Origin of the sequence: Spiribacter onubensis (assembly GCF_040838425.1) — a bacterium.
Taxonomy (GTDB): domain Bacteria; phylum Pseudomonadota; class Gammaproteobacteria; order Nitrococcales; family Nitrococcaceae; genus Spiribacter; species Spiribacter onubensis.
Window position 1 is genome coordinate 55,432 of sequence record NZ_JBAKFI010000002.1, and the last position, 222,563, is coordinate 277,994.

The 222,563-nt window shown below is 65.4% G+C and carries 228 protein-coding genes, 4 tRNA genes, 1 pseudogene and 2 riboswitches (2 of these 235 only partly in view); of the genes and pseudogenes, 115 read left to right on the forward strand and 118 right to left on the reverse strand.

What is annotated here, in order from left to right; genetic code table 11:
* From V6X63_RS03645 to V6X63_RS03670, 6 genes are all read right to left on the reverse strand, one after another.
* Window positions 1-1,192, reverse strand: partial view of an SNF2-related protein gene (locus tag V6X63_RS03645; protein WP_367978161.1) — the beginning only. Its footprint begins 2,120 nt before the window's first position; only the first 1,192 of its 3,312 coding nucleotides appear in the window; its start codon is at window positions 1,190-1,192; its stop codon lies beyond the left edge, outside the window.
* Window positions 1,193-1,270: 78 nt separating this feature from the next.
* Window positions 1,271-1,510, reverse strand: coding sequence for a MoaD/ThiS family protein (locus tag V6X63_RS03650; RefSeq protein ID WP_367967208.1), 240 nt, complete (start codon window positions 1,508-1,510; stop codon window positions 1,271-1,273).
* Between the two features lie 242 nt (window positions 1,511-1,752).
* Window positions 1,753-1,826 (reverse strand) — tRNA-Gln (locus V6X63_RS03655).
* A gap of 10 nt (window positions 1,827-1,836) precedes the next feature.
* Window positions 1,837-2,229 (reverse strand): 30S ribosomal protein S9, encoded by a 393-nt coding sequence (rpsI, locus tag V6X63_RS03660; RefSeq protein WP_367978162.1) that lies wholly within the window; start codon window positions 2,227-2,229, stop codon window positions 1,837-1,839.
* Between the two features lie 18 nt (window positions 2,230-2,247).
* Window positions 2,248-2,676, reverse strand: a complete 429-nt coding sequence (gene rplM, locus V6X63_RS03665; RefSeq protein WP_367978163.1) for a 50S ribosomal protein L13 — start codon at window positions 2,674-2,676, stop codon at window positions 2,248-2,250.
* 95 nt (window positions 2,677-2,771) lie between these two features.
* Window positions 2,772-3,188 (reverse strand): OsmC family protein, encoded by a 417-nt coding sequence (locus V6X63_RS03670; protein WP_367978164.1) that lies wholly within the window; start codon window positions 3,186-3,188, stop codon window positions 2,772-2,774.
* A 117-nt stretch (window positions 3,189-3,305) separates the two neighbouring features.
* Between V6X63_RS03670 and crp the strand changes: the two genes are divergently transcribed.
* A complete protein-coding gene (gene crp / locus V6X63_RS03675; protein ID WP_367978165.1) occupies window positions 3,306-3,944 on the forward strand; it encodes a cAMP-activated global transcriptional regulator CRP in 639 nt (212 codons plus the stop codon).
* Here crp and trpC read toward each other — a convergent pair whose 3' ends face one another.
* Genes trpC through moaB form a run of 8 tightly spaced genes read right to left on the reverse strand, consistent with a single transcriptional unit; the run spans window position 3,945 to window position 10,398 of the window.
* Window positions 3,945-4,751: an indole-3-glycerol phosphate synthase TrpC gene (trpC, locus tag V6X63_RS03680; protein WP_367978166.1), complete on the reverse strand. Its 807-nt coding sequence runs from the start codon at window positions 4,749-4,751 to the stop codon at window positions 3,945-3,947.
* Window positions 4,748-5,776, reverse strand: a complete 1,029-nt coding sequence (gene trpD / locus V6X63_RS03685) for an anthranilate phosphoribosyltransferase (RefSeq protein ID WP_367978167.1) — start codon at window positions 5,774-5,776, stop codon at window positions 4,748-4,750. Before trpD ends, trpC begins: the two co-directional genes overlap by 4 nt.
* Before the next feature lie 17 nt (window positions 5,777-5,793).
* Window positions 5,794-6,387 carry an anthranilate synthase component II gene (locus tag V6X63_RS03690; RefSeq protein ID WP_367978168.1) on the reverse strand — a complete coding sequence of 198 codons (594 nt, stop codon included), beginning with the start codon at window positions 6,385-6,387 and terminating at the stop codon, window positions 5,794-5,796.
* Window positions 6,388-6,400: 13 nt separating this feature from the next.
* Window positions 6,401-7,891, reverse strand: a complete 1,491-nt coding sequence (gene trpE / locus V6X63_RS03695; RefSeq protein WP_367978169.1) for an anthranilate synthase component I — start codon at window positions 7,889-7,891, stop codon at window positions 6,401-6,403.
* Entirely contained in the window at window positions 7,888-8,589 is a 702-nt protein-coding gene (locus tag V6X63_RS03700) for a phosphoglycolate phosphatase (RefSeq protein ID WP_367978170.1), read from the reverse strand. The genes trpE and V6X63_RS03700 overlap by 4 nt, the downstream gene beginning before the upstream one ends.
* Window positions 8,586-9,263: a ribulose-phosphate 3-epimerase gene (gene rpe / locus V6X63_RS03705; protein ID WP_408022300.1), complete on the reverse strand. Its 678-nt coding sequence runs from the start codon at window positions 9,261-9,263 to the stop codon at window positions 8,586-8,588. Before rpe ends, V6X63_RS03700 begins: the two co-directional genes overlap by 4 nt.
* Before the next feature lie 23 nt (window positions 9,264-9,286).
* Window positions 9,287-9,886 carry a TetR/AcrR family transcriptional regulator gene (locus tag V6X63_RS03710; protein ID WP_367978172.1) on the reverse strand — a complete coding sequence of 200 codons (600 nt, stop codon included), beginning with the start codon at window positions 9,884-9,886 and terminating at the stop codon, window positions 9,287-9,289.
* Window positions 9,886-10,398, reverse strand: coding sequence for a molybdenum cofactor biosynthesis protein B (gene moaB, locus V6X63_RS03715; RefSeq protein ID WP_367967234.1), 513 nt, complete (start codon window positions 10,396-10,398; stop codon window positions 9,886-9,888). The genes V6X63_RS03710 and moaB overlap by 1 nt, the downstream gene beginning before the upstream one ends.
* Before the next feature lie 114 nt (window positions 10,399-10,512).
* Between moaB and V6X63_RS03720 the strand changes: the two genes are divergently transcribed.
* Genes V6X63_RS03720 through V6X63_RS03735 form a run of 4 tightly spaced genes read left to right on the forward strand, consistent with a single transcriptional unit; the run spans window position 10,513 to window position 15,165 of the window.
* Window positions 10,513-11,853 carry an NAD(P)/FAD-dependent oxidoreductase gene (locus V6X63_RS03720; RefSeq protein ID WP_408022301.1) on the forward strand — a complete coding sequence of 447 codons (1,341 nt, stop codon included), beginning with the start codon at window positions 10,513-10,515 and terminating at the stop codon, window positions 11,851-11,853.
* Complete coding sequence (locus V6X63_RS03725) at window positions 11,853-12,632, forward strand: DUF1365 domain-containing protein (protein ID WP_367978174.1); 780 nt, start codon at window positions 11,853-11,855, stop codon at window positions 12,630-12,632. The genes V6X63_RS03720 and V6X63_RS03725 overlap by 1 nt, the downstream gene beginning before the upstream one ends.
* Window positions 12,629-13,843 carry a class I SAM-dependent methyltransferase gene (locus V6X63_RS03730; RefSeq protein WP_367967237.1) on the forward strand — a complete coding sequence of 405 codons (1,215 nt, stop codon included), beginning with the start codon at window positions 12,629-12,631 and terminating at the stop codon, window positions 13,841-13,843. The genes V6X63_RS03725 and V6X63_RS03730 overlap by 4 nt, the downstream gene beginning before the upstream one ends.
* Window positions 13,844-13,884: 41 nt before the next feature.
* On the forward strand, window positions 13,885-15,165 hold the full coding sequence (locus V6X63_RS03735; protein WP_407826386.1) for an MFS transporter: 1,281 nt from the start codon (window positions 13,885-13,887) through the stop codon (window positions 15,163-15,165).
* On the opposite strand, the gene V6X63_RS03740 is transcribed toward V6X63_RS03735, so the two are convergent.
* Together V6X63_RS03740 and V6X63_RS03745 are read right to left on the reverse strand one after the other, a co-directional pair.
* Entirely contained in the window at window positions 15,162-15,596 is a 435-nt protein-coding gene (locus tag V6X63_RS03740) for a nuclear transport factor 2 family protein (RefSeq protein WP_367967239.1), read from the reverse strand. The genes V6X63_RS03735 and V6X63_RS03740 overlap by 4 nt on opposite strands.
* On the reverse strand, window positions 15,593-16,369 hold the full coding sequence (locus V6X63_RS03745; protein ID WP_367967240.1) for an SDR family NAD(P)-dependent oxidoreductase: 777 nt from the start codon (window positions 16,367-16,369) through the stop codon (window positions 15,593-15,595). Before V6X63_RS03745 ends, V6X63_RS03740 begins: the two co-directional genes overlap by 4 nt.
* A 100-nt stretch (window positions 16,370-16,469) precedes the next feature.
* Here V6X63_RS03745 and V6X63_RS03750 point away from each other — a divergent pair, with 100 nt between their 5' ends.
* A complete protein-coding gene (locus tag V6X63_RS03750; protein WP_367967241.1) occupies window positions 16,470-17,957 on the forward strand; it encodes a cryptochrome/photolyase family protein in 1,488 nt (495 codons plus the stop codon).
* 57 nt (window positions 17,958-18,014) lie between these two features.
* Window positions 18,015-18,902, forward strand: coding sequence for a phosphoribosylaminoimidazolesuccinocarboxamide synthase (locus V6X63_RS03755; protein ID WP_367978175.1), 888 nt, complete (start codon window positions 18,015-18,017; stop codon window positions 18,900-18,902).
* Here the strand turns inward: V6X63_RS03755 and pyk are convergent.
* From pyk to tkt, 4 genes are all read right to left on the reverse strand, one after another.
* The gene (gene pyk, locus V6X63_RS03760; RefSeq protein ID WP_367967243.1) at window positions 18,899-20,338 is read right to left on the reverse strand and encodes a pyruvate kinase; all 1,440 of its coding nucleotides are present in this window, start codon (window positions 20,336-20,338) and stop codon (window positions 18,899-18,901) included. The two genes, V6X63_RS03755 and pyk, sit on opposite strands and share 4 nt — an antisense overlap.
* Window positions 20,339-20,350: 12 nt before the next feature.
* A complete protein-coding gene (locus V6X63_RS03765; RefSeq protein ID WP_367967244.1) occupies window positions 20,351-21,520 on the reverse strand; it encodes a phosphoglycerate kinase in 1,170 nt (389 codons plus the stop codon).
* Window positions 21,520-22,530, reverse strand: coding sequence for a type I glyceraldehyde-3-phosphate dehydrogenase (gene gap, locus V6X63_RS03770; RefSeq protein ID WP_367967245.1), 1,011 nt, complete (start codon window positions 22,528-22,530; stop codon window positions 21,520-21,522). Before gap ends, V6X63_RS03765 begins: the two co-directional genes overlap by 1 nt.
* Before the next feature lie 63 nt (window positions 22,531-22,593).
* Complete coding sequence (tkt, locus tag V6X63_RS03775) at window positions 22,594-24,594, reverse strand: transketolase (RefSeq protein ID WP_367967246.1); 2,001 nt, start codon at window positions 24,592-24,594, stop codon at window positions 22,594-22,596.
* A 130-nt stretch (window positions 24,595-24,724) separates the two neighbouring features.
* Here tkt and metK point away from each other — a divergent pair, with 130 nt between their 5' ends.
* The 23 genes from metK (at window position 24,725) to V6X63_RS03890 (ending at window position 44,864) form a co-directional block, all read left to right on the forward strand.
* Entirely contained in the window at window positions 24,725-25,885 is a 1,161-nt protein-coding gene (metK, locus tag V6X63_RS03780) for a methionine adenosyltransferase (RefSeq protein ID WP_367967247.1), read from the forward strand.
* 19 nt (window positions 25,886-25,904) lie between these two features.
* Window positions 25,905-25,985, forward strand: a riboswitch (S-adenosyl-L-homocysteine riboswitch).
* 16 nt (window positions 25,986-26,001) lie between these two features.
* The gene (ahcY, locus tag V6X63_RS03785) at window positions 26,002-27,414 is read left to right on the forward strand and encodes an adenosylhomocysteinase (RefSeq protein WP_367978176.1); all 1,413 of its coding nucleotides are present in this window, start codon (window positions 26,002-26,004) and stop codon (window positions 27,412-27,414) included.
* The gene (locus V6X63_RS03790) at window positions 27,380-28,138 is read left to right on the forward strand and encodes a 16S rRNA (uracil(1498)-N(3))-methyltransferase (protein ID WP_367978177.1); all 759 of its coding nucleotides are present in this window, start codon (window positions 27,380-27,382) and stop codon (window positions 28,136-28,138) included. The genes ahcY and V6X63_RS03790 overlap by 35 nt, the downstream gene beginning before the upstream one ends.
* A 20-nt stretch (window positions 28,139-28,158) precedes the next feature.
* On the forward strand, window positions 28,159-29,337 hold the full coding sequence (locus V6X63_RS03795) for an MFS transporter (RefSeq protein ID WP_367978409.1): 1,179 nt from the start codon (window positions 28,159-28,161) through the stop codon (window positions 29,335-29,337).
* A gap of 104 nt (window positions 29,338-29,441) precedes the next feature.
* Window positions 29,442-29,597: a DUF5993 family protein gene (locus tag V6X63_RS03800; RefSeq protein WP_367967251.1), complete on the forward strand. Its 156-nt coding sequence runs from the start codon at window positions 29,442-29,444 to the stop codon at window positions 29,595-29,597.
* Between the two features lie 9 nt (window positions 29,598-29,606).
* On the forward strand, window positions 29,607-30,179 hold the full coding sequence (locus tag V6X63_RS03805) for a disulfide bond formation protein B (RefSeq protein ID WP_367967252.1): 573 nt from the start codon (window positions 29,607-29,609) through the stop codon (window positions 30,177-30,179).
* 43 nt (window positions 30,180-30,222) lie between these two features.
* Window positions 30,223-31,614 (forward strand): cytochrome ubiquinol oxidase subunit I, encoded by a 1,392-nt coding sequence (locus V6X63_RS03810; protein ID WP_367978178.1) that lies wholly within the window; start codon window positions 30,223-30,225, stop codon window positions 31,612-31,614.
* 38 nt (window positions 31,615-31,652) lie between these two features.
* The gene (gene cydB, locus V6X63_RS03815; protein WP_367967254.1) at window positions 31,653-32,660 is read left to right on the forward strand and encodes a cytochrome d ubiquinol oxidase subunit II; all 1,008 of its coding nucleotides are present in this window, start codon (window positions 31,653-31,655) and stop codon (window positions 32,658-32,660) included.
* Window positions 32,657-33,940, forward strand: coding sequence for a H(+)/Cl(-) exchange transporter ClcA (clcA, locus tag V6X63_RS03820; protein WP_367967255.1), 1,284 nt, complete (start codon window positions 32,657-32,659; stop codon window positions 33,938-33,940). Before cydB (V6X63_RS03815) ends, clcA begins: the two co-directional genes overlap by 4 nt.
* Before the next feature lie 41 nt (window positions 33,941-33,981).
* Window positions 33,982-34,938, forward strand: coding sequence for a glutathione synthase (gshB, locus tag V6X63_RS03825; protein WP_367978179.1), 957 nt, complete (start codon window positions 33,982-33,984; stop codon window positions 34,936-34,938).
* A gap of 6 nt (window positions 34,939-34,944) precedes the next feature.
* Window positions 34,945-35,529 (forward strand): energy transducer TonB, encoded by a 585-nt coding sequence (locus V6X63_RS03830; RefSeq protein WP_367967259.1) that lies wholly within the window; start codon window positions 34,945-34,947, stop codon window positions 35,527-35,529.
* Window positions 35,526-35,939: a Holliday junction resolvase RuvX gene (gene ruvX, locus V6X63_RS03835; protein WP_367967260.1), complete on the forward strand. Its 414-nt coding sequence runs from the start codon at window positions 35,526-35,528 to the stop codon at window positions 35,937-35,939. Before V6X63_RS03830 ends, ruvX begins: the two co-directional genes overlap by 4 nt.
* On the forward strand, window positions 35,936-36,448 hold the full coding sequence (gene pyrR, locus V6X63_RS03840; protein ID WP_367978180.1) for a bifunctional pyr operon transcriptional regulator/uracil phosphoribosyltransferase PyrR: 513 nt from the start codon (window positions 35,936-35,938) through the stop codon (window positions 36,446-36,448). The genes ruvX and pyrR overlap by 4 nt, the downstream gene beginning before the upstream one ends.
* Window positions 36,445-37,413, forward strand: a complete 969-nt coding sequence (locus tag V6X63_RS03845; RefSeq protein WP_367967262.1) for an aspartate carbamoyltransferase catalytic subunit — start codon at window positions 36,445-36,447, stop codon at window positions 37,411-37,413. Before pyrR ends, V6X63_RS03845 begins: the two co-directional genes overlap by 4 nt.
* Entirely contained in the window at window positions 37,410-38,693 is a 1,284-nt protein-coding gene (locus V6X63_RS03850; RefSeq protein ID WP_367967263.1) for a dihydroorotase, read from the forward strand. The genes V6X63_RS03845 and V6X63_RS03850 overlap by 4 nt, the downstream gene beginning before the upstream one ends.
* Complete coding sequence (locus V6X63_RS03855; protein WP_367967264.1) at window positions 38,690-39,391, forward strand: hypothetical protein; 702 nt, start codon at window positions 38,690-38,692, stop codon at window positions 39,389-39,391. Before V6X63_RS03850 ends, V6X63_RS03855 begins: the two co-directional genes overlap by 4 nt.
* A 220-nt stretch (window positions 39,392-39,611) precedes the next feature.
* The gene (locus V6X63_RS03860; protein WP_367967856.1) at window positions 39,612-40,322 is read left to right on the forward strand and encodes a YggS family pyridoxal phosphate-dependent enzyme; all 711 of its coding nucleotides are present in this window, start codon (window positions 39,612-39,614) and stop codon (window positions 40,320-40,322) included.
* The gene (proC, locus tag V6X63_RS03865; RefSeq protein WP_367967265.1) at window positions 40,319-41,146 is read left to right on the forward strand and encodes a pyrroline-5-carboxylate reductase; all 828 of its coding nucleotides are present in this window, start codon (window positions 40,319-40,321) and stop codon (window positions 41,144-41,146) included. Before V6X63_RS03860 ends, proC begins: the two co-directional genes overlap by 4 nt.
* 2 nt (window positions 41,147-41,148) lie before the next feature.
* On the forward strand, window positions 41,149-41,727 hold the full coding sequence (locus V6X63_RS03870) for a YggT family protein (RefSeq protein ID WP_367967267.1): 579 nt from the start codon (window positions 41,149-41,151) through the stop codon (window positions 41,725-41,727).
* A 2-nt stretch (window positions 41,728-41,729) separates the two neighbouring features.
* Window positions 41,730-42,884 carry a homoserine O-succinyltransferase MetX gene (gene metX, locus V6X63_RS03875; protein ID WP_367967268.1) on the forward strand — a complete coding sequence of 385 codons (1,155 nt, stop codon included), beginning with the start codon at window positions 41,730-41,732 and terminating at the stop codon, window positions 42,882-42,884.
* Window positions 42,881-43,483: a methionine biosynthesis protein MetW gene (gene metW, locus V6X63_RS03880; RefSeq protein WP_367967269.1), complete on the forward strand. Its 603-nt coding sequence runs from the start codon at window positions 42,881-42,883 to the stop codon at window positions 43,481-43,483. Before metX ends, metW begins: the two co-directional genes overlap by 4 nt.
* A gap of 11 nt (window positions 43,484-43,494) precedes the next feature.
* Window positions 43,495-43,935, forward strand: a complete 441-nt coding sequence (locus V6X63_RS03885; protein WP_367967270.1) for a DUF4426 domain-containing protein — start codon at window positions 43,495-43,497, stop codon at window positions 43,933-43,935.
* Window positions 43,936-43,940: 5 nt separating this feature from the next.
* Entirely contained in the window at window positions 43,941-44,864 is a 924-nt protein-coding gene (locus V6X63_RS03890; protein ID WP_367978181.1) for a histone deacetylase family protein, read from the forward strand.
* 221 nt (window positions 44,865-45,085) lie between these two features.
* Here V6X63_RS03890 and zapE read toward each other — a convergent pair whose 3' ends face one another.
* The gene (gene zapE, locus V6X63_RS03895) at window positions 45,086-46,186 is read right to left on the reverse strand and encodes a cell division protein ZapE (protein WP_367967272.1); all 1,101 of its coding nucleotides are present in this window, start codon (window positions 46,184-46,186) and stop codon (window positions 45,086-45,088) included.
* 132 nt (window positions 46,187-46,318) lie between these two features.
* On the opposite strand from zapE, the gene ilvD reads away from it, so the two are divergent.
* Window positions 46,319-48,010: a dihydroxy-acid dehydratase gene (ilvD, locus tag V6X63_RS03900; protein WP_367978182.1), complete on the forward strand. Its 1,692-nt coding sequence runs from the start codon at window positions 46,319-46,321 to the stop codon at window positions 48,008-48,010.
* Here the strand turns inward: ilvD and V6X63_RS03905 are convergent.
* Genes V6X63_RS03905 through V6X63_RS03915 form a run of 3 tightly spaced genes read right to left on the reverse strand, consistent with a single transcriptional unit; the run spans window position 48,007 to window position 49,719 of the window.
* Window positions 48,007-48,603, reverse strand: a complete 597-nt coding sequence (locus V6X63_RS03905) for an SCO family protein (protein WP_367967274.1) — start codon at window positions 48,601-48,603, stop codon at window positions 48,007-48,009. The two genes, ilvD and V6X63_RS03905, sit on opposite strands and share 4 nt — an antisense overlap.
* Window positions 48,590-49,408 carry a cytochrome c oxidase assembly protein gene (locus V6X63_RS03910; RefSeq protein ID WP_367967275.1) on the reverse strand — a complete coding sequence of 273 codons (819 nt, stop codon included), beginning with the start codon at window positions 49,406-49,408 and terminating at the stop codon, window positions 48,590-48,592. The genes V6X63_RS03905 and V6X63_RS03910 overlap by 14 nt, the downstream gene beginning before the upstream one ends.
* A complete protein-coding gene (locus V6X63_RS03915) occupies window positions 49,405-49,719 on the reverse strand; it encodes an ORF6N domain-containing protein (protein WP_367967276.1) in 315 nt (104 codons plus the stop codon). The genes V6X63_RS03910 and V6X63_RS03915 overlap by 4 nt, the downstream gene beginning before the upstream one ends.
* A gap of 88 nt (window positions 49,720-49,807) precedes the next feature.
* Between V6X63_RS03915 and sohB the strand changes: the two genes are divergently transcribed.
* Window positions 49,808-50,815, forward strand: a complete 1,008-nt coding sequence (gene sohB, locus V6X63_RS03920; RefSeq protein ID WP_367967278.1) for a protease SohB — start codon at window positions 49,808-49,810, stop codon at window positions 50,813-50,815.
* Here sohB and V6X63_RS03925 read toward each other — a convergent pair.
* On the reverse strand, window positions 50,787-51,035 hold the full coding sequence (locus V6X63_RS03925; RefSeq protein ID WP_367967280.1) for a sulfurtransferase TusA family protein: 249 nt from the start codon (window positions 51,033-51,035) through the stop codon (window positions 50,787-50,789). The two genes, sohB and V6X63_RS03925, sit on opposite strands and share 29 nt — an antisense overlap.
* A gap of 68 nt (window positions 51,036-51,103) precedes the next feature.
* On the opposite strand from V6X63_RS03925, the gene V6X63_RS03930 reads away from it, so the two are divergent.
* On the forward strand, window positions 51,104-51,307 hold the full coding sequence (locus tag V6X63_RS03930) for a hypothetical protein (RefSeq protein WP_367967281.1): 204 nt from the start codon (window positions 51,104-51,106) through the stop codon (window positions 51,305-51,307).
* 18 nt (window positions 51,308-51,325) lie between these two features.
* Window positions 51,326-52,333, forward strand: coding sequence for a lipoyl synthase (gene lipA, locus V6X63_RS03935; RefSeq protein ID WP_367967282.1), 1,008 nt, complete (start codon window positions 51,326-51,328; stop codon window positions 52,331-52,333).
* A gap of 7 nt (window positions 52,334-52,340) precedes the next feature.
* Here the strand turns inward: lipA and V6X63_RS03940 are convergent, their stop codons facing one another.
* Window positions 52,341-54,068, reverse strand: a complete 1,728-nt coding sequence (locus V6X63_RS03940) for a cation:proton antiporter (protein WP_367967283.1) — start codon at window positions 54,066-54,068, stop codon at window positions 52,341-52,343.
* Window positions 54,069-54,125: 57 nt separating this feature from the next.
* On the opposite strand from V6X63_RS03940, the gene V6X63_RS03945 reads away from it, so the two are divergent.
* On the forward strand, window positions 54,126-54,971 hold the full coding sequence (locus V6X63_RS03945) for a universal stress protein (RefSeq protein ID WP_367967284.1): 846 nt from the start codon (window positions 54,126-54,128) through the stop codon (window positions 54,969-54,971).
* Here V6X63_RS03945 and cyoE read toward each other — a convergent pair whose 3' ends face one another.
* The 4 genes from cyoE to V6X63_RS03965 are packed head-to-tail and all read right to left on the reverse strand — an operon-like array spanning window position 54,972 to window position 58,283.
* The gene (gene cyoE, locus V6X63_RS03950) at window positions 54,972-55,925 is read right to left on the reverse strand and encodes a heme o synthase (RefSeq protein ID WP_367967285.1); all 954 of its coding nucleotides are present in this window, start codon (window positions 55,923-55,925) and stop codon (window positions 54,972-54,974) included.
* The gene (locus V6X63_RS03955) at window positions 55,922-56,932 is read right to left on the reverse strand and encodes a COX15/CtaA family protein (RefSeq protein WP_367967286.1); all 1,011 of its coding nucleotides are present in this window, start codon (window positions 56,930-56,932) and stop codon (window positions 55,922-55,924) included. The genes cyoE and V6X63_RS03955 overlap by 4 nt, the downstream gene beginning before the upstream one ends.
* Complete coding sequence (locus tag V6X63_RS03960) at window positions 56,929-57,519, reverse strand: hypothetical protein (protein WP_367967287.1); 591 nt, start codon at window positions 57,517-57,519, stop codon at window positions 56,929-56,931. The genes V6X63_RS03955 and V6X63_RS03960 overlap by 4 nt, the downstream gene beginning before the upstream one ends.
* The gene (locus V6X63_RS03965; RefSeq protein WP_367967289.1) at window positions 57,519-58,283 is read right to left on the reverse strand and encodes an SURF1 family protein; all 765 of its coding nucleotides are present in this window, start codon (window positions 58,281-58,283) and stop codon (window positions 57,519-57,521) included. Before V6X63_RS03965 ends, V6X63_RS03960 begins: the two co-directional genes overlap by 1 nt.
* A gap of 57 nt (window positions 58,284-58,340) precedes the next feature.
* Here V6X63_RS03965 and V6X63_RS03970 point away from each other — a divergent pair, with 57 nt between their 5' ends.
* Window positions 58,341-58,553 (forward strand): twin transmembrane helix small protein, encoded by a 213-nt coding sequence (locus V6X63_RS03970; protein WP_367967290.1) that lies wholly within the window; start codon window positions 58,341-58,343, stop codon window positions 58,551-58,553.
* Between the two features lie 31 nt (window positions 58,554-58,584).
* Here the strand turns inward: V6X63_RS03970 and V6X63_RS03975 are convergent, their stop codons facing one another.
* From V6X63_RS03975 to V6X63_RS03995, 5 genes are all read right to left on the reverse strand, one after another.
* Entirely contained in the window at window positions 58,585-59,445 is an 861-nt protein-coding gene (locus V6X63_RS03975; RefSeq protein WP_367967292.1) for a cytochrome c oxidase subunit 3, read from the reverse strand.
* A 148-nt stretch (window positions 59,446-59,593) separates the two neighbouring features.
* On the reverse strand, window positions 59,594-61,168 hold the full coding sequence (gene ctaD, locus V6X63_RS03980; protein ID WP_367967293.1) for a cytochrome c oxidase subunit I: 1,575 nt from the start codon (window positions 61,166-61,168) through the stop codon (window positions 59,594-59,596).
* 29 nt (window positions 61,169-61,197) lie between these two features.
* Complete coding sequence (gene coxB, locus V6X63_RS03985) at window positions 61,198-62,064, reverse strand: cytochrome c oxidase subunit II (protein ID WP_367978183.1); 867 nt, start codon at window positions 62,062-62,064, stop codon at window positions 61,198-61,200.
* A gap of 5 nt (window positions 62,065-62,069) precedes the next feature.
* Complete coding sequence (locus V6X63_RS03990) at window positions 62,070-62,651, reverse strand: DUF2244 domain-containing protein (RefSeq protein ID WP_367967295.1); 582 nt, start codon at window positions 62,649-62,651, stop codon at window positions 62,070-62,072.
* Window positions 62,652-62,744: 93 nt separating this feature from the next.
* On the reverse strand, window positions 62,745-63,638 hold the full coding sequence (locus V6X63_RS03995) for a methyltransferase domain-containing protein (RefSeq protein ID WP_367978184.1): 894 nt from the start codon (window positions 63,636-63,638) through the stop codon (window positions 62,745-62,747).
* 85 nt (window positions 63,639-63,723) lie between these two features.
* Here V6X63_RS03995 and V6X63_RS04000 point away from each other — a divergent pair, with 85 nt between their 5' ends.
* Entirely contained in the window at window positions 63,724-64,446 is a 723-nt protein-coding gene (locus V6X63_RS04000; protein WP_367978185.1) for a double zinc ribbon domain-containing protein, read from the forward strand.
* On the opposite strand, the gene ubiA is transcribed toward V6X63_RS04000, so the two are convergent.
* The 7 genes from ubiA to gmk all read right to left on the reverse strand — a co-directional run bounded on the left by ubiA (window position 64,443) and on the right by gmk (window position 71,676).
* Window positions 64,443-65,303 carry a 4-hydroxybenzoate octaprenyltransferase gene (gene ubiA / locus V6X63_RS04005; protein WP_367967857.1) on the reverse strand — a complete coding sequence of 287 codons (861 nt, stop codon included), beginning with the start codon at window positions 65,301-65,303 and terminating at the stop codon, window positions 64,443-64,445. The genes V6X63_RS04000 and ubiA overlap by 4 nt on opposite strands.
* 1 nt (window position 65,304) lies before the next feature.
* A complete protein-coding gene (locus tag V6X63_RS04010; RefSeq protein ID WP_367967298.1) occupies window positions 65,305-65,865 on the reverse strand; it encodes a chorismate--pyruvate lyase family protein in 561 nt (186 codons plus the stop codon).
* 13 nt (window positions 65,866-65,878) lie between these two features.
* Window positions 65,879-67,930 carry an ATP-dependent DNA helicase RecG gene (gene recG / locus V6X63_RS04015; RefSeq protein WP_367978186.1) on the reverse strand — a complete coding sequence of 684 codons (2,052 nt, stop codon included), beginning with the start codon at window positions 67,928-67,930 and terminating at the stop codon, window positions 65,879-65,881.
* Between the two features lie 30 nt (window positions 67,931-67,960).
* Window positions 67,961-68,353 (reverse strand): RidA family protein, encoded by a 393-nt coding sequence (locus V6X63_RS04020; RefSeq protein WP_367967300.1) that lies wholly within the window; start codon window positions 68,351-68,353, stop codon window positions 67,961-67,963.
* A 30-nt stretch (window positions 68,354-68,383) separates the two neighbouring features.
* Entirely contained in the window at window positions 68,384-70,552 is a 2,169-nt protein-coding gene (gene spoT, locus V6X63_RS04025) for a bifunctional GTP diphosphokinase/guanosine-3',5'-bis pyrophosphate 3'-pyrophosphohydrolase (RefSeq protein WP_367967301.1), read from the reverse strand.
* A gap of 10 nt (window positions 70,553-70,562) precedes the next feature.
* On the reverse strand, window positions 70,563-70,907 hold the full coding sequence (gene rpoZ, locus V6X63_RS04030; RefSeq protein WP_367967303.1) for a DNA-directed RNA polymerase subunit omega: 345 nt from the start codon (window positions 70,905-70,907) through the stop codon (window positions 70,563-70,565).
* 127 nt (window positions 70,908-71,034) lie between these two features.
* Window positions 71,035-71,676 (reverse strand): guanylate kinase, encoded by a 642-nt coding sequence (gene gmk, locus V6X63_RS04035; protein ID WP_367967304.1) that lies wholly within the window; start codon window positions 71,674-71,676, stop codon window positions 71,035-71,037.
* Between the two features lie 62 nt (window positions 71,677-71,738).
* Here gmk and rph point away from each other — a divergent pair, with 62 nt between their 5' ends.
* From rph to V6X63_RS04055, 4 genes are read left to right on the forward strand one after another with little or no spacing between them, the layout of a single operon-like run.
* A complete protein-coding gene (rph, locus tag V6X63_RS04040; protein ID WP_367967305.1) occupies window positions 71,739-72,455 on the forward strand; it encodes a ribonuclease PH in 717 nt (238 codons plus the stop codon).
* A gap of 1 nt (window position 72,456) precedes the next feature.
* Window positions 72,457-73,071: an RdgB/HAM1 family non-canonical purine NTP pyrophosphatase gene (gene rdgB / locus V6X63_RS04045; RefSeq protein WP_367967306.1), complete on the forward strand. Its 615-nt coding sequence runs from the start codon at window positions 72,457-72,459 to the stop codon at window positions 73,069-73,071.
* Window positions 73,056-74,243: a radical SAM family heme chaperone HemW gene (gene hemW / locus V6X63_RS04050; protein ID WP_367967307.1), complete on the forward strand. Its 1,188-nt coding sequence runs from the start codon at window positions 73,056-73,058 to the stop codon at window positions 74,241-74,243. The genes rdgB and hemW overlap by 16 nt, the downstream gene beginning before the upstream one ends.
* Window positions 74,240-74,422, forward strand: a complete 183-nt coding sequence (locus V6X63_RS04055) for a CPXCG motif-containing cysteine-rich protein (RefSeq protein ID WP_367967308.1) — start codon at window positions 74,240-74,242, stop codon at window positions 74,420-74,422. The genes hemW and V6X63_RS04055 overlap by 4 nt, the downstream gene beginning before the upstream one ends.
* A gap of 22 nt (window positions 74,423-74,444) precedes the next feature.
* Here the strand turns inward: V6X63_RS04055 and V6X63_RS04060 are convergent, their stop codons facing one another.
* Complete coding sequence (locus V6X63_RS04060; RefSeq protein ID WP_367967309.1) at window positions 74,445-74,825, reverse strand: SirB2 family protein; 381 nt, start codon at window positions 74,823-74,825, stop codon at window positions 74,445-74,447.
* Window positions 74,826-75,002: 177 nt separating this feature from the next.
* Here V6X63_RS04060 and V6X63_RS04065 point away from each other — a divergent pair, with 177 nt between their 5' ends.
* The gene (locus V6X63_RS04065) at window positions 75,003-75,266 is read left to right on the forward strand and encodes a type B 50S ribosomal protein L31 (protein ID WP_367967310.1); all 264 of its coding nucleotides are present in this window, start codon (window positions 75,003-75,005) and stop codon (window positions 75,264-75,266) included.
* Window positions 75,267-75,345: 79 nt separating this feature from the next.
* Window positions 75,346-76,644 carry a citrate synthase gene (locus V6X63_RS04070; RefSeq protein ID WP_367967311.1) on the forward strand — a complete coding sequence of 433 codons (1,299 nt, stop codon included), beginning with the start codon at window positions 75,346-75,348 and terminating at the stop codon, window positions 76,642-76,644.
* A gap of 9 nt (window positions 76,645-76,653) precedes the next feature.
* Here V6X63_RS04070 and V6X63_RS04075 read toward each other — a convergent pair whose 3' ends face one another.
* Window positions 76,654-77,271, reverse strand: coding sequence for a hypothetical protein (locus V6X63_RS04075; RefSeq protein ID WP_367967312.1), 618 nt, complete (start codon window positions 77,269-77,271; stop codon window positions 76,654-76,656).
* 17 nt (window positions 77,272-77,288) lie between these two features.
* A complete protein-coding gene (locus V6X63_RS04080; RefSeq protein WP_367978187.1) occupies window positions 77,289-79,694 on the reverse strand; it encodes a penicillin-binding protein 1A in 2,406 nt (801 codons plus the stop codon).
* A gap of 92 nt (window positions 79,695-79,786) precedes the next feature.
* Here V6X63_RS04080 and pilM point away from each other — a divergent pair, with 92 nt between their 5' ends.
* From pilM to V6X63_RS04150, 14 genes and pseudogenes are all read left to right on the forward strand, one after another.
* A complete protein-coding gene (pilM, locus tag V6X63_RS04085) occupies window positions 79,787-80,719 on the forward strand; it encodes a type IV pilus biogenesis protein PilM (RefSeq protein WP_367967314.1) in 933 nt (310 codons plus the stop codon).
* Entirely contained in the window at window positions 80,703-81,287 is a 585-nt protein-coding gene (locus V6X63_RS04090; RefSeq protein ID WP_367967315.1) for a PilN domain-containing protein, read from the forward strand. The genes pilM and V6X63_RS04090 overlap by 17 nt, the downstream gene beginning before the upstream one ends.
* Window positions 81,284-82,180, forward strand: coding sequence for a type 4a pilus biogenesis protein PilO (gene pilO / locus V6X63_RS04095; RefSeq protein ID WP_367967316.1), 897 nt, complete (start codon window positions 81,284-81,286; stop codon window positions 82,178-82,180). Before V6X63_RS04090 ends, pilO begins: the two co-directional genes overlap by 4 nt.
* Before the next feature lie 2 nt (window positions 82,181-82,182).
* Window positions 82,183-83,331 carry a type IV pilus secretin PilQ gene (gene pilQ, locus V6X63_RS04100; RefSeq protein ID WP_367978188.1) on the forward strand — a complete coding sequence of 383 codons (1,149 nt, stop codon included), beginning with the start codon at window positions 82,183-82,185 and terminating at the stop codon, window positions 83,329-83,331.
* The gene (aroK, locus tag V6X63_RS04105; RefSeq protein ID WP_367978189.1) at window positions 83,328-83,861 is read left to right on the forward strand and encodes a shikimate kinase AroK; all 534 of its coding nucleotides are present in this window, start codon (window positions 83,328-83,330) and stop codon (window positions 83,859-83,861) included. Before pilQ ends, aroK begins: the two co-directional genes overlap by 4 nt.
* Window positions 83,851-84,945: a 3-dehydroquinate synthase gene (aroB, locus tag V6X63_RS04110; protein WP_367967319.1), complete on the forward strand. Its 1,095-nt coding sequence runs from the start codon at window positions 83,851-83,853 to the stop codon at window positions 84,943-84,945. Before aroK ends, aroB begins: the two co-directional genes overlap by 11 nt.
* Window positions 84,938-86,110, forward strand: coding sequence for a deoxyguanosinetriphosphate triphosphohydrolase (locus tag V6X63_RS04115; RefSeq protein WP_367978190.1), 1,173 nt, complete (start codon window positions 84,938-84,940; stop codon window positions 86,108-86,110). Before aroB ends, V6X63_RS04115 begins: the two co-directional genes overlap by 8 nt.
* Before the next feature lie 181 nt (window positions 86,111-86,291).
* Window positions 86,292-90,755, forward strand: coding sequence for a glutamate synthase large subunit (gene gltB / locus V6X63_RS04120; protein ID WP_367978191.1), 4,464 nt, complete (start codon window positions 86,292-86,294; stop codon window positions 90,753-90,755).
* A gap of 7 nt (window positions 90,756-90,762) precedes the next feature.
* Window positions 90,763-92,169 carry an FAD-dependent oxidoreductase gene (locus V6X63_RS04125; RefSeq protein ID WP_367967323.1) on the forward strand — a complete coding sequence of 469 codons (1,407 nt, stop codon included), beginning with the start codon at window positions 90,763-90,765 and terminating at the stop codon, window positions 92,167-92,169.
* A gap of 14 nt (window positions 92,170-92,183) precedes the next feature.
* Window positions 92,184-93,248 (forward strand): uroporphyrinogen decarboxylase, encoded by a 1,065-nt coding sequence (gene hemE / locus V6X63_RS04130; RefSeq protein ID WP_367967324.1) that lies wholly within the window; start codon window positions 92,184-92,186, stop codon window positions 93,246-93,248.
* Window positions 93,241-93,678 (forward strand): bis(5'-nucleosyl)-tetraphosphatase, encoded by a 438-nt coding sequence (locus V6X63_RS04135; RefSeq protein WP_367967326.1) that lies wholly within the window; start codon window positions 93,241-93,243, stop codon window positions 93,676-93,678. Before hemE ends, V6X63_RS04135 begins: the two co-directional genes overlap by 8 nt.
* 72 nt (window positions 93,679-93,750) lie before the next feature.
* Entirely contained in the window at window positions 93,751-94,767 is a 1,017-nt protein-coding gene (hemB, locus tag V6X63_RS04140) for a porphobilinogen synthase (RefSeq protein ID WP_367978192.1), read from the forward strand.
* A gap of 24 nt (window positions 94,768-94,791) precedes the next feature.
* Window positions 94,792-95,610: a shikimate dehydrogenase gene (gene aroE / locus V6X63_RS04145; RefSeq protein WP_367967329.1), complete on the forward strand. Its 819-nt coding sequence runs from the start codon at window positions 94,792-94,794 to the stop codon at window positions 95,608-95,610.
* A gap of 5 nt (window positions 95,611-95,615) precedes the next feature.
* A pseudogene (locus V6X63_RS04150) lies at window positions 95,616-96,803 on the forward strand (cation:proton antiporter); the annotation flags it as partial.
* A gap of 33 nt (window positions 96,804-96,836) precedes the next feature.
* Here the strand turns inward: V6X63_RS04150 and V6X63_RS04155 are convergent.
* Both V6X63_RS04155 and gorA read right to left on the reverse strand, forming a co-directional pair.
* On the reverse strand, window positions 96,837-97,367 hold the full coding sequence (locus V6X63_RS04155; RefSeq protein WP_367967331.1) for a gamma carbonic anhydrase family protein: 531 nt from the start codon (window positions 97,365-97,367) through the stop codon (window positions 96,837-96,839).
* A gap of 19 nt (window positions 97,368-97,386) precedes the next feature.
* Window positions 97,387-98,751 carry a glutathione-disulfide reductase gene (gorA, locus tag V6X63_RS04160; RefSeq protein ID WP_367978193.1) on the reverse strand — a complete coding sequence of 455 codons (1,365 nt, stop codon included), beginning with the start codon at window positions 98,749-98,751 and terminating at the stop codon, window positions 97,387-97,389.
* A 278-nt stretch (window positions 98,752-99,029) separates the two neighbouring features.
* Here gorA and prlC point away from each other — a divergent pair, with 278 nt between their 5' ends.
* The 6 genes from prlC to V6X63_RS04190 all read left to right on the forward strand — a co-directional run bounded on the left by prlC (window position 99,030) and on the right by V6X63_RS04190 (window position 106,412).
* The gene (gene prlC / locus V6X63_RS04165) at window positions 99,030-101,069 is read left to right on the forward strand and encodes an oligopeptidase A (RefSeq protein ID WP_367978194.1); all 2,040 of its coding nucleotides are present in this window, start codon (window positions 99,030-99,032) and stop codon (window positions 101,067-101,069) included.
* A gap of 6 nt (window positions 101,070-101,075) precedes the next feature.
* The gene (locus tag V6X63_RS04170; protein WP_367978195.1) at window positions 101,076-102,266 is read left to right on the forward strand and encodes an FAD-dependent oxidoreductase; all 1,191 of its coding nucleotides are present in this window, start codon (window positions 101,076-101,078) and stop codon (window positions 102,264-102,266) included.
* Window positions 102,267-102,338: 72 nt separating this feature from the next.
* Window positions 102,339-103,109, forward strand: a complete 771-nt coding sequence (xth, locus tag V6X63_RS04175) for an exodeoxyribonuclease III (protein WP_367978196.1) — start codon at window positions 102,339-102,341, stop codon at window positions 103,107-103,109.
* 27 nt (window positions 103,110-103,136) lie between these two features.
* Complete coding sequence (gene ubiD, locus V6X63_RS04180; protein WP_367978197.1) at window positions 103,137-104,615, forward strand: 4-hydroxy-3-polyprenylbenzoate decarboxylase; 1,479 nt, start codon at window positions 103,137-103,139, stop codon at window positions 104,613-104,615.
* Window positions 104,612-105,625, forward strand: coding sequence for a CDP-6-deoxy-delta-3,4-glucoseen reductase (locus V6X63_RS04185; protein ID WP_367978198.1), 1,014 nt, complete (start codon window positions 104,612-104,614; stop codon window positions 105,623-105,625). The genes ubiD and V6X63_RS04185 overlap by 4 nt, the downstream gene beginning before the upstream one ends.
* Window positions 105,626-105,662: 37 nt before the next feature.
* Window positions 105,663-106,412, forward strand: coding sequence for an MlaA family lipoprotein (locus V6X63_RS04190; RefSeq protein ID WP_367978199.1), 750 nt, complete (start codon window positions 105,663-105,665; stop codon window positions 106,410-106,412).
* Here the strand turns inward: V6X63_RS04190 and V6X63_RS04195 are convergent.
* On the reverse strand, window positions 106,409-106,999 hold the full coding sequence (locus V6X63_RS04195; protein ID WP_408022302.1) for an HNH endonuclease: 591 nt from the start codon (window positions 106,997-106,999) through the stop codon (window positions 106,409-106,411). The genes V6X63_RS04190 and V6X63_RS04195 overlap by 4 nt on opposite strands.
* Window positions 107,000-107,254: 255 nt before the next feature.
* On the opposite strand from V6X63_RS04195, the gene V6X63_RS04200 reads away from it, so the two are divergent.
* Genes V6X63_RS04200 through V6X63_RS04215 form a run of 4 tightly spaced genes read left to right on the forward strand, consistent with a single transcriptional unit; the run spans window position 107,255 to window position 110,629 of the window.
* A complete protein-coding gene (locus V6X63_RS04200) occupies window positions 107,255-108,385 on the forward strand; it encodes a Re/Si-specific NAD(P)(+) transhydrogenase subunit alpha (RefSeq protein WP_367967342.1) in 1,131 nt (376 codons plus the stop codon).
* Window positions 108,385-108,693 carry an NAD(P) transhydrogenase subunit alpha gene (locus V6X63_RS04205; protein ID WP_367967343.1) on the forward strand — a complete coding sequence of 103 codons (309 nt, stop codon included), beginning with the start codon at window positions 108,385-108,387 and terminating at the stop codon, window positions 108,691-108,693. The genes V6X63_RS04200 and V6X63_RS04205 overlap by 1 nt, the downstream gene beginning before the upstream one ends.
* Window positions 108,690-110,183 (forward strand): NAD(P)(+) transhydrogenase (Re/Si-specific) subunit beta, encoded by a 1,494-nt coding sequence (locus V6X63_RS04210; RefSeq protein WP_367978201.1) that lies wholly within the window; start codon window positions 108,690-108,692, stop codon window positions 110,181-110,183. Before V6X63_RS04205 ends, V6X63_RS04210 begins: the two co-directional genes overlap by 4 nt.
* A gap of 17 nt (window positions 110,184-110,200) precedes the next feature.
* On the forward strand, window positions 110,201-110,629 hold the full coding sequence (locus V6X63_RS04215; protein ID WP_367967345.1) for a hypothetical protein: 429 nt from the start codon (window positions 110,201-110,203) through the stop codon (window positions 110,627-110,629).
* On the opposite strand, the gene V6X63_RS04220 is transcribed toward V6X63_RS04215, so the two are convergent.
* Window positions 110,626-111,183, reverse strand: coding sequence for a TIGR02444 family protein (locus V6X63_RS04220; protein WP_367978202.1), 558 nt, complete (start codon window positions 111,181-111,183; stop codon window positions 110,626-110,628). The genes V6X63_RS04215 and V6X63_RS04220 overlap by 4 nt on opposite strands.
* A 68-nt stretch (window positions 111,184-111,251) precedes the next feature.
* Between V6X63_RS04220 and V6X63_RS04225 the strand changes: the two genes are divergently transcribed.
* From V6X63_RS04225 to V6X63_RS04235, 3 genes are all read left to right on the forward strand, one after another.
* On the forward strand, window positions 111,252-113,441 hold the full coding sequence (locus tag V6X63_RS04225) for a primosomal protein N' (protein ID WP_367978203.1): 2,190 nt from the start codon (window positions 111,252-111,254) through the stop codon (window positions 113,439-113,441).
* A gap of 66 nt (window positions 113,442-113,507) precedes the next feature.
* Window positions 113,508-115,268, forward strand: a complete 1,761-nt coding sequence (gene argS, locus V6X63_RS04230; RefSeq protein WP_367978204.1) for an arginine--tRNA ligase — start codon at window positions 113,508-113,510, stop codon at window positions 115,266-115,268.
* Window positions 115,269-115,270: 2 nt separating this feature from the next.
* Window positions 115,271-115,933 (forward strand): SPOR domain-containing protein, encoded by a 663-nt coding sequence (locus tag V6X63_RS04235; RefSeq protein WP_367978205.1) that lies wholly within the window; start codon window positions 115,271-115,273, stop codon window positions 115,931-115,933.
* A 10-nt stretch (window positions 115,934-115,943) separates the two neighbouring features.
* Here V6X63_RS04235 and V6X63_RS04240 read toward each other — a convergent pair whose 3' ends face one another.
* The 3 genes from V6X63_RS04240 to V6X63_RS04250 form a co-directional block, all read right to left on the reverse strand.
* On the reverse strand, window positions 115,944-116,828 hold the full coding sequence (locus V6X63_RS04240; protein WP_367978206.1) for an NAD(P)-dependent oxidoreductase: 885 nt from the start codon (window positions 116,826-116,828) through the stop codon (window positions 115,944-115,946).
* A gap of 125 nt (window positions 116,829-116,953) precedes the next feature.
* On the reverse strand, window positions 116,954-118,189 hold the full coding sequence (locus V6X63_RS04245) for an ammonium transporter (protein WP_367978207.1): 1,236 nt from the start codon (window positions 118,187-118,189) through the stop codon (window positions 116,954-116,956).
* Window positions 118,190-118,213: 24 nt separating this feature from the next.
* Window positions 118,214-118,552, reverse strand: a complete 339-nt coding sequence (locus V6X63_RS04250; protein WP_367967353.1) for a P-II family nitrogen regulator — start codon at window positions 118,550-118,552, stop codon at window positions 118,214-118,216.
* Between the two features lie 261 nt (window positions 118,553-118,813).
* On the opposite strand from V6X63_RS04250, the gene ubiK reads away from it, so the two are divergent.
* Window positions 118,814-119,092, forward strand: a complete 279-nt coding sequence (ubiK, locus tag V6X63_RS04255) for a ubiquinone biosynthesis accessory factor UbiK (RefSeq protein ID WP_367967354.1) — start codon at window positions 118,814-118,816, stop codon at window positions 119,090-119,092.
* Between the two features lie 58 nt (window positions 119,093-119,150).
* Window positions 119,151-120,683 (forward strand): YifB family Mg chelatase-like AAA ATPase, encoded by a 1,533-nt coding sequence (locus V6X63_RS04260; protein ID WP_367967356.1) that lies wholly within the window; start codon window positions 119,151-119,153, stop codon window positions 120,681-120,683.
* On the opposite strand, the gene urtE is transcribed toward V6X63_RS04260, so the two are convergent.
* The 13 genes from urtE to V6X63_RS04325 all read right to left on the reverse strand — a co-directional run bounded on the left by urtE (window position 120,634) and on the right by V6X63_RS04325 (window position 131,809).
* Window positions 120,634-121,323 (reverse strand): urea ABC transporter ATP-binding subunit UrtE, encoded by a 690-nt coding sequence (gene urtE, locus V6X63_RS04265; RefSeq protein WP_367967358.1) that lies wholly within the window; start codon window positions 121,321-121,323, stop codon window positions 120,634-120,636. The genes V6X63_RS04260 and urtE overlap by 50 nt on opposite strands.
* Window positions 121,324-121,326: 3 nt before the next feature.
* Window positions 121,327-122,163 (reverse strand): urea ABC transporter ATP-binding protein UrtD, encoded by an 837-nt coding sequence (gene urtD / locus V6X63_RS04270; RefSeq protein WP_367967359.1) that lies wholly within the window; start codon window positions 122,161-122,163, stop codon window positions 121,327-121,329.
* Window positions 122,160-123,290 carry an urea ABC transporter permease subunit UrtC gene (gene urtC, locus V6X63_RS04275; protein WP_367978208.1) on the reverse strand — a complete coding sequence of 377 codons (1,131 nt, stop codon included), beginning with the start codon at window positions 123,288-123,290 and terminating at the stop codon, window positions 122,160-122,162. The genes urtD and urtC overlap by 4 nt, the downstream gene beginning before the upstream one ends.
* A gap of 3 nt (window positions 123,291-123,293) precedes the next feature.
* Window positions 123,294-124,916: an urea ABC transporter permease subunit UrtB gene (urtB, locus tag V6X63_RS04280; RefSeq protein WP_367978209.1), complete on the reverse strand. Its 1,623-nt coding sequence runs from the start codon at window positions 124,914-124,916 to the stop codon at window positions 123,294-123,296.
* A 71-nt stretch (window positions 124,917-124,987) separates the two neighbouring features.
* Window positions 124,988-126,301, reverse strand: a complete 1,314-nt coding sequence (urtA, locus tag V6X63_RS04285) for an urea ABC transporter substrate-binding protein (RefSeq protein ID WP_408022303.1) — start codon at window positions 126,299-126,301, stop codon at window positions 124,988-124,990.
* 193 nt (window positions 126,302-126,494) lie between these two features.
* A complete protein-coding gene (gene ureG, locus V6X63_RS04290; RefSeq protein ID WP_367978211.1) occupies window positions 126,495-127,121 on the reverse strand; it encodes an urease accessory protein UreG in 627 nt (208 codons plus the stop codon).
* Window positions 127,122-127,146: 25 nt separating this feature from the next.
* Complete coding sequence (locus tag V6X63_RS04295) at window positions 127,147-127,827, reverse strand: urease accessory protein UreF (RefSeq protein WP_367978212.1); 681 nt, start codon at window positions 127,825-127,827, stop codon at window positions 127,147-127,149.
* Window positions 127,820-128,284, reverse strand: coding sequence for an urease accessory protein UreE (gene ureE, locus V6X63_RS04300; RefSeq protein ID WP_367978213.1), 465 nt, complete (start codon window positions 128,282-128,284; stop codon window positions 127,820-127,822). Before ureE ends, V6X63_RS04295 begins: the two co-directional genes overlap by 8 nt.
* A 9-nt stretch (window positions 128,285-128,293) precedes the next feature.
* Window positions 128,294-129,997, reverse strand: a complete 1,704-nt coding sequence (gene ureC / locus V6X63_RS04305; RefSeq protein WP_367978214.1) for an urease subunit alpha — start codon at window positions 129,995-129,997, stop codon at window positions 128,294-128,296.
* Window positions 129,994-130,302 (reverse strand): urease subunit beta, encoded by a 309-nt coding sequence (locus tag V6X63_RS04310; protein WP_367978215.1) that lies wholly within the window; start codon window positions 130,300-130,302, stop codon window positions 129,994-129,996. Before V6X63_RS04310 ends, ureC begins: the two co-directional genes overlap by 4 nt.
* The gene (locus V6X63_RS04315; protein WP_367978216.1) at window positions 130,299-130,634 is read right to left on the reverse strand and encodes an urease subunit gamma; all 336 of its coding nucleotides are present in this window, start codon (window positions 130,632-130,634) and stop codon (window positions 130,299-130,301) included. Before V6X63_RS04315 ends, V6X63_RS04310 begins: the two co-directional genes overlap by 4 nt.
* A 9-nt stretch (window positions 130,635-130,643) precedes the next feature.
* Entirely contained in the window at window positions 130,644-131,483 is an 840-nt protein-coding gene (locus V6X63_RS04320) for an urease accessory protein UreD (RefSeq protein ID WP_367978217.1), read from the reverse strand.
* A 14-nt stretch (window positions 131,484-131,497) separates the two neighbouring features.
* Window positions 131,498-131,809: a hypothetical protein gene (locus V6X63_RS04325; RefSeq protein WP_367978218.1), complete on the reverse strand. Its 312-nt coding sequence runs from the start codon at window positions 131,807-131,809 to the stop codon at window positions 131,498-131,500.
* Between the two features lie 211 nt (window positions 131,810-132,020).
* On the opposite strand from V6X63_RS04325, the gene V6X63_RS04330 reads away from it, so the two are divergent.
* Both V6X63_RS04330 and V6X63_RS04335 read left to right on the forward strand, forming a co-directional pair.
* Window positions 132,021-133,286 carry a D-amino acid dehydrogenase gene (locus V6X63_RS04330; protein ID WP_367978219.1) on the forward strand — a complete coding sequence of 422 codons (1,266 nt, stop codon included), beginning with the start codon at window positions 132,021-132,023 and terminating at the stop codon, window positions 133,284-133,286.
* Window positions 133,287-133,316: 30 nt separating this feature from the next.
* Window positions 133,317-135,320 (forward strand): cation:proton antiporter domain-containing protein, encoded by a 2,004-nt coding sequence (locus tag V6X63_RS04335; protein ID WP_367967375.1) that lies wholly within the window; start codon window positions 133,317-133,319, stop codon window positions 135,318-135,320.
* Between the two features lie 25 nt (window positions 135,321-135,345).
* On the opposite strand, the gene V6X63_RS04340 is transcribed toward V6X63_RS04335, so the two are convergent.
* Complete coding sequence (locus V6X63_RS04340) at window positions 135,346-135,855, reverse strand: c-type cytochrome (RefSeq protein ID WP_367967376.1); 510 nt, start codon at window positions 135,853-135,855, stop codon at window positions 135,346-135,348.
* A gap of 109 nt (window positions 135,856-135,964) precedes the next feature.
* Between V6X63_RS04340 and V6X63_RS04345 the strand changes: the two genes are divergently transcribed.
* From V6X63_RS04345 to V6X63_RS04355, 3 genes are all read left to right on the forward strand, one after another.
* Window positions 135,965-136,041, forward strand: a tRNA-Arg gene (locus tag V6X63_RS04345).
* Window positions 136,042-136,227: 186 nt separating this feature from the next.
* Window positions 136,228-136,494, forward strand: a complete 267-nt coding sequence (locus tag V6X63_RS04350) for a hypothetical protein (RefSeq protein WP_367967378.1) — start codon at window positions 136,228-136,230, stop codon at window positions 136,492-136,494.
* A gap of 74 nt (window positions 136,495-136,568) precedes the next feature.
* Entirely contained in the window at window positions 136,569-137,594 is a 1,026-nt protein-coding gene (locus V6X63_RS04355; RefSeq protein WP_367978220.1) for a histone deacetylase family protein, read from the forward strand.
* A 121-nt stretch (window positions 137,595-137,715) separates the two neighbouring features.
* Here V6X63_RS04355 and V6X63_RS04360 read toward each other — a convergent pair whose 3' ends face one another.
* The 6 genes from V6X63_RS04360 to V6X63_RS04385 form a co-directional block, all read right to left on the reverse strand.
* Window positions 137,716-138,927, reverse strand: a complete 1,212-nt coding sequence (locus V6X63_RS04360; protein ID WP_367978221.1) for a YeeE/YedE family protein — start codon at window positions 138,925-138,927, stop codon at window positions 137,716-137,718.
* A gap of 13 nt (window positions 138,928-138,940) precedes the next feature.
* The gene (locus tag V6X63_RS04365) at window positions 138,941-139,894 is read right to left on the reverse strand and encodes a sulfurtransferase (RefSeq protein ID WP_367978222.1); all 954 of its coding nucleotides are present in this window, start codon (window positions 139,892-139,894) and stop codon (window positions 138,941-138,943) included.
* Between the two features lie 276 nt (window positions 139,895-140,170).
* On the reverse strand, window positions 140,171-141,064 hold the full coding sequence (locus V6X63_RS04370; RefSeq protein ID WP_367978223.1) for a recombination-associated protein RdgC: 894 nt from the start codon (window positions 141,062-141,064) through the stop codon (window positions 140,171-140,173).
* Between the two features lie 41 nt (window positions 141,065-141,105).
* Window positions 141,106-142,245 (reverse strand): 5-(carboxyamino)imidazole ribonucleotide synthase, encoded by a 1,140-nt coding sequence (locus tag V6X63_RS04375; RefSeq protein ID WP_367967385.1) that lies wholly within the window; start codon window positions 142,243-142,245, stop codon window positions 141,106-141,108.
* Entirely contained in the window at window positions 142,242-142,733 is a 492-nt protein-coding gene (purE, locus tag V6X63_RS04380) for a 5-(carboxyamino)imidazole ribonucleotide mutase (RefSeq protein WP_367978224.1), read from the reverse strand. The genes V6X63_RS04375 and purE overlap by 4 nt, the downstream gene beginning before the upstream one ends.
* Window positions 142,726-144,525 (reverse strand): PHA/PHB synthase family protein, encoded by a 1,800-nt coding sequence (locus V6X63_RS04385; RefSeq protein WP_367978225.1) that lies wholly within the window; start codon window positions 144,523-144,525, stop codon window positions 142,726-142,728. Before V6X63_RS04385 ends, purE begins: the two co-directional genes overlap by 8 nt.
* 28 nt (window positions 144,526-144,553) lie before the next feature.
* On the opposite strand from V6X63_RS04385, the gene V6X63_RS04390 reads away from it, so the two are divergent.
* Window positions 144,554-145,357 (forward strand): class I SAM-dependent methyltransferase, encoded by an 804-nt coding sequence (locus V6X63_RS04390; protein ID WP_367978226.1) that lies wholly within the window; start codon window positions 144,554-144,556, stop codon window positions 145,355-145,357.
* Here V6X63_RS04390 and V6X63_RS04395 read toward each other — a convergent pair.
* Both V6X63_RS04395 and V6X63_RS04400 read right to left on the reverse strand, forming a co-directional pair.
* On the reverse strand, window positions 145,327-146,235 hold the full coding sequence (locus tag V6X63_RS04395; RefSeq protein ID WP_367967392.1) for a hypothetical protein: 909 nt from the start codon (window positions 146,233-146,235) through the stop codon (window positions 145,327-145,329). The genes V6X63_RS04390 and V6X63_RS04395 overlap by 31 nt on opposite strands.
* A 112-nt stretch (window positions 146,236-146,347) precedes the next feature.
* Window positions 146,348-146,626: an RNA recognition motif domain-containing protein gene (locus V6X63_RS04400; RefSeq protein WP_367967393.1), complete on the reverse strand. Its 279-nt coding sequence runs from the start codon at window positions 146,624-146,626 to the stop codon at window positions 146,348-146,350.
* Between the two features lie 216 nt (window positions 146,627-146,842).
* Here V6X63_RS04400 and V6X63_RS04405 point away from each other — a divergent pair, with 216 nt between their 5' ends.
* Window positions 146,843-147,259, forward strand: coding sequence for a DoxX family protein (locus V6X63_RS04405; protein WP_367967395.1), 417 nt, complete (start codon window positions 146,843-146,845; stop codon window positions 147,257-147,259).
* Between the two features lie 10 nt (window positions 147,260-147,269).
* Window positions 147,270-147,623: a hypothetical protein gene (locus tag V6X63_RS04410; RefSeq protein ID WP_367978227.1), complete on the forward strand. Its 354-nt coding sequence runs from the start codon at window positions 147,270-147,272 to the stop codon at window positions 147,621-147,623.
* Here V6X63_RS04410 and coaD read toward each other — a convergent pair.
* The 4 genes from coaD to V6X63_RS04430 form a co-directional block, all read right to left on the reverse strand.
* The gene (gene coaD / locus V6X63_RS04415) at window positions 147,620-148,126 is read right to left on the reverse strand and encodes a pantetheine-phosphate adenylyltransferase (protein WP_367967397.1); all 507 of its coding nucleotides are present in this window, start codon (window positions 148,124-148,126) and stop codon (window positions 147,620-147,622) included. The genes V6X63_RS04410 and coaD overlap by 4 nt on opposite strands.
* A 75-nt stretch (window positions 148,127-148,201) precedes the next feature.
* The gene (gene rsmD, locus V6X63_RS04420) at window positions 148,202-148,759 is read right to left on the reverse strand and encodes a 16S rRNA (guanine(966)-N(2))-methyltransferase RsmD (protein ID WP_367978228.1); all 558 of its coding nucleotides are present in this window, start codon (window positions 148,757-148,759) and stop codon (window positions 148,202-148,204) included.
* 6 nt (window positions 148,760-148,765) lie between these two features.
* Complete coding sequence (locus V6X63_RS04425) at window positions 148,766-150,085, reverse strand: M16 family metallopeptidase (protein WP_367978229.1); 1,320 nt, start codon at window positions 150,083-150,085, stop codon at window positions 148,766-148,768.
* Window positions 150,082-151,425 carry a M16 family metallopeptidase gene (locus tag V6X63_RS04430; protein WP_367978230.1) on the reverse strand — a complete coding sequence of 448 codons (1,344 nt, stop codon included), beginning with the start codon at window positions 151,423-151,425 and terminating at the stop codon, window positions 150,082-150,084. Before V6X63_RS04430 ends, V6X63_RS04425 begins: the two co-directional genes overlap by 4 nt.
* Window positions 151,426-151,511: 86 nt before the next feature.
* Here V6X63_RS04430 and ftsY point away from each other — a divergent pair, with 86 nt between their 5' ends.
* The 4 genes from ftsY to rpoH are packed head-to-tail and all read left to right on the forward strand — an operon-like array spanning window position 151,512 to window position 155,052.
* Window positions 151,512-152,519, forward strand: coding sequence for a signal recognition particle-docking protein FtsY (gene ftsY / locus V6X63_RS04435; protein WP_367978231.1), 1,008 nt, complete (start codon window positions 151,512-151,514; stop codon window positions 152,517-152,519).
* A complete protein-coding gene (ftsE, locus tag V6X63_RS04440; protein ID WP_367978232.1) occupies window positions 152,516-153,166 on the forward strand; it encodes a cell division ATP-binding protein FtsE in 651 nt (216 codons plus the stop codon). The genes ftsY and ftsE overlap by 4 nt, the downstream gene beginning before the upstream one ends.
* Entirely contained in the window at window positions 153,163-154,092 is a 930-nt protein-coding gene (gene ftsX, locus V6X63_RS04445; protein WP_367978233.1) for a permease-like cell division protein FtsX, read from the forward strand. Before ftsE ends, ftsX begins: the two co-directional genes overlap by 4 nt.
* Window positions 154,093-154,143: 51 nt before the next feature.
* A complete protein-coding gene (gene rpoH / locus V6X63_RS04450; protein WP_408022295.1) occupies window positions 154,144-155,052 on the forward strand; it encodes an RNA polymerase sigma factor RpoH in 909 nt (302 codons plus the stop codon).
* Between the two features lie 9 nt (window positions 155,053-155,061).
* Here rpoH and radC read toward each other — a convergent pair whose 3' ends face one another.
* Entirely contained in the window at window positions 155,062-155,736 is a 675-nt protein-coding gene (gene radC / locus V6X63_RS04455; RefSeq protein ID WP_367978234.1) for a RadC family protein, read from the reverse strand.
* 80 nt (window positions 155,737-155,816) lie between these two features.
* Between radC and coaBC the strand changes: the two genes are divergently transcribed.
* The 5 genes from coaBC (at window position 155,817) to argB (ending at window position 161,034) form a co-directional block, all read left to right on the forward strand.
* Window positions 155,817-157,004, forward strand: a complete 1,188-nt coding sequence (gene coaBC, locus V6X63_RS04460) for a bifunctional phosphopantothenoylcysteine decarboxylase/phosphopantothenate--cysteine ligase CoaBC (RefSeq protein WP_367978235.1) — start codon at window positions 155,817-155,819, stop codon at window positions 157,002-157,004.
* On the forward strand, window positions 156,991-157,446 hold the full coding sequence (gene dut / locus V6X63_RS04465) for a dUTP diphosphatase (RefSeq protein ID WP_367978236.1): 456 nt from the start codon (window positions 156,991-156,993) through the stop codon (window positions 157,444-157,446). The genes coaBC and dut overlap by 14 nt, the downstream gene beginning before the upstream one ends.
* A 16-nt stretch (window positions 157,447-157,462) precedes the next feature.
* Entirely contained in the window at window positions 157,463-158,839 is a 1,377-nt protein-coding gene (locus V6X63_RS04470) for a phosphomannomutase/phosphoglucomutase (RefSeq protein ID WP_367978237.1), read from the forward strand.
* A 91-nt stretch (window positions 158,840-158,930) separates the two neighbouring features.
* The gene (locus tag V6X63_RS04475) at window positions 158,931-160,010 is read left to right on the forward strand and encodes a cytochrome-c peroxidase (protein ID WP_367967414.1); all 1,080 of its coding nucleotides are present in this window, start codon (window positions 158,931-158,933) and stop codon (window positions 160,008-160,010) included.
* 100 nt (window positions 160,011-160,110) lie between these two features.
* On the forward strand, window positions 160,111-161,034 hold the full coding sequence (gene argB / locus V6X63_RS04480) for an acetylglutamate kinase (RefSeq protein ID WP_367978238.1): 924 nt from the start codon (window positions 160,111-160,113) through the stop codon (window positions 161,032-161,034).
* A 44-nt stretch (window positions 161,035-161,078) separates the two neighbouring features.
* Here argB and pyrE read toward each other — a convergent pair whose 3' ends face one another.
* Window positions 161,079-161,720 (reverse strand): orotate phosphoribosyltransferase, encoded by a 642-nt coding sequence (gene pyrE / locus V6X63_RS04485; RefSeq protein ID WP_367978239.1) that lies wholly within the window; start codon window positions 161,718-161,720, stop codon window positions 161,079-161,081.
* A gap of 5 nt (window positions 161,721-161,725) precedes the next feature.
* On the reverse strand, window positions 161,726-164,368 hold the full coding sequence (gene ppc / locus V6X63_RS04490) for a phosphoenolpyruvate carboxylase (protein ID WP_367967418.1): 2,643 nt from the start codon (window positions 164,366-164,368) through the stop codon (window positions 161,726-161,728).
* A 159-nt stretch (window positions 164,369-164,527) separates the two neighbouring features.
* Between ppc and nfi the strand changes: the two genes are divergently transcribed.
* Genes nfi through V6X63_RS04510 form a run of 4 tightly spaced genes read left to right on the forward strand, consistent with a single transcriptional unit; the run spans window position 164,528 to window position 167,826 of the window.
* Window positions 164,528-165,142: a deoxyribonuclease V gene (nfi, locus tag V6X63_RS04495; RefSeq protein ID WP_367978240.1), complete on the forward strand. Its 615-nt coding sequence runs from the start codon at window positions 164,528-164,530 to the stop codon at window positions 165,140-165,142.
* Window positions 165,143-165,180: 38 nt separating this feature from the next.
* The gene (locus V6X63_RS04500) at window positions 165,181-166,560 is read left to right on the forward strand and encodes an AmpG family muropeptide MFS transporter (protein ID WP_367978241.1); all 1,380 of its coding nucleotides are present in this window, start codon (window positions 165,181-165,183) and stop codon (window positions 166,558-166,560) included.
* 25 nt (window positions 166,561-166,585) lie between these two features.
* Window positions 166,586-167,551: a thioredoxin-disulfide reductase gene (gene trxB / locus V6X63_RS04505; protein ID WP_367978242.1), complete on the forward strand. Its 966-nt coding sequence runs from the start codon at window positions 166,586-166,588 to the stop codon at window positions 167,549-167,551.
* 8 nt (window positions 167,552-167,559) lie between these two features.
* Window positions 167,560-167,826, forward strand: coding sequence for a glutathione S-transferase N-terminal domain-containing protein (locus V6X63_RS04510; protein WP_367978243.1), 267 nt, complete (start codon window positions 167,560-167,562; stop codon window positions 167,824-167,826).
* Between the two features lie 16 nt (window positions 167,827-167,842).
* Here the strand turns inward: V6X63_RS04510 and V6X63_RS04515 are convergent, their stop codons facing one another.
* Complete coding sequence (locus V6X63_RS04515) at window positions 167,843-168,622, reverse strand: exodeoxyribonuclease III (RefSeq protein ID WP_367978244.1); 780 nt, start codon at window positions 168,620-168,622, stop codon at window positions 167,843-167,845.
* 37 nt (window positions 168,623-168,659) lie between these two features.
* On the opposite strand from V6X63_RS04515, the gene V6X63_RS04520 reads away from it, so the two are divergent.
* Window positions 168,660-169,202 carry a hypothetical protein gene (locus V6X63_RS04520; RefSeq protein WP_367978245.1) on the forward strand — a complete coding sequence of 181 codons (543 nt, stop codon included), beginning with the start codon at window positions 168,660-168,662 and terminating at the stop codon, window positions 169,200-169,202.
* Here V6X63_RS04520 and V6X63_RS04525 read toward each other — a convergent pair.
* From V6X63_RS04525 to thiS, 7 genes are all read right to left on the reverse strand, one after another.
* Window positions 169,175-169,936 carry an ABC transporter ATP-binding protein gene (locus V6X63_RS04525; protein ID WP_367978246.1) on the reverse strand — a complete coding sequence of 254 codons (762 nt, stop codon included), beginning with the start codon at window positions 169,934-169,936 and terminating at the stop codon, window positions 169,175-169,177. The genes V6X63_RS04520 and V6X63_RS04525 overlap by 28 nt on opposite strands.
* A complete protein-coding gene (locus tag V6X63_RS04530; RefSeq protein WP_367978247.1) occupies window positions 169,933-170,916 on the reverse strand; it encodes a FecCD family ABC transporter permease in 984 nt (327 codons plus the stop codon). The genes V6X63_RS04525 and V6X63_RS04530 overlap by 4 nt, the downstream gene beginning before the upstream one ends.
* A complete protein-coding gene (locus V6X63_RS04535) occupies window positions 170,913-171,659 on the reverse strand; it encodes an ABC transporter substrate-binding protein (protein WP_367978248.1) in 747 nt (248 codons plus the stop codon). The genes V6X63_RS04530 and V6X63_RS04535 overlap by 4 nt, the downstream gene beginning before the upstream one ends.
* A gap of 131 nt (window positions 171,660-171,790) precedes the next feature.
* A complete protein-coding gene (locus V6X63_RS04540) occupies window positions 171,791-173,707 on the reverse strand; it encodes a TonB-dependent receptor plug domain-containing protein (protein WP_367978249.1) in 1,917 nt (638 codons plus the stop codon).
* 145 nt (window positions 173,708-173,852) lie between these two features.
* Window positions 173,853-174,044: riboswitch (cobalamin riboswitch) on the reverse strand.
* Between the two features lie 19 nt (window positions 174,045-174,063).
* Window positions 174,064-174,759: a tRNA (guanosine(46)-N7)-methyltransferase TrmB gene (trmB, locus tag V6X63_RS04545; protein ID WP_367978250.1), complete on the reverse strand. Its 696-nt coding sequence runs from the start codon at window positions 174,757-174,759 to the stop codon at window positions 174,064-174,066.
* Window positions 174,756-175,553, reverse strand: coding sequence for a thiazole synthase (locus V6X63_RS04550; RefSeq protein WP_367978251.1), 798 nt, complete (start codon window positions 175,551-175,553; stop codon window positions 174,756-174,758). The genes trmB and V6X63_RS04550 overlap by 4 nt, the downstream gene beginning before the upstream one ends.
* 16 nt (window positions 175,554-175,569) lie before the next feature.
* Window positions 175,570-175,770, reverse strand: a complete 201-nt coding sequence (thiS, locus tag V6X63_RS04555; RefSeq protein WP_367978411.1) for a sulfur carrier protein ThiS — start codon at window positions 175,768-175,770, stop codon at window positions 175,570-175,572.
* Window positions 175,771-175,876: 106 nt separating this feature from the next.
* Between thiS and V6X63_RS04560 the strand changes: the two genes are divergently transcribed.
* A tRNA-Gly gene (locus tag V6X63_RS04560) sits at window positions 175,877-175,950 on the forward strand.
* On the opposite strand, the gene V6X63_RS04565 is transcribed toward V6X63_RS04560, so the two are convergent.
* The 10 genes from V6X63_RS04565 to V6X63_RS04610 all read right to left on the reverse strand — a co-directional run bounded on the left by V6X63_RS04565 (window position 175,939) and on the right by V6X63_RS04610 (window position 185,094).
* The gene (locus V6X63_RS04565; RefSeq protein WP_367978252.1) at window positions 175,939-176,220 is read right to left on the reverse strand and encodes a 2Fe-2S iron-sulfur cluster-binding protein; all 282 of its coding nucleotides are present in this window, start codon (window positions 176,218-176,220) and stop codon (window positions 175,939-175,941) included. The genes V6X63_RS04560 and V6X63_RS04565 overlap by 12 nt on opposite strands.
* Entirely contained in the window at window positions 176,217-177,359 is a 1,143-nt protein-coding gene (locus tag V6X63_RS04570) for an NAD(P)/FAD-dependent oxidoreductase (RefSeq protein WP_367978253.1), read from the reverse strand. The genes V6X63_RS04565 and V6X63_RS04570 overlap by 4 nt, the downstream gene beginning before the upstream one ends.
* Window positions 177,346-178,647, reverse strand: coding sequence for an FAD-dependent oxidoreductase (locus tag V6X63_RS04575; protein ID WP_367978254.1), 1,302 nt, complete (start codon window positions 178,645-178,647; stop codon window positions 177,346-177,348). The genes V6X63_RS04570 and V6X63_RS04575 overlap by 14 nt, the downstream gene beginning before the upstream one ends.
* Window positions 178,648-178,656: 9 nt before the next feature.
* The gene (locus V6X63_RS04580) at window positions 178,657-179,373 is read right to left on the reverse strand and encodes an ABC transporter ATP-binding protein (protein WP_367978255.1); all 717 of its coding nucleotides are present in this window, start codon (window positions 179,371-179,373) and stop codon (window positions 178,657-178,659) included.
* Entirely contained in the window at window positions 179,370-180,146 is a 777-nt protein-coding gene (locus V6X63_RS04585) for an ABC transporter ATP-binding protein (protein ID WP_367978256.1), read from the reverse strand. The genes V6X63_RS04580 and V6X63_RS04585 overlap by 4 nt, the downstream gene beginning before the upstream one ends.
* An 18-nt stretch (window positions 180,147-180,164) precedes the next feature.
* On the reverse strand, window positions 180,165-181,106 hold the full coding sequence (locus V6X63_RS04590; RefSeq protein ID WP_367978257.1) for a branched-chain amino acid ABC transporter permease: 942 nt from the start codon (window positions 181,104-181,106) through the stop codon (window positions 180,165-180,167).
* A 2-nt stretch (window positions 181,107-181,108) separates the two neighbouring features.
* Window positions 181,109-182,023, reverse strand: a complete 915-nt coding sequence (locus tag V6X63_RS04595) for a branched-chain amino acid ABC transporter permease (protein ID WP_367978258.1) — start codon at window positions 182,021-182,023, stop codon at window positions 181,109-181,111.
* A 78-nt stretch (window positions 182,024-182,101) separates the two neighbouring features.
* Window positions 182,102-183,217 carry a branched-chain amino acid ABC transporter substrate-binding protein gene (locus V6X63_RS04600; RefSeq protein WP_367967444.1) on the reverse strand — a complete coding sequence of 372 codons (1,116 nt, stop codon included), beginning with the start codon at window positions 183,215-183,217 and terminating at the stop codon, window positions 182,102-182,104.
* A gap of 75 nt (window positions 183,218-183,292) precedes the next feature.
* Window positions 183,293-184,399, reverse strand: a complete 1,107-nt coding sequence (locus V6X63_RS04605) for a cis-3-hydroxy-L-proline dehydratase (protein WP_367978259.1) — start codon at window positions 184,397-184,399, stop codon at window positions 183,293-183,295.
* Window positions 184,400-184,413: 14 nt separating this feature from the next.
* Window positions 184,414-185,094, reverse strand: a complete 681-nt coding sequence (locus V6X63_RS04610) for a GntR family transcriptional regulator (RefSeq protein WP_367967446.1) — start codon at window positions 185,092-185,094, stop codon at window positions 184,414-184,416.
* 90 nt (window positions 185,095-185,184) lie between these two features.
* On the opposite strand from V6X63_RS04610, the gene V6X63_RS04615 reads away from it, so the two are divergent.
* Genes V6X63_RS04615 through V6X63_RS04635 form a run of 5 tightly spaced genes read left to right on the forward strand, consistent with a single transcriptional unit; the run spans window position 185,185 to window position 190,666 of the window.
* On the forward strand, window positions 185,185-186,081 hold the full coding sequence (locus V6X63_RS04615; RefSeq protein ID WP_367967447.1) for a dihydrodipicolinate synthase family protein: 897 nt from the start codon (window positions 185,185-185,187) through the stop codon (window positions 186,079-186,081).
* 3 nt (window positions 186,082-186,084) lie between these two features.
* On the forward strand, window positions 186,085-187,086 hold the full coding sequence (locus V6X63_RS04620) for a 4-hydroxyproline epimerase (RefSeq protein WP_367967448.1): 1,002 nt from the start codon (window positions 186,085-186,087) through the stop codon (window positions 187,084-187,086).
* Between the two features lie 2 nt (window positions 187,087-187,088).
* A complete protein-coding gene (locus V6X63_RS04625) occupies window positions 187,089-188,015 on the forward strand; it encodes a delta(1)-pyrroline-2-carboxylate reductase family protein (RefSeq protein ID WP_367978260.1) in 927 nt (308 codons plus the stop codon).
* A 27-nt stretch (window positions 188,016-188,042) separates the two neighbouring features.
* Entirely contained in the window at window positions 188,043-189,626 is a 1,584-nt protein-coding gene (locus tag V6X63_RS04630; protein WP_367978261.1) for an aldehyde dehydrogenase (NADP(+)), read from the forward strand.
* Window positions 189,623-190,666: a proline racemase family protein gene (locus V6X63_RS04635; RefSeq protein WP_367978262.1), complete on the forward strand. Its 1,044-nt coding sequence runs from the start codon at window positions 189,623-189,625 to the stop codon at window positions 190,664-190,666. The genes V6X63_RS04630 and V6X63_RS04635 overlap by 4 nt, the downstream gene beginning before the upstream one ends.
* On the opposite strand, the gene V6X63_RS04640 is transcribed toward V6X63_RS04635, so the two are convergent.
* The 5 genes from V6X63_RS04640 to V6X63_RS04660 all read right to left on the reverse strand — a co-directional run bounded on the left by V6X63_RS04640 (window position 190,642) and on the right by V6X63_RS04660 (window position 193,962).
* Window positions 190,642-190,824 carry a hypothetical protein gene (locus V6X63_RS04640; RefSeq protein WP_367967453.1) on the reverse strand — a complete coding sequence of 61 codons (183 nt, stop codon included), beginning with the start codon at window positions 190,822-190,824 and terminating at the stop codon, window positions 190,642-190,644. The two genes, V6X63_RS04635 and V6X63_RS04640, sit on opposite strands and share 25 nt — an antisense overlap.
* Window positions 190,825-190,914: 90 nt before the next feature.
* A complete protein-coding gene (gene modC / locus V6X63_RS04645) occupies window positions 190,915-191,994 on the reverse strand; it encodes a molybdenum ABC transporter ATP-binding protein (protein ID WP_367978263.1) in 1,080 nt (359 codons plus the stop codon).
* On the reverse strand, window positions 191,991-192,662 hold the full coding sequence (gene modB, locus V6X63_RS04650; RefSeq protein WP_367967455.1) for a molybdate ABC transporter permease subunit: 672 nt from the start codon (window positions 192,660-192,662) through the stop codon (window positions 191,991-191,993). The genes modC and modB overlap by 4 nt, the downstream gene beginning before the upstream one ends.
* Window positions 192,659-193,417, reverse strand: coding sequence for a molybdate ABC transporter substrate-binding protein (gene modA / locus V6X63_RS04655; RefSeq protein WP_367978264.1), 759 nt, complete (start codon window positions 193,415-193,417; stop codon window positions 192,659-192,661). The genes modB and modA overlap by 4 nt, the downstream gene beginning before the upstream one ends.
* 68 nt (window positions 193,418-193,485) lie before the next feature.
* Complete coding sequence (locus V6X63_RS04660; protein WP_367967457.1) at window positions 193,486-193,962, reverse strand: host attachment protein; 477 nt, start codon at window positions 193,960-193,962, stop codon at window positions 193,486-193,488.
* 63 nt (window positions 193,963-194,025) lie between these two features.
* Here V6X63_RS04660 and V6X63_RS04665 point away from each other — a divergent pair, with 63 nt between their 5' ends.
* From V6X63_RS04665 to V6X63_RS04675, 3 genes are read left to right on the forward strand one after another with little or no spacing between them, the layout of a single operon-like run.
* On the forward strand, window positions 194,026-195,501 hold the full coding sequence (locus V6X63_RS04665; RefSeq protein ID WP_367978265.1) for an AsmA family protein: 1,476 nt from the start codon (window positions 194,026-194,028) through the stop codon (window positions 195,499-195,501).
* Window positions 195,501-196,559, forward strand: a complete 1,059-nt coding sequence (gene mutY, locus V6X63_RS04670; protein WP_367978266.1) for an A/G-specific adenine glycosylase — start codon at window positions 195,501-195,503, stop codon at window positions 196,557-196,559. Before V6X63_RS04665 ends, mutY begins: the two co-directional genes overlap by 1 nt.
* Complete coding sequence (locus V6X63_RS04675) at window positions 196,556-196,825, forward strand: oxidative damage protection protein (RefSeq protein ID WP_367967461.1); 270 nt, start codon at window positions 196,556-196,558, stop codon at window positions 196,823-196,825. Before mutY ends, V6X63_RS04675 begins: the two co-directional genes overlap by 4 nt.
* 33 nt (window positions 196,826-196,858) lie before the next feature.
* Here the strand turns inward: V6X63_RS04675 and V6X63_RS04680 are convergent, their stop codons facing one another.
* Entirely contained in the window at window positions 196,859-197,911 is a 1,053-nt protein-coding gene (locus V6X63_RS04680) for a tRNA-queuosine alpha-mannosyltransferase domain-containing protein (RefSeq protein ID WP_367978412.1), read from the reverse strand.
* Between the two features lie 65 nt (window positions 197,912-197,976).
* On the opposite strand from V6X63_RS04680, the gene V6X63_RS04685 reads away from it, so the two are divergent.
* Both V6X63_RS04685 and V6X63_RS04690 read left to right on the forward strand, forming a co-directional pair.
* Window positions 197,977-198,052, forward strand: a tRNA-Phe gene (locus tag V6X63_RS04685).
* 16 nt (window positions 198,053-198,068) lie between these two features.
* Window positions 198,069-198,701, forward strand: coding sequence for a LysE family translocator (locus tag V6X63_RS04690; RefSeq protein ID WP_367967463.1), 633 nt, complete (start codon window positions 198,069-198,071; stop codon window positions 198,699-198,701).
* A gap of 26 nt (window positions 198,702-198,727) precedes the next feature.
* Here V6X63_RS04690 and V6X63_RS04695 read toward each other — a convergent pair whose 3' ends face one another.
* The gene (locus V6X63_RS04695; protein ID WP_367978267.1) at window positions 198,728-199,201 is read right to left on the reverse strand and encodes an Lrp/AsnC family transcriptional regulator; all 474 of its coding nucleotides are present in this window, start codon (window positions 199,199-199,201) and stop codon (window positions 198,728-198,730) included.
* An 88-nt stretch (window positions 199,202-199,289) separates the two neighbouring features.
* On the opposite strand from V6X63_RS04695, the gene putA reads away from it, so the two are divergent.
* Complete coding sequence (gene putA, locus V6X63_RS04700; RefSeq protein WP_367978268.1) at window positions 199,290-202,787, forward strand: bifunctional proline dehydrogenase/L-glutamate gamma-semialdehyde dehydrogenase PutA; 3,498 nt, start codon at window positions 199,290-199,292, stop codon at window positions 202,785-202,787.
* Between the two features lie 80 nt (window positions 202,788-202,867).
* Complete coding sequence (locus V6X63_RS04705; RefSeq protein WP_367978269.1) at window positions 202,868-204,427, forward strand: BCCT family transporter; 1,560 nt, start codon at window positions 202,868-202,870, stop codon at window positions 204,425-204,427.
* A gap of 32 nt (window positions 204,428-204,459) precedes the next feature.
* Here V6X63_RS04705 and V6X63_RS04710 read toward each other — a convergent pair whose 3' ends face one another.
* The 7 genes from V6X63_RS04710 to V6X63_RS04740 all read right to left on the reverse strand — a co-directional run bounded on the left by V6X63_RS04710 (window position 204,460) and on the right by V6X63_RS04740 (window position 210,615).
* Window positions 204,460-205,149: an SOS response-associated peptidase gene (locus V6X63_RS04710; RefSeq protein WP_367978270.1), complete on the reverse strand. Its 690-nt coding sequence runs from the start codon at window positions 205,147-205,149 to the stop codon at window positions 204,460-204,462.
* Window positions 205,150-205,173: 24 nt separating this feature from the next.
* Entirely contained in the window at window positions 205,174-206,190 is a 1,017-nt protein-coding gene (locus V6X63_RS04715; protein WP_367967471.1) for a zinc-dependent alcohol dehydrogenase family protein, read from the reverse strand.
* A gap of 99 nt (window positions 206,191-206,289) precedes the next feature.
* Window positions 206,290-206,646 carry a winged helix DNA-binding protein gene (locus tag V6X63_RS04720; RefSeq protein WP_367967472.1) on the reverse strand — a complete coding sequence of 119 codons (357 nt, stop codon included), beginning with the start codon at window positions 206,644-206,646 and terminating at the stop codon, window positions 206,290-206,292.
* A gap of 124 nt (window positions 206,647-206,770) precedes the next feature.
* Window positions 206,771-207,454: a GntR family transcriptional regulator gene (locus V6X63_RS04725; protein ID WP_367967473.1), complete on the reverse strand. Its 684-nt coding sequence runs from the start codon at window positions 207,452-207,454 to the stop codon at window positions 206,771-206,773.
* 34 nt (window positions 207,455-207,488) lie between these two features.
* A complete protein-coding gene (locus V6X63_RS04730) occupies window positions 207,489-208,343 on the reverse strand; it encodes an alpha/beta hydrolase (protein ID WP_367967474.1) in 855 nt (284 codons plus the stop codon).
* Between the two features lie 2 nt (window positions 208,344-208,345).
* A complete protein-coding gene (locus tag V6X63_RS04735) occupies window positions 208,346-209,212 on the reverse strand; it encodes a LysR family transcriptional regulator (RefSeq protein ID WP_367967476.1) in 867 nt (288 codons plus the stop codon).
* 86 nt (window positions 209,213-209,298) lie between these two features.
* Window positions 209,299-210,615, reverse strand: a complete 1,317-nt coding sequence (locus V6X63_RS04740; RefSeq protein WP_367967478.1) for an acetamidase/formamidase family protein — start codon at window positions 210,613-210,615, stop codon at window positions 209,299-209,301.
* A gap of 272 nt (window positions 210,616-210,887) precedes the next feature.
* On the opposite strand from V6X63_RS04740, the gene V6X63_RS04745 reads away from it, so the two are divergent.
* Together V6X63_RS04745 and V6X63_RS04750 are read left to right on the forward strand one after the other, a co-directional pair.
* Window positions 210,888-211,550 (forward strand): CsgG/HfaB family protein, encoded by a 663-nt coding sequence (locus V6X63_RS04745; protein ID WP_367967479.1) that lies wholly within the window; start codon window positions 210,888-210,890, stop codon window positions 211,548-211,550.
* Between the two features lie 89 nt (window positions 211,551-211,639).
* Window positions 211,640-211,990 (forward strand): carboxymuconolactone decarboxylase family protein, encoded by a 351-nt coding sequence (locus V6X63_RS04750; RefSeq protein ID WP_367967480.1) that lies wholly within the window; start codon window positions 211,640-211,642, stop codon window positions 211,988-211,990.
* Between the two features lie 36 nt (window positions 211,991-212,026).
* Here the strand turns inward: V6X63_RS04750 and narL are convergent, their stop codons facing one another.
* Window positions 212,027-212,671, reverse strand: a complete 645-nt coding sequence (gene narL, locus V6X63_RS04755; RefSeq protein WP_367978271.1) for a two-component system response regulator NarL — start codon at window positions 212,669-212,671, stop codon at window positions 212,027-212,029.
* Window positions 212,671-214,452, reverse strand: coding sequence for a type IV pili methyl-accepting chemotaxis transducer N-terminal domain-containing protein (locus tag V6X63_RS04760; protein ID WP_367967483.1), 1,782 nt, complete (start codon window positions 214,450-214,452; stop codon window positions 212,671-212,673). Before V6X63_RS04760 ends, narL begins: the two co-directional genes overlap by 1 nt.
* A 196-nt stretch (window positions 214,453-214,648) precedes the next feature.
* Here V6X63_RS04760 and hemH point away from each other — a divergent pair, with 196 nt between their 5' ends.
* Window positions 214,649-215,755, forward strand: coding sequence for a ferrochelatase (hemH, locus tag V6X63_RS04765; RefSeq protein ID WP_407826369.1), 1,107 nt, complete (start codon window positions 214,649-214,651; stop codon window positions 215,753-215,755).
* A gap of 73 nt (window positions 215,756-215,828) precedes the next feature.
* Here hemH and V6X63_RS04770 read toward each other — a convergent pair whose 3' ends face one another.
* From V6X63_RS04770 to V6X63_RS04780, 3 genes are read right to left on the reverse strand one after another with little or no spacing between them, the layout of a single operon-like run.
* Complete coding sequence (locus V6X63_RS04770) at window positions 215,829-216,788, reverse strand: sulfurtransferase (protein ID WP_367967485.1); 960 nt, start codon at window positions 216,786-216,788, stop codon at window positions 215,829-215,831.
* A gap of 20 nt (window positions 216,789-216,808) precedes the next feature.
* Window positions 216,809-217,243: a DsrE family protein gene (locus tag V6X63_RS04775; protein ID WP_367967486.1), complete on the reverse strand. Its 435-nt coding sequence runs from the start codon at window positions 217,241-217,243 to the stop codon at window positions 216,809-216,811.
* Between the two features lie 27 nt (window positions 217,244-217,270).
* A complete protein-coding gene (locus V6X63_RS04780; RefSeq protein WP_367978272.1) occupies window positions 217,271-217,471 on the reverse strand; it encodes a YgaP family membrane protein in 201 nt (66 codons plus the stop codon).
* A gap of 110 nt (window positions 217,472-217,581) precedes the next feature.
* Between V6X63_RS04780 and V6X63_RS04785 the strand changes: the two genes are divergently transcribed.
* The 5 genes from V6X63_RS04785 to cydC form a co-directional block, all read left to right on the forward strand.
* Window positions 217,582-218,274: a Crp/Fnr family transcriptional regulator gene (locus V6X63_RS04785; protein ID WP_367967488.1), complete on the forward strand. Its 693-nt coding sequence runs from the start codon at window positions 217,582-217,584 to the stop codon at window positions 218,272-218,274.
* Between the two features lie 90 nt (window positions 218,275-218,364).
* Window positions 218,365-219,786: a cytochrome ubiquinol oxidase subunit I gene (locus V6X63_RS04790; protein ID WP_367978273.1), complete on the forward strand. Its 1,422-nt coding sequence runs from the start codon at window positions 218,365-218,367 to the stop codon at window positions 219,784-219,786.
* Window positions 219,783-220,781 (forward strand): cytochrome d ubiquinol oxidase subunit II, encoded by a 999-nt coding sequence (cydB, locus tag V6X63_RS04795; protein WP_367967490.1) that lies wholly within the window; start codon window positions 219,783-219,785, stop codon window positions 220,779-220,781. The genes V6X63_RS04790 and cydB (V6X63_RS04795) overlap by 4 nt, the downstream gene beginning before the upstream one ends.
* Before the next feature lie 4 nt (window positions 220,782-220,785).
* On the forward strand, window positions 220,786-222,507 hold the full coding sequence (cydD, locus tag V6X63_RS04800; RefSeq protein ID WP_367978274.1) for a thiol reductant ABC exporter subunit CydD: 1,722 nt from the start codon (window positions 220,786-220,788) through the stop codon (window positions 222,505-222,507).
* A protein-coding gene (gene cydC / locus V6X63_RS04805) for a thiol reductant ABC exporter subunit CydC (protein ID WP_367978275.1) crosses the window boundary here: on the forward strand, window positions 222,500-222,563 show its beginning. Its footprint extends 1,655 nt past the window's final position; only the first 64 of its 1,719 coding nucleotides appear in the window; the start codon lies at window positions 222,500-222,502; the stop codon falls past the right edge of the window. Before cydD ends, cydC begins: the two co-directional genes overlap by 8 nt.

Sequence of the window (222,563 nt, forward strand, 5' to 3'; positions counted from 1 at the left end):
ACTCGGCCCGCGCATTGCGCTGATAGTCTCGCAGCTCGCCGGCCTCGAACACCGAGAGTGCCACACCGCTGGTCTCGGCACTGACGTAATGCCCGGCGTACTCGAAGCCGAACTCGGCAACGGCCTCGCCACCCTCGCTTCGCCCGGGACGGTTGGGGTCGCCGAGACGGGTAAGGCGCAGGATCGGTACCGGCATGACATCGTCGATCCGGCGTCGTCGCGGCGCCTTCGGCACGGGAATCGGTAAATCCCGGTCGGCCAGCGCTTCCGCGACTGCCGGCAGTTCGGCCGGGGCCACCATCGGCCCGGCCTGGAGCCGGGCCGCGAGCGCGTGGGAGACACCGGTATCGATCACGCCAAAGCCACCCTCCACTGGATCCACCCACATCGGGGGGTGCCCCGTGAGCGCGACGCGATCGCCATCCACCCTGACCGCGAGACGCTGGCTGCCGTCGGCCTGGACCTGCCATGCGAACTCGCCACGCATCGGTCCGGCCTCATGAATGCGCGGCGCATCGCTGGTCCGCCAATGGGCACGGCCAGTCTCGGCGAGGGCCCTGAGCATGAAGCGCAGGTCATCCCGCTCGACCGCCTGACCGGTCTCCGGCAGCAGACGCAACAGCCGTCGGTCCGCGGCGCCCAGCAGCCCTGCCGGCGACCGCCGCACGCCGGGGAAGGGCATCAACCGCCCGTAGCCGCCACGACGACGGCGCCGGGCTCGACGCACGGCGACACTCAACTGCCCCTGCGCATCGACATCGAGCAGGTAAACCAGGACCTCCTCATGCCGGCGGGTTGAACCGGTATCGTCGGTACCGAGGGCGATCGCCTCGGCCTCACCCAACCACTGACAGATGGCGGGGTTGGCCCTGACCATGCCCGCCGGCGCCTTGCGCCCCAGATAATGGAGGAGTGCGGCCACCGCATGCTCGCATCCACCACCCGCGTCACAGCTGCAGAAGGCGGTAACGGGTTTCGGTGATGGCAGCGGATGGATACGGATGTCCACCGAGTGGACATGGCGCCGGTCCGCCTGGACGCGGGCGAAGAAACCCTGACCACCCGGGCTGCAGTCGAGTACGGCCTGATCACGGATCAGCCGCTCACCCGCTTCCAGGGCCTCGCGCGGGAAATCTGCCCAGATGGCCGCTTCGCCACGCGTCGCGATCCATTCCTGCAGGGGGTCGGTCAATGCAGTCACTCCGGCGGTCGCCCATGGACAACCTGACAGCATACCCTCTTCGAAAGTCGTTAGGGTGAAAAGCGACCGCTATCCGCCGCTGACAGGGGGCAGCAGCACGAGTGTCTCGCCTGCGTGGATCTGATCCGTCCGCGAGCGCATCTCATCGCCCACCGCGCAGGCGACCCGTGGCAGGTGGGAGGTCAGCGCCGGATAAGCGGTCGTCAGTGCCTCAAGGACCTCGCCGATGGCGAGCGGCGGCTCGAGGTCAAGCGTTAACACACGGTCGCCCGCGGCCTCGCGGAGGACACCAAAGAGTTCAATTTCCATCGTCGGACCTTCCAGCTTCAGACGCTCACGCTCATTTATCCACAAAAAACCCCGCCAGGGGCGGGGTCCTTTCTGAATGGCTGGGGGACCAGGATTACTCGGCCTGCGGCCTCGCCCTTCGGGCCGACACGCGCTGCGCGCGGTCGTTCTGCTCCCTCACGGTCGCAGTCGAACCTTCCAGGTTCGAACCCTGCTGACCAATTATTCATAAAAAAGGCCCCTCGCGGGGACCTTTTTATGAATGGCTGGGGGACCAGGATTCGAACCTGGGTTGACGGAGTCAGAGTCCGCAGTCCTACCGCTAGACGATCCCCCAAAAACCGTTTTTAGCGCTTGGAGAACTGGGTGGCGCGGCGGGCCTTATGCAGGCCGATCTTCTTGCGCTCCACCATGCGCGCGTCGCGGGTGACATACCCGGCCTTGCGCAGGCTCGTCTTCAGTTCTTCGTCGTAGTTGATCAACGCCCGGGTGATGCCATGCCGGATGGCACCCGCCTGTCCGCTGGAGCCGCCGCCGAAGACGCTGACCTTGATGTCCACCTTATTCGTGGTTTCGGTCAGCTCGAGCGGCTGACGCACCACCATCCGGGCGGTCTCACGGCCAAAATAATCGTCCAACGGCTTGCCGTTGACGATGATGTTGCCGCTTCCCGGGCGCATGTTGACGCGTGCCGCGGAGGTCTTGCGTCGGCCGGTTCCGTAATACTGTTCAACTGCCATCGGTCAGTCCGCTCCGATTCAGATTTCCAGCGCCTGAGGCTGCTGGGCATGGTGCTGATGTTCGCTACCGCTGTACACCTTCAGCTTCTTGATCATCTGGCGGCCCAGCCGGTTCTTCGGCAGCATGCCCTTGACGGCATGCTCGATCGCCCGCTCCGGATGCTCCTGAATCAGCGTCTCGAAGTTCGTCGACTTCATGTTGCCGACGTAGCCGGTGAAGCGGTGGTAGGTCTTCTGCTGCGCCTTGCGGCCGGTCACGGCCACCTGCTCGGCATTGACCACGACGATGTAGTCGCCGGTGTCGACGTGCGGCGTGAAAGCCGCCTTATGCTTGCCGCGAAGGCGGAAAGCGATTTCCGAGGCGAGCCGCCCCAGGGTCTTGCCGGCGGCATCGACGACGTACCAGTCGCGCTGCACATTTTCCGCCTTGGCGCTGAAAGTCTTCATGGGTGTCCTGTCTCCGAAGCCAACGCTCCCGAATTAAGATCGGGAATGCTACACAAACGTGCCACGTCAGACAAGCGACCCTTGGACATGACCGTTCAATCCTCCACCACCTCGTGACTGTGCGTCACCTCGCAGGCCCTGGCGAGCATGAGGGAAGCCGAGCAGTATTTCTCGGCGGAGAGCTGCACGGCGCGTGCCACCGCGGCGGCCTTCAGCCCCTCGCCCCGGACCCGGAAATGCAGGTGAATCGCGGTAAAGACCTTGGGTGGGGTTTCCGCGCGCTCGGCCTCGACATCGACTTCGCAGCCGGCAACCGGATGCCGGCCACGCTGGAGGATGTGCACGACGTCCACCGCCGAGCAGCTACCCAGGCCTTCCAGAAGCAGCTCCATGGGCCGTGGTCCACGATCGCGTCCGCCGATATCGGGCGGTCCATCGACCGTCAGTCGGTGCCCACTACCCGATTCGGCCTCGAAGGCCATGCCATCAAGCCAGCGTATATGCGCCTTCACCGCATTCCCCCTATTTCCAGACCCCTCCACATGGGTCATGCATTGGCTCACCGCGTCAGTATACCGTCGGACGTCGGCACGACCGAAAACCCATCTTTCAGGCGACAGGGAGGTTACATGTCACCCGAGAGCGTTCGATTCTTTCAGCGCCCGGCCATTGTCGAACTGCTGCGCCACTGCCGGCGCAGCCGCTACCGTGCCCGCTCAACGATCGTCCATCAGGGCACGTCCGGCGATCGTCTCTACCTCATTCTCCGCGGCTCGGTGAGCGTGATGGAGGAGGACGAGAATGGTCGGGAGTTGATTCTCGCCTACCTCAATCCCGGTGACTTCATCGGCGAGGTGGGCCTGTTCGGCGATGCACCGATGCGCAGCGCCTGGATTCGGACGCGAAACACCTGTGAGCTCGCCGAGATCAGCTACGAGCGGTTCGCGCGACTCCAGACGGCGCATCCGCACATCCTGCATCCGGTGGTCGAGCAGATGACGAGACGACTGCGGGACACCAGCCGGCGTTTCCGCGACCTCGCGTTCGAGGACGTGCGCGGGCGTGTCGAGGCCACCCTGCGCGAGCTGGCTCAACAGCCTGATGCCATGACCCACCCCGAGGGCATGCAGCTCAGGATCACCCGCATCGAACTGGGCCGACTGGTGGGCTGCTCACGGGAAATGGTCGGCCGCGTATTGCGCGACATGGAGGCCGACCGGCTGATCTCGGCCCGTGGCCGGACCATCGTCGTCCACGAGGCGCGCTGATCAGCCGAACAGCTCGGCGAGCCTGTCACCGGGGGACTCGGCCCGCATGAACGCCTCACCCACCAGAAAGGCGTGAACACCGCAGGCACGCATGGTGGCCACCTCTTCCGCGGTGTGGATGCCGCTCTCGGTGACAAGCCTCACCGATGCGGGTACGCGGTCCGCGAGCCGCATCGTGGTCTCGATATCGGTCTCGAAGGTCCGCAGATCGCGATTATTGATTCCCACCAGCGCGGCCTCGAGGGCCAGGGCGCGTTCGAGCTCGACCTCGTCATGCACCTCGACAAGCACATCCATGCCGAGTGACTCGCCGAGGGCGTGCAGTTCGCGCAGCCTGGTGTCGCCGAGTGCCGCCACGATCAGCAGGATGCAGTCGGCGCCCAGCGCCCGGGCCTCGTAGACCTGATAGGGATCGAAGATGAAGTCCTTACGAACCACCGGGCAGTCGCAGGCGGCTTGGGCCTGCTGAAGATGCTCGTCCGCGCCGAGAAAGAAATCCGCCTCGGTCAGCACCGACAGGCAGCTGGCGCCGCCCCGCTCGTAGCTGCGGGCGATGGCCGTCGGATCAAAGGGGTCGCGCAGCACCCCCTTGCTGGGCGAGGCCCTCTTGATTTCGGCGATGACGCCGGCCTCCCCACGGGCGATCCGCGTCTCCAGCGCCGCCCGAAAGCCGCGCGGCGCCGGAGCTTCCTCGACGCGGGTGGCGAGGGCCTGCAGCGTCACCTGTTCGCTGCGCTCGGCCACCACCTCGGCCTTTCGGGCCAGAATGCGACGAAGGATATCCGGCGTATCGTGACTACCGCTCATGCCGGGTCTCCCAGACGACGACTCGTGGCGACGAATCGATCAAAGCGTTCACGGACCGCGCCGCTGGCCAGCAGTTCGCCAGCCCGCTTGACGGCATCACCGAGGTGATCCTCAAGCCCGGCGACATGGATTGCCGCACCCGCATTCAGGGCCAGCAGGTCGGCCGCCGGCCCGGGCAGTCCATCGAAGATGGCCTTGATCATCTCGAGGCTGCGCTCGGCGGATTCCACCCGCAGGGGCTCCAGCGAGGCCGACGGAAGGCCGAAGTCCTCCGGTCGAATGCGGTATTCCCGCACCTCGCCGTCACGCAGTTCCGCGACCCGGGTCGGCGCGGCGATGCTGATCTCGTCGAGGCCATCCTCCGAGTGGACCACCATGACCCGCTCGCTGCCCAGCGTCCGGAGCACATCGGCGACGGGCCGGACCCAGCGCTCGTCATAGACGCCAAGCAGCTGATTCGGTGCACCCGCCGGGTTGGTCAGCGGCCCCAGCAGATTAAAGACCGTGCGCACGCCCATTTCCTTGCGCGGGCCGATGGCGTGGCGCATGGCGAGATGATGCTGCGGCGCGAATATGAAGCCGACGCCAACGGCATCAATGCAGCTGGCCACGGCCTCGGCGTCAAGATCCAGGCTGGCGCCGGCGGCCTGCAGCAGGTCGGCGCTGCCTGAGGCGCTGGAGACCGAGCGGTTGCCGTGCTTGGCCACGCGTCCCCCGGCGGCGGCCACCACAAACGCCGTCGCCGTGGAGATGTTGAACGTCCCCCGGGCATCTCCGCCGGTGCCGCAGGTATCCACCAGATGGTCACGATCCACCGTCACATGGACCGCGAGTTCGCGCATGACCCGGGCGGCCGCGGCGATCTCGGTGACGGTCTCGCCCTTCATGGCGAGCCCGATCAGGAAACCACCGATCTGCGCGGGGGTTGCCTCGCCGGTCATGATCCGCCTCATGACCGCGGTCATCTCGGCCTCGCCGAGATCGCCCCCGTCCATGACCCGGCGTATGGCTGCCTGGATTTCCATTCTGATCTCCTCCCCTGTCAGGCCGCGGCCGCCGGCCGGGCCAGGAAATTGCGCAACAGATCATGCCCCGTGCGGGTGAGGATCGACTCCGGATGGAACTGCACCCCCTCGACATCAAGGTGACGGTGACGAATCCCCATGATCTCCTCCATGCCGCCACCCTCGAGTTCAGTCCAGGCGGTGATCTCCAGGCATTCCGGCAGCGTGCCGGCATCCAGCACCAGCGAGTGATAGCGCGTCGCCTCGAGCGGCTCGGGCAGTCCCTGGAACACACCCCGGTCGAGGTGATGCACCCATGAGGTCTTGCCATGCATCACGGTCCCGGCATGAATGACGTCGGCGCCGAACGCCTGGCCAATCGCCTGGTGACCCAGGCAGACACCGAGGATCGGCAGACGACCGGCAAGGCGTCGGACCACCTCCAGCGACACGCCCGCCTCGTTCGGGGTGCAGGGCCCCGGGGAGAGCACGATGCGCTCCGGCCGCAGGCGCTCGATCTCATCGACAGTGATCGCGTCGTTGCGATAAACCGCCACGTCGGCGCCCAGCTCGCCCAGATACTGCACCAGGTTGTAGGTGAACGAGTCGTAGTTATCGATCATCAGCAGCATGGCGTCCCCCTGCTCAGCTCTGGTCCAGGCCGGCTTCGGCCATGGCCACCGCGCGGAACAGCGCGCGCCCCTTGTTCACGGTCTCCTCCCACTCCGCCACCGGATCGGAATCGTGCACCACACCGCCACCGGCCTGGACATGCACCCGGCCGTCCTTGATGACCGCCGTGCGGATGGCAATCGCCGTGTCCATGTTGCCCGACCAGGACAGGTAGCCCACGGCACCGCCGTAGACACCCCGTTTGACGGGTTCGACCTCGTCGATGATCTCCATGGCGCGGATCTTTGGCGCACCACTCAGGGTGCCGGCGGGATGGGTCGCGCGCAGAAGGTCCATGGGCCCGAGTCCTTCGCGCAGCCGTCCGGTCACGTTGGAGACGATATGCATCACATGACTGTAGCGCTCGATGGTCATGCGATCGGTGACCCGCACAGAACCGAGCTCGCTGACCCGGCCGATATCATTCCGCCCCAGGTCGATGAGCATCAGGTGCTCGGCCAGCTCCTTGGGATCGCTCAGCAGATCGGACTCGAGCTCGCGATCCTCCCCGGCGGTCGCCCCGCGCCGCCGTGTTCCCGCGATGGGGCGGACCGTCGCTTCACCCTCCTCGAGACGGGCGAGGATCTCCGGCGATGAGCCCACCACCTGGAAGTCACCGAAATCGAGGAAAAACAGATAGGGGGACGGATTGGTACAGCGCAGTGCGCGGTAGAGGTCGAGCGGCCGCCCATGATAATCCGCGCTCATGCGCCGCGACGGCACGACCTGCATGCAGTCACCATCCACAATATACTGCCGGATGCGCTCGACCACGGCCTCGTAGTCATCGCGGCCAATGGACGAGTCGAAATCCTCCTCGGCGACGAGTCGCGGCAGTGTGGGCCGCGCATAGGCCAGCGCCTCGCCGCGCAGCTGCTCGGCGAGCGCCGACAGGCGCGCCTCGCCCCGCGCCAGTCCACCCGCCTCGGACGGGTCGATGTTGATCACCAGATACAACCGACCGGCCAGATTGTCGAAGACCAGAACCTCTTCGGATTCCATCAACAGGATGTCCGGAACGCCCAGGGTGTCCGGGTTGGGGCAATCGGCCAGGCGCGGCTCGATGTAGCGGATCGTGTCATAACCGAAATAGCCCACGAGGCCGCCCAGAAAGCGCGGCAGACCGGGCCGGTCCGTCGGTGGCGCGGCGCTCACCGCCTTATGACGCGCATCCACCCACGCCAGCGGATCATCAACCACCTCTTCGGCTTGCAGTCTGCCGTCCACCCACGTTTCGATCCGGTGGCCGTGGACGCGGTACTGTCGCCGGCAGGGCAGACCAATGATGGAATATCGGCCCCACTTCTCACCGCCCTGGACGGATTCGAAGAGATAGCTCCCGGACGAGGCCGCCAGCTTCAGATAGGTGGAAAGCGGCGTATCCAGGTCGGCGAGCAGTTCGCGGACGAGGGGGATGCGGTTGAAGCCCTCGCGGGCATACTGTTCGATGGTGTCTTGGTTCATGGAGCCATCCGGTTGGGCCGTGACAGCGCTGCCAGTCGCTCGGCCAGCGCCGGAACGGTCAGGGTCAGCGCTGCCGGATGCGCGGCAAAGATAGCATCGTCGCCGGGGTAACCGTAAGGCACCCGCACCAGCAGGGCACCGGCGGCATGGGCCGCATCGCGATCCGCTGCGGAGTCCCCCACATACAGACAACGCCGGACATCCACCCGCAGGGCCTCCGCCGCGTGGACCAGCGGTGCCGGATCGGGTTTCTTGACGGCGAGGGTGTCACCACTGACCAGGGTGGCGAAGCGCCCGGCGATGCCCAGCGCCTCCAGAAGCGGCTGGGTGAAGGCGCCGGGCTTGTTCGTCACGACAGCAAGCGGCAGATCCAGCGCCGCCAGCCGGGCGAGCCCGTCCGCTACGCCGGCATACAGGATGCTGCGCTCGCACAGGCAGTCACGGTAGTGGACGAAGAAACGCGCCAGTGCCACCTCGGTCTGCGGCGGTTCGGCGGTGATCCCGCGCCGGCCGGCCAGTGCCCGGGCGACCAGCCGCCGGGCCCCATTGCCAATCCAGTCGCGGACCCGGTCTTCATCGATTGCCGGGCGGTCGAGATCGGCGAGAGTCCGATTGACCGCGGTGGCCAGATCGGGCGCGCTGTCCACCAGCGTGCCGTCAAGATCGAACAGGACGGCGTCGGGGAAGAACAGGGTCACGACTCGGCCCGTGCCGCCCGCTCACGCATCTCGGCGATCACCGCGGCATAGTCAGGCTTACCGAAGATCGCTGACCCGGCCACGACCGTATCGGCGCCGGCCGCCACCACCGCATCGATATTGTCCGGTCCAACGCCGCCATCGACCTCCAGCCGGACCGGATGCGACTGGGCATCGATGAGGGCGCGGGCCTCACGCAGCTTGTCGAGGGTGCCGGGCAGGAACTGCTGACCGCCGAACCCGGGGTTGACCGACATGAGCAGGATGAGGTCGACCTTGTCCGTGACATAGCGCAGGCAGTCCAGCGGCGTCGCCGGGTTGAACACGAGCCCCGCCTGGCAACCCTGATCGCGGATCAGTTGCAGGCTGCGGTCGACGTGGTCGCTCGCCTCGGGGTGAAAGCTGATCAGGCTGGCCCCGGCGGCGGCGAAGTCCGGAATGATCCGGTCCACCGGCCGCACCATGAGGTGCACGTCAATGGGCGCGCTCACACCATGACGCCGAAGCGCCTGACAGACCACCGGCCCGAAGCTCAGATTGGGCACATAGTGGTTGTCCATGACATCGAAGTGGACCCAGTCGGCCCCGGCGGCCAGCACCCGGTCGACTTCCTCGCCCAGCCGGGCGAAATCGGCGGCGAGGATGGAGGGGGCGATGATGAGATCTTGCATGATTGAAATTCTAGCAGACCACCGAATCAGACGCCGCGCGGCGTCAGCCCCGCGAGTATGGCTCGACGCACCGCCGCGAAATCGTCGCGGCCATGGAGGCGGACCAGCTGCAGCGCCCCCTGCGCCGCCGCCATGATCGCCCTTGCCTGGTCGCTGGCATCGCCGGGGAAGTCCAGGGTGCCCTCAAGGCGACCGGTCTCCAGCAAACCGGTGAGCCACTCGGCGAGATCGTCCCGCAGGCCTTCCGCCTCGGCACAGGCCTGGGCCGGCAGGCTGGCGTATTCCACCCCGGCCACCCCCAGCGGGCAGACCCGTTCGCCTTCGATGTTGCGGGCCTCCAGATCGAGGAACCGGCCGACCTGCTCCAGTGGCCCGTAACGGCTGCTGTCCATCTGCTCCCGCCACCAGGCGAATTCGACGCGGTAGCCCGCGAAGACCGCAGTGACCAGATCGGGCTTGGACGGAAAGTGGTAGTGCACGGCACCGCTCTGGATCTCCAGGGCATCGGCGATCTGCCCGAAGCTGAAACCATGATAGCCGCGCTGCTGCAGCCACTTCGCCGCCAGACGCAGAATGCGGCGACGGGCCTCCCCGCGCGGACGCCGCCGCCCCTGGGCCACGGGCATCAGACGCCGATCGCCAGTTCGGCCAGGTTACAGGGACGATGTCGGACATCCAGCTGGTCGGCCAGGATGCCGTTCCAGCCGTCGCGACAGGCCCCGGTCGACCCGGGCAGTGCGGCGATCAGGGTGCCATTGGCCATTCCCGCAACGACCCGGGACTGCAGCATGGATGTCCCGATGGTCTCGCGGGAAATCTGCCGGAACAGCTCGCCGAATCCCGGTATCTCACGGTCGAACAGCACCCGGACCGCCTCGGGGGTGACATCCCGCGCCGTGAACCCCGTCCCGCCGGTGGTGATGATGACCTGCACCGATGCATCGGCGATCCAGGCCGAGACCATGCGGCGGATCTCGTAGCGGTCATCGATGACGATGTCCCGCGCCGCGACACGGTGCCCGGCGGTGCTGGCAAGATCTGCCAGGGTGTCGCCCGAGCGGTCATCGGCAGGCCCACGCGTATCCGAAATGGTGAGGATGGCCAGGTCCAGGGGAACAAAATCGCGCTCTGCGCTCACGGGGCACTCCGGTAAAGGGAATGGGTCGGGCTTGTTGGATATCAAGATAACGCGCCGCTGCCGGGCCACCAAGCCTGTACAATGGACGACTCAGTCGAACGCATGGGTCATCGCATGGAATCCCGCAAGATCGCCGTCGTCGGCGCCGGTGTGGCTGGCATCGGCGCGGCCTGGCTGCTCTCGCAGCGCCATGAGGTCACGCTCTTTGAGGCCAATGACCGCCTTGGCGGCCACAGCAACACCGTTGCCTGCGGGATGCCCGAGGGTGAGATCCCTGTGGACACCGGCTTCATCGTCTACAACGAACCCAACTATCCCCAGCTCTCGGCGCTCTTCCGCCATCTCGACGTGCCCACGCGCGAGTCGGACATGTCCTTCGCGTTTGCCGCCACGGACATCGACCTGGAGTATGCGGGCAGCGGCCTGGGGACGCTGTTCGCCCAGCGCCGCAACCTGTTTCGCCCCCGGTTCTGGGGCATGGTGCGGGATATCCTGCGCTTCAACCGCGAGGCCAACGAGCGGCTGGCCAGCGGCCGCAGTCACCATCAGAGCCTGGGCGAACTCCTCGATGAGCTGGGGATGGGCGACGCGTTCCGGCGCTACTACCTGCTGCCCATGAGTGCGGCGATATGGTCCTGCCCACAGGACATCATGCTGCGATTCCCGGCGCGGTCCTTCCTGCGCTTTTTCTACAACCACGGGCTCATCCAGCTCCAGGACCGTCCGCAGTGGCGCACGGTCGCCGGCGGCAGCCGCGAATACATCCAGCGCATGAGACCGGCCATCCAGCATGTCCACACCGGCACCCCGGTGCGCTCGGTCAGGCGTCTGGCATCCGGCGTCGGCCTTGCCGGCGATGCCGGCGAGCTCGGCGAGTTCGACGCGGTGGTCATGGCCGCCCACGGCGATCAGACCCTGGCCATGCTCGACCAGCCGAGCGAGGCCGAGGCGCGACTGCTGGGGGCGTTCGGCTACCAGGCCAATGACGCCTGGCTGCATACCGATCCCGCGCTGATGCCGAAACGTCGGGCGGTCTGGTCGTCGTGGAACCATCTCACCGCACGAAGCGTCGATGGGAGACAGCCCGTTTCGGTGACCTATTGGATGAACCGACTGCAATCACTCGCCACCGACACCGATGTGATGGTCACGCTGAACCCCCTGCGGCAGCCGGCGCCGGAGACCGTCATCCGGCGCCAGCGCTATGACCATCCGGTCTTCGACCAGGCAGCGGTGGCCGCCCAGGCAGCGCTCCCCGGGATCCAGGGCGTCGACCGCATCTGGTACTGCGGGAGCTATCATGGTTATGGCTTCCATGAGGACGCCTTCAGCAGCGCGGTCCGGGTCGCCGAACGGCTCGGCGCACCGCCGCCCTGGGCCGGCGACGCCAGGGCGGCCGACTCGCATGTCCCGCTGAACACGCCCGCCCCGCTGGGGGCCGGCGCCACCCCCTGATGCAGGATGACGCCCTCATCATCTACACCGGGCGCCTCGTCCATGAGCGGCGCATCCCACCACGCTATCGGTTTGCCTATCGCGTCTTCAGCCTGCTGCTGGACATTGACCGCCTCGACGAGGCCGACCGGCGATATCGGCTCTTTTCGCACAACCGCTTCAACCTGATCGGCTTCCATGACCGCGATCATGGCCCCAAGGATGGCGCGCCGCTGCGCCCCTGGATTGATGAGCAGCTGGCGGCGGCCGGGATTGATCTGGACGGCGGCCGTGTGCAGATCCTCTGCTACCCACGGGTGCTCGGCTATGTCTTCAACCCACTGACGCTGTGGTTCTGCCGGCACGCCGACGGCAGCCTGCGGGCGGTGCTCTGCGAGGTACGCAACACCTTTGGCGACTGGCACGGCTATCTGCTGCATGACAACGGCGCGGCGCTGCCGGAGCGCCTGCGCGACCAGGCCGGCAAGGTCTTCCACGTCTCGCCCTTCCTGCCGAGGGAGGGCCACTACCGGTTCCGTCTGCAGGCGCCGGCGGCGCATTACGGCGCTACGGTGAACTGGCATAATGCGGAGGATCCAGACCAGCCGGCCTTGATCGCCGTGCAGTCCGGTCAACGATGCCGGGGTGGTGATCGGGGCTTGCTCCGCGTGGCGCTCACGGTACCCTTGTTGACGCTGAAGGTGATCGCCGCCATTCACTGGCAGGCGCTTAAGATCTGGCTCCGGGGTGGTCGATTCCACCGCCGCCCGGCGCCGCCGGATTCGGAGATCAGCCAATGACAAGCACCCAGCAGGCGGTCGTCGACCTGCCCTCTCCACTGCCGCTGGCCGGGCGGATCCTCCTCGGCTGGTTCAGCCGCCTCAGGCGCGGCCGCATGGAAGGCCAGATGCCCGGTGGCGAGCCCTTCCTGATCCAGGGCGCCGAGGCCGGACCCACCGGCGTCATGCGGCTCCATCGGCCCGGCCGCATGGTCGCGCGCATCGCCACCCGCGGTTCAGTGGGCTTCGCCGAGAGTTACATGGCCGGCGAGTGGTCCAGCCCGGACACCGCTCATCTGCTGGAACTGATGCTGCGCAACGAGGACGCCTTCGAGCGCCGCATGGAGCCCTCATGGCTGCATCGGCTGCGACTCGCGCTGCATCATCGCGGTCGCCGCAACACCCAGCGCGGCAGCCGCCGCAACATCGCCGCGCATTATGACCTCGGCAACGAGTTCTACCGGCATTGGCTGGACGACACCATGACCTACTCGGCGGCGATCTTCGAGCATCCCGACCAGCCCCTCGCCGAGGCCCAGCAGAACAAGTACGACCAGCTGCTCGACACCCTCGGCGCCCGACCCGGCGAGCATATCCTGGAGATCGGCTGCGGCTGGGGTGGCTTTGCCATGGCGGCTGCGCAGCGCGGCATGCGGGTCACCGGGCTGACTCTGTCTACCGAGCAGCTGGCCTGGGCCCGTCGACGCATCGCCGAGGCCGGATTCGCCGGGCAGGTGGAGCTTCGACTGGAGGACTACCGCGACACCCGCGGCCGGTTCGACCATGCCGTGTCAATCGAGATGCTCGAGGCCGTCGGCGAGGCATACTGGCCGGCGTATTTCCGAATGCTGCACGACCGGGTGCGCCCCGGCGGGCATATCGGCCTGCATGGCATCACCATTGCCGAAGAGCGATTCGAGGAATACCGCCGGCGGCCCGATTTCATTCAGCGCTACATCTTCCCGGGTGGGATGCTGCCGACCCCGCGCAGGCTTGCCGAGGAGAGCGAGCATGCCGGCCTTGCGGTGATGGAATCCACCGGGCTCGGCCAGCATTACGCCGCCACGCTTCTACAGTGGGACGCCCGCTTCGTCCGGGCCCTGCCAGAGATTCACCGGCTGGGGTTTGACGAACACTTCATCAACATGTGGCGCTACTACCTCGCCTACTGCTACGCCGGCTTCCGCACCGGCAGCATCGACGTCAAACGCGTCCTGCTGCGCCGGCCGTGAGCCTCGGGCGCGGCGGGATCCTCCTCTACGGCCTGCCCGCCATGCCGCTGGCCGTCATGGGGGTGCCCATGTACATCTTTCTGCCCGGGTTCTATGGGGAGACCCTGGGCCTCGCGGCGGTCGGCACCGCGCTCCTGGTGGCCCGGCTGTGGGATGTCATCACCGACCCCCTGATCGGCAGCCTGGGCGACCGGCTGCACACGCGATGGGGACGCCGACGGCCGCTGATCGCCGCCGGCATGCCCCTGCTGCTGATCAGTGCCTGGGCGCTGTTCAGGCCACCGGAAGCGGTGGGAGTCGGCTATCTCCTGGGTTGGGGGCTGGCCGCCTACCTGGGCTGGACGCTGATGTCGCTGCCCTATACGGCCTGGGGGGCGGAGCTCTCCGAGGATTACGACCGACGCGCGAGCCTGACCGCCAGCCGCGAAGGGTTCATGCTGGCCGGCACACTGCTCGCCATCGCCTGGCCCACGGTGGTCGGTGCCGGTCGAGCCGATGCCGCCACGCTCGCGGGGCTCGCCTGGCTGCTGGTCCTGGTGCTGCCACCGGTGGTGATTCTCACCCTCTGGCGGGTGCCGGAATACCATCTGCCCTCGCACCCGGTCGGCTGGCGTGAGGGCTGGCGGCTGCTGCGGCGCAACCGGCCATTCCTGCGCCTGGTGGCGGCCTACGTCATGAATGGGCTGGCCAACGGCCTGCCGGCCTCACTGTTCACGCTGTTCGTCGCCCATGTACTGCGTGCCGAGGCCTGGACGGGTCCGCTGCTGCTGGTCTACTTCGTGGTGGGCATCCTCGCCCTGCCCGGCTGGCTGTGGCTGTCCCGACGCATCGGCAAGCACCGGGCCTGGGCCCTGTCGATGCTCTGGACGTCGCTGGTGTTTGCCTGGGTGCCATTCCTGGGCCCGGGGGACACCTGGGCGTTCCTGCTGATCTGCGTGCTCTCGGGTGTGGGTGTGGCCGTCGACATGGCCCTGCCGGCCGCCATCCAGGCGGACCTGGTCGATCTCGACACGGCGGGTGGCGGTGGCCGGCGCACCGGTCTCTATTTCGGGATCTGGAACATGGCCACCAAGCTGGCCCTCGCGCTGGCCGTCGGCATCGCCTTCCCGCTGCTCCAGTGGTCCGGCTTTGACGCCACGCAGGTCGATGACCGCGATGGCACACTGGCGCTGGCGCTTTTCTACGGCGCGGTGCCCATCGCCTTCAAACTCGCCGCCACCGGCCTGATGTGGCGTTTTCCCCATGACCGCCGGGCCCAGCTCGCGACGAGGGCCCGGGTCCACGATGTGGAGGGAGCGCCGGGCGGAATGACGCCCCCCTAGCCCCCCGAGTCCACGGCAAGGCGTGATCGCAACCAGCGCATCAGCCCCCCGATCACCGGGAACTGCTCGTAGAGCTCACCAGCGGCATCCCAGTAGTCGACATGCTCCCGCACACGGCCGTCCTCGGCAAAAACCACCCGGGAGACGCCCTCCAGGGGACGGCGGGGCGCCTTGTCACGCCTGAGCCTGAAATGCAGCCGCCAGCGCAGGTACCCCAGCCGTTCATCACCCACCGATTCGAGCACCTCGAAGCGGGCCTCGGCGCAATTGGCATACATGTGCTCGAACACCGCCCGGATACCACCAATGCCGTTCACCTCGTTGAAAGGATCCCGAAAGCGCGCGTTCTCGACGAAAACGGCATCAAGGCGGTCGAGATCCTCCGGCTGCATGGCCGAAAAGAATTCCCCGTAGCGCTGCAGGGCCGTCATGCCTGCACCATGCGGCGGGTCAGCGCGAAGTAAAGCCGATAGGGGAGCAGCCGCAGCAGCTTCAGCGTCCAGGCGAAACGTTTCGGGAAGATGATTTCGAAGCCGGCATCATCGATCTCGCGATGGATGTAGTCGGCCGCCTGTTCCGGGGTGATCAGCTGGGGCATGTGAAAGCGGTTCTTCTCGGTCAGCCGCGTCTTCACGAACCCGGGGTTGATCACCCGCAGGCTCACGCCGGTCCCGATCAGGGCGGGACGCAGGGATTCGGCCATGTTGAGGACGGCCGCCTTGCTGGCGCCGTAGGGCGCGGCCTGCGGCAGGCCGCGATAGGCCGAGAGACTGGCCGTGACCAGGATCTGGCCACGGCCGCGCGCCCGCATGGGGCCCAGCGCCGCGCCCACGCCATTGACCGCCCCCAGATAGTTGACCTCGGCCAGGCGCCGGAACAGCGCGGGATCGAACGCGTCCAGGGTCATCGGATCGTAATCCCCGGCGTTGAGGATGACCGTGTCGATCTCGCCGATCTCGGCCTCCACCGCATTGAAGACCTGCTGGCAGGCCTCGGGATCGGTCACGTCGAGGGGGTAGGGATGGAGCCGGTCGGCCAGATCGGTGTATTCCTCACCGATCGCCCGCAACGCCTCCTCGCGGCGCGCGGATACCGCCACCCGCCAGCCGTCCCGGGCCAGCTTGATGGCCAGTGCGCGGCCAATACCGGCACTTGCGCCCGTGATCAGTGCCACCCGTCCGCCGTCTGTCATCTCTGCCGCCATGGGCCATCCTGTGCCGTTGAGTTACCTGTGCGTACAATCTTACGGTCTGACCACGGTAATCCGCCAACGACTCCGCGATCCGCCACGAGGAGCGCCCGACATGGCCCCGGCCCTTTACTGGATACGGCGCGACCTGCGCCTCGCCGACAATCCCGCCCTCAGCGCCGCCGCTCAGGACGGCCGACCGGTGATTCCGGTCTACATCCATGCGCCCGACGAGGCCGGCGCCTGGGCGCCGGGGGAAGCCAGCAACTGGTGGCTGCATCACAGTCTGGAGGCGCTCGCCAGCGAGCTGGCCGCCCGCGGCGTACCGCTGGTGATCCGGCATGGGGACAGCCTCGCGGCGCTGGAGTCGGTCATCGAGGCGACCGGTGCCGAGGCGGTGCACTGGAACCGCCTCTACGAACCGGCACTCATCCGCCGTGACAAAGGCATCAAGCAGCAACTCAGGTCCCGTGGGCTTGAGGTCCATAGCCATAATGCCGCCCTGCTGCATGAGCCCTGGACGGTACAGACCGGCACCGGCGGCGATTACAAGGCATTCACGCCGTTCTGGCGCGCCTGCCGCAGACACCCGGAGCCAATGGCGCCCTTACCGATCCCCGGGCATCTGACGGCTCCCGCCGGCATTGAAGGGCTCAACGGCGCCCTTGAGCCGTCGGACAAGGGCAACGCGCCGCTGACGGCCCTGCAGCTATTGCCGCGGATCGACTGGGCGGGCGGCCTGCGGGAGCGCTGGCAGCCCGGCGAGCGCGGCGCCGCCCGGCGGCTTGAGGATTTCCTCGAGGCGGCATTGGCCGCCTATGACGAGGGCCGCGACCTGCCGGCGGTCGCCGGGACCTCGCGCCTGTCACCGCACCTGCATTTCGGCGAGATCGGGCCGCGACAGATCTGGCAGGCAGTGCAGTCCACCCTCGCCCGGCACGGCGCCGAGGACGGGCTGCTGCATGGTGCGGAGGCCTTCCTCGCCGAGATCGGCTGGCGGGAATTCGCGCACCATGTGCTCTATCACCATCCCGACTTCCCCGATGCACCCCTCAACCCCCGATTCGCCGATTTCCCCTGGCAGGCGGACCCCGGCGGACGGCTGCTTGGCGCCTGGCAGCGCGGCGAGACCGGTATCCCGCTCGTCGACGCCGGCATGCGTGAGCTCTATGCCACCGGCTGGATGCATAACCGCGTACGCATGGTGGTGGGCTCTTTCCTGGTCAAGAACCTGCGGCTGCCCTGGCAGGATGGTGAGGCCTGGTTCTGGGACACGCTGGTGGATGCCGACCTGGCGAGCAACAGCCTCGGCTGGCAGTGGGTGGCCGGCAGCGGTGCCGATGCCGCGCCCTATTTCCGGGTCTTCAACCCGGTCCGTCAGGGCGAGCGCTTCGATGCCAGCGGCGATTACGTCGCCCGGTGGATCCCGGCGCTGGCCCGGCTCCCGGCCAGACACCGCCATGCGCCCTGGCAGGCGCCGGACGGGGTGCTCGCCGACGCCGGGCTGACCCTGGGTGTGGATTACCCGCACCCCATGGTCGATCTCAAGGCGAGCCGCCAGGCGGCACTGGCCGCCTTCGAGCAGATCAAGAAGCCGAGTTGAGTCTCCTTCTGGCCTGATATCATCCGCCTTCGATAACCCGGCCACCAGGAGCCCGTCGTGTCCCCCGAGCGCCTTTACCAGAGCGAGATCACCAGTCTGCCGCTACTCCAGCGCGGCAAGGTCCGTGATGTCTATGCCGTGGATGACGAGATCCTGCTGGTGGTGACCACCGACCGGCTTTCCGCCTTCGATGTCATCCTGCCCGATCCCATTCCCGGCAAGGGCGCCGTGCTGACCCGGCTGTCCAACTTCTGGTTCGATCGGCTGGCCGGTGCCATCCCCAACCAGTGCCTCGATCTGCCCCTGGAGGCGGTGCTGAATGATCCGGAAGAACGCGAGCAGGTGGCCGGCCGGGCAGTGGTGGTCCGTCGCCTGGCGCCGCTGCCCTTTGAGGCCATCGCCCGGGGCTATCTGATTGGTTCGGGCTGGAAGGACTACCAGGCGAGCGGCCATCTCTGCGGCATCCCGCTGCCCGCTGGCCTGCGCCAGGCGGACCGCCTGCCCGAGCCCCTGTTCACGCCCTCCACCAAGGCCGAAGTCGGCGGCCATGACGAGAACGTCGCCTTCGACGCCGTGGTCCGTGAACTGGGCCGCGATATGGCGGAACAGCTGCGCGACATCACCCTGACGCTCTACACCGAGGCCGCCCGCTATGCGCGGGATCGCGGCATCATCATCGCCGATACCAAGTTCGAATTCGGCCTTGATGCCGCCGGCGATCTGGTGTGGATCGACGAGGCCCTGACGCCCGACTCGAGCCGCTTCTGGCCGGCCGATGCCTACCGGCCGGGCAGCTCACCGCCGAGCTTCGACAAGCAGTTCGTCCGGGACTACCTCGAGACCCTGGACTGGGACAAGACACCGCCCGCCCCCCGCCTGCCCGATGAGATCATCGAGCAGACGGCGGACAAGTACCGTGAGGCGGAACAGCGCCTGCGGCGCTAGAGGATCTCGTTGACCCGAACCACCTTGAGGGCGTTGGTGCCACCCCGGACACCGGCAAGGTCGCCCTTGGTGATGACCACCAGATCATCGCCACTGACGGCGTTCCGGCTCTGAAGCTCGGCGACGGCCTCGCGGTTCACCGCGTCATGTTCCCGCTGCATGGGGTCAAAGCTGATCGGGTTCACACCACGGTAAAGGGTCACCTTGCGCCGCGTGCGCGGCTGCTCGGAGAGCGCATAGATGGGAATGTCGGTCCCAATGCGCGACATCCACATGGCGGTGGCGCCCGACTCGGTCATGGCGGCGATCGCCTTGGCCCCGAGGCTGTTGGCGGTGGTGATGGCGGTCTTGGCGATGGCCTCGTCGATGCGATCGAAGTGCACTCCGGGCGCCAGACCGGCCATCGGCCGCGTTTCGTCGGCGTAGGTCTCTGCCCCCACGCAGACGCGCGCCATGGCGGCCACCGTCTCCGCCGGAAACTGGCCCATGGCCGTCTCCTCCGAGAGCATGACCGCGTCCGTGCCATCCAGTACGGCGTTGGCCACATCCAGCACCTCGGCGCGCGTGGGCATCGGGTTGTCGACCATCGACTGCATCATCTGTGTGGCGGTGATGACCACGCAGTCGCGTTCGCGGGCCATGCGCATGATGCGCTTCTGCACGCCGGGCAACTCGGCATCGCCGATCTCCACGGCCAGGTCGCCACGGGCGATCATCACCGCGTCGGCGGCTTCCATGATCTCCGCCAGCGCATCCACCGCCTCATGGCGCTCGATCTTGGCGACGATGCCGCCATGACCACCCGCGTCACGCAGTAGCGAGCGGGCCTCGTCGATATCCGCGCCATCGCGTGGGAAAGACACCGCCACATAGTCGGCCTCGAGTTCCGCGGCAAGCTTGATATCGACTCGATCCTTGTCGGTGAGCGCCCGCACCGAGAGCCCGCCGCCCAGGCGGTTGATGCCCTTGCGATCCGACAGCGTACCGCCCACCAAAACCGTGGTGTGGATGCGCGTCCCCTGGATCCGCTCCACCCGGAGCCGGATCAGGCCATCGGCGAGCAGCAGGATGTCGCCCGGGGCCACATCGTCGGGCAGCCCGGCATAGGCAACGCCGACGCCCTCGGCACTGCCGGCGTCGCCGCCCAGCTCGGGGTCGAGGAAGAAGCCCGCGCCCTCTTCCAGCTCCGCCGGCCCATCGGCGAAACGCTCAACACGGATCTTCGGCCCCTGCAGGTCACAGAGCATGCCCACCACCCGGCCGGCATCCTGGGCCGCCTGATGCAGCGCCTCGGCACGCCCGCGGTGCTCGTCATGATCGCCATGGGAGAGGTTCATGCGCACCACGTCGACGCCCGCGTCGACGATGGCACGCAGCGATTCGGGACTGGTCGTGGCGGGACCGAGCGTTGCCACTATCTTTGTCTGACGGCTCATTACCGATCCTCCTTAACGATCCAGCACCGCCACGGCCGGCAGCTCGCGCCCTTCGAGAAACTCGAGGAAGGCACCGCCACCCGTGGAGATATAAGAGATACGATCGCTCACGCCATACTTGGCCACGGCCGCGAGGGTGTCGCCCCCGCCGGCAATGGAAAAGGCAGGGGACTCGGCAATCGCCTCGGCCAGCGCCCGCGTGCCGCCACCGAAGGCATCGATCTCAAACACGCCCACCGGGCCGTTCCAGACAATGGTGCCGGCCTGGCGCAGCCGCTCGGCATAGGCCGCCGCGGTCTTCGGGCCAACATCGAGGATCATCTCGCCGTCACCGACCGAGTCGACGTCGCGCACCCGCGCCTCGGCGGTTTCGCTGAGCTCGTCGGCGACCACCACATCCTCCGGGATCGGGATCTCGCCACCGGCGGCTCGGGCCTTGTCCATGAGTGCGCGGGCCGTATCCACCAGGTCGGCCTCGATGAGCGACTGACCCACCGGATGACCGGCGGCCGCGATGAAGGTGTTGGCGATGCCGCCACCCACGATCAACTGATCCACGCGGTCGGTGAGCTGCTCGAGCACGGTCAGTTTGGTGGAGACCTTGGAGCCCCCGATGATCGCCACCAGCGGCCGGGCGGGTGCCTCCAGCGCCTTGCCGAGGGCCGCCAGTTCGGCGGCCAGCAATGGCCCGGCCACCGCATCCGGTGCGAAGCGTGCGACCCCATGCGTGGAGGCCTGGGCCCGATGCGCCGTACCGAAGGCATCCATCACGAACAGGTCGCAGAGCCCGGCCATCCGACGCGAGAGGTCCTCGTCGTCATCCGTCTCACCGGCGTTGAAGCGCACGTTCTCGCAGAGCACAAGCTCGCCGGCGGCCGGTGCCGGATCGGTCTCCAGCCAGTCACGCACCACCGGCACGTCCTGGCCCAGCAGTTCGCCCAGCCGACGGGCGACCGGCGCCATCGAGGCCTTCGGGTCGAAGGATCCCGCCTTCGGACGACCGAGATGGCTCATGACCATGACCCGCGCGCCGGCATCGAGGAGGCGCTGGAGGGTGGGCAGCGCGGCCCTCAGCCGGGCCTCGTCCGCAACCTCGCCATCCTTGAGCGGTACGTTGAGATCCTCGCGGACCAGCACCCGTTGATTCGCAGGGGTGACATCATCCAGTGTCCTGACCGCCATTACTTGGCCTGCATCATGGCCAGGGCCGTATCCAGCATGCGGTTGGAGAAGCCCCACTCGTTGTCGTACCAGGCGCAGGCCTTCACCAGCCGGCCGCTGACCTTGGTCAGGGTCGCGTCAAAGGTGGAGGAATGCGGATCATGGTTGAAGTCCACCGAGACATAGGGACCGTCACTGTAGGCGAGCACCCCCTTGAGCGGGCCCTCCGCGGCCGCCTTGACGACCTCGTTGACCTCTTCCACCGAGGTGTCCCGCGAAGCGATGAAGGACAGATCGACACTGGAGACGTTGATGGTGGGAATCCGCATGGCGTAGCCATCCAGGCGTCCATCCAGCTCCGGGAGCACCAGGCCGACCATCGCGGCCGCACCGGTCTTGGTGGGGATCTGCGACATCGTCGCGCTGCGGGCGCGGCGCAGATCCTTATGGTAGACGTCGGTGAGCACCTGGTCGTTGGTATAGGCGTGGATCGTGGTCATCAGACCCTGCTCAAGGCCGATGGCATCGTTGAGCGGCTTGACCAGCGGCGCCAGGCAGTTCGTGGTGCAGGAGGCATTCGAGACGATGGTGTGATCCGCCCGCAGCACATCGTGGTTGACGCCGTAGACCACCGACGCGTCGACATCCTTGCCGGCCGGCGCGGAAATGAGCACCTTCTTCGCGCCGCCCTGGAGGTGGGCCGAGGCTTTCTCCTTGCTGGCGAACAGCCCGGTGCACTCCATCACCACATCGACGCCCAGCTCACCCCAGGGGAGGCTGGCCGGATCCCGCTCGGCGAGCACCTTGATCTCGTCGCCGTTGACCACGAGGTTACCGTCGCGCACCTCGACCGTCCCGGGGAAGCGGCCGTGCGCGGTATCAACGCGGGTCAGATGGGCGTTGGTGTCGGCATCACCGAGGTCGTTGATTGCCACGACCCGGATTTCATCACTGCGGCCCGCCTCGTAAATCGCACGCAGCACATTACGGCCAATGCGGCCATAGCCGTTGATTCCAACCTTGATCGCCATGTTGTCGACTCCTGATTATTACTCTGATCTTCGCTGATCGTGTCGTGATGAACGCCGGCGGCTTCAGTTCGCCAGCTGTTGCTCCAGGGCCGCCACCACTGCCTCGGTGGTCAGCCCCATATGCTCGTAGACCGTGTCGCCAGGTGCCGATGCACCGAAATGCCGCAGCCCCACCAGGCCCGACTCGCTGCCCACCAGGGCCCGCCAGCTGTCGGACGCGGCCGCCTCCACGGCGACCCGTGCCTGAACGGATGCCGGAAGGACGGCCTCGCGGTAGTCCGCCGGCTGCGCCAGGAAGCGCTCCAGGCAGGGAACAGAGACGACGCGGACGGCGTGACCGCGCGCCTCAAGCGCCTCCGCCGCCGCCACCGCCATGCCCACCTCCGAGCCACTGGCCATGACGATCGCCTCCGGAACGGCGCCGGGCTCACGCAGGACGTAGCCGCCCCGGCGGATCGCGTCAATCTCGTCATCCTGACGCGGCTGATGGGGCAGCTTCTGCCGCGACAGCGCCAGTGCGCTGGGGCCGTCGGTGCGCTCCAGCGAGGCCTGCCAGGCCACCGCCGTCTCGGTGAGATCACATGGTCGCCAGACGTCCAGGTTGGGGATCAGCCGCAGGCTCGGCAACTGCTCGATGGGCTGATGCGTCGGCCCGTCCTCGCCCAGACCGATGGAATCATGGGTGTAGACGAGAATGCTGCGAACACCCATGAGCGCCGCCATGCGCACGGCGTTGCGGGCATAGTCCGAGAACACGAGGAATGTCCCGCCGTAGGGGATGATACCGCCGTGCAGGGCCAGCCCGTTCATGATGGCGGTCATGCCGAATTCACGCACTCCATAGAAGAGGTAGTTGCCGTCGGCATCCTCGGCAGAGACGGCGGTACAGTCCGCCCACCAGGTATTATTCGACCCGGTGAGATCCGCTGATCCGCCCACCAGCTCCGGCAGATGGGGACCAAAACCGTTCAGCACGGCCTGTGAGTGCTTGCGGCTGGCATCGTCCCTGCCCTCCGCCTGAGCCTTTTCGATGAATGCCCGGGCATGCTCGGCGAAGTGCTCGGGGAGTTCGCCGGCCATGCGCCGCTCGAAATCGGCGGCCAACTCCGGATGCGCCTCGCGGTAGGCCGCCAGCGTCTCGCGCCACTCGACCTCCGCCGCGGACCCGCGGGCACGGGCATCCCAGCCCTCGTAGATGTCATCGGGGATCTCGAATGGGCCATGCGCCCAGCCCAGGAACTCCCGGCTCGCCTGGATCTCGTCATCGCCGAGCGGCGCGCCATGCACGCCATGCGTACCGCAGACATTGGGCGCACCGAATCCGATGGTGGTCTTCGCGCAGATCAGCGAGGGCCGGTCGGTCACGGCCCGGGCCTGTTCGATGGCGGCGCGGATGGCCTCGGCATCGTGGCCATCGACCTCCTCCACCACATGCCACCCATAGGCTCGGAACCGGGCCGGCGTATTGTCGGTGAACCACCCCCGCACCTTGCCGTCGATGGAAATGCCGTTGTCGTCGTAGATGCCGATGAGCTTCCCAAGGCCAAGGGTGCCCGCCAGCGAGCAGGCCTCATGGGAGATGCCTTCCATCAGGCAGCCGTCGCCGAGGAAGCAGTAGGTATGATGGTCCACCAGGGTATGCCCGGGGCGGTTGAACTGACCGGCGAGGATACGCTCGGCGAGCGCCATGCCCACTGCATTGGCCAGCCCCTGTCCCAGCGGCCCCGTGGTGGTCTCGACGCCCGGCGTGTCACCCACCTCCGGATGACCCGGCGTGCCCGACTCGAGCTGACGGAAGTTGCGCAGCGCATCCATCGGCACGTCATAGCCACTCAGATGCAGCAGCGAATAGATGAGCATCGAGCCGTGGCCGTTGGAGAGGACGAATCGATCACGATCAGGCCAGTGTGGATTGGCCGGATTGTGCCGGAGGAAATCGTTCCACAGGACCTCGGCGATATCCGCCATACCCATCGGCGCGCCGGGATGCCCGGACTGGGCCTGCTGGACGGCATCCATGGAGAGGGCGCGGATCGCGTTGGCGAGTTGGCGGCGGCTGGACATGGGGCGGTTTCTCCGGGGCAGATCCAAGCGGTTATGTGGGCGGCAATTCTCCAGAACTTCCCGCATGCAGGCAACCGACTGTACAATCGTGCGAGTTTTTGTGCCGGCGACAGGGAGCGCACTGCCAGCAATGGGGAACCAGTATCTGTTCACCTCCGAATCGGTCTCCGAGGGGCATCCGGACAAGGTCGCGGACCAGATCTCCGACGCGGTCCTCGATGCCATTCTCGCGGATGACCAGGCGGCCAGGGTGGCCTGCGAGACCCTGGTCAAGACAGGCATGGTCATCGTCGCCGGCGAGATCACGACCTCGGCCTGGATCGATCTGGAGGATCTGGTCCGCCGGACCATTCTGGACATCGGCTATGACAGCGCCGAGGTGGGCTTTGATGGCGCCACCTGCGCGGTGCTCAATGCCATCGGCAAGCAGAGCCCGGACATCAACCAGGGCGTCGACCGGGCCGATCCGGAGGAGCAGGGCGCCGGCGACCAGGGCATGATGTTCGGTTATGCCTGCCGCGAGACGGACGTCCTGATGCCGGCCCCCATCACCTACGCGCATCGACTGGTCAAGCGCCACAGCGATATCCGCCACCGTGGCGTCCTGCCGTGGCTGCGGCCGGATGCCAAGTCCCAGGTCAGCTTCGTCTACGAGGACGGCGAGCCGGTGGCGGTGGATACGATCGTCCTGTCCAGCCAGCATGACGACACGGTCTCCCAGAGCGACATCAAGGAAGCGCTCATGGAGGAGGTGATCCGGCCGGTGATCCCCGGGCACTGGATCAGTGACCGGACGCGGTTCTTCATCAACCCCACGGGCAAGTTCGTGATCGGCGGACCGGTGGGTGACTGCGGCCTGACCGGCCGCAAGATCATCGTCGACACCTATGGCGGCATGTCGCGCCACGGCGGCGGGGCCTTCTCGGGCAAGGACCCATCCAAGGTGGACCGCTCCGCGGCCTATGCCTGCCGCTACGTGGCCAAGAACATCGTCGCCGCCGGTCTGGCCGAAAAGTGCGAGATCCAGCTCGCGTACGCCATCGGCGTGGCCGAGCCGATGTCGGTATTCGTCGACACATTCGGCACGGGCCGCGTCTCCGAGGCCCGGCTCGTGGAACTGGTGCGCGAGCACTTCGATCTACGCCCGTATGGCATCCTGAAGATGCTGGACCTGGTCCGCCCCATCTATCGGCCGACGGCCAGCTATGGTCACTTCGGCCGCGAGGAAGACGGCTTCCCGTGGGAGCGGACCGATCGGGCGGAGGCCCTGCGCAGCGCCGCGGGCCTGTAACCGCCGCAGTAATCGTTCGCGTGTCGAGGAGCGCTGCACTTCGCCTGGAGGCGGGGGAGGCTCGGCACGGGGACTCAACGGACAACGGCGCTCGACGGAACACATGGAGTTGAACCATGAACGCTGTCGTTGACACCAGGCTCTCCGGATCGATCATCGCCGATGCCAGCCTCGCCCCCTGGGGCCGTCGCGAGATCGAGATCGCCGAGACCGAAATGCCCGGCCTGATCGCACTGCGCGAGAAGTATGCCGGCGAGAAACCACTCAAGGGCGCCCGCATCGCCGGGTCGCTGCACATGACCATCCAGACCGCGGTGCTCATCGAGACCCTCGAGGCCCTGGGTGCCGAGTGCCGGTGGGCAAGCTGCAACATCTACTCCACCCAGGACCACGCGGCGGCGGCCATCGCCGAAGCGGGCACCCCGGTGTTCGCCTACAAGGGCGAGTCGCTGGAGGAGTACTGGGAATTCACCCATCGCATCCTCGAGTGGCCGAACAGCGAGCCGAACATGATCCTCGATGATGGCGGTGATGCCACGATGGCGGTGACGCTGGGGGCGAAGGCCGAGCAGGATCCGTCGGTTCTGGACAACCCGGGCAGCGATGAGGAGCGGGCGCTGTTCGCGGCGATCCGCCGGCGCCTGAAGGAGAACCCGGGCTTCTACGCCCGCACGCAGGCCGCCATCAAGGGCGTGACCGAGGAGACCACCACCGGCGTCAAGCGCCTCTACGAGATGCAGCAGAGCGGCGAACTGCCCTTCCCGGCGATCAACGTCAACGACTCGGTGACCAAGTCGAAGTTCGACAACCTCTATGGCTGTCGCGAGTCGCTGGTGGACGGTCTGAAGCGCGCCACCGATGTCATGATCGCTGGCAAGATCGCCGTGGTTGTCGGCTATGGCGACGTGGGCAAGGGTTGTGCACAGAGCCTCAAGGCCCTGGGTGCCAGCGTCTGGGTCACCGAGGTCGATCCCATCTGCGCCCTGCAGGCCGCCATGGAAGGCTATCGGGTGGTCACCATGGAAGAGGCGGCGGACAAGGCCGACATCTTCTGCAGCGCCACCGGCAATTACAACGTGATCAACCACGATCACATGGCCGTCATGAAGAATGAGGCCATCGTCTGCAACATCGGGCATTTCGACAACGAAATAGACGTCGCCGGCCTGCGTCAGTATCAGTGGGAGAACATCAAGCCGCAGGTGGATCACATCACCTTTCCCGACGGCAAGAAGATCACCCTGCTGGCCGAGGGCCGCCTGGTGAATCTGGGCTGTGCCACCGGTCATCCCAGCTTCGTGATGTCGGCGAGCTTCACCAACCAGGTGCTCGCCCAGATGGCGCTGTTCAACAACGATGGCAGCTACGGCAACGAGGTCTACGTCCTGCCCAAGCATCTTGACGAGGAGGTGGCCCGGCTGCATCTCGAGAAGATCGGCGCCCATCTGACCACGCTGCGCGAGGAGCAGGCGAAGTACATCGGTGTCTCGGTCGATGGCCCCTACAAGCCCGAGCACTATCGCTACTGAACCCGCCACTCGCCTGCATGTGACAGGCATCCCACCGGTCGGGGAGGTCATGGACCTGCCCGATGCGGTGGTCCGACATATCCAGGCCCGTCGTCTGCGCCGCAGCGACGGGCTTGTGCTTTTCGACGGCACCGGCGGGGAGTACACGGCTCGCCTCGACACCCTTGAAAAGCGCCGCGCGCGGGCTCGCATCGAGGCGTTTTCGCCGCGCGAGGCCGAGCCCCCGGTGGCGGTGACCATCCTGCAGGGCATCAGCAAGGGTGAACGCATGGACTACTCGGTGCAGAAGGCCACCGAGCTGGGCGTCGCCCGGATCATCCCGGTGATCAGTGAGCGCTGCGTGGTGCGACTCGACACCGACCGCTGGGCGAAGAAACAGCGTCACTGGCAGGCCGTGGCCGTCGCCGCCAGCGAGCAGTGCGGCCGCAACCGCATCCCGTCGGTGGAAATGCCCTGTGGGGTGGATGATGCCCTGACGGCGGTGGCGGGTCTCCCCGGCGTGATCTTTGATACCGAAGGCGACCGGGCGGCCCATCAGCTTGACCCCGCGTCAGCGCTCGCCACCCTCATTGGCCCCGAAGGCGGTCTGGCGCCCGCCGAGATCCAGCGCGTAGCCGACCTTGACTGGCAGCGGATCCGCCTCGGCCCGCGCATCCTGCGCAGCGACACCGCCCCGGTGGCGGCACTGGCCGTCATTCAGACCGTGATCGGAGACATGGGTTAAACCGACCTCAAGGAACCATGATGTCCCGGCTTGCCCGTCAGCCACTCACCGTCATCGTCATGGCTCAGCTGTTCGGGACCTCACTGTGGTTCAGCATCAACGGTGTCTGGTTCTCCCTCGCCGGCGAACTGGGACTGGATGAAGGAGATCTGGGCCGGCTTACGCTGAGCGTCCAGGCGGGATTCATTCTGGGCACCCTGGCGCTGGCGACCACGGGGCTTGCCGACCGGTTTTCCGCGAGTCGGATCTTTGCGACCGCCAGCCTGCTCGGTGCGCTGATGAACGCGGGATTCATTCTCGCCGCCACCAGTCCGACACTGGCTGTTCTGCTGCGCTTTCTCACCGGACTCTGCCTGGCCGGCATCTATCCGCTGGGCATGAAGATGGTCATCGCATGGACGCCCTCGCACGCCGGCGCCGCACTCGCCTGGCTGGTCGGCATGCTGACGCTGGGCACCGCCACGCCGCATCTCATGCGCGGGCTTACGCTGGGGCTGCCTTGGGAAGGGGCACTGCTGGGGGCATCGGCGCTCGCCCTCGTTGGCGGGGCGTTGGTCTTGCGCCTGGGTGACGGGCCGCACCTGCCGCCCACCGCCGGTCCCATCGCGCTGCGCGGCGGCCTCGAGGCCCTGGGAATGCCGGCTTTCCGGGCGGCGGCCAGCGGTTATTTCGGACATATGTGGGAGCTCTACGCGGTCTGGATGCTGGTGCCGTTGCTCGTGGCCCGCGAGCTCGGCCGGATGGGAGCGACCGCCAACCTTATCCCCTTCGTGGCCTGGCTGATCATCGGCATCGGGCTGGTGGGCTGCGTGATCGGCGGGCATCTCAGTCGCCGCCTTGGCAGTGCCTGGGTGGCGTCGCGGGCACTCAGCGTCTCCGGTGGCCTGTGCCTTGGCTATCCGCTGCTCGCCGCGCTCGGTACGCCACCACTGATGCTGATCGCCCTGCTGTTCATCTGGGGGCTGACGGTGATCGCCGACTCGCCGCAATTCTCGGCAATGGCCTCGGCCGGCGCACCCTCGCATCGGGTCGGCGCCTCGCTCGCGATCATGAACGCGATCGGGTTCGGCCTGAGCATCCCCGCCATCTGGCTCACGAGCCATCTCTGGATGATTCAGGGGCCGTGGGTTTTGATCTGGCTCCTACCCGGGCCGATATTAGGGCTGCTGGCACTTCGTCATTTTTCGACGAAGAAATGAAAGAATTCGTCAGCTTATTCTTTAATCATTCACTGGATTTAAAACCCTTAAATCGGTACAACATCGGTCGGTTCGATTTGGAACTTTTGCGGGAGAACGGACTCATGATGGTGCTACCCTTCCTGCTCGTCGCGATTGCGCTCGGGCTGGTCTATTTCGAAAAACCCGGTGCGGGTTACGTTGTCTGGGGCGGGGGTGTGCTCTGGACACTCTGGCTGCTGAACGTGCACGCCACCGACAAGCTCAATCTCAACTTCTAGGGGGCGGAGATGACGGATTCACTCGCGAAAACGCTCAATGCCCTCGGTCTGCTGGCCATTACGATCGTGCTGACCTTCGCGTTCGCCGACCAGCTTGCCAAGGATGACCTGCCCTGCCCGCTCTGCCTTCTGCAGCGCGCCGGCTTCGCGCTCGCCGGCTTCGGTCTGGCAATGAATATCCTCCAGGGACAGCGCGCGCGGCATTTCGCCCTTGTCATCCTGGGTGCAGTGACCGGCTTCATGGTGTCGGTGCGGCAGATCTTTCTGCACATCGCGCCCAGCTCGCCCTACGGATCAGGCTATGGCGATACGTTCATGGGGCTGCACTTCTACACCTGGGCCGCGCTGCTGTTCGGTCTCATCATCATCGGCTCGGCGCTCATGATGATTTTTGACAACGGCTACAAGACGGACGGTACCGACAAGGCGAGGAACACGGTGCGGCCGACCGGCCTGGCACTGTTCGCCTTCGGCGCTTTCAGCCTGCTGGTCATCGCCAATGCCGGCTCCACCCTGCTCGAGTGCGAGCTCGGACTCTGCGCCGACAACCCGACCGCCTACGAGATGCTCGAAAACTCATAGCCCGGTCGCACTGGATCCGGGAAGAATGCTGGAGGCTTGAGCCATGCTGGAACTTGATCCCGTCATTCTCTCCCGGATTCAGTTTGCCTTCACCATCACGTTTCACGTCATATTCCCGTCATTCACGATCGGGCTGGCGGCGTGGTTGACTACGCTCGAAGGCCTATCGATGGCAACAGGCCGACCGGTCTACCGGCGGCTTTTCGATTTCTGGCTGAAGATATTCGTCGTCGCCTTTGTCATGGGCGTCGTCTCCGGCATTGTCATGGCATTCCAGTTCGGCACCAACTGGAGTGAACTGGCCGCCCGCACCGGCCCCATCCAGGGCCCCCTGCTCGCCTACGAATCCTTTACGGCCTTCCTTCTGGAGGCGACTTTCTTCGGCGTCATGCTGTTCGGCCGCCACCGCGTGCCGCCGTGGTTCTATTTCGTTTCCTGCCTCATGGTGGCGTTCGGCACATCGCTGTCGACGTTCTGGATCCTCGCCAACAACAGCTGGATGCAGGTGCCGGTCGGCTATGCGCTGGAGGGCCAGCAGTTCGTCCCCACCAGCTGGAGCGCCATCCTCACCAACGAGGTCCTCTGGGTCCGCTTCCCGCATATGCTGCTGGCGGCCTACCTGACCACGGCCTTCTGCGTGGCGGCGGTGGGGGCCTGGTACGCGCTGCGACGCCTCTATGCGGAAGAGAGCCGGGTGATGCTGCGCATGGGCCTGGGGCTGGCGGCGCTGCTGATCCCCTTCCAGCTGGTGATCGGCCACCTCAATGGCGAATATGTGGAAAAACACCAGCCCAGCAAGTTCACGGCCATCGAGGGGCGCTGGGAGACGGAACAGCCCGCCCGGCTGCTGCTGCTCGCCTGGCCGGATGAGGCAGCGGAGCGGAACAGCTTCGAGATCGGTGTACCCAAGCTCGGCAGCTTCTTCGACAACCTCAATTTCACCTCCCGCGAGCCGGGCATCCGTACGGTGCCGGCGGCCGAACGCCCGCCATTCCTGATCCCGTTCTACGGATTCCGGGCCATGGTGGGGATGGGGCTGGTGATGCTGTTCATCTCCTGGACCGGATCCGTGCTGGTGAGACGGCGGCGCATGGACGCCGGCAAGCTGCCACCCAAATGGTTTCTCTGGGCGACGGCGCTGAGCTTCCCCAGCGGATTCATCGCCGTGGTCGCCGGCTGGTTCACCGCCGAGGTGGGGCGCCAGCCATGGGTGGTGTTCGGGGCGCTGCGCACGGCGGATGCCGTGACACCGTCGCTGGGAACGGCCACGGCACTGACCTCGCTACTCATCTACATCGGCCTGTACTCGATCATCTTCCCGGCGGGCACCTACTATATTCATCGGACCATCAAGCGTGGACCGGGGAACGAGATCGAGGCCGACGAATCCACCGAGGTCAAGGTCCATCGCCGGGCGCTTCCGCTCGGGCAATGACGTCCATGCGATCTGCCTGATAAGAGAGGAACCCGGGTTTGGAAACGATCTGGCAATTTGACCTGGTGCATTTCTGGGCGGCGGCGCTGGCCTTTTCGATCCTGATGTATGTGCTGCTGGATGGTTTCGACCTCGGCGTCGGGATGCTGTTCGGCATCAGTGGTGACGCCGGCCTGCGTGACCGGATGCTGCGGACCATCGCACCGGTCTGGGACGGTAACGAGACCTGGCTGGTGGTGATCGGCACGGTGCTCTTCGGTGCTTTCCCGGCGGTCTATGCCATATTCCTGTCGGCCTTCTACCTGCCGGTCGCCTTTCTCCTCGGGGCGCTGATCCTGCGCGGTGTATCCATGGAATTCCGCGGGCGAAGCACCCGCCGGCGCTGGTTCTGGAATCTGGGCTTCAGTGGCGGATCCTTCGCCGCGGCATTCGTGCAGGGCGCCGCCGTCGGCGCGCTGGTCAAGGGCATCGACGTCGACAGCGGACAGTATGTCGGCGGCCCGTGGGACTGGCTGTCGCCCTTCGCGGTGTTCTGCGGGCTGGGCCTCGTTGCCGGCTATGCCCTGCTGGGCGCGAGCTGGCTGGTGATGAAAACCCGCGGCGACCTGCGGGAGTGGAGCTACCACTGGCTGTTGCGTCTGCTGGCGATCAGTATCGGATTCATCGCGGTCAGCTTCGTCTGGACCCTGCTGGCTGGGCTGAATATCACCGATCGCTGGTTCGAGGCACCGGTGCTGCTGGCCGTCCCGGTAGTGTTGCTCCTGACCGGGGTGGTGGGCCTGATCTGGAGCTGGCGTCAACGGCTGGATCGGCTCGCCTACCCCATGGCGGCGCTGATCTTCTTCGCGGCGTTCACTGCGTTCCTGCTCAGTTTCTGGCCCTGGGTCCTGCCGGGGGATCTACGCTTCGACCAGGCCGCGGCGCCGCCGAAGTCCCTCGAGTTCCTGTTCTATGGTGCCGGCATGGTCGTGCTGCCGATCGTCGTGCTCTATACCGTCGGGGTATACTGGATTTTTAGAGGCAAATCCCGGCCCTTGGATGAATGAACCCCCGATCCTGGCGATTCTATGTGGCCGCCGCTCTGGTGGGCGCGCTGGCGGGGCTGATCGGTGCGGCGTTTCACGCCCTCCTCGATCTCGCGGTCAGCGAGCGACCGGCCCTCGAACAATGGCTTGACAGCCTTCCAGTCCCGTCGTGGTTCTCGCTCATGCTGCTCTGTGCGCTCACCCTGATGGGCTCACTCTGGCTGGTTCTGCGCTTTGCCCCCGAGACCGCCGGCAGCGGCATTCAGGAAGTCGAGGCAATACTCGGAACACATCGCCGCCTGCGCTGGCATCGGGTCCTGCCGGTCAAGTTCACGGGCGGGCTTCTTGCCGTCGGCTCCGGCCTCGCCCTGGGCCGAGAAGGCCCGACCATTCACGCCGGCGCCGCCTTCGGACAGATGGTCAGCGACTGGCTGGGACGTGACCGGGCCGAGGCCCGTGCCCTGATCGCCGCCGGGGCCGGGGCCGGTCTGGCCGCCGCTTTCAACGCCCCACTGGCGGCCATCATCTTCGTCACCGAGGAGCTCCGCGAGGAGTTCGACTACCGTTTCACGACGCTCCAGGCCGTCACCCTGGCCAGCTGCCTCGCGGTCATCGTCAGCGGTGCCCTGATGGGCCAGGGCCCGCAGTTGCCGATTCCCGTCGCCGACGACGGCCCCGTGCCCGTCGGGGCCCTGCCGCTGTTCCTGATCCTCGGCGTGGTGGTGGGCCTGATCGGCGTGCTGTTCAATCGCCTGCTCCTCGCCGGCGTGCGTTCCGTGCGCGCCCTGCCCACGAGGCGGCATTACCTGCTGGTGGGGGCGGTCGGCCTGATGCTCGGACTGCTGCTGTCCTACCTGCCCTCGGCGGTCGGCGAGGGAGACCGACTGGTGGCGACACTGCTCCGGGATCAGACGGCCCTGCTGATTCTGCTCGGATTACTGGCACTACGGCTGATCACGACGGTCACCAGCTACAGTCTCGGACTGCCCGGTGGCATCTTCGCGCCCATGCTCGCGTTGGGGACGCTGATCGGTGCCGCCTTTGCCGGCCTGATCGGCATTGTCGCCCCGGCGCTCGACCTGGCGCCGACCTTCTTCGCAGTGGCCGCCATGGGCGCGCTTTTCGCCGCCACCGTCCGCGCGCCGCTCACCGGGATCGTGCTGGTCATCGAGCTCACGGGCGATGTCGCCCTGGCGCTACCCATCATCGTGGCCTGCCTCACCGCCACATTCACGGCGCAGGCCATGGGCGGCCGGCCGATCTACAGCGAACTCCGCGCGCTGAACTCGAACGCGGGCTGATAGACTACCGGCCGTCGACGCGCTGCAACGAGGAGCTTTCCATGGCCTATCGCCTCGGGGTCGTCATGGACCCCATCGAGGGCATCACCCCGTACAAGGACACCACGCTGGCCATGCTGCTGGAGGCCCAGCGACGGGGCTGGGAAATCCGCTATCTGACGCTGGCGGATCTCTCGCTGCGGGACGGGACGGCCTATGGCGATGGCGCGCTGCTTGAGGTCCGCGACGACCACCATGACTGGTTCAGCCTCGGCGAACGCGATGAGGAGCCGCTTGAGAACCTCGATGCGATCCTCATGCGCAAGGACCCGCCGGTGGACAGCGCCTATGTCTATGCCACCCACATCCTGGAAGTGGCCGAGCGCGCCGGCGTGCTGGTGGTCAACCGGCCACGGGGCCTGCGCGATGTGCAGGAGAAGCTGTCCATCGCCCACTTTCCGCAGTGCTGCACCCCCACCGTGGTGGAGATGAAGGCCGGGCCGCTGAAGGCCTTCATCAATGCCCAGGAGCGCGCGGTGCTCAAGCCGCTGCATGGCATGGGCGGCGAGGCGATCTTCGTCGTGCATGCCGGCGACCCCAATACCAGCGTCATCATTGAACAGCTCTCCGAGCGCGGTACCCGGTACGTCATGGCGCAGCGTTATCTGCCGGAGATCAGCGACGGCGACCGGCGCATCCTGGTGATCGATGGGCAGCCGATGGATTTCGCCCTGGCGCGGCTGCCTGCCGCGGGCGAGAGCCGCGGCAATCTCGCCGCCGGTGGCCGTGGCGTCGCCCGCCCGCTGACCGATCGTGAGCGCTGGATCGTTGAAGAGGTCCGCCCGCTGCTGGCCGAGCACGGCATCCTGTTCGCCGGCCTGGACGTGATCGGCGGCTATCTCACGGAGGTCAACGTCACCAGCCCCACCTGTGTGCGGGAAATCGATGCGCAGCAGGGGACGAACATCGCCGGCGAGCTCTTCACGGTCATCGAACACCGCCTGATGGGACGCCCCTGATCCGGCATGGACGACGCCACCCTCGCCCGCGACCGCCTGCTCATGGCGGTGCTGCTGTCGATGGTGGTGCATATCCTGGTGCTGTTCGGCCCCTTCGGTCCGGACATCGCATCGCCCCCCCGGATCACCACCGAGATGCCGCTCACTCTCGAACTGCAGCGCTCGGTCCCGCAGCGTACTCAGCCGATCGGGCTGGTCATCGGGGCAGCTCCCGATGGCTGGCGGGTGATCGACGAGCAGCCACGCGGGCACCAGCGGCATATTGACGGGACCACCCGTGATGAGCCGGCTGCCCGGTACCTGCGCGACTGGATCCTGCGGGCCGAGGCCGTGGGCAACCGGGTCTATCCCAGGGCGCTGATCGAGGCGGACGTCACGGGACGGGTCATCATGGCGGTGACGCTCAATGCCAGTGGCGAGATCGTCGCCACGCGGATGCTCGGTAAGGGGACCCGACCAGCGCTGGAGCAGGCGGCGCGGCGCCTGGTCGAGGCGGCCGCTCCGTTCCCGGCGGTGCCGCCGGAGGTGCTGCAGGGGCGTGATGAACTCGTCATCACCCGCACCTGGTCGTTCGGGGAAGCAGTGCCATGAGCCGCCCCGCCACTTACCTGGGCTTCGATGCCGGGGAGAAGCGGCTGGGCGTCGCCGTCGGGCAGTCGATTACCGGCCTGGCGCGGGCGCTTGAGGTGCTGCCCTGCCGTGCGGGGCACCCGGACTGGTCGGCCTTACAGGCGCTGGTTGACGACTGGCAGCCTGCGGCCCTGATCGTCGGCATCCCGCGACATGCCGACGGCAGCGCCTCCGGGAGCACCCGCCTTGCCGAGCGCTTCGCCGGCGAGCTGGCGCGGCGGACCGGCATCAGCGTCCATCGCATCGACGAGCATCTCTCAAGTCATGCGGCGGAGACCGCGTTGCGGGAGCGCGGCGCCAGGGCGGGCGTGATCGATGCCGAGGCGGCGCGTATCATTCTGGAGACGTGGATGAGCGAGCAGGCCCCGTGACAACACAACTACCTGATATCGAACCGTTGCTGGCCAAGCTGACCGAACAGGTCGCCACCCTTCTGTCGGCCGAAGGCCGCGAGCGTTGCGCGCTGGTGGGCATCCACCAGGGCGGCGCGTGGCTGGCGGGCCATCTGCAGGAACGACTGGCGTTGCCAGGCGAGCCCGGTGCGATAGACATTGCCTTCTACCGCGATGACCTGGCCCGCGGCGGGCTCCAGGCCGAGGTCCGGCCGAACCGCATGCCCATCGACATTGAGGATCGGGTCATCGTGCTGGTGGACGACATCCTCTACACGGGCCGAACCATTCGGGCGGCGCTGAACGAGATCTTCGACTACGGGCGCCCTGCCGCGGTGCGCCTCGCCGTCCTCCTGGATCGACCGGGACGCGAATTGCCCGTCCAGGCGGACATCGCCGCCCATTACATCGATCTGCCGGCACGGCAGCGCATCAAGCTGCGCGGCCCGGACCCCCTTCACCTGGTCATTGAGGAGGCCCGTTCATGAGCGTCCAGCTTGACGACCAGGGGCGACTGCGGCACTTCCTCACCACCGAAGGACTCGATCCCCGGCTGCTGGTGCGCATCCTGGATACCGCCGAATCCTTCTCCGGGGTGATCGGCAAATCGGTGAAGACCGTCCCCCTGCTGCGCGGTCGCACGGTGATCAACCTGTTCTTCGAGTCGAGCACCCGCACGCGGACCACCTTCGAGCTGGCGGCCAAGCGACTGTCGGCCGACGTACTGAACGTGGCCGTGGATACGACGACAACCAAGGGCGAGAGCCTGCTCGACATGCTCCGCAACCTGCAGGCGATGCAGGCCGACATGTTCGTCATCCGTCACAACCAGAGCGGCGCCGCCGAGTACTTCGCCCGCCATGTCGACCCGGGTGTGGCGGTGCTTAACGCCGGCGACGGCTGGCACGCCCATCCAACCCAGGCCATGCTCGATGCCTTCACCATCCGCCGGCACAAGGGCCCGTTCGAACAACTGCGCATCGCCATCGTCGGCGATATCCGTCACTCCCGCGTGGCCCGCTCGCAGATCCATGCCTTCAACGGCCTCGGTGCTGGCGAGGTGCGCGTCATCGCACCCAACACCCTGCTGCCCTCGGATGTCGACAGCCTCGGTGTGCAGGTCCACAACGACCTCAGCGCCGGGCTGCGTGACGTGGATGTCGTCATCGCCCTGCGCCTGCAGCGCGAACGCATGCAGGGTGCCCTGCTGCCCGGCGAGTCAGAGTACTTCCGGCATTACGGGCTGACCGAATCCCGCCTGGCCAGTGCGCATCCCGAGGCGATCGTCATGCATCCCGGCCCCATCAACCGCGGCGTGGAGATCGACTCCGCCCTGGCCGATGGTCCGCGCTCGGTCATCCTGGATCAGGTGACCAACGGCATCGCCGTGCGCATGGCCGTCATGACCATGGTTCTGGGTGTTCAGCCGGATACGGCACGGGAGGTGTCATGAGCCGCATCCTGATCTCCAACGGCCGCCTGATCGATCCGGCCAGTGGTCTTGATGAAATCGGGGATGTGGCCATCGCCGACGGACGCATCGTCCGGCTCGGGGGACAGATCGAGGACTTCACGCCGGACCGGCGCATCGACGCCAGCGGCCAGTGGGTCATCCCCGGACTGATCGACCTCAGCGCCCGTCTCCGCGAACCGGGCGCCACCCGAAAGGCGGACATCACCAGCGAAAGCCGCGCCGCCGCCGCCGCAGGCATCACCAGTCTGGTCATGCCACCGGATACCACGCCGGTCATGGATACGCCTTCGGTCGTGGAACTGGTCAGTCATCGCGCCGACATCACCGGCGCCGCCCGGGTGGTCCCGCTGGGGGCACTCACCCGGGAACTGGCCGGCGGGCAGCTGTCCGGCATGGCCGGCCTGGCCGCGGCCGGCTGCCCGGCCCTGTCCGACGGTGGCCGGCCGATAACCGACTCGCTGGTCCTGAGAAGGGCCCTGGAGTATGCCAGCACCTTCTCACTCCCCTGTCTGCTGACCCCCGTTGATCCCTGCCTGGCGCAGGGCTGCCTCAATGAGGGACCGACGGCTACCCGGCTGGGGTTACCGGGCATTCCCGCCGCCGCCGAAACCGCCGGTCTCGGCCGCCAGCTCGCCGTGGCCGGTGCCAGTCGGGCGCGCGTGCACTTCGGGCGCCTGTCCAGTGCCGACGGGGCCCGTCTGCTCACCACCGCCCTGGGCGAGAACCGCAGACTGACCGCGGATGTAGCGATCCATCAGCTCTTCCTGACCGATCAGGATGCGATGGAGTACGACACCCGGTTCCATCTTGATCCGCCACTGCGGGACATCATCGATCGCGAGGCCCTCCGGCAGGCCGTCGCCGATCGGGTCATCCGCATCATCTGCTCCGACCACCAGCCCCACGACCAGGATGCCAAGGACGGCCCCTTCGCCAGCACGGCCCCCGGTGCCAGTGGCCTTGATACCCTGCTGGCGCTGGTACTGCGCCTCGTCGAGGAAGAGGTGCTGCCGCTGCACCGGGCACTGGCCACGGTGACCCTGGAGCCGGCGCGACTGCTGGGGCTGGAAGGCGGCCGTATCGACGAGGGCGCCGCCGCCGACCTCGTCGTGGTGGATCCGGTCGCGCCCTGGTTCTGTACCGAGGAAAGCCTGCGAAGCCGTGGCCGCAACTCCCCGTTCCTTGGCTGGGAATTCAGCGCCCGGGCCACTCACACCCTCGTGGCCGGACGCCTGGTCCATCAGCCCGACCCCCCATGAAACCCGGCCGTCTGATCGACGCAACACCGGTCATGGACGACTGGTGGCTGCTGCGGCTCGGCTGGGATGAGGCGGCGCCGGCACCGGGTCAGTGGCTTTGGCTGGAGCTTGCCGGGCGACGCTGCTGTCTGCCGATCCGCGATGCCGACGAGAAAGAAGGCTGGATCGCCGGCGTCGTGCCGCAGGGCTGTCTGCCGGCACGGATCGGCCCCGGCACACCCGCTGCGATCTCCGGGCTCCAGGGCGAGCCCGTTATCCCTGGGGAGCATGAACGCTTGCTGGTGCTTGGAGAAGATCTCGGCATCGGCCCGGCCATGGCTCTGGCCGAGCGCGCGACCACCCGGGTCCGGCTATTGCTGCTCGGCGGCCATTACGGCGTCCCCGCCCGTCTGGTGCCGTCTCGGTTTTTCATCCCCGCCCTCGCCGACAGCGCCATCGCCGGCGTCTCCAGCCTTGAACAAGCCGGTGTGCCCGCCCGCGTCGCCCTTGACGAAGACCGGCCCGGCGTTTTTGAAGGCGGCATCATGGATCTCCTCGGCCGCTACCTCAGCGACACCCCGCCGCTCGAGCGCGAGTCACTGCGACTGATCGCCTTCGGCTCCTGGGGTGAGCTCCATCAATGCCGCCAGGGGCTCGCCGCCAGCGTCGGCGCGGTCGAGCTGGTGGAACTACCGGGCGTTCAGGAGCGCGGTGGATAACACACCGATCGGCGCCTCGAGATCGTCCGGGGAAAGGGGCGGAGCCGGCAAACCCGGGATCGGGTGGCGGATCATGGCTTGGCGATCCCGTCTCCTTGTCTCGGGCGACCTCGGGGCGCCCGGGACAAGGAGACGGGAGCGGCAGGGCACGGCCAAGGATCAACCGCTGCACAGCAACCGAATTCGACGCCATCACATCTCCCGCCGTATCATTCCGGCGATGACCACCGAGCAGACAGCCAGGATCGCCCAGCGCCTTGCCGAGGTCCGCCAGCGGATCCGCGATGCGGAGTTGGCCCATGGCCGTGAGGCGGGCAGCGTGCAGCTGCTGGCGGTGAGCAAGCGTCAGCCGGTTGAGGCGATCCGGGCGGCGCTCGCCGAGGGGCAGCACGCCTTCGGCGAGAATTACCTGCAAGAGGGTGCGGAAAAACGCGCGGCGCTCGCGGGCGAGGCCATCGAGTGGCATTTCATCGGCGCCCTGCAATCGAACAAGACCCGCGCGGTAGCGGAGGGCTTTGACTGGGTGCATACCATTGATCGGCTGAAGATCGCGCGGCGCCTGTCCGAGCAGCGACCGTCAGAGGCCGCACCGCTGCAATGCTGCCTGCAGGTGAACGTCAGCGGCGAGGCGAGCAAGGCGGGCGTCGAGCCCGGGCAGGCACCGGCGCTTGCCATGCAGATCGCCGATCTGCCCAATCTGCAGCTGCGGGGCCTGATGACACTGCCGGAGGCGGTGACCGACTTCGAATCCCAGCGGGATGCCTTTCGGAAGTTGCGCACACTGCAGGCACAACTCGTTGCCGACGGACTGGCGCTCGATACGCTGTCCATGGGCATGTCCAACGATCTGGAGGCCGCAGTGGCCGAGGGCGCGACGATGGTTCGCCTGGGCACCGCGGTTTTCGGACCCCGACCGGAGAAAAAGCCGTGAGCGAGAAGATCATCGCCTTTGTCGGTGGCGGCAACATGGCCCGCAGCCTGATTGGAGGGCTCATTGCCGATGGCCATCCCCATGCCGGCCTGCGCATTGCCGAGCCCGATGCCGGGCGCCGCGAAGCGCTGATCGAGGACTTCGGGATTCAGGCCTTCGAGGAGAACGCCACGGCCATTCGCGGCGCCGATGCAGTGATCCTGGCGGTCAAGCCGCCATTGATCGCGGAAGTCGCCCGCGACCTCGCGGGACAGATCCGTGAGCAGGGCAGCCTCGTGATCTCCGTCGCGGCGGGGGTGCGCTCTGCCGATATCGCCTCATGGCTGGGCGGTGACGCGCCGGTGGTCCGGGCCATGCCCAACACGCCGGCGCTGGTCCAGACCGGCGCCACGGCGCTGTATGCCAATCAGGCCGTCACCGCCGCGCAGCATGACCTCGCTGAGACCACCCTGCGCGCCGTGGGCATGGTGGTCTGGCTGCCCGATGAGGAACAGATGGATGCCGTCACCGCGGTCTCCGGCAGTGGCCCGGCCTATTTCTTCCTGACCATGCAGGCCATGCAGTCGGCCGGCGAGTCCATGGGCCTGAGCAGCGAGACGGCCCGGCTGCTGACCCTCGAGACTGCCCTGGGGGCGGCCCGAATGGCACTGGAGAGCAGCGAGGATCCCGCCTCGCTACGCCGGCGGGTGACCTCTCCGGGCGGCACCACGGCCGCGGCCACGCAGGTACTCGAGGATGGCGACCTGGCCGGGCTTTACCGCCGCGCCCTGCAGGCCGCGGCGCGTCGGGCCCATGAGATCGGCGACGAACTGGGAGATCAGTAAGCATGGGGCCGGGTTATCTCAGCAGTCCACTGGCCTTCCTGGTCGACACCCTGTTCAGCCTCTACATCATGGCGGTCATGCTGCGCTTCCTGCTGCAGTGGTCGCGGGCGGACTTCTACAATCCGCTCTCGCAGTTCCTCGTGCGGGTCACCCAGCCGATGTTGCAGCCCCTGCGCCGGATCATCCCGGGCTGGGGGGGCATCGACTTCCCGGCGATCGTGTTGATGGTCGTCCTGCAGGCCATTGCCCTGGCACTGTTGATGATGATCGCCGGGGTCACGCCACGGATCGACTATCTGCTGCTGCGCACGCCGGCTGAGCTCATCAGCCTGCTACTCAACGTCTACCTGATCGCCATCGTGGTCCGTGCCATCCTCTCCTGGATCAATCCGCGCGACTACAATCCCGCCACGACGCTCCTGCTGGGGCTGACGGAACCGGTGATCCGGCCGTTCCGGGCGATCATCCCGCCGATCGGTGGAGTGGACCTCTCCCCGCTGGCCGCCATCATCGCCATCCAGATCCTGAAGATGCTGATCATGCCGCCACTTGACCGCATCGCGCCGGCACTGATGATGTAATCATGAGCGGACCATTCCCCGAGGATTCGGTGGGGCTGGTGACGCCCCGGACCGTGCATTTCGACGAACCCCTCTCCCTCGATTCGGGGCGGATGCTGCCGGGCTATACCCTCGCCTACGAGACCTACGGCGAACTCAACGCCGATGCCAGCAACGCGGTCCTGGTCTGCCATGCGCTCTCGGGCAGTCACCATGCCGCCGGCTACAACGCGCCGGACGAGAGAAAACCCGGCTGGTGGGAAGCCTGCATCGGCCCTGGGAAGCCCCTGGACACCAACCGCTTCTTCATCGTCTGCAGCAACAACCTTGGCGGCTGTCACGGCTCAACCGGCCCCACCACAAGCAACCCGGAAACCGGCGAAGCCTACGGCGCCGACTTCCCCCTGGTCACCGTCCGCGACTGGGTCCGCAGCCAGGCACGTCTGGCGGATCACCTCGGCATTCCACGCTGGGCCGCCGTGGCCGGCGGCAGCCTGGGCGGGATGCAGGCGCTGCAGTGGGCCATCGACCTGCCCGAACGCCTGGCCCATGCGATCGTGATCGCCGCGGCCCCGCGGCTCTCGGCACAGAACATCGCGTTCAACGAAGTCGCCCGCCAGGCGATCCGCTCTGATCCGGATTTCCGGGAGGGTCGCTATGCCGCGACCGGTGATCGACCGCGGACCGGCCTGATGCTGGCGAGAATGCTCGGCCACATCACCTACCTGTCGGAGGCCGCCATGGGCGAGAAATTCGGCAGGGACCGGCGTGGCGAGCCCAACGACTACGGTTTCAACTACGATGTGGAATTCGAGGTCGAGAGCTACCTGCGCCATCAGGGGCAGTCATTCGTGGATCGCTTCGATGCCAACACCTATCTGCTCATGACCCGGGCCCTGGATTACTTCGATCCGGCATCGGCCTGCGGGGGTGATCTGGCCGAGGCGCTGCGCGGCGTCACCGCACCCTGTTTCATCGCCTCGTTCACGAGTGACTGGCGCTTCCCGCCGGCCGCCAGCCGGGAGATCGTGCGCGCGCTCCTCGATACCAACAAACGGGTGAGTTACGCCGAGATACGGGCCAACCACGGCCACGATGCCTTCCTCATGCCCGTGCCGCGGTATCGGGAGGTATTCACCACCTACATGCAGCGGGTTGCCGCGGAGGTGGGCGTATGAGCCCGCTGCGCGCCGACCTCGAGATCGTCGCCGACTGGGTCGGCACCGGTGACCGGGTGCTTGATCTCGGCTGCGGTGACGGCCGGTTGCTGCGTTACCTGTTCGACAGCCGCCAGGCAACGGGTTACGGACTGGAAATCGACCCCACGGGCATCACCCGGAGCATTGCCAACGGCATCAATGTCATTGAAAGCGACCTGGACGAGGGGCTTTCCGACTTCGAGGATGATGCCTTTGACCAGGTCATCCTCACCCAGACACTGCAGGCGGTCCAGCGCCCCGACCAGCTGCTGCGGGAAATGCTCCGGGTCGGCCACACCGGGATCGTGACCTTTCCGAATTTCGCCTACTACCGCCTGCGCTACCACCTGGCCGTTCGCGGTCGCATGCCGATGAGCGAGGCGCTGTCCTACGCCTGGTACGAGACACCCAACATCCATTTCTGCACCATTCATGATTTCGAGGCGCTTTGCGAGGAGCTGGGTATTCACATCCTGGAGCGCCGCGTGTTATCTCATGACTTCAAGCGCCCGCTGCTGGCGAGCCTGATCCCCAATCTCTTCGGAGAAGTGGCGCTTTACCGCATCTGTCGAGCCTGAAGGAGAGCATCATGCCGCACTGCCCACGCCGGATTGCTGGATGGATCGCCGGACTCCTGATGTTGCTGCCACTGGTCGCCGGCGCCCAGCAGGCTGACCGCTTCGGTGAATACGAGATCCACTACAGCGCAATGCCCACCGGCATGCTCAACTCCACCGTGGCCGACGAGTACGGAATCATGCGCAGCCGCACCCGCGGCATGGTCATGCTCACGATTCTGCGCGAGGGCCAGCCCGTGGAGGCCCGGGTGGACATCGTTGCCCGCGACAACAACGATGACCTGTCCGAGATCGGCGCACGTCGCGTGCGCGACGATGGCTGGATCTCCTACATCGGCACATTCCCGGTCGAGGATGGCGAAGCGCTGACCTTCGAGATCGAGGTCAACCCGCATCAGGGTGGTGGACCATTCAAGGTGGCCTTCCGACAGACCTTCTTCACCGGGGAGTAGCCATCGTGTCGACATGGCTGATCACCCACCCGGACTGCCTCGCTCACGACACGGGCAGTGACCACCCGGAGCGCATTGAGCGTCTGGAGGCTGTCCTGGCGGCCCTGGAGGCGCCGGAGTTCGACGCCCTGGCGCGTCATGAGGCCGAGTCCGCCCCGCGTGAGGCCCTGGAGAGGGCACACGACAGCGACTATATCGATGACGTCTTTAATGCCATCCCGACATCGGGTCGGACCCATTTCAATGCCGACACCGTGGTCTCGCCCGGGTCGGGCAAGGCGGCGCTCCGGGCCATCGGAGCGGCATTACAGGGTGTGGACGCGATCCAGAGCGGTCAGGCCCGACGCGTGTTCTGCGCCACCAGGCCGCCCGGACATCATGCCGAACCCGATGAATCCATGGGCTTCTGCCTGTTCAGCAATGCGGCCATCGCCGCACTCCATGCCCAGGCGGTCCACGGCGTACAGCGCGTCGCAGTCGTCGATTTCGATGTCCACCACGGCAACGGGACCCAGCGCATCTTCAGCGGGCGGGATGGGTTGTTCTATCTCTCGCTTCATCAGCATCCGCTGTTTCCCGGCACCGGCACCCGCCGGGAGAACATCCCCGGCAACATCCTCAATCTTCCCCTGCCGGAGGGTACCGGCTCCGCCGCCTACAGGCAGCAGTTCCACGGCGAGGCCATCTCGGCGCTGATCGACTTCGACCCCGAACTGCTGATCATCTCGGCGGGATTCGACGCGGCGGCCGAAGATCCGCTGGCGGGACTGGAGTTGACCGCCGATGATTTCAGCTGGATCACCGATGAACTGGTGGCCGTTGCCAATTACTGCTGCGGCGGCCATGTCTGCTCGATTCTCGAGGGAGGCTATGATCTCGGTGCCTTGTCGCGCGGGGTGGCACGGCATGTGGCCGGACTGATGCGATGAGGCTTGACAGAGCCGGTTATGCACATGGCACCCGCCAAAGCGCCTGCGATATAGCGCGTAAATGCCTGATTGCAGAGGATAATTAGTAAGTTACTGATTCTATTGGAAATTACACCCTGCTCAAGGATTCACCGATCTGATCGTAACCGCAGTGTCATGGCCTCCGTGCCGCTGATCCCCCAGTCCCTCCACAGACTTATCCACAGGTTGTGGGGACAAGTTCAGGGGCGATGGGGCGTCGCGAGGTACTCGTGGGACTGCATTTCCTGCAGACGCGAGACCGTGCGACGGAACTCAAAACGCAGACGCATGCCCCGGTACAACCAGTCGATGTCGGCCATGGCGGAGATGAGCAGCTTGACGCCGCGATCGTAGAACTCGTCCACCAGGGCGATTAACCGTCGGGCGGCGTCCTCACGTTCGCGATCGAGGATGGGGACGCCGGAAATCAGCACGGTATGGAACTGCCTCGCGATCTCGATGTAGTCCTCCTGGCTTCGCGGCCCCTCGCACAGGGCATCGAAACCGCACCAGAGCACGCCGTCGCCGACGCCCCGGGCCGGGATCTCGCGGTGATTGATCCTGAGGACCGGTTCGGCATGCTCCCGCTCCGGACAAAGCTGTTCGAAGGCGGCCGCCAGGGCGGCCTCGGCGCGGGCATCCGGGGGCACATGGTAGATGGGTGCCCGACTGAGCAGTCGCAGCCGGTAATCCGTTCCACCATCCACGTTCATCACCCGCGTATGGCGCTGGAGCAGATCAATGGCCGGCAGGAAGCGCTCCCGCTGCAGACCGCCGTCATACAGCCCTTCCGGCGGCACATTGGAAGTGGCCACCAGCGTCACGCCTTCTTCGATCAGCCCATGCAGCAGCCCGGAGAGGATCATCGCATCGGCGATATCGCTGACGAAAAACTCATCGAAGCAGATCACCCGGGTATTCTCGGCCCATTCAGACGCGAGGCGCCGGAGCGGATCGGACTGATCCCGGAGCACGCGCAGCCGCTCATGGGCGGACTGCATGAAACGGTGGAAATGCGCGCGGCGCTTTCCCGCCGTGGCCGGCAGACACTCGAAGAAGGTGTCCATCAGGTAGGTCTTGCCACGGCCTACGCCTCCCCACAGATAGAGCCCCGTCGGTCCGGCGTCCGCCTCACCGCGACGCCTCGCCCACCAGCCCCGCAGCCCGCCAGGCGGCGCCGGCGCCTCAAGCAGGGCATGGTATAGGCCATCCAGCGCGTCCACCGCCATCCGTTGTTCGGCATCGTCGAGGAAGTCACCGCTATCCAGGTCGGCCTGATAGCGCTCACGTGGCGTCGTCACCGCAACTACTCGCCATATCGCCCGGTTCGGGGGCAGAGTATGCCATGTTGCAGTCCGGTGACGATTGCCAGCGGGGCGGGAGTTTCGTATTTTGCCCGTCTGACCCATTCAACTGACATCCGAGGATTGAACATGGCCGACAACCGCCGCAGCCGCGTCGTGACACAGGGACTTGCCCGAACCCCCAACCGCGCGATGATGCGGGCGGCCGGCTTTCGTGACGAGGATTTCGACAAACCGATTGTCGGTGTCGGTAATGCGCACAGCACCATCACGCCCTGCAACATGGGCATCGGTGCCCAGGCGGAGCGGGCCAGCGAGGCACTTCGCGAGGCCGGTGCCATGCCGGTGAGCTTTGGCACGATCACCATCTCCGACGGTATCTCCATGGGCACCGAAGGGATGAAATACTCGCTGGTCTCCCGCGAGGTCATCGCCGATTCCATCGAAACCGTCTGCAACGGCCAGAGCCTCGATGGCGTGCTCGCCACCGGTGGATGCGACAAGAACATGCCCGGTGCCATGATCGGTATCGCCCGGCTCAATATTCCATCGATCTTCGTCTATGGCGGTACGATCAAACCCGGGCATTACAAGGGCCAGGACCTGACCATCGTCAGTGCCTTCGAGGCCGTCGGCAAGGCCGCCGCGGGCAACCTCTCCGATGAGGACCTCAAAGGCGTGGAGAAGAATGCCTGCCCCGGTGCCGGCTCCTGTGGCGGAATGTATACCGCCAACACCATGTCCAGCGCGTTTGAGGCCATGGGCATGAGCATCATGGGATCGAGCACCGTATCGGCGGTTGACGAAGAGGCCCATACCGTTGCCGCGCGCGCCGCCGAGGTCCTCGTGGACGCGATCCGGCATCAGCGCCTGCCCCGCGACATCATGACCCGCAAGGCGTTCGAGAACGCCGCGAGTGTGCTCATGGCGGTCGGCGGTTCAACCAACGCCGTGCTGCACTTCATGGCCATCGCCAGTGCCTGCGAGGTTGATTTCTCCATTGATGACATCGAGCGGATCCGCCAGCGCGTGCCCGTACTCTGCGATCTCAAGCCATCGGGTCGATACGTGACCAGCGAGTTCCATGAGGTGGGTGGAACGCCGCAGGTCATGAAGATGCTGCTGGCGAAAGGACTGCTGCACGGCGAGTGCATGACCATCACCGGGCAGACCATCGAGGAACTGCTGGCCGACGTGCCGGCGACCCCGCCCGCGGATCAGGACATCATCCGCGACTTCGACAATCCGGTTTATGCCGAGGGGCATCTGGCCATCCTGCGCGGCAACCTGGCCGAGGAAGGCGCCGTCGCCAAGGTCAGCGGCATCAAGAAGCGCCGCATCGAAGGCCCCGCCCGGGTATTCGACTCCGAGGAGATCGCCATGGAGGCGATCCTCAACGACAGCATCCAGGCCGGTGATGTCATCATCATCCGCTATGAGGGCCCCAAGGGCGGACCGGGTATGCGCGAAATGCTGGCGCCCACCTCGGCGATCATCGGCCGCGGCCTGGGGGATGCGGTGGGCCTGATCACCGACGGCCGGTTTTCCGGCGGCACCTACGGCATGGTGGTCGGTCATGTCGCGCCGGAGGCCACGGTCGGCGGCAATATCGCACTGGTCGAGGAAGGCGACACGGTGGTGATCGATGCCGACCACAACCTGCTCGAGGTCAAGCTCAGCGACGAGACGCTGGCTGAGCGCCGGAAGAACTGGCAGCCCCGCCCGCCGAACTACCGGCGTGGTGTCCTTGGCAAGTTCGCCAGACTGGTGAGCTCGGCCTCGTATGGTGCCGTGACCGACAAGGACCTGTTCAAGGACTAGCCCTCGGCGATCCGCCGCAGGTCCGCGGCCATGGCCGCCACGCTGTCGCTCGGGCGGAACAACGCCCGGGCATTGCCATCGGCGTCGAACACGTACATCGCGCTGGAGTGCGAGACGTTGTAGTCGCCGAACTCATTGGGCTCGTCATAGCCGAAGGTGGCGCGATAACGCTTGGTGAGCTCGCGCAGCGTCTCGACATCCGCCGTGGCTCCGCTGACCCGGTCGCTGAAGAAATCCGTGTAGCGCGCCAGCTTCTGCGGGTCATCACGGCCGGGATCCACCGAGACGAAGAGCACCTGCAGATCGCTGTCGAGCCCCTTCCCCGCCGCTTCCGTCGCCGCCGCAATCCGGGCCATGGCCGTCGGGCAGACATCGGGACAGTGGGTGAAACCGAAGAACATCACCGTCGGCGCACCCGCGAGATCGGCCTCGGTCAGCGTCTCACCGTCCTCGCCGGTCAGCTGGAAGGCCAGATCCGGCAGCAGCCCCTCGATCCCCTTGGTCTGGTAGTCACGCCCACCACAGGCCACCAGCAGAAGACCCAGGGCCAGTACGAGCAGCCGCGGCAGGAGCCGCCGGTCAAGCCTTTTCATCATCCCTCTCCAGACGGAATGCCAGCACAATGATCGCGGCGGCGACACTCATCATAGCCGCCGGAATCCAGGTAATCAGCCCACCAATCTGCTGATCAAGCATCGGGTCGATGGGGAACGCTCGCCCGCAGACATCGTAGATCTCGAACAGATTCTGACCACTGAAGGTGATGTAGGCGCCAAGCGCGATCTGCGGCGGCATGATCAACGCCAGCACCAGGATACGGCGCCCGGGGCTGAGCCGGGGCGTGATCCCGCGATCGCCACGCTCGAAGATGAGCCACCAGAACAGCAGACCATCCACGACCATGGTCCAGTTCATGAACCAGTACAGGTCGATGCTGAGCATGGCGTCGAAGTGGATTTCCGGAGTCAGCCAGAAATAGATCAGCCCCACGAAAAGGAAGCCCGCAATGAAGGGCTGCTGCAGGATCCGGTAGACCACCCGCAGCGCCCGGAAAAACGGCCGCAGCCCGCCATCGGGCAGCCGACGCACGGCGGCCGGCAGACCAGCCGCAAGCACGGCGGTCGGCATCGACAACGCGATCAGGAAAGGCCCCAGATGATGGAGTATGAGGTGCTGCAGGCGGTGTGCGGCGAACAGGAACTGCGAGTAGTAGTCGTAATGTGTCTGCGTCACGGCATAGATCAGCCCGACCCCCGCAAAATAGGACAGCGCCGGCCAGAAGCCGGGACGGGCACCGCGCATCATCCCTGCCGCATAGATCACCACGGCCAGGGCGCAGGCGATGAAGACCGGCGCCGAGGGCTCCCACGGCCGCAACCATTCCACCAGCGTTGTCATCGAGCCGGAAGCCTGGCGACACCCTGCATGCGGGCATAGGCCTCGGCGGTGATCAGCACCGCCACGCGACTGGCCGGATAGAGCGCACCGGCTTCCTTCATGTCACCCATGAGGCGCGCCGATTTCGCATCCCCCGGCGCATCAATATCAACCACAAAGAATTCCCGATCCTCCTGCAGCGCATGCCGGACACGCTTGAAGGCGCGGAAGGCCGTTCCCTTCGCGGCTCCGTTCATGCGATCGATCTGGCGCAGGCCGAGCACCGGTTCACCCCGGTATTCGAAGGGCGCTTCACTGAATTGGTCGGTCATCCGGGACACCTCCGGAGGCTTACCTCGGGCATTGGCTCGCGTAAACTCTGCGGTTTGCAATGACCAGCATTCGATCAAGGAGAATGCAATGGAGTTCATCCAGGATTATGCCCTGTTCCTCGCCCGCGTGCTCACCCTGCTGGTCGCCTTCGCGATCATCCTGGGCATGCTCGGCGGCATGGCCGGCAGGCGCCGGGGCCGCCAGCGCGAGCAGCTTGAGGTGGAGCCGCTCAACCGGCGCTACGAGGCGATGAGCCGGCGCATAGAGCAGGGCATCCAGACCGCCCGCCCCCGCCTGTTGCAGCGCCTGCGCGAGCGGCGTCGTGAGAAAAGGCGCCGCCAGGGCGGTGAAGGTCGCCTGCCGAGGCTTTTCGTGCTCGATTTCGATGGCGACATTCGTGCCACCGCCGTGGATGCCCTGCGCGAGGAGGTCAGCGCCATCATCGCCACCGCCAGGCGGGACGACGAGGTACTGCTGCGCCTGGAAAGCCCCGGCGGCATGGTGCCGGGCTACGGCCTGGCGGCCAGTCAGCTCGCGCGTCTGCGTGAAGCGAATATCCGGCTGACCATCGCCGTGGACCGGGTCGCCGCCAGCGGCGGCTACCTGATGGCCTGCGTGGGCGACCGCATCGTCGCCGCGCCGTTTGCCGTCATCGGCTCCATCGGAGTGGTCGGCCAGCTGCCGAACTTCCATGGGTTGCTAAAGCGCCACGATATCGAGTTCGAGCTGCATACCGCGGGTGAGCACAAGCGCGACCTGACGGTCTTCGGCGAGAACACGGATGAAGGCCGTGCCAAATTCCGCGAGTCACTCCAGGAGGTGCATGATCTGTTCAAGCACCATATCAGCCGCTACCGGCCGAGGCTCGCCCTCGACAGCGTGGCGACCGGCGAGCACTGGCTGGGGGAACGCGCGCTGGAGCTCGGGCTGGTGGATGATCTCGGCACCAGCGATGACCTTCTGCTTGAGCGCCGTGAACGCATGGAACTGATCGGCCTCACCTGGCACCCGACGCCCTCTTTCCGCCGCCGGCTCTCGGTGGTGGTGGAATCGCTGGCCGCCCGCTTCAGCGGCCTTTCTCGAGCCAGAATGTAAACACGCCCTCAGCCTCTTCCTGCTGAAGCAGGGTGTTGTCGGTGGTGTCACAAAAGCCGCGGAAGTCGATCACCGAGTGCGGATCGGTGGCCCTGACCCGAAGGCGTTCGCCCGGCGCCATCTCGCGCAGCGCCTGTTTCGTCCGGAGGATGGGAAGCGGACAGTTGAGCCCGCGCAGGTCCAGATCGCGATGGTCATCAACCTGTGAAACGGAGGCCATGGAGACGGTCCTGTTACGGCGCGTATACTGGAGCCCATTATACGCGAACAGCATCGGGAGACGCCGTCATGAGTGATGAGCGCCAGGCGGAGGATAACCTCCGCGACGAGCAGGCCCCGGCATCCCGGCCAGGGCATGACCCCCGGCCGGTGAGTGACGCCCGCCTGCGGGAAGAGGTAAGCCGTGAGGAGGTCGAGAACTATCGCAAGCAGGCCGATGAGGCGCATGCGAACTGGTTTTCGGTGATGAACAACCCTTATGGCAAGGACTGAGCCAGCAAGGAGCCCGAGATGTCCGAATTGAAGGGGATCCCTGTCGTTGTCAGTGGCCAGAAGGTCAGCAAGCCCAATGGCGTGCGGGCCATCAAGAACGGCATCAAGACCCAGCGCGACACCGCCCCCGCCGGCCGCGGCGACAAGCCCGACTGGCTGCGGGTCAAGATCCCGACCGGTGAGACCTACCAGAAGGTCCGCCAGACCGTGCGTGAACACAGGCTGGCCACGGTCTGCGAGGAGTCCATGTGCCCGAACATGGGGGAGTGCTGGAGCGCCGGTACGGCCACCATCATGCTCATGGGCGATGTCTGCACCCGGGCCTGTCGGTTCTGTGCGGTCGACACCGGTAATCCGCGCGGTTGGCTCGATGAGAATGAACCGGCCGGCGCCGCCGAGACGGTGGAGCTCATGGGCCTGAAATACGTGGTGCTCACCTCGGTGGACCGGGACGACCTGGATGACGGCGGCGCGGCTCACTATGCGGCCTGCATCCGCGAGATCAAGCGGCGCAACCCGCAGACGGCGGTCGAGGCGCTGACGCCGGACTTCAACGGGCGCCACGAGGCGATCAACACCGTGGTGGATACCGGCCTCGAGGTGTTCGCCCAGAACGTCGAGACGGTGAAACGGCTGACGCACCCCGTACGCGATCCCCGCGCCGGCTACCAGCAGACGCTGGATGTGCTTGCGTACGCCAAGGAGCGGCGGCCGGACGTCCTCACCAAGACCAGTCTCATGCTGGGCCTTGGCGAGACGGATGAGGAAATCATCGAGACCATGGATGACCTGCGCGCCATCGGTGTCGACATCGTTACTTTCGGCCAGTACCTGCGGCCGACGGTCAACCACCTGCCCGTGGACCGCTATGTCACGCCCGAGCAGTTCAACCGCTACCGCGAGATCGGTCTCGGCAAGGGCTTTCTGGAGGTCGTATCCGGCCCGCTGGTGCGCTCCAGCTACCGCGCCGATCGGGTCCTCGAGAAGAACAACGTGGGTCTCGATCGAGCTGCTGGGGAGGGCTGAGCCCGATCTAGTAACGGCCCTCGATGCGCTCCTCCGGAGTAATATGAGGAATCGGGGTGCGTTGCGTCTCCTGCGCACCACAGATCAGATCCACGGCCCGGTCCGCTGCGTCCTGGAAGGGCTCGAGCACGGTATCAGCGCCGCGCCGCTGTAGCTCTTCCGTCTCCAGGTCACTGTGGGACGCAACGGCGATTTTCCCGCGAAATGGCTCCGCGCGGATGACCTGCATCAGGGTATGTCGACTGTCCTCACGACTCAGCCCGGTGGGGTGGCGGGGTACCGTACTGACGACCCACCGGGCGTTTTCGAGGGGTAATGAGCCAATGAACTCGGGGTCGGTCGCATCCCCGTATTCGGCATGCAGCCCGAGCTGTTTCGCCCGCCGGATTGCACTGGGGTTGAAGTCCACGCCCAGAACGGCAAACCCCCGCCGCTGCAGCCGAAGCCCCAGGGCCGTACCGAAGCGGCCCATCCCGAAAATGAGGATATCAGTGCCACCAATATGCTCGTCGGCCTGTCCGCCAGGCTCACGCGGCGTCTCGGCGCGCTCGAACATCCATAGATGCCGCCCGAGGTGTTCATAGAGCCAGTGAGAATAGGTGATCATGTAGACGGACACAGCGATGGTCACCAACCCGACCAGCGTCACCAGGCCCAGCGCCTGCTCGCCGACATGCCCCAGGGCCAGCCCCATGCTGATGAAGATCAGGGAGAATTCGGAAATCTGGGCGACTGTGAGTCCAGCCAGAAAGCCGGTTCGCCGCCGATAACCCATCGCGCCCATGATGGCGAGCACGATCAGTGGATTGCCGATCAGGACGAAGGCGGAGAAGACCAGGGCCTCGCCAAGACTGTCTCCCAGCAGACCCAGATCGAGCGTGGACCCGAGCGAGATGAAGAAGAAGAGCAACAGAAAATCCCGCAGCGGCGCCAGCCGAGCGGAAATCGTCTCGCGGTAGGGCGTCGAGGCCAGTGATATACCGGCCAGCAGGCCGCCCAGCTCCTTACCCAGACCGATGACATCCGCCACCGTCGCGAACACCGTGGCCTGGGCAATGGCGAAGATCACCAGCAGCTCCGGCGCATGGGCGAGGCGGCCGCTGAGCGGATTGGCCACGTAACGCACGAAAAGCACCACCAGGCCGACCAGGGCGATGCCGGCCAGCAGCACCATGGCGATCTCTCCGGCGCCGCCGCCATCCGCTCGACCACCAATGCCCACCGTCGAGAGGACGATCATGGCAAGCACCACCACCAGGTCCTGGACGATCAGGAAGCCCAGGGCGATCTGGCCATGTAGCGAATCGATCTCGCGCTTGTCCGATAGCAGCTTGACGATGATGATCGTACTGGAGAAGGTAAGTGCGACAGCCACGTAAAGGGACGTGACTGCATCCATGCCCATTGCCAGGCCGATCAGGAAGCCGATGCCGGCGGTGAAAGCCACTTGGCCGAGGCCGGTGACGAGGGCCACCGCACCCAGGGAACGGACGAGCTTGATGTCCAGCTTGATGCCCACGAGAAATAGCAGGACGGCGATACCGAGCTCGGAGAGCAGCTCGATCTGGGCCTCGGCATGGACAACATCCAGCATGGAGGGGCCCGCCATGATGCCCACCGCGATGAAACTCACGATCAGCGGCTGGCGCAGAAGGAGACCGGCAAAGCCGACAATCGCCGCGAGCATGAGCAGCGTCGCGACCTCCGCAAAGGCGGAATGCAGCATCAAATCCATGATCCCGATCCTCCCGTCTGATTCGACGCCCCCCACCCGGTCCCGAGGGCGATCCTCATGAGCCAAATCCTGCTTGCCACCGACCTGAGCACTCGCGCCGAGCGTGCCCAGCGGATGGCGCTGCTCATCGCCCGGGAGACCGGATCGGCGCTGAAACTTGTCTATGCGATCGATAGCGATCAGCCCGCTGCGATGGTCGAAGCCCAGCGCATCCAGGCCGAGTCAATGTTACAGCGCCTCATGGCGACGATCGAGAAGGCCGATCAGGTGGCCTGTTCGGCCGAGGTGACGACCGGCAGCGGCGTCGACGCGGCGATACAGGCCGCCGTGGATCGAGAGACGATGCTCATCGTGCTCGGCAGCCATCGCAAGCGTCAGATCCGCGACCTGTTCCTCGGCGGCACCTCGGAGCGGATACTGGCCCGCACCGATGTGCCCATCCTGGTCGTGCGGGCGGCGCCGGTCGCCCGTTATCGCAGGCTGCTGTTCGCCACCGATCTCTCGGACGCATCCATGTCGGCCGCCAGAAAGCTCGCCGCCCATCCGGTCACCGCGGAGGCGTCCACGACCATCGTGCATCTGGTCGGCACCGAGGAGCAGTCACCGGTCGCGCAGAATCAGATGAGTGACACGGGCCGTGACGCGCTGATGTCCAATGAGCAGGCCATGGCTTCACAGCGGCTTGAGCGATTCGTCGAGCGCGCAGGGCTGGATGCGGTCTCGCGGCGGGTTGAGATTGACAGCCGGCCGACAGCCACGGCACTCATTGCACTGGCTTCGCGGGAGGGTGCGGACCTGATCGCGCTCAACCCGAGGCGGGCCACGGGCATTGAAAGCTTCCTGCGCTACAGCGTCACGACCCGCCTGCTGAATTCATCGCCGGTGGACTTACTGCTTTTCTGATCAGCCGATGAACGGTGCCAGCACCACCGGCAGATAGGCATCCACAAGCAGGACGGCGAACAGCGCCATGAGATAGACGATGCTGTAGCCAAACGAACGCATCGGCAGCGAACGGTCATCGGGACGGGCCAGCAGCGCATAGCCGAACCACAGATAGCGTGCCCCCAGCGCCAGCGCTCCGACCAGATAGATCGGCCCGCTCATGCCCGTGGCGAACGGCAGCATCGTCACGCCCACCAGCAGTACCGTATAGAACAGGATCTGCCAGCGGGTGTAGCGGTCACCATGGGTCACCGGGAGCATGGGGATATCGACGCTGGCGTATTCCTCGCGCCGGTGGATGGCCAGCGCCCAGAAATGCGGCGGCGTCCAGGTGAAGATGATCAGGAACAGCAGCAGCGCATGGGGATCGATACTGCCCGTGACGGCCACCCATCCGAGCACGGGCGGCGCGGCTCCCGCCGCTCCGCCGATGACGATGTTCTGCGGTGTCGCACGCTTGAGAAAGAGCGTATAGACGAACGCATAACCCATCAGCGACCCGGCGGTCAGCCACGCCGTCAGCGGATTGACGGCGAAGTAGAGCAGCGCGAGTCCGCTGATGCCGAGGGTGCCGGCGAATATGCTCGCATGGGCAGTGCGCAGGTGACCGGTCGGCAACGGCCGACCCTGGGTCCGCTTCATGCGTGCGTCGACACGGCGATCGACGAGATGATTGATCGCCGCCGCCGACCCGGCCGCCAGCGCGATGCCGATATTACCGACGATGAGCGCGTTCCAGGGCAGACTGCCAGGGCTCGCCAGCAGATTGCCCACCACCGCGGTGAACACCATCAGCGCCACCACGCCCGGCTTGGTCAGCTCGTAGTAATCACGCCAGTGGTGCAGCAGATGCTGCAGGGGTGGCGCGTCGTCGGCGGCCCGGGTTGTGCTCGCTTCCAGCGTGCGACTCATGATTCTGCCAGCGGTCGGTTCACGTGAATGACGGTTACCAGTACGAGGAGCAGTACAGCAGCTCCCGCATTGTGCGCGACGGCCAGTGTCAGGGGCAAGCTGTAGACCACGTTACCAATGCCAATCGCCAGCTGAAGGGCCAGTGCCAGCCCGACGGCGATCCCCAGGGCATGGCCGATTCCGCCGGCGCGCCAGAGCCGCCAGGCCAGGAATCCAAGCACCAGTGTCACGACGATCGCCCCGACGCGATGCACCAGGTGGATCGCCATACGGGCGGGATGATCAAGCACGCCGAACTCATAATTGACCCCGAGGCCTCGCCAGAGCACGAAGCCTTCCGAGAAGTCGGCACGCTCCGGCCAGTATTCCCCCAGACTGCAGGCCGGAAACTCGTTACAGGCCAGCGCCGCATAGTTCGTGCTGGTCCAGCCACCCAGTGTGATCTGCCCCACCGTCGCCAGTACGGCGGCCGCAATCACACCACCAAGGCCCGCCGTCCCGGCCAGCCGGCCGGTTCCTCCCAGATAGTTGCAGCGCAGGGTGACCCACCAGAGCAGTGAGAGCGTTGTCAGGCCACCCAGCAGATGGGCCGTCACCACCGCCGGCTTGAGCTGCCAGGTGACCGTCCAGGCCCCGAGGATGGCCTGGAATGTCACGATGCCCACCAGCAACAGTGGCACCTTCCAGGGCTGCCCCGGCCGATGACGCTGGCGCCAGCCGAAGATGCCCAGGGCGAGGATCATGAGCCCGAGGATGCCGGCGAGATAACGATGGACCATCTCACGCCAGCCCTTGCCGATATGCACCGGGGTGTCCGGAAAGGCCTCGTTCGCCGCCGCGATCGCCTCCGGCGTATTGGGCACATCCCATTGCCCGTAACACCCCGGCCAGTCGGGACATCCCAGGCCTGCATCCGTCAGCCGGACCCAGGCGCCCAGCACGACCACACAGAGCGTGACGGCCGTGGTCAGGAGACTCAGTCGGAAAAACCAGGGATGGGCTTTCATTGGGCTGTGGCCTCCTCAAGGGCACGTCGCTCCGCCTCTTCCTTGGCCAGGCGCAGGAGTTTCTCGAGATCGTCCAGGAGTCCCGAGGCATCAAGGGGCACCGGATAACGCATCACCTGGTAACCGCGATAATCAACAATCTGCGCGGCGATCGGTTCACCTTCGTGCAAGGCGAGGCGCTCCACCGTGGCAACCGGCGCGGCCAGGTTGAGTATGCCGGCCGCCGGCTCCACGACGGGTCCGGACCGGCCCTCCGGCTGCAGGACCACCAGCCGGACCCTTTCAATGTCGCGGTCGAGGGCGATACGCACACGGTTCAGTGCATCCAGACGTTCCAGACAGGTCTCGCCACAGGCCTGCATCTGTGGCATCACCACGAGCCAGTCGCCTGCCAGAACGGGAACTGTCCCGTCCACTGCCTGCCACTGACCGGGCTCGAGCTGCACCGGCGGCTGAACCAGATCACCGTTATTGGTGAACGTCCCCGGCCGCCAGTCACTGAAGACCATCACCATGGCAGCCAGTGTGGGCAGAATGAAAATCGCCAGCAGGGCGATGAGCTGCCAGCGTCCCTTGGCCCATCCCATCAGGTGGTGCCTCCTCGTTGTTCGCGTCGCGTATTCACGATCAGCCAGATCAGGGTGAGCGCCCCCGCCAGCGAGAACCATTGCACGGCATACCCGTCATGCCGCTCCGGGCCGAAGCGCCAGGCGTCACGCCCCGTCCGCTGAGCCACGGCCTCGTTCGTGAGGGCCCCCTCGACCAGCAGGTAGTCACCCAGCGGGTAGTCCAGCGTCGACTGCATGTAGTCAAAATCCATGTACTGAATGCGTCTTGGCCACTGCATCGGCTGATCCGAGGGATCGCCCAGCCTCAGGCCCACCGACGGCCCGCGGCTCACCCGGCCGGTCACGGGCCCTTGCGGATCGACGGGCGGTAGCGCCGGCGGCGTCTGCCGATCGCCCACGATGGGCACGAAGCCGCGGTCGACGAGCACGGCCCGATCAAGCCCGTCGAGACGCAGCGGCGTCAGCACGCGATAACCGACCTGCCCGTCCTGAATTCGATTATCGAGCAGGAACTGGTGCGCCTCATCAAACGTCCCGTTGGCCGTGACCCGGCGATATTCATGTGTGGCCAATGTGGCCGTCACCTCATTCAGATCCACCACCGGCGCCCGGGTCGCCGCCGCGCGCTCGGCCAGCATGGCCCGCTTCTGATCGGCCCGGTCGAGCTGCCAGTGACCGAGACTCAACAACAGCATCAGCAGGAGAAGGTAGGCAGCGGTCGGCAGCAGCCGAGGCGCGAATACATAGCCCGCGATATGTATGCCGCTGGACCCGGACGCCAACTCGGTCAGCACCCCGATCTTGCTTTATACTCGCCCGACGCCGAAAAGGACTCTGCAATGGATCTCGCAATTCGTATCGCCATCCTGGTCACGCTCTTCGTCATTATTGCGAGCCTCGGTTCCGGTCTCTTCTACCTGATCCGGGACCGCGGTCAGTCCAGGCGCACGCTGAATGCCCTGACACTGCGGATCACGCTCTCCGTCATCCTCTTTCTGCTGATCCTGCTCGGCTACGTCACCGGCATCATCACGCCCAACCTCACCCCTTGACCCCGGCGCAGCCGGGCCGTGCGCCAGCGGGTCAGAGGATATAGACGAAGATATAGAGGCCCAGCCAGACCACGTCCACGAAGTGCCAGTACCAGGCGGTGGCCTCGAATCCGAAATGCGATTCAGGCCGGAAGTGGCCTTTCATGCAGCGCACCGCGATGACTCCCAGCATGAGTGTGCCTATGAGCACATGCATGCCATGGAACCCGGTGAGCATGAAGAACGTCGAGCCGTAGATGCCGGTTTCGAGCCGGAGGTTGAGGTGTGCGTAGGCCTCGTAGTACTCGTAGGCCTGAAGGCCGATGAACAGCACGCCAAGCGCGATGGTCGCCCACATGAAGCCCACCAGCTTCTGACGGTTGCCGTCTTTGAGCGCATGATGGGCGGCCGTCAGGGTCACACCGGAAGTGAGCAGAATGAGGGTGTTGATCGTCGGCAGCGGCCAGGGCCCCATCGGGCGCCATTCCATCGCTGCATTCGCGGGACCTGCCGTAGGCCATGTCAGAGCCACCGAGTCCCAGATCAACCGGCTCGTGGCGGGATCCTCTCCAGAGAGCCACGGCACGGACAGCACACGGGCGTAGAACAGTGCGCCAAAGAAGGCCGCGAACAGCATGACCTCCGAGAAGATGAAGAAGATCATGCCCCAGCGCAGGGAACGGTCGACCTGGTCACTGTAGAGCCCTCTGAGCCCCTCGCGCACCACGTCACCGAACCAGCCGACCACCATCCAGAGCGTGATCAGCAGGCCGGCACCCAGTACCCACGGGCCGGCACCGATACCCTCGAGATAGAGTGCGATGCCGACCACAAGGGCCGTGACGCCCACGCTGCCGATGATCGGCCAACTGCTTTGGTGCGGTACGTAATAACCGCCTTCTGCCTGCGCCATGCGCTGTCCTCTCTCTCCCTAACCCCGACCGCTAGAGGCGATCGAGAAAGACTCCCAGGTAGATGCCCAGGACGACCAGCACGAGCAGGAACACCGTCCAGCGGATGTTCCTGCGTGTGCGTCGACCCACCTCACGATTGATCATGAATCAGCGGATGACCGGTGGCGTGTCGAAGGTGTGATGTGGCGCCGGGGACGGTACCTCCCACTCGAGCCCCTCAGCACCTTCCCAGGCACGCGCCTCTGCCTTCTCGCCGCCACGAATGCACTTGTAGAGCAGCCAGACAAAGATCAACTGGGCGAAACCGAACCCGAAGCCGCCGATGCTGGACACCATGTTCCAGTCTGCGAACTGAACCGAGTAGTCGGGAATACGCCTCGGCATACCGGCCAGACCCAGGAAGTGCTGCGGGAAGAAGAGCACGTTCACGAAGATCACCGACAGCCAGAAATGCCACTGCCCGAGGCGCTCGCTGTACATATGCCCCGTCCACTTCGGCAGCCAGTAGTAGGCCGCCGCCAGGATGGCGAACACGGCACCGGTCACCAGGACATAATGGAAATGCGCCACCACAAAGTAGGTGTCGTGATACTGGAAGTCAGCGGGCGCGATCGCCAGCATCAGCCCCGAGAACCCACCGATCGTGAACAGGAACACGAACGCCAGCGCGAACAGCATCGGCGTCTCGAAGGTCATCGCGCCACGCCACATGGTCGCCACCCAGTTGAACACCTTAACGCCGGTGGGCACGGCGATCAGCATCGTGGCGTACATGAAGAACAGCTGACCGGCCAGCGGCATGCCCACCGTGAACATGTGGTGGGCCCAGACGATGAACGAAAGGAACGCGATGGACGCCGTGGCGTAGACCATCGAGCTATAGCCGAACAGCGGCTTGCGGGCGAAGGCCGGAATGATCGTCGAGATGATTCCGAACGCCGGCAGGATGAGGATGTACACCTCGGGATGCCCGAAGAACCAGAAGATGTGCTGGTACAGCACCGGATCACCGCCGCCGGCCGCGCTGAAGAAGGAAGTGCCGAAATACTGGTCGGTGAGCAGCATGGTGATGGCACCGGCAAGCACCGGCATCACGGCGATCATGAGGTAGGCGGTGATCAGCCAGGTCCAGACGAACAGCGGCATCTTCATCAGCGTCATGCCGGGCGCCCGCATGTTCAGGATCGTGGCGATGACGTTGATCGAGCCCATGATGGAGCTGATACCCAGCACATGGATCGCGAAGATCACGAACGGAAATGCGGTACCCGTCTGGAGCATGAGCGGCGGGTACATGGTCCAGCCACCCGCCGGGCCACCACCCGGCATGAACAGCGTCGACAGCAGGATGGCGAAGCCGAAGGGCAGCAGCCAGAAACTCCAGTTGTTCATACGCGGCAGGGCCATGTCCGGGGCCCCGACCATCAGCGGGATCATCCAGTTGGCCAGACCGGTGAAGGCCGGCATCACTGCGCCGAAGATCATCACCAGCGCATGCATGGTGGTCATCTGGTTGAAGAAGTAGGGATCCACCACCTGCAGGCCAGGCTGGAAGAGCTCGGCTCGAATGACCAGCGCCATGGCGCCGCCGACCAGGAACATGGCCAGCGAGAACAGCAGATACATCGATCCGATGTCCTTGTGATTGGTGGTCACCAGCCAGCGCTTGAACCCGGTGGGCTCATCGGCGTGATGTGCGTGGTCCTGGGTTGTTGCCGTCATCTCAACCGTCTCCCCTGAATGATTCCCGCTTACCGCGCGGCCAGTTCCTCTCCGGCCTCGGCTGCATCCGAACCGTCAGCCGTCGTGCCGGGTTCGCCATCGGCCTGCTGCGCGGCAAGCCAGGCTTCGAATTCGTCCTTCTCAAGCGCCTCCACCACGATCGGCATGAAGCCATGATCACGACCACAGAGCTCTGCGCAGCGCCCTCGGTAGACGCCGGGCTCCTCAATGACCGTCCAGGTCTCGTTGACGAAACCCGGAATGGCATCCTTCTTCCAGCCAAGGTCGGGCATCCACCATGAGTGGATCACATCCGCGGCGGTGATCTGGAACTTGATGCGCGTATCCACCGGCAGCACCAGCCGCCGGTCGACGTTCTGCAGATAGTTCGGCACCGACGCCGGATTGATGCCGGAGTGGAGCTGCCGGGCCACGTCACTGTCCGTCGCCAGGCGGCTGAGGAACTGGACATCCTCGCCCATATACTCATAGCCCCAGAACCACTGGTAGCCCGTGATCTTCACCGCCATCTCCGACTCGCTGGTGTCGTCGAGGTCGATGAGGACGCGGGTGGCGGGGACCGCCATCGCTACCAGGATGACAAGAGGAATGACCGTCCAGAGCACCTCGACAGTGGTGCTGTGATGGAACTTCGCCGGCTTCACACCCCGCGATTTCCGGTGCCGGAAGATCGAGTAGAACATCGCACCGAAGACGCCGAGACCGATCACCACGGTAATGGTGAAGATCGTCATATGGAGGTCGTAGATCTCCTGACTCGATTCGGTGACGCCGCGGGTCATGTTGATCAGACTGAAATCCGCGAGGGCCGGTGTGGCCAGCAGCATGAGGCCTGCCAACAGGCCGGAGCGCCCGAAGCTCCTCCTGGCGATCATGTTTGTCATCCCGTTCTGTCTCCCAGACTGTTCGAGGGGGCGACGGAGAGCGCAGCCTGCGCTTCGTCGCCCGCGGTGGCCGGCACGGCGCCATCATCACCACAACGTGCCATCGGCCCGATACAACGGCCGAGCTCCCGAGCCAGGCTGCGCCGCTCCTCCGGCTCGAGGAAACCGCCGATGACCAGCTCCTGCCCGCGCGAGCGCAGGAGAAGCTGCGTCTCTTCCCAGCGCCGCGGTAACCGGCGCAGCACCACTTCGGTCCACGCCCGATCCATGTCCCAGGCCTGCTCCACGCGGCCCCTGCCCTTCTCCACGCGGACCGCGTTGCCAACCACATGGATGAGCTCACGATCCAGCGACCGGCGCGCCGAGGTGTAGAGCGCGACCCCCAGGGCGGTCAGCTCCAGGCCCGCGAAAGGCAGGACCGGCCAGAACCCCATCCAGGTGCACACCAGCGCGATCCCCAGGCAGACTACGCTCAGACCCGCGAATATCCGCATCGTCTGGCCCCAGTCCGGGGCGATGTTGGGCGCCAGGACGAACCGGCGCCCGCTGTATCCCTCGCTTGTGCTCCGGGTGCTCATGTCAACGCTCGCAGTCGCGCATCGAATTGACGGTCGTCAAGTTTAGATAACTCGGCGCCCGGAGAAAAGCGGAATTCCTGCTCATTGCGCTTTTCAGCGCGTTCGGCGTGGCATCGACAGCGTATCCACGGGTACCCGCACCTCGCCGCTCTCCGCCTTGATCTGGGTCTGTGCGTCGGTCCCCCAGGCATGCCCATAGGCCACTTCCCAGGTGGCCGGGAGTCGGCCATCAGCGTCCCGGAGGTGGTTGTAAGCGGCCTCCATGGCACGCCAGCGGCGTGGTGTGGTCAGCCCGCGCTGACGGGCCACAAGCGCATTCCGCAGCCCGAGGGCATCCAGATCCCCCACCAGGGCCGGGACATCGCTATAGGTGAGCGTGAAATGCTCCATGTCCATGACCGGATCGGCCAGTCGGGCATTGACGAGGGCATCCCCGATATCGTGCATATCGACGAACCCATGGACATGGGGGGTGGCATCGACTGTCTGCCAGGCGCGCCGGAGTTCATCCAGGGTATCCGGACCGAAGGTGGCGAACATCAGCACGCCACCCGGCCGCAGGATACGCTGCAGCTCCCGTGCCGTGGCGCTCAGGTCAGGCACGCGATGAAATGCCAGGCTGGAGAAGACCAGATCAAAACTGTCATTGCGGAACGGCAAGCGCTCGAGCCCGCCACAGACCCCGGGGGGACGCCGCCAGCGGCCACCGCGGCGACGGGCCTTCGCCACCAGGGGCGCGGCCAGGTCCATTGCCACATAGCGGGCGCCGGGATAACGCTTGCGGAGGGCCTCGGTGTTGATCCCCGTGGCGCAACCCAGATCGAGCATGGCCTCGGGCTGCAGCCGGATGTAGTCCAGCCGCTCCACCAGTCGCCGACCGACCTCGCGATAGAGCACCGCGGCGCCGTCGAATCGCGTCGCAGCACGGTCCAGCCGGCGGCGGAGGACCCGTGGATCAAGCCGGAGGGGGTCGTTCTGAGCATTCATCCGCCCATGCTGCCATATTCCACCATCGGTCCGCAGATGCCGCCCGGCGCTGGCGCCATCGACCGGCACGCGGCAGCCTGGTCCCGTGAACCGCGCTCCATCGCCAATCACTCGTTCCCCGACATGGCGCTCGCCAGGCCGCCTTGAGCACTGGCTGCATAACCTGCTGGACGGTCGCTGCCGTTTCTGTGCCGCGCGCAGCCCTCGACACCCCCTGTGTGCGGGCTGCCGCGAGGATCTCCCCTGGATCACCGCGGCCTGCCGGCGCTGCGGCCTGCCACTGGCGAGCGGGGCGAGCGAGTGCGCCGGGTGCCTGAGCAAGCCGCCCCCCTTCGACCGCACCCGGGCGCTATGGACCTACACCGATGGCGTCGATCGATTGATCCGTGCCTTCAAGCTGCGCGGGGACTTCTCCGCCGGGCGTCTGCTCACGAGCATCGCGGCCGGCGCCATGCGCGAGCGGACCACCCCCTGTCACGCCCCGCTGCTGCCCATGCCGCTCCATCCGGTGCGCTATCGTCAGAGGGGATTCAATCAGTCGGCACTGATTGCGGGCTGGCTGGGTCCGCCAGTGATCGGGCGACTCGTCCAGCGCCGACGAAACACGCCGCCGCAGCGTGGCCTCGACGCTGCCACCCGCCAGCGTAATCTGTCAGGAGCCTTTCGGCTGCAATGTCCACCGCCAAGGTCCGTGGTGCTGGTGGATGATGTGCTGACCACCGGGGCCAGTCTGCGGGAGCTGGCGAACTGCCTGCGGTCCGGCGGCACGGAGCGCATCGAGGTCATCGTCCTCGCCCGGGCCATCTAGCCGGTGAACAGATAGGACAAGACGATACCGGCAAAGATGATTCCGCCGTAGACGTTGTTGTTGAGGAAAGCCCGGAAACTCCCCTCTCGACTGCGATCACGGATGAGCCACTGCTGATAGGCGAACAGGCCCGTGGCAAGCCCGAGACAGAGGAAGTAGATCGCGCCCAGACCCGCACGCCAGCCGATCAGTGCCAGCAACAGCGTCATCAGCACCTGCAGCAGGCCGATCATCAGCCGGTCCTGGCGCCCGAACAGAATCGCGGTGGATTTGATGCCGATCTTCAGGTCGTCATCCCGGTCGACCATGGCGTATTCGGTGTCGTAGATCGTTGCCCAGACCACGGCGGCGACGAAAACCAGCCAGGCCATCGCCGTAACCTCGCCGGCCTGGGCGGCGAAGGCCATGGGCGCAGCCCAGCCGAAGGCGGCACCCAGGTGCACCTGGGGCAGGTGTGTATGGCGCTTCATGAACGGGTAGCTGGCCGCCAGCGCCACCCCCACCAACGACAGCAGCACGGTCAGGCGATTCATGAGCAGCACCAGCCCGAACGCCACCAGACAGAGTACGGCAAACAGGTTCAGCGCTTCCCGTTCGGTTACTGCCCCAGTGGTCAGCGGGCGTTCTCGGGTGCGCTTGACGTGACGGTCAAAGTCCCGGTCGGCATAGTCGTTGATCACGCAACCGGCGGCACGCATGACCAGCACCCCCAGCACGAAAACCACCAGCACACCGGGTCTTGGCCAGCCCTCGGCAGCCAGCCAGAGCGCCCAGAGCATCGGCCAGAGCAACAGGAAATTGCCGATGGGCCGATCCAGCCGGGCGAGCCTTGCGTACAGCAAAAGCCGCTGGCGCAGATCAGTCGCTGGCATGGGAGAGCTCCTCGAGCAGGGGTTGCAGAAACACTTCGGTGACCAGGAGCGGCCGGCCGGCGATCCGGAAGACCGAACGACGCGCCCAGCGGGGCGTATCTCCATGGGCCGCCGCACGGGCGCCCAGACGTGAGCTGGCCTTGAGCGGCGCCACTTCGATGGTGCCCCGAACCACGGGATAGCGGCCGAACAGCAGGGCCCCCAGCGGCTGACGGCCCAGCGAACGGATCCGGCGGAGCGGGCCGCGCAGGCTGGTGCCCGGAATGACGCTGCGCGCGTAAACCAGCGGCCGATCCGCCTGGCAGAGCAGCACCTCGCGCAGCCAGAACCACTCATGAACGGGGCGGCCCAGACGCCGGCGCTCATCCGGCCAGGCACGCCCCCAGCGCTCATCCATCACACGGACCCGAAAGGCCTCACCGGCCAGGGCGCGCAGGCGGCGGGTGAGCGAACCGGGCTCGTCCAGCCAGTCACGCAGCGGTCCGTTCCCCGGCCGTGCACTCGGCACGCCCCGCGGGCGCCAGTTACGGAGCCCGGGCTCACTCATGCGTTCATTGTCCTCATACCTGAGCGTATCGCTCGCCTTCTCCTACCCAGCGGCGAATGAGCTCGCTCACCGCCTCAGGATCATCACGCAACAGCGCCGGCGCGGCGGATTGCACCGAATCCAGCAGATCTCCATCACGCAGCAGATCCGCGATCCGATACGACAATGCACCGGTCTGCCGGGTGCCGAGCACCTCGCCCGGGCCGCGGATCTCAAGATCACGCCGGGCGATGCGAAAGCCGTCGTTGCTCTCGCGCAGGATGCCCAGTCGGGAACGGGCGGTCTCGCCGAGCGGCCCATGATACAGAAGCACGCAGCTGCTCCGGGTCTCGCCGCGCCCTACCCGGCCGCGGAGCTGATGGAGCTGGGCAAGCCCCAGCCGCTCCGCGTTCTCGATGATCATCAGCGAAGCATTGGGCACGTTCACCCCGACCTCGATCACCGTGGTGGCGACCAGCAGGTCGACATCAGCCGACTCGAAGTGGCGCATGACCGCCTCTTTTTCCGCCGCCGCCATGCGGCCATGCACGAGGCCCACCCTGATATCCGGCAGCTGCGCCTGCAGAAGCGCCGCCGTCCCCTCGGCAGCCTCGGCCTCAAGCACATCCGAGTCCTCCACCAGGGTGCAGACCCAGTAGGCCTGACGGCCCTCCGCGCAGGCCGCGCGGATGCGCTCGATCACCGCCTCCCGGCGGGTATCCGGCAGCGCGACGGTCTGCACCGGCGTACGCCCCGGCGGCAGCTCATCGATCACGGAGGTATCGAGATCGGCATAGGCCGTCATGGCAAGGGTGCGCGGAATGGGTGTCGCTGTCATGACCAACTGATGCGGCTGGCTCTCACCATTGCCCTTGTCGCGAAGCGCAAGGCGCTGATGCACTCCGAATCGATGCTGCTCGTCGATCACCACCAGCCCAAGCGCCCGGAACACGACGTCGTCCTGGAACAATGCATGGGTCCCGATGAGCACCTGAACGTCGCCGGAGGCCAGACCAGTGAGCGTCTCCCGCCGTCGCGCCGCGGCGCTGCGCCCGCTGAGCCAGCCAACACTGATCCCCAGGGGCTCGAGCCAGTTCCGGAAACTGCGCTCATGCTGCTCGGCGAGCAGTTCGGTGGGCGCCATGATGGCCACCTGCCACCCGGCGGAGACGGCATGCAGGGCCGCCAGCGCGGCGATGACCGTCTTGCCGGAACCCACATCGCCCTGCACCAGGCGAAGCATCGGTGCCGCCATGGACAGATCGGCCATTACCTCGTCATGCACCCGGGTCTGGGCGGCGGTCAGTGCGAAACCCAGCTGGTCCAGGAATCGCCCGACCAGCGCATTGTCCGCCCGGATGACGGGTGCCGGCATCGACTGGCGTTGCTCAGCACGCAGCCGCAGAAGACTCAATCGGTGGGCCAGCAGTTCCTCGAAGGCCAGTCGCCGCACGGCCGGATGCAGGCCGTCGAGCAGCGCCTGCGTGTCGGTATCCGGCGGCGGCGCATGCACTGTGGCAAGGGCGTCGATCAGGTCGGGGAGTCCCAGTGCGTCGCGCAATGCCGCGGGCAGCCATTCGGTAACGGCGCCGGGATGGGCCAGTGCCGCGGCGATGGCCCGACGCAGGGCATGCTGGGTCAGCCCATCCGTCGCCGGATAGACCGGCTTGAATTCGCCGTCCGCCATCGGCGCGTCGGCCTCGACACGCATCCAGTCGGGATGCACGATCTGCAGCGTGACGGGACCGGACCGGGCCTCGCCAAACACGCGCAGGCGAGTACCCCGCGCCAGCTGACGCTGCTGATTGCCGTAGAAGTGAAAGAACACCAGTTCCAGGCTCCCGGTGCCGTCGCTCATCCGACACACCAGCCGGCGTCGGCGGCCGCCAACCACTTCGCTGGCCGTCACCTCGCCCTCGACCAGTGCCGACGTACCGGGCGTGAGCTCGCCGATATTGAGAACCCGGGTCCGATCCTCGTAGCGCGATGGCAGATGGAACGGCAGATCCTCGAGACGGACCAGCCCCAACCGGGCCAGCTTTTCAGCGAGCCGGGGCCCGACTCCCGACAAACGGGTAACGGGCATGCCCCCTGCAACGGCGGGCTCGGCCATGGACTAGCCGGCGTCGGCCAGACTCAGGATGGCCTCGACTTCCACCATGGCGTCCTTGGGCAGCTCGGAGACGCCGATGGCTGCCCGGGCGGGGTAGGGCTCAGCGAAATATTCCGCCATGATCGCGTTGACCGTGGCGAAATGCCCGAGATCGGTCAGGAAGATCGACAGCTTGCAGATCGATGCGAGGTCTCCACCGGCTGCCATGCAGACGTTATGCAGGTTGTCGAACACCCGGCGGGTCTGCGTGTCGATATCCGCGCCCACCATGTCCATGGTCACCGGATCCAGTGGAATCTGCCCGGAGATGAAGACCAGCTCCCCCACCTGGACCGCCTGCGAGTAGGGGCCAATGGCGGCAGGGGCCTGATCGGTCTGAATGATTCGGCGGGTCATGACGGCTCCTTGCAAGATGCGGCCGGGGTGTCAGCCCCGCCGGCGGGTGATGCGCAGCACGGCGGAGAGTCCGCGCAGGCGGCGCATGATTCGCGCCAGGTGGACACGTCCGCGCACACCCAGCACCAGCTTCATGGAGGCAATCATGCCTTCCTTCTCCTCGATTTCAACGGCGTCGATGTTTGAATCGAGGTCGGAGATCACCGCCGCCACATTCGCCAGGACCCCCCGCCGGTTCATCACCTCCAGATCGATGGCCACCGGGTAGTCGCCTTCGGCGACCGCATCCCACTGCACATCCACCCATTTCTCGGGGTGGTTGCGGTACTCCCGGATGTTGTTGCATGCCTGGTGATGGATGACGACGCCCCGGCCGGCACTGGCGAAACCGACAATCGGATCCCCGGGGATCGGCCGGCAGCATCGCGCGAAGGTCACTACCGCACCCTCGTTGCCGCGAATGGTCAGCGCTCCACTCGGCGCTTCCTGACCGGCATTGTCCGCCTGTTCTTCGGTACCGGCGAGGTAGCGGGCCACCAGCCAGGGCATCCGACGCCCCAGCCCCACCTCTTCGAAAACCGTATCGAGGCTTTTCACGCCGAGGGATTCCAGCGCCTGGCCCACCTCGTCACCCGGCAGATTGGCCAGACTGAGCCCCATGGCATTCAGCGCCTGCTCCACCAGCCGACGGCCCAGATCCACGGCCTCGACGCCCTGCAGGCGCTTGAGGCTGTGGCGGATCGCGGCGCGGGCCTTGGCGGTGACCACGAAATCCAGCCATGCGGGATTGGGCCGGGCGATCGGTGCGGTGATGATCTCCACCGTCTGGCCCGTCTCCAGCGGCGTGCGCAGCGGGGCGAGCCGGTTGTCGATATTGGCCGCGATGCAGGCATCGCCGATCTCCGAGTGCACGGCGTAGGCGAAATCAACCACCGTAGCGCCCTTGGGCAGCTCCATGATGTCACCGCCCGGCGTGAAGACGTAGACCTCGTCGGGCAGCAGGTCGATCTTGACGTTCTCAATGAACTCGAGCGAGTTGCCGGCGTTCTCCTGCATTTCCATCAGGCCGTGCACCCATTCCCTCGCGCGGGTCTGCGCGACGCTGGTGGGCCCGCCAGCGTCCTTGTAGAGCCAGTGCGCGGCGATGCCGGCCTCGGCCACCCGGTCCATCTCGGCGGTGCGGATCTGCACCTCGAGCTGGACCCGCCGTGGCCCCACGAGGGTGGTGTGAAGGCTCTGATATCCGTTCACCTTGGGGATGGCGATGTAATCCTTGATGCGACCCGGCAAGGGCTTGTACAGACCGTGGCAATGGCCGAGCACCCGGTAGCACGTATCCACGTCGGCCACGACCACGCGGAAGCCGTAGACATCGAAGATATCGTCGAATCCCGCCTGCTTGTTGCGCATCTTCTGGTAGATGCTCCAGAGATGCTTCTGTCGGGCGATGACGCGGGCGTCGATGCCGCCTTCAGCCAGACTCTCGCGCAGCTCGTCGCGCACGCTGTCGAGCAGTTCACGCCGCGATCCGCGCTGCTGGCGCACCCGCTCCTTGAGCACTCGGTAGCGCATGGGATAGAGCGCGGCGAAACCAAGATCCTCGAGCTCGACGCGCACACTGTTGATGCCCAGGCGCTGCGCGATGGGGGCGTAGATCTCCAGGGTTTCACGGGCGATGCGCGCCCGCTTGCTGGGCGGCATCACGAAGATGGTCCGCATGTTGTGCAGACGGTCGGCGAGCTTGATCAGGATGACCCGGATGTCCTGGGACATCGCCATGACCATCTTGCGGAAATTCTCCGCCTGCGCCTCGGCCTTGCTGCGGAAGTTGATCTGCGTGAGCTTGGAGACGCCATCGACGAGCTGCGCCACCTCGGCCCCGAAGGCCTCGGCGATTTCCGCCTTGGCGGTGGGCGTGTCCTCGATCACGTCATGCAGGATGGCCGCGCAGAGGCTCTCCGCGTCCAGACCCATCTCGCCCAGGGTCCGGGCCACCGCAAGCGGATGGGTGATATACGGTTCTCCGGAGAGACGGCGCTGGCCATCATGGGCAGCCGCGCCAAACTGGTAGGCCCGATAGACCTGCTGGACCTGACGTGGCTCGAGGTAGTCCTCGAGCAGCGAGCAAAGGTCGGCCGCGCGGGTTGCGGAATCGGAACCCGCTGCCTCCCGTTTCACCGCCGCCTCGCCGCTTGCCATGGATGCCGGATCAGTCGGCCGGCTTCTCCTCATCAGGGATCGCCCCGGAAGCGGCGGTGCCGGACTCGGCCTGCTCCGTTTCAGCGTCTTCGACCGCCTCGCCCGCCGCGGCTTCGGCGGCATCGTCGAGCGCACCCAGCGCCTCGGCGGCCTCGGCCTCGACATTGAGGATTTCCGACGTGACGTAGCCATCGGCGATTTCGCGCAACGCAACGACCGTGGGCTTGTCGTTCTCCCAGTCGACGAATGGCTGACTGCCATGCGCCACCTGACGGGCCCGGCGCGTTGCGGCCAGCACCAGTTCAAACCGATTGTCGATCGTATCGAGGCAATCCTCGACCGTCACTCGCGCCATGCCGGCAACCTCCAGATTTCGCTGATTTCTCTGATCTCTGCCAGTGTAGCGTGAAAGCCCACAACCACCAAAGCCCTGTCGACCGCGCAGGGCGCATACCCGGCATCGACCGGGCCCTCACACCCGATCAGCGGACACCCACCGCCCCGCCAGTCAATGCCGCCAGCGCATCGGCGCTGACGCCGATCTGATGGGCGAGTCGCAGGCGCCGGACACGGATGATCGCCTCGAGATCGGCCAGCGCCGTGTCAAAGTCGTCATTCCAGACCAGATAGTCGTATTCGCCGCAATGACTCATCTCATCCACCGCGGCGGCCATGCGCGAGGCAATCACCTCATCACTGTCCTGACCCCGGCCGCGCAGACGCTGCTCGAGGGCATCGCGCGAAGGCGGCAGGATGAAGATCGAAACCGTCTGCGCCAGACGCTCGCGGATCTGTCTCGCACCCTGCCAGTCGATCTCCACGAGCACGTCGCGGCCGGCGGCAAGATCCGCCTCCACCGCCGCATAGGTCGTGCCATAGCGGCGATCGAACACCCGGGCATGCTCCAGAAAGGCATCAACCTCGATCAGGCGCCGGAATTCGCTCTCGTCAACGAAGTGGTAGTCACGCCCTGCCTGCTCACCGGGCCGGGGCGAGCGGGTGGTGTGTGAGACCGAGATCACCAGCTTCGGATCGCGTTCCATCAGCGCACGCAGCAGCGAGGTCTTGCCCGCGCCGGAAGCCGCCGAAACGATGTAGAGGGTGCCTGTCGTGCCCGTATTCATCTGCTTGATGGTACCCTGTGCGGTCTTTTTCCGCACTTTCGTGAATACAGCAGGAGAACGCAATGCGCCCCAGTGGCCGAGCCGCCGATCAACTTCGCTCCATCCGTCTGACCCGCGGTTTCACGCGACACGCCGAGGGCTCGGTGCTGGTGGAGTTCGGCGACACGCGGGTCCTGTGCACCGCTTCGGTGGAGGAGCGCGTGCCGCCGTGGCTGCGCAACAGCAACCGGGGCTGGGTCACCGCGGAATATGGCATGCTGCCGCGCGCAACGGGCAGCCGGACCGATCGCGAGGCGGCCCGCGGGCGCCAGCAGGGGCGCACGGTGGAGATCCAACGCCTGATCGGTCGCGCACTCCGGGCGGTGGTCGATCTGGAGGCGCTCGGCGAGCGCCGGGTCGTCATCGACTGCGATGTGCTCCAGGCCGACGGGGGCACACGCACTGCCTCGATCACCGGCGGCTATGTCGCCCTGGCCGATGCCGTCGGCACGCTGATGAAGGCCGGTAAGGTCCGCCGTAATCCCCTGCATGGCCAGGTCGCCGCCATATCGGTTGGCATCCATCAGGGAACGCCGGTCCTGGATCTGGACTATGCCGAGGACTCGGAAGCGGAAACCGACATGAACGTCGTCATGAATGACGCCGGCCATTTCATTGAGGTTCAGGGCACCGCCGAAGGCCATGCCTTCCGGCGGGCGGAACTGGACGGCATGCTCGACCTCGCCAGCGACGGCATCGACCGGCTCATCACCGAACAGCGGGCCGCTCTGGAGAGTTGAGATGGCAATCATCCCGCGCCTGGTCATCGCCAGTGGCAATCGCGGCAAACTGGCGGAGCTCGAATCGCTGCTGACCGGTCTGGTCGACGAGGTCCTGCCGCAGTCGTTCTACTACGTGCCCGAGGCCGAGGAGACCGGCACCACCTTTGTCGAAAACGCCATCATCAAGGCACGGAATGCGGCGGCACACACCGGCCTGCCGGCCATTGCCGATGACTCCGGCCTGGAGATCCCGTCACTCGACGGCGCACCCGGCGTACGATCCGCGCGCTGGGCGGGCGAGGATGCCGACGACGCGGCCAACAATGCCCGGCTGCGGGATGAACTGCTCGATCTGGCCGAGGCCGAGCGGGCCGCTGCCTATCGCTGTGTGCTGGTGTTCATGCGGCACGCGGCGGATCCGGTGCCGATCATCACCGAGGGCGTCTGGCATGGCCGGCTGGTCGACCAACCGGCGGGAGACGGGGGGTTCGGTTACGACCCGCATTTCTTCCTGCCCGAGGCGGGCTGCACGGCTGCGCAACTGCCCGACGAGACCAAGAACCTGCTGAGCCACCGGGGTCAGGCACTGGCCTCGATGCGACGGCGTCTGGAGACGGAATGGACAGCGTCCTGACGCCCCCACCACTGGGTCTCTATGTCCATCTGCCGTGGTGCGTCCAGAAATGCCCCTACTGCGACTTCAACTCGCATGCCCTGCGGGGCGATCTGCCGGAGTCGGACTATATCGACGCGCTGCTGCGCGATGCCGAGACGGAGGCGGCACGGGCGACCGGGCGTCGGGTGGAGACGGTCTTCATCGGGGGCGGCACACCCAGCCTCTTCACTGCGGGGGCGATCGCCCGCCTGCTGCGGGGACTCGGTGAGCGGCTGTCCATCTCGGCGGATGCCGAAGTCACACTGGAGGCGAACCCGGGCACGATCGAGGCGGGCCGCTTCGAGGGGTTTCTGGACGCCGGCGTCAACCGCCTCTCGATTGGCGTACAGAGCTTCAACGATGACCACCTGCGACGCCTTGGCCGCATTCACGGGGGCAGCGAGGCAAGCCACGCGGTGGAGGCGGCCCAGCGCGCCGGCTTCGAGCGCATCAACCTGGACCTGATGCATGGGCTGCCGGCGCAGTCCTGTCAGCAGGCGGTGCACGACGTCGACCAGGCACTGGCCCTGGGCATCCAGCACCTCTCGCACTATCAGCTGACGCTCGAGCCGGGTACAGCCTTCCACGCCCGTCCGCCAACGCTGCCCGACGAAGATCGGCTGGCCGACATCGAAGCGGCCTGCGCGGCAAGGATCACGGCAGAGGGGCTACAGCGCTATGAGGTCTCCGCCTGGGCGACGCCCGGCGAGGAATGCCGTCATAACCTCAATTACTGGGGTTTCGGCGACTATCTGGCCATCGGTGCCGGCGCCCACGGCAAGATCAGTCATTCCGATGGCCGTATTCAGCGATACAGCAAGCTGCGCATGCCCCGCCAGTACCAGGCGAGCGCCGGGACACCGGCCGCGACCGCCGAGACGCGCACGGTGACGATGGACGAACGGCCCCTGGAGTACCTCATGAACGCCCTTCGATTGACCGCCGGGGTGCCGATGCGTGATGCCCTCGCCCGAACGGGACTGCCGAGAGAGGCCTTCGAACCTGCCCTGGGCGAGGCACGGGCGCAGGAGCTGCTGACGGATGACCCGGCCTGGCTGCAGGCAACGACGCAGGGTCAGCGGTTCCTTGACGATCTGCTGGCTCGATTCCTTGATGCAGCCCCCGATGACACGGAGGTCGGTTCCGGATGATCGAGACGCTTGTCATCGAATGCCCATACTGCGGCGAGGCGTTTACGACCGTCGTCGACTGCTCCGCCGGCGACCAGGCCTACATCGAGGACTGTGTGGTGTGCTGCCGGCCGATCGAATGCCGCCTTACCGTCACCGCGGACGGACCGACACTCGAGGTCCGGCGCGACGACGATTGAGCGGGCCCGGAATGCCCGCGGTTCAGAAAGGCAGCGGCGTCTTGTTCAGCGCCACCAGGACGATGTAACCGTACACCGCAAGCGCGCCGAAGAAGGCCCCGAAGCGCACCGGCGCAGGACGACCGCGCTTGAATGCGACGACGCCGAGCATGATGTAGACCACCAGGGCGATGATCTTGGCGGTGATCCACCCATGCAGCTCAACCGGGTAGCGCCAGCCGATCCAGGCCACCGCAAAACCGGTCAATAACAGCAGGGTATTGATGACATGGGGGAGGATCCGTACCCAGCGTCGCTTCAGCATGCCCGAGCCGGCCACCGTCCAGCCGCCCCGGAGGATGAAGAGCAGCACGGTCAGCGTGGCCACCGTCGTATGCAGATGCTTCAGCGCAATATAGAGCATGGTGTCTTCCCCAGAGCCCAAACCGTCAGTCGGGGGCGGATGTTACCGGGCCGGCCAGCGCCTGTCACAGGCGATCGGCGGTCAACGCCCTGAGTGCAGCGCAACATCGTCTCTTGTACCCATGGCTGCAAGGGCCTAAGATACCGCGCTTCCGAATCCAGCGTCTCGAGAAACGCCATGAAGAAAGACATTCATCCCGAATACCGCCAGGTCGTGTTCCAGGATATCTCCTCGGACTTCTCGTTTCTGACCCGTTCGACGGTGCAGACCGATGACACGATCCAGTGGGAGGACGGCAATGAGTACCCCCTCGTGAAGGTGGAGATCTCCAGCGCCAGTCATCCCTTCTACACCGGCAAGCAGCGCGTCCTCTCCAGTGGCGGCCGCGTGGATCAGTTCCGTCGCCGTTACGGCGCGATGGCTAAGGGTGCCAAGGACTGAAACGCCAACGGCGGCAATTCGCTGATCGGATTGCCGTGACCTGACAATGCCAGCACCTGGCGCCACCAGGAGTCGTTTCATGGCCGACAAGACTGTCACGATCACCGATAATGCCACCGGCAAGCAGTCCGAAATGCCGGTCCGTCAGGGCACGCACGGGCCCGATCTGGTCGACATCCGGACACTGCAGAGCGAGCTGGGTTACTTTACATACGACCCGGGCTACAGCTCGACGGGCAGCTGCCAGAGTGACATCACCTTCATTGATGGCGATCAGGGTATCCTGCTCTACCGCGGTTATCCCATCGAACAGCTCGCCGAGCAGAGCTCGTTCCTCGAAGTGTCGCGCCTGCTGATCCATGGTGATCTGCCAAACAAGGCCGAACTCGAGGAATTCGAAGAGGCCATCACGCGGCACACGATGGTGAACGAAAGCCTGCGGATCTTCTTCAACGGCTTTCACTACGACGCCCATCCCATGGCCATGCTCACCGGCGTTGTCGGCTCGCTGTCGGCGTTCTATCACGACACCATCGACATCAACGACCCGGAGAACCGCCTGCTCTGCGCGCACCGGATCATTGCCAAGATGCCGACGATCGCCGCGGCCGCGTTCAAACACATGGTGGGCGAGCCGTTCGTCCACCCGCTCAACCGCCTCTCCTACACCGGCAACCTGCTGAACATGCTGTTCGCCCGGCCCAGCGAGGAATTCGAGATCAATCCGGTGGCCGAACGGGCGCTGGACCAGCTCCTCATCCTCCATGCCGATCACGAGCAGAACGCCAGCACCTCGACGGTCCGGCTGGCGGGCAGCACCGGGACGAACCCGTTCGCGGCCATCGCATCCGGCTGTGCAGCGCTCTGGGGCCCTGCCCATGGCGGTGCCAACGAGGCGGTACTCCGCATGCTCAGCGAGATCGGTTCGGTCGAGCAGGTGCCGAAGTTCATCGAGAAGGCCAAGGACAAGAACGATCCTTTCCGGCTGATGGGCTTCGGTCATCGGGTCTACAAGAACTACGACCCCCGTGCCACCATCATCCGCAAGACCTGTCACGAGGTGCTGGACGAGCTTGGCGTCGCCAACGATCCACAGCTTGAGCTGGCCATGAAGCTGGAAGAGATCGCCCTCGCCGATGACTACTTCGTCGAGCGCAAGCTCTATCCGAACGTCGACTTCTACTCGGGGATCATCTACCGGGCACTCGGCATCCCGACGGAGTTCTTCACGGTCTTGTTTGCGATCGGCCGCACGCCGGGCTGGATCGCCCAGTGGATGGAAATGCTCGCCGACCCGGAGCAGCGTATCGGCCGACCCCGCCAGCTCTACACCGGTGCCGCGCGGCGAGATTACGTGCCGCTCCACCGTCGCGGCTGAGCGATCCGCTCAGGCGCTGGCGCCTTCGGCGACCAGCGCCTCCACCTCTCCTCTCCCCGCACGCGGCATGGGACGTCCATCAACGGGACTTCGGGGTGGGTGATGTCGGTCGCGCCCGGTGAACACCGCCAGATTCACGGGCGTCTCCCCCGCCACGAAGTGATGAACCGGGACGGATTCATATTCGTCATCAAACCGCAGGCGCCTCTCCTCGGTATCGAACGGAATATCGTGGTCCATCAGAAAGAACACGACGTCCTCCGGCGTCTCCGCGAAGCAATGCAATTCCACCGCACTATCCGGCCCCGCCGTGCCATCCAGCACCTGCCCGACGAGGCGCGGCCGGAACGGCGCGAAGAATTCCATGGCCTCGAGCGCCGAGCGGCGCAATGCCTGGAGCGCTGACTGCTGACGATCGCCACCGAACAGGCGCTGGTAATCCTGCAGCGCCGCCTGGATCTCCCGGTTCTGGGGCAGGTTCGTCGTCCGCGGCGCATTCAGCTGAAGCGCAGCCTTGCGCTTGGCCTGGGAGAAATCCCGGATGCCCTCCACGGCCATGATTCGGGCCGCCTCCTGGATCAGTCGCTCGCGCATCCGCGCGTCACGGCTTGCCTTTCCCCTTGCCATCGCAATACGTCCCCCGTTCAGAAAATCGGTTGCCCGCCCGAAGCGCCGCCCCCCTCCCCGTGGCTGCTCTCCGCCGAGGCATCGCCACTGGGCAGATTCGACTCCCGGAATGTCTCGAAAATGGCATCCGGTGTGTCGGCGCCGGCAAGCTGTCCGCTATCCGGATCGATCCGCACGGTCACCAGCCCGTCCGGTCGCGGCCATTCCGACTCGGGCCGCCCATCCAGCGCCGCCTGCATGAAATCCGCCCAGATCGGAAGCGCCGCCCGGCCACCGGTCTCATAACGGCCCAGCGTCTGCAACTCGTCAAATCCCACCCAGGCCGTCACGACCAGATCACCGTTGAACCCCGAAAACCAGGCATCCCGCTGTTCATTGGTGGTGCCGGTCTTGCCACCCAGATCACTGCGACCCAGCGCCCGGGCGGAACGCGCCGTGCCCTCCTGGATCACATTCTGGAGCATGGAGCGCATCAGCCAGGCGTTTTCCGCACTGATCGCGCGCTCGGCGGGCCGGGCCGCGGGCCGCCGGGGTCCCTCCGGGCCCGGTTCGGCCGGCTCGATGGCGTCGGCGGCCACCGCACGTGACGGCCAGCTTTCGTAGACCACGGAACCGTCACCGTCCACCGCGCGCTCGATGTAATACGGAGTGACCCGATAGCCGCCGTTGGCGAAAACGGCATAGGCCCGGGCAAGCTCGAGCGGGGTGACCTCCGCGGCGCCGAGCGCCAGGGAGAGATTAGGGGGCAGGCGGTCGCCCGGGATACCGAACCGCTCGATATGATCAATGGCCGTCCGCACGCCGACCTGGCGCAGGAGCCGGATCGACACCAGGTTGCGCGAATACGTCAGTGCCTCGCGCAGCCGGGTGGGTCCGAAGACCCGGCCGCTGTAGTTTTCCGGCCGCCAGACGTCCTCGAGCGATGCGTCCTCGAACACCACTGGGGCGTCATTGACCTGGGTCGCCGGCGTGAAACCGTCGGCCAACGCCGCCGAGTAGATCAGGGGCTTGAACGCCGACCCCGGCTGTCGGGCTGCCTGCGTGACCCGGTTGAACTTGCTGAGCGTGAAGTCATACCCCCCGACCAGAGCCTCGATACGGCCGTCGTCCGGATCCAGTGCCACCAGACCCGCCTGCGGTTCCGGCGTCTGCGCAAGCCGCCAACCACCGTCGCTGCGCCGCAGGTAGACCACATCGCCGGCAACCAGAATGTCCGCCGCCTGCTCGGGCCTCGGCCCCATGGCGTTACGCCCCAGTTGCGGCCGCGCCCATTCCATGCCCTGCCAGTCCAGCTCGAGAGTTGACCCGTCAGCGGTGACAAGCGTCGCGGAGCGCTCGGCGATCGCCGTCACCACGGCAACCTCCAGGTCCCCCGGCCGGTTGAAGTCCGACAGGCGCTCCGTCAGGGCCCCGCGCCCTCCCTCCAGCCGCGCAGGGTCGAGCTGTGCCAGCGGGCCGCGATATCCATGCCGTTCGTCGTAGCCATGCAGACCCCGCCGCAGCGCATCGCGCGCCTGCCGCTGACGTTCGGCCGAAATCGTGGTGTAGATCTCGTAGCCGCTGGTGTAGGCGGCCTCGGCCCCAAATCGACCCACCGCCCAGGCACGCGCCATCTCGGCGATGAAGGGCGCATCGACGCTGCGCCGACGACGATGCCGCTCCGCAGTGACGGGAGCGGCCATGGCCTGCTGATAGCTCGCCTCGTCGATGAAGCCGCTATCGAGCATGCGGCCGAGCACATAGGCCCGCCGCTGCAGGGCCCGCTCAGGATCGGCCAGTGGGTTCCACGCGGAAGGGGCCTTGGGCAGGCCGGCGATCATCGCCTGCTGTGCGAGGGTGAGCTCCGCGAGGGGACGTCCGTAGTAGACCTCGGCCGCCGCCGCCACACCATAGGCCCGCTGGCCGAGATAGATCTTGTTGAGATAGAGCTCGAGAATCTTGTCCTTCTCGAACTGGCGCTCAATGCGGAGGGCCAGGAGGATCTCCCGCAGCTTGCGCAGGTAGGTCCGCTCGGAACTGAGAAAGAGGTTACGCGCCAGCTGCATGGTGATGGTGCTGCCGCCCGGCCCCTTTTCGCCAGTGCGAACCAGGTACCAGACCGCCCTCGCCAGGCCTTGATAGTCTACACCCGGATGCTGGCGGAAGCGCTGGTCCTCCGCGGCGATGAAGGCCTGCTGCAGACTCGTGGGCACCGCCGCGAGCGTCACCGGGGTACGCCGCATCTCGCCGAATTCGTCGATCAACTCGCCATCGGTCGTATAGACCCGCAACGGGACCTGTAGCTCAACGTTGCGGACGGCCTCAACGCTGGGCAGACCGGGGGCGAGCACGATGTAGGAGACGGCCAGTCCGCCGGCGGCAAGGAGGCCGAGCGCCGCGAGGCCGGCTAATGTCTGCAGGGAGCGCCTGATGATGCGTGACATGAAACCCCATAAGTGCAGGGACGCTGTCCTTATTGAGTATAGCACCGGGCGGCCCGAGTTCCGCGTCCGACGAAATTCGGACTTCTGAACTCATGCTCGGTCCGATCAGGCGAGACCGGACGGTGCTGGGCGTCGATATAGGCGCCACCGCCATCAAGGTGGCGGCGGTCGATTTCCGGCACAGGACACCCCGCCTCAGTGGCTTCGCCATTGAGACACGCCCGGCCGGCACGGAGGCCTCAAGCACCATGATCCGCAGGGCAGCCGCCGCCAGTGCCGCGCATGGACGGATCGCGGCCACCGCCGTTCCAGCCGAGGCGGTCATCACCCGGGTCATCGAGCTTCCCCGCGGCCTCGATGAGACCGCATTGCGCGCCCGCGTCAGCCTCGACATCGAAGACTCCCTCAGGCAGCCGCGCGACGACGTCGCCCATGATTTCCGGACGTTACGCGATGACCAGGCCGGAGAAAGCCAGACGGTCCTGGTGGTCGCCACACGCCGCGACGAGCTGCAGGCGCGCCGGACTCTGCTCACGGCCAGCGGATTGCGCTGCCGACTGGTCGATGTTGATACCCATGCGGTGGCCCGGGCCGCTCTGGCCGACGCCCGGCTCCGCCCCCCGGATGACACCCGGCCAACGGCGTTGCTCGACATCGGCACCCGGCTTCGACTGACCGTATTCGACCGCCAGCGGATCCTCTACCAGCAGGACCACGGCATGAAGACCGATGCCGCCACCGATGAACGCCTGGAGGTCATCGAGCGTGCCCTCGCGGTGCATCATGGCAGCCAGGAATCGCGGCTGCCGGCGGCCCTCGCCCTCGCCGGAGGCGGAACGGACCGCCAACTGGCCAGCGCCCTGGGTGAGAGGGTCGGTATCCCCGCGTACTGCGTTGATCCCCGCCCGGCGATCGCCGTCGACGAAACCCTCGGCATCGACGGCTTCACCACCCGCCTTCCCCGCCTGCTCACCGCCATTGGTCTGGCGCTGCATGCCGGAGATGACCATGCCCATTGGCGTTAACCTGCTGCCCTGGCGCGCCGAGCGCGACCGGCGCGCACGACGCCGAATGTGGCTGGCGATGCCGACTGCGACCCTGATCGGCCTCGGCATCATGCTGATGGCGACGCTGGTCATACGGGGAATGCACGAGGAACGGCTGGATGCCAACACGCGGGTACGCCAGCAGATCGATGCGCTGGCAGACCGGCGCGCCGCCACCGAGCAACTGAAACAGACGCACGGAGCGCTGAGTCGGCGCATGGCGGCCATGGAGGCACTGCTGGACGGCCAAACCCGCGCCCTGGATGAACTGACGGGCCTGATGGAGGCGTTACCGGACGACGTCCGTCTCATGGGGGTCGAGCGCGGGGCGGAGCGGTTGGTGATCGAGGGCCTTGCCCCGGCGCCCGTCTCGGTCTCCGCCCTGATCACCGCGCTCCGCGCATCACCGCGGTTTCCAGCGCTGCGCTTCGAGCGACTCACCACCCGCCCGGCACAGGGCCACAGCGGCGATCGGTTCCGCATCGTCGTTCGCCGCGCGCTCGAGAGAAATGCGGGAGAAGGCAACGATCAGGGAGTCCAGCAGTGAGCGTCGGAACCTGGCGACGGATCACCCTCATGATGCTGGTGGGCCTGACCGCCGGGTGGTTCGCGATCCTGCGCCCCGAGCTGAACGCCCGGGAGATGGCGGAGGACGAGGCCGAGCGCCTTGCATCCCGTCTCGCGGCCCATCGCACCACCGCCGCCCGACACGATGAATGGCGGACCCGGGTAGAGACCCTGAGCCGGCAAATCCGTGCCCATCCCATGCGCCTGCCCCGTGAACCCGATCTGCCCGGGCTGCTCGGCCGGATCGCCAGGGTTGCCACGGCCACTGGTACCCGACTGATCGGCGTGGAGCCGCAGAGCCCGGTCACCACGGCCGACTATCGGCAGCGTGCGGTGACGCTGCGGCTCAAGGGGGAATGGAGCGGTCTGATTGACCTGCTGGTAAGGCTTGAACATGAGACCCGGGCGGTCACGATGAACCGCTTGAACCTGACACGCCGGAACCCGGATGCCGACGGCCCGTCACTGACGCTCACATTGACCTTGACCGGTTACTGGCAGGTCGGTGACGGCGCCCTCATCCCGAGTGATACCGGCCCGGCAGGCTGGATGGCATCCGACCCGGGAACCGATGGCGATCGGCCGGCGGCACTCGCGCGCGATCCTTTCCGATCCCGACGCGTCGAGCCGGAGGGCGCGGCGGACGCACTGACCTATCTGGGCCGGATCCAGGTCGGCGATCAGGTCTGGGCGCTGGTCCGCGATGCCAGCGGCACGATCCACTCCCGTCAGAGCGGGACCGCTCTCCCGGGCGGCGGAAGGCTCGGGCGGGTGACGCCGACCGCTATTATCGTCCACCGCCCCGGAGAGACTGGAAACCGGGGCAGGCCGGTCGCCCGACAGCGGATTGCACTCAACGACTCAGGAGGATGACGATGCCTGCCGTCGCCAGCCGTTTGTGCCGCCGGTTCGCCGGACTGGTTCTGATGCTGGGTGCCATGGCAGCCAGCGGGACGGAAGACCCAACGGTGCGGCTGGATATCCGTGACATGACGCTGCCCGAGGTCATGGACCAGGTCCGCGCCGTGACCGGCGGAGAGCTTTCCGTCGAGAAAAACGGCCGCCAGGCCAACCGCGCGATGCCCGCCGACCGTGACGGGGCCGCCTTCCTCCCCACGGTCTTCCTACCGGTGAAATACGCCACGGCGGCCGACCTTGCGGCCTTGATCCAGGGGCCCCGGGTACGCGTGGACAGTCGCACCAATACGCTCATCGTGAGCGGCACCAGAGCCGAGCTGCAACGTGCCAGGGCCCTGGTGCAACGGCTGGATGTCCCGGTGCGCCAGGTCCTCATCGAGGCGCGGATCGTCATTGCCAGCGAGGATTTCAGCGACGAGATCGGCGTGCAGTTCAGTGCCTCGCGGCGCAGCCAGGCCGGTGATAGTGTGATCATCAGCGGCGGCACCCTTAACGACGAGGGCCTGATGGTCGATCTGCCAGTGGGCAATGCCGCCGGCTCGGCAGGTCTGGCCATCGGCAAGGTGGGCAGTTATCTGCTGCAGCTCGAGCTCTCGGCCATGGAGAGCGAAAACCGCGGCGAGATCATCTCCAGCCCGCGGGTCGTCACCGCCAGTAACCAGCAGGCCGAAATCAAGCAGGGCGTGCAGATCCCCTTCGAGCAGGCCACTTCCAGCGGTGCCACCAGCATCGCCTTCCGTGACGCCGTGCTTGGCCTGACGGTGACACCGCAGATCACGCCGGACGACCAGATCCAGCTGACACTGGCGGTCAATCAGGACAGCCGCGGAGAGGAGACGCCGGAGGGGCCGGCGATCAACACCCAGTCCGTGCGCACGCATGTGCTGGTCGCCGACGGTGAGACCGTCGTCCTGGGCGGCGTCTTCGAACAGACCCGGCGCAATGGCGTGCGCCGGATTCCCCTGCTCTCCGATCTGCCGGTGGTGGGGGGTCTTTTCGAGCGCCGCATGCGGGTCGACGACCGCAGCGAGTTGCTGATCTTCGTCACACCCCGCATTCTCGAGAACCCGACGGCGACGACAAACACGGTAGAATCCGGCGGATGACCACCAGTGACCGCGTCTTTCTCATCGGCCCGATGGGGGCCGGCAAGAGCACCATCGGCCGACGTCTTGCCGATCGGCTGGGGCTTGCCTTCGTCGACCTCGATACGGCCATCGAGTCTCGGACCGGCGTCGATATCCCGCGGATTTTCGACATCGAGGGAGAGGCCGGCTTCCGGCGCCGGGAGGCGGAGCTGCTGGATGAGCTCACCTCGCGCCGCGACATCGTGCTGGCTACCGGAGGGGGTGCGGTACTCGACGACGCGAACCGACAGCACCTGGCTCAGCGCGGGCTCGTGGTCTACCTGCGCGCCAATGTCGCGACCCAGCTGGCCCGCACACGCAACAGCCAGCGCCCTCTCCTGCAGGGCGAGGACCCGGAGGGCCGACTGCGCGCCATTCTCGAGACACGGGCTCCGCTCTACGAATCCCTTGCCGATCTCGCCATCGATACGGAAGATGGCATGCCCGATCGCATCGCACAGCGGCTCGCCCACCAAATTCGCAGACCGGGATTACCCCATGAAGCATGATCGGCGTCTGGTCGAGGTCGCCCTCGGCGATCGCAGCTACCTCATCCACATCGGCCGCGGCTTGCTGCGGGATGCCGCGCTGATGCGCGAGAACATCCCGGCCCGGCAGGTCATGATCATCAGCAACGAGACCGTGGCTCCGCTCTATCTCGACGCCCTGAAGACCGCGCTGGGCGAGCGCCGCATCACGGCCGCATCGCTGCCGGATGGCGAACAGGAGAAGTGCCTGGAATCAATGCTGCCAGTCTTCGACGAAATGCTGGTCAACGGCTTCGGCCGTGATTGCCAGGTGGTCGCCCTGGGTGGTGGCGTGATCGGTGACCTGGCCGGCTTCGTGGCCGCCACCTACCAGCGCGGTGTCGATTTCGTCCAGGTCCCGACAACCCTCCTGGCGATGGTCGACTCCTCGGTGGGCGGCAAGACCGGCGTCAATCACCCGCGGGGCAAGAACATGATCGGCGCGTTCCACCAGCCGCGGGCGGTCATCGCCGATCTTGCCGTGCTCGAGACGTTACCGGACCGGGAGCTGCGGGCCGGTATGGCGGAGGTGATCAAGTACGCCCTGCTGGGTGACCGCGAATTCCTGGACTGGCTCGAGGGCCACGTCGATGCGGCCCTGGCGCGCGAACCGGACGCGCTCGCCTTTATCGTCGAGCGCTGCTGCCGCAACAAGGCGGCCATCGTCGCCGCGGACGAGCGCGAGGCGGGTCAGCGGGCGCTGCTCAACCTCGGCCACACCTTCGGCCACGCCATCGAGGCAGCCCGGGGGTACGGCGACTGGCTCCACGGCGAGGCCATCGCCGCCGGCATGTGCATGGCCGCCCGCATGTCCGCCCGCCAGGGCTGGATCACGCCGCAAGACCGGGACCGGGCGGTGGCGCTGATCGCCCGGGTCGGCCTGCCGACACAACCACCGAGCGACCTGGATGCGGTGCGCTTCCGCGAGTTCATGGCGCGGGACAAGAAAAACCGTGATGGCGAACTGCGGCTGGTGCTCCTGCGCGGGCTGGGCGACGCCATCGTCACGGCGGACTACGATGACGCGGCGCTGACCGCAACGCTGGAGGGCAGGGCCGATGCCTGAGGTACCGGTCGATCCACCCGGCCTGGCGCATTACGCCTCCCGACCCTCGGCCAGTCGTGGCCGAAAACATGCCGACGACCGGCCCGATCTGCGCAACGCCTTTCAGCGAGACCGCGACCGCATCATCCACAGTTCCGCATTCCGGCGGCTCGAGTACAAGACGCAGGTCTTCGTCAATCACGAAGGCGACCTGTTCCGCACCCGCCTCACTCACAGCCTTGAAGTCGCGCAGATCGCCCGCACCATCGCCCGCGCGCTGGGCCTCAACGAGGATCTCACCGAAGCGATCGCCCTTGCCCACGACCTCGGCCACACCCCCTTCGGCCATGCGGGCCAGGAGGCCCTGAACGCCTGCATGTCCGGGTATGGCGGCTTCGAGCATAACCTCCAGTCGTTACGGGTGGTCGATGTCCTCGAGGGCCGTTATCCCGACTTCGACGGCCTCAACCTCACCTTCGAGACGCGTGAGGGTCTGGTCAAGCGCTGTCCGCTGGAGCAGGCGGAACGGCTCGGCGACATCGGCAGACGGTTCGTGCAGGGGACCCAGCCCTCGCTGGAGGCCCAGCTCACCAACATCGCCGATGAGATCGCCTACAACAGCCACGATATCGATGACGGCCTGCGGGCCGGTCTACTCGAGCTCGATGCACTGCGCGAAGTCGAGTGGATCGACTCACTGTACGGGGATATCCAGGCCGTCCATCCGGGGCTCAACGGGCGCCGGCTTGTCTATCGCATCGTCCGCGAGCTGATCGCCGGCCAGGTCAACGACCTGCTCGCAGTCAGCCGCGACCGCATCCGCGAGGCCAGTCCGGACGGGCCCGAGGCAGTACGGGCCCTCGAGCGGCCGCTCATTGCATTCAGTCCGCAGATGCAGCAGCGCCATCGGGAGCTCAAGGGCTATCTGCTCGAACACCTCTACCGCCACTATCGCGTCCATCGCATGACCACCAAGGCCGCCAGAGTGATCGAGTCGCTCTTCGAGATCTTCATGGGCGACGTCCGGCTACTGCCACCGCAGTTCCGGCAGGCCGCGGAGGAACGTGCCCGGCGGGATGGCGACCGCGGCCGCGCCCGGGCAGTCGCCGACTACATTGCCGGCATGACCGACCGCTTCGCCATCGACGAACACGAACGCCTGACGACACCGAAAACGCTCACCTGAAGTTGCCGGAAAAAGGCCCGCGCGCTATATTGTCGGGCCATTTGCCCAGTGAAACGGGAGCGGACAGTGGCGAGACGGTCCGGCCCCGGGATCCCCGCAGAACCGAGGAGAGCACGCCGCCCGCGAGGCGGCGGGCACTCGGCGCGGCCCGCTCCCCGCAAACAATGGAGAGGCAGTTCGCGTGAGGCAGCTAACCTTTAACGCCCCGACGCTTTACCGGCCAGAATTCGAGCGTGACAACTGCGGCTTCGGCCTCATCGCACACATGGATGGCCAACCGAGTCACTGGCTGCTGGAAACGGCCATCTCGGCGCTCGCCCGTCTCACCCATCGCGGCGCCGTGGCCGCCGATGGCAAAAGCGGTGACGGTTGCGGACTGCTCATCAAGCCGCCGGTGACGTTCCTGCGACGCGCCGCAGACGCCGAGGGCGTCGGACTGGCCGAGCATTTCGCGGCCGGCTGCGTGTTTCTGTCCCAGGATGGAGACATCGCCGGTCACGCGCGGTCCGTGCTCGAAGAGGCACTGGCGCATTACGAAGTACCGGCGGCCGGCTGGCGTGATGTGCCGGTGGACACCAGCGCCTGCGGTGAGCAGGCCATGGCCACTCTGCCGGCGATCGCGCAGGTCTTCGTCAATGCGCCGGCTGGGATGGACGAGCCGGAATTCGAGCGGCGCCTTTTCATGGCCCGGCGGCGCGCTGAAAAGGCGCTGGACGGTCATGATGAGGACTTCTATATCCCCAGCCTGTCGGGCCGCGTGCTGTCCTACAAGGGGCTGGTGATGCCGGAGAACCTGCCGGTGTTCTACAAGGACCTGCAGGACCCGGCCCTGGAGACGTCCCTGGCGGTCTTCCATCAGCGGTTCTCGACCAATACGCTGCCGCAGTGGCGGCTGGCGCAGCCATTCCGGTATCTCGCCCACAACGGCGAGATCAATACCATCCAGGGCAACCGCAACTGGGCCCTGGCGCGGGCATACCGCTTCAACACGCCATTGCTGCCCGACATCGAGGCCATCCAGCCGCTGGTCAACCTCACCGGGTCCGACTCCTCCAGTCTCGACAACATGCTGGATGTGCTCATCACCGGTGGCATGGACATCTTCCGCGCGCTGCGGCTGCTGATCCCGCCGGCCTGGCAGAACGTTGAGACGATGGACGCCGATCTGCGGGCGTTCTACGAATTCCACTCCCAGCACATCGAGCCCTGGGACGGGCCGGCGGGCATCGTCCTCACCGACGGACGGCACGCCGCCTGCGCCCTTGATCGCAACGGCCTGCGTCCGGCGCGCTGGGTCATCACGAGCGACCGGCACATCACGCTGGCCTCGGAGGTGGGCGTCTGGGACTATGATCCCGCCGATGTCGTGGAGAAGGGCCGTCTGCGCCCGGGCGAGATGCTGGCCGCCGACACCGAGACCGGCGAGCTCCTGCTGCCACAGACCATCGACGAACGACTCAAGAACCGGGCTCCCTACAAGCGCTGGCTGGCCGAGCACTCGCGGGATGTGCCTTCGCGCCTGAAGGCGGGCGACACGCGCAAGCCAGTGGATCCGCACACGCTGGACATCTACCAGAAACAGTTCGGCGTCAGCTTCGAGGAGCGCGACATCGTCACGCGGGCACTGGCTCAGGGAGGCCAGGAGGCCGTCGGCTCCATGGGCGACGACACACCGATGCCCGTGCTCTCCAGACAGGTCCGTCCGCTCTACGACAACTTCCGGCAGCAGTTCGCCCAGGTCACGAACCCGGCCATCGATCCGCTGCGTGAGCAGATCGTGATGTCGCTGGAGACCGTGTTCGGACCGGAGAAGAACCTGTTCGAGGAGGTCGAGGACCACGCCCGACGCCTGGTGCTGGATTCGCCCATCCTCTCCGACGGCAAGTTCCTCGGCCTGCTCGACGAGCACGAGGATGGGGACCGGGTCCATCGCATCAACCTGAGCTATCCGGCCGACGGTGATCTGCGAACGGCCGTGGAGGCGATCCGCGACGAGGCCGCCAGTGCCGTTCGCGACGGCGCCAGCCTGCTGGTGCTTTCCGACCGCGAGCTCACCCGCGAGCGCATTCCGGTGCATGCCCTGCTGGCCACCGGTGCCGTGCACCATCACCTGGTGCGCACGGGCCTGCGCTGCGACACCAACCTGGTGATCGAGACCGGCACGGCCCGCAACAGCCACGAATGCGCCGTGCTGATCGGTTACGGCGCCACTGCCGTGTATCCCTACCTGGCCTACGATGTGGTTCAGGACCAGCTGCGTACCGGTGAGATCAAGGGAGCGGAGCTGGCGGATCTGCTGCGCAACTACCGCAAGGGCCTGAACAAGGGGCTCTACAAGATCCTCTCCAAGATGGGCATTTCCACGATCACCAGCTATCGCGGCGCCCAGCTGTTCGAGATTGTCGGCATGAGCGATGATGTGGTGGATCTGTGCTTCAACGGCACCACCTCGCGCATCCAGGGCGCGGATTTCACCGATCTCGAGGAAGACCAGCGGACCCTGCATGACCGTGCCTGGCGCCGCAGCCAGCCGCTCACCCAGGGCGGTCTGCTCAAGTATGTCCACGGCGGCGAGTATCACGCCTACAACCCGGATGTGGTGGCCGCGCTACAGGAGGCCGCTTACACCGGCGATTACGAGCGCTACAAGGTCTACGCAGAAACGGTGAACACCCGGCCGGTGGCGGCGCTGCGCGATCTGCTGTGCGTCCGTGAGACCGAGGCCATCCCGCTGGATGAGGTCGAGCCGCTGGAGAACATCCTCAGGCGTTTCGACTCCGCCGGCATGTCATTGGGCGCGCTCTCGCCAGAGGCCCATGAGGCGCTGTCCATCGCCATGAACCGCCTCGGCGGTCGCTCCAACTCCGGCGAAGGCGGCGAGGACGCGCATCGCTTCGGCAACGAGCGCATGTCCAAGATCAAGCAGGTCGCATCGGGCCGGTTCGGTGTCACACCGCATTACCTGCGCAACGCCGAGGTCCTGCAGATCAAGGTCGCTCAGGGGGCCAAGCCCGGTGAGGGCGGGCAGCTGCCCGGCCACAAGGTCAATGAGATGATTGCCCGTCTGCGCTACTCCAAGCCCGGCGTGGCGTTGATCTCGCCGCCGCCGCACCACGACATCTACTCCATCGAGGATCTGGCGCAGCTCATCTACGACCTCAAGCAGGTCAACCCCGAGGCGCTGGTCTCGGTGAAGCTGGTTGCCGAACCCGGTGTCGGTACCGTGGCGGCCGGCGTGGCGAAAGCCTACGCCGATCTCATCACCATTTCCGGTTACGACGGCGGCACGGGCGCCAGCCCGCTGACCTCGGTGAAGTATGCCGGTACCCCCTGGGAGCTGGGGCTGACGGAGACCCATCAGACGCTGCGCGCCAATGATCTGCGCGACAAGATCCGGCTGCAGACCGACGGCGGCCTCAAGACCGGGCTTGACGTCATCAAGGCGGCCATCCTGGGTGCCGAGAGCTTCGGCTTCGGCACTGCGCCCATGGTGGCGATGGGGTGCAAGTACCTGCGTGTCTGCCATCTCAACAACTGCCCCACCGGTGTGGCGACGCAGGAGAAGGTGCTCCGCATGAAGCATTTCATCGGCACACCGGAGCGCGTCGCCAACTTCTTCACCTTCGTGGCCATGGAAACCCGCGAGTGGCTGGCCAGGCTGGGCGTACGTTCCCTGGAGGAGCTCATCGGTCGGCTCGATCTGCTCGAGCAGCGTGAACCCGAGACCGCCCGTCAGGCCAGGCTCGATCTGAGTCCGATCCTCTCCGACGGCGGACTTGATACGTCGCTGCCCACCCACTGCATGACGCCAAGCAACATCCCCTTCGATCGGGGCGATCTGGCAGAGCGCATTGTGGCTGACGCCCTCCCCGCCATCGAGGCGGCCACGGGGGGTGACTTCGAGTACACGGTCCGCAATGACGACCGCTCGATCGGAGCCCGCCTCTCGGGCGAGATCGCCCTGCGCCACGGCAACCTGGGAATGAGTGGCTCACCGCTGCGCCTGCACCTGAAAGGCAGCGCCGGCCAGAGCTTCGGCGTCTGGAACGCCGGCGGCCTGGAGATGTTCCTGCATGGCGATGCCAACGACTATGTGGGCAAGGGCATGGCCGGCGGCAAGCTGGTGATCCGCCCGCCCGAGGAGAGCCGATTCGCGAGCCACGAGACCACCATCATCGGCAACACCTGTCTCTATGGCGCCACCGGCGGCAAGCTCTTCGCGGCCGGCCTGGCCGGGGAGCGGTTTGCGGTGCGCAACTCCGGGGCGCATGCGGTCGTCGAGGGCGTCGGTGACCACGGCTGCGAGTACATGACCGACGGCGTGGTCTGCGTGCTCGGGCCCACCGGCCTGAACTTCGGTGCCGGCATGACCGGCGGAATCGCCTTCGTGCTGGACATGGAGAACCAGTTTGTCGACCGCTACAACCATGAGCTCATCGACATCCGGCGCATCCAGACGGAGCCGATGACCGCACACCGCGAGTTCCTGCGTGAAACCATCGCCGAGTTCGTCGACGAGACCGGATCCCGCTGGGGTCAGGAGATCCTCGACAACTTCCGGGATTACGTCGGCTGCTTCTGGCTGGTCAAGCCCCGCGCCGCCGACATCAACGAAGTACTGAGTACGCTGCGTCAGGCAGCCTGAGCACGTTATGGGTAATTACTTCCAGTTCATCGACGTCCCCCGCCAGGACACCGAAAAGGAACCGGCGCGGGCACGGGTACAGAAGTTCACCGAGATATACGGCGACTTCAGCAGCGAGCATGCGGCAGCCCAGGCCGACCGCTGCGTGGAGTGCGGCAACCCCTACTGCGAGTGGAAATGCCCGGTCCACAATTACATTCCCAACTGGCTCAAGCTGATCGCCGAGGGCAATCTCTTCGAGGCGGCCGAGCTCTCCCACAAGACCAACAGCCTGCCGGAGGTCTGCGGTCGCGTCTGCCCGCAGGACCGGCTCTGCGAGGGTGCCTGCACGCTCAATGACGGCTTTGGGGCGGTGACCATCGGTTCGGTGGAGAAATACATCACCGACGAGGCCTTCAAGCAGGGCTGGCGACCGGACATGTCCGGCGTCGTGCCCACTGGCCGGCGCGTCGCCGTCGTGGGCGCCGGCCCGGCGGGCCTCGGTGCCGCCGACATCCTGGTGCGTAACGGCGTGGAGGCCGTGGTCTTCGATCGCTATCCCGAGATCGGCGGCCTGCTGACCTTCGGCATTCCGCCGTTCAAGCTCGAAAAGGAGGTCATCGCCAAGCGTCGGGAGATCATGGAGTACATGGGCGTCGAATTCCGCCTCGGCGTCAACGTGGGCACCGACATCACCTATGAGGAGCTGGAGCGGGATTTCGATGCCGTTTTCCTCGGTATGGGCACCTACACCACGATGCGCGGTGGCTTCCCGGGAGAAGACATGGATGGTGTCTACGAGGCACTGCCCTATCTGGTCTCCAACATCAATCGCCTGATGGGCTTCGAGAAGGATCCCACCGACTACATCGACATGGCCGACCAGCGCGTGGTGGTCCTCGGCGGCGGCGACACGGCCATGGACTGCAACCGCACCGCGCTGCGTCAGGGAGCGGCCAGTGTGACCTGTGCCTATCGGCGCGACGAGCAGAACATGCCCGGGTCACGGCGCGAGGTCTACAACGCCCGCGAGGAGGGCGTCGACTTCCGCTTCAACCGCCAGCCGGTGGGGATCGTCGGCGATGGTCGGGTAGAAGGCGTCAAGGTGGTGGAAACCCGGCTGGGTGCTCCGGATGAGCGCGGCCGCCGGCGCCCCGAGGCGGTTCCCGGCAGTGAGGAAATCATCCCCGCCGATCGCGTCATCATGGCCTTTGGCTTCCGTCCGAACCCGCCGGAGTGGTTCGACGAGCATGGCATCGCCGTCGACGAGCGCGAGCGCGTCAGGGTCAAGAAGGGCGGTAAACATCCCTTCCAGACCGACAACCCCAACGTCTTCGCCGGCGGTGACATGGTGCGTGGCTCCGATCTGGTGGTCACCGCTGTCTGGGAAGGCCGCGAGGCCGCCAAGGGCATGCTCGCCTACATGGGCGTCTAGGACGGTAACGGTCCATGAGTGAACTGCAGAACGATCGCTTCCTCCGCGCCCTCGCCCGGGAGCCGGTGGATCGCACGCCGGTGTGGATCATGCGCCAGGCCGGGCGTTACCTGCCCGAATACCGGGAAATCCGCGCCCAGGCCGGCAGCTTCATGAATCTGTGCCGCAACCCGGCGCTCGCCTGCGAGGTGACCCTGCAGCCACTCCGGCGCTTTGACCTGGATGCGGCGATCCTCTTCTCGGACATCCTGACCGTCCCCGATGCCATGGGGCTGGGGCTCTATTTCGAGCCGGGTGAAGGCCCTCGATTCGAGACCACCATCCGTGATGCAGCGGCAGTGGATGCGCTTCCGGTGCCTGACGTGGGCAGCGAGCTGCGCTACGTGACCGACGCGGTCAGTCTGATTCGCCGCGAACTCCAGGGCCAGGTTCCCCTGATCGGTTTCTCCGGCAGCCCCTGGACGCTGGCCACCTACATGGTGGAGGGCGGCAGCAGCAAGGACTTCCGACACATCAAGTCCCTGGCCTATGACCAGCCCGAGGTGCTTGAGCGACTGCTCGGTAAGATCGCGACCGCAGTGACGGCCTATCTCAATGCCCAGGTCGAGGCGGGCGCGCAGGCGCTGATGATTTTCGACACCTGGGGCGGCGCACTCGCCCACGATGCCTATCCGCGTTTCTCGCTGGCCTTCGCGCAGCAGATCATCGACAGCCTGATCCGCGAGCGCGATGGACGCCGGATCCCGGTCATTTTCTTCACGAAGGGCGGCGGGATCTGGCTCGAGCGCATCGCCGGATGCGGTGCCGATGCCCTTGGTGTGGACTGGACCCTGTCAATGACCGAGGCCCGCCGGCGGGTGGGTGACCGGGTCGCCCTGCAGGGTAATCTCGATCCCAGCGTCCTGTACGCGCGGCCCGAGGTGATCGAGCGCGAGGTCGGTCGCGTGCTGACGGAATATGGTCATGGCAGCGGGCATGTCTTCAACCTCGGCCACGGCGTCCATCCGCAGATACCGCCGGATCACGTCGCGGCCATGGTGGAGGCCGTCAAGCATCTGAGCCCGGCCTGGCATGGGTAGGAAAAAGCCACGCATCCTCTCCGCCGGTGTGGTCATCGTGCGCGCCGAGGGAGGGGAGTGGCGTTTTCTCCTGCTCCGGGCATACCAGTACTGGGACTTCCCCAAAGGCCGCACGGAGACCGGCGAAACACCGCTGCAGGCCGCCCGTCGCGAGGTCACCGAGGAAACGGGGATCACCGACCTGGACTTCAGATGGGGCGAGGACTTCACCGAAACCGGTCCCTACGCCCGTGGCAAGGTGGCGCGCTATTACCTTGCCGAGACAACGACCCGGGAGGTGACGCTCGGGATCGCACCTGAATTGGGCACACCGGAACATCACGAATGGCGATGGGTCGACCGTCGCACGGCCTACCGGCTGACCGCACCGCGGGTGCGCCAGGTCCTCGACTGGGCCCTGGAACGACTGCCACCCACCCCCGCCAGCTGATCTTCCCCCTTGGGCATGCCGCCTCCTCGGCGGCATACTGGCCCTTGCACTCGACTGGAGCAGGAGACGACCGTGAAACACGACCCCGCCGCCGGACTTGAATACCCGGCGACTCGTCCCAGGCGCCTGCGTCGTGACGAAGCCACACGGCGACTGGTACGCGAAAACCGGCTCTCGGCCGACGATCTGATCCAGCCGGTGTTCGTCATCGAGGGGACCGATCAGACCGAGCCCGTGCCCTCCATGCCCGGCGTCGAGCGCATGAGCGTCGATCGATTGACCGCGGAAGCCCAGACGCTGGCGGAGCTGGGTGTCCCGGCCATGACCGTGTTTCCAGTCACGCCCCAGGAGGCCAAGAGCGACGATGCCGCCGAGGCCTGGAACCCGCAGGGACTGGCACAGCGCGCCGTCCGGGCGATCAAGGCGCGGGTGCCGGAGATGGCCGTCATCACCGATGTCGCGCTGGATCCTTTCACGAGTCATGGCCAGGACGGCCTGCTGGATGACTCGGGCTATGTCGCCAACGACATGACCCTGGAGGCGCTGGTCCGCCAGGCGCGCTCCCATGCCGAGGCAGGCGCCGATATCGTCGCGCCCTCCGACATGATGGACGGACGCATTGCGGCCATCCGCGCCGCCCTTGAGGCAGACGGCTATCCCGAGACGCGCATCCTCGCCTATGCCGCGAAGTATGCCTCCGCCTTCTATGGCCCCTTCCGGGATGCCGTGGGATCGGCCGGCAACCTGGGCGGCGGCGACAAGCGCACGTATCAGATGGATCCGGGCAATGGCGCGGAGGCGCTCCGCGAGGTCGGAATGGATCTGGCCGAGGGCGCCGACATGGTCATGATCAAGCCGGGCATGCCCTACCTCGACGTCATTCGCCGGGTCCGGGAGCACTTCGACGTGCCGACATTCGCGTACCAGGTCAGCGGCGAGTACGCCATGCTGAACGCCGCCTTCGAACAGGGCTGGCTGGCGCGCAGGGCCTGCGTGATGGAGGCGCTGCTGGGTTTCAAGCGGGCCGGCGCCGACGCGATACTGACCTATTTCGCACGGGAGGTGGCCGGCTGGCTTGCCGACCGTTGAGACCGTCCGCATACGGAGGTAAACATGGATCTCTACGCCGTTTTCGGCCATCCCGTCGGGCACTCCCTATCGCCCCGCATTCACCGGATGTTCGCCGAGGAAACCGCCCAGCAGATTGAATACGAGCGCCGCGAACCACCGCTGGACGGGTTTGCCGATGCCCTCCGGGCATTTCGCGAGGAGGGGGGTCATGGGGCCAACGTGACAGTGCCGTTCAAGGAAGAGGCCTGGTCACTGGCCGACCAGCGCAGCGAGCGCGCCGAGCGGGCCGGCGCGGTCAACACGCTGGTCTGCGGCGAGACGCTCTACGGAGACAATACCGACGGCGAGGGGCTGATCAACGACCTGCGCAACAACCTGGGCGTCGGGCTCGCCGGCAAACGCATTCTCATCGTCGGAGCAGGCGGCGCGGCCCGGGGTGTACTCGGACCACTGCTCGCCGAGCAGCCGGCGAGCCTGGTGATTGCCAATCGGACCGCCGGCCGGGCGAAGGTCCTGGCCAAGGCATTCGATGACATCGGCAATATCGAAGGCCGCGGCCTGGATACCCTGGCGGGCGAGCGCTTCGAGGTGGTCATCAACGCCACTTCCAGCGGTCTTGAGGGTGAGGTGCCCGCCCTGCCGGAGAGCGTCGTCAGCGACGGCGCTACCGCCTACGACATGCTCTACGGCGCTGAACCCACGCCGTTCCTTCGCTGGGCGGAGCGTAACGGTGCGTTCCGTGTCCGTGATGGCCTGGGCATGCTGGTGGAACAGGCGGCCGGCGCGTTCGAGCTCTGGCGTCACATCAGGCCCAGCACGGAACCGGTGATCGAGACACTGCGCCACGACACCCGCCCCTGATCCGCATGGCCTGGGAGGCCAATGCAACACCGGATGCACTGCTGGTGCTCCTGGTGGGCGGCGCCACCCTGCTCGCGGTCGTCCTCCGCCACCTCTGCGAGCGCATCAAGCTGCCACCTCTGGTGGGCTACATCCTCATCGGCCTCGGTCTTCGCCTGACCGACGGAATCCTGCCCATACTGCAGCCCTCCGTGATGGCGGCCTTCGAACTACTGGCCGCCCTCGGACTTGTGGCGCTGCTGTTCCGCGTCGGTCTGGGCAGTGACCCCTATCGACTGCTGGAAAAACTGCCCGGCGCCAGCCTGATCTGGGCGGTCAGCGTTATCGTCTCGGGCATGGCCGGCTACTATGCGGCGCGCTGGGCCGGATTCGATGCCGTGCCAGCGCTGGTCGCCGGCGTGGCACTGACGGCCACCAGTATCGGTGTCTCGCTACCTCCCTGGCAGGCCGCCGGCGTTCTGCGCAGCGAGCGGGGTTCACTGGTACTGGATGTGGCCGAACTGGATGACATCTCCGGTGTCGTGCTCATGGCCCTGCTCCTCAGCCTTATCCCGACCGTCACCGCCGGCGGTGCCATCGACTGGGGCGGCGTGGGCATGACCACCGTCAGCCTCCTGGCCAGCCTGGCCGCCTTCACCGCCGCATGCTGGCTATTCGCGCACTGGCTCGAACCGCCGCTGGCGCGGTTCCTGGCAACCCGCGAACGCTCGCCGGCCCGCATGCTCATTGTGGTGGCCATCGGCAGCCTGATCGCCGCGCTCGCCGGCATACTCGGCTTCTCCCTCGCGGTGGGCGCCCTGTTCGCCGGACTGGTTTTCAGCAAGGCTCCGCGGCGGGTGCGCCAGGATCGCGCCTACATCGTGCTCTACGACTTCCTGGCGCCGTTTTTCTTCATCGGCATCGGGCTCAAGCTCGAGCCGGCGGCGCTGACTGGGGCCCTGGGCGCCGGTGGCATTCTGCTGATCGCCGCGGTGGCCGGCAAATTGATCGGAACGGCCCTGCCAGCCCTGTGGACGGCGCCCAAAGGCAGCGCCCTGGTCATCGGCATGAGTATGGTGCCGCGAGCGGAAATCGCCATGGTGGTTGTCGACCAGGCCGGCCGATACGGTGACGATGTCGTCCCACCCGCGCTCTACGGCGCAATGACGCTCGTCACGCTGGTCACCTGTGCGGTGACACCCAGTGCGGTCCAGCACATGCTCAAGGGCGGGAGTACTGGGCGGGGGTCAGTCCCGACCCGCACGGTGACGGTCCATTACCCGCATGTAGTGGCGTGCCGAATACACCAGTTGATCGCGCTCCGTCTCCGTCAGCGCCCGGACTGGCCGCGCGGGACTTCCCAGGTAGAGCTGCCCGCCGGTCAGATGCTTGCCGGGGGGGACAAGCGTGCCGGCGCCGAGGATGACCTCATCCTCCACCACCGCGCCATCCAGCACCATCGCCCCCATGCCCACCAGTACCCGGCTGCCGATCCGGCAGGCATGGATGACCGCCCGGTGACCCACGGTGACCTCCTCGCCGACGATGGCGGGATACCCCGACTGGTATGGCCCCTCATGGGCCACATGAACGATGCTCCCATCCTGGATGTTGCTGCCGGCACCGATCTCGATTCGATGCACATCGCCGCGCAGCACGGCGGTGGGCCATATCGAGACGGAATCACCAAGGGTGACATCGCCGATGACCACCGCACTGTCATGGACGAACGCCGACGCCGGCACAGCGGGATGAACGCCCTGGTAGACCTCGATCATCGATTGATCCCACCCGGCATCAGGTCATGGTGACCAGCTCTTCGGCGCTGGTCGGATGAATGGCCACGGTGTCATCAAGGTCCCGCTTGGTCGCGCCCATGCGAAGCGCCACCGCAAACCCCTGCAGCATCTCATCACTGCCGACACCGAAAAGGTGGATGCCGACCACGCGCTCTTCCTCGCCCACGCAGACCAGCTTCATGGTGCTGCGCTGCTTGGCCTCTGCCGGCGAGAGCGCGAAGTCCATGGGCACGAACCCGGTCTGATGGACACGCACGGCATCGCCGTAGCGAGCGCGCGCGTCGGCCTCGGTCAGGCCGACAGTCCCGATCGGAGGATGCGTGAAGACCACCGTGGGCACATCGCGATACTCGAGTCGGCGATCGCTCTGCCCGCCCCAGAGCCGGTCCGCCAGCCGGCGCCCGGCGGCGATCGCCACGGGCGTGAGCGGATAGGGGTTATCCGTGACGTCACCGAGCGCGAAGATATGCGGCTGACTGCTGGCCTGCCAGTCATCCACCGGGATCGTGCCCTGCCCGCTCATCCGCACCCCGGCCGCGTCCAGGCCGAGTCCGTCGGTATTCGGGATACGGCCCACCGCCCAGATCACCTGGTCGAGCCCCTCCAGGCTGCGGCCATCCTCGGCATGCAGGGCGTAGCCGCCCCAGGCGGCCTCCAGGCCCACCGGGGTGAAATGATTCACCAGGGTGGGACCATGCTGGCCGATGGCATCGACGTAGGCGTTCTGAATGGCCTCGTCAAAGTCGCGCAGCGGGCGTTCCCGCCGCACGACCAGCTGGACGTCGCTGCCCAGCTGGTGCAGGACGCCGGCAAGCTCCACCGCGATATAACCGGCACCCACGACAGCCACTTTCTCGGGGCGGTCGGCCATCTCGAAGAACCCGTCGGAGTCGATACCGAGGTCACCGCCGGGGATACCCGGCCGACCGGGCACGCCGCCGGTGGCGATCACAAAGCGCTCGGCTCGATAGCGCTCGCCGTTCACTTCCACGGTATGCGGGTCGACGAAGCGGGCATGACCGCGGATGGTGTCCACGCCGGCGTTGCCCAGGTTACGGTCGTAGATGCCGTTGAGGCGCTGGATGTAGGCATCCCGGGCCGCGACCAGCGCTGACCAGTCGAGACGGGGACTGACGCCACTGAAGCCGTAGTCGCCGGCCCGTTCCATGACCTCGGCGGCATGCGCCGCCTGCCACATGACCTTTTTCGGCACGCAACCCACATTCACGCAGGTCCCCCCGAGACGGGCCGATTCGACGACCGCACAGCGGGCTCCGTGCGCGGCCGCGCGTCGAGCGGTGGCGATCCCGCCGCTGCCGCCGCCGATGCAGATCAGATCATACTGGTTTTGCTCGCCGCTCATTCCCGGCTCCTGCTGTCGATGAGTGTCTCCGCCACCATTCTGGCAGAGCCATGCAGGCGTGGCCTATCGATCTCAGTCAAGGCATGCCGCCCTGGCTCAGGACTCCGCGCTCGGATCAGACAGCGGTGAGGCCATGGATATTATTAACGCCCGAAAGCGACCCCGTCGAACTTCCGCCCCGGGTTCCGGCTCGAATATCCTGATCCGCATCGGCTACCCTGCCGGTTATCGAACACGGGGAACGTCCTCACCGACCCACGGAGCACAACGGGATCATCATGACCAATCCATTGCTCACTGAATCCGGCCTGCCGCGCTTCTCGGCGATTCGCCCCGAGCACATCCAGCCCGCCGTGGAACAGGTGCTTGCGGACAATCGCGCCGCCATTGACGAGATCACCGCCGACACCGCGCCGCATACCTGGCAGAGCCTGGTCGCGCCACTCGAACGGCTTGAAGACCGGCTCGAGAAGGTCTGGTCACCGGTCTCGCACCTGAACGCCGTGATGAACAGCGAGGCCCTGCGCGAGGCCTACAATACCTGCCTGCCGCTGCTGTCCGCCTATCACACTGAAATGGGTCAGAACACGGCACTTTACGGCGCCTTCCGAGAGCTGCGCGAGAGCGACGACTACGAGCGTCTGGAACAGGATCAGCGCCAGACCGTGGACAACGCCCTGCGTGACTTCGAGCTGGCTGGCGTCGCCCTTGAGGACAGCGCCAAGCGTCGCTACGCGGCGATCGCCGCGCGTCTGGCCGAACTCTCTTCGAAGTTCCAGGAAAACCTGCTGGATGCCACGGATGCCTGGCACCGCGACACGACCGATCGCGAGGAACTGGCCGGCATTCCAGAAAGCGCCCTCGGCGTGATGCAGCAGAACGCCCGGCAGGCTGGTGTCGACGGCTGGCGCATCAGCCTCGACATGCCGGTGGTGCAGGCCGTTCTGGCCCACGCCCATGGCCGTGAACTGCGTCGCGAGGTCTACGAGGCCTTCACCACCCGGGCCTCGGATACCGGACCCCATGCCGGACGCTGGGACAACCACCCCATCATGGCGGAGATACTGGATCTGCGGCAGGAGCAGGCCGAGCTCCTCGGCTATCCGAATTACGCCGAGCTGTCGCTGGCGCCGAAGATGGCGGACTCCGCCGAGCAGGTCGTCGCCTTCCTGGAGGATCTTGCCCAACGCGCGAGACCCGTGGCGGAGCGGGAATACACCGAACTGCTCGCCTTTGCCCGGGAACGCGACGGCCTGGAGGCGCTGGAGGCCTGGGACGTGGGCTACTACAGCGAACGGCTGCGCGAGGCCCGCTACCAGCTCTCACCCGAGGATCTGCGACCGTGGTTCCAGGCCGATCGCGTCATGGCCGGGCTGTTCGCAGTGGTCGAGCGGCTGTTCGGGATCCATATCGTCGAGCGCGACGACGTCGAGACCTGGCACGACGATGTGCGCTTCTACGAAATCCATGACGACGAAGGCGACCTGCGGGGTCAGTTCTATACCGATCTCTACGCCCGCGCCCACAAGCGTGGTGGCGCCTGGATGGCCACGGCCCGGGGCCGGATGACACATGACGGCGGGCTGCAGACACCGGTGGCTTTCCTGACCTGCAATTTCACGCCGCCCGTCGGTGGCAAGCCGGCGCTCATCACCCACAGCGAGGTCGAGACGCTGTTCCACGAGTTCGGGCATGGCCTGCATCACATGCTCACGCGAGTGAATGCGGCGAGCGTGGCCGGCATCAATGGCGTGGCCTGGGACGCCGTGGAACTGCCGAGCCAGTTCCTTGAGAACTGGTGCTGGGAGCGGGAGGCGCTGGACCTGTTTGCCCGCCACCACGAGACCGGCGAGCCCATTCCGGAAGGGCTTTTCGAACGCATGACCGAGGCCCGCAACTTCCAGGCCGCGATGCAGATGGTCCGTCAGCTCGAATTCTCGCTATTCGACCTGAGATTGCATGTCGAGCACGATCGCGTGGCGGGCGAGCGGATTTTTGCCCTGCTCGACGAAGTCCGCGATCAGGTCGCCGTGGTCAGGCCGCCGGCCTTCAACCGTTTCCCCAACAGCTTCGCGCATATCTTCGCGGGCGGCTATGCCGCTGGCTATTACAGCTACAAATGGGCCGAGGTGCTCTCGGCGGATGCATTCGCGCGGTTCAGCGAGGAGGGGATTTTCAACCCGGTCACCGGGCGGGCATTCCTGGAGCATATTCTCGAGAAGGGGGGGTCCGAGGACGCGGCCAAGCTGTTCCGCGACTTCCGGGGCCGCGAGCCGAGCATCGAGCCGCTGCTGCGGGCGAGCGGCCTCGCCGCCTGAGGGACTGTGTCTGGGGTATCCGGCAGGCCGGGCGCCGGCCCGAGCCTGGTACTCATTGGCGGGGGGCATAGCCACGTCGAGGTGCTGCGGCGCTTTGGCAGGCACCCGATCGCCGGGGTGGAACTGACAGTGATCTCCCCCGACCGGTATACCCCGTACTCCGGCATGCTTCCGGGGTACGTGGCAGGCCACTACTCCTGGTCCGACGCGCATATTGATCTGGCCCGGCTGGCTCGTTCCGCCCGAGCCCGCTTCATTCAGGATGGCGCGAAAGGTCTCGCGCTCAGGAGCCGGACCGTGCACTGCGAGAGCGGATTGGCGATCGACTGGGATCGACTGTCCATCAATGTCGGTTCGACTCCGAGGCCTGAAGCACCGGGCGCGGCCGGGCATGCCGTGGCCGTGAAGCCCATCAATCGCTTCAATGAGCGTTGGCTGGCGCTTCTGGAACGGGTTCGCAGGGCCGGAGGCCGGCTACGGATTGCAGTGGTTGGCGGCGGTGCCGGCGGCGTGGAACTGCTGCTCGCCATGCAGTTCCGCCTGCGCAACGAATGCACCGCCCTCGGCCAGGATGCGGACAGGTTGGAATTCATGCTGTTCTCCCGCGGCCGGCATATCCTGCCCACGCACTCGCCCCGCGTGCGACTGCGCTTTCAGCGGGTGCTCGCGAGACGCGGCATCGCTCTGTACTGTAATGCGGCGGTCACCGCGGTCGACGAGTCCGGCCTCAGGACCCGGGACGGTCAGTGGCATCCGGCTGATGAGGTCATCTGGGTCACCGGCGCGGCCGGACCCGACTGGCTTCGGGGGAGTGGGCTGGCGCTGGATTCTCTGGGTTTCATCCAGATCCGTGAGAGCCTTCAGACCATTACCGACCCGGACGTTTTCGCCGCCGGTGACATCGCCAGCATGGTCCGTCACCCGCGGGAAAAGGCCGGCGTGATCGCAGTGCGTCAGGGTCCGCCACTGGCAGCCAACCTGCGCCGGTCGCTGACCGGCCGGCCAGTCCGGGCCTGGCATCCGCAGCGTCACTGGCTGGCCCTGATCAGTACCGGTGATCGCTACGCGGTGGCCTCGCGGGGCTCACTGGGCATCGGTGGTCGGTGGCTGTGGCATTGCAAGGACTGGATCGACCGCCGGTTCATGCGTCGCTACCGCCTGCCGGGCGATCGAACCGGATCCGGACCGGGCACATGACCGGTCGCTGCATGCCGTGCCGTCACCCAGTACAATCGTCGGATTGAGAATAATGCCAACCGGAGGGCGCCCGTGAAGCTCGCCTCGTGGAATGTCAATTCCCTCAACGTGCGCCTGCCGCAGGTGCTGGAATGGCTTGAGACTGCACAGCCGGATGTCCTCGGGCTGCAGGAGACCAAGCTCATCGACGAGAAATTCCCCACCGAGGCCATTCGGGAAGTCGGCTATGAGGTCGCCTTCTCCGGCCAGAAGACCTACAACGGCGTCGCGGTCCTGGCCCGGGCGCCGCTCGAGGAGATCGCCCTCGACATACCGGGTTTCGAGGATCCGCAGCGTCGCGTCCTTGCAGCCACCATTGACGGACTGCGTTTCATCAACCTGTATGTCCCCAACGGCAAGGCGGTGGGAACGGACAAGTACGATTACAAACTGGCCTGGCTCGCCCATCTGCGGGACTGGCTGCGCGATGAGGTGGATCGCCACGAACGTGTCGCCGTGGTGGGTGACTTCAACATTGCGCCCGCCGATGCCGATGTCCACGACCCGGCCGAGTGGCAGGAGCAGATCCTGTGTTCCACGCCGGAGCGCGACGCCCTCGCCGCCATCCTCGAGCTCGGTTTCACGGACACCTTCCGGCGCTTTGACCACCCCGAAGGCACCTTCTCGTGGTGGGATTACCGGATGAACAACTTCAAACGCAACCGCGGCCTCCGCATCGACCTGATCCTGACCAGCCCGGCGCTGACCGCGGCACTGGAACAAAGCGTCGTGGATGCCGCGCCACGAGGCTGGGAAAGGCCATCCGACCACGCCCCCGTCATCGCCGAGTTCCGCGCCGTCTGAACGCCGGCGCGTCCATCAGGAGCCCTCATGCAATACCGCGATCTGCGCGATTTCATTGACCAGCTCGAGGCCCGTGGCGAGCTGAAACGGGTGTCGACCGAGATCGATCCGGACCTCGAGATGACGGAGATCTGTGACCGAATCCTGCGCCGGGGCGGCCCGGCCATCCTGTTCGAAAATCCCAAGGGGCACTCAATGCCGGTGCTCGGCAACCTGTTCGGCACCCCCGAGCGAGTGGCACTGGGCATGGGCGCCGAGAGTGTCGATGCACTGCGGGAAATCGGCGAGCTGCTGGCCTTCCTGAAGTCGCCGGAACCGCCCAAGGGCATGCGCGAGGCGTGGCAGAACCTGCCGGTATTCCGCAAGGTGCTCGATATGGCGCCCAAGGTCCGGCGCAGCGCACCCTGCCAGAAAAACGTCATCGAGGGCGACGATGTCGATCTCGGCCGGCTACCCATCCAGACCTGCTGGCCCGGGGATGCGGGGCCCCTGATCACCTGGGCGCTGGTCATCACCCGCGGCCCCGGACAGAAGCGCCAGAACCTCGGGATCTACCGCCAGCAGGTCATCGGCCGCAACCGGGTGATCATGCGCTGGCTCTCCCACCGAGGCGGCGCGCTGGACTTTCGTGACTGGCAGCGGGCCCATCCCGGCGAGCCATTCCCGATCACCGTTGCCCTCGGGGCCGACCCGGCCACCCTGCTCGGCGCCGTGACACCGGTCCCGGACAGCCTCTCCGAGTACGCATTCGCCGGCCTGCTCCGCGGCAGTCGCACGGAACTGGTCAACTGCATCGGCTCCGACCTGCAGGTGCCGGCATCCGCGGAGATCGTGCTCGAGGGCCATATCCACCCTGATGACATGGCACCCGAGGGCCCCTTCGGCGATCACACCGGCTATTACAACGAGGTGGACGACTTCCCCGTTTTCACCGTCGACCGGATCACCCATCGCGACGATCCGATCTACCACAGCACCTATACGGGCCGGCCGCCGGACGAGCCCGCGGTACTGGGTGTGGCACTGAACGAAGTGTTCGTTCCGATTCTCCAGCGCCAGTTCCCGGAGATCGTCGATTTCTATCTGCCGCCGGAGGGCTGCAGCTACCGTATGGCCGTGGTCACCATGCGCAAGCAGTATCCCGGGCATGCCAAGCGCGTCATGATGGGGGTCTGGTCATTCCTGCGGCAGTTCATGTACACGAAGTTCATCATCGTCACCGACGATGATGTGAACGCGAGGCGTTGGGAAGATGTCATTTGGGCGATGACCACGCGCATGGACCCTGCCCGGGACACGGTGATGGTGGAGAACACGCCGATCGACTACCTCGATTTCGCTTCGCCGGTCTCGGGGCTGGGCTCGAAGATGGGCCTGGATGCGACCAGCAAGTGGCCGGGCGAAACCAACCGCGAATGGGGCCGGGCGATTCAGATGGACCCGGCGGTCAGCGAGCGTGTGGACCAACTCTGGCCCGATCTGGGCATTGATGGAGACAGCCGATGACGCACCGCATCCGCATCGCCGACAGTGATCATGCCTTTGATGCCGAAGAGGGCGAGAGCGTGATCGACGCCGCCCTCCGGGCAGGACTCATGCTGCCCTACAGCTGCCGCAGCGGAACCTGCGGAACCTGCATGGGTGATGTCGTCGAGGGCAGCATCGCTTACCCGGACGGACTGCCCCCGGCGATCGACAGCCAACAGGACAGTGCCGGCAAGGCGCTTTTCTGCCAGGCCCGCCCCGCCAGCGATCTGGTCATCCGCGTCGCTGAAGTCCGCGACGCGGGCGATATCCGACCCCGGCGACTCCCGGCGCGGGTAGAGCATATCGAGGAATGTGCACCGGATGTGCGACGCCTTTTCCTCAAGCTGCCACGCGACAAGCGCCTGCCATTCCTCGCGGGACAGTACATCGACTTCCTGCTGCGCGGCGACCAGCGGCGGAGTTTTTCCCTGGCGAACGCGCCCCATGATGACGAACGCCTCGAACTTCACATCCGGCATCTGCCGGGCGGGGTATTCTCCGGCCATGTATTCAACGACATGCGCGAGGGGGCACTGCTGCGTTTCGAGGGGCCACTGGGCAATTTCTTCCTGCGCGAAGACAGTGACCGGCCCATGATCCTGATGGGTGGAGGGACCGGATTCGCACCCATCAAGGGCATTATCGAGCATGCCCTCTACATCGGTGTGGATCGGCCAATGCATATCTACTGGGGAGCCCGTGCCCGACAGGACCTCTATCTTGACCATCTGCCCCGGGAGTGGGCGGAGCAGCATCCGCATATCACCTACACGCCGGTTCTCTCCGAACCGGCCGAGTCCGATGGCTGGACGGGCGCCACAGGATTCGTGCATCGGCAGGTGGTCGAGGATCATCCCGGTCTCGGTGGTTTCGATGTCTACATGAGCGGACCACCACCGATGATCAACGCGGCCCGTCAGGCCTTCACCGATGCCGGTCTGCCGGCGGATCGGCTGTATTATGATTCCTTCGAGGCAGCACCGGAGTAGGCGCCATACGGGTGGCCCGGCAAGCGGAGTAACGCTCATGAACCTGTCCAGAACCATCGCCATGCTGCTGCTCGCCCTGCTGCTGGCGGGCTGCGCCAGCAGCGGCAACCAGGCCGCCAATGATCCCCTCGAGGGATTCAACCGGGGCGTCTACGCGTTCAACGACGAGCTCGACAACTACGTCATCGGGCCGGCGAGCCGGGGCTGGACCCGCGTGACATCACCGGATGTCCGAAACAGCGTCAGCAACTTCTTCCATAACCTCGAATCGCCGGGCTATATCCTCAACGACTTACTGCAGGGCAAGCCGGCGGATGCCGGCAGAGAGACCCTGCGCTTCGTGGTCAACAGCACGGTCGGGATTCTCGGCTTCTTCGACCCGGCATCATCCTGGCTGGGCATTGAAGGCCGGCCCGAGGACTTCGGCCAGACCCTTGGCACATGGGGCGTCGACTCGGGCCCCTACCTCGTTCTGCCGCTTTTCGGGCCATCCAGCCCCCGCGATGCAACCAGCTACCCGGTGGCCTACTACACCAATGTGCTGACCTACGTGGCGATCGATACACTGACATTCGGTACACTCACGGCCGTCAACATCGTCAACAGCCGGGCTGAACTGGAGGGCGCGGCGCGCTTCCGGGACGATGCCGCGATCGATCCTTACGTGTTCACGCGCTCAGCCTATCGCCAGTACCGCCGCAACGCCCTGTACGATGGCAATCCGCCGATGTCGGATGATCCCTACTCGGATTTCCTCGAGGACATGGACGCCGACCCGGATATCTAGTGCGGATGCGCCGGCGGATCGTCGGCGTCCTGCTCGGCAAGCCGCTCCAGGCGCTGCCTGAGAGGACTACGGCGGGGGAAATGCGCTCGCAGGAAGGCCATCTGGTCCGCCAGTATCCGCCGTCCCTGCAGATAGACGTATTCAGCGTGGGTCGGCGCGAAAGGCACCGCGAGGAGTTGCATCCCGGCCTGCTCGGGGGTGCGGTCGCCCTTCAGATTGTTGCAGCGCTTGCAGGCGGTCACCACATTGGTCCAGGCATCAACCCCGCCGCGGCTGATGGGCTTGATGTGATCCCTCGACAACTCCCTGACCCGCCGGCTCTCCCCGCAGTAGAGGCAGATATGATCATCCCGCCGGAACAGCGTGGCGTTGTTCAGCGGCGGCCGGTAGCCGGGATTGCCCTTGAGCGAGGCCTGCATGGCACCAGCGGTGGCGATGATGGAGTTCACCTCGATCACGCTGCGGCGGCCGGTGCGGGCACTGTAGCCACCCCGGATCCGGTACAGCCGCCGACCGCAGGCATACGACACCTGGCCCAGGTGGTAGAGCCGGACCGCGTCCTGATAGGTGATCCACTCCAGTGGCATCCCCGATACATCGGTCCGCAGGATATGATGCTGCAGCGTTATCACGCCGTTAGCCCTCGTATCACGCGCCGGGTTCGCGCACAGATCGATCAATTCGGATCATCCAGAGGTTCAGCCTGATGTGCAAGCATGACAGGATAATGACGGTGCTGTAGTGGATGACCCGACACCGGCAAGGGTGTTTCACTGTCGCTTTGTTGTAGAATCGCCGGTCCGCCGGTCGAAACAGACCGCCCAAGGACAGGAGAAAACCCGATGAGCATCACCATCGCCGTACCCAAGGAAACGGCCAACGGAGAGCGCCGGGTCGCCATCGTGCCCAGCGTGCTCAAGCAGCTCGACAAGCTGGGCGCCGAGGTTCGCATTCAGCGGGGCGCAGGCGAGTCCGCCGGATTCACCGACGACCTCTATGAGGGGGTCAGCTGGGCCGACGGCACAGATGATCTCTATAAGGGAGCAGACATCGTACTGCGCGTCCAGCCACCCAGTGTGGAAGAGGCGGGCAAGCTACCGGAAGGTTCGCTGCTGCTGGGTTTCATGACGCCGCATGAAGGCGACAGCCGCATTCGCAACCTCAACAAGCGCAAGGTCACGAGTTTCGCGCTGGAACTGGTGCCGCGCATCACCCGTGCGCAGTCCATCGACGCACTCTCTTCCCAGGCCAATATCGCCGGGTACAAGTGCTCTCTCATGGCAGCGCACCTCTCGCCCAAGCTCTTTCCCATGCTCACCACCGCGGCCGGCACGGTCCGGCCCGCGCGCGTCGTGGTGATCGGCGCGGGTGTGGCGGGTCTGCAGGCGATCGCAACCGCCAAGCGCCTGGGTGCCATCGTGGAGGCCTACGATGTCCGCTCCGCCACCAAGGAGCAGGTGGAGTCACTGGGCGGCAAGTTCATCGACACCGGCGTCAGCGCCGAGGGTGAGGGTGGATATGCCCGAGAGCTGACGGAAGACGAGAAGGCTCAGCAGGCAGAGGTCCTCGCCCAGCACATCGCACAGGCGGATGCCGTGGTCACCACCGCCTCGATTCCGGGGCGACCGGCACCGAAGATCATCGACCGGTCGACGGTAGAGCGCATGAAGGCGGGATCCGTGATCGTCGACATGGCCGCGGAGACCGGTGGCAACTGCGAGTTGACCGAGGCCGGCAAGGAAATCACCCATCAGGGCGTCACCATCGCCGGACCGCGGAACATCCCCAGCATGGCCGCCACGCATGCCAGCGAAATGTACGCACGCAACCTCTGTAATCTGCTGGCCCTGATCATCAAGGACGGCGAAATCCAGCTCGACTGGGACGACCAGGTGGTCGCGGACAGTTGTCTGACCCATGACGGCGAGATCCGGCATGCGCCCACCCGCGAGCGCATGGAAGGAGACAAGTAATGGCGATCGAAGGCTTTGTCGCAATCTACATCTTCATGCTGGCGGGCTTCGCCGGCTTCGAGGTCATCAGTCGTGTGCCGGTCATCCTGCATACCCCGCTGATGTCGGGCTCCAACTTCGTCCACGGCATCGTGGTGGTCGGCGCGATGGTGGTGCTGGGCCACGCCGAGACCGTCGCTGAACAGGTGGTCGGCTTCATCGCGGTCGTACTTGCCGCCGGCAACGCGGTGGGTGGCTACGTGGTCACCGAACGCATGCTGGAGATGTTCAAGAGCAAGGATGAGCAGAAGAAGGGGGCGCAGGAATGAATTTCATCGTCCAGCTGAGTTACCTCCTCGCCGCGATTCTGTTCATCGTCGGCCTCAAGGCGATGAGCTCGCCGAAGACGGCGCGCAAGGGCATCATCTGGGCGGGCGTCGGCATGGTGCTCGCCACCCTGGTGACGTTCCTGCATCCGGCGGTCCATGGCGTGACCAACTACGTGCTCATCGTCATCGGCATCGCCGTGGCCGGCGTGCTGGCCTGGTGGTCGGGACGCCGTGTCGCCATGACCGAAATGCCCCAGATGGTGGCCCTCTACAATGGCATGGGTGGTGGTGCCGCCGCGGCGATCGCGGGCGTGGAGATGCTGCGGGCACTGCGCACCCTGCCGGGTGATCTGCAGAATCAGGCTCAGGCACTGGCCGCTGATGCAGGCATCAGCGTCAACGCCGCCACAGCTGCCCTGCGCGCCGATGGCGCCGGCAGCGCCGGCGTGGCGGGCGCCCTCGGCACCGACGTGGCGATCCTCGCCATCCTCGGTGCACTGATCGGCACCGTGGCCTTCTCCGGCTCCCTGGTCGCCTGGGCCAAGCTCGATGGCCGCATGAAGCGTAATCGCCTGGTACCGGCGCAGCAGCTGGTCAATATCGTCGTCTTCGCGCTGGCGATCATCTTCGGGATCATGACCTTCTTCACGGACAGCCTGGCGGTCGTGGCGATCTTCTTCGCGCTCGGCCTGCTCTTCGGCGTGTTCGTGGCAGTCCCCATCGGCGGTGCCGACATGCCGGTCATCATCTCGCTGTTCAATGCGCTGACCGGCCTGGCGGTGGCATTTGAGGGCTACGCCATCGGCAACCCGGCCATGATCATCGCCGGCACCGTGGTGGGCGCCGCGGGCACGCTGCTCACCCAGCTCATGGCCAAGGCCATGAACCGGCCGATCACCAACGTGCTGTTCGCCGGCTGGGGTGCCGAGGAAGGCGCCACCAGCGAAGGGCCGGAAGGCGAGATGAAGGATGTCTCGGCCGAAGACGCCGGCATCATGATGGCCTATGCCGAGCGGGTCATCATCGTCCCGGGTTACGGGATGGCCGTGGCCCAGGCCCAGCACAAGATCTGGGAACTGGTCGAGCTGCTCCAGGACCGCGGCGTGGAGGTCAAGTTCGCCATCCACCCGGTGGCAGGCCGAATGCCCGGGCACATGAACGTGCTCCTGGCCGAGGCGGGCGTTCCCTACGACATGATCTTCGATATGGAAGACATCAACGAGGAGTTCGCCACCACTGATGTCGCCGTGGTCATCGGCGCCAACGATGTAGTCAATCCGGCCGCCCGCGACGATCCCTCCAGCCCGATCTACGGCATGCCCATCCTCAACGTGGACGAGGCCGAGAACGTGCTGATCATCAAGCGTGGCCGGGGCACCGGATTTTCCGGCGTCGAAAATGCGCTGTTCTTCGGCGAGAACACGCGGATGGTCTTCGGTGACGGCCAGAAGGTTGCCGGTGGCATGGTCCAGGCCGTCAAGGGCCTGTAAGGACAGCAGGAGCAATCATGACGGATGCGGAAACGCAGGAAACCCTGGAACAGCTCACGGTGGACGCCGATGGGCTGTACCAGGAGGAAAACTTCACCGATCGACGCGTGGGCAGCATTCAGCGGCTCACGCCGGTGACCCGCGACGGGCAACCGGACGACAGCCGGCCGGTGCTCTACCTCGGTAACACCCAGGTCATGACGCCGGTCGGCGGCCTGCCGCTCAACTTCGAGCTTGATGCCGGCAGTCTGGAGGAGGCCGTGGCGGCTTTCCCGGCGGCGGCGCAGGCGGCCCTTGAGCAGACCATGGAGCAGCTCAAGGAAATGCAGCGCGAGCAGGCCTCCCGCATCATGACGCCGGACCAGATGGGCGGCGGCATGGGTGGTATGGGTGGCGGCGGCGCGCCCGGGGGCGGTGCGCCGGGCGGCGGCATCCAGCTGCGCTAGTCCAGCAACGGCCCGGCGTCTTCGCCGGCCATTGCGTCGAGGAGGAGCTGCAGGGCTTCCTCCTCGTCCTCACTCCAGTGTTCGATGAAACGGGCCAGATAAAGCCTGGCCACGCTTTCAGCCGGACGCATCCGCCCAGCGTCGTCCGACGTCCACATCAACCCGGTCATTCCGCCCAGGACATCGGTCACGAGGAGTTGCTGCTGCAACCGCTCGGTCTCGATCTCCTGGGCGAGAAGTGCCCGCCGGACGCCCGCTGCTTCCTCTTCGATACCATCTGATGCGGCCTGGCGGAGCGCTCGTCGCGCCCTGCGCAAAGGCTCGATGACCCGCCATTGCCAGTCCTCTGCCCTGGCCAGAACCCGTTCCATGGCCCGGGCATCTGCCACCGGATAGCCCAGAGCGGCCAGCCCCATCAGCGCAAGGAGGGCGCTGACGCCAACACCGTGGCGATCCTGCAACCCGATGCAGGCCGCCGCCACGCCCTCTCGCGAGTAAGTGCCGAGTGTCAGCGCCCAGACTTGGGCAGCGGTTTCTTCTTTTTCCGTCGACATAGGCTCAATCCTAGCAGTCATGATGACCGGGCTTGCGCCGGATCGGCAGGCGACGAACAATCGACGCCATGACCAGAACCATCCGTGTCGCCGTGCCGGGCCCTTTTACCGAGCCCCTCGATTACCTCGTCCCATCCAGACTCCCCCTGCCCCGGCGCGGGGTCCGGGTCCGTGTCCCGCTGGGCCGACGCGAACTGGTCGGCATGGTGACCGCCGCGCCGTCCGGCAGCAATCTCGCAGCCGATCGATTACGCCCGATCACCGCGGTGCTCGACGACGAGCCGCTGCTCGATGAGGAGACCTCCAGCCTGATCGAATGGGCGGCGCACTACTATCATCACCCGGTAGGTGAGGCCTACCTGACGGCATTACCGGCCCGTCTGCGACAGGGCCAGGCAGCGGCGCCCGCCATCGCGACCGTCTGGACAATCACCGCCGAGGGCCGGGAGACAGCGCCGGAATCCCTGGCACGTCAGGCCCCGCGACAGGCGGTGCTACTGGAAGCCCTGCAGGCAGAGGAGCATCTATCGCCAGCGCGGCTTGCCGGTTTTGATGGCGATCCCCGCGGCGCGCTGCAGCGCCTCGTCGAACGCGGTCTGGCCTCGCTCACGCCGGTACCGGACTATGGGTTGATCATCGGCCGCGGCGAGGAATCGAACCTCGCGCTCAACGATGAACAGATCGCGGCGGCCCGGGCCATTCAGCCCGGTGAGGGTCATGAGGTCGTCCTGGTCGACGGGGTCACCGGCAGCGGCAAGACCGAGATCTACCTGGATGCCATTGCCCGATCCCTGGCACAGGGCCTTCAGACCCTGGTCATCGTGCCCGAAATCGGGCTCACGCCGCAGTTGGTCCGCCGCTTCCAGCGCCGACTGCCGGGTCGCATTGCCGTGCTGCATTCCGGCCTCGGCGACGGTGAACGCCTCAACGCATGGCTCGCCGCCCGGACCGGGGAGGCGGATGTCGTCATCGGCACCCGGTCGGCCGCCTTCGTCCCGCTGAGGCGGCCGGGGCTGATCGTCATCGACGAGGAACACGACGCCTCGCTCAAGCAACAGGAGGGGTTTCGCTACTCGGCCCGGGATCTGGCCGTACTGCGGGCTCACCGCCTGGATATCCCCGTGGTGCTGGGTTCCGCCACGCCCTCGCTGGAGAGCCTCGAGAACGTCCGCCGGGGACGCTATACCCGTTACCGACTGTGCCAGCGCGCCGGCGATGCACGCCCGCCGGTCATCCAGCTGCTGGACATGCGCGGCCAACCGACTCGGGACGGCCTCTCGCAACCGCTCATCGATCAGATCCGCCGACATCTGGAGGGGGGTGGGCAGGCGCTTTTGTTTCTCAACCGACGCGGATTCTCCCCCACGCTGATCTGCCATGAATGCGGATGGCTAGCGGAGTGCGACCGCTGCGATGCTCGATACACCTATCACCGCGGACGCGGGCGGCTGCATTGCCATCACTGCGACCGGGAACGCTCCCTCCCCCATCATTGCCCGAGCTGCGGCAGCGTAGACCTGCGGCCACTGGGCCTTGGCACCGAGCGCATTGAAACCGCCCTCCAGGCCGCCTTTCCCGAGACGCCGCCCGTGCGCATCGACCGGGACAGCACCCGTCGCCGGGGCAGTTTCGAGCGCCAGATGGAGGCGGCCAGACGCGGTGACACCCGGCTGCTTCTGGGAACACAAATGCTGGCGAAGGGCCACCATCTGCCGGCAGTGACACTGGTCGCCATCATCGATGCCGACCAGGGGCTCTTCGGCGCCGACTTCCGCGCGCCGGAGCGCCTCGCGCAGCTGGTGGTGCAGGTCGCCGGCCGGGCGGGCCGCGCCGAACGGTCGGGCGAAGTCGCAATCCAGACGCATCACCCCGAGCATCCGCTGCTGCAGATGCTCATCCACGGCGGCTACCCCGCATTTGCCGAGGCTGCGCTGGCTGAGCGCGAGGCCGCAGGTCTGCCGCCGGCACGGGCCATGGCCCTGCTGCGCGCCGAGGCACCGTCCCGGGAAGCGCCGCAAGCCTTTCTGAAAGCCGCGCTGGCAGGAGCACCGCGTGACCCGCGGGTGGAACGGCTCGGCCCCTACCCGGCGCCAATGGAACGCCGTGCGGGACGCTATCGCGCCCAGGTCATGCTTCAGTCCGACCTGCGTGCGCCGCTGCAGCACCTGCTGACGCAGTGGCTGCCCCGACTCGGCAGGCTTCCCGAGGCCAGGCGCGTGCGCTGGTCCATCGATGTCGATCCGGCCGAGACGCTGTAGCGCTTGAACCCCGACAGAGAGGCCGGATAATGGGCGCTCTTTGCCAGCCGGATATCGAACCCCATCATGAAAGAAGAACTGGCCGATCTGTTGCGTCAGGCACTCCAATCCCTTGCCGACAGTGAGTCACTCAGCCTGCCCGAAGCGGTGGATATCCAGCTTGAGCGGGGCCGTGGCAGCGACCATGGGGATTACGCCAGCAATCTGGCCATGCGTCTTGCCAAACCGGCGGGCAAACCGCCACGGGAACTCGCAACCGCACTGGTCGAGAGACTGCCTGTCCACCCGCATGTCGATCGCGCCGAGGTCGCCGGCCCGGGGTTCATCAATTTCTTCCTCACCCGGGACGCCGCCAATGCGGTGATCGAGCGCATCCATCGCGAGGGGGACGCCTTCGGCCGATGCCATCACGGCGCAGGCGAGCGCGTGATCATTGAATTCGTCTCGGCCAACCCCACCGGGCCGCTCCATGTCGGCCATGGCCGCGGCGCCGCGTTCGGCGGAGCCCTGGGCAACGTCCTCGAGGCGGCCGGCTACGATGTGCACCGCGAGTATTACGTCAATGATGCCGGCCGTCAGATTCATATCCTCGCGGTCAGCGTCCTGATCCGTTACCTGGAACATCGTGGCGAGTCGATCGCGTTCCCGGCCAACGGCTATCGTGGTGACTACATCCATGCCATCGCACGCGACCTCGAGGCCGAGGCGGGAGAGCGCTACCGCATCACCGCCTCAGAGCTGACCGATGGTCTGCCTGCGGATGCCCATGCCGGCGGGGACAAGGAACGCTACATCGATGCGCTGACCGACCGGGCCCGGACGCTGCTGGGTACGACCCGCTACCGGGAGATCGTCGACGCCTCGGTCGAGGCGATCCGGCACGATATCGAGGAAGATCTGGCCGCCTTCGGCGTCCGCTATGACCGCTGGTTCAGCGAGCGTGGTCTGGTGGAAGCCGGTGCCGTAGAGCGTGCCCTGCAACGTCTGGAATCGGCCGGAACGCTATACGAAATGGATGGCGCCCGATGGTTCCGTTCCACCGACTACGGCGATGACAAGGATCGGGTAGTGCGGCGGGCGGACGGCCAGACCACCTACTTTGCTTCGGACATCGCCTATCATCTGGACAAGTTCGAGCGTGGCTTCGGGCGCGCCATTGATGTCTTCGGAGCTGATCACCACGGATATATGGCCCGCGTCCGCGCCAGCCTGGCCGCCTTCGGCCATGACACCGATCGCCTTGAGTTCCGGCTCGTGCAGTTCGCGATCCTCTACCGTGGCCATGAGCGACTGTCGATGTCGACCCGGTCGGGAGAGTTCGTCACACTGCGCGAACTCCGCGAGGAAGTCGGTAACGACGCGGCGCGTTTTTTCTATGTGATGCGCCGACCCGAGCAGCATCTGGACTTCGACCTCGAGCTGGCCAAGTCGCAGTCCAACGACAACCCGGTCTACTACATCCAGTATGCCCATGCGCGGGTCTGCAGCGTCCTGAGACAGATGAACGAGCGCGGCATCGAGCATGACCTGGATAGAGGCCTCGGCGCCATTGACCGGCTCACCGAGGATCATGAACAGTCCCTGCTCCAGACGCTGGGACGATACCCGGAGGTGATCGAGGGCGCGGCCATCAGCCACGAGCCGCATCAGATCGCCCAATATCTGAGGGAGCTCGCCGGCGGGTTTCATACCTACTACAACGCCCATACCTTTCTGGTTGATGATGGAGCGCTGCGCGACGCGCGGCTGGCCCTGGTCCGGGCAACGCGTCAGGTCATCCGCAACGGGCTGGCCCTGCTGGGCGTATCGGCGCCGGAGCGGATGTAGCCGTGGCGGCGAAGACCAAACCCGGCAAGAAACCGGCCCGCGGGAGCCGGCAGGCGAGCCGCAAGCCGAATACCGGCGCCGGCGCACGCCAGCGAAGTCCTGTCATATGGGGAATCACGGGGCTCGCCATGGGCCTGATGGTGGCACTGGTCGTTCATCTGGAGCATACGCGTCCGGATCAGCCCGCCGGCGGCGATGCAACGGATGGGAGCGCCAACGACGCCACGGCCGGCGGTGCCAGCGATCAACCGCGCTTCGAGTTCTATCGTCTGCTAAGCGAGCAGGAGGTGGAAGTCGCCAGCCGCGGGGCGGAGACACTGGACAACAACGGCGCGCTGCCCGACGCGGATGACCCGGCCAGCGATACGGCAACGCAGTCGACAGAGTCAGAGCTCAGCGATGCCGGCGCTCCGGAGGCGACTGACGGCGCCCGCTATCTGCTCCAGGCGGGCTCATTCCGAAAGCCCTCCGATGCCGAATCACTAAAGGCCAGTCTGGCACTGCTCGGCATTGAGGCACGCATCCAGGTGGTGGAGCTTCCCGGCGGAGAGACATGGCATCGAGTCCGCATTGGCCCCTTCGCTGACCTCCAGCGGGTAAATGCCGTGCGCGAGCGCATGGCCGGCCAACAGATCGACGCCATCCTGCTCCGGGCCGGCGGCTGAACATCGGGCCTCAGAGGCTCTTGCGGTTGCCGTTCTCGAACAGTTCGCGCTTGAGCCTGTACAGGGCGGACATATCCTCGTCGCCATAGCCTCTGTCGAGCAGCCGTTCGTAATGCTTGATGGTCATTTCCACCAGCGGCAGATTGACGTCCAGGGACTGGAGCAGACGCCGACAGAGGTTGAGATCCTTGTGATGCAGCGCCATGCGAAAACCCGGCTCGAAGTCCCCTGCCAGCATGCGACTGCCACGGCGCTCGAGTAGCCGACTCCCCGCAGCACCGCCAGTCAGCACCGGCAGCAGCCGCTCGGTATCGAGCCCACTGGCATCGGCAAAGGACAAGGCCTCGCTGACCGCCTGTACAAGTCCAGCGACCATCACCTGGTTCACCGCCTTGGCCCGCTGACCATACCCGACCGGTCCGAAATGCGTGGCCTCGCTACCAATGGCAAGCATGGCCGGTCGGATTCGCTCGAGCACGTCGGGGTCCCCCCCGACCATGACCTGCAACGTGCCGGCATCGGCCCCTTCCGGACCACCGGTCACCGGCGCATCCAGGAAGGCGACACCATCCTCGCGCAGGCGTTCCGCCGCGGTTTCGGCGGTGTCCACACCGATCGTCGAGGTATCCACGACCACCTTGCCGGCATCGAGCCCCGGGCGCAGACCCTCGACCACCTCCAGCAGATCGTCATCCGCGCTCACGCAGGTCACCACGACCTCGCAGAGACCGGCGAGCCCCGCTGGGTCATCCGCCAGGGGCACACCCAGTTCATCGGCCATGGCCTGTCCACGCGAGCGGGTTCGATTCCAGACCCCGGCCAGCAGCCCGGCCGAAGCGAGGTTGCGGGCCATACCGCGGCCCATGACGCCGAGCCCGGCGACTCCTACCTTCATGCGCTGTCCCTCCAACGGGTTGACGGTGCGGTGGCCAGCAGTCTAGCGCAGGCATACCGGGCCTCGCAGGCAAAAAAAACGGGCGCCCGAAGGCGCCCGTCGTGGATCCCGGAACCGGTCCGGAACTACTGGGTCCGGGTGAACTCGGGATAGGCCTCCAGGCCGCACTCGCCGACATCCAGCCCTTCGTACTCCTCTTCCTCGCTCACACGGATTCCCACCGTGGCCTTGAGGATGCTCCAGACGATGAACGCCGAGATGAACACCCACAGGAAGATGGAGATGATGCCCAGCAGCTGACCGCCGATGCTCGCCGCGTCGTTGCTGAAGATCACGGCGATCAGGCCCCAGATGCCGACCGTTCCATGGGCCGAGATGGCACCCACCGGATCGTCGATCTTGAGCTTGTCGAGGGTCACGATGGAGAAGACCACCAGTACACCACCAACGGCGCCGATAAAGGTCGCCAGCAACGGCGCCGGCGTCAGCGGCTCGGCCGTGATCGCCACAAGGCCTGCGATCCCGCCGTTCAGTGCCATGGTGAGATCGGCCTTGCCGAACATCGCTCTGGCCGTGAGCAACGCCGCGACTACACCGCCGGCAGCGGCCGTGTTGGTGTTGACGAAGATGGCGGCCACCGCGTTGGCGTCAAGCACGTTGGTGATGACGAGCTGCGAACCGCCGTTGAAGCCGAACCAGCCCAGCCAGAGGATGAATGTACCCAGCGTCGCCAGCGGCATGTTGGAGCCCGGGATGGCCTTGACCTCCCCGTTGGCGCCGTATTTGCCCTTACGCGCCCCGAGCAGGATCACGCCGGCAAGCGCGGCCGCGGCACCGGTCATGTGCACCACGCCGGACCCGGCGAAATCCTGGAAGCCCGCGGCGTCGAGGAAACCACCACCCCACTTCCAGAAGCCCTGGACGGGGTAGATGAAGCCGGTCATGACAACGGCGAAGATGAGGAAACTCCAGAGCTTCATGCGCTCCGCGACGGCACCCGAGACGATGGACATGGCGGTTGCCACGAACACGACCTGGAAGAAGAAGTCGGACATAACCGAGTAGTAGGCATCGCCGTCAACCACACTCGCGACCGTGTTGTCGGCGCCGATCAGCATGCCGAAGTTGGGGATGAAGCCCGATCCGCCGCCGTACATGATCTGATAGCCGCAAAGCAGGTACATGATGCAGGCGATGGAATACAGCGCCACGTTCTTGGTGAGGATCTCGGCGGTATTCTTGGCCCGCACGAGACCCGACTCGAGCATGGCGAAGCCGGCCGCCATCCACATGACCAGCGCACCGCTGATCAGGAAGTAGAAGGTGTCCAGCGCATAGGCCAGTTCAATCACTTCATTCATCGGTCAATACTCCTGAAACGGGAATTAGAGTGCGTCTTTGTCGGTCTCGCCGGTCCGGATGCGGACGGCCTGCTCGACAGGCGAGACGAAGATCTTTCCGTCACCGATCTTGCCGGTGTTAGCCGCCTTGCTGATGGCCTCGGTGGCCCGCTCGACGAGCCCGTCCTCGAGAACCACCTCGACCTTCATCTTCGGTAGAAAGTCGACGACATATTCCGCACCCCGGTAGAGCTCCGTATGCCCCTTCTGGCGGCCGAATCCCTTGACCTCGGTGACGGTGACGCCCTGAACCCCGATCTCCGAGAGCGACTCCCGGACATCATCGAGCTTGAACGGCTTGATAATGGCAGTGATTAGCTTCATGCCTGATCTCCCCAGTAGGGCCCGGTATCAACCCTGTGCCCGTGAACGGTAAAAACTCGCCACGAGAGAATGCAGGGATCGTGCCAGCCGCTGCATCGCAACATTTCAGGGGTTGGCCGACGGCCGCAGGGATGCAGGGGTCGCTATGCACGGTATTGGTGCATACCCCGTTCGTCGGACGCACCAATCCGGCGCGCCAGGCGCATTGGGAAATCCCGATAGAGCGCTTAAACTGGGATCACAGCCAGAGAGGTGTAAACCATGCTCGATCCCAAACAGTTCGATGAAATGGCCAGACGTTTCTCGGAAAGCCTGCCCAGCGGTGTGCGCGACTTTCAGCAGGAGGTCGAGAAGAATGCCCGCGTGGCGCTGCAGAGCGCGTTCAGCCGCATGGAGCTCGTCACCCGCGAGGAGTTTGATGCCCAGGCCAAGGTACTGGCGCGCACCCGGGAACGCCTGGAGGCCCTGGAGGCCCGCGTGGCCGAACTCGAGGGCGGCGCCGGCCCCGAACAGACCGCACCGGAGAGCGGCGGGGACTGAGCCGACCCGGGGCCCTGCCTGACCAGACCATCCGCTTCGCACAGGGAGGTGCGTTGCCATGTCACTGGCATTGATCCAGGCCCGGGCGGCTGTCGGTATCGACGCGCCACGGGTCAACGTCGAGGTTCATCTAGGGGGCGGGCTGCCGTCCCTCTCCATTGTCGGCCTGCCCAACACCGCCGTGCGCGAGGCAAGAGATCGCGTCCGCGGTGCCCTCACCACCAGCGGGTTTGAATTCCCGCGACGCCGGATCACCGTCAATCTCGCGCCCGCCGATCTGCCCAAGGATGGCGCGCGTTTCGACCTGGCGATCGCATTGGGCATCCTCGTGGCATCGCGCCAGCTGCCAGCGCGGGGCCTCGAGGACATCGTTTTCTGCGCGGAGCTGGCCCTCTCCGGCGACCTGCGTCCGGTCAGCGGCACCCTGCCGATCGCACTGCGCTGTGCCGATGCCGGTGAATCGCTGATCGTGGCGCATGAGAATGAGGCCGAGGCGGCACTGGCGAGCCGAGCCGTTCATGGCGCTGGCCATCTACTGGAGGTCTGCCGTCACCTCACCGGCAGGCAGCGCCTGGATACGGCCAGCCCCCGGCAATCGCCGTCCCCGGCGCCGATGCCGGATCTCGGCGATGTCATCGGACAACGCCGGGCCCGGCGTGCGCTGGAGATCGCCGCCGCCGGCGGGCACAGCCTGCTCCTCTGCGGGCCGCCGGGCAGTGGTAAAAGCCTCCTGGCTGCCCGCCTGCCGGGCCTGCTCCCCGCCATGAACTCCGCCGAGGCCATGGAATCGGCGGCCATCCATTCGGTGGCGGCGGGCGAATTCGATCCAACGAACTGGGGTCGCCGGCCATTCCGGCACCCCCATCACAGCGCCTCCGCCCGCGCCCTGACCGGTGGTGGCGCCAGGCCTCGCCCGGGGGAAATCTCTCTCGCCCACCATGGTGTCCTGTTCCTCGACGAACTGCCGGAGTTCCCCCGGGAGGCCCTTGAGGCACTCCGCGAACCCCTGGAGACCGCCGCCATCAGCGTGTCACGGGCCAGCCGGAAAATACGCTTTCCGGCCCGATTTCAGCTCGTGGCGGCGATGAACCCCTGCCCCTGCGGTCATCTCGGCGACAGTGACAACGACTGCCGCTGCACACCCAGCCAGATCCAGCAGTACTGCAACCGCATCAGCGGCCCCCTGCTTGATCGCATTGACCTGCAGATCGACGTCCCACCTCTCGCGGCCGACGAACTGGATAACGGCAGCGTCCCGGAGACCACGGCAACGGTGCGTGAACGTGTCCGCGCGGCGCGCGACCGGCAAATGAACCGCGACGGCATGCCCGCGGCGGCGCTGAGCGCAGCGGTCACCCGCCAGCGCTGCCGGCTGGACCAGAAAAGCCGGGGACTCATGAAATCGGCGACCAGGAAGCTGGGCCTCTCGGCCCGGGGCTGGCATCGGTGCCTGCGCATTGCCCGGACCATCGCCGACCTCGAGGGTCATGACCGGGTGACATCCACCCATGTCGGAGAGGCACTCGCCTATCGCGAACGCCTCAGACCGTCAGATAACGCCGCACGAGCGAATCGTCCAGCTCGCCCATGACCCCGGCTGCCACCGATCGGCCCCGATCGAGAATGGCGAAGGTATCCGCCGTGCGTCGGGCAAAAGGCAGTTTCTGCTCGACGAGGAGCACGGTCAGTCCCTGCTCGCGATTGAGCCGGCGGATGATGTCGCCGATCTCGCGGACAATGTTGGGCTGGATACCCTCGGTCGGCTCGTCGAGCATCAAGAGTGAGGGTTCCAGGCAGAGCGCGCGTCCGATGGCGAGCTGTTGCTGTTGCCCACCCGAGAGATCACCGCCGCGGCGGTGCCGCATCTCGTGGAGGACGGGGAAGAGATCATGGACGATCTCCGGTATGTCGCGGCGGCCGATGGCCGCACGGGCGATACGCAGGTTTTCCTCAACACTGAGCAGAGGAAAGATCTCACGCCCCTGGGGCACGTAACCGATACCGCCACGGGCACGCCGCTCGGTGGCCTCACCGTCGATACGCCGGCCGTCAAAGCGGATCTCGCCGGAGGCGGCCGGCAGCAACCCCATGATGGTTTTCAGAACGGTGGTTTTGCCAACACCGTTTCGTCCCATCAGGCAGGTGCAGCCACCGGCGGGCACCTCCAGATCGACATCCCAAAGGGTATGGCTTTCGCCGTAGAACTGATTGAGCTGACTGATCGAGAGCACCGGCTATTCTCCGAGATAGACTTCCACCACGCGCGGGTCGGACTGCACCTCATCCATGCTGCCCTCCGCGAGCACCGCACCCTGATGGAGCACGGTGACCTGTCGAGCGATCGACCGGACAAACTCCATGTCATGCTCGACGACGACCACCGAATGCCGGCCAGCCAGTCGTGTCAGCAGCTCCGCCGTCCGGTCCATCTCCTGGTGCGTCATCCCGGCCACGGGCTCATCGACCAGCAGAACACGCGGGTCCTGCATGAGCAGCATGCCTATCTCCAGCCACTGCTTCTGGCCATGCGAGAGTTTACCGGCCAGCTCGTAGCCGGCCTCGCCGAGCCCGATCTCCTCCAGCACGCTGTCGATCCGGTCTCGGCCCTCCACCGACAGCCTCGCGCCCAGGGCCGACCAGACCCCACGGGGACCGGCCATGGCCAATTCCAGGTTCTCGACGACACGATGGTTCGGGAACACCGTGGGTTTCTGGAACTTGCGCCCGATGCCCGCCCGGGCGATTTCGGTCTCGTCCATGCGCAAAAGGTCCAGCCGCTGGCCGAACCAGGCCGCGCCGTGATCCGGACGCGTCCGACCGGTAATCACGTCCATCATCGTGCTCTTGCCCGCGCCGTTGGGACCGATGATGCAGCGCAACTCACCATCGTCGATATACAGCGTGAGCTCATCGAGGGCGCGGAATCCATCGAAACTCACGGTCACATCCTCGAGGTAGAGGATGGGGCCATGCCGCGTATCCAGCCCTGCCGAGACGGACTGAGCCGGTCGCACGACGTCGAAGACCTGATCGCGGCGCATGACCTCGCGTGTCGTCTCCAGCCACTTCATGACCCACCCCCGCGACGACGGAGCAGCCCAACCAGCCCGCGGGGGAAGAACAGGGTCACGGCGACGAACAGCCCGCCGAGCACGAACAGCCACAGCTCCGCCAGCAAGGCGGTGAGCAATGTCTGGGCATAGTTCACCAGGGCGCCACCAAGTGCCGCGCCGTAGAGCGTACCCCGGCCGCCGACCGCCACCCAGACCACCGCCTCAATGGAATTGAGCGGCGAGAACTCGCTGGGGTTGATGATGCCGACCTGGGGCACATAGAGCGCACCCGCCAGCCCCGAGAGCATCGCGGAGACCGTCCATACCCAGAGCTTGTAGCGGTCGGTGCGATACCCGAGGGAACGGGTCCGCGGCTCTGCATCACGGACGGCCGTCACCACCCGGCCCAGCCGGGAGCGGACGATCATCCGGCAGATGAGGTAGCTCACCCCGAGCGCCAGCCCCGAGGCCATGAACAGCGCAACGCGTGTCCCCGGTGCCGAGATGCTGAAACCCAGAATGTCCTTGAAGTCGGTCAGACCGTTGTTGCCGCCGAAACCCATCTCGTTGCGGAAGAACGCCAGCATGAGCGCGTAGGTCATCGCCTGACTGATAATCGACAGGTAGACGCCGGTCACCCGTGAGCGGAATGCGAGCCAGCCGAAGACAAAGCCCAGCAGCCCCGGCACGGCCAGAACCATCAGCGCGGCAAACCAGAAGTGGTCGAAGCCGTACCAGAACCACGGCAGCTTCTCCCAGCCCAGGAAAACCATGAAGTCGGGCAGTACCGGATCGCCGTAGACGCCCCGGTCACCGATCTGGCGCATGAGATACATACCCATGGCGTAGCCGCCGAGGGCAAAGAAGGCGCCGTGGCCGAGACTCAGGATGCCGCAGTAGCCCCAGACCAGATCCAGCGCCAGCGCCAGAAGGGCGAAGCACAGATACCGCCCCATCAGCGTGACCGCATAGGTGGAGACGTGAAATGGCGAATCCGCCGGCACCATGAGATTGAGCACGGGCACCACCACGATCATCGCGGCGAGGATACCCAGCAGGATGCGCCCGCCGAGGTCACCATGCAGGAGGCGCCGATGGGGCGCCTGGGGGATCAGCCGGGTCGCCGTGATTTCATTGGCCGCCATCGGTCAACCCTCCGCCGCGGCACGGCCGCGCTGCGGAAAAAGCCCCTGCGGGCGCTTCTGGATGAACAGGATGATGAACACCAGCACCAGCACCTTGGCGAGCACTGCCCCGGTCTGGGGCTCGAGGAACTTGTTCAGCACCCCCAGCGAAAGACCGCCGACGAGCGTGCCCCAGAGGTTGCCGACGCCACCGAAGACCACCACCAGGAAAGAGTCGATGATGTAGCCCTGGCCCAGATTCGGCCCGACATTGGTGAGCTGGGAGAGCGCGACGCCAGCGAGACCGGCGACACCAGCGCCAAGACCGAAAGTCAGCGCATCGATGCGCGCCGAGCTCACGCCGACCGCCCTGGCCATGGCGCGGTTCTGGGAAACGGCCCGAACCCGCAGCCCCAGTGTCGTGCGCTTGAAGATCGCCATCAGTCCGAGGAAGACGAGCAGAGCGAAGGCGATGACGTACAGCCGGTTGAGGGTCAGGCTGAACGCGGCATTCACCTCGATGGAGCCGGCCATCCAGTCCGGTGTGCTCACCCGCCGGTTCAGCGGCGAGAATACGGTCCGCACCAACTGCTGCAGGATCAGGCTGAGACCGAACGTGGCCAGCAGCGTCTCCAGCGGACGGCCATAGAGGAATCGAATGATGCCCCGCTCAATGGCCACGCCAAAGCTGCCAGCCACCAGGAAGGCCGCCGGGATGGCGACCAGGATCGAGTACTCGATGTGATTGGGCATCAACTGCTGGACGACATAGGTGGTGTAGGCGCCCAGCATGATGAGCTCGCCATGGGCCATGTTGATCACGCCCATGACACCGAAGGTGATGGCAAGCCCGAAGGCCGCGAGCATGAGCACCGACCCCATGGACAGGCCGAAGAAGACCTGTTCGGCAAACCCCCAGAGTTCACGCCTCTCCTCGATGCCCGCGAGCATCTGCGCCGCTTCGGCGCGTACCGCCGGATCCGGATCATCGTTGGCAAGCGTGCGGACCTCGTTGCGCACCCGATCCGCCAGCGAGCCGCGGAGCGACTCGAGCGCCAGCAGCCGGTCGGCGGCCGCCTCGGATTGGAGGCGTGACAGACCCAGCACGAGCGCCATATCACGCCGGATATCCGCGCGCGGCTCCTCGTCAATCAGCCCGCCAATCTGCTCGGCAATCGCCGGATCGGGATTGTCCAGCAGCTGACGGACCGCCTCACGACGGACCGACGGATCATCGCTGGTCAGACCGCTGCGCGCGAGCAGATCCCTGACTTCGCCGCGAATCGCGTTATTGATCACGACCCGCCGCACCTCGTACTGGGTTGCGGCGCCCGCCGCCTCGCCGGTGACCGGGTCCGTCAGGGCAAACCCGTCATCAGTCGCCTCCGCGAGCACGACGTCACCCTCGATGACGCGAAAATAGAGGCTGCTGTCGAGCAGTGCCTGAAGGATGGTTGTCGCCCGCGGGTGGCCGCTCGCGGCAATGGCACGCGCCGCCGCCGCCTTGTCGTCGAAGCTCCGCGCATTGAGCGCGGCCACCTGCTCGGCAAAGGCCGTATCATCCGACGCCGCCTGGACCGTCGCGCAGACCGCGCAGGCCAGCAGCAGGCCGGCCAGAAGCCGCCAGTAACCCGGGTTTCGTTGCATGATTCGCTTTCCTGAAAGGCATGCCCCGCCGGCTGACGGGGCATGCGTTCACATCGAGGCGAACGGCCGGCTCAGTCGCCGTAGTTCTGACCGGAGCACTCGCCGGTCTCGACGTTGTAGTTGCCGCATAGCAGCGGTTCACGCCAGCTCGCGATGATGTTGGCGCTCTCCGGCAGGTAGTCCGACCAGGCGTCACCAGCCACCTCGCCGGCTGTCTCCCAGACCACCGCAAACTGGCCGTCGGGCTGGATCTCACCGATCATGACCGGCTTGGTGACATGATGGTTGGGCATCATGGTGGCGAACCCGCCGGTCAGGTTGGGCACCGTCACGCCAATGATGGCCTCCTTGACTGCATCCACGTCCGTCGTGCCGGCCCGGCGAACCGCCTCGACCCACATGTTGAAGCCGATGTAATGGGCCTCCATCGGATCGTTGGTCACGGCACCGGTGTCGCCCTTGAACTCGTGCCAGGCCTGAATGAACTCGAGGTTCTCCCGGGTCGGCGCGCTCATGAAGTAGTTCCACGCGGCGAGATGCCCCACGAGCGGCTCGGCGTCAATGCCGGCGAGTTCCTGCTCACCCACCGAGAAGGCCACCACGGGGATATCCGCCGCCGACACGCCCTGGTTACCCAGCTCGGTGTAGAACGGCACATTGGCATCACCGTTGATGGTGGAGACCACAGCGGTCTTCTTGCCCTGGCTGCCGAATTCGCGGACCTCGGAGACGATGCTCTGCCAGTCGGAGTGACCAAAGGGCGTGTAGTTGATCATGATGTCCTCGGCGGCCACCCCGTGATCCATGAGGTACTGCTCGAGGATCTTGTTGGTGGTGCGCGGGTAGACATAGTCGGTGCCGAGCAGGGCCCAGCGCTCCACGCCGACCTCGTCCATGAGATAGTCCACGGCGGGAATGGCCTGCTGGTTGGGAGCCGCTCCGAGGTAGAAGACATTCTCGGACGACTCTTCACCCTCGTACTGGACCGGATAGAACAGCAGTCCGTTGAGCTCCTCGAACACCGGCAGCACCGACTTGCGGGATACCGAGGTCCAGGTGCCGAACACCACGTCGACTTCGTCATCCTCAAGCAGCTGACGCGCCTGCTCGGCAAAGCGCGGCCAGTCCGAGGCGGGATCGACCACCACGGTCTCGAGTTCACGCCCGAGCAGCCCGCCCTCCTCGTTCTGCTGCTCGACCAGAATCTCGATGGTTTCCTTGAGTGCAGTCTCGCTGATCGCCATGGTGCCCGACAGCGAATGCAGCACGCCGACCTTGATCGGGTCGTCCTGCGCCACCGCGTTACCGCCGGCCAGACCGCTCAGCGCCAGTGCCCCGGCCGCGGCCGTCGTCACCACCCGGCGACGTAGCGTATTGAGATTCATCATCGGTTAACCCCCTGTCAGTGGAAGATTCCGGCCGCCATATCGCGGACCGTCACTGTTGCTTTGCAGCATGCGTGCCAACTCCGCAGAGTCCCCGGCCATGCCCTATGGCGATGGTGACGGAGGGGTGGGCTCCGCTCCCCCTCCCTCGGGTGGTGCAATGCACAGCGCCGATTCACAAATCTGGTGCGGCTCAGGCCACCGCCTCGCTCAGCATTCCTTCCCGAAGGATGAAATCGATGACGGCCTCGACTCCTTCCCCCCCGGCGATGCTGGTCATCAGGAAGGGGGCCTCACCGCGCATGCGGCGACTGTCCCGGTCCATGACCTCTAGGGATGCCCCCACCTGCCGGGCCAGGTCGGTCTTGTTGATCACCAGCAGGTCCGAGCGTGTGATGCCCGGACCGCCTTTGCGGGGGATCTTGTCGCCCGCCGAGACATCGATGACGTAGACGGTCAGGTCGGATAGCTCCGGGGAAAAGGTCGCCGAGAGGTTATCCCCGCCGCTTTCGATGAACACCACGTCGAGATCGGGGAACTGCTGCTGTAGATCGGCCACTGCAGTGAGGTTCATGGAGGCATCCTCGCGAATCGCGGTGTGCGGACATCCTCCCGTCTCCACACCAACGATCCGGCCGGCCGGAAGCGCCTCATGGCGGGCGAGGAACTCGGCATCCTCGCGGGTGTAGATGTCGTTGGTGACGACCGCGATGGACAGGCGATCGCGCAGGGCCCGACACAGCGCCAATGTAAGCGCCGTCTTGCCCGAGCCCACCGGCCCGCCGATGCCTACGCGCAGAGGGGATGCATGCTTGATCATGACGTGAAGCTCCGTTTTCGGTGATTCAGCTGCGGAAAAGTCGTGTGTACTGGGTTTCATGCCAGCTACTCGCCATTGCGAGGCCGGGCGTGGTCGCGCCGATTTCCTCGTCAGGGACTGCGGTGGCCGAGTCGACGGCGCCCGGAATGGCCTCGGCAATGACGGCGAGGGCACGCTGTCCATCGCTCTGGCCAAGCGGGATCAGCTTGATCGCGGCCGCCACCTGGTTCTCGCACCATGCCCAGGCATAGGCCCGGCAGGCCACGTCCACGGGGATACCCCAGGCATGCGCCGCCAGCGCGAAGGCAGTCGCGAAGCTGACGGCATGACGCCGGTCGAGCACCGCCGCCGATTCGATGCCGAGCCCGTCCAGCAGACGGGCGAGGGCCCGGCCGATCTGGATATCCTCGGCCCTCAACTCGGCACTCTCCCGGGACGCCAGCAAACGGGTGGTCCATGCGGTCACGGCATGATCATCCCCTTGTGCCCAGGCCCGATGGAGACGGCGAAGGACGGGCAGATCGAGACCGGCAAGTCCCGCCTCAAGCTGCCCGCCCACCCACTGCTGCAGACTCTCGGTGTCGGCGACCCAACCCGATTCGATCGCTGTCTCCAGGCCGGCGGAATAGGCATAGGCACCCACCGGCAGTGATGGGCTGATCAGCTGCCAGAGTCTCAGCTCGCCGATGGCGGTCAAGTCATTCATGGTGGTGATGCGCATGACCATGGCCGTGGCCATAGGCCCCGGCCTCGGGCTGGAACGGTCGATCCTCATGGATCACGGACAGGCCGAGCCCCCTGACCATCTCATCGAGCACATGATCCCGCCGGTAACGCAGCCAACGCCGGCCGATTTCCAGCGGCATATGCCGGTTGCCCAGGTGATAGGCGGCCCGCATCAGCTGCCAGGGATCCTCGTCGTGGACGGTACTGACCGGCTCAGGCGCCGCCTCGACCCGGACCACCCGCCCCTCGGCGTCGGCGAGCCTGTCGCCATGGCGAAGCACCGGGCCGCCACGCGGGAGCAGCACGCCCGCCTCACGGCCATCGGTGAGCGTGGCACGGAACCGCGTCCGCTCACGCTGGGCAATGGTGAGCACCAGGACCCCCTCCACGGGCGTGTCCTCCGCCAACTCATCAATGCGTGTCTCAAACTCAAGCATGCCCAACCCCTAGAACAGGAAATAGCGCTGTGCCAGCGGAACGACCTCTGCCGGCTCGCAGGTCAGCAGTTCGCCATCGGCCCGCACCTCATAGGTCTGCGAGTCGACGCTGACCTCCGGCTGCCAGTCGTTGAGCTTCATGTCCTGCTTGCCGATGCTGCGGCAACCGGCCACTGCGATCGCCCGCTTGGCGAGGCCGAGCCGCTCGGCGACGCCCGCCTCCACGGCAACCCGCGAACAGAAAGTCACCGAGGTTCGGCCCACGGCTCCGCCGTAGGCGCCGAACATGCCGCGGTAGTGCACCGGCTGGGGGGTCGGGATCGAGGCGTTGGGATCTCCCATGGGGGCGGCGGCGATCAATCCCCCCTTGACGATGACGCCAGGCTTGGCGCCGAAGAAGGCCGGCTTCCAGAGCACCAGATCCGCCAGCTTGCCCGCCTCCACGGAGCCCACCTCATGCGAGATGCCATGGGCAATGGCCGGGTTGATCGTGTATTTGGCCACGAAGCGCCGGGCCCGGACGTTGTCGTTGCGGTCGTTATCCTCGGCGAGGGGACCGAACTGGACCTTCATCTTGTGCGCCGTCTGCCAGGTCCTGGAAATGACCTCGCCGACCCGACCCATCGCCTGGGAATCCGATGCGATCATCGAGAACGCCCCGCGGTCATGGAATATGTCCTCGGCGGCAATCGTCTCGCGGCGGATGCGCGACTCGGCGAACGCCACATCCTCCGGGATCGCCGGGTCGAGGTGATGACAGACCATGAGCATGTCGAGATGCTCATCAATGGTGTTGCGGGTGTAGGGCCGGGTGGGGTTGGTGGACGACGGCAGTACATTGCTCTCGCCGCAGGCACGGATGATATCCGGTGCGTGACCGCCGCCGGCGCCCTCCGTATGGTAGGTGTGGATGGTGCGCCCCTTGAACGCGGCAATGGTGTCCTCGACGAATCCCGATTCATTCAGCGTGTCGGTATGAATGGCCACCTGGATGTCGTGCTCGTCCGCCACGGTGAGGGCGTTGTCGATGGCAGCCGGCGTGGTACCCCAGTCCTCATGCAGCTTGAGCCCCATGGCACCGGCCGCGATCTGCTCGTGCAGGGAATCCGGGAGACTCGCGTTGCCCTTGCCCATGAACCCCAGGTTCATCGGAAAGGCATCCGCCGCCTCCAGCATTCGCTCGATGTTCCATACGCCGGGTGTACAGGTGGTGGCGTTGGTGCCAGTGGCCGGACCGGTTCCACCGCCCAGCATGGTGGTCACTCCGGACATCAGTGCCTCTTCAATCTGCTGGGGACAGATGAAGTGGATATGGGCGTCGATACCGCCGGCCGTCACGATGCTGCCCTCGGCGGCAAGCACCTCGGTACCCGGACCCACCACGATATCAACGCCCGGCTGGGTGTCCGGATTGCCGGCCTTGCCGATACCGGCGATCCGGCCATCGCGGATACCGATGTCGGCCTTGATGACGCCACGATAATCCAGGATGACGGCGTTGGTGATGACAAGATCCACCGCCGCATGACCGGCCGCCTGGCTCTGGCCCATGCCGTCGCGGATGACCTTGCCACCACCGAATTTCACCTCATCGCCATAGCGCGTGTGGTCGCGTTCGACCTCAATGATCAGCGCCGTATCCCCCAGACGTACCCGGTCGCTCTGGGTGGGCCCGTACATCTCGGCATAGGCGTCGCGTGGAATGGACGTCATGACAGCTCTCCCATGATCTGACCGCGGAACCCATACACCCGGCGCGCGCCGGCATAGGCGACCAGCTGGACGTCGCGGGACTGGCCCGGCTCGAAGCGAACCGCCGTCCCCGCGGCGATATCCAGGCGATAGCCCACCGCCGCCTCGCGGTCGAAGGACAGCGCGGGGTTCACCTCATGGAAGTGATAGTGCGAGCCGACCTGCACGGGGCGGTCGCCGGTGTTGGCGACCCGCAGCGTGATTCGGTCGCGGTCGCGATTGATCTCGATTTCACCGGGGTCGGTGAGAATCTCGCCGGGAATCATGAGCGGACCTCCTGCAGGACGGGCCCCGTCTCGGCGATGGGGTCATGGATGGTGACCAGCTTGGTGCCATCGGGGAATGTGGCCTCGACCTGCACCTCCCTGAGCATCTCGGGAATACCGTCCATGACCTGGGATCGATCCAGAAGACGGGTACCCTCGCTCATCAGTTCGGCGACGGTACGGCCGTCACGGGCACCTTCGACGATGGCGTTGGCGATATACGCCATGGCCTCGGGATAGTTCAGCCTCACGCCGCGCTGCAGGCGCCGTTCGGCGACCATGGCGGCCGTGGCAAGCATCAGCTTGTCCTTCTCGCGTGGTGTCAGTTCCATCAGGTCTCCTCAGGTATTCCAGATACGTGGCGGACAGACCGGTCGATCGAGCAACCGCGGACGCAGAGCCGTCCACGCCATCGCCCGGAGCTGGTAGCCCTCCAGGGCGCCCGGGCCCCGCCACCGCAGGACCAGCAGGTCGTCAAGGCGGGTAACCGCCACCTCGCCCGGTACACCGACCAGCGCCTCACGCAGGGCCATGACGTCATCCGCAGTGGCCGGCGAGGCCACCAGCGTTGCCATCGCCTGATGCCCGCCAAGCCCCCATGGCGCGGTCATGACCGAGCCGCCGCCATCGAGTCGCGCATGTTCAAGCAGCACCGGTGTATCCCCCCGCCAGACCTCCAGGCGTTGGCGGAAACGGCCATAATCGAATGGCTGGGTACTGGCGGGGCGTCCGAAGCAGTTCAGCTCCCAGCCGAGCACATGGGCGCCGGGCGCCAGTTCAAAACATGTCCGTGACGAGACGATCGCTCCGGGGAAGGCGATCTGCTCCTGGGGGAACCACTCCATAACGCCGCCCGGGGCGATGCGGATCCGTTGCTCGACCCGGGCCTCGCCGCCGAGACTGCGATAGAACTTGGTCGCACCCGGGCTGGTGATCACCGCCCAGGCGTTGGCCCCCACGTCGATGCCTACATCGAGTTCATCCCCTCCGACGACGCCGCCGGGCGGATGCAGCAGATAGCTGTGACAGGGCGCCCCCTCGGGATGGAATGGTCGCTGGACGCGCAGCGGACCCTCATGGCGACGATCGCTGACCACCGATCGGTGGCCATGCGCGGTGTAGCCAAGCCGGAGCTTCGCCTGCCAGCCCCTTCGCCGAGAGCGGGCGGGCGTCTTCTCCATGGCAACAACGCCCATCAGACGATGCCGAGGACCAGCCCGGAACCCGCCAGCGCCAGGGCTGCCGAAAGGCTACCCAAGGTGATCAGCCCCGAGCATGCGCGTCGGGTGATGAACCGGCCGACGCCGACGGCAAGGGAAAGGGCGGCGAGCGCGAGCATCGCGATTCCGAGCGTGGATGCCGGAATGCCAAGCACCAGCCCCGAGTGCGCTTCGTGCCAATGCAGTAGCATTGGGCCATGATCGATGCCGCCGGTGGCATGGGCGGCGGCCAACCCCGGGGCGAATAGCATGCCCAGAGTCGGGAGAATGGATCGCAGCTTCATCATCGCTTCCTTTTCAGTTGCCTCGGACCCGGCAACCCTTGAGCAAGGCCCGTGCCATATTGGAAAGTTGGGGAAGAAACAGACGCTTGCACGATAGCGGTGCGCTCCGCACCGAGACCGGACGGACGTCATGCACCATCGCGGATCGCCTGAGCGGCGCGACGCCCCAAATCGAAGCGGGGACAAATTCACGGCGGCTTTTCGAGGAGGCTGCGTGCATATCACGGTGATTGGTGGCGGCCTGGTCGGTGTGACCACGGCCTGGTATCTGCTGGACGAGGGCCACTCGGTGACGCTGGTGGATCGGGCCGAGGAGCTGGCGTCGGAGGCAAGTCACGCCAACGGCGCCATGCTGCACGCCAGTCATGCCGAGCCATGGAACACGCCGCGGGCGATCGGTCAGTTCCTGCGCTGGATCGGCCGGGAGGATTCGCCGCTGCTGCTGCGCCCCCGGGAAATACCCCGCCTCGCCGGCTGGGGCCTGGGGTTCCTGCGTTACAGCCGGGCTCGGCATCACGCCCGCAATACGGCGGTCAACGCACGCCTCGCCGTGTACAGCCTCGCCCTGATGCGTGAGCTCGAGCAGCGGATCGCGATCGACTACACCCAGCGGCATGCAGGCATACTCAAGATCTTCCGCAGCGCGGAGGAACTCGAGAAAGCCCGTGCCGACAGCATGCTCATGGCCACGACAGCCGGGGTCAGGCACGAAGCGCTGGGGCCAAAGCAGGTCGTCGAACGCGAGCCGGCACTGGCGGGCATTGAACGCGACCTGAGTGGCGGCTTTTACTATCCGGATGACGCCAGCGGCGATGCGCGGCTGTTCTGCCAGCGCCTGGGGGCCCTTGCCGCTCAACGCGGCCTCGATCTGCGACTCGGCGAATCAGTCCGGCAACTGAATCGCCGCGACGGCCGGATGCATTCCATCGAGACCGACACCGGCACCATCGAGGCCGACGGGTTCGTACTGGCCACCGGCGCCGAAGCGCCACATCTGGCCAGTCAGGCGGGCGTACGCCTGCCAATCCGGCCGGTGAAGGGCTACTCCGCGACATTGCCCGTCGCCGGGCTGGCGGGCGCGCCCCACCTGCCCATCATTGACGACGGACGCAAGGTGGTGATCACGCGACTGGGCGATCAGCTGCGCATCGCCGGTACGGCAGAGTTCGCCGGCTACGACAAGCAGGTCCGGTCGAACAGGGTGGAGACCGTCCTGCGCCAGGGCCTTGCCAATTTCCCCGCGCTGGCAGCGGAAGTGGATACGGCCACGGCGGACCGCTGGGCCTGTCTGCGCCCGATGACCATGGATGGGCCGCCGATTCTCGGCGAGAGCGGCACCCCCGGGCTCTACCTCAACACGGGGGCCGGCCATCTGGGCTGGACCTTCGCCGCCGGAGCCGGCCGCGTGGTTGCTGATATGATCAGTGGCCGGGTGCCCGCGATCGATACGACGGGGCTCACGCTGGATCGATACGGCTAGGCGCTGAACACGGGGGCAAGCGAGGGAGACATGCACGGACTGCACAGCATTCTTATCCTGCTGGCTGCATCCGTGGTGGTGGTTGCACTGTTTCGGCGTCTTTCGCTGCCACCCATCATCGGCTATCTGGCCGTGGGCATGGCGATCGGCCCCTCGGCCCTTGGCCTCCTGCAGGAAACCGAGGGCACGCACCTGCTCGCCGAATTCGGGGTCGTGTTCCTGCTGTTCACCATCGGGCTGGAGTTCTCGTTCCCCCAGCTGCACGCCATGCGCTGGTCCGTGGGCGTTCTCGGCGCCGGCCAGGTCCTGGCATCCCTCATACTTTTCGGTCTCGTCGCCTGGTGGCTCACCGGATCCCCGGAGATCGGCATCGTTCTGGGCGGTGCACTGGCGCTGTCATCCACGGCCATTGTCACCAAGCAGCTGACCGAACAGCTCGAGATCCATACACGGCATGGCCGTCGCGCCGTCGGCGTACTGCTGTTCCAGGATCTGGCGGTCGTGCCCCTGCTGATTGCCATCCCCATCCTCGCCGGCGACAGCAATCACTCACTGGGCACGGAACTCGGCATCTCGCTGCTCAAGGGCATCGCCGTTTTCGCCGCGATGGTCTGGATCGGCCGCAAGGCCCTGCGGCCGATCTTCCACGAGGTGGCCCGGGCGCGCTCCAACGAACTCTTCACCCTGACCGTTCTGCTGATTGCCATCGCAGCGGCCTGGGCCACCTATCTCGCGGGCCTCTCGCTGGCCCTGGGTGCCTTCCTTGCCGGGATCATGCTGGGTGAGACGGAATATCGCCATCAGATCGATGCGGATATCCGTCCGTTCCGCGACGTCCTGCTGGGGTTTTTCTTCATTACGGTGGGCATGGTCATCGACCTGCCCGTATTGCTGGCGGGGCTCCACTGGGTGCTTCTCATCGCGGGCGGAATGATGCTGGTCAAGCTGGCGCTGGTCTACAGCATCGCGCGCAGCGTTGATCCGCCAAGAGAGGCTGGACGCACCGCCCTCATTCTCGCCAATGGGGGCGAATTCGGCTTCGCCCTCATCGCGCTGGCCATCAGCGACGATCTCATGACACCACAGAACAGCCAGCTGGTGCTGGCGGCCATTGTGGTCAGCATGGTGGCCGCACCGCTGCTGATCCGGCACAACGATCGCCTGGTCGAGCGCGTACTGGGCTCACCGCGGAGCCCGGTGGATCCGGTAAAGGCGGAATCGGACGTAACCCGCGTCGCCGACCCGTTATCGGACCATGTCATCCTCTGCGGCTATGGGCGAACCGGCCAGAACATCGGTCGCTTCCTTGATCAGGAGGGATTGTCGTACATCGCCCTCGACCTCGATCCGGAGCGGGTACAAGAGGCGAGAAGCGCCGGCGAGCCGGTCAGCTACGGTGATTGCGAACGTCGCGAAATACTCGACGCAGCAGGCCTCGGCCGGGCGCGCATGGTGGTGCTGAGCTTCGACAGCCCGGGCACCACGCTCAAGGTACTTGAGCGCACCCGTGCCGAGCGGCCCGATATCCCGGTCCTGGTCCGAACACGTGATGACCGGTGGATCGAGCGTTTCGAGGAAGCGGGCGCCACCGCGGTGGTGCCGGAAGTCCTGGAAGCAAGCCTCATGCTCACATCGCACGTCCTTGCCCTGCTGGGTGTGCCCATGGCGAGGGTGTTCCGAAAGGTGCGCGAAGTGCGGGGGGATCGCTATCGCCTGCTGAAGGGCTACTTCCATGGAGCCGAGCGGGTTGACATGGAGAAGGCCGGACGCTTCCGCGAGCAGCTTCATGCCGTAACCCTCACCGGCAAGGCCAGCGCCATTGGCAAGCGGCTGGTTGACGTCCATCTGGAGGAGATCGGCGTGACGGTCACCGCGGTTCGTCGCGGCGGTATCCGCGGCCCCCAGCCCGACCCGGGAACGGTTCTGCGGGACGGCGATGTCCTGGTGCTCTACGGCAACCCCGAGGCGCTGGAGCATGCGGAGCACATGCTGCTGGGCGGAGAGTCGGAGACCGCCGCGGCGGGACGGGCCTGAGACCGCCCCACCGGCGGACGGCCGGTCAGGACTCGGGAATCTCCAGACCGGACTGATCCTCGATCATCCACTCGATCGCCGCACGGATTTCCTCTTCGCTGGCGGCGCCGCCCTGGGCGGGCATGTTCCCGTAACCGTTGACCACATTGATGGTCAGGGTTTCCCAGCCCTTGTCGATGCGCGCACTCCAGCCCTCGGTATCCCCGATGCCGGGAGCATTGAGGAAATTGCCCTGATGACAGGCAATGCAGACCGCCTGTGTGACCTGTTCGCCGCTGCGCACCTCGGTGACGCCTCCGGCATCTGCCGAATCTTCTGCCGAGGCGATGGCAGGTGCCGGCTCACCACTCAGACGGACCGCGAACGGACGCTCCAGATTGGCGGCAGCCCGTTCCTCGGCGAGCTCCTGACGCGCCGGATCCTCGTCGCCGAACATGGAGTTCGCGATCACGATGAGCAGTATGGTGACGCCGACGAGGCCGGCAATCACCAGGGCGAAGTTACGAACGAAGACACTGTCCTGCTCAGCGCTCACTTGACTATCCTCAATTTTTCAAACTGGGCAGGAGTATAGCGGCATTGCCCGGGCCGGCAAACTGGGGGTATGCCACTTCGTCCGCAAGCGGTAGACTGTGCGCTGTGTCGCGCCCGTAGCTCAGCTGGATAGAGCGTCGGCCTCCGAAGCCGAAGGTCGCAGGTTCGACTCCTGCCGGGCGCGCCAATTCCCGACATCATGTCGAACGGATATCCGTGTAAAGCACGTGCAAAAATCGAGCGTGCCCGCCGCGATGCTTGAACGGATATGACCGTCATCAGCGGATTAGAAGACATGATCGGCCGCATCCCGTCTGTCGCGCCGGCGGCGGGCGGGTGATCCGCGCTGGCGTATAGCGAAGCGGCGACACCCGTGGTCTCACTGCTGCCGGGATGGCTTGGCAGTCATCTCGCGGAACTGGATATCCCTGACCTCGCCGGCCATGACCCCCGCAACCTCGAAACCTCGCGGACGATCTATGGCCAGTCCTGGCGTGATGTCGTCGAGGCGCCATTGAATCACGGACGACTGCTGGCGACCGGTTACTCGTGCCGTAGCCAGGTCAGACGCCTGTCAGGCAGGGAGTTGCCCCACCCGCTGCAGGGGCTGCTGGCGCTGATCCGCGAGACCCATGCCTGAGCATATGCCGCGGGTGGATTGCACTGGTAATCTGTCGACGAGCTCAGCCCATAACCTTGCAGGAAACCGCCATCGTGAAAGCGTACTTCGACAGCCGCCAGGATCTCCATCATCCCCGCACCTATTTCACGCGGGGCCAGATGCGGGCGCCGCAGGAAATTCCCGAGCGCACCGGCCATATCCGTGCCGGACTGGAGCGTTCCGGCGTGCAGATAGCGGATGTCAATGACCATGGCATCCAGCCGATCAGCCGCGTCCATGACCTGGGCTACCTGCGTTTTCTGGAATCCTGCCATCGACGCTGGAAGGCCATGCCGGAGGACTGGGGTGACGAGGTGCTGTCGAATATCTTCGTGCGCTCGCCCAACCCGCTCCGCGGGATCCTCGCCGAGGCCGCGCGATACCTGGCCGACGGCAGCTGTCCGGTCGGCGAGCACACCTGGGAAGCGGCCTACTGGTCCGCTCAGGGGGCGCTGTCAGCCGCGGACGACGTCCTCGCCGGCGACAGCGTGAGTTTCGCTCTTTGTCGCCCGCCGGGCCATCACGCCCGGGTCGATGCCGCCGGTGGATTCTGTTATCTGAACAATGCGGCAATCGCGGCGGAGGCCCTCCGTGAACGCTTCCCAAGGGTCGTTGTACTGGACACCGATGTCCACCACGGCCAGGGCATACAGGAGATCTTCTACGAGCGCGACGACGTGCTCTACATCTCCATTCATGGTGACCCGACTAATTTCTATCCGGTGGTGAGCGGCTTCGAGGAGGAGCGTGGAACGGGCGCTGGCTACGGCTACAACATCAATATGCCACTCCCCCACGGCTCCGATGCGGAGGCCTTCTTCGCACGGCTCGACGAGGCCCTGGCGGCGATCCGGCTGTTCTCACCGGACGCCCTGGTGTTCTCCAACGGCTTCGATATCTACCATGAAGACCCACAGGCCAAGATCGGCGTCCAGTCCGCGGATATCGGCACGCTGGGCGCGCGGGTCAGGGCGCTGGCCCTGCCGACCGTGGTCATACAGGAAGGCGGGTACCACTACGATAGCCTGGCAGACAACACAGAGGCCCTGCTGGGCGGTCTATTGAAGGACATCGGGTAAAGCCCGGCTTACCGGTCAGGTGGTGGTGCTGGCCAGATAATCCAGTGCCACCAGCACCACAACCGCCGCCACCGTGATGAGCAGCGCCAGACGGCTGTAGGGCGGACGCTGGCCGGCCATGTCAGTTGCCCATCCCGAACCGTGGGCGCAGCGCCACCCCCACGATGGAACCGAGGAAACCGAAGGCGAACCAGATCCAGCCATGCAGGCTGCCCGAGGCGATCCCACTGAAGAAGGCGCCGATGTTGCAGCCGAAGGCGAGTCGCGCACCATAGCCCATGCACAGCCCGCCGATCACCGCCGCAGAGATGTTGCGCGGGCCCAGCCGGTTCTGACTGCCGGCGTTGAAACGGCCGGCAAGACCGGCGGCGATCATGGCGCCAAACAGCAGGCCCAGGGCCATCACCGATGTCACGTTCACCAGAACGCTCTGTTCCAGTGCCTGGGCTGGATAAGGCCAGCTCCAGTAAGTGAACTGCGACATGTCAATCCCCAGCGCATCCAGCGCCTTCGCGCCCCAGATGGCGAAAGCGAAGGTGATCCCCCAGGGCGCCCCGGAGACCAGCAGCGTGAGCAGACCAAGCCCTGTCAGCGCGATGACGCCCCAGAGCAGCGGCCACCCGCCGGTGATCAGCGTCTGCCACCAACGGCCCTCGGGACGGAGAGACAGCTTCTCGACATGGCCGTGACGGTCCCGCTCGACCGCTGAGAGAACCCAGGCAAGCGCAAGCAGTACACTGACCTGGAGCAGCACCCCGCCCAGTGGATCCAGTGATGCCGCCAGATCCATCGGACCAAGACCGGGGCCGTCGAGCCACCAGGGCAGATGAAGGGTGCCAAGCACCGATCCGGCGATGAAGGCGGCCAACGTGATGAGCATGCGCCGATTGCCTGCACCCACGGTAAACAGCGTGCCCGAGCCGCAGCCTCCGCCCAGCTGCATGCCGAGGCCGAATAGAAAGCTTCCGAGCACGATGTAGCCGCCTACTGGTGCAATCGCACCGTTGGCGTAACCACCCGCGATGACCGGGATGAAAAGGACGGACGCGGCGGACAGCAGCAGGAGCTGTGCCCGCAGGCCGCGGCTGCGACGGTGGACGATAAAATTCCGCCAGCCCGCGGTAAAGCCGAATGCCGCGTGATAGAGCGCCACCCCCAGCCCGCCGCCGATCATGTAAAGCCAGACGAGGCGCGGCGAACCAACCTGCCAGATCAGTCCACCGAGGACGAGCGCCCCGATAGCGGCCACGCCGACCACGAACCGGTCAATGCGGGGACGGGACGGCTGATCCCGTATGGTCTCTCCATTAATCGCCTCGGCGAGGGTGCTCATCGACGGTCAGGGCTTACTGCAAAAGCTGACTGAGTGCCTGCTGACCCTGAACGAGCGGCCGGGCCGGGTCCTGCGTCCACTCGGTCATCGAGCCGTCGTAGAGCGCCACATCCTCAAGCCCGCCGACCTCCGAGAGCGCAAACCAGGCAGTCGCCGCCCAATGACCGGTGTTGCAGAAAGAGACCACCGGACCGTTCCGCTCAATGCCCGCCAACTCGATGAGACGGTTCACTTCATCGGTATCGATGAAGGTTGCCGTCCCCTGCTCCACCAGTAACCGCTCTTCCAGGCTGGCGGCGCCAGGAATCGTGCCCGCGGCACGCGCCGCCGGATGCTTCGCCTGACCGGCATACTGGGCGGCCGGGCGGGCGTCGACGAGCTGGCTGCCGCCCGATCCGGCATTGGCCACGTCCGCGGTGTCCGCCAGCAGTTCGGGTTGCAACTCCGCATTGAACGTTGCCGGGGTGACGGTCGCCTCACCCGTGGCGACCGCACCACCGGCATCTACCCAGGCACGGTAGCCCCCATTGAGAATCGTGACGTCCTCATGCCCCAGGTATTTCAGGGTCCAGTAGACCCGGGCGGCACTCCCGAAGTCCGTCGACCCGACGCCCGCCGGGACGACAACCACCGTGTCGTCGTTGTCCACGCCGAGCGAGCCGATCAGCGCCTCCAGCCGATCCACCGAGGGCAGCTTGCCGGGCACGGGCCCGTCCGCCACGCGCCAGCCGGCACCCGTATAACTGGCATATGCCGCCCCCGGGATATGACCAGCCGCGAATCCCGCGGCATCCGTTCCGTCAATCGCCGAACGCACATCCAGTACGGCGACATCGGGGTCGTCCAGATGCTCGGAGAGCCAGCGCGGCTCGACGAGCGGCCCTGCTTCGGGCCCGGCCTGGGCCGTGGTGGCGGCCAGCACGCCTGCAAAGCCGGCGGCGATAATGGAACGACGCGTGATGGACATGGCTGTACCCCGGTCTGTGATCTTAGGGACGACAGCCTATCGGAATTTTTAGCTGCCTTAAGGACGGATTGGATTTATCGATAGAACAAAAGATTATAAATGCATTTAGTCCGCGCATTCACAGGTGGTCATCCGCGGTGGCTATTCCTCGCCCGAAAGTTGTTACTTATTATTGACACAATTCCGGGGCGATGGCCCCGTACAGACTCTCCTCCTCTTGGCCGGCCACAGCGTCGGCTTTTTTTTGCCCGAGTCACGGGCAATGTCCCGGATGCCCTACCCGAACCACGCGATCAGTCGCGGTAGAAAGCGTGCCAACTCGCCCGTCATGATGGCGAAATCGGCGTCGAACCGTTCCGCCGCTGTCTCTGCCTCTCTGTCGTCGGCGTCACTCTGAACCACGTCGGTAAACCGGAGCCGCTTGATCGACAGGTCGCTATCCAGCACCGCGTCGATACGGCCATCCCAGGTCAGCGCCAGCCGGCGCACCCGCTTGCCCGCCTTGATATGGCCACGAATCTCGCCGCTGCGCAGGTCCTGACGCTTACAGCGAACCTCGGCGCCCTCGGTTCCCGGATCCTCGAAGACCGCCTCCTCCCCGGGCTCGATATCTGATGGAAAGCGATCATGCGCGAGCCATTCGGTCATCACCTGATGAGGTGCGCTTTCAGTTTGCAAGGGCCGGATCGGCAGGCTGCCGAGCAGGGCCCGCAGGTCGTCGGTCAGTAACTCCGCCTCGCGCCAGCCTGCAGCGTCGACGACCAGCCAGCGGCCTTCCAGATCCAGATAGGCATAAGAGCGCTTGCTCCGGGTGAAGGCTCTCGGCAACAGATCCAACGTCACCTCTTCCTTCAGCCGGGCTTTCTCGCGGCGGCCGAGCGGCCTTCCCATCGACTCCTCCCGCTCGGCCACGCGGGCGTCGACATTTTCGCGGACCACCGCCGGCGGCAATACCCGGGTCTCGGTCTGCAGACAGACCATCAGCCGCTGCCCCGAGGCATGGACGAGCTGCTCCCCGCCGGATTCCAGTGGAGGGACCCAGCCGCGGGATTCAGGATCATGGCCACCGACCGGATGAAAGATGCCGGCGCTGAGTCGGTCCTCAAGCCGCGCGGCGTCAAGACTGAAGGCATCCGCCAATTGATAAACGCAGAGATTGCGAAACCACATTGTTCGTCGAAGTTTCCTTTAGCAGGAGGGGACTGGAGGCGTCACGCGCCCTTCAATACCGAGCGGGCCACCATGACGCGGCGCATCGCATCGTCGCGATCCGTCCCGAAAGCGGTCAGGTGACCCATCTTGCGGCCGGGACGAGCCGCTGCCTTTCCATATAGATGCAGGTTCACGGCCGGATCGGACAGGGCAGCGACCCAGTCGGGCTCGCCGCCCTCCCAGAGATCACCCAGCAGATTGGCCATGGCCACTGGTGCCTTCCTTAGCGTGTCACCGAGGGGCAAACCGCATACCGCTCTCAGCTGCTGGTCGAACTGGCTGCTTGGGCAGCCCTCGATGGTCAGATGGCCCGAGTTATGGGGTCGGGGCGCAAGCTCATTGACGAGAAGCTTGCCGTCACGCGTGAGAAACAGCTCGACACAGAGCACACCGACCACATCAAGGGCTTCCATGACCGTCGCGGCGATCTGTCGCGCGTCGTCTTCCAGCGCCTCGCCCACCGGCATGTCAGCGATCGACACGTCCAGAATGTGATCGGCATGCCGATTCTCGATCAGGCCGAAATCCACCAGCTCACCGTCGAGCCCACGCGCCGCGACCACCGAGAGCTCAGCCTCGAAATCCACAAAACCCTCAAGGACCGCCGGACCACCCGCCATGGCCTGCCAGGCCCACTCCAGCTCAGTGCCGGCATCGATCCGCACCTGCCCCTTGCCGTCGTATCCGAAACCGGCGGTCTTGAGGATACAGGGCGTGCCGATGCGTGCGACCGCCGCCTCCAGCCCCCGGAATTCATCCACTGCCTCGAACGGCGCAGTCGGCAGTCCCGCCGCGGCCAAGACCCGCTTCTCGCGCAACCGGTTCTGCGTTACGTGCAGCACCTCGCCCCGCGGGCGGACCGGCGCATGGCGGGCCGCAACGTCGGTGGCAGCGGAGGCGACGTTCTCGAACTCGAAAGTGACCACATCCACATCGCGGGCGAATGACGCGATCGCATCCAGATCGTCGTAGTCGGCCACCACCTCATGATCGGCAATCTGCCCCGTGGGGGTGTCGGTCCCGGGAGAGAGGGTGGCGACCCGATAACCCATGCCACGGGCCGCCTGGGCAAGCATGCGGCCAAGCTGCCCGCTGCCCAGGATACCGATGGTGGCACCAGGGAGAATCGGTCGGCTCAAGGCAGTTCGTCCTCGATCACCTTGCGCGCCTGTGCCGCACGGTAGGCCTCGAGCCGTCCGGCGAGTCCGTCATCCTCGCTCGCCAGCATGGAGACGGCGAAAAGCGCGGCATTGCGCGCACCGGCCTCACCGATCGCAAATGTCGCCACGGGCACGCCACCGGGCATCTGAACAATGGAGAGCAGAGAATCCAGCCCCTTCAATGCACGGCTCTGGACCGGGACGCCGAGTACGGGGACGGTGGTCTGTGCAGCGACCATGCCGGGAAGGTGCGCGGCCCCCCCGGCGCCGGCGATGATGGCCTTCAGTCCCCGTGCCCTGGCGGTCTCGGCGTATTCGTTCATGCGCGCCGGCGTCCGGTGGGCCGACACGATTCGACACTCATGCGGCACACCGAAGTCTTTCAGCAGCGTGTCGGCATGGGCCATGGTCTCCCAGTCGGATCGACTGCCCATGATGATGCCCACCCGCGGCGCGTCATCAACCATTGCTGGGCTCCCGTACGTAATGGCCCGGCGCGTCCTCGATGGGCTTGAGGTTGCCGTCGCCCGGGGTGCGTGCCGGCACCTCCCCGCCACGCTTGGGCTGTAACCAACTGACCCAGTCCAGCCACCACGAGCCCTCATGATGCTTGGCACCATTGAACCAGGCATCGGGATCCTTGGGGTTACGCCCGTTGAGCCAATAACCGTACTTCTGCTTCTCGGGCGGATTGATCACGCCGGCGATGTGGCCCGAGCCACCAAGCACGAAGCGCGTGCGCCCGCCCAGCAGTCGCGAGCCACGGTAACAGGCATGCCACGGCGCGATGTGATCCTCCTTGGCGGAGACGAAGTAGGACGGCACATCGACCTTGCCGAGGTCGATGGGTATCCCGTCAAGGGTGATGCCGCCCGGCTCCTTCAGCCTGTTCTCCAGGTACATGTTGCGGAGGTAGAACGCATGCATGCGGGCGGGCATGTTCGTGGAATCCTGATTCCAGAACAGCAGATCGAATGGGAATGGATCCTCGCCCTTGAGATAGTTGTTGACGAAGAATGACCAGATCAGGTCGTTCGAGCGCAGGCTGGACATGGTCGAGGCCATCTGATTGCCGGCCAGATAGCCGCGTTCGTTCATCTGCTTCTCGAGCGACTGCAACTGCTCCTCGTCGATGAAGACCTCAAGCTCGCCGGGACTGTCGAAGTCGAGCAGCGTGGTGAGGAAGGTGGCGCTGTTCACCCCCCCTTCGCCGCGCTCGGCCATCCACGCCAGAGTCGAGGCCAGCAGCGTCCCGCCCAGGCAGTAGCCGATGATATTGACATCACGCTCGCCGATGGCCTGCTCAACCGCGTCGAGGGCCGCCAGCGGGCCTTCTTTCATGTAGTCCTCGAACTGCTTCTCGGCGAGTTCGGCATCCGGGTTGCACCAGGAGATCACGAACACCGTGTAGCCCTGCTCCACCAGCCATTTGACCAGCGAGTTCTTGGGGCGCAGATCGAGGATGTAGTATTTGTTGATCCAGGGCGGAACGAACAGCAGCGGCCGCCGGGCGACCTGCTCGGTGGCCGGCTCATACTGGATGAGCTGCATCAGTTCATTCTGATAGATCACTTTACCCGGCGTCACCGCGAGGTCCTTGCCAACCTCGAAGGCCTCGGGGTGGGTCTGACGGATCTTGAGCGTGCCGTTGCCCCGCTCGAGGTCCTCCAGCAGCTTGTTCAGCCCATCCAGGAGATTCTGGCCGCGGGTCTCAACGGTCCGCTCAAGCACTTCAGGATTGGTGGCAAGGAAGTTTGAAGGGGACGTGGCGCTGATGAACTGCCGGGTGTAGAAGTCGATCTTGCGCTGGGTCTTTTCGTCGAGTCCCTCGACATTGTTCACCGTATGGTGGAGATAATCCGCGGTGAGCAGGTAGGACTGCTTGACGAAATCGAAAAAGGGATTCTCCTCCCAGCCCTCGTGAGCGAAGCGCTTGTCGCCCTTGGCCGGCTCGCGCACGGGCTCGCTTTCGACACCCATCATTCGCAGTGTCTGGTTCTGCATCAGGGACATGTAGTCCTGCCAGAATGACATCTGCGCCTGCACCAGCTGAACCGGATCGGCCATCAGGCGGGCATAGAGATCCTGGAAGAGCTTGCTCATGTGCAACGCGTCATCCATGGAAAGCTGCTGGCCCGACTCCTGGCGGGCCAGGAAATCCTTGACCAGCTGCTGGCTGCGACCGGCAATCTCGGTCAGCGAGCGCGTGAGCTCGTTGGGATCGACGTCCGGCACTTCGGTATTCTTGGTGTCAGTCATGATGCGTATCGCCTCCGGGCGCGAATGGGTGGGAAAGATCATACGGCACTGCGACAAAGCGCCACAAACTTACCTGCCGCTGGTGGCCGCCGCCGATGCCGATCCGGCGAGCCTGCGCACCGTCGACCATCGGCTGGCGGCTGCTCCCGTTGATACGCCGCCCCGCGACGGCCTCTATCTCAGCGTGGACAGCAAGGGCCTCGCCCTCTGCCGCGCGGGACGCCCGCCGGTCTGCATGCGGGCCGAATTCCTCCGCGGCGCACAGGGCTTTCGCATGGCGAGACAAGGCCACCAGCGTGAATCCATTGCCCGCGCCTGCGGGGTCGGCGCCGGATCTTGCCCGCGGATCGTCGATGCCACCGCCGGACTGGGCCGGGACGCGTTCGTTCTTGCCGCAGCGGGCGCGCGACTTACCCTGCTGGAGCGCTCTACGGTGGTGTATGCGTTGCTCGTCGACGGATTGCGACGGGCCGGGAGCGGAGGCGCGGCGGATATCGTCTCGCGCATGACGCCCGTCCATGTCGATGCGACTCAGTGGCTGCGCGACCGCGGGGCCGACGACACGCCGCACACGGTCTATCTCGACCCGATGTATGCGGGTCGCCGGCGGGCGGCCGCTGGCAAGGAACTCACTCTCCTACAGGCACTGCTGGGCCAGCCGGAAAGCGACGACGAGCTGTTCCAGGCGGCCAGGGAGGCAGCGCGTGAACGGGTCGTGGTCAAACGCCACCGACACGCACCGGCACTCGCCGGCATTGCACCGGATTACCAGCTGACCGGGCGTAGCACGCGCTTCGACGTCTACCGGGCGAACGGCGGGAGGCTGGGCTGATGACGGGGGATGGTGACTGACGCTTCAACAGCCAGCATACAGGACCACGGATCGCTGGCCCGGGCCGGACGGGCCAGATCCCGCTGCCCGACGAGGCGCAGGCGCAGGTCACTGAAGCCGTTGCGGGCGAGCCGGTTGACGGCAGCGGCCTGGGCAGGAGAATCAGCCTCACCCGCCATAAGACCGATCAGTGTCGCGCCCGGCCCCCGAGCGGGATCGAACTCGGCCAGCCGCAGACTGCGCAGCCCATCACCGAAGGCCTCGCTCAACACCGGCCACACTCCCTGCAGCCTCTGCCGATGTGCGCCATTGAGCCGTGGTGTGGCCGGCATGGCCAGACGCAGCGCCTGTTCGATGAGCACCTCCGGCGGCGCGCCGTTCTGAACGACGGCTGCCGGACTGCGCCCACCCAGTCCAGGCTGTGGCGTAGCCCACCACTGACGCACACCGGTTTCCCCGCCGGGATGTCGGGACAGCAGCCGGTCGAGGTAATACCGCCTGCAACTGACCGCATGGCTGCCGGCGACCTCCCGTCGGGCGCCGGGACGACCACAGCGCTCGCAGGTGACCGCCGCTGTCTCGCGAGCCGTGGCCACCAGCGGCGAGACGGATTCCCTCACGCCGTCGTAAGCAACCTCAAGAACGCCCTGTCGGGAACGCAGCCTTCGCCAGCGGAATCCGCCGCGCTCGGCGGCGGGCAGAACCTGCTCCACCTGTTCGAAAAGCCGCTCAAGCGGCCCGTACCAGCCCGGCGGCACATCCACCGCCACCGGATCATCCACCCCGGCGCACCCGCGTTGACGGAACTGCCATGCGTAGCGCAGCTGCGCCGTGGCGAGGAAAGCGCGGTGACGACGTTCGGCAGCGATCGGATCCATCGTTCCATTGTGACCTTGCGGGCCGGTCGTGGTCATCCCGGAATGCGTCAATCCAAAAAAGAAGGGCCCGATGCCGCGGACGGCATCGGGCCCCTGCAGATAAGGCCTGCGGTTACCAGGAGCGGCGCGGGCCACCTCCACCGCCGGGCTTCCGATCCTGCGCTTCATTGATGCGCAGCGTCCGTCCGCCCATTTCCGTGCCATTAAGGGCCTCGATGGCGGCATCCGCCTCGGCGGGCTCCATGCGTACGAAGCCGAAGCCGCGAGGACGACCGGTTTCCCGATCGGAGATCATCCGGACTTCCTTGACTTCACCATGTTCGGCGAACAGGTCACGGACTTCATCCTCGGAGGCGGAGAAGGGCAGATTGCCCACGTAAATCGATTTCATCAGTCAATCTCATCAAGCTCTGTCAGCCTTCCCGGCTTGACAGGTCAAACATCGCGGAGGGCTTTGGCCCTCCTTCGGACGGCCCGATCGTCGGGCTGCCGGGCGCCCGCACACGTCATGCCGGCACCTGGATTTGACAATACGGCACGTCGCTGTTCCACGCAATCGGAATTTTAGGCGTTATGCTTGACGGATGACTGACGGGAGATTGAACTCATGAGCGCACCGCTCCAAAGCGGAGACGTTCTGCTGGACCGCCAGGCGGGATACCTGCACTGGCTGCTGCGAACGCCTCTCGCGCTGGTCATGCTCTACCATGGCGTCGATCACTGGCTGGACGGACCGGCCGTATTCGCCAGCAATCTGGGCCTGCCGGTCGCCATCGCCGTGCTGGTGAGCGGGCTTGAGGTCTTCAGCGGCGCCGCACTGCTCCTTGGTGCATGGCTCGGCGCCTGGGTAACCCGGCTGGGTTCAGCCGCCGCACTGCCGGTACTGATTGGCGCCATTTTTACGGTTCACTGGGGTCAGTGGCATTTTCTGCCGTCGCCCAGTCACCCGCTGGGCGGGCTCGAATTCCAGGTCACGCTGACCTGCCTGGCGATCTATCTCCTGGTGCGTGGCAACGAGGTCTGAGTCAATACCGATGCCACCCAAAGAAACATCACGCGAGCGGCTCCGCCGCCAACTCGCCCGCGGAATCGCCTATACGACCCCCATCCTGGTCGCGGTCACCGGCGCTGCGGCGGTGCATGCGCTCATCTCGGATATCGCCGGTGACAACACCCCGGATCCGGGTGCGGGCGCGGTCCCCGAGGCCACCGCGCCGGGCGCCTCCGCGGCGACGCCGGAGGCCATGCCTGAGGCTGCCCCAGAGGCAGCGCCCGAAGCCGGCCCCGAGGCAGTGCCGGAGGCCATGCCTGAGGCTGTGCCAGAAGCGGCACCGGAGGCCATGCCTGAGGCGGTTCCGGAGGCGACGCCGGAGGCCGGGAGCCGCTAGTCGGCGGACTTCGACGCGCTGCCGTAGCGCCTCGAGAGGGCTTCCTGTACGCAGGGGTGCACGAAACGGCTGACATCGCCTCCGAGCGCGGAAACCTCCCGTACCAGGCTCGATGAGATGTAGGAGTACTGTTCGGCCGGGGTCAGGAACACGGTCTCCACCTTCGGCACGAGCTGGCGGTTCATGCTGGCGAGCTGGAATTCATACTCAAAATCCGATACGGCCCGCAGGCCACGGAGAATGACGCGTGCCCCCTGCGCCTCCACGAAATCCACCAGCAGGCTCTCGAAGGGCATGACTTCGACATTCTCATAGGGCTTCAGCACATGCCGCGCAAGCCTCACCCGCTCGTCGAGATCGAAGGCCGGATGTTTGCTGGGGCTGGGATAGCCGGCAACGGCAACAATCAGACAATCAAAGAACTTCGAGGCACGCTCGACCAGATCGCTGTGACCATTGGTGACTGGATCGAATGTCCCCGGATAGACCGCGGTGACGGACATGGCCCCTCCTCCGTTGCAGCGCAGCATGCTATTGCCTGCGCGTGGAAGATGCCAGTCCCGATCCTGAATTACCAGTCAGCCCGCTACCTGAAACAGGCGATAACACACACCACCGGCGGTCTTCTCACGGCGGCACAACCAGTCGTCACCCGGGCTCCTGAGGTCCTCTTCAAGGCCGGATTCGACATAGACGCTGGCCTCCGGTGCCAGCCAGCCCCCGCGCTGCAGTGGCGCCACCACCTCCGGCAACAAGCCGGTCCCGAATGGAGGATCCAGGAAGACGACATCGAAAGGGCGGGGCACCGTCTGGAGGTAACGCCGGGCATCCGCCATCACGATCTCGGCACGGCTGCCGGCCTCAAGGCGCTGGACAAGCGCCTGGAGGGACTTCGCCACCGGTCGCGACTTTTCAACGAATACGGCGCTCGCGGCGCCCCGGGACAGGGCCTCAAGCCCCAATGCGCCGGTGCCAGCGAACAGATCCAGGATCCGACGCCCCTCAACGGCCCCCTGCAGCCAGTTGAACAGCGTCTCGCGGTTGCGGTCCGCCGTGGGCCTCAGCCCCACCGCATGGGGCACCGGAAAGCGCCGACCACGCCACTCACCTCCGATAATCCGGAGTTGCCCGGCCACGCCCGATTATTCCACCCCGTTGATCGTCGCCTCGGGCCCGACCAGCACCGTGACGCTGCGAGCCGGATCGATATGCGCCTGCAAGGCCGACCGCACGTCGTCGCCATCCAGGCTGTCGATGCGATCCACGAAACGCTGCAGATAGTCATGCGGCAGATCATGGAAACCGATGCTGGTGACGTATCCGAGCAGATCGCGATTGCTGTCGAGCTGCAATGGGAAGCTGCCGGTGATGTTGCGCTTCGACGCATCCAGCCGCTCCGCGGAGGGGCCCTCGTCGCGCAGCTCGTCGAGACTGTCGCGCATCACGCCCAGCGCCTCCCCCAGCGCGTCGTTGCGGACCTGAGTGGCCATCTGGAACCGGCCACGGCGCGCACCGGAGGTGATCCTCGACGAGCTGCTGTATGACAGCCCACGCTCTTCCCGCATGCGCTCGGCGAGGATGGAGGTCAGGCCACCACCCCCAAGGATATGGTTGCCAAGGTAGAGCGGGTAGTACGCGTCGCTGCCCTGACGTACCGACGGCTGACCAATGATGACATGGGTCTGCTCGGCCTCGAACGGGACGCGCACGGTCTGCCGCGCGTCGGGCAGCTCCACCTCGGGCAGGGGCGCGGGCGCTTCTCCCTCAGGTAACGCGGCACTGAGGCGCTCGGCAATCGCTTCCGCCCGGACGCGATCCAGATCGCCCACAATGGCGATCGTCGCATTGCTGGCGGTGTAGTAGCGCTGATGGAAATCCACCACTGCCTGCCGGTCGATCGCCTCAACCGACTCCAGCGTACCCCCGGGTGGTGAGGCATAGGGGTGATCACCATAGATGGCCCGGGCAAAGGCTTTCTCCGCCAGCGATGAAGCTGAGGACTCCGCCTGCTGGAGCCCGAGCAGCATCTGCTGCCGGACCCGATCCACGGCGTCGCCGGGGAAATCGGCATGGGCGATGACGTCGGCCATGTTATCGATCACCGGATCGAGCCGCTCCGCCTCGCTCAGCGCACGCACACTCACCTGCCCCGTATCCCGACCGCTGTCGGTACTGACTCTCGCCCCATAGCGCTCGAATTCGCGGGCGATCTCACCGGCGTTGCGATCGGTGGTCCCCTCAAGGAGGAGGTTGCTGGTCATCCGGGCGAGCCCGGACTGTCCGTCGTCCCGCGCGCTGCCGGCATCGAAGGCGAGGCGGATGTCGACGATGGGCAGCTCGTGTCGCTCGACGAACAGCACCCGGCTGCCCGACTCGGTCTCCCATTCCTGGATATCGGCTTCCATTGCGCCCCCCACGCCGCTGAAAAAGGTCAGAAGGATAGCGGGAATCAGGCGCCTCATGCCTCGTCCTCCTGCTCCTGCGGCTGCATGACCCCGACGGTCAGCATTTCCGGGCGCAGATAGCGCTCTGCCGCGGCCTGCAGATCCTCGGCGGTCAGTGCCCGGACATTCTGCTCGAAGGCATCAAGTGTTTCCCAGCCGGCTCCCGTGGTCTCCAGCATGCCGAGCTGCATTGCCTGGTAGAACACGGAATCGAGTTCAAAGAGATGATCGGCAAGCAGCTGGCTACGCGCCCTCTCGAGCTCCTCGCCGGTGACCGGCTCGCGCTGCAGACGCTCGATCTCCTCGCGGAGCGCCTGCTCAACCTCGGCCACATCACCATCCGCGGGCACGCCGAACAGCGAAAACTCCCCGTCGAGACGGACCATTGGATTGTAGCCGGCCCCCGCCGCGGCGGCGACGCCACTGCCACGCACCAGCGTCTCAGAGAGACGCGCGCCGTCGCCGCCATCCAGGATGGTGGCCAGCATCAGCAGCGCATAGGGGTCGCGGGAGTCATCGGCCGTCGCAAAGGAGGGCACCTCATAACCCATCCTGAGCTGAGGCACCCGGGCCTGTTCGTCGCGGTAGACGAGCCGGCGCTCGCCCGGCGGGTCCAGATTATCGGAGTCATGCACCGCCGGTACTTCCCGCCCCGGGATCGCACCAAAGTACTCCTGGGCCAGTGCATGGACGGCCTCCGGCTCGACATCCCCGGCCACCACCAGTGTCGCATTGGACGGCGTATACCACTGCTGATACCAGCCCTCCAGGTCATCCACGGTAAGCCCGGCGACGTCATCGGCCCAGCCGATGATCGGATGGGCATACCCCGTCCCCGGATTGGCGATCGCGGCATAACGCTCCCCGAACCGCCCCTCGGGCCGGTCCTCCGTTCTCAGGCGCCGCTCCTCCAGAACGACCTCGCGCTCGGTGGCCAGGGCCTCCCCGTCGATCTGTAGGTTGGCCATCCGATCGGCCTCCAGCTCCAGGGCGATGGGTAGACGATCAGCGGCCATGATCTCGAAATAGGCGCTGAAATCCCGGCCCGTGAACGCATTCAGCCGTCCCCCCTCGCGTGAGATGATCTCCGAGAACTCGCCTTCGGGGTACGCTTCCGTGCCCTTGAACATCATGTGCTCGAAGAGGTGAGACAGGCCGGTATTGCCGCGGCCTTCGTAGGACGACCCCACGCGATACCAGATCTGGGAGACAACAACCGGCGCCCGGTGGTCCTCCCGGACCAGCACCTGCATGCCGTTGTCGAGGATGAACTCGGTAACCTCCGAGCCGGACTGGGCCGCCGCCGGCGCGGCCATCAACGCGGGAATAAGGGCGAAAATAGCATGTCGGGCTGTCATTCACTGGCCTCTTGACTGGCGCATCGGGACGCGATCGCGGTGTTAGGATACCCCTACCTTTGTTTGGGCCGAACCCTGAGAGTTCCATGCTGCCGTTCCGCCGAAAGAAACAGGCCGATCAGAGCGAATCGGCCACCGAGCAAGCACGTCCCGAGGAATCCCGCCCCGGCCTCCTGCAGCGCCTTCGTCGCGGCCTGAAGCGCACGGGCGGGGGCATCGGCCAGCTCTTCCTCGGCCGCAAGCGAATCGATGCCGATCTGCTGGATGAGCTGGAAACGCTATTGCTGATGGCGGATGTGGGCATGGAGGCCACCACGCGGATCATCGACGACCTCACGGCACGCCTCAAGCGCAACGAACTCGCCGACACCGAGGCACTCCACCATGCCCTTCGCGAGGACATGCTCAGTATCCTGCAGCCGGTGGCCCAACCGCTTGAGCTGCCCGTGCAGGACAAGCCGGTGGTCATACTGACGGTGGGCGTGAATGGCGCGGGCAAGACGACCACCATCGGCAAGCTGGCCGAGCAGTATCGACACCAGGGTCATCGCGTCATCCTCGCCGCGGGGGATACTTTCCGCGCCGCGGCGGTGGAGCAGTTGCAGACCTGGGGCGAGCGGACCGGCACACCCGTCATCAGCCAGCCCACTGGGGCGGATTCTGCCTCGGTGGTCTACGACGCCCACCAGGCCGCCATCGCCCGGGGGGCGGACATCCTCATCGCCGACACCGCTGGGCGTCTCCACACCCAGGGCAATCTCATGGAAGAGCTCCGCAAGATCCGACGCGTCCTCGGCAAGCAGGACGAAGAGGCACCGCATGAAGTCCTGCTCGTCCTCGATGCCGGCACGGGCCAGAATGCCCTGACCCAGGCGGAGCAGTTCCGGCAGGCAGTGGACGTCACCGGGATCGCCCTCACCAAGCTGGACGGAACGGCCAAGGGCGGCGTGATCTTCGCCATGGCGCAGCGCTTCGGGATTCCGGTGCGTTTCATCGGCGTTGGCGAAGGTGTCGATGACCTCCGCCCCTTCGATGCGGAGGCATTCGTCGATGCATTGCTCGATCAGGCCGTCGCGGAGCCCGGGGAGCAATGATCCGCTTTGAAGGGGTAGGCAAGCGCTACCCGGGCGGAAATGAGGCCCTGCGTGGCCTCGACCTCCATATCAGGCAGGGCGAGCTGGTCTTCGTCACGGGAGCCAGCGGCGCGGGAAAAAGCACCTTTCTGCGGCTGATTCCCCTCCTGGAGCGGCCGAGTCGCGGCAGCGTACTGATCGATGGCGTCAATCTCTCGGCGCTGCGTCGGCGCCGCATTCCATTCCTCCGGCGCCGGATCGGCATGATCTTTCAGGATCACCGCCTGCTCCATGACCGCACCGTCTTCGACAATGTCGCGCTTCCCCTGGTCATCACCGGCCGCCCTCACCAGGATGTGGCGCGGCGCGTGCGCGCCGCCCTCGACAAGGTGGGGCTGCTTCGCCGGGAACGAGCGTACCCGGTCACCCTCTCGGGCGGTGAACAACAACGGGTCGGTATCGCGCGGGCGGTCGTGACCCGCCCGCCGATCCTGCTGGCGGACGAACCCACCGGCAATCTCGATCCCGTCCTCTCGCGGGAAATCATGCACCTGTTCGAGCAGTTCAATCAGGTGGGCGTCACCACCGTGATCGCCAGCCATGACCTGCCGTTGATCGAGGCGCTCGGGCACCGTCGTATCCATCTGCACGAGGGGCGGGCGGCGTGAATGCGCGAGACGCCATGCGCATGTGGCTCAGCCAGCATGCGCGCGCCGCCATCAGCGCCCTCGGCCAGCTTCGACGCAAGCCGGGCGGCAGCCTGATGACCACCGCCGCCATCGGCATCGCACTGGCCCTGCCAGCGGCCTTCCTGCTGGTCATGGACAACATCGAATCGGCCATGAGCGGCTGGGACGGCACGCCGAGGGCATCAGTATTCCTTGCGCTGGAAACCCCGCCAGACCGACAGGCCGCCACAGCCGAGCGCATCGCGGCGCTCGACGGCATCCAGGAAGTCACCCTGATCAGTCCGGCCGAGGCGCTTGCCGAGTTTCAGGCCACGGCCGGTATGGACGAGACCCTGGCCCTGCTCGACGCCAATCCGCTGCCTGCGGTGGTGGAGGCACGGCTGAGGGGGCGACTGGACACGGCGAATACCGAGCGCCTGATGAACCGGCTGCAGGCATTGCCGCATGTCGAAGAGATCAGGCTTGATCAGGCCTGGATGCAACGGCTGGATGCACTCCTCGACCTCGGCAACCGGACCATCGCCATCATCGCCCTGCTGCTCGGTCTCACCGTGGTCCTGGTGATCGGCAATACCATTCGACTGGATATCGAGAATCGGCGCAGTGAGATCGAGATCACCAAGCTCATCGGCGCCACGGATGCCTTCATCCGCCGGCCTTTCCTGTATACCGGGGTCTGGTACGGCCTGGCGGGCGGACTGTTGTCGGGCGTCATCCTGATCATCGGGATACTGGCGGTATCGGCGCCGGCCAGGCGCCTGGCAACCCTTTACCAGAGCGCATTCCAGCCAACAGGACCGGGGGTGTCCGGCATCCTGACACTACTGACTGCCGGGCTGCTGCTGGGCCTGTTCGGGGCATGGCTGGCGGTGGGCCGCCATCTTGCCGCCATCGAACCACAGTAGGGAACTAACCGGGGCCTTCGCGTTCAAATAAACATTGGTAAAATCAACCGGATGAATACTCTGGAGGGCTCAATGGAAGCCAATACGGCGTTGGTGAGCACCGACTATAACCGGCTGCCGCTCCGTGCCGGCAGCGAGGAACACTACATCCAGGCCGTGAATGCTATTCCGGCCCTGGGTGCGGAAGAAGAGCAGGCACTGGCGATCCGCTACCGTGATCATGAGGATCTGGAAGCGGCACGCTGGCTGGTACTCTCGAACCTGCGGTTCGTCGTCCATATCGCCCGTGGCTACTCGGGCTATGGGCTGCAGCTGGCCGACATCATCCAGGAAGGCAACATCGGCTTGATGAAAGCGGTGAAGCGCTTCGATCCGGAGGTAGGCGTACGGCTGGTGTCATTCGCCGTGCACTGGATCCGGGCAGAGATTCACGAGTACATCCTGCGCAACTGGCGCATCGTCAAGGTGGCCACCACCAAGGCGCAGCGCAAGCTTTTCTTCAATCTCCGCGGCTCAAAAAAGAGACTCGGCTGGCTCAACCGGCAGGAGGTTGAAGCGGTGGCCGATGATCTCGGCGTGAAGCCGGAAACCGTACTGGAGATGGAATCCAGGCTTTCGGGCCAGGACGTGGGATTTGACCCGGGGCCTGAGGCCGAGGAAGAAGAGACGTCGATGTGGGCACCGGCCGCCTACCTCACCGACCAGTCCATGGACCCCGCCCGCGAGGTGGAAAGCGAAGACTGGGCCGACTGGCAGGATCAGATGCTGCGAGAGGCCCTGGATTCGCTCGATGCGCGCAGTCGTGACATCCTCAAGCGTCGCTGGCTGGGCGACCGCAAGGATACGCTGCATACGCTGGCCGCCGATTACGGCGTCTCGGCGGAGCGCATCCGGCAGCTCGAGAAGAGCGCCCTCGCCAAACTCCGGGAAGGGCTTGGCGCCGGCGTCCTGGAGGCCTGACGCACGCCGTTAGAGGAGACCGCGCTCGGCAAAACTGACCGGGCGCCCCTCGCCAACCACGAAGTGATCCAGTACGCGGATGTCCACGGTGGCCAGCGCATCGGCCAGGCGTGCGGTCATCCGCTCATCTGCGTGGCTGGGCTCCGTGACGCCCGAGGGATGATTGTGGGCAAGGATGACCGCCGCGGCGTTAAGCTCCAGCGCGCGCCTGACCACCTCGCGCGGGTAAACGCTCGCCGCATCGATGGTGCCGCGAAACATCTCCTCAAAGCCGATCACCTGGTGCCGGTTATCGAGAAAAAGACAGGCGAAGATCTCGTGCGGGAGATGCCGAAGCCGTGCCACGAGATAGCGACGGGTATCCTCCGGCCCGGTCATTGGCTCACCCCGTGCCAACTCCGCCTGCAGATGGCGTCGCCCCATCTCGAGTACAGCCTGCAACTGCACGTATTTCGCCGGCCCCAGCCCATTATGGCCGGCGAAAGTCTCGGCGTCGGCCTCCAGCAACGGGCGCAAGCCGCCGAACGCGGCGAGAAGGTGGCGAGCGAGGTCCACCGCCGTCCGGCCGCGGACACCAGTGCGCAGGAAGATCGCCAGCAACTCCGCATCCGACAGCGACCCGGCGCCACGCTCGAGCAGCTTCTCCCGTGGACGCTCCTGAACCGGCCAGTCACTGATTGCCATCTCCTGCTCCGTGAAGTTTTCATGCAATGAGCAACAGTGTAAGTTTCCGGGTTTAGGGTGACCTGTGAACGCGTTCCTCAATGAGCCTTTCCGGTAAAAGAATCCTGCTCGGGGTGACCGGCGGCATTGCCGCCTACAAGGCGCCGGACCTCGTCCGGCGCCTGCGCGATGCAGGGGCCGACGTACGGGTTGTGCTGACCGCCGGGGCCGAGGCGTTCGTAAAGCCGCTCACCTTCCAGGCCGTCTCACACCGGCCCGTTCATACCGACCTGCTCGATCCGGACGCGGAAGCCGGCATGGGCCATATCGAGCTCGCGCGCTGGGCTGATCGCGTGGTGATCGCACCGGCCACGGCCGACACCATGGCGCGCATTGCGCACGGACTGGCAGATGACCTGCTCACCACCCTGTGCCTGGCGACCGAGGCGCCGATCACGCTCTGCCCGGCCATGAATCATGTCATGTGGCGGGCGGCGGCCACCCGGGCCAATACCGACCTGCTGCAGTCGCGGGGCATCACGATGCTCGGCCCGGCGGATGGCCCCCTCGCGGAGGGAGAGTCGGGGCCGGGGCGAATGATGGAGCCCCGCGATATCGTCGATGCCTTGTCGAGCCCGTCCGTGCTGGCGAACCGAACCATCCTGATCACCGCGGGCCCGACCCGGGAACCGATTGATGCGGTCAGATTCATTGCCAACCGCAGCAGCGGCCGCATGGGATTCGCGATCGCGGCCGCCGCCGCGGTGGCCGGTGCCCGCGTCACGCTCATCGCCGGGCCGAGCGCCCTGCCGACACCCGCGGGCGTGACGCGGGTTGACGTCCAGACGGCGATGGAAATGCACTCGGCCACACTGAGCCGAGCCGACAAGGCGGACATCTTCGTGGCGGCAGCGGCGGTTGCCGACTACCGCGTCGCCGAGCCCGCAACCGGCAAGGTCAAGAAAGCCGATGCCCCCCCGTCACTGCAGCTGGCCCCCAACCCCGACATCCTCCGCGACGTGGCAGCGATGCCGGATGGCCCGTTCACACTCGGCTTTGCCGCGGAGACGGATGACCTGATTGATCACGCGAGGGGCAAGCTGAACGCCAAGGGACTGGACATGATCGCCGCCAATCAGGTGGGCGACGGGCTCGGCTTCGAGGTGGATGACAATCAGCTCGAGGTCCTCTGGAACAGCGGTGGAACCAGACTCGGGCCGATGCCCAAGAACCGGCTCGCCACCGCCCTGATCAAACTGCTGGGAGAGCACTGGCATGCAGCGCGTTGAAGTGCGCATTCTCGATCCGCGACTGGGCAGCGAATTCCCCATGCCCGATTATGCAACCGACGGCTCAGCGGGCGTGGACCTCCGGGCCTGCGTTGCCGACCCCACCGAGCTTGCCCCCGGTGATACCGCGCTGATCCCCTCGGGCATGGCCGTCCATATCGGCGACGCGAACCATGCCGCCGTCGTGCTGCCACGCTCGGGCCTCGGACACAAACATGGCATCGTGCTGGGCAACCTCGTGGGCCTCATCGACTCCGACTATCAGGGTGAGATCTTCATCTCCTGCTGGAACCGAGGTCGGGCGTCTTTCACCATCGAGCCGGGCGAGCGCATCGCCCAGCTGGTTTTCATGCCGGTCGCCCGGCCGGCGTTCACCACCGTCGAGGCCTTCACCGAGAGCGAACGCGGCGCCGGCGGTTTTGGCCACACCGGAAGACATTAAACAGGCAGGACGCCCCATGCAGATCGACCCCTCCATCCTCCGCGCCTATGACATCCGCGGCCTCGTGGATGGCCAACTCACTGAAGACACGGTCCGCGCCCTGGGCCAGGCGATCGGTTCGGCAGCGGCCGATGCAGGCCAGGCGCGCATCGTCGTGGGCTATGACGGCCGCGAATCCAGCCCGTGGCTGGCCGCCGCCCTGCGCGATGGGCTGATGGCGTCGGGTCGGGAAGTCATCGATATCGGACAGGTACCAACGCCTGTCATGTACTTCGCCACCTACCATCTGGAAACGGAAGCTGGCGTGGCCGTCACCGGCAGCCACAACCCCGCCGAATACAATGGCCTGAAGACCATCATCGGTGGCCGCCCGCTCTGGGGAGCCGGTATTCAGGCGCTTGGCCGCCGTATCAAGGATGACGATCTCGTCGAGGGTACCGGCACAGCGCATTCGCTGGATGTACTGGACGCCTACCGCGATCGGATCGCGGGTGACGTCCAGCTCCAGCGCCGCCTCAAGGTGGTCGTGGACTGCGGTAATGGCGTACCGGGCGCCGTGGCACCCGGCGTACTCGAGACGATCGGCGCCGACGTCATTCCCCTCTTCTGTGATGTGGATGGCAACTTTCCCAATCACCATCCCGATCCAACAGTGCCGGAAAATCTCCAGGACCTGATCCGGGCGGTCGCGACGGACAAGGCGGATCTCGGCCTCGCCTTCGACGGCGATGGTGACCGGTTGGGCGTGGTGGACGAGAACGGCCACATCATCTGGGCGGACCGACAGATGATGCTGTATGCCCGTGCCATCCTGGCGCGACATCCCGGGAAGGGCATCGTCTTCGACGTCAAGTGCAGCGGCAAACTGGCCGAGGTCATCCGGCAGGCCGGCGGGGAACCGGTCATGTGGAAGACCGGCCATTCCCTGATCAAGGAAAAGCTCCGGGAAACCGCGGCCCCGCTGGCCGGCGAGATGAGCGGGCATCTGTTCTTCAACGACCGCTGGTACGGCTTCGACGACGCCATCTACGCCGCCGCCCGTCTGCTCGAGATCCTCGCCGGTGATGGCCGGCAGGCCAGCGAGATCTTCGGCGAGCTGCCCGAACCGGTGAGCACGCCAGAGATCCGCCTGGATCTGGAAGAGGGGCAGCCTCATCAGCTCATGAATGCACTGATGGGACAGGCCGAGGCGTTTGATGACGCCCGGATCACCACCATCGACGGCCTGCGGATGGACTTTGATGATGGCTGGGGCCTGGTCCGTGCCTCCAATACGCAACCCTGTCTGGTGATGCGGTTCGAGGGGGTCGACGAGGAGGCGCTGGGGCGGATTCGTGAGCGCTTCGAGGGCCTGATTCGGGACGCCGGTGAGTCTGTCGGCATTGCAATTTGACCCCGATCAAGGATCCTCACGGTTCGGCTACCCAGACATAAACTTCGGTTCTATCCTCGACTCAAACACATCCACTCGAGGAGCGTGAACCATGAAAGCCGTCCATTCACTCACCGCAGCCATAGCACTCGGGCTGGTCAGCGGCGGAGCCCTCGCCGACGACGCCCTGCTGGAGCGGGCCCAGTTGCTGTTCAAGCCGATTCCGGAGAGCGCCGCCTCCTATCTGGAGGACCGCAACCCCATGACGCCGGAGAAGATCGAGCTCGGCAAGATGCTGTTCTTCGATCCGCGCCTCTCGGCCAGCCAGACCATCAGCTGCAATACCTGCCATAACGTGGGCATGGGCGGCGACGACAACATCCCCAGCTCGGTTGGCCATAACTGGCAGCGTGGACCGCGCAACTCCCCGACCATCTTCAACGCGGTGTTCAACGTCGCGCAGTTCTGGGACGGTCGCGCCGAGGATATGACGGAGCAGGCCAAGGGCCCGATCCAGGCAGGCGTCGAGATGAACAACACGCCGGCCAAGCTCGAGGAGACCCTCAACAGCATCGGCGAATATGTCGACGCGTTCGAGGCCGCCTTCCCCGAGTCATCCAATGCGGTCAGCTTCGACAATACCGCCAAGGCTCTCGAGGTCTACCAGGCCACGCTGATCACGCCGGATTCGCCCTTCGATCAGTACCTCAAGGGGGATAAGGACGCGCTCACCGACCAGCAGATCGCGGGCCTGGACGCGTTCATGAACAAGGGCTGCGTCGCCTGCCACAACGGCGTCAACGTTGGTGGTCAGGGCTACTATCCCTTCGGCGTCATCAACCGGCCCGGAGCGGATATCCTGCCCGAGGGCGACACGGGTCGGGCGCAGGTGACGGAGACGGCGGCCGACGAGTACGTCTTCCGCTCCCCCTCGCTGCGGAACGTCGCGCTGACGGCGCCCTACTTCCACTCCGGCAACGTCTGGAGCCTTCAGGAAGCGGTGGCCGTCATGAACGACTCCCAGCTCAACAGCCTCCTGACGGACGAGGATGTGGTCAACGTGACGGCGTTCCTGCGCTCGCTGACGGGCCGCCAGCCGGAGGTCGTGTACCCCGAGCTGCCGATCAGCACGGAGGCCACGCCGCTCCCGGACATCCCGGACTATCCGCGGCCGACGGGCGCGGAAGGCTAGACTTCCTCCCGGCGCTTGCGCCCCGGCTTCCGGGGCGCGACCATTGGACCGCACCTTCGGGTGCGGTCTTTTTGTCTGGACAGAAGAAAAAAATCAGCCGATGAGCAACGACGCCACGCCCCCCACCCAGGTCGCCCATGTCCTCACCGAGGCGCTGCCCTACATCCGGCGGTTCCACGGCCGCACGGTGGTCGTTAAGTACGGTGGCAATGCCATGGTGGACGAAGAGCTCAAGCGCGGCTTTGCGCGCGACGTCGTGCTCATGAAACTGGTGGGTATCAACCCGGTGGTGGTCCATGGCGGCGGCCCTCAGATCGGCACCGTGCTGGAGCGAATCGGCAAGGAGACCGAGTTCGTCCAGGGCATGCGCGTGACCGACTCCGAGACCATGGACGTCGTCGAGATGGTCCTGGGCGGACTGGTCAACAAGGAGATCGTCAGCCTCATCAACACCCATGGCGGGCGCGCGGTTGGCCTCAGCGGCAAGGATGGCGGCCTCATCCAGGCCCGACGGTTGACCCTGACCGGCACCGGGCCGGCGGAGAAGGCACCGGAGATCATCGACATCGGCCATGTGGGCGAGGTGACGGGAATCGATCCGTCGCTCATGTCGCTGCTGGACGGGGCCGATTTCATCCCGGTGGTGGCACCCATCGGTGTTGACGAGGCAGGCATTTCCTACAACATCAACGCCGACCTGGTCGCCGGTCACCTGGCACAGACACTTCGTGCAGAGAAACTGATCCTGATGACCAATACGGCCGGGATCCTGGATGGGGCGGGGAACCTCCTGACCGGGCTGGATGCCGAGCGGGTCGCGCAGCTCATCGACGATGGCACCATTCATGGCGGTATGCTGCCCAAGGTGGACTGTGCCCTGCAGGCCGTGCGCAACGGCGTCGGCGCAGCCACCATCATTGACGGCCGGGTGCCCCATGCGGTGCTGCTCGAGCTGTTCACCGACAGCGGGGTCGGCACGCTGATTCATGGCGAAGACGTCAACGGAGCGTCCGGCGCCTCGTGAGCGGATCCACCCGCATCGGCAGTATCGATACCATCAAGCGGACCTCAGGCACCATAACGGGACCGATAGTCCCGCATGGCCGCCAGATCCTGCGGTCGATTACCGGCACGCTCCAGATATTCCATCAGCGTATCCAGGGTCAGAATGGCGGTAACCGGCACACCATGCCGGCTGGCCACTTCCTGGGTGGCCGACTGCTCGTGCTGGCCCCGCTCCTGGCGGTCCAGCGCCACTAGAACCCCCGCCAGTTCGGCCCCGGCCGCATCGATGAGGTCCACGCTCTCTGCCACTGACGTCCCGGCGGAGATCACGTCATCGACGATGAGCACCCGCCCCGCCAGCGGCGCGCCGACCACGACACCACCCTCACCGTGGTCCTTCTCCTCCTTGCGGTTGAAAGCCCATGGGCAGTCGATGCCATGGTCCGCGGCGAGAGCGATGGAAACCGCGGAGACGAGCGGGATGCCCTTGTACGCAGGCCCGAAGAGCATATCGAAGTCCAGGCCGGCATCCACCGCCCGCTGGGCATAGGCCGAGCCGAGCCGACGCAGGGCTTCGCCGGTGCTGAACAGTCCGGTATTGAAGAAATACGGACTCTGCCGCCCCGACTTGAGGGTGAACGAGCCAAAGCGAAGGACGTCGCGAGCCAGGGCAAAATCAATGAGCGCGTGCTGATAGGCCTGCATGTCGACTAACCCGTGTTGCGCATGCCGGCGGCAATGCCGTTGATACAGATCATCAGCGCCTCGCGCAGATCCTCCTCGTGGCCATGCCGGACGCGGTCGAGCAGCTCCACCTGCAGGAGGTTGAGCGGGTCGACATAGGGGTTGCGCACACCCACCGAGCGCTGCACGACCGGGGCCTCGTCCAGGGGGTTTTCATGCTGGCTCACCGCGAGCACGGCCTGACGGGTTTCCTCATGGCGCGCGCGCAGGCCTTCACCAAGCCCTCGCAATGACGCCGGCACCAGGCGGGCGTCATACCAGGCCGCCACAGCGGGGTCGCTCTTCGCCAGCACCATTTCCATCATGTCGATAAAGGCGCGAAAGAAGGGCCAGGCCTCGTACATGTGGTGCAGCGATTCCCGCTCACCGGAGGCCAGTCCCTCGGCGAGTGCACTCCCCGCTCCCAGCCAGGCCGGCAGCAACAGCCGCGTCTGCGTCCATGCGAAGATCCACGGAATGGCACGCAGGCTCTCGACACCCTGGGTCGGCTTGCGCCGGGCCGGCCGGCTGCCGATGGCCAGATGACTGATTTCGTGCTCCGGCGTGGCATGCCGGAAGTATTCGATGAACTCCGGTGTTTCCCTGACCATGTCGCGGTAGACATCGCAGGAGGTCTCCGCGAGACGGTCCATGATCTCGCGCCAGTCGCTCTCCGGTGGCTTCGGCGGCACGAGGGTCGCCTCGGCTACCGCGGTGATGTAGAGCTCCAGATTCCGTTCGGCGATGCCGGGCAGCCCGAACTTGGCCTGAATCACCTCCCCCTGTTCGGTGACGCGAAGCCGCCCATCCACCGAACCCGGCGGCTGGGACAGGATGGCGGCGTGTGTCGGGCCGCCGCCCCGCCCAATGGATCCGCCACGTCCATGGAAAAGCGTGAGCCGGATGCCATGCCGACGGGCGGTCTCGACCAGCTGCTCCTGCGTCTGGTAGAGCGCCCAGGCGGCCGTCAGGTGGCTGGCGTCCTTGCCTGAGTCGGAGTAGCCGATCATCACTTCCTGGATCCCGTCGATGTGCTCGCGGTACCAGTCGATCTCGATCAGCTGCTCGAGGCAGGCCTGCGCCCCCTGCAGGTCGGCCAGAGTCTCGAAAAGCGGCACGACCCGAAGTGACGAGGTCACGCCGGCCTCCTTCTGAAGCAGCTTGACGGCGAGGATATCCGACGGCTTGGAGGCCATGGAGATCACATAGGCACCCAGGGAGTCCGATCCCATCTCAGCGACGACACGACAGGTATCGAGCACTTCGGTGACTTCGTCATCGGCCTCGAAATCATGCGGGATGAGCGGACGTCGGTTATCCAGCTCACGGATCAGGAACCGCTGACGCTCGGCTTCGTCCCAGGCGGCGTAGCTGCCGATGCCGAGCGCCTGGGTGACAGCATCAAGCGCATCCGTGTGCCGGGTGGACTCCTGGCGGATATCCACCCGCATAAGCGTCAGACCGAATACCGAAAGCCGGCGCAGCAGATCCTTCAGGCGCCCCTCGGCCACCACACCGGCACCGCTTTCATGCAGGGAGCGGTAGCAGATCATGAGCGGCTCGCGCAGGTCCTCGGTCCGCCAGTAGATGAGGCCTTCGGCGGGTCGCCGGCCAGCGAGCCGGGACTCCAGCCAGTGACGCGTTGCCAGCAGGCGATCGCGGACCGCCTTGAGCGCGGTCCGGTAGGGCTCCCAGGCATCGCCCACCCAGGCTCGCAGCTCGTCGCTTGCGCATTGCAGGGAGAGTTCCTCGATAAGCTCGTCGAGCTCTTTTTCATACAGCTCTACCGCCTTCCAGCGATTGAGCAGACAGACCTCCCGGGTCACCGTTGCCGTGACGCGCGGGTTGCCATCGCGGTCCCCACCCATCCAGGAGCCGAAATGGATGGGCGCGGCATCCAGTGACAGCGGTTTGCCGGTCTGACGCTGCAGGATCCGGTCGAGGCGGCGGAGGAAATGCGGGACGACGTCCCAGAGGGTCTGCTCGATGACCGCCAGCCCCCAGCGCGCCTCGTCCTGCGGCGCGGGACGGCGGCGCCGGATCTCGTCCGTTTCCCAGGCCGCGGTGATCTCCCGCTTCAACGACTGATGGACCTCCTCGATCTCTTCCGGGGTGGGGTCGAGGCGATCACCCTGATCCAGGAGTTCGGCGATGCGGTTGTACTTCTGCAGCAGGGACCGGCGCATCACCTCAGTCGGGTGGGCCGTGAGCACCAGTTCGATGTCGAGATTGGCAATGGCGGCATGCAGATCATCGCTGTTCCCGGTCGGCTGCATGCGCTTGAAGAATTCCTCCAGCGATCCACGCAGCGGCCCCGTCTCGGTATCGCGCACCCAGGCCCGACTGCGGCGCACCCGGTGATGCTGCTCGGCGATATTGGCGAGGTTGAGGAATTGCGAGAAGGCACGCACCACGGGCACGATCAGCTCGTCGGGCAATTCGCCGAGCCGCTCCTCCAGCGCCCGGGCGGCCTCGGCGTCACCGGCACGGGCCTCCTTGGCGAGCCCCCGGATTTCCTCCACCGTCTGGTAGACATGCTCGCCGGACTGTTCATGGATGGTGCTGCCGAGGAGCCCGCCCAACTGGCGGATATCCTCGCGCAAGGGCGCATCACTGCGATTTTCACTCATTCCCGCGATCCCTCCCGGCGGACAAAAAAAATCCGAACGGCGCCACCACCGCCCGGACTCTCCCCTGTAATATCAGGCATTCTGACCAAACGGGGTGGACTGATCAAGAAACGCACAACACCCGCAGGACGTGCACTCACGGCCGATCCGGCGACTGCGGTGGCGGAACAGCGGCGCCTCGCCGCCAGTGTCCGACATGCCCCGATGATGGCCGAGGTCCGACTTGTCGCCGGCATTGATGCCGGGTTCCCGCGTCATCGTTCCGTTACGCGGGCGGCCGTCGTCGCGATGACCTATCCGGATCTGGCGGTCGCGGAGCGGGCCGTCGCCAAAGTGCCCACCACCATGCCCTATATCCCCGGTCTGTTGTCATTCCGGGAGTTGCCAGCGATACTCGAGGCCCTGGCGCAATTAACGGCCGAGCCGGATCTGTTCCTCTGCGATGGCCAGGGTATCGCGCACCCCCGCCGCGTCGGAATCGCCACGCATCTGGGTGTCCTGCTGGACACTCCGAGTATCGGTGTCGCGAAAAGCCGCCTGATCGGGACCTACGATGAGGTGGGAGCCGAGCGCGGCGACTGGCAGCCCCTGATGGATGGGATCGAGCGCATCGGCACGGTGCTTCGCACCCGTCAGGGCGTCAAACCGGTGTTCGTCTCACCCGGCCACTGCTGCGACCATGATGATGCCGTCAACTGGACCATGCGCTGCCTATCCCGGTACCGGCTACCTGAACCGATCCGCGCCGCCGATCGATTCGCCTCGAACCGATAACGCTTGCCCGGCCGTTCGCCATACCCGACGATGCGGGAATGAGACTTGCGACAGAACTCGGGCGGTGGAAAGCGGCACTCACGGTCTATCGTCGACCGAGTGTCATGGCGATGCTGTTCCTGGGGTTCTCGGCCGGGCTGCCCTTCATGCTGGTGTTCGCCACCCTGACTGCATGGCTGCGTGAGTTCGATGTAAGCCGAACGGCGATCGGCTTTTTCAGTTGGGTGGGAATCACCTACTCCATCAAATTCATCTGGTCACCCGTCGTGGATCGCCTGCCGCTACCGGGACTGACCCGCTGGCTCGGGCGCCGGCGCGCCTGGATCCTCCTGGGCCAGATCGGCATTGCGGCCGGCCTCACGGGCATGGCGTTCACCGACCCGCAGGCCGCCCTCTGGCCGGTGGCGTTGTGCGCGCTGCTGGTGGCCTTCTCCTCGGCCACTCAGGATGTCGCCATCGACGCCTTTCGTATCGAATCGGACATCGACCGGTACCAGGGTGCGCTGGCCGCCGCTTATCAGATGGGCTACCGCCTGGCCATTCTGGTGTCCTACACGGGTGCGCTGTATCTGGCCGAATTACTGAACTGGCAACTGGCCTATCTGACCATGGCGGCGCTGGTCGGCGTTGGCGTGACGACGGTCATGCTGCGGCCGGAGCCGGTACCCGAGATCGATCGGACCAGCGCGCGCCGGGAACCCCGCGCGGTGGCTTTCGCCCGACGGCACCCTGAGATGCCGGGCTGGATGCGGCACACCGGCGCGTGGCTGATCGGCGCGGTGGCCTGCCCGGTAACCGATTTCTTCGGCCGCTTCGGACGTTTTGCACTGGTCATGCTGGGTCTGGTAGCGAGCTTCCGGATCACCGACATCGCCATGGCCAGCATGGCCAACCCGCTGTACATCGACCTGGGCTACAGCAAGGCCGTCATTGCCAACATCAGCGGCGCCTACGGCCTTGCCATGACCATCATCGGCGCCCTTCTGGGCGGGGCCCTGACGGCTCGTTTCGGGCTCCTTCGGCCGCTGCTCGCCGGCGCCATCCTCGCGGCAGGCACCAATCTGCTGTTCGCCTGGATGGCCGGCCAGGGTGGCGCCACCTGGGCGCTGGTACTGACCATCAGTGCCGACAACCTTTCCGGCGGAATCGCCGGATCCGTGTTCATCGCGTGGCTGTCCAGCCTGACCAGCACCACCTACACCGCTACGCAGTACGCACTGTTCAGTTCGCTGATGACGCTACCTGGCAAGTTCCTGAGCGGGTTTGGCGGCCTGGCGGTGGACACGCTCAATTACCCCGTCTTCTTCGTCATCTCGGCGGCCATGGGCTTGCCGGCGATATGCCTGATCATGGTCATCATGCGCCATGCGGCCCGACGGGAGACGGTGGACGCTGGACCGCTCCGCGATGGACAATGATGGCATCGATCCCACGGAGTCCGTCATGTCGGAAGCGCGTCACTGTCGTTTATTGATCCTCGGCTCGGGTCCTGCCGGATACACGGCCGCCGTGTATGCCGCTCGGGCCAACCTTGAGCCTGTGCTGGTGACCGGACTCGAGATGGGTGGTCAATTGACCACCACCACCGATGTCGATAACTGGCCGGGGGATGTCTCCGGGCTGCAGGGCCCGGCGCTCATGGAGCGCATGCGCCAGCATGCCGAGCGCTTCGGCACCGACATCGTCTTCGATCATATCCACACCGCAGAGCTTGGCTCCCGCCCACTGCGGCTGGTGGGTGACAGCGGCGAGTACACCGCCGACGCCCTCATCATCGCCACCGGCGCGTCGGCCATGTACCTGGGCCTGGAGTCGGAGACGCGCTTCATGGGCAAGGGTGTCTCGGCCTGCGCGACCTGCGATGGTTTCTTCTACCGCAACCAGGATGTCGCGGTGGTTGGAGGCGGGAACACCGCTCTTGAGGAAGCCCTCTACCTTTCCAACATCGCCCGTCACGTCACCGTCGTCCATCGCCGGGACCGGTTCCGTGGCGAGAAGATACTGCAGGACCAGGTCCTTCAACGCGCCGAGTCGGGCAATATCACCATCCGCTGGAACAGCACCCTCGACGAGGTGCTCGGCGATGAGACCGGCGTCACCGGCGCCCGCCTGCGCAGTACGGTGGACGACACCACTGACGATCTTGAATTGGCCGGTGTCTTCATCGCCATTGGTCATCGGCCCAATACCGAGCTCTTCCAGGGCCAGCTGGACATGGCTGGCGGCTACATCCGCGTGCAGAGCGGGCTGGATGGCAACGCCACCGCCACCAGCATCCCCGGCGTCTTTGCCGCGGGGGATGTCATGGATCACGTCTACCGCCAGGCGATCACTTCCGCCGGGAGCGGCTGCATGGCGGCACTGGATGCCGAGAAATACCTTGACGCCCTCGACATGGACCAGAAGTGAGCCTAAGCATGGAACAGCCCGCCCATCTCGCCCTCTATGAGCATGAACTCTGTGGTTTCTGCCAGATGGTCCGGCGCTCGACCCGGGACATCGGCCTGACGGTGGAGTCGCGCAACATCCTTCGCGAACCCGGCCGGCGCGAGGAGCTGATCGAGGGTGGCGGCAAGGGGATGGTGCCCTGCCTGCGCATTGAGTACCCGGATGGCCGGGTCGAGTGGCTCTACGAGTCGGCGGACATCATCGACTACCTGAAGCGGCTCGACGCCCAGGACTGAGGACAGCCGCTCGAAATCACCCGGGCCAGTCGTAGCGTATGGTCAGCGGCGCGTGATCGGAGAACCGGTCGGCTCGATGGATATCTGCGTCCTGAGCCCGCGACGCAATGCCTGGCGTGGCGACGTGGTAGTCGATCCGCCAACCGGTGTTGTTAGCCCAGGCCTGGCCACGGAATGACCACCAGGTGTATTCATCGGCACTATCGTTAACCTCGCGGAAGGCGTCGACGAAACCCGCCTCACCGAAGAGCCGGTCCATCCATTCCCGCTCGTGGGGCAAAAAGCCCGAGTTCTTCTGATTGGAGCGCCAGTTCTTCAAATCACGCCAGGTGTGGGCGATATTCCAGTCGCCGCAGATCACATACTCGCGACCATCAACAGCCATCGACTGGAGGCGCTCGAGCAGAGGCTCCATGAAGGCATCCTTGACCTCCTGGCGATGCTCCCCCGAGCTGCCCGATGGCATATAGAAAGAGATCACGCTGAGACGCCCGAAGCGGGCCTCCAGCCAGCGGCCTTCGCGGTCGATTTCGGGCATGCCGAGGCCGCGAACGTAAGCATCGGGCTCGCGCCGGCTATAGACGGCAACGCCGCTGTAGCCCTTGCGCTCGGCGTCGACGAACTCGGCATGATAACCGGGCGGAAAATACGGCCCGCCTTCCAGCTGATCCCGCTGTGCCTTGGTCTCCTGGATGCACAGGACGTCCGGGCGCTGCGACTCGAGCCACTCGAAGAAACCCTTGCGCTGGGCCGAGCGGATCCCGTTCAGGTTGGCAGTCATGATCGATAGCGTCATGGTTGCCAAGGATAAAGGAATTGAAAGGAGAATCGGCATGCGGCGAAGCTCGGACCTGGATGAGGTCTGCTACCCCTTCATTCACGAAAGCGGCCCATTGTGTGACTTCGAGGTGATCACCGACGAGCTCTGCGGCAATATCGGCGCGGCGATCTCCGGCGCTCCGGCGGACTGCAAGGATATTCGGGAGGACCTGGCCGTGCTGCAGCCGCTCGCGTTCCATTTAAACGGGTCCCTTCGCGGCCGGCTTGCCGTCACCGAAGAAGACCTCGACTGGGCAAAACAGCGTCTCGCCGATTATCGCGATGAAGCGGCGGGCCGCGCGGCGGGGTTTGTTCTCCCGCGCGGCGAGATGCCCGTGCCCTTCCTGAACCTCTCGCGCTCCGGCGCCAAAAAGGCCATTCGGCAGATGGTGCGCATTGAGGAGTCCGGCCATGAGGTGCCTGATGTCCTGCCGCGTTTCTGCAACATCCTCTGCAATCTTTTCTTCGCGATGATCCTGGTGATCAACCAGCGCCGGAATACCACCGAGGTGGCTTTCGTCTCGAAGAGTTACGGGCCGAGGACGCGAAGCGACTGATAGACCGGCCCGTACTCGGTCTCGCTCAGATAGGCCTCGATGTTGAATATGCGGGCCAGGTTGTCCCGGCTCAGCACGCGGGCAGGAGGCCCATCGGCGATCACCCGCTGCTCGCCGAGGAGAACGAGCCGTGTGCAGTGTCGCGCGGCCAGTCCCAGATCATGGATGGATAGGATCACCGTGCGGCCATCATCGGCCAGTGCGGCGAACGTCTCCATCGTGCTGATCTGATGGGCGGGATCAAGCCCGGCAATCGGCTCGTCGGCGAGGATGAGCGAGGTCTGCTGCGCCAGGGCCCGGGCAATGAGCGCTCGGGTCCGCTCACCGGAGGAGAGCTTCGTGACGGCACGATGTTCGAATCCCTGAAGCCCCACCCGCCGGATCGCCTCGGCAACGTGCGTCCGGTCCTCCGGGCTCGGCCGCAGACCCGGGCCACGATGGGGCATGCGCCCCAGCATGACGAGGGCCTCGACACTGATGGGCCAGGCGACGGTGCGATCCTGGGGCATCCAGGCCACCGCCCGGGCACGCGACCCATCATCGAGCTCGGCCAGCGAGCAGTGCCCCTCCGAGGGGATCAGGCCCAGAGCGGCCCGCATCAGCGTCGTCTTGCCGGCGCCATTGGGGCCGATGATGCCGACCAGCTCTCCCGGCTGGACCTCGAGGCGGATATCGCGCAGAACCGGCTGGCCGGCGAGGGACACCGAGAAGTCCTGAAGGGCGAGAAGACTCATGCCAGCTCCTGCCGGGTCTGGTAGATCAGATGCAGGAACAGCGGCGCTCCGATCAGGGCCGTGATCACACCCAGCTTGAGATCCGCCTCGGGCAGGACGCTACGGACAAGGATATCGGCGGCCAGCACCATGACGGCACCGCCCAGAGCGCTGGCGCCGAGCAGCCGGCCCGGCATCGCACCCACCCAGGGGCGAAGCAGATGAGGCACCACCAGCCCCACGAAACCGATGGTCCCGGCCACGGCCGTACTCGCCCCCACCACCAGGGCTGATCCGACAATGAGCTGCCAGCGCACGCGCGCCAGGCGCATTCCGAGTGTCTCGGCGGCGTCTTCCCCCAGCGTGATGGCGTTCAGTGGACGCCCCAGCGTGAGCAGCAACGCGGCACCCACCATCACGAAGGGCAGCGCCAGCCAGACATGCTGCATGGAGCGGTCGGCCAGCGACCCCATCATCCAGAAAACGATCTCGCTGGTAGCGAACGGATTGGGTGAAAGGTTCAGGGCCAGCGAGACCATCGCGCTTGCCAGGGCCGATATTGCGATCCCCGCCAGAATCAGGCTCAGCGTCCCACCGCGGCGGCCGGCCAGCAACGTGATCAGCAGAACGCCGGCAAAAGCCCCGGTCAGGGCCGATAACGGCAACCCGAGGGGAAATGTCGCCGCCAGACCGGTCTGGATGGCGATTACCGCACCCAGCGCGGCACTGCCGGAGATGCCCAGCAACCCGGGCTCGGCCAGCGGATTACGCAGATAGCCCTGCAGCGCCGCCCCGGACAGCCCGAGACTCGCACCGACCAGCGTGGCCAGTATGGCCCGGGGCAGACGGATTTCCTGCATGACCAGCGACAGGGGCGTATCACCGGCCGCAAACAACGCCTGCAGGCTTGCCAGCGGACCAATTGCCGCGGGTCCGACGATCAGTGAGACAGTGAACAGCGCCGCTGCCAAGGCCAGCAGAACCGCCAGCAGCCGGCTCATCGCGAGCCGACCAGCTCACCGCGGAGCGCGCCGATCCGCTCGATGGCGGCCAGTACCCGCGGCGTTCCGCATACCCACTCCCGATTGACCAGGCCGCGACGGGCGCCAAACCGGGCCACCTCATCCAGCACAGGATGCTGCATGATGGCCTGCGAGCGGGAATAGCCCCGATTGCGACTGCCGGTAATGACCAGCTCCGGCTCCGCCACCACCAGTTGCTCCAGAGGCAGATGCCCGCCGCCGGCAACACCCAGTCCCGAGGCAATGTTATTGAATCCGGCCGCGCGGACGATATCTCCCACCAGGGTGTCCTCTCCCCGGGTGTAGCCGTTGGGGAAGTATAAGGCCGCCTCCGGCGGATCCAGCGGCTCGCCGGAGAGCATGGCCACACGCCGGTCGAATGCCTCGACCAGCTCGCGGGCCCGCTCGGTTCGTCCCAGCAGTTCACCCATTCGAAGGAGGTTGCGGCGGACATCGTCCAGCGAGGTGGCCGGTTCGAACACGGCCACAGGGATGCCGAGCCGCTTCAACATGGCGACGGTGGCACCGGCACTGAAACGCCCGGCAATCACCAGGTCCGGATCAAGCAGATGGATCTCCTCGGCCCGGCCGTGGTTGACCGGATAGGCCTGCGCCTCATCGGCCATCGCCGAGCTGATCGGGTCACGCGACAGTGCAGAGACGGACGCGAGCTGACTCTCGCCCGCCACCAGCATGGCCAGCTGATCAGTGCAGAGGTTCATGGAGACGACACGCTGGGGCGCAGAGGGCTCCCCCGCGAATGCCGCGTTATTCAGCGCCACAAGCACGAGCAAAAGACCAGCAAGAGCCCCGCCTGGCCTATGCAGCCAGAGCGGGACAGCGATGGCGACGCTCACCATGAAGCCGCCATGCCGATGTAGCCTGCACGCCCCCGGGTAGCATATCCCCATACCTCGGTGTAGTCCTCATCAAAGGCGTTCGTTATGCGGCCAGTCAGGTCGATATGATCCGTAAGTGCATACCGCGCCGCGAAGTTAACAACGGTGAATGCCGGGATCTTGGCGAAAGGGTCGCCATCCTTGTAGAACTGCTGGTCGTAGAGATCGCGGACGTAGCGAAGGTCCCCGGAAAGTGTCAGGGGTACACTGGACGCCCGCCAGGTCGTGTTAAGGCCAAACTCATGCATTGGACGCCGGCCCTCAACCGACCCTTCGTCATTGGTCGAGCGGGTATAGGTATAGCTCAGACCGAAATCCACCGATTCTGCGGGGCGAAATTCGGTCGAGATCTCTACGCCCTCGCGTTTGCTATCTGCCTCACGGTTTTCCGCACGATAAGTTTCTGTATCCGATGACTCACTGATTTTCTTCGAATAAATTTCATCCTCAAGCTCCTCATTATAGTAAGTCAGCGCAGCAATACCTAAATCGCCCGGCAACGTCCACTCCAGGCCGAGGTCAAACGCAAAATTTTTCTCTGGCTTTACGGAGTCAGTCGCTTCATAAATCTGTGTTTTCGAGTCGGGCTGAAACGCAGGAAAGGTACCGCCGTATATGTCGAAATAAGAGGGATATACAACAGCGCGCCCGATAGAGGAATGCAGCCGGACTGAGCGCTGCAAATGATATGACGCGGCCAGATTCCATGTAACTGCATCCGAAAACTGATCGCTTGTATCCAGTCGAACACCCGCCTGCGTTGACAGATCATTCGACATGAACCCCTGATACTCAAGGGCATAGGATCGGTTCTCTCGCTCATCTGTTGAGTTATTTGCAGAGTCGTTTTTAGACTCAAACAACAAACTTAGCAGTTGGTCACTCGAATCCGTTGAGGCACCGTCTAGGGCGTACTGCCCACGATACTTATAAATGCGCGTCGTTTGATCACCAATCGCACTGTTCGCAGTCTGATTGCCAATATAATCAGTGCTTATCCGGCTGGTAAGAACATTACCTGGTGAACTAAAACCTATAAATGCTGAGATTGAGCGCTCAAGTAGCTTCGCAGTTTTTGTTTTATCATCAAAAACGTACTTACTCACCGTCGTCTCTCTATCACCACTCAGAAATGTCTCCGAATCAAAGTGATACCGAGCATCCGCTAATCGGAACGAGAATCCGGCCTCGATCTGATCCGTCAGACTAAGCCGACCTTTCGAAGTCACAGTCTCCCAACTTGTCGAATCTTCTTCACCGCCATCGCCGCTGAGATCGAATCCCTTGTCGTAGAGGTTATCGATCGTGACTGACAGATCGCCGCGAGGTGCGCCATAGGTAAGGAATGCACTCTGGCGGTCACCTTCACCGAATTCGAAACTCGCGCCCCGCGATACGCCTGCCGTCGCCCGGCGCGTGATGATGTTGATCACGCCGGAAGCCGCATCGGTGCCATACGGCACGGACTGGGGTCCTCGCAGCACTTCGATTCTGTCGACGTTCGCGACATCAAAACCCCGCAGATCATAGCCGCTGTCGCCCGCGGCGACACGAACGCCATTAACGAGGACCAGTACATGGTTTGCCTCACCGCCCCGGATACGGACCTGGCGATCGCTGGGGCCGGTTCCACTAACCGATACACCGGGTTGCGCCTCAAGCGCCTGCTGAACCGTGACGAAACCACGGTCCTCAATCTCCTGTCTGGTAATCACGGTGTTGGACCGCCCGAACTCGTCGGCGGCGACTGGCGAGATACCGCCGGAAACAATGATGGGTTCGAGCTCGGTGGTGTTGCTGGACTGGGCGTACACGTAGGTCGGCACGCCGGCGGCGATGGCCAGCGCGGTGGTGGCAAATGCCTTTTTCATGTTGTTGAGGCCTTTCTTTCCATGGCGGGATGGCTCCCGCCGACAGACACACGAGGTCTGCGAAGGCCCTCATCGGACAGCCCACCGCAGACCGGCGACTGTCACCTCTGCGGTAGTGCCGCTTCCCTGGCGCGCCCCGCACCGGAAATGGGTGATCGCCTCGGCAGGTCTCCTGGCTCACGGGTCATCGCTTGGCCCCGCCTTCCCATCGCATCCGCGACAGTGGCATTCCAGGGCTTCGCTCGCCGCTTACAGTTGCGGGGGCAGCCGCAGCTTTGCACTGCGTTCCCTTTTAATCCGATGCCATGGCACCGGAACCGAAGTCACTGAAAGTGTGCAATGGATCGGACGGGGGTTCAAGTTGAGGGGGCGTACCGCTGCAGGATCAGATCAAAGACATCATGGCCCTTGCGCACGCCCCGTCGCTCGAATCGGGTGCCGGGCCGGTCGCCGGGATCGGGGGCATAGCCACCATGCGGGTTATCCAGGCGGGGCTCGGTCTCGCTGAGCGCGAGCATCCACTCGGCGTACTCCGCCCAGTCGGTGGCCATGTGCAGAAAACCGCCGGGCTGAAGCCGGTCAGCCACCATGGTCAGCCACGGCGCCTGGACCATGCGGCGCTTGTGATGCCGCTTCTTTGGCCAGGGATCGGGGAAGAAGAGCTGCAGACCGGCCAGCGAAGCCGAGGGAATCCCCTGACGCAGCAGCTCGCTGGCATCGGCCAGAAGGACTTTGAGGTTGGTGATGCCGTCGGCCTCGATGCGCCGAAGCAGCCGACCCGTGCCGGCACGGTATACCTCAACGCCCAGATAGTTGCGCTCCGGATGGGCACTGGCGATCTCCGCCAGCGCCTCGCCATCGCCATAGCCGATGTCGAGCACCACCGGCGCCTGGCGATTGAACAGAACGTCGAGGTCGAGCGGACCTGCAGCCGCCGTCCAGTCAATGCCGTACAGCGAATACAGCTCGTCGAGGGCGCGCTGCTGACCGGTGGTGAGCCGGCCCTCGCGACGGACGAAGCTGCGGATGGGGCGGTACGTATTGTCGCTCACGCGCCGCCGTGCCAGAAGGTGCCCTCCAGGGGGGAGCTGGCCGAAGCGAACCGACGCATGGGCATGCGGCCAGCCAGGAAGGCCTCGCGTCCGGCTTCGATACCCTTGCGCATCGCCGATGCCATGAGCAGGGGGTTCTTCGCGGCGGCGATCGCCGTATTCATCAGCACGCCGTCGCAGCCGAGTTCCATGGCCACCGCGGCGTCCGACGCCGTGCCGACGCCGGCATCGACGATGATCGGCACCTCCGCGTTCTCGATGATCGTCATCAGGTTGTAACGGTTCTGGATACCCAGCCCGGAGCCGATGGGTGACGCCAGAGGCATGACGGCCACACACCCCATCTCCTCGAGTCGCTTCGCGGCAATCGGATCATCGCTGGTGTAGACCATGACCTCAAAGCCATCGGCCACCAGCTTCTCCGCCGCCTCCAGCGTGGCGGGCACGTCCGGATAGAGTGTTTTCTGGTCACCCAGCACCTCGAGCTTGACGAGGTTGTGACCATCCAGCAGCTCACGGGCGAGCCGGCAGACGCGCACCGCGTCATCGGCCGTATAGCAGCCCGCCGTGTTCGGCAGAATGGTGAATTCGCTCGGGGGAATGACGTCGAGAAGGTTTTCCTCGTCGGCATCCTGGCCGATGTTGGTCCGGCGGATGGCGACAGTAACGATTTCGGCGCCACTGGCGCGGATCGCCTCGCCGGTCTCGGCCATATTCCGGTACTTGCCGGTACCCACAAGCAGCCGCGAGCGGAACTGACGGCCTGCAATGGTGAGGATATCCTGGTCGGTCATGTTGCCTCTTTCTGCTTCAGCCGCCGCCGATGGCGCGGATGATCTCGACCCGGTCTCCATCCTGAAGTCCGGTGGCCGCGTATTCACTGCGTGGCACCACGTCCTCGTTGTGTTCAACGGCGACGCGCTGACTGCCCATGTCCATGCGCTCGAGCAGCTCTTCGAGCGTGCAGCGGGCTGGCACGGTAAAGGGCTCGCCGTTGACGCGAATGGTGATGTCCGGTGCAGGGGAATTCATGTCGACATTATAACGCAGACGGGCTTATCCAATTCATCACAGGGCTTGCCGAAATTGATCAAAACCGGATACTAGAGACTCCGACGCGGCTGTAGCTCAATGGTAGAGCGCTGCCCTCCCAAGGCAGTGATGCCGGTTCGATCCCGGTCAGCCGCTCCAGTCTCCCCGGGTGTCAATGACATCCCCGGGCCTGGCAGGCACCTGACAGGCGATGACTTCCTGGCCATTGACGCATACCCGACAACGCTGACACTGGCCAATGCCGCAGAACCAGTCGGGCGGAGTCACCCGGCCATCGGCCACCGCGTCGGCGCAGAGCAGCGCCGCAAGAACACTCATGCCGGCCGGCAGTTCATGCCGCACCCCGTCGATAGCCACCATGATCCGCTCGCCGGCATCACGCACCGGCCGGAAACCCTGCCCGCTCATACGAACCGCTCCGGATGCAACTGACCAGCAGAGGGATGTGTGACCCCCTCGGCCAGTGTCGCCGCCACGATTTCGCCGGTCACCGCGGCCAAACCGTGGCCCGCCCCCTCATGCCCGGTCGCCACGACAATACGCTCCGCGCCCGGCAATGCCCCGATAATGGGTAGCCCATCGCGCGAGAACGGTCGCAGCCCGGCATAGGCGCGGATCACCCGCAGTCGTGCCAGATCCGGCACAATGCCAATACAGTCGGCCAGCAGCCGCTGCACCGTTTCCATGTTGATGGTCATGTCGAACCCGGCGAACTCGCGCGAGCTGCCGCAGAGGATGGTGCCGCTGCGCGTGGCCTCGATGATGGCCGCCGTCTGTACCGCCGTCTCGTCGATCTCGGTGCTCTCCGCCGCCGCCTGATAGCCGAAGTCGGCGATCTTGGAGTTGACGACGACATCCCCTCGCTCCAGCACGGCGATATGGCCCTTGCGCGGTTCGATCGGCACGGAGAGCCCGAGTGGCTTCAGTACCTCATTCGTCCAGATGCCCGTGCACAGGCAGACGTGGCCGGCGGTCACCGGCTCCCCTCCGGCCAGCGTCACCACCACCCGATCATCAGTCGGCTCAAGCTGCTCGATGGCCTGATAGAAACGGTATTCCACGCCCGCCTCACGCAGGTGCCGGGCGATCTGATAACAGGCGAGCATGGGCTGCACCTGGGCATCACCGGGCCAGTACCCCACGGCCACCGTATCCGGACCCAGATGCGGCTCGAGTGCCTCCCAGCCGGATTCCAGGAAACGGCAGTCGACCCCCGCTGACTGCTGGGCGCGGACCAATGCCGCCAGGCCTTCCGCCTCGGTATGCGACCGTGCCACGACGGTCGAGCCCTTCGGGTCGAACTCGCAATGATTGCCGTATCGCTCGGCAAACCGGTGCCAGGCCTGCAGACTGCGATGAGAGAGCTCGAGCATGAGCCCGGGAGACTTATCCGAGCAAAGCAGGTTGCCGTCACTGCTGCGCGACGTTCCCGGCGCCAGACCGGCGCGATCGACGACCATCACTCGAAGGCCGCGCTCGTGCAGGGCAAGCGCGACAAAGCTGCCGATGATCCCACTGCCGACCACGACGGCATCAACGTGGGCCATTCAATACCTCCGCCACGGACAGCGGGCGGGAAAATGCCCGTTGGTTCAACGCTCCGCGCGGTTCGAGCCCGGCTGCGCGGATGCGCTCACTGACCTGGGCCTCGCAGTAGCGGCCCTGGCAGGGCCCCATGCCACAACGGGTGACGACCTTGATCGAGGACAGGTCGGCGAGACCCAGGGCGACCGCCTGATCAACCGCCCGCACCCGGGCGCCTTCACAGGCGCAGATGACAGCGTCCGGATCCGGTGTCTGGCGGGCGCGCCGCGCCTGGGCCCGCTCCAGACCACGGGCGAAGCCGATCAGAACGCGTCGCCGCCATTCCCCCGTCGGCCGCGCGGCCGTCCGCCCCGCCAGATCGCTCAGCACGGCAGACACCACACGCTCGCCGGAAAGCCGGGCATGCCGCCAGCCTCGAATGCCCTGGCCTTCACCGATCACATAAATCCCGGATTGGCTGGTGCGCCCAAGCGAATCCGTCGCCACCACCCAATAACCACCGACCGGATCGTAATTGATCCGGCAGCCTGCCGTCCGGGCCAGCTGTGTCTGCGGCACGAAACGCTCGGTCAGCCCCAGGTGATCGAACGCAATCCGCTCATCGCCGTCGGTGAGCAGTTCACCATCGCCCACGGCGGCCACCGCTGTGCCGTAGCGGATGGGCACGTCGGCCCGGGCGAGCCAGCGACGCTTGCGCATGAACTCGAGACTGTTGCTGGGAATACCGAGCCCCCAGGGCGCGAGGCGTGCGTAATCACTGCGCCGCAGACGATCAATGACATGCGTGACCGTGCCGCCGGCCCGCACGACGCCGGCCGCCACGACGGTGAGGAAAGGGCCGCTTCCCGCGATGACAACCCGCCCGCGAGGCAGAATGCCGTGCCCCTTGCCCAGGGCCTGCAGGGCGCCGGCACTGCTGACGCTGCGGGCCGGCAGACCGGGCACGGGATCGTGCAGATCATAGGCGCCACAGGCGAGGACAACGGCATCGAATTTCGCCTGATCCGCGCCATCTCCGCCTTCAAACCAGACCCGGCCATCGGACTCCACCGACAGGACCCGGGTCCCCGAGCGCAGGCTCAGCCCGGAGGATTCCGCGGCCAGGGCCTCCAGCGGAGTGGGTGGCGCGGTTGCCCGAATGCGGCTGATGTTTCCGCCGGTGCGGGGCTGTTCATCGAATACCGTCACGCGGGCACCGCGCGCGAGCAGTCCACGGACGGCCGCCTCTCCGGCCGGCCCGGTGCCTATGACCGAAACCGAGGGGGCAGGCTGTCGGGCACCCGTCGACATCAAGGCCTTTTATGCGCCCAGGTAGGCCTGGACGATGCTCTCGTCAGCGGCGAGTGCGGATGCCTCGCCCTTGTTCCAGATTTCGCCGTTCTCGAGCACATAGGCGTAATGGGCGATCTTCAGCGCCAGCCGGGCATTCTGTTCGACGAGCAGGATGGTGGTCCCGGCCTCGTTCAATTGCTTGACGATACGCATGGTCTGAGTCACCAGTTTAGGCGCCAGCCCCATGGATGGCTCATCGAGGAGCAGAACCCGCGGTCCATGCATGAGTGCCCGGCCCAGCGCCAGCATCTGCTGCTCGCCCCCGGAGAGCAGCGAGCCATCCTGATGACGCCGCTCGGCGAGGATAGGGAAGCGTTCGAAGACATCGGCCAGACGCTCGCGACGCAGGGCATGGTCCCGCACCGTAAAGCTGCCCAGCTCGAGATTCTCCTGCACGCTCAGCCCCTTGAGGATATGCCGCCCCTCGGGCACGTGCACAACGCCCTGCCGGGCAATCTCATGGGCCGGCAGGCGGGTGATGTCCTCGCCATCCAGGACTACGCGGCCGGTCTGCGCACGGACAATGCCTGAGATGGTCTTCAGCGTCGTCGTCTTGCCCGCGCCGTTGCTGCCCAGCACCGCGATGATCTGCCCGGGGGTCACCTCGATATCGATCCCGCGCAACGCCTGGATCTTTCCATAATACGACTCGACCTGTTCGACCCGAAGCACTGGCTCAGTCACAGGGCCATCTCCTCGTCTTCCTGTCCCAGGTAGGCCTCGATCACCTTTGGATCGTTCTTGACCTGCTCCGCTGTGCCCTTGGCGATGATGCGCCCGTAGTCCAGCACATGGATATGCTCGGAGACCTGCATCACCAGGCCCATATCATGCTCGATGAGCAGCACGGCCACGTTCCGCTCATCGCGGATACGGCGGATCAGCTCGACCAGCGCCGCCTTCTCCGTCCCGTTCAGACCCGCCGCCGGCTCATCGAGCAGGATCAGCTGCGGCTGAGTCGCGAGAGCCCGGGCGATTTCCACCAGCCGCTGATAACCGTAGGCGAGGTTGGTGGCGAGGCGATCAGCGTATTCATCGACGCCCACGAACTTCATGCAGTCATGCGCCACCTCCGCGATATACCGCTCTTCCGCGCGCTGTCCGGGGGTGCGGAAAACCGCTCCGAAGGCCCCCGCTCGGGTCCGGCAGTGCATGCCGGCCATGACGTTTTCCATGACCGACATCTCGCGGAACAGCCGGACGTTCTGGAAGGTCCGGGCGATACCGAACTGGGTGACCTTGTGCGGCTTGCGGCGCAGGATCCGCTCGCCGTTGAATTCGATACGCCCTTCCTGCGGGCGGTAGAAACCCGTGATGGAGTTGAAAAGCGAGGTCTTCCCCGCGCCGTTGGGACCGATGAGGCTGGCCAGCGAGCCCGCCTCGACACCGAAATCCACCTTGTCGAGCACCGTGTTGCCCGCAAAGCGCAGGGTGACCTGTTCCAGATCGAGCAGCATCTCTTCCCTCCCCCTGCGCTAGTGACGTCGTTCCGGCCAGATGCCGCTCGGCCTGAGCAGCATGATGAGCAGCATGACCACCGCGAACAGCAGCAGACGCAGCTCACCGAGATTACGCAACAGCTCTGGACCGAGGATGATGATGAACGCCCCGAGAATGACGCCGGGTATCTTGCCCATTCCCCCCAGAATCACGGCCATCAGGACCAGAACCGACTGCTCGAAGCTGAAGCTCTCGGGGGAAATCGCACCGAGGTTGGCCGCGAAGAAGATCCCGCCGAAAGCGCCGAACACGGATCCGGTCACGTAGGCGGCGAGCTTGACGCGCACACGGTTGATGCCCATCGCCTCGGCGGCGTCTTCATCGTGCCGCACATAGAGCCATGCGCGGCCGAGCCGGGAGTGGTAGAGGCGATGACTGGCAATGACCGCCACGATCGCCAGCACCAGGAATATGTAGTAGAAGTCGACATAGCTGCTGATGACGTAGCCGAAGAAATTCGGCTCCGGGATGTTCGACAGCCCCGTGGCACGTCCGGTGATTTCGAGGTTGCGGGCCCCGAAACGCACGATCTCGCCGAATCCAAGGGTCACGATGGCCAGATAATCGCTCCGCAACCGAAGCGTTGGCCCGCCGATGATGACGCCGGCTATACAGGCCGCCACGAGCGCCGGTGGGATCGCGAGCCAGAAGTTCCAGTCGAACTGGACGGTGAGAATGCCAATACTGTAGGCCCCCACCGCGAAAAAGGCCGCATAGCCGAGATCCAGTAGCCCGGCGTAACCCACCACGACGTTCAGCCCCAGCGCGAGGACGACGTAGAGCAGCGCGTTGGTCATGATGGTCGTCGTGTAACGCCCCATCACGAGCGGTGCCAGTGCCATGAGGACGACAATCGCGATGAGCAGGATGGCCTGCCGACGCGGACTGTCGAAATATGCATAGAGCCGGTCAATCATGATCACATCCGCTCCACTTCTGACTTGCCGAGCAGACCGGTCGGCTTGAACACCAGCACGAGGATCAGGATCGCGAAGGTGAAGACGTCCTTCCACTCACTGCCAATCCAGGGGATCTGCGTGCCGAAGGATTCGAGCATCCCGAGGATCAACCCGCCCAGCATGGCCCCCGTGATACTGCCTATTCCGCCTATCACCGCGGCGGTGAAGGCCTTGAGGCCGATCAGAAAGCCCATGAAATACCAGATGCTGCCGTAATAGGCACCGGCCATGGTGCCGGCCGCAGCGGCGAGGGCTGAGCCGATGAGGAAGGTAATCGCCACCACGCGGTTGACGTTGATACCCATCAGGCGGCACATGTCCTTGTCGATTGAGACCGCCCGCATTGCCCTGCCGTACATCGTGCGGCTGACGAAGAATTCCAGTGCGATCATCAGCACGGCGGCGGTGGCCACCAGCACCATGGCCTGATGGCTGATGAACAGGCGCCCGAATTCGAACCCGCCGAAGCCAAGATCGGTCCGGAACGCCGTGTACTTCCCGTGTGTCAGGCTCAATGCACCGTTCTGCAGCACCAGGGAAACGGCCAGCGCGGTAATCAGGATGGATAACCGGGGTGCAGAGAGCATCGGCTGATAGGCCACCCGCTGGATGATCACGCCCAGAAAGCCCACGGCCACCATCGAGATGAGGATGGCGATGAACAGTCCGGTCCAGCCCGCCCCCACAACGCCGGACACCAGGGATAGCGCACCGAATCCCACGAAGGCGCCGACCATGTACACATCGCCATGGGCGAAGTTGAGCAGTTTGATCACACCAAAGATCATGGTGTAACCGAGCGCAATGAGCGCGTAAAAAGACCCCAGCACCAGGCCGTTGACGATAGCCTGGAGGAAGGTTTCCAAGGCTGGCATGCCGAGCCCCCCGTAACCGGCGTTGAACCTGGCCGGTGCCGGCAGGGTCGACCCCACCGGCACCGGCTCTCGGCATTATCAGTTCTCGAAGTAAGTCCAGGCGCCGTCTTCACCCTCGAGGATGATGAAGTTGCTGCGCGCCAGCGTGTTCTCGTCGGTGAAGGAGATCGGGCCGGTGAGCCAGGACTCGCCATCGGCCGTACCGAGCGCCTCAACCACTGCAGCCGGATCCGTGGTGCCGGCTTTCTCCATGGCCCAGGCCAGCAGCTTCAGGCCATCATAGTTGAGTGGTGCATAGGGGCCCGGGTCCTGGCCGTACTCGGCGCGGTAGTCCGCGATGAAGTCGGCCGCGGCGGGCAGGAACTCGGCCGTGGGGTTCGAGAAGGCATAGACGCCCTCGGCGGCACCGCCGGCGATTTCGAACAGCTGCGGGGAGTTGGACCCGTCACCCACGGCAATGATGTCGCGATAGCCACCCTGACGGAGCTGGCGGATGAGCAGACCGCCGTCGGCATAGTAGGCCGTCCAGAAGACCGCATCCACGTCGTTGGAGCGCACATTGCTGACCACGGCGGAGAAGTCCTGCTCACCCTTGTTGACAGTCTCCCGCACCACCTCGTGGCCCATGGACTCCCAACGCTCGGCCGTCAGGTCCGCCAGATCCTGCGAGTAGGAATCGCCCTGGTCGATGATCGCCAGCCGCTCGACACCCTGGCTCTCGAAGAAATCCACCGCCTTTTTCGACTGATCCGCTCCGGTGGAGTTGATCATGAAGGCATTACCCGGGTTGGCCGGGATGAGCTGGGTGGAGTTGGACGCCGTGATGACGAAGGGCAGGCCCTCATCGCCGTAGACCTTGAGCGTCGGCATGGTGGCGCCGGAGCAATAGCCACCGACAATGCCCTGCACCCCGCGCGAGACCAGGTTACCCGCGGCGTTGACCGACTGCTGGGGATCGCAGGCGGAATCGCCGTTGATGAGTTCGATGTCCATACCGAGGACGCCGCCATCAGCGTTGAGCTCTTCGGCGGCCAGCTCCGCGGCGTTGTACATGTCCTGGCCGTAGGTGGCCTCGGAGCCCGTCGTGGGCACCTGGACACCGATCAGAATACTATCGTTCTGGGCCTGTACAGCCCCGCTGAGACCAAGACCCAGCGCGACGGCCGAGGCCAGTGCAGTCATTCCGTTTTTCATCTGCTCAACCTCCAGATACAAATTTTATACACTTTGACAGGTGTAGACGATCCTGCCGCCGGGCGCAAGCACGCACTATGCTGCAGTGCGCCATACAGGGTCGCCCAGTACCCCGTAATCCAGTTCCAGCCCCAGTCCCGGTGCATCCGGCGCGGCCAGGCGGCCACCGCGACGGCGCGGCGCGCCCGGGGCGAAATCCCGCGTGACGTAGCTGTTGAAGTCGGTGACCGAGAAGCGCAGCGCTTCCGGCGTGGAGTGCGCGAGGTGGGCGATCGCCGCCGTTGCGACATCGCCCCCCCAGGTGTCCTCCAGGGTCATGGCGACGCCTGATTCGACGCAGAGATCACGCAGTCGGTGGGCACGTGTCAGCCCGCCGACCTTGGCGATCTTGATGTTCACCACATCCATCGCGCCATCGGTTAACGCACGCAGGAGGGGCGCGAACCCATCGATGCTCTCATCGAGAACGAAAGGCCGGACGGTGGCGCGGCGGACCTGCAGGCAGGACTCGTACGCGGGACAGGGCTGCTCGATATACACATCAAGACCTGCAACCGCCGCGGCAACACGCATGGCATCGTGCTGGGTCCAGCCGGTATTGGCATCCGCGACCAGCGTGTCGCCGGCACGCATCACCGCCGCGCAGGCATGAATGCGCTCGATGTCGGTGTCCGGATCTCCGCCGACCTTGAGCTGGAACTTGCGGTAGCCTTCCGCCTGATACTGACGGCAGCGCTCGGCCATCTGCGCCGGATCCTGCTGGGAGATGGCCCGGTACAGGGCGATATCATTGCCGTAGCGGCCGCCGAGCAGATTGCAGACCGGCTGCCCGGCCACCTTGCCGAGAATGTCCCAACAGGCGATGTCCAGCGGTGACTTGGCATAGTTGTGCCCGCGCATTGCCTGATCCATGAAATGACTGATCTGCATGGGGCGGCATGGATCCATTCCCAGCAGCTGCGGCGCGAGTTCGCGCAGACCGGTCCTGGCCCCCTCGGCGTAGGCGGGCAGGTAGGCCGGCCCCAGAGGGCAGACCTCGCCGGCCCCGGTGATTCCGGCATCGGTCTCCAGCTCAACGATGGTGCTGTCGAACACGTCAACACTGTTGCCGCCCGACCAGGCATAGCGCCCCTCATGCAGGGGCAGATCGAGCTGATAGACGTTAATGGCGGTGATTTTCACGGAATCCCCCTCGTTCAGCCCTTGCCACGCCGAGCCGAGAGAAACTCGAGCAGATCGTCGCGGGCGGCCAGAATATGCTCGGCCAACAGTCTTGTGGCCTCGGCGTTGTCACGGTGATCGCAGAGCATGACCAGCCGGTCATGCTCCTCACGCGCCCGTGCATTGTTGTGATCGGAGAGATTGAGCTGCAGGCGCAGATAACGATCGGCGTTGCGATGCAGCTTGCGCAGGATATCCATGCTGCGATGGCGGCCGGCCGGCGCATAAAGCGTGCTGTGCAGACGCCAGTTGAAATGCCCCCAGCGGCCGTCCGATGCGGACTGGGACAGACTCTCGTCGAACTGACGGAGCACCTCCCGGGCCGAGGCAATGACCTCGGAGGTGATATGCGGCAGGGCACGCTGGAGCAGATCCACCTCAATCAGGGCACGGAGATCGAATATCTCGCGAATCTCCTCGAGGGAGAGCACGCTGACGGCATACCCCTTGTGCGCGGTCTGCGTGACGAGCCCCTCACCCTCGAGCTGCAGGAGCGCTTCGCGCAGGGGTATCCGGCTCACGCCGAACTCCGCGGCGAGACTGTCCTGGCGAAGCGGGACACCCTCTGGAAACTCCAGGTTGAGTATCCGCTCACGCAGCGCGTCCACCAGCATACCGGCGACCGTCTGCCTTTCCCCGTTCCCCTCCAGACGCATTGTCGTTGACCATCCCTATCCCGAACGATACTTTTTATACAATATACGAAACGCGAGGGGAAACCCCTCGCCACAACAAGGAGAACCTCCATGACCCCTGACTGGCGCGGTATCTATCCCGCTGTCACCACGCAGTTCCGTCCCGACTTCAGCCTCGACCTCGAGGCGACACGTCGCGTGGTGGACAACCTCATCAACGACGGCGTCCACGGACTGGTCATGCTGGGAACCTGCGGCGAGAACACGTCCCTCACCGCAGAGGAGAAGCTCGATGTCATGCGGGCGGCCTGCGAGGTCAGTAATGGACGCGTCCCGGTCATCACCGGCGTTGCGGAGTACACCACCGAAACGGCGTCCGGTTATGTGCGCGACGTCGAGGCCATCGGCGCCGATGGCGTCATGATTCTCCCCGCGATGGTCTACAAGGCCGACCGCCGGGAGACCATTGCCCATATCGATACGGTCGCCCGGGCCTGCGGCCTGCCGGCGATGATCTACAACAACCCCGCCTCCTACGGCATCGACATCGACCCCGAGACCCTGGTTGAACTGTCCCGGACATCGAACATCGTGGCGGTGAAGGAATCGTCCGAGGATCCGCGGCGCATCAACGACCTCATCAACCTCGACGCCGACGCACTGGCGATCATGTCCGGCGTTGATGACGTCGCCCTGGAGTGCATGGTGGTCGGCGCAATCGGCTGGGTATCCGGCTTCGCCAATGTCTATCCCCGGGAGAGTGTGGCGATTTACGATTGCCTGCAGGACGGCCGCATCGCGCAGGCCGTGGCCATCTACCGCTGGATGATGGACTCACTGCATATGGACACCCATCCCAAACTGGTCCAGATGATCAAGCTCGCCGAGCAGATCGCCGGCCGCGGCAGTGAGACGGTACGCCCGCCGCGTCTGCCGCTTGTTGGCGAGGAACGTGAACAGGCCACCGCCATCATCGAAAAGGCCCTGGCCACCCGGCCCGCGATCTAGGCAATGGCGCGACACACCTTTCTCTGCGTTGACGGCCACACCTGCGGCAATCCGGTCCGGGTTGTCGCAGGGGGCGGCCCGCGGCTGACCGGCGCCAGCCTCAGCGAATACCGGCAGGATTTCCTTGCCAACCACGACTGGATCCGGCGGGGCCTGATGTTCGAGCCGCGGGGCCATGACATGATGTCGGGGTCGATCCTCTATGCGCCAACGCGCAGTGACTGCGACATCGGCGTGCTGTTCATCGAGACCTCTGGATGTCTGCCGATGTGCGGGCATGGCACCATCGGGACGGTCACCACGGCGCTCGAGGAGGGTTTCGTCACCCCCCGAGAGCCCGGGAAGCTCCGGCTGGACACCCCCGCAGGCGTCGTCGAGGTGAGCTATGAGCGCGACGGCCGCTTCGTTGATTCGGTGAGCCTGCGCAACGTCCCGGCATGGCTGGAGGCGACGGACCTCGAGGTCGAGGTACCCGGGCTCGGGCCGCTGCGCTGTGATATCGCATACGGGGGTAATTTCTACGCCATATTCGATCCCCAACCGGGTTTCGAAGGACTGGACGCCCTCGGCGTGGACGATATCCTGCGCCTGTCACCAGAGGTCAGACGCAGGCTGAATGCCCTGATCGAGCCGGTCCATCCGGACGACGACACCATCCACGGCGTCTCGCATGTCATGTGGACCGGACCCGCCCGCGATCCGGCCGCCGATGCGCGCAACGCCGTCTTCTACGGCGACCGTGCCATCGACCGGTCGCCCTGCGGAACCGGGACCTCCGCCCGCATGGCACAGCTGCATGGCCGTGGCCGGCTCTCGGTGGGTGATCGGTTCGTGCATGAGAGCATCATCGGCACACTGTTCACCGGCGAAGTGCTGGGCCCGGAGACCATCGGCCCCAGGCAGGGGATCCGCCCCGGGATCACCGGCTGGGCCCGGGTGACCGGCTACAACACCATTTTCATTGACGACCGGGATCCCCTGGCCAGCGGTTTTTCGGTGACTTAGGCATGCGCCAGCTGGATCGGGAACAGACACTTGCGCACCTCGACTATCAGTCAGTGGCGGATGCCTGCGCGGAGGTCCTGCGGCTGGACCGTGCAGGCCGGACGGCCTGCCCACCACGGGGGTTTATGCCCCTGGCAGAGGACGGCACCCTGCTGCTGATGCCCGCTACTGATGGTGAGCTCGCCATTACCAAACTGGTCACCGTGCATCCCCGCAACAGCGAACAGGGGCGCCCGACCATCCAGGGCGAGATGATCATCCTCGATGCCGCCACCGGCACGCGTAAGCTGATGGTGGATGGCGGCGCCGTCTCGGCCCGCCGGACCGCGGCTGTCTCGCTACTGGCTGCTCAGCGGCTGGCGCCCCGGACCGATACACCGCTTCTGGTCTATGGCGCCGGCACCCAGGCACGGACCCACCTGGAGGCATTCCGGGACGGCCTGGGGATACGACGGGCATTCCTTCACTCGCGGACGCGCCGCCGTGCCGAGGCGCTGGCGGCGGAGATGAACGGACAGGGTATGCATGTCACGGTGACCGATGACCCGCGAGCCGCGCTGGAGGACGCGCGACTGGTGGTCACTGCCACCACCGCGACTCAGCCCTTCCTGCCGGCATCACTGCCGCAGGATACTTTCGTCGCCGCAGTGGGGGCATTCCGGCCTCATATGGCGGAGATCCCCGCGGCCCTCCTCCAACAAGGGACCGTCATTATCGACACCGCGGACGGTGCGCGTGAGGAAGCCGGTGACCTGATACGGGCCCATGAGACGGGCGCCTTCCAGTGGTCGGACGCGGTCACGCTGGAATCGGTCATCGTCGACGGACAGCCACCAAACGGCGAAGGTCCGGTGTTATTCAAAAGCGTCGGTCAGTCTCTCTGGGACCTGGCCGCGGGCCGGGTACTGGTCCAGTCAATCGACCCTTAAATCGGATCAACAGCACAGAAGGCGACTATGGACATCGCAACCGATCAATTCATCGCCGGGCGACACAGTGCCGAGGGGAACACATCCTTTCAGGCGGAAAACGCCGTCACCGGCGACGCACTCGAGCCGGCTTTCCATGAAGCCACCTCCGGAGAGATAGAGCAGGCGTGCAGCGCCGCCGCGCAGGCCGCCGAGGCCTATGCGGGCGTATCGCTTGAGTTGCGCGCCGGGCTGCTGGAGCGGATTGCCGACATGCTTGAGGCAAGCGCCGATGACTTCGTGGAGCGGGCAGGGGCCGAAACCGCGCTGCCGGAGGCGCGGATCCGGGGCGAGCTGGCCCGCACCACCGGTCAGTTACGGCTCTTTGCCATGGTGGTTCGCCGTGGCGACTTTCTAGGCGTTCGTATCGATCATGGCGATCCTCAACGGCAACCGGCCCCGAAACCGGACCTTCGCCAGTACCGGATTCCTCTCGGGCCGGTGGCGGTCTTCGGCGCGAGCAACTTTCCGCTGGCTTTTTCCGTCTGCGGCGGAGACACCGCCTCCGCGCTGGCGAGCGGCTGCCCGGTCGTAGTCAAGGCGCATCCCGCCCATCCAGGCACTTCGGCGATCGCGGCCAGGGCCGTGGAAAACGCCGTGTCCGAGCTGGGGCTGCCGGGAGGCGTTTTCTCGATGCTGCAGGGAGCAGGCCATGACGTGGGGGCCACGCTGGTGCGCAATCCGGATATCCAGGCCGTGGGATTCACCGGTTCGCAGCGTGGCGGGCTGGCCTTGCAGCAATTGGCGGCGACGCGCCCCAGACCCATACCGGTCTATGCCGAAATGGGCAGCGTCAATCCACTTTTCATCCTGCCCGGTGCCCTGGAGGCGCACCCGGAATCCATCGCCAGCGGCCTTGCCGGCTCCTTCACGCTGGGCTGCGGTCAGTTCTGTACGAAGCCGGGGCTCGTGTTCGCAATCCGTGGCGCCGGCCTGGATGCATTCCGTGACACGCTGGCCGGCGCGGTGGAGGGCATGGCCGCAACGCCGATGCTGCATGGCGGTATACTGTCGGCCTACGAGGCGGGCTGTGCCCGCCTCGATACCGCCGCCGGCGTCGAGCGGCTGGCTGTCGGCGCTACCGCCGACCATCGTGCCCAGGCCCGCGCCTACCGGACTGACCTCGAGCATTTCCAGTCCGACCCGGCACTTGCCGAGGAGGTGTTCGGCCCAGTCACGCTGGTGGTGACCGTCGAGAGCATGGCCGAGCTGCAGGCGGCGGCGGACAACCTTCAGGGTCAGCTCACCGCCACAGTCCATGCCACCGAGGCCGAAGCGGCCGCCAATGGAACGCTGCTGCGGCTGCTGCAGCGACGCGCCGGCCGCATACTCTTCAATGGTTACCCGACCGGGGTTGAAGTCGGTGAGGCCATGGTGCATGGCGGCCCCTACCCGGCGACCACGGACAGCCGCAGCACGTCGGTCGGCACCCTTGCCATCGACCGGTTTCTGCGTCCCGTCGCGCTCCAGGATATGCCGGACTCGGCGCTGCCGCCTGCCCTTCAGGAGGCCAACCCGCTCGGTCTGCCCCGTCTGGTGGATGGCGAGCCCGAGCCAGGAGCCACTCCTTGACCCGCGAGGAGCGATGCTACGCCTACACCGATCTGCATGCCGCCGGCGAGCCCGTGCGGATCATCACCGGCGGCGCGCCCGCGCTATCCGGCACCAACCTGCTGGACAAGCGCCGCGATGCCATGCGGAGACATGATGCGGTGCGGCGTCACCTGATGCTCGAGCCCCGCGGACATGCGGACATGTATGGCGTCTGGCCCACGGAACCCGACCGGTCGGACTGCGCCCTGGCCGTCCTTTTCATGCATAACGGCGGGTGGAGCACCATGTGCGGCCACGCCACGGTAGCGCTGGGCCGCTGGATCATCGACCAGGGCATCGTCCAGGCGACGACACCACTGACGACCTTTCGACTGCAGTGCCCCTGTGGACCGGTGGACGTCAGGGTTGAGACCGATGCCTCGGGCCGGACCGGGAATGTCAGCTTTGACAGCGTGCCCGCCTTCGCAGGCCCGCTGCATCAGTCGCTTGAGGTTGGCGGCGGGGATTCGGTCGAGGTCGATATCGCCTATGGCGGCGCCTACTATGCCATCCTGCCCGCCAGTCGCCTGGGCCTTGATTTGTATGCCAACCGCCTTGACGAACTCGTCGCGGCCGGCCGGTCGATTATCGCGGCGGGTCGCGGGCAGCTGGATATACACCACCCCGGCGAATCCGATCTCGGGTTCCTCTATGGCTGCATCATTACCGACGGGAAAGGGCCGCCCGATTCCGCGATGACCCGCAACCTGTGCATATTCGGCGACGGCCAGGTGGACCGCAGTGCGACGGGATCCGGAATCACCGCCCGGCTTGCCCTTGCCCATGCCCAGCGGCATCTGGCGCCGGGTATCGCCTGCGAGTTTGCCGGCCTGAGCGGCGTGCCATTCTCGGGAAAAATCCGCCGGGCCCTGTCGGATGACGAGGTGATCGTCACCGTCACTGGCCAGGGTTACTACAGCGGAGAGGGCAGCATCCGGGTGGAGCCCGACGATCCTTTGCGGGCAGGCTTCGAGGTCCCGCCACGTCTGACGGATCAGGCCGGACGGAGCACCACCTGATCGACACCGACGCTGGCCAGTCGATAGGGCATGGCGCTACAGGCGAACCGCTGGATGATGCGTTGAGCCTCCTCGCGAGCCTCGCGGGCCGGGCCGCTGATCACGATCTCCCGGTCCCTGTACTCCACCCGACAGTTCTGGCAAAGAGTGGCTGCCATACCCTGACCCCCAGCGAGTTTGGTGCACTGCGAAAGCGCGGATTGTGAAGCGGGGGGCGGGGAGAGTAAAGGCCCCGACGTTGATTCCTGTCAATGAGGAACGCCAAGCAGTTGTGGCCGGATCAATGCATGGACACGGCGCCCCGGGGCCAGCCGCAGGGCCGCTGCCGACTGTCGACTGACCTCGGCCCACAGAGGGGCCCGACGACCGGCGGTCAGGCGCACCAGAACCAGCCCATTACCACGGTCCTCGAGCGACTCGACCTGCACCGGCAGACCATTGAGCGCGCTGCTCGCCACGGGTGGCTCCAGCGTCAACACCACGTCACGGGCAGCAACCAGCAATCGAAGCCGAGTTCCAGCGTCGCAACTGATACCTGCCAGACGCAGACGCCCGGCATCCGATGCCAATGCCGTGAGACCCCAGTCATTATCACGGGCGACGACGCGTGCGTCCCAGACCACCGTTGGTTCGATGCCGCCGAGCGCCGGCCAGCAGGCCGGCGCCGAGAACATATCGGCCACCCTGTCATCCGCAATGATCCCGCCCCGGTCCATGAGCATGACCCGGTCGGCCAGTGTCAGCACCTCCTGCCGGGTATGGGTCACATAGAGCAGCGGCACGCCGAAGCGCTCCGGGATGGCCCGGACGAGCGGCATGATGCGGGCCCGACGCTCGTGATCCAGCCCGGCCAGTGGTTCGTCCATCAACAGGACGCGGGGACCGGCGAGAAGCGCCCGCCCAAGGGCAACCCGCTGCGCTTCCCCGCCGGATAATGCGGCCGGCATCCGGTCGAGGAGACCCGCCACGCCGAGCACCTCGACGACCTCCTGCTGACGGGGTCCCTCCGCCCGCCGGCGCCGCCGCGCGAACTCAAAGTTCTGTGCCACGCTCATATGCTCGAACAGACGCATATCCTGAAACACCAGACCGACGGGTCTGCGGTGCGCCGGCAGTCGGAACGACCGGGTCTGCCAGGTGCTGCCGTCATGACGGATCACGCCTTCACTGGCCTTCTCCAGACCAGCCAGGCAGCGCAGCAGTGTCGTCTTGCCACAACCCGAGGGACCGAAAAGCGCGGTAATACCCGGCTCCAGGCGCCCTTCGGCCTCGAGCCGGAACCCCTGGCGCCGCAATTGCAGATCGAACGTCAGCAACGGCTCGCTCACACCATCCCTCCGGAGCGGCTCCGGCGGTTCAGCGTGTAGATCGCGAGCAGGACAAGGAAGGAGAAGGCCAGCAGACCGGCCGAGAGCACGTGTGCCGATGCATAGTCCAGCGTTTCAACATGCTCGTAGATGGCGATCGCCACCACCCGTGTCTCGCCCGGGATGCTCCCGCCCACCATCAGGATCGCCCCGAATTCTCCCAGCGTATGCGCGAAGCCGAGCACGGCAGCCGTGAGAAACCCCCGCCCGGCAAGCGGACAAGCCACGCTGAAGAAAGCATCAAGCGGACGCGCCCCCAGCATGGCAGCCGCCTCCAGCGGACCCGCCCCTACCCCGCGGAAGGCATCGCGCAGCGGCTGCACGACGAAAGGCAGCGAATAGAGCACCGATGTGATCACCAGGCCTGTGAAGCTGAAAGTCAGCGTATCACCGGTCACCGCGAGCCAGGGTCCGCCGATCGGACCCTGCGGGCCGAGCAGGATGAGCATGTAGAAACCGAGCACTGTGGGCGGCAGCACCAGTGGCAGCGCCACCAGTGCGTCGACCGGAACGCGCCACCGGCTGCGTCCGACGGCGAGCCACCAGGCAAGCGGTGTACCCAGGGTCAGCAGCACGATAACGGTAACACTCGCCAGCTGAAGACTGATCCAGACCGGTGTCAGATTCATGGACGCGGGACCGCCGCCTGATATCCAAACCCCTTGAGAATCTCGCCGGCGACCGGCCCCTTGAGGAATTCCATGAACCGCTCTGCCCCCTCGGGATTCGGCGCCTGCTCCAGGATCACCGCATCCTGCCTTATGGGGTCGTGCAGGCGTGCATCCACCGTGATCCAGTCTCCCTCCGGTGCGTCGCCGAGACCGGTGTAGGAGGCGGCAACCAGGGCATGACTGACATTGCCCGTGGCCAGATACTGAAAGGCCTGACCGACGTTCTGCGCCTGGATGATGTCTTCGGCCAGTGCCGACCACTGCCCCGTGGCTTCCAGCGTCTGACGGGCCGCCCGCCCGTATGGCGCCAACTCAGGATTGGCGATGGCGAGGCGCCGCAATGGATGCCCGGCAAGGCCCGTCAGACCGTTATCGGGCAGCGAGGCCCTCGCCCCGGCCCAGAGCACCAGGCGCCCCAACGCATACGAAAACCGACTTTCGGGCCGGGCATAACCCTCTGCCACCAGCCTTTCGGGGCGGGCCTGATCCGCTGCCAGGAAGACATCGTAGGGCGCGCCGTTGATGATCTGTGCATAGTGCTGTCCGGTCGCCCCGACACTGATCTTCAAGGTCGGGCCACCCTGCGCCGCATACGCATCCGCGATCTGCTCAAGCGGTGCGAGGAAATTGGATGCCACCGCAACGCGCACCGGTTCAGCGATTGCCGGCGTCACCGACAGCGCAAGCATCCAGCCAATAATCCAGCGTGTCATCTCACCCGACTCCCGGACGGTCAGGCGATATGCTCTACCGGGTGGTGACGGGCGTCAATCGACTCGCATCAGGCACCCGGCGGCTTTCGGGCGGGCAGCAGTCCCTCGTTGGCCAGCTGCTCATGAATGCGACGCGGCGCCAGTGCGGTCAGATCCTTCTGCACCTCCGTGACTTCCAGACCGGCAAAGTGAGTCCTGGCATCGCGCAGATAACCCAGCATGCGGGGATTTGCGCAGAGGATGTTGCGATCCGCGCCATGTGATGCCAGGTCGGTGAGGATATCGCGGGCAAACTGTCGCTCCACCTCGTCATCGTGGGCATCGCGATGCTCATCGTAATCATGTCCACCGCCGGCGACGGTCCGATTGCGGCCGGTAATCCCCTCGCTGTAGATGGCCTGATCCCGCCCGGCGTGTTCAGGCGCCGCCAGCGAGACAATCTCCCGCAGATCGGGGCCGCTCTCGAACTCCGGCTGTTGTGGGTGAGTCAATTCAAAGACGCGGGCGCGGGATCCATCCGCTACGACGATGCAGACTTCCATCATTCGTGTTCTCCTTCCTGTCGTCCGGCGTTTTTCATCATTGCCCTTACTGGGGAGACAAACATCATGAGGTGGTTGTTCATCGCGATCGGCGGGATGGCTGGCCTGGTCCTCGCCGCGGTTGCGGCCGTGGCGCTGCTGTTCGATCCGAATGACTACCGCGACCAACTGGCGGCCGCGGTGGAGCGCGAGACCGGACGCACATTCACCCTGAGCGGCGATATCGGTTGGAGCCTGTTCCCGCGCCTCGGCGTCGAACTGGGCACGGTTCGACTGGGCAGCGGCACCGGCTTTCCCGACAGGCCCCTGATGCGCGCCGAGGGCCTGAGCGCGGGGTTGGCGGTGATGCCGCTTTTCACAGGCCGTATCGAGCTGGAGACACTGGAGCTGCGACAGCCCACCATCAACCTCATCCGCAATGCCGACGGTCTGGCCAACTGGCGATTCCCTGGCGGCAGCGGGCAACCCACCGCCGGCTCGGGCGGCATGGCGCCATCATCGGAATGGCTCGCCGGACTCAGCCTCGGTGGCATCGACCTCTCGGATGGTCGAATCCGTTACGAGGATCAGACCACGGGCGATGTATTGACCGTCGACCTGATCAATCTCGACCTCGGCGCGGTGACCATCGGCCAGGCGACGCCGCTGACACTGCAGGCAGTGATCAGGCGCGGCGAGAGGCGATGGAACAGCCGACTGGCGGGCGATGTCATCATCCGCCGCGATGGTACGTTGTCTCTCAGGGAGACAACGCTCACAGCCAACGCGTTGGAAATCCGCGAGATCAGCACCGACATCAACCCGACGGCGTCGGGCTGGCGGATCCACCCCCTCTCCGCCCTCTTCTACCAGGGTGATTACAACGGCGACATCCGCCTCGAGAGCGATGCGCCGGAGATGCCCCTGACCTTTGACGAAAGCCTCAATGGCGTCGCGATGGGACCGTTGCTCGCCGCACTCACCGGCGTTGAGCGGGTGACCGGCGAAGCGGGTATCACCGCCAATGGTGCTCTGGCACTGTCCAGTGGCGATCCCCCCCTCGCGAGCCTGAATGCGGAAGCCGAGTTCAGCATCCGTGACGGAGCCCTGCGCGGCATCAATATCGCAAGGGTTATCCGTCAGGCGGTGGCGCGTCTTGAGGGGCGCACCCCGCCGCCCGACACCGAAACGCCCGAGACCGACTTCACGAGCTTCAGCGGACGTGTCACGGTGCGCGATGGCGTAGCCCGGAGCGAGGACATCCGCCTTGACTCGCCATTGCTCAGGATACGTGGCGGCGGCCGGAGCGATCTCGTGGAGCAGACCCTTGCGCTGACACTGGATGTGAATATCGTGGGCAGCATCGAGGGACAGGGCGGAGATCCCCTCGAATCATTGCGGGGCGTGACGATCCCCCTGCAGATCCAGGGCAGCTGGAATCAGCCCCGCATTTCTGTCGACGTTGCCCGGGTGCTCCAGGAAAGCCAGGGGACGCGCATTCGTGAACGGATCGAGCAAGAGGTCGACGAGCTGCGTGAGCGCCTTGAGGGGCTGATCAACTGATGTCCGCCGCGGATCCTGTGGCGGCAGGGGACTTCGCGACCGTCGTCCTCGACTGGTTCGAACGCCACGGCCGTCATGATCTGCCCTGGCAGCACCCGGCCACGCCCTACCGGGTATGGATCTCCGAGGTCATGCTGCAGCAGACCCAGGTCAGTACGGTCATCCCTTACTTCGAGCGCTTCATGAAGCGGTTTCCGGATGTCGAATCATTGGCTGCCGCCAGTCGGGATGAAGTGCTGGTCCATTGGGCGGGACTCGGCTATTACGCCCGCGCCCGCAACCTGCACCGCTGCGCGCAGGTGCTGGTCAGCGAGCATGACGGCACGTTTCCTAATGGACTGGATGACGTATCCGCGCTGCCCGGCATCGGACGCTCGACGGCGGGTGCCATCCTGTCACTGTCGCGCGACGCGCCACACGCCATTCTTGACGGTAACGTCAAACGTGTCCTGGCGCGCTACTATGCGGTGCCCGGCTGGCCCGGCAAGGCCTCGGTGACCCGCCGCCTGTGGGCACTGAGCGAGGCCGTGACGCCGGTCAGGCGCACCCGCGATTTCAATCAAGCGATGATGGATCTGGGCGCGACTGTCTGCATCCGGCGACCGGCATGTCAGCGCTGCCCACTGCGCAGCGGCTGCCGAGGCCTTGCCAAGGGCGACCCGACCCTTTACCCGGGCCGCCGACCCCGACGTCAAAAGCCACTCCGCCAGACGACCATGCTCATCATTCAAGGGCATGGCGGAATCCTGCTTGAGCGTCGGCCCGACACCGGCATCTGGGCCGGCCTGTGGTCACTGCCGGAAGCGAGCGGCGACCCTGAAGCATGGGCGCGGGAGCAACTCGGTGCCGAGATCCGCCTGCTGGAGGACACGCCAACGGCCGTGCGCCACGAATTCACGCACTTCAGCCTGGATATCCAGCCAGTTCGGGCGCAATTGATGGATGAGACCGTCGTGGCGGACAATCGCCTTCTTTGGTACAACCCACGGTCGGACGAAACACCGGGACTTCCCGCCCCGGTCCACCGCCTGATTCATCAAGAGGAGCCAACGGAATGACCGATACGGTCCATTGCGTGAAGCTTGGCCGCGAAGGCCAGAAACTCAAGCGCCAGCCCTATCCCGGAGAACTGGGTGAGCGCATCCTCGAGAACGTCAGCCAGGAGGGCTGGCAGATGTGGCTCGGCCATCAGACCATGCTGATCAACGAGTATCGGCTCTCCCCCATGGACCCCAAGGCGCGGCAGTTCCTTGAGCAGGAGATGGAGAACTTTTTCTTCGGCGAGGGCTCGGCGCCGCCGCCGGACTACCAGCCGGAGGAATGAGACAGCGCGGCTTCACCCGATGGCTGCACCAGTTCACTCGCCATTGAGGACCTTTGCCCAGGATGGCCTCAGGGCGGCTTCAGACCAGGCACTGACGTCCGGCACGGAGGGTGGCTCACCGAGCCATTGCCCAAGCCGTGTGGCAAGGGCGTCAGCGTCGCCCGCCGGATACCGGTAGGCCGTGGCGTACTGCTCGGGATAGACAAGGGCGTCCGGAACGAGTGGTGCTGCGCCGGCGCTCGCCGCCTCGAGCATACCCAGCCCCTGGAACTCATGGATGGCGGTACTGACGGCGATGGCCGCACGATGCAGTATCGCCCCATACGCTGACCTCGCCACACAGCCACTGGCCACGATCCGTGGCGCCCACTGCTTTTCCAATCCGCGGAGGACCGCCGGTGTTTTCGGTGCACGCGGCCCCAGCAAGGCAAGGTGAAAGTCATGCCCATCGGCCGCCAGGCGATCCAGCGCCCGGGCAAAGACCTCGGGTGCCTTGTCATACTCCCAGCGATGATTCCAGACGATTAGCCGCGGGTCCCGATGTTCCGTGGCTGGCCTGGTGAGCTCGGCGATCGGCACCGGCAGGACCATCGAACGGCGGCCCAGTCGCGCCGCCACGCCTGCTGGAACGGCATCCGGCATTCGCTCGAGCAGCGCATCAACACCGGCGAGAAAACTCCGGCGATTCCAGTCCGAATTGAACACGAGACGCTCGGCGGCGAGCGCGCCGTAGAGCTGCACCACCCGGGGCTCTAGCGTGTGCCGCTGGCCGGGACCGACAGGATAGGCGAACTGGTTTTCGTGGAAATAGTAGATTGCAGGGATCCGGGCGAGCGCAGGACAGAGCCCTCTCAGGGTGGCCAGGTCGACCATTGACGTAGCCACCACCTGGTCAGCGCCCCTGCAGGCCGACTCGATCTCGTCCAGCCAGGACAGGGGATTGCCGCGGATCCGCCATTTGAAATGGCGCCCGGGCAGGGTCAACAGGCGCCAATCAATGCCCGGAAAGGCTTGCTGGAGCCATCGCACCCACCAGGCATGGCTGTCGGACTGGTAGGCAGAGAGCAGAAGAATACGTCGGCGCATCATTCCATTTTAGGGGGTTCAGCTTGACCCGTCCGGCCGCATCGGTTTGAATACCGCTCTCCGGCGGCCAGGTAGCTCAGTTGGTAGAGCAGACGACTGAAAATCGTCGTGTCGGGAGTTCGATTCTCTCCCTGGCCACCAAATAATCTGTCTCCCTATGCAAACCGTTCTGCCACTACTCGGCGTCTTCGCCATCTTCTCCCCCGCCCTCATGCTGCCGGGACCGGATTTTGTAGCGGTCGTGCGAAATACCATTGCCCGCGGAAAGCGTGCCGGCATTCTCACGGCGCTGGGGGTGAGCATCGGTATTACAGCCTATGCGGCGCTCAGTGCCGCGGGCCTGTCGACGCTGATCAATCGTATTGACTGGTTCGAGGTGGTGGTTCGTATCGGTGGTGCGGTGTTCCTGGGCTATCTGGGCATCGGGCTACTGATGGCCCGTATGCCCGAACGGCACCTCGAGCGGGAACCCCCCAGGGAGCCCGCCGGCCCACGCAATCCGGTCCTGCTCGGTCTGTTCGTCAACCTCACCAATCCCAAGGCCATCGTCTTTTTCGGCAGCATATTCGGCACCGCCATCAAGCCCGGCACACCGGCATGGGTGCTGGCTGCGGTGGTCGGCATCGTGGGTATCTGCGGACTGCTGTGGTTTTCCACCGTCAGCCTGCTCACCGCTTCGACGGGCCTGCTGGTTCGACTGGAAGATCATCAGCACTGGATCGAGCGCCTGGCCGGCGTTGCGTTCCTTGGCTTTTCCGCCAAGATCGTCTTCGACCTCATCACCGCCTGAAGCGGGCTCCCGCCGGAATCCCGCCCTCAGGGGCCCAGCTCCTTGACCGCCTCCATGGCGACATAAGTGCTGGTTGAAGCCACATGCGGCAGACTCGAAATGCTCTCGGCGAGTACCCGCCGGTAGGTCGCGATGCCGGGGGTACGGACCTTGAGCAGGTAATCGAAGCCTCCGGCGATCAGGTGACACTCCTCAATCTCGGGTATGTCCCGCGCTGCTTCATTGAAATCACGCAGGGCCGCCTCTCGGGTATCCGACAGCTTCACCTCGACGAATGCCACATGGGCCGCGCCGATGCCGATCGGATCAAGGATCGCCCGATACCCGCGAATGACCCGCGCCTTCTCCAGCCGGCGCAGCCGCGCCTGGGTCGGCGTCTTGGACCGACCGATCCGGCGAGCCAGCTCAGCGACACTGATACGGCCGTCTACGGAAAGCACACGAAGGATGGCGCGATCCAATCGGTCGAGGGTTTCGGCAGAAGACGGTTCGTTTGGCATGTATTTTCCTTAAAAAACAGCCTGAAAATATTCTTAAAAAGGCTTTTTCGAGACAATCTACCATTACTTCTCCGCTATCGTGGGATACATGGATATTCGAATCAGCGCACTCGACACCGACCGCCCCGTCCAGTTGCCGGCGGGACTCACCCACGGCATGCGCCGGGCCGAGATACCCGCGCTGCAGCAGATGGTCGATACAGCAGCACTCGACCGGGAACAGCGTCAGCGCATCGTCGATGATGCCGCGGAGCTGGTCCGCGAGATCCGCAGCAGTGCACGGCCCGGACTGATGGAGGTCTTCCTGGCCGAATATGGGCTTTCCACCGATGAGGGAATTGCGCTCATGTGCCTGGCCGAGGCGCTGCTCCGGGTGCCGGATGCACCCAGCATCGACGCCCTGATCGAGGACAAGATCCGACCATCCGACTGGGGCCAGCATATGGGCCATTCCAGCTCCAGTCTGGTGAACGCCTCCACCTGGGCCCTCATGCTCACCGGACGCATACTCGACGACGAGGGCCGGGGAGTAACCCGCAACCTGCGCAGCGCGTTCAAGAGACTTGGGGAGCCGGTCATCCGTACCGCGGTCGGACGCGCCATGCGGGAGATGGGACGCCAGTTCGTCCTTGGTGAATCCATCCAGGCGGCGATGAAACGCGCCAGAGGCCTCGAGAAAAAGGGCTTCACGTACTCCTATGACATGCTCGGGGAGGCGGCCCGAACCGCCGCCGATGCAGACCAGTATTTCGACGCCTACCGCGCGGCGATTCTCGCCATCAGTGACGCGGCTGATCATGACGACAGCCGTGAGAACCCAGGCATTTCCGTCAAGCTCTCGGCGCTCCATCCCCGCTACGAGCTGGCCCAGCGCGACCGGGTGCTGACCGAGCTGGTGCCGCGGGTGGCTGCACTGGCCCGGCTGGCCGCGGAGAAGGGACTCGGCTTCAACATCGATGCCGAAGAGTCGGACCGACTCGCCCTCTCGCTGGAGGTTGCCGAGGCAACGCTGGTCGACCCGGCCCTTGCCGGCTGGAACGGCTTCGGCATGGTCGTACAGGCCTATGGCCAGAGGGCCGCCGATACCGTGGACTGGCTGTATCAGCTGGCCGAACGCCTCGACCGACGCATGACACTGCGACTGGTCAAGGGGGCCTACTGGGATACCGAGATCAAACGCGCCCAGGTGCTGGGCGTCGACGGATTCCCGGTGTTCACGCGCAAGGCCGGCAGTGATGTGAGCTATCTGGCGGTATCGCGCAAGCTGCTGGGCATGACCGACCGGCTCTATCCGCAGTTCGCCACCCACAATGCCCACTCGGTGGCGGCGGTACTGGCGATGGCCGACGAGATGGCGATACCGCGCGATGCGTTCGAGTTCCAGCGGTTGCATGGCATGGGCGAGCGGCTGCACGACATCGTCATGGAACGCAACGGCACGCGCTGTCGTATTTACGCACCGGTGGGAGAACACCGTGACCTGCTCGCCTACCTGGTCCGGCGACTGCTCGAGAACGGGGCCAACTCGTCGTTCGTCAATCAGATCGTCGATGAGGCTGTCGCGCCGGAAGAAGTCGTCGCCTGCCCGTTTGAGGCGCTCGATGACGTCGTGCAGCCGGTCAATCCGGGCCTTGCCTGTGGGCCGGAGATATTCCTGCCCACGCGGCGCAACGCGCGGGGTTTTGATCTGGGGGATATCGCCGATCTGGACTGCATCGAGGGCGCCCGGCGCCCGTTCCGGGACCGCGATTTCAGAGCGATGCCCATCACGGTCATCCCGGTGGACCCGGAGGGGGCCGAATGGCATTCCATGGTCAACCCGGCCGATCCCGGCGATACAGTGGGCCTGGTTCGTGACGCCACGGCGGCAGAGGTTGAACAGGCCATCACGGCAGCAACGCCGTGGGGTGCCAGTCCGCGTGAGCGCGCCGCCGTGCTGGTGCGCGTCGCCGAGCTCTATGAGCGCGACTTCGGCGAAATCCTGGCGATCGTCGCCCGGGAGGCTGGCAAGAACCTGCTGGATGCGGTGGGTGAGCTCCGCGAGGCCATCGATTTCCTCTTTTATTACGCCCGCCAGGCGAAATGCCTGGAGCCGACTCCCCGGGGGCGCTTCGCCTGCATCTCGCCGTGGAACTTTCCGCTCGCCATATTCACCGGCCAGATCGCCGGGGCGCTGGCAGCCGGTAATGCCGTACTGGCCAAGCCGGCCGAACAGTCACCGTTAACGGCCGCCAAGGGTGTGGCACTCATGCACGAGGCGGGGGTCCCGCAGTCCGCTCTGCAATTCCTGCCCGGCGACGGCGCCATCGTGGGCACCGCGCTGACCGGCGATCGGCGGATCAATGGTGTCGCCTTCACCGGCGGCACTGATACGGCCCGGGCCATTCGGCGCAATATGAGTGAGCATCTTGCGCCAGGCACTCCGCTCATTGCCGAGACGGGCGGGCTGAACGCCATGATCGTCGATTCGACTGCATTGCATGAGCAGGCGGTCCGGGATGTGGTGGCAAGCGCATTCCAGTCGGCCGGCCAACGCTGCTCGGCCCTGCGTTGCCTGTATGTCCAGGAGGATGTCCGCAGCGACTTCATGGAAATGCTGCTCGGCGCCATGGACGAGCTGCGGCTGGGCGATCCCTGGCGTCTGTCCACTGATATCGGCCCGGTGATCGACACCGACGCCGCCGCCGAAATCGGTGCTTACATCGACTCGGCCCGCCGCGATGGACGGTTGATCAAGCAGGTAGACGCGCCGGACGGCGGACATTTCATCGGCCCCGCGGTGATTGAGGTTGATGGCATCGAGGATCTGGAGCGCGAGATTTTCGGTCCGGTTCTCCATGTCGCCAGCTATCGGGCACAGGATCTGGACGCCGTGATCGAGCGCATCAATGCCCGTGGCTATGGCCTGACCTTCGGTCTGCACACCCGCATCGAGGATCGGGTCCAGCACATCGTCGATCGGGTGCATGCCGGCAATATCTACGTCAACCGGAACCAGATCGGCGCGATCGTGGCGAGCCAGCCCTTCGGTGGCGAAGGACTCTCGGGCACCGGTCCAAAAGCGGGTGGACCCGATTATGTGCCGCGCTTTGCGGCGCCTGACGTCCCCACGGCAGCGACCGGAGTCGCGGAAGACGCGGCGGACCCGTCGGACATTCAGTCCAGGATCAATGCCGTGCCGGCCCCGGCGATGCCCGCCGAGAGTGTGGACATGCCCGGCCCCACCGGCGAGTCCAACCGCCTGTACCATATCCCACGGCCACCGATCCTGTGCCTTGGCCCGGGCCCCGAGGCAGCGGCCGAGCAGCGACGCCAGGTAGAGGCACTCGGCGGGACGGCCATTGAAGTAGCCGGCCAACTCTCCCCCGAGGCACTGGAGACCCTAGAGGACTTCTCGGGTGTGATCTGGTGGGGTGACGAGGCGGGCGCACGACCGTACGCACTGGCACTTTCCCGGCGAAGCGGCGCCATACTGCCGGTCATCACCGCTTGCCCAGACCGGGCGCATGTCAACCACGAGCGTCATGTCTGCGTGGATGTCACTGCCTCCGGAGGCAATGCACAGCTGCTGGCGAAGGTTCAGTAAGTGTAGCGATTGGCGCCATCAACTTTACTTCCCGCCTCTTCCTCCCCACGATGGCGCTCTTTTTTCACCGGGGAGATGACATGGCGGGATACCCGCATCGAACAGCAGCGGCTCGAGACGGAAATGAGCTGGGTGATCCTTGGGTGCTGGGCATCAGCGTCGGATTCATCCTCTTGTTCATCGGACTTTCCGTATACGACGTCGATTTGCTGTCGCAGCTGGTCGGTGCCGGGTTCAGCTGGACGGCCAAATATCTCGGCGCTTACTTCCAGCTGCTCCTGCTTCTGACCTTCGTGATCGCGATCGCGGTCGCCATCTCGCCAGCCGGCGGGGCGATGATGGGCGACCTCGAAGAACCCGAGATGAGCACGTTCCGCTGGGTGGCCATCATCATGTGCACCCTGCTCGCCGGGGGTGGCGTGTTCTTCGCCGCCGGTGAGCCGGTTTACCACTTCGTCGCCCAGAGTCCACCGGCGTTCGATGCGGAGCTCGGTACCACCGAAGCGATCCAGGGTGCCCTCGCCCAGTCCTTCATGCACTGGGGTTTCCTGGCATGGGCCGTGCTCGGCGGACTGACGAGCCTCGTACTGGCCCATGCTCACTACGTCAAGGGACAGCCACTGCAACCGCGGACCCTGCTCTACCCGGTGTTCGGTGATCGCGTGATGCATGGCTTACCCGGCGGGATCGTCGATGCGGTCTGCGTCATCGCCGTCGTTGCCGGTACGGTCGGACCGATCGGCTTCCTTGCGACGCAGGTGGCCTATGGCGGTAACGTCCTGTTCGGCCTGTCCGATGGATACGGCACACAGCTTTCCGTGCTCGTCATTCTCGGCACCATTTACGTCAGCTCGGCGGTCAGCGGGATCCATCGCGGGATCCAGCTGCTGAGCCGGTTCAATATCTATCTGGCCCTCGTCATCGGCGCGGTCATTCTGATCTTCGGTCCCACACTCTTCCTTGTGGATGCCTATACCCAGGCACTCGGTGCCTACCTGGGCAACTTCCTGTCCATGGCCACCATGACCACGCAGACCGCCCCCGACTGGTGGATGAAATGGTGGACGGTGTTCTTCTTCGCCTGGTTCATCGGCTATGGACCGCTAATGGCTCTATTTGTCGCGCGGATATCCCGTGGCCGCACCGTTCGCCAGATGATCCTTGCCATCTGCGTGGCCGCACCCGTCGCCACCACGATCTGGTTCACACTGCTTGGAGGCTCGGGGATCTACTACCAACTCAACAGCACCATTGATCTCGCTGAAGCACTGCAGAGCTTTCGTTTTGACGTCGCAACGCTAACCGTGGCGGAAGCCCTCCCCCTCGGAGGCCTGATGGCGGTCGCCATCCTCATACTGACGACGATTTTCGTCGCCACCACGGGCGACTCGATGAGCTATACCATCTCGATGGTAGCCACCGGGCATGACCGGCCGAGCACCATCGTCAGAGCTTTCTGGGGCATTGCCCTGGCCGTGATGGCGGGCATCCTCCTCTATATGGGCGCGGGGCAGATCTCGGCACTCCAGCAGTTCATCGTCGTCACGGCCATCCCGGTCTCGCTGATCCTGTTGCCATCGCTGTGGACCGGGCCGAAGGCCGCCTATGCAATGGCGCGCCGCCAGGGACTGGTGCGGTGACAAGGCCCTGCCCCGGATTCAGTGCCTGAGCCTTATCCATCCGCCGGCTCAATCAATGACTCATCGTCTTCGCTGGGTCGATTGACCCGCGTCGATACCGGCCACGCCCGCAGATTATCTGGGTCGAGCCGGTGGACGGCCTGCCGGACCGCATCCCGCTCTGTCAGACTGGTGTCGAGCCAGGCGTGCCAACAGGCCCGATCCAGCACCAGCGGCATGCGTGGATGGATATCCGCGGCGACGCCCCGGGCCGGCTCGGTGATGATCGCGCAGCAGCGTCCCGATTCATGCTCCGACCCGGCCCAGATACCGGCATAGAAGAGCACGGCATCATCCGGCGCCGTCACGTACCAGGGCCGCTTGCCGGTTGATGTCTTTTCCCATTCAAACCAGCCGTTGGCCGGAATCAGGCAACGCTGATGCCGGAAAGCGGAACGGAAATAGCGCGATCGAGCCACGGTCTCGGCACGGGCATTGATGGGTGCCGGTGCATCATCGCTCGCCCAGTCCGGCCGGAACCCCCACCAGGCGTAATCGAGCACCGGCTTTCCCGGGGACCCGGAGCCTGTCCGACCGTCCACCAACGAGGCCGGCAGGGCGGCCGCGATCGGCCGGTCCGGCGTTATGTTGTAGTGCGCATCCCAGCCGGTGAACGGAGCACTGACGCCGAGCGCCCGAGCCACCGTTTCGGGCCAGGCATGCAGGTCGAAGCGTCCACACATGAGGCCGGACCGGCATCCGCCCCGTCAGATATCGATGCAGATCTTGCCAAAGTGAGCGCCGCTCTCCTCATGCCGGAAAGCGTCCACCAGCTGATCCAATGGGAAGTGGCGGTCGATGATCGGCCGGATACCGGTGGCCTCCATCGCGGCGACCATGTCCTGCTGATCCCGGCGGCTTCCCACCAGCACAGCCTGCAGCCGCTGCTGGCGCAACAGGGCCTGAATCAGGGGGAAGTCGCCCTTTACACCGGTGAGCACACCGATGAGCGAGATATGACCGCCCACTGCCGCGGCCACCATGGACTGCTGAAGCGTCCCCGGACCACCGACCTCAACGACATGATCCACGCCACGCCCCCCGGTCAGTTCACGCACTGCCTTGCCCCATTCCGGCGTCTCGCGGTAGTTGATAACCGCTTCGGCCCCCATCGCCTTCAGACGCTCGAGTTTTTCATCGCTTGACGAAGTGGAGATCACGCGTGCGCCCGCCGCCACGGCAAGCTGTAGCGCGAAGATCGACACGCCCCCGGTACCCAGGGTGAGCACCGTATGCCCGGGCTGCAGATTGCCGTGGACGAACAGCGACCGCCATGCCGTCACGCCGGCGGTGGTCAACGTGGCCGCCTCCGCATGGCTCCAGCCGGTCGGGATACGGGTGAATGCGGTGGCCGGGCGGGTGACCTTTTCCCGGGCGTAGCCATCGATGCCGTCACCCGGCGTCCCGCCGAATCCTTCGATCTCGGGATCGCCATCCAGCCAGTGAGGAAAGAAGGTACTGACCACGGCGTCACCCTCGACGAACTCGGTCACGCCCTTGCCCACGGTGACCACCTCGCCGGCGCCGTCGGACAAGGGGATGCGAGCCTCATCCTTCGGCGCCATGGGACCCTTGACCACGCCGTAGTCGTGAAAGTTGAGGGAACTGGCGCGCAGCCGGACCGTGATCTCCCCCGGTCCGGGAGCAGAAGGCTCCTCAGCCTCCTCAATACTGACCTGGTCAAAGCCACCGCCGGGGGCGAGTCTCAGTACACGATTACCCATGCCGATCTCCTCGAGTAGTGCTCAGCTTTTTATTCAGCACTCATGCTGAGGAGCGCGAAACGGCAATGCAAGCATCGGGAATGGAATCTTCGGCGTGTCTCAACGCAATGGTGGCTCCATCGTCTTCAGCAATTCGGCCCTGACCTTCGCAAAGGCATCGGCCACCTGCTCCGTGGGCAGAAGGTGGACTTGACGCCGGTCGTCACCCTTACGCGACTTGATCACCCAGCCATCGGCCACCAGCTGGGCGAGGTTATAGCGGATACCGGTCACGGAATACGGCAGGACGGCGAGGAGCTGCTTGACGCTGAGCGGCTGGTTGAGGTGATGGGCGATGGAAACGACGACGAGGATATCCAGCGGGATCAGGGATGCGCCATAGGGCAAGGCGGGCGACAGCGCCTCCCGCAGCCGCTCGGTCAGACGTGCATCCGCCAGCGCCTCCTGCCGCTCCATGGCAATCCCCTCTATGTCCGCAAAGCTGTGGACGCTATCCACGCCACGGACGGGTCGCAACGAATTTCGGCTACTAATTTAGTATCTGGCTGGGCGTGGATTCCGTGACCGGTTTCCGCCGGCGCTAGCTCCGTCCGTCGGGCTGACCACGGGCCACGGAGAGAATGTGGATGTGCATGAGATCGGCCGCCCGCTCGCCGTCAGCGTTGGCCAGCGCATCGACGATGGCCTCGTGCTCATCGAGCGCCTTATCCATGGCGATGCGACTCAGTCCATAGGTGCTACGGACCGATATCGCCCCGTGCAGGACCGTCTCCAGCGAGCGCTGCAGACGTCGGCTACCCGCGCCCACCAGGATTGTCTCGTGGAATTCAAGATTAAGCTCGCTGAGGCGGTCATGAGGCGGCTCCGCCTGCTGCACGAGCGCTTTCTCCTCTTCCACGATCGCGCGAAGGCGAGCCAGTTGAGGCGGGCGAATACGGGCGGCGGCGCGCCGCGCGCCATAGGCCTCGAGCAGCGCGCGCAGCTCGAACACCTCCTGGGTGTCCTCATGGGTCCACTCGATGACGCGGGCCCCACGGTACGGAATGAGTTCGATCCAGCCGTCGGCGGCCAGCCGATCCAGCGCCTCGTGCACCGGGCCCACCGAGGTGTTCAGCTCATCCGCCAGCGACTGCTCGTGCAGGAACTCCCCGCCCGCGAATTCGCCGTGGAGGATACGTTGCCGGATGGCCAGGCAGACCTGATCAGTGACGGTGTCCATGCTGATGTTCGGCGCCGAGTGGTGGCTGCGTGGATGGGGCATCATGCGGAAGGTGGTATTGGCATGCAATGCCCGTCGATCAGAGGCGGGCAAGGAAATCCGCGAGTTTCGGCCACTGATCCGTCAGCTCCTGACTCAGGTCGTGTCCCCCTTCGAGCCAGACCAATCTGGTGGTCGCCGGATCACCGGCCCGGGCAAGGGCCTCGGCATCCTCCGGCGGGATGACCCGGTCGCGGCGGCCATGCGCAATGAGCACCGGCACATGGATATGCCGAATGACGTTAACGGGGGCGATGGCATCGAGACGAAACCCGATCACCCACTCCACATAACGGAGCACAAGCCACCCGATGGGTATGAATGGAATCCGTCGGTCCGCAAGCCAGCGTCTCATCATGCGCTCGGGATGGACAAAGCCGGAGAGGCTGATGACACCGTCGATGTCAGTCCGCCAGGAAGCCGCCAGTAGCGTCGCCGCCGCGCCGACGGAGTGCCCGACCAGAACCAGGGGGCCCTCGCTGCCATCATCCTCGCGCCGCATCCAGGTGGCCGCGGCACTGATATCCTCTGCAAAGCGCGGCATGGATGAGAAGTTGTCGGAATCACTGCGGCCGTGATTGCGCACGTCAAAAACCAGCACCTGCCAGCCGGCGTTCTGCAGCGGTCTCGCCAATGCCAGCATGAAAAGGCGATTGACGCCCCAGCCATGGCAGATCACAACGCGGCCCACCTTCGGGTCACCATCCAGCAGCCATCCTGAGAGCCGCCGCCCGCGTGCGGTGGGAATAAAGACTTCATGACCGTCGATGCCGTGATCGGCAGGCATCCCGGTCACGGGCCGGCGCGGCGGCGCCAGGCTCCGATGCAGCCATCTGCCCCCGCCCCATAGCAGGAGGGCGGCCAGGCCAACGGCGGCCAGGATCCAGAGCGCCATGCTCAGGGGAGCATGTCGCTTAGCAGCGGATTGGGGAAGCGACGCTCACTGGTCACGGCATAAAACGCCTCACTCATCGCCGGAAGGCGATCAGCCTCGACCAGGTCACCGCTATCGAGTTCGTCCTGCACGACGATCGGCGGAATGACGGCGAGACCGACACCCTCCCGCGTCAGCAGTCTGAGCATGGCCATATCGTCAATTTCCGCTGCAATCCGGGGCCGCACGTCGAGACTGGAGAGCACGGCCCGGAACGCCGTGCGCAGGCCGCTGGAGCGGCTGGGGAGAAGCAGTGGCGCGGCGGACAGCCATTTCTCGAGCGAATCGCCCAATGCCACCAGCGCCGGCGTCCCGATCAGGCTGACCGGCTGCTCGGCAAGCCGGTGCGTGATGAAGGGATGCAGTGCATCGGTACGGGGTGGCTCGTTGGTGAGGACCACATCGAGCTGCAGCGCCAGCAGCGCCTCGAACAGCTCACCCGCGCTGCCGGCGCGCAGGATGACCTCCACATCGGGCCGGTCCAGAACCGGCCGCAGGAATGCGAGCTGGAAATTCCGGGAGAGGGTCGCGAGCGCGCCGACTCTGAGCGCCTGGCGGGGCTGCCCGGTCTGCTGCAGCGTCGCCACCAGCTCTTCGCCGGTCGCGAAGATGGTATCGGCATGATCCAGTGCGATCCTCCCGGCCTCGGTAAGATGCAACGCCCGCGCGCGGCGCTCGAAGAGCTTCTGTCCCAGGCGATCCTCCAGCTGCCGGATCTGCGCGGAGAGCGTGGACTGGGAGACATTCAGCCGTTCCGCCGCGCGGGTCAGATGCCCCTCGTGGGCGACCACATGGAAATAGCGGAGATGATGGAAGTTGAGTAACGCCATGTCGTTCGATCTTACAGAACGACATGGCGAAACCCCAGATACAAAACGATCAATGAGCGGCCGCGCGATGCAGCCGCCTCGTGGGGCTATACGCCGTACTGTTCCCGGGCGTAGTCCCCGAGACCAACGGCATCCAGTTTTGCCAGCGGCGCAAGGAAAGTCACCTGGATGACGCCCGGCGCACGGCCAATCTCGATCGCGCCATTCACCGTGGCCCGATTCCGGACCTCGGCCACGGACATATCCAGCAGACGCCCTGCCCGCTCCAATCCGTTGTCGATGGCTTCATTAAGATTGGCAGCGGTCCCGATCACGGAGATCGGCGCCATGGACTCGAGCGTCTCCATCCCCCAGCGACGGGCCAGCCGCTCGCCCTTCGCCTGCTCCTCGGGGGAGAAAGGTCGTGCCATGGGCGGGAGATCCTCCACCAGGGGGAAGAGCACCGGTCCATCGATGGGATAGTCCTTCACGACTTCCACCTGCAGCGTCACGCTGCCGGAGACATCCATGGTGTGGCCTGCGATCTCGCCATCGCCCTGACCCGCATGCATATCACCAAGGTAGAGCCCACCGCCCTTCACCTTGGCCGGTGCCACCAGGATCGCACCGGCGCGCACCGCATCGATATCCATATGGCCATCCGTTTTGTGCCGGGCCAACTCCTCCGCAGTGATGGCGTAGTCATGCGGGGCCCCTACGAGAAAGGCGCCGAAATCACCGGCATTATGGCTATCCGGCATGGCGCGCGACGGGCAGCTGCCAAGCTGGCCCAGGAACGGGCGCATCCGAACCAGCGCTCCCGGCATATCGGATGGCGCGTAGTTGAGGATCGAATGCTGATGGCTGCCATCCGGCAGGGCGGCATAATGATCCGCCTCGTGGCCGACCCTCTCGGCGGCGTCCTTGGGCAGCGTTACACCAACACTGCGCGTGTCGTCGAAGGCCACCGTGTAGCCATGAACGATCTCGAAGGGTTTGACGGGGTTTCCGCAGACATCGCAGCGTACTGAGTCCTGACCGATCCCCTCGACATGGGTCTCCGGCCAGACCGTGTCGCAGGTCGGGCAGCGCGCGGCGACATAGGGGTCGCCCACGCAGAAACCCTCGGGGGACGAGTCATGGCCTGACGCGGTGGCGATGGCCGTCACGGTGATGTCACGGATGCGGATGGCCAGACCGTCACCGACGTCCGCGCCGGCCACCTCCACCGGGCGGGTGACTTCGTGTCCACCACGGAGGCTGGGCGTGATCATCGGCCCCCAGCAGCCCGGCGCGGTGTTGGCGATGATCGTGCCGCCATCCTCCACCGGCCCCAGCATGGGCCCGTCGGGATCCAGGACGGAATTAGTGAACTCGTTGACCACCAGGCTGCGCCGCGCAGGATTCTTGGTCTTGTCCAGCATACTCTCGCTCCTCGGGAATGATTGTGGTTTGAGTATCCGGCGGAATTCGGAGAATGGCAATCGTCGGTCATATAGCAGGCCCAGACGGGCATATCGGTGTGATGAAAAACGTGACTCATGAACACACCTCGGTCATTATCCAGTGCTCCGGCTGGGCATCAGACCCGCCGCCAAAGCTAGAGACTATAGACCCGCTAGTAATGGTCCCCAGGAGGGAAATCATTCCTGGGCTGTGGGGTCTGAGAGATCAGGACATGGCAAGGAGACGTTCGATGCAGATGATCCGGGAATGGAAGGGTCCGTGGCTCGCGATGGCGATGGCGCTGGTGGTCAGCGCCTGCGCGTCGGTCAGCGGGAGCGGGGAGTACAACCGCAGTTTTGATTTCTCCAGCATCCAGCGCACGGCGGTGATTTCCGTTGAAGGCGTCGGTGGACAGGCCGCCCGAGACCAGATCGCCAGCATGTTCAATCAGGCCCTGCTGCGCCATGGCTACAGCCCGATTGAGCGCAGCCAGATCAACGCGGTGCTCGAGGAGCAGGACTTTTCACGATCGCAGATCACCACGGCCTCCGGCGCCGCTCGGGCTGGCCAGGTGCTGAACGTGGATAGTGTCGTCCTGGTCAATATCCCGGAGTTCGGCGATGACATGAGCATGAGCGCCCAGATGGTGGACGTGGAGGACGGTACCATCCTGTGGTCCGCCTCCGGCAGCGCCCGGACCGGTGCCAACATGACCCGTCGCGCCGGGCAGCTGCTTGGTGCCATCGGTGGCGGCATCATTGGTGCCGAAGTGGGTGATGATACAGGCGCCATTGTTGGTGGTGTGGGGGGTGCCGTTGGTGGTGGCATCGCCGCGGATGCGCTATCCAAACAGCGTCAGGAGCAGACGGCCATTCTCATCGACCAGCTCACGCAGAGTCTGCCCATGCGCTGAGCGCAGAGGCGGGAATGAACGCCTTGCCCATCATCAGGCCGTGATACCGTGTCGGTCATCTCGGCCTGCACGATCACTGGAGTCAAGCAATGAGCAACGATCTCCCGCATGGCGCCAATGATGTCGCCACCAACAATCCGGATGTCTGGGATGCCTACAGCGAATTGGGGCTGGCGGTGGCCGACTCGGGCCCGCTGGATGGCAGCGAGCGTCGGCTGGTGAAGCTGGCTCTGTCGATCGGGATCGGCAGCGAGGGCGCCACCCACTCACATACGCGTCGTGCCCTTGACGAGGGATTCAGTGCCGAGGCCCTGCGCCAGGTTGCGCTGCTGGCCATTCCCACAGCGGGATTTCCGGCGGCAGTCGCCGGCCTCACCTGGATAGAGGATGTCCTCTCCGAGGAAGATGAAGATGAAGACGAGGAGGAGGAAGAGGACTAGCAATAGTCCAATGAATCGGGCTGACCCGTCGGAGCTTCAACCGAGCCCTTTCCGCACCGCCCAGACAGCGGCTTCCACGCGGGAGCGGAGCTTCATTTTTCGAAGCAGGTTTCGGATATGGATCTTGGCTGTACCCGCGGTAATATCCAGCTCGCGGGCGATCATCTTGTTGCTCTGGCCACGCGCCAACCGGCCGAGGATTTCCCGCTCCCGGGCAGTCAATGCCTCGATCCCGACTGAATCACTGTCCGAGTCGGCATTCATCGCCCTCGCGAGGGTGGGGGTGAGGGCGGGGCTGATCACCACCTCGCCCTCGACCGCGCGCGATAGCGAGTCAATCAGGCGCTCCGGCTCCATATCCTTGAGCAGATAGCCACTGGCACCGGCACGCAGTGTCTCGGCAACATCTTCGTCCCGGTCGGAGACGGTGAGCACAACCACAGGTGTTGTATAGCCGGCCTCGCGCAGCGCTTTGAGCGTCTCGACACCACTCATGCCGGGCATCTCCAGATCCAGCAGGATCAGATCCGGGTCCAGCGACTCTGCCAGGCGCAGGCCCTCCGAACCGCTTCCTGCCTCTCCGGCGAGCTCGAGCCCGCGGCCCGGCTCCAGCGCCAGGAGCTGCCCCAGCCCGCGGCGGAGCAGCGGATGGTCATCAATAACCAGGACACGATGGGACATTAAAACGGCACTCCGACCTCGACCCGCGTACCGCCACTCCCAATCGGCTCTACTTTCCAGGTGCCGCCTAACTGCAATGCGCGCTCACGCATGATGTTCAGCCCATAATGATCGCCATTATCACTGACGGTTGTGGTATCGATTCCCACTCCGTCATCCTCGATTTTCAGCAGTAGCCGATTCTGGGCCAAGTCCCGCGCAATACTGACCGTTGCCCGCTCTGCTCTGGCATGACGAACAACGTTCGCAAGCGCCTCGCGCACGATATGCAACAGGTGAACACCTGCATTCGCCCGCAGACCGCTTACCCCTTCGCGGATATCGAGATGAATGTCGAGCCCGGGGGCACGCCGGGAGAATTCGCTGACAGTGTTTCGCAGGGCCAATCCCAGGTCGGGCTCATCAACCCGAAGCCGAAACGTGGAAAGCAACTCGCGCAGATGCTGGTAGGCGGTGTTCAGGCCGTCGCGCAGTTCATCAAGCGTGGCGTCCACAGTCGGCGACGTCCACCCGCGATCGCTCACCTGGCTCCGCAGACGCACCACCTGGATGTTCATGTAGGACAGTGATTGTGCCAGCGAGTCATGCAACTCACGGGCGATCATCGTGCGCTCCTCCATCAGGGCCAGCATCTGCTGCTCGTTTGCTGCCCTGGCAATTGCATGGGCCCGACTGAAACGCTCCGCGATGGCCTCGAGCAGCTTCCTGTCTCCACTGGAAAGTCTCTTGCCCCCGTCGCTCACCACGACCAGCTCCCCGCATGGCGGGTCGCTGTCACCCAGGACAAACCGCAGGGTCACCGCTCGGTCTTCGGGCAATGATCGATTGTTTGCATCGAGGGGATAAGCGGCGTCCACGGTGAAGCGGTTCCCGGCAGCTCGCGGATTGTCCATAGTGAGCTGAGCGGATCGCAGCCTCATCACGTCGCAGGCACGGGTAAGCAAGGGTTGAAGATGGGCACGATCCAGCTCCAGCGGTACCAGTCTGCAGCTCAGATCGTAAAGCAGCTCCAGAGACTGATTGCTGTGCCGAAGCGCCGCCGTCTTGACATCCACCTCCGCCTCAAGGTTGAACTGAAGACGTTCCACCGTGGCCGCCATGCTGTTGAAATGCTGGGCCACCACACCGATTTCATTGTTGGGCACCCGATCCACTCGCGCCCTGCGATCCCCATGCGACATTCGCTCCATTGTCTGGAGCAGCCGCTCCAGCGGCCGGATCAGACCGTTACGCAGCTGCAAAAGGGCAAACGCTGCCAGCAACAAGGTCAGCAGAATGCCGACGGCCTGGCTGATCCGCAGCAACCTGACCCGGGCTTCGGCCTCTGACTGGAGGGCTGCGACCATGGAGTTAATTTCGCCCGCGAAGGCATCAACCTCATCCAGATAGGCTATTGAATCCGCCGCGGTTGCGCCTGCAGCCAATGGACGCAATCGAGCATTCCAACGTTCCATGATTTCGCGATAACGCGTTGCCGATCGCCCTTTGCTGCGCCGCAATGCCCGCTCAAGCGCGGGTTTGTTGAGGATTGCGTCAAAATCGGCCAAAGCCAGACCCAGACGTGCCTCGCTCGCGTCTTCCTGCAGCAGCAGTGCAATCCGGTAGGAATGCATGCGCAGAGAACCCGCCAGATTGATTGCGGCGGCATCATCGCGGGCTGACTGGGCGACATACACGGACGCACTCATGCCGGCAAAGGCGATGCACAGAATGACGATAACCACCAGCGCCAGGCGCAGTCGAAGAGAATAGCGGCCTATCGTCACATCTGCCGTGGTCATCCGATCAAACCGCTCACGCGCTGGATCATGACTCCCTCTTCGGAGTGCCTAGCATTGTCTTGCCGGTCACTTTCAGTCTACAGGAAACGCGGCATCGATAGGCCGGGCCTATCACCGACCGTAGGCCCTTGCATTTTCCCCGACACCGGTTCCGGCCTATCATTGGCGGTTTCTGTCGTATGCAGGATCGATCGACATGCCAATGTACAGCGCCAAGCCGAATGCCCATCATGACGATATCCCTCGCCTGGGCGTGCTAGTCACCAACCTGGGGACGCCCGATGCGCCCACGACGCCGGCACTGCGCCGCTATCTGGCCGAGTTCCTGGGCGACCCCCGTGTGGTCGAGATCAATCGCCCACTCTGGTGGCTGCTCCTGCATGGCGTCATCCTGCGCACGCGGCCTAAGAAATCCGCTGCGGCATATGCCGAGGTATGGGAGGAAGGCGGCTCGCCACTCCTCACCATTGGCAAGGAACAGACCGAGGGGATCGCCAAGCGTCTGAAGGAACGGCTGGACGGGCCGGTCAGCGTCGAACTGGCCATGCGCTATGGCAACCCGTCCATCCGGGACGGTCTGCGCAAGCTCCGCGAGGAAGGTGCGGAGCGTATTCTGGTGATGCCGCTCTACCCTCAGTACTCGGCAACCACTGTGGGGTCAACCTACGATGCGGTCTTCGACGAGCTCAAGAAATGGCGGGTCATTCCCGAGCTGCGACTGATCGGGCAGTATCACGACGACCCGCAGTACATCGAGTCTCTGGCCAACACCATTCGCGAGCACTGGGAAGCCCATGGCAAGGCGGAGAAGATGCTTTTCTCCTTTCATGGCATGCCCCGGCGCTACCTGCTGAATGGCGACTTCTATCACTGTCAGTGCCAGAAAACCGCCCGCCTGGTAGCCGAGCGACTGGGCATGGCAGACGGGGAATGGCAGGTCACCTTCCAGTCTCTGTTTGGACGCGAAGTCTGGCTACAGCCGTACACCGATGAGACCGTCAAGAGCCTGGCCGAGTCGGGAATGCAGAAACTCGATGTGATCTGCCCCGGCTTCTCGGCGGATTGCCTCGAGACACTCGAGGAGATTGAGGGCGAGAACGCGGAGATCTTCGAAGAAAACGGCGGCGGCGAGCTGCGTTATATCCGGGCGCTCAACGCCCGACCAGACCACCTCGACATGCTGACCAACCTGGCGATTGATCATCTACAGGGCTGGCCGGAAGCGAGCCCGGAGGTCCTGCGAAACCGACGGGATCCCAAGGCGACCCGGGAGCGGGCCAAGGCCATGGGCTGCGACTATTGAGCGGCTGCGTCATTCAGGAAAGGGAAAATCCGGGACAGGCTTGATGCCTGCCCCGGTATCCGGGGACCAGCGTCTATTGGCCGATGACCAGTGAACGCTCCCCGTCGAGGGTCCACTCATGAAGCGAACCATCGTAGAGGGCAACATCGGCCATCCCGCCAATCTCCGACATGGCAAACCAGGCGAGCGACGAGACGTGGCCGGAGTTGCAATAGTCAATGATCCGGCCCTCGACGCCCGGCAGCATCGCCGAGACGATTCCCCGAACCTCGTCCGGGGTGCGCCAGTACACGACACCCTCACGGGGTGCGACGAAGAGGTTGAATGGTACGGGCCTCGCCGCCGGCAGATGGCCACTGCCATCCACGTAGTCTTTGCTCATCACGCCGGTAAACTGCGGCAGGGGCCGATTGTCCACCAGCTGGGCAGCCTCATCCCCGGCGATCACCGCTTCCACCTCGGCCGTCGTGGCGAGGAGCTCGCCGCGCGGTTCGCCGGCTGTGTAACTGCCGCCCCCGGGCGACGCCGCCGGCGAGTCGGAGACCTCACCACCAGCGGCATCCCAGGCGGCGACACCGCCATCCAGAATGGCAACGTTGTCATGGCCGAAGTACTTGAGCTGCCAGTAGAGTCGCGAGGCGACCGTGGCATCACCGTAGACGGTAGTGCCCGCCGGCGCGATGACCACCATGTCGCCGGCATCCACACCGAGTCCCTGCATGACGGTCTCGAATTGCCCGGCGGTGGGTGCGAGATAGCGGATCGTGCCCTTCAGCCCCGGGCGCTCGGTGAGGAACTCCCCCATCCCCACGAAAGGTGCGCCGGCGATAAAGCCGGTCTCCTCATAGTTCGACGGGCGACGGGACACATTGATCAGGGTGACGTCATCCTGATGGTCAAGCGCCCATCCGGCGTCCACCACCGGACCGATATCGGCCATCGATGTGCCGGACTGGGCACCGGCCAAGCCGGGGACGGCGATGGCGAGGGCGAGGGCGAGCATCAGGTACCGTGTGAGTGCTCCGGTTCGCATGGAATCGTCCTCCGCGGGAATCAGAATGTGAAAAGACGAATGGCCGGATCGGCGACGAGCTCACCAATGGCCGGTGGCTGAGCGACGCCGACACCGTCAATGAGGTCGGCCTCGGTGTACTCGCGATTGGGCAGATAAATGGCACAGACATCCACGGTCACACCCTTATTGACCAGGCCCTGGATCATCTGTGCGGGGCTCGCATCGGGGCCGCGCAGCGTCTCGGACTCGGCGACCTCCGAGCGCACCGCCAGGTCACCGGCATCATCACATAGCAGGACCTGGGGGGATGCCCCTTTCTGCTGGGCCTGCATGGTCAGGATCAGGGCCATCGCCTGCGTCTCATCCTCGTCACTGGTGATGATGGTGAGCATGTCGGCATCGCTCTGCGCCATCGCGGCACTGGAGAAGAGCGCCAGCAGCAGGGTGGCGGCCAGGGATTTGATCGATTTCATGATTGGACTCCTCATAGGGTGGGCGTTTTAGTGTTGGGCTTTGCGCCCGCAAGTGTTGAGACCGAAAATGCTGTAGGCCGGACAATAGCTGACGACGGATGTGGCAAGTGGCACCAGGCCGATCCAGCCCCAGGCCATACCCTGGCCGAAGATCGCCATGGCAATGAGGGCGAGCCCCACAATGGCGCGAACGATGCGATCGGCGGAACCGACGTTTTGTTTGAACATGAAGCGCACTCCTTTGACCCAATGCGGTGGATGTCTCTGGACATTGGCCCCAGTAAGCGCGTCTGCTCATCAGACGATCAGTGATGAAGTCACATAACTTCGGACAGACCATGAGTAAACATGATCCGCATCATGCCCAGGACATACCCCCACCTGCGTTCGCAAACCTGGACCGACGCTCGTGGGACGAGCTGAGACGGGCCGCCCAGCGGCTGACTCTACCGGCGGGCACGACGGTCTTCGGACCGGGCGATGAATGCCAGGGGCTGCCGCTGGTACTCAACGGTGAAATCCGTGTCCAGATGGTGGGCGCATCGGGGAACGAAATCGTCCTCTATCGGATCAAAGGAGGTGAATTGTGCCCGCTCTCCGTGGCATGTCTGCTCACGCAAGGCAGTCACCAGTCGGAGGCGGTTGTCGAGGAAGACAGCGAGGTGCTGCTCATCCCGACTGTCCTGACGGAGCGGTTGATGAACGAAGCAGCCGGGTTCCGGCAGGCCGTGCTCGAGAGCTACGGCCAGCGCCTGCAGTCACTGATGCTGGTGATTGAGGAGGTCGCCTTCCGGCGGCTTGATCAGCGCCTGGCGGAGCGACTGCTTGAGCGCCAGCGCGACGGGCGACTGGCGATCACGCATCAGGATCTGGCAGTGGAACTGGGGACAGCGAGGGAGGTCGTCAGTCGCCTGCTCAAGGAGTTTGAGCGGCGCGGACTGGTCAACCTGGAGCGCGGGCTGATTACCATTATCAATGCGACGGCCCTGAGTGACGTAGGCGTCGCGCAGGCTGACAAAGCGAGCGCCTGAGGCCACCCGGCGTCGGCCTGCGGAGAGACAGAGAGAAGCGAATCGGGCGCGAAAGACGCGCCACAGACATGCAATACAGGGGCAGGTGCCATGGAGTTTGATCCACTGCTGATTTCGCGAATCCAGTTCGCGTTTGTCGTGTCCTTCCACGCGATATTCCCGGTGTTCACCATCGGCCTGGCATCCTATATCGCGTTGCTTGAGGGCCTTCACTTCAAGACCGGCAATCCGGCGTGGGCTCAACTCTCCCGCTTCTGGACCAAGGTGTTCGCCGTCGCCTTCGGAATGGGCGTCGTCTCAGGCATCGTGATGTCCTTCCAGTTCGGCACCAACTGGAGCAACTTCGCCCAGATGTCGGCGAACTTCCTTGGACCGATCCTCAGTTATGAGGTCGTCACCGCGTTCTTCCTGGAGGCCGCCTTCCTGGGTGTGCTGCTCTTCGGCCGCGACAAGGTGCCCCGGGGCACGCACCTGTTCGCCGCCATCATGGTCGCCCTTGGCACCTTCATCTCCTCGTTCTGGATTCTCGTGGCCAACAGCTGGATGCATACCCCTGCCGGAGTCGAGTTCCAGGACGGGATGCTGCACGTCCGTAGCTGGGCGGAGGCGATCTTCAACCCGTCTTTCCCCTACCGGTTCACTCACATGGCGGTGGCCAGCTTCCTCACCGGCAGCTTCGTGGTCGCCGGTGTGAGCGCCTGGTACCTCCTCAAGGGGCATAAGGTCGAAGCCAATCGCAAGGCGCTCTCCATGTGCCTGTGGATGATTCTGTTCCTCGCGCCGGCCCAGGCGGTCATCGGCGACTTCCACGGGCTCAACACGCTGGAGTATCAGCCGACCAAGGTGGCGGCCATGGAGGGCAACTGGGAGACGCAGGCCGGTGCGCCGCTCCTCCTTTTTGCACTGCCGGACAAGGCAGCGCAGGAGAACCGCTTCGAATTTGGCATTCCCAAGCTCGCCAGCATCATCCTCACGCATGAGGCCGATGGCGTGGTGCCGGGGCTCACCGAGGTCGCACCCGAGGATCAGCCACCCGTCTCCATCGTGTTCTGGTCGTTCCGGATCATGGTCGGCATCGGCTTCCTGATGATCGCCTTCGGCATCTGGGGTCTGGTGCTGCGCCTTCGTGGGCGACTCTACGAGCCCGGGCGCTTCCATCGCCTGTTACCGCTGATGATCGCCGCGCCGTTCATTGCCGTGCTGGCGGGGTGGTTCACCACCGAGTCGGGCCGTGCGCCGTGGCTGGTCTACGGCATGATCAACTTCTCGGAGGGCGTGACACCCTCGCTCACCGGCTGGATGGCCATCGTCAGTCTGATCGGGTACATGTCCGTTTATGCGGTGGTTTATGCCTCGGGCGGGTACTACCTCTGGCGACTGGTCAAGGGCGGCATGGCGGATGTCGAGCCGGGCAGCACCGAATCCGGCGCCCATCCCAAGCGGCCGCTATCGGCCGGGGGCCCGATTGGTAACACGGCCCCGGCGGCACCGATCAAGGGGGAGTGGACATGATCGACTTCACCATGATCTGGGCGGTCATCATCGCCTTCGGTGTGATCATGTATGTGCTCATGGATGGCTTCGACCTGGGCGTCGGGATCCTCTATCCCTTCGCTCCGGACGAGGAGTCTCGTGACGTCATGATGAACTCCGTGGCACCGGTCTGGGATGGCAACGAAACCTGGCTGGTGCTGGGCGGTGCCGGATTGCTTGGCGCGTTTCCGCTGGTTTACTCCGTGCTTCTGCCGGCTCTCTACCTTGGTGTTTTCCTGCTTCTGGCCGGGCTGATCTTCCGCGGCGTTGCTTTCGAATTCCGGTTCAAGGCAAGTCCGGCGAAAAAGGGCTGGTGGAGTGCGGCCTTCGCCGGCGGATCCACGGTTGCCGCACTGGCGCAGGGTATCGTCGTCGGCGCCTATATCCAGGGCTTTGAGACAGAGAATTTTGCCTATGTCGGTGGGGCTTTCGACTGGCTGACTCCGTTCTCGGTGCTGACTGGCATCGGGCTCGTGCTCGGCTATGCGCTGCTCGGCAGCACCTGGCTGATCATGAAGACCGAAGGCCCGGTGCAGGACTGGGCCTACCGGCTGACGCCCAGGCTGCTGGGCGGGGTGTTGGGCGTATTTCTGATCATCAGCTTCTGGACGCCATTGGTCGATGAGTTCGTACGCGATCGCTGGTTCAGCAACCTGTTCTCCATCTGGCTCCTGCCCGCCGGCGCTCTGGCCTGCGCCTGGCTGATACTGCGCTCAGTGCGCAGTCGAGCAGAGGGCCTGCCATTCGTGGCGACCATGGGGCTTTTCATCTTTACCTACCTGGGACTGCTGGCCAGCAAGTGGCCTTATGTGGTTCCCCCGGACTACACCCTCTATGACGCTGCATCGGCGCGCGAGTCGCAGATGTTCCTTCTGCTGGGCGTGCTTTTCGTCATACCGGTGGTGCTTGCCTATACCGCCTGGACCTACTGGGTCTTCCGCGGCAAGGTCCGCCCCGGCGAGGGGTATCACTAGCGAGATGAAACCCTCCGAATGGCTGGCCCGGGAAGGCCGGTCGGTCACCCCCAGGTTGCGGCTCGCCGCTCTGTATGGGGTTATTGAGGGCCTGTTGATCATCGCCCAGGCGGGCCTGATCGCGTGGCTCGTCCATCAGGTCGTGATGGCAGGTGCCAGCCTGAATGCCGTGCTGACACCTGCCATCATGCTGATCCTGGTCGTCCTGCTTCGCCCGGTCGCGCAGATCCTGCGCGCCCGGGTGTCCATCGCGGCCTCGAGCACCGTGAGACAGCGCGTGCGTTCACGACTGATCGATCATGCCGAGACATTGGGGCCCGCTGGCCTTGCGAGCCGGGACACCGGAGAGACGGCCAGCCAGCTGACCGAGCAGATCAGTGCGTTGGATGGCTACTACTCACGTTATCGCCCGCAAATGACGGTGGCCGTGGTGATTCCCCTCGCCATTGCGATCACGGCCTTCACGCAGGACTGGATCGCGGCCCTTTTCCTCGTCGTGTCGGCACCACTCATCCCGCTTTTCATGGCGTTGGTCGGCATGGGGGCAGAACGCCTCAACCGTGATCAGTTCGAGTCGGTCGCCCGGCTGTCGGGGCAGTTCCTGGATCGCGTCCGCGGCCTGACGACCCTGCGCCTGTTCGGTCGGGTGGACGACGCCACGGACGGTATTCTCGCCGGTTCCGACGAGTACAGACAGCGCAGCATGCGTGTGCTGCGGGTCGCCTTCCTGTCCTCGGCGGTGCTTGAGTTCTTCGCCTCGGTGGCGATCGCGGTGATCGCCATCTATATCGGTTTCGGCCTGCTGGGTTATATCGAGTTTGGCCCAGCGCCGGAGCTGACGCTGTTCAGCGGCCTGTTCGTGCTATTGCTCGCCCCGGAGTTTTTCCAGCCACTACGCACGCTGGCCCAGCATTACCACGACCGAGCCACAGCGCTGGGGGCGGCGGAGCTGCTGATGGGATTCGAAGCCGAGGGTGAGACGGCGGCTCAGGATCGGAGTGAGACGGAGGCAGGCGGTCCAACCGCATGCGGGGAATCGCTTATGCGAGCAGCGCCCGCCGCTGGCGCCCGGACACCGGACGGCCATGGGGGTCTGCGGGCAACTGATCTGAAACTCGAGCGTCCTGGCCGAGGGATCGTGCTGGAAGTCCCTGAACTGGTAGCCGAACCGGGGGAGCGGGTGCTGATCGAGGGACCCTCGGGTACCGGCAAGACGACATTGCTGCTCGCGCTGGCCGGATTGCTCTCACCATCCACCGGTGACATCCGGCGCCCGCCACTTGATCAGCGGACGGCTTGGCTTGGTGCGCCCCCTTTCATCGCCAGTGCCACCCTCCGCGAAAACATCCGTCTGGGTTATCCGGACGCGAGCGACGACGCGCTGGAAGCGGCAGCGAACCGCGCCGGAGTCATCGAATTCGCCGAGCGACTCCCGGCCGGGCTTGATACCGGCGTCGGTGAACGAGGCGTCGGTCTGTCGGGGGGACAGGCACAACGCGTGGCGCTGGCCCGGGCATTTGTCTCGCCGGCACCCGTGATCCTGCTCGATGAGCCGACGGCAGCCCTCGACGCTGAGACAGAGCGCTATGTGCTCGACGGGTTGAGTGCACTGGCCACAGAGGGGCGCATCACCGTCATTGCCAGCCATGACCGGGTGCTACGAGACAGCGCAGAGCGCCGCTACCAGATCCGCCATGCGCGACTGGAGCCTGTCGTCGATGAATGAGCTGCGCCCATATCTGAGCATGATGCGTCCCTATCGCGGCCGCCTCCTCATCGGCG

What these genes read in the sequence shown, in the direction of transcription:
- V6X63_RS03650 (WP_367967208.1), bottom strand. Translation starts at nt 1,510, where the DNA reads ATGGAAATTGAACTCTTTGGTGTCCTCCGCGAGGCCGCGGGCGACCGT.
- rpsI (WP_367978162.1), bottom strand. Translation starts at nt 2,229, where the DNA reads ATGGCAGTTGAACAGTATTACGGAACCGGCCGACGCAAGACCTCCGCG.
- rplM (WP_367978163.1), bottom strand. Translation starts at nt 2,676, where the DNA reads ATGAAGACTTTCAGCGCCAAGGCGGAAAATGTGCAGCGCGACTGGTAC.
- crp (WP_367978165.1), top strand. Translation starts at nt 3,306, where the DNA reads ATGTCACCCGAGAGCGTTCGATTCTTTCAGCGCCCGGCCATTGTCGAA.
- trpC (WP_367978166.1), bottom strand. Translation starts at nt 4,751, where the DNA reads ATGAGCGGTAGTCACGATACGCCGGATATCCTTCGTCGCATTCTGGCC.
- trpD (WP_367978167.1), bottom strand. Translation starts at nt 5,776, where the DNA reads ATGGAAATCCAGGCAGCCATACGCCGGGTCATGGACGGGGGCGATCTC.
- V6X63_RS03690 (WP_367978168.1), bottom strand. Translation starts at nt 6,387, where the DNA reads ATGCTGCTGATGATCGATAACTACGACTCGTTCACCTACAACCTGGTG.
- trpE (WP_367978169.1), bottom strand. Translation starts at nt 7,891, where the DNA reads ATGAACCAAGACACCATCGAACAGTATGCCCGCGAGGGCTTCAACCGC.
- V6X63_RS03710 (WP_367978172.1), bottom strand. Translation starts at nt 9,886, where the DNA reads ATGCCCGTGGCCCAGGGGCGGCGGCGTCCGCGCGGGGAGGCCCGTCGC.
- V6X63_RS03720 (WP_408022301.1), top strand. Translation starts at nt 10,513, where the DNA reads ATGGAATCCCGCAAGATCGCCGTCGTCGGCGCCGGTGTGGCTGGCATC.
- V6X63_RS03725 (WP_367978174.1), top strand. Translation starts at nt 11,853, where the DNA reads ATGCAGGATGACGCCCTCATCATCTACACCGGGCGCCTCGTCCATGAG.
- V6X63_RS03730 (WP_367967237.1), top strand. Translation starts at nt 12,629, where the DNA reads ATGACAAGCACCCAGCAGGCGGTCGTCGACCTGCCCTCTCCACTGCCG.
- V6X63_RS03735 (WP_407826386.1), top strand. Translation starts at nt 13,885, where the DNA reads ATGCCGCTGGCCGTCATGGGGGTGCCCATGTACATCTTTCTGCCCGGG.
- V6X63_RS03740 (WP_367967239.1), bottom strand. Translation starts at nt 15,596, where the DNA reads ATGACGGCCCTGCAGCGCTACGGGGAATTCTTTTCGGCCATGCAGCCG.
- V6X63_RS03745 (WP_367967240.1), bottom strand. Translation starts at nt 16,369, where the DNA reads ATGGCGGCAGAGATGACAGACGGCGGACGGGTGGCACTGATCACGGGC.
- V6X63_RS03750 (WP_367967241.1), top strand. Translation starts at nt 16,470, where the DNA reads ATGGCCCCGGCCCTTTACTGGATACGGCGCGACCTGCGCCTCGCCGAC.
- pyk (WP_367967243.1), bottom strand. Translation starts at nt 20,338, where the DNA reads ATGAGCCGTCAGACAAAGATAGTGGCAACGCTCGGTCCCGCCACGACC.
- V6X63_RS03765 (WP_367967244.1), bottom strand. Translation starts at nt 21,520, where the DNA reads ATGGCGGTCAGGACACTGGATGATGTCACCCCTGCGAATCAACGGGTG.
- gap (WP_367967245.1), bottom strand. Translation starts at nt 22,530, where the DNA reads ATGGCGATCAAGGTTGGAATCAACGGCTATGGCCGCATTGGCCGTAAT.
- tkt (WP_367967246.1), bottom strand. Translation starts at nt 24,594, where the DNA reads ATGTCCAGCCGCCGCCAACTCGCCAACGCGATCCGCGCCCTCTCCATG.
- metK (WP_367967247.1), top strand. Translation starts at nt 24,725, where the DNA reads ATGGGGAACCAGTATCTGTTCACCTCCGAATCGGTCTCCGAGGGGCAT.
- ahcY (WP_367978176.1), top strand. Translation starts at nt 26,002, where the DNA reads ATGAACGCTGTCGTTGACACCAGGCTCTCCGGATCGATCATCGCCGAT.
- V6X63_RS03790 (WP_367978177.1), top strand. Translation starts at nt 27,380, where the DNA reads ATGGCCCCTACAAGCCCGAGCACTATCGCTACTGAACCCGCCACTCGC.
- V6X63_RS03795 (WP_367978409.1), top strand. Translation starts at nt 28,159, where the DNA reads ATGTCCCGGCTTGCCCGTCAGCCACTCACCGTCATCGTCATGGCTCAG.
- V6X63_RS03800 (WP_367967251.1), top strand. Translation starts at nt 29,442, where the DNA reads ATGATGGTGCTACCCTTCCTGCTCGTCGCGATTGCGCTCGGGCTGGTC.
- V6X63_RS03805 (WP_367967252.1), top strand. Translation starts at nt 29,607, where the DNA reads ATGACGGATTCACTCGCGAAAACGCTCAATGCCCTCGGTCTGCTGGCC.
- V6X63_RS03810 (WP_367978178.1), top strand. Translation starts at nt 30,223, where the DNA reads ATGCTGGAACTTGATCCCGTCATTCTCTCCCGGATTCAGTTTGCCTTC.
- clcA (WP_367967255.1), top strand. Translation starts at nt 32,657, where the DNA reads ATGAACCCCCGATCCTGGCGATTCTATGTGGCCGCCGCTCTGGTGGGC.
- gshB (WP_367978179.1), top strand. Translation starts at nt 33,982, where the DNA reads ATGGCCTATCGCCTCGGGGTCGTCATGGACCCCATCGAGGGCATCACC.
- V6X63_RS03830 (WP_367967259.1), top strand. Translation starts at nt 34,945, where the DNA reads ATGGACGACGCCACCCTCGCCCGCGACCGCCTGCTCATGGCGGTGCTG.
- ruvX (WP_367967260.1), top strand. Translation starts at nt 35,526, where the DNA reads ATGAGCCGCCCCGCCACTTACCTGGGCTTCGATGCCGGGGAGAAGCGG.
- V6X63_RS03845 (WP_367967262.1), top strand. Translation starts at nt 36,445, where the DNA reads ATGAGCGTCCAGCTTGACGACCAGGGGCGACTGCGGCACTTCCTCACC.
- V6X63_RS03850 (WP_367967263.1), top strand. Translation starts at nt 37,410, where the DNA reads ATGAGCCGCATCCTGATCTCCAACGGCCGCCTGATCGATCCGGCCAGT.
- V6X63_RS03855 (WP_367967264.1), top strand. Translation starts at nt 38,690, where the DNA reads ATGAAACCCGGCCGTCTGATCGACGCAACACCGGTCATGGACGACTGG.
- V6X63_RS03860 (WP_367967856.1), top strand. Translation starts at nt 39,612, where the DNA reads ATGACCACCGAGCAGACAGCCAGGATCGCCCAGCGCCTTGCCGAGGTC.
- V6X63_RS03870 (WP_367967267.1), top strand. Translation starts at nt 41,149, where the DNA reads ATGGGGCCGGGTTATCTCAGCAGTCCACTGGCCTTCCTGGTCGACACC.
- metX (WP_367967268.1), top strand. Translation starts at nt 41,730, where the DNA reads ATGAGCGGACCATTCCCCGAGGATTCGGTGGGGCTGGTGACGCCCCGG.
- metW (WP_367967269.1), top strand. Translation starts at nt 42,881, where the DNA reads ATGAGCCCGCTGCGCGCCGACCTCGAGATCGTCGCCGACTGGGTCGGC.
- V6X63_RS03885 (WP_367967270.1), top strand. Translation starts at nt 43,495, where the DNA reads ATGCCGCACTGCCCACGCCGGATTGCTGGATGGATCGCCGGACTCCTG.
- ilvD (WP_367978182.1), top strand. Translation starts at nt 46,319, where the DNA reads ATGGCCGACAACCGCCGCAGCCGCGTCGTGACACAGGGACTTGCCCGA.
- V6X63_RS03905 (WP_367967274.1), bottom strand. Translation starts at nt 48,603, where the DNA reads ATGAAAAGGCTTGACCGGCGGCTCCTGCCGCGGCTGCTCGTACTGGCC.
- V6X63_RS03910 (WP_367967275.1), bottom strand. Translation starts at nt 49,408, where the DNA reads ATGACAACGCTGGTGGAATGGTTGCGGCCGTGGGAGCCCTCGGCGCCG.
- V6X63_RS03915 (WP_367967276.1), bottom strand. Translation starts at nt 49,719, where the DNA reads ATGACCGACCAATTCAGTGAAGCGCCCTTCGAATACCGGGGTGAACCG.
- sohB (WP_367967278.1), top strand. Translation starts at nt 49,808, where the DNA reads ATGGAGTTCATCCAGGATTATGCCCTGTTCCTCGCCCGCGTGCTCACC.
- V6X63_RS03925 (WP_367967280.1), bottom strand. Translation starts at nt 51,035, where the DNA reads ATGGCCTCCGTTTCACAGGTTGATGACCATCGCGATCTGGACCTGCGC.
- V6X63_RS03930 (WP_367967281.1), top strand. Translation starts at nt 51,104, where the DNA reads ATGAGTGATGAGCGCCAGGCGGAGGATAACCTCCGCGACGAGCAGGCC.
- lipA (WP_367967282.1), top strand. Translation starts at nt 51,326, where the DNA reads ATGTCCGAATTGAAGGGGATCCCTGTCGTTGTCAGTGGCCAGAAGGTC.
- V6X63_RS03940 (WP_367967283.1), bottom strand. Translation starts at nt 54,068, where the DNA reads ATGGATTTGATGCTGCATTCCGCCTTTGCGGAGGTCGCGACGCTGCTC.
- V6X63_RS03945 (WP_367967284.1), top strand. Translation starts at nt 54,126, where the DNA reads ATGAGCCAAATCCTGCTTGCCACCGACCTGAGCACTCGCGCCGAGCGT.
- cyoE (WP_367967285.1), bottom strand. Translation starts at nt 55,925, where the DNA reads ATGAGTCGCACGCTGGAAGCGAGCACAACCCGGGCCGCCGACGACGCG.
- V6X63_RS03955 (WP_367967286.1), bottom strand. Translation starts at nt 56,932, where the DNA reads ATGAAAGCCCATCCCTGGTTTTTCCGACTGAGTCTCCTGACCACGGCC.
- V6X63_RS03960 (WP_367967287.1), bottom strand. Translation starts at nt 57,519, where the DNA reads ATGGGATGGGCCAAGGGACGCTGGCAGCTCATCGCCCTGCTGGCGATT.
- V6X63_RS03970 (WP_367967290.1), top strand. Translation starts at nt 58,341, where the DNA reads ATGGATCTCGCAATTCGTATCGCCATCCTGGTCACGCTCTTCGTCATT.
- V6X63_RS03975 (WP_367967292.1), bottom strand. Translation starts at nt 59,445, where the DNA reads ATGGCGCAGGCAGAAGGCGGTTATTACGTACCGCACCAAAGCAGTTGG.
- ctaD (WP_367967293.1), bottom strand. Translation starts at nt 61,168, where the DNA reads ATGACGGCAACAACCCAGGACCACGCACATCACGCCGATGAGCCCACC.
- coxB (WP_367978183.1), bottom strand. Translation starts at nt 62,064, where the DNA reads ATGATCGCCAGGAGGAGCTTCGGGCGCTCCGGCCTGTTGGCAGGCCTC.
- V6X63_RS03990 (WP_367967295.1), bottom strand. Translation starts at nt 62,651, where the DNA reads ATGAGCACCCGGAGCACAAGCGAGGGATACAGCGGGCGCCGGTTCGTC.
- V6X63_RS03995 (WP_367978184.1), bottom strand. Translation starts at nt 63,638, where the DNA reads ATGAATGCTCAGAACGACCCCCTCCGGCTTGATCCACGGGTCCTCCGC.
- V6X63_RS04010 (WP_367967298.1), bottom strand. Translation starts at nt 65,865, where the DNA reads ATGAGTGAGCCCGGGCTCCGTAACTGGCGCCCGCGGGGCGTGCCGAGT.
- recG (WP_367978186.1), bottom strand. Translation starts at nt 67,930, where the DNA reads ATGCCCGTTACCCGTTTGTCGGGAGTCGGGCCCCGGCTCGCTGAAAAG.
- V6X63_RS04020 (WP_367967300.1), bottom strand. Translation starts at nt 68,353, where the DNA reads ATGACCCGCCGAATCATTCAGACCGATCAGGCCCCTGCCGCCATTGGC.
- spoT (WP_367967301.1), bottom strand. Translation starts at nt 70,552, where the DNA reads ATGGCAAGCGGCGAGGCGGCGGTGAAACGGGAGGCAGCGGGTTCCGAT.
- rpoZ (WP_367967303.1), bottom strand. Translation starts at nt 70,907, where the DNA reads ATGGCGCGAGTGACGGTCGAGGATTGCCTCGATACGATCGACAATCGG.
- gmk (WP_367967304.1), bottom strand. Translation starts at nt 71,676, where the DNA reads ATGAATACGGGCACGACAGGCACCCTCTACATCGTTTCGGCGGCTTCC.
- rph (WP_367967305.1), top strand. Translation starts at nt 71,739, where the DNA reads ATGCGCCCCAGTGGCCGAGCCGCCGATCAACTTCGCTCCATCCGTCTG.
- rdgB (WP_367967306.1), top strand. Translation starts at nt 72,457, where the DNA reads ATGGCAATCATCCCGCGCCTGGTCATCGCCAGTGGCAATCGCGGCAAA.
- hemW (WP_367967307.1), top strand. Translation starts at nt 73,056, where the DNA reads ATGGACAGCGTCCTGACGCCCCCACCACTGGGTCTCTATGTCCATCTG.
- V6X63_RS04055 (WP_367967308.1), top strand. Translation starts at nt 74,240, where the DNA reads ATGATCGAGACGCTTGTCATCGAATGCCCATACTGCGGCGAGGCGTTT.
- V6X63_RS04060 (WP_367967309.1), bottom strand. Translation starts at nt 74,825, where the DNA reads ATGCTCTATATTGCGCTGAAGCATCTGCATACGACGGTGGCCACGCTG.
- V6X63_RS04065 (WP_367967310.1), top strand. Translation starts at nt 75,003, where the DNA reads ATGAAGAAAGACATTCATCCCGAATACCGCCAGGTCGTGTTCCAGGAT.
- V6X63_RS04070 (WP_367967311.1), top strand. Translation starts at nt 75,346, where the DNA reads ATGGCCGACAAGACTGTCACGATCACCGATAATGCCACCGGCAAGCAG.
- V6X63_RS04075 (WP_367967312.1), bottom strand. Translation starts at nt 77,271, where the DNA reads ATGGCAAGGGGAAAGGCAAGCCGTGACGCGCGGATGCGCGAGCGACTG.
- V6X63_RS04080 (WP_367978187.1), bottom strand. Translation starts at nt 79,694, where the DNA reads ATGTCACGCATCATCAGGCGCTCCCTGCAGACATTAGCCGGCCTCGCG.
- pilM (WP_367967314.1), top strand. Translation starts at nt 79,787, where the DNA reads ATGCTCGGTCCGATCAGGCGAGACCGGACGGTGCTGGGCGTCGATATA.
- V6X63_RS04090 (WP_367967315.1), top strand. Translation starts at nt 80,703, where the DNA reads ATGCCCATTGGCGTTAACCTGCTGCCCTGGCGCGCCGAGCGCGACCGG.
- pilQ (WP_367978188.1), top strand. Translation starts at nt 82,183, where the DNA reads ATGCCTGCCGTCGCCAGCCGTTTGTGCCGCCGGTTCGCCGGACTGGTT.
- aroK (WP_367978189.1), top strand. Translation starts at nt 83,328, where the DNA reads ATGACCACCAGTGACCGCGTCTTTCTCATCGGCCCGATGGGGGCCGGC.
- aroB (WP_367967319.1), top strand. Translation starts at nt 83,851, where the DNA reads ATGAAGCATGATCGGCGTCTGGTCGAGGTCGCCCTCGGCGATCGCAGC.
- V6X63_RS04115 (WP_367978190.1), top strand. Translation starts at nt 84,938, where the DNA reads ATGCCTGAGGTACCGGTCGATCCACCCGGCCTGGCGCATTACGCCTCC.
- V6X63_RS04125 (WP_367967323.1), top strand. Translation starts at nt 90,763, where the DNA reads ATGGGTAATTACTTCCAGTTCATCGACGTCCCCCGCCAGGACACCGAA.
- hemE (WP_367967324.1), top strand. Translation starts at nt 92,184, where the DNA reads ATGAGTGAACTGCAGAACGATCGCTTCCTCCGCGCCCTCGCCCGGGAG.
- V6X63_RS04135 (WP_367967326.1), top strand. Translation starts at nt 93,241, where the DNA reads ATGGGTAGGAAAAAGCCACGCATCCTCTCCGCCGGTGTGGTCATCGTG.
- aroE (WP_367967329.1), top strand. Translation starts at nt 94,792, where the DNA reads ATGGATCTCTACGCCGTTTTCGGCCATCCCGTCGGGCACTCCCTATCG.
- V6X63_RS04155 (WP_367967331.1), bottom strand. Translation starts at nt 97,367, where the DNA reads ATGATCGAGGTCTACCAGGGCGTTCATCCCGCTGTGCCGGCGTCGGCG.
- gorA (WP_367978193.1), bottom strand. Translation starts at nt 98,751, where the DNA reads ATGAGCGGCGAGCAAAACCAGTATGATCTGATCTGCATCGGCGGCGGC.
- prlC (WP_367978194.1), top strand. Translation starts at nt 99,030, where the DNA reads ATGACCAATCCATTGCTCACTGAATCCGGCCTGCCGCGCTTCTCGGCG.
- ubiD (WP_367978197.1), top strand. Translation starts at nt 103,137, where the DNA reads ATGCAATACCGCGATCTGCGCGATTTCATTGACCAGCTCGAGGCCCGT.
- V6X63_RS04185 (WP_367978198.1), top strand. Translation starts at nt 104,612, where the DNA reads ATGACGCACCGCATCCGCATCGCCGACAGTGATCATGCCTTTGATGCC.
- V6X63_RS04190 (WP_367978199.1), top strand. Translation starts at nt 105,663, where the DNA reads ATGAACCTGTCCAGAACCATCGCCATGCTGCTGCTCGCCCTGCTGCTG.
- V6X63_RS04195 (WP_408022302.1), bottom strand. Translation starts at nt 106,999, where the DNA reads ATGCCACTGGAGTGGATCACCTATCAGGACGCGGTCCGGCTCTACCAC.
- V6X63_RS04200 (WP_367967342.1), top strand. Translation starts at nt 107,255, where the DNA reads ATGAGCATCACCATCGCCGTACCCAAGGAAACGGCCAACGGAGAGCGC.
- V6X63_RS04205 (WP_367967343.1), top strand. Translation starts at nt 108,385, where the DNA reads ATGGCGATCGAAGGCTTTGTCGCAATCTACATCTTCATGCTGGCGGGC.
- V6X63_RS04210 (WP_367978201.1), top strand. Translation starts at nt 108,690, where the DNA reads ATGAATTTCATCGTCCAGCTGAGTTACCTCCTCGCCGCGATTCTGTTC.
- V6X63_RS04215 (WP_367967345.1), top strand. Translation starts at nt 110,201, where the DNA reads ATGACGGATGCGGAAACGCAGGAAACCCTGGAACAGCTCACGGTGGAC.
- V6X63_RS04220 (WP_367978202.1), bottom strand. Translation starts at nt 111,183, where the DNA reads ATGTCGACGGAAAAAGAAGAAACCGCTGCCCAAGTCTGGGCGCTGACA.
- V6X63_RS04225 (WP_367978203.1), top strand. Translation starts at nt 111,252, where the DNA reads ATGACCAGAACCATCCGTGTCGCCGTGCCGGGCCCTTTTACCGAGCCC.
- argS (WP_367978204.1), top strand. Translation starts at nt 113,508, where the DNA reads ATGAAAGAAGAACTGGCCGATCTGTTGCGTCAGGCACTCCAATCCCTT.
- V6X63_RS04240 (WP_367978206.1), bottom strand. Translation starts at nt 116,828, where the DNA reads ATGAAGGTAGGAGTCGCCGGGCTCGGCGTCATGGGCCGCGGTATGGCC.
- V6X63_RS04245 (WP_367978207.1), bottom strand. Translation starts at nt 118,189, where the DNA reads ATGAATGAAGTGATTGAACTGGCCTATGCGCTGGACACCTTCTACTTC.
- V6X63_RS04250 (WP_367967353.1), bottom strand. Translation starts at nt 118,552, where the DNA reads ATGAAGCTAATCACTGCCATTATCAAGCCGTTCAAGCTCGATGATGTC.
- ubiK (WP_367967354.1), top strand. Translation starts at nt 118,814, where the DNA reads ATGCTCGATCCCAAACAGTTCGATGAAATGGCCAGACGTTTCTCGGAA.
- V6X63_RS04260 (WP_367967356.1), top strand. Translation starts at nt 119,151, where the DNA reads ATGTCACTGGCATTGATCCAGGCCCGGGCGGCTGTCGGTATCGACGCG.
- urtD (WP_367967359.1), bottom strand. Translation starts at nt 122,163, where the DNA reads ATGAAGTGGCTGGAGACGACACGCGAGGTCATGCGCCGCGATCAGGTC.
- urtC (WP_367978208.1), bottom strand. Translation starts at nt 123,290, where the DNA reads ATGGCGGCCAATGAAATCACGGCGACCCGGCTGATCCCCCAGGCGCCC.
- urtB (WP_367978209.1), bottom strand. Translation starts at nt 124,916, where the DNA reads ATGCAACGAAACCCGGGTTACTGGCGGCTTCTGGCCGGCCTGCTGCTG.
- urtA (WP_408022303.1), bottom strand. Translation starts at nt 126,301, where the DNA reads ATGAATCTCAATACGCTACGTCGCCGGGTGGTGACGACGGCCGCGGCC.
- ureG (WP_367978211.1), bottom strand. Translation starts at nt 127,121, where the DNA reads ATGATCAAGCATGCATCCCCTCTGCGCGTAGGCATCGGCGGGCCGGTG.
- V6X63_RS04295 (WP_367978212.1), bottom strand. Translation starts at nt 127,827, where the DNA reads ATGAATGACTTGACCGCCATCGGCGAGCTGAGACTCTGGCAGCTGATC.
- ureE (WP_367978213.1), bottom strand. Translation starts at nt 128,284, where the DNA reads ATGCTTGAGTTTGAGACACGCATTGATGAGTTGGCGGAGGACACGCCC.
- ureC (WP_367978214.1), bottom strand. Translation starts at nt 129,997, where the DNA reads ATGACGTCCATTCCACGCGACGCCTATGCCGAGATGTACGGGCCCACC.
- V6X63_RS04310 (WP_367978215.1), bottom strand. Translation starts at nt 130,302, where the DNA reads ATGATTCCCGGCGAGATTCTCACCGACCCCGGTGAAATCGAGATCAAT.
- V6X63_RS04315 (WP_367978216.1), bottom strand. Translation starts at nt 130,634, where the DNA reads ATGGAACTGACACCACGCGAGAAGGACAAGCTGATGCTTGCCACGGCC.
- V6X63_RS04320 (WP_367978217.1), bottom strand. Translation starts at nt 131,483, where the DNA reads ATGGAGAAGACGCCCGCCCGCTCTCGGCGAAGGGGCTGGCAGGCGAAG.
- V6X63_RS04325 (WP_367978218.1), bottom strand. Translation starts at nt 131,809, where the DNA reads ATGATGAAGCTGCGATCCATTCTCCCGACTCTGGGCATGCTATTCGCC.
- V6X63_RS04335 (WP_367967375.1), top strand. Translation starts at nt 133,317, where the DNA reads ATGCACGGACTGCACAGCATTCTTATCCTGCTGGCTGCATCCGTGGTG.
- V6X63_RS04360 (WP_367978221.1), bottom strand. Translation starts at nt 138,927, where the DNA reads ATGAGCACCCTCGCCGAGGCGATTAATGGAGAGACCATACGGGATCAG.
- V6X63_RS04365 (WP_367978222.1), bottom strand. Translation starts at nt 139,894, where the DNA reads ATGTCCATCACGCGTCGTTCCATTATCGCCGCCGGCTTTGCAGGCGTG.
- V6X63_RS04370 (WP_367978223.1), bottom strand. Translation starts at nt 141,064, where the DNA reads ATGTGGTTTCGCAATCTCTGCGTTTATCAATTGGCGGATGCCTTCAGT.
- purE (WP_367978224.1), bottom strand. Translation starts at nt 142,733, where the DNA reads ATGGTTGATGACGCGCCGCGGGTGGGCATCATCATGGGCAGTCGATCC.
- V6X63_RS04385 (WP_367978225.1), bottom strand. Translation starts at nt 144,525, where the DNA reads ATGACTGACACCAAGAATACCGAAGTGCCGGACGTCGATCCCAACGAG.
- V6X63_RS04395 (WP_367967392.1), bottom strand. Translation starts at nt 146,235, where the DNA reads ATGGATCCGATCGCTGCCGAACGTCGTCACCGCGCTTTCCTCGCCACG.
- V6X63_RS04400 (WP_367967393.1), bottom strand. Translation starts at nt 146,626, where the DNA reads ATGAAATCGATTTACGTGGGCAATCTGCCCTTCTCCGCCTCCGAGGAT.
- V6X63_RS04405 (WP_367967395.1), top strand. Translation starts at nt 146,843, where the DNA reads ATGAGCGCACCGCTCCAAAGCGGAGACGTTCTGCTGGACCGCCAGGCG.
- V6X63_RS04410 (WP_367978227.1), top strand. Translation starts at nt 147,270, where the DNA reads ATGCCACCCAAAGAAACATCACGCGAGCGGCTCCGCCGCCAACTCGCC.
- coaD (WP_367967397.1), bottom strand. Translation starts at nt 148,126, where the DNA reads ATGTCCGTCACCGCGGTCTATCCGGGGACATTCGATCCAGTCACCAAT.
- V6X63_RS04425 (WP_367978229.1), bottom strand. Translation starts at nt 150,085, where the DNA reads ATGAGGCGCCTGATTCCCGCTATCCTTCTGACCTTTTTCAGCGGCGTG.
- V6X63_RS04430 (WP_367978230.1), bottom strand. Translation starts at nt 151,425, where the DNA reads ATGACAGCCCGACATGCTATTTTCGCCCTTATTCCCGCGTTGATGGCC.
- ftsY (WP_367978231.1), top strand. Translation starts at nt 151,512, where the DNA reads ATGCTGCCGTTCCGCCGAAAGAAACAGGCCGATCAGAGCGAATCGGCC.
- ftsE (WP_367978232.1), top strand. Translation starts at nt 152,516, where the DNA reads ATGATCCGCTTTGAAGGGGTAGGCAAGCGCTACCCGGGCGGAAATGAG.
- rpoH (WP_408022295.1), top strand. Translation starts at nt 154,144, where the DNA reads ATGAATACTCTGGAGGGCTCAATGGAAGCCAATACGGCGTTGGTGAGC.
- radC (WP_367978234.1), bottom strand. Translation starts at nt 155,736, where the DNA reads ATGGCAATCAGTGACTGGCCGGTTCAGGAGCGTCCACGGGAGAAGCTG.
- coaBC (WP_367978235.1), top strand. Translation starts at nt 155,817, where the DNA reads ATGAGCCTTTCCGGTAAAAGAATCCTGCTCGGGGTGACCGGCGGCATT.
- dut (WP_367978236.1), top strand. Translation starts at nt 156,991, where the DNA reads ATGCAGCGCGTTGAAGTGCGCATTCTCGATCCGCGACTGGGCAGCGAA.
- V6X63_RS04470 (WP_367978237.1), top strand. Translation starts at nt 157,463, where the DNA reads ATGCAGATCGACCCCTCCATCCTCCGCGCCTATGACATCCGCGGCCTC.
- V6X63_RS04475 (WP_367967414.1), top strand. Translation starts at nt 158,931, where the DNA reads ATGAAAGCCGTCCATTCACTCACCGCAGCCATAGCACTCGGGCTGGTC.
- argB (WP_367978238.1), top strand. Translation starts at nt 160,111, where the DNA reads ATGAGCAACGACGCCACGCCCCCCACCCAGGTCGCCCATGTCCTCACC.
- pyrE (WP_367978239.1), bottom strand. Translation starts at nt 161,720, where the DNA reads ATGCAGGCCTATCAGCACGCGCTCATTGATTTTGCCCTGGCTCGCGAC.
- ppc (WP_367967418.1), bottom strand. Translation starts at nt 164,368, where the DNA reads ATGAGTGAAAATCGCAGTGATGCGCCCTTGCGCGAGGATATCCGCCAG.
- V6X63_RS04500 (WP_367978241.1), top strand. Translation starts at nt 165,181, where the DNA reads ATGAGACTTGCGACAGAACTCGGGCGGTGGAAAGCGGCACTCACGGTC.
- trxB (WP_367978242.1), top strand. Translation starts at nt 166,586, where the DNA reads ATGTCGGAAGCGCGTCACTGTCGTTTATTGATCCTCGGCTCGGGTCCT.
- V6X63_RS04510 (WP_367978243.1), top strand. Translation starts at nt 167,560, where the DNA reads ATGGAACAGCCCGCCCATCTCGCCCTCTATGAGCATGAACTCTGTGGT.
- V6X63_RS04515 (WP_367978244.1), bottom strand. Translation starts at nt 168,622, where the DNA reads ATGACGCTATCGATCATGACTGCCAACCTGAACGGGATCCGCTCGGCC.
- V6X63_RS04520 (WP_367978245.1), top strand. Translation starts at nt 168,660, where the DNA reads ATGCGGCGAAGCTCGGACCTGGATGAGGTCTGCTACCCCTTCATTCAC.
- V6X63_RS04525 (WP_367978246.1), bottom strand. Translation starts at nt 169,936, where the DNA reads ATGAGTCTTCTCGCCCTTCAGGACTTCTCGGTGTCCCTCGCCGGCCAG.
- V6X63_RS04530 (WP_367978247.1), bottom strand. Translation starts at nt 170,916, where the DNA reads ATGAGCCGGCTGCTGGCGGTTCTGCTGGCCTTGGCAGCGGCGCTGTTC.
- V6X63_RS04535 (WP_367978248.1), bottom strand. Translation starts at nt 171,659, where the DNA reads ATGAACCTCTGCACTGATCAGCTGGCCATGCTGGTGGCGGGCGAGAGT.
- V6X63_RS04540 (WP_367978249.1), bottom strand. Translation starts at nt 173,707, where the DNA reads ATGAAAAAGGCATTTGCCACCACCGCGCTGGCCATCGCCGCCGGCGTG.
- V6X63_RS04550 (WP_367978251.1), bottom strand. Translation starts at nt 175,553, where the DNA reads ATGACCGACCAGGATATCCTCACCATTGCAGGCCGTCAGTTCCGCTCG.
- V6X63_RS04565 (WP_367978252.1), bottom strand. Translation starts at nt 176,220, where the DNA reads ATGAGCGGGCAGGGTTTCCGGCCGGTGCGTGATGCCGGCGAGCGGATC.
- V6X63_RS04570 (WP_367978253.1), bottom strand. Translation starts at nt 177,359, where the DNA reads ATGGCCCACGTTGATGCCGTCGTGGTCGGCAGTGGGATCATCGGCAGC.
- V6X63_RS04575 (WP_367978254.1), bottom strand. Translation starts at nt 178,647, where the DNA reads ATGTCGACGGGTGCCCGACAGCCTGCCCCCTCGGTTTCGGTCATAGGC.
- V6X63_RS04585 (WP_367978256.1), bottom strand. Translation starts at nt 180,146, where the DNA reads ATGCTGCTCGATCTGGAACAGGTCACCCTGCGCTTTGCGGGCAACACG.
- V6X63_RS04590 (WP_367978257.1), bottom strand. Translation starts at nt 181,106, where the DNA reads ATGATTGACCGGCTCTATGCATATTTCGACAGTCCGCGTCGGCAGGCC.
- V6X63_RS04595 (WP_367978258.1), bottom strand. Translation starts at nt 182,023, where the DNA reads ATGCCAGCCTTGGAAACCTTCCTCCAGGCTATCGTCAACGGCCTGGTG.
- V6X63_RS04600 (WP_367967444.1), bottom strand. Translation starts at nt 183,217, where the DNA reads ATGAAAAACGGAATGACTGCACTGGCCTCGGCCGTCGCGCTGGGTCTT.
- V6X63_RS04610 (WP_367967446.1), bottom strand. Translation starts at nt 185,094, where the DNA reads ATGCGTCTGGAGGGGAACGGGGAAAGGCAGACGGTCGCCGGTATGCTG.
- V6X63_RS04615 (WP_367967447.1), top strand. Translation starts at nt 185,185, where the DNA reads ATGACCCCTGACTGGCGCGGTATCTATCCCGCTGTCACCACGCAGTTC.
- V6X63_RS04620 (WP_367967448.1), top strand. Translation starts at nt 186,085, where the DNA reads ATGGCGCGACACACCTTTCTCTGCGTTGACGGCCACACCTGCGGCAAT.
- V6X63_RS04625 (WP_367978260.1), top strand. Translation starts at nt 187,089, where the DNA reads ATGCGCCAGCTGGATCGGGAACAGACACTTGCGCACCTCGACTATCAG.
- V6X63_RS04630 (WP_367978261.1), top strand. Translation starts at nt 188,043, where the DNA reads ATGGACATCGCAACCGATCAATTCATCGCCGGGCGACACAGTGCCGAG.
- V6X63_RS04640 (WP_367967453.1), bottom strand. Translation starts at nt 190,824, where the DNA reads ATGGCAGCCACTCTTTGCCAGAACTGTCGGGTGGAGTACAGGGACCGG.
- modB (WP_367967455.1), bottom strand. Translation starts at nt 192,662, where the DNA reads ATGAATCTGACACCGGTCTGGATCAGTCTTCAGCTGGCGAGTGTTACC.
- modA (WP_367978264.1), bottom strand. Translation starts at nt 193,417, where the DNA reads ATGACACGCTGGATTATTGGCTGGATGCTTGCGCTGTCGGTGACGCCG.
- V6X63_RS04660 (WP_367967457.1), bottom strand. Translation starts at nt 193,962, where the DNA reads ATGATGGAAGTCTGCATCGTCGTAGCGGATGGATCCCGCGCCCGCGTC.
- V6X63_RS04665 (WP_367978265.1), top strand. Translation starts at nt 194,026, where the DNA reads ATGAGGTGGTTGTTCATCGCGATCGGCGGGATGGCTGGCCTGGTCCTC.
- mutY (WP_367978266.1), top strand. Translation starts at nt 195,501, where the DNA reads ATGTCCGCCGCGGATCCTGTGGCGGCAGGGGACTTCGCGACCGTCGTC.
- V6X63_RS04675 (WP_367967461.1), top strand. Translation starts at nt 196,556, where the DNA reads ATGACCGATACGGTCCATTGCGTGAAGCTTGGCCGCGAAGGCCAGAAA.
- V6X63_RS04680 (WP_367978412.1), bottom strand. Translation starts at nt 197,911, where the DNA reads ATGCGCCGACGTATTCTTCTGCTCTCTGCCTACCAGTCCGACAGCCAT.
- V6X63_RS04690 (WP_367967463.1), top strand. Translation starts at nt 198,069, where the DNA reads ATGCAAACCGTTCTGCCACTACTCGGCGTCTTCGCCATCTTCTCCCCC.
- V6X63_RS04695 (WP_367978267.1), bottom strand. Translation starts at nt 199,201, where the DNA reads ATGCCAAACGAACCGTCTTCTGCCGAAACCCTCGACCGATTGGATCGC.
- putA (WP_367978268.1), top strand. Translation starts at nt 199,290, where the DNA reads ATGGATATTCGAATCAGCGCACTCGACACCGACCGCCCCGTCCAGTTG.
- V6X63_RS04705 (WP_367978269.1), top strand. Translation starts at nt 202,868, where the DNA reads ATGGCGGGATACCCGCATCGAACAGCAGCGGCTCGAGACGGAAATGAG.
- V6X63_RS04710 (WP_367978270.1), bottom strand. Translation starts at nt 205,149, where the DNA reads ATGTGTGGACGCTTCGACCTGCATGCCTGGCCCGAAACGGTGGCTCGG.
- V6X63_RS04715 (WP_367967471.1), bottom strand. Translation starts at nt 206,190, where the DNA reads ATGGGTAATCGTGTACTGAGACTCGCCCCCGGCGGTGGCTTTGACCAG.
- V6X63_RS04720 (WP_367967472.1), bottom strand. Translation starts at nt 206,646, where the DNA reads ATGGAGCGGCAGGAGGCGCTGGCGGATGCACGTCTGACCGAGCGGCTG.
- V6X63_RS04725 (WP_367967473.1), bottom strand. Translation starts at nt 207,454, where the DNA reads ATGATGCCCCATCCACGCAGCCACCACTCGGCGCCGAACATCAGCATG.
- V6X63_RS04730 (WP_367967474.1), bottom strand. Translation starts at nt 208,343, where the DNA reads ATGGCGCTCTGGATCCTGGCCGCCGTTGGCCTGGCCGCCCTCCTGCTA.
- V6X63_RS04735 (WP_367967476.1), bottom strand. Translation starts at nt 209,212, where the DNA reads ATGGCGTTACTCAACTTCCATCATCTCCGCTATTTCCATGTGGTCGCC.
- V6X63_RS04740 (WP_367967478.1), bottom strand. Translation starts at nt 210,615, where the DNA reads ATGCTGGACAAGACCAAGAATCCTGCGCGGCGCAGCCTGGTGGTCAAC.
- V6X63_RS04745 (WP_367967479.1), top strand. Translation starts at nt 210,888, where the DNA reads ATGCAGATGATCCGGGAATGGAAGGGTCCGTGGCTCGCGATGGCGATG.
- V6X63_RS04750 (WP_367967480.1), top strand. Translation starts at nt 211,640, where the DNA reads ATGAGCAACGATCTCCCGCATGGCGCCAATGATGTCGCCACCAACAAT.
- narL (WP_367978271.1), bottom strand. Translation starts at nt 212,671, where the DNA reads ATGTCCCATCGTGTCCTGGTTATTGATGACCATCCGCTGCTCCGCCGC.
- V6X63_RS04760 (WP_367967483.1), bottom strand. Translation starts at nt 214,452, where the DNA reads ATGACCACGGCAGATGTGACGATAGGCCGCTATTCTCTTCGACTGCGC.
- hemH (WP_407826369.1), top strand. Translation starts at nt 214,649, where the DNA reads ATGCCAATGTACAGCGCCAAGCCGAATGCCCATCATGACGATATCCCT.
- V6X63_RS04770 (WP_367967485.1), bottom strand. Translation starts at nt 216,788, where the DNA reads ATGCGAACCGGAGCACTCACACGGTACCTGATGCTCGCCCTCGCCCTC.
- V6X63_RS04775 (WP_367967486.1), bottom strand. Translation starts at nt 217,243, where the DNA reads ATGAAATCGATCAAATCCCTGGCCGCCACCCTGCTGCTGGCGCTCTTC.
- V6X63_RS04780 (WP_367978272.1), bottom strand. Translation starts at nt 217,471, where the DNA reads ATGTTCAAACAAAACGTCGGTTCCGCCGATCGCATCGTTCGCGCCATT.
- V6X63_RS04785 (WP_367967488.1), top strand. Translation starts at nt 217,582, where the DNA reads ATGAGTAAACATGATCCGCATCATGCCCAGGACATACCCCCACCTGCG.
- V6X63_RS04790 (WP_367978273.1), top strand. Translation starts at nt 218,365, where the DNA reads ATGGAGTTTGATCCACTGCTGATTTCGCGAATCCAGTTCGCGTTTGTC.
- cydB (WP_367967490.1), top strand. Translation starts at nt 219,783, where the DNA reads ATGATCGACTTCACCATGATCTGGGCGGTCATCATCGCCTTCGGTGTG.
- cydD (WP_367978274.1), top strand. Translation starts at nt 220,786, where the DNA reads ATGAAACCCTCCGAATGGCTGGCCCGGGAAGGCCGGTCGGTCACCCCC.